A 229,613-nucleotide genomic window follows, 5' to 3' on the forward strand; every position below is an offset into this window, starting at 1 on the left:
CTGAAGACGGCCGGGCATCCGTGTTTGTCCGAAGCCTCGCAAGCGAAATTGTTTGCCTCGGAGATGGCCGAGCGGGTGTGCTCTGATGCCATTCAGATTCATGGTGGCTATGGCTATTTGGAGGATTATCCCGTCGAGCGCTACTACCGGGATGCGCGCATTACGCAGATTTACGAGGGGTCGAGCGAAATCCAGCGGCTGCTGATTGCCCGCGAATTGGCCCACTACGCCTTGTAAAGCAGAGCCAATTCGCAGGCAAAAAAAAGCCGCCCATTGCGCGGCGGCTTGAGTGAACGCTGAGCGTTCCATGGCATCCATGCTGACATTCCTTGTTACGCGTTGCGTAGGCTGAAGCTACGTAATGACTTAAAGACTACTTACTGACTACCGCTATCGTGACTTTACGTACTGCTTTGCAACTCACTGTGAACACAGGTTTGGCGAAGCGTGTCGCCGGAGGTAATTAGGCACCGCGCGCCCCTCACTAAAAAATCAGAAACGCCCTTGCAACCTGTAGGGAAACTCCACAAAAATGCTGTTTCCGCCGGTCTTGCAGGCGAACACCTACAGAACCTGGCGAGGTTCCTGCTGCCGATCCTGTTCCGCTCCACATCCCGCCTCAGCTTCCAGCCGTTAAGGGCCTGTTGTGACTGCCGCTTCTACTTCCGTTCCGCTCAGCCCGGCGCAACTGCGCAAAATTCTCTTGGGCCTGCTGCTTGGCATTTTTCTCTCAGCGCTGGACCAAACCATCGTTGCCGTGGCGTTGCCGGAAATCGGCTCGCAGTTGCCGGGCAGCGAAGTGCTGGCGTGGGTGGTGTCGGCCTACATGCTGGCCATGACCATTTCGACACCGTTCTTCGGCAAGCTCGGCGACCTGTTCGGCCGCCGCCGTTTGCTGCTGATTTCCATCAGCCTGTTTGTATTCGCCTCGGTGTTCTGCGCGCTGTCGCAAGACATGTGGCAACTGGTCGGCGCCCGGGCGCTGCAGGGTATTGGCGCCGGCGGCATGATCGCCACCATTCAGGCGCTGATTGGTGACCTCATCGCCCCGGCTGAACGCGGCCGCTACCAAGCGTGGTTCAGCGGCATGTTCGCCCTGGCCAGCCTGATCGGCCCGCCACTGGGCGGCCTGCTGAGCCAGCAACTGTCGTGGCGCTGGGTGTTTTGGGTGAATCTGCCGATTGGCTTGCTGGCGATCTGGCTGAGCCAAAAACGGCTGGCCGGCTTAGCGGAAAAACGCCGCAAGGCGCGGCTTGATTATCTCGGTGGCCTGCTGCTGCTCATCGGCTTGGGCAGCCTGTTGCTGTTGATCACTCGCCTGGGCCAGGAGCGCCAGTGGCTGACTCTGGAGAACGCGGCCGGCCTGGGGATCGCACTGGTTGGCTTGCTGCTGTTCGTGCTGCAAGAGCGGCGCGCCAGCGAGCCGGTCATTCCCATGGAATTGTTCCGTATCGGCCCCGTGCGCGCGGGCTGGTGTTTGCTGTTCTTCGCCAATTTTCAGGCCGTGGCGCTGGCCGTGCTGTTTCCCCTGCATGCCCACGCGCAGGGCGGGGCCAGCACCGGCGCCACGCAACTGATGGCCATCGCCATCGGCGCGCCGTTGGGGGCGTTTATTGGCGGACGAATGAGTTCGTTGCTCGGTCGCTATAAACCACTGATTCTCGCCGGCAACCTGCTATTGCCCGCCGCGCTGGTGGCCTTGGCGTTCCTGCCGCCCGAGCTGGGCGTGCTCAGCTTGCCGCTACTGATGTGCTGCGGCGTAGCGCTGGGCCTGCAATTTCCCACCTCGATGGTCGCCGTTCAAAGTGCGGCGCCGCTCAGCCATTTGGGCGTGGTGACGGCTGCGTGCGGGATGTTCCGGGGCCTGGGCGGCGCGCTGGGTGTCACGCTGCTGTCGAGCCTGCTGTGGCATTTGCTGCCCAGCGTCGACCCCGAGCACATCAGCGCCAGCCTCGGTCAGGTGGATAGCACGCTACTTCGCACTGCGTTCCGCGACTTGTTGCTGCTGGACGCTGCCATCGCCGCCATCCCCTTGCTGATCGCCCTGTGCATGGCCGACAACCCGTTGCGGCACAAAGTAGAAGCCGATACCTGACGGCGACATTCCGCCCGCCGCTGGCGGAATCCGGCCACATTCCATTCAGCCTTTTCCTCACGTTTGCGCCGAAAGCCCCGCCATGCGGCGCCCTGCCGCTCCTGGCCCCGGTCTTGCTGTATGCCGTCTGGATAGCAAACTGGAAATGGTCAAACTGATGAAAAAGCTGTTGTTAACCCTCGTCTGCCTGCTCGTTGTCGGCTGCGCAAAAACGCCCGAACCTGAGAAAACTGTCGATGTGCTGCTAATCGGCGGCGGCATCATGAGCGCCAGTCTGGGCACCTACCTGAACGAACTGGAGCCGGGCTGGAGCATCGACATTTACGAGCGCATGGGCCAGGTTGCCGAGGAAAGTTCGAACCCCTGGAACAACGCAGGCACCGGCCACTCGGCCTTCTGCGAACTGAACTACACGCCCGAAGTTGCCGACGGCAGCATCGACATCAGCAAAGCGGTGGCGATCAACGAATCTTTCGAAATTTCCAAGCAGTTCTGGGCGTATCAGGTTGAGCAAAAAGTGCTCAACAATCCCAAGACGTTTATCAATAACGTGCCGCACATGAGCTTCGTATGGGGTGATGAAAACGTCGCCTACCTGCATAAACGCCACGCGGCGTTGCAGCACAGCTCACTGTTTCGCGGCATGGAATATTCCGAAGACCCGGCGCAGATCAAACAGTGGATACCGCTGGTCATGGACGGCCGCGCTGAAGGCCAGAAGTTGGCGGCCACGCGCATGCCGATTGGCACCGACGTGAACTTCGGCGAAATCACCCGCCAGCTGTTCGGCTCGCTGACCACCCGGCCTGGCGTTGCGCTGCACCTGCAGCACGAAGTGCGCGACATGCTGCGCAACGACGACGGCACCTGGACCGTGGTGGTCGCCGACCTGGGCAACGCTGGAGAGTTGAAAAGCGTGAAAGCCAAGTTTGTGTTTATTGGTGCCGGTGGCGGCGCGCTGAAGCTGCTGCAGAAATCCGGTATCGCCGAGGCCGACGGTTACGCGGGCTTTCCGGTCGGCGGTGAATTCTTGGTGACCAAGAACCCGGAAATCGTCGCGCAGCACCAAGCCAAGGTGTACGGCAAAGCCTCAGTGGGCTCGCCGCCGATGTCCGTTCCGCATTTGGACACCCGCGTGATTGATGGTCAGAAAGCGCTGCTGTTCGGCCCCTTCGCCACCTTCTCGACCAAGTTCCTTATCAACGGCTCGCTGTGGGACATGTTCGGCGCCATGACCTGGCACAACCTGATGCCCATGGCCAATGCCGGGCTGGATAACACCTCGCTGACCACCTACTTGGTGGGCCAACTGATGCTCAGCCAGGACGACCGCATGGCCGCCCTGCGCGAGTATTTCCCCGAAGCCAAAGACGCCGACTGGGAGCTGGTGCACGCCGGCCAGCGCGTGCAAATCATCAAGAAAGACCCGCAGCTGGGAGGCGTGCTGCAGTTCGGCACCGAAGTGGTCAGCTCGGCAGACGGCAGCATCGCCGCGCTGCTCGGCGCCTCGCCTGGCGCCTCCACCGCCGCGCCGATCATGCTCTCGGTGCTGGAAAAAACCTTCAAAGACAAGGTCAAAACGCCCGAGTGGCAGGCCAAGCTGAAGGAAATCATTCCCTCGTACGGCAAAAAGCTGAACAACGACCTTGAGCTGACCAACGCCACTCGCGCCTGGAGCAGCGAGCGTCTGCAATTGCCCTTCGTGCAGGTACAGCCCGACAGCGACCCGATGGTCGACGCGCTCTAAGCGCACGCCCTGCCACGCGCCAGCCGCCTTGGCTGGCGCGTGGTCTCGCGGTGCAACGCTTGCGCTTGCGAGCCTACCGGTTGAACGGCACACTGCCCGCTCGCAGGCACATCGCCGCCCCTACTGGAGACACCCATGCCTGTAATGGATACCGACAAACGTATGGCCGCCCGCGCCTTCATTCTGGGCCACGCCGACGCGCTGAGCTGCACGGTGTACCGTCTCGACGAAAGCGACCCGGAAGCTGAAGAAGAAGATCTGGGCGACGGCAAAGTGCTGTTCGCCGGCCAATTCACGGCGCCGGCCGAGTGGGATGCGCAAGCCCATGAAGACTTCTTCGGCGATGCCGACCCTGGCCTGTTTTTCAACGCCTACATCGAAAGCGAAGCCAAGCCCGGCAGCAAAGCGCACTTCAGCGCCGAGATCGGCGACTACGTTGCGGCGCTGCCCGGCTTGGGCGAAGTGGTGATGTATTACGTGTACGACGCTGTGGAAGATGAAAGCGGCCGCCTGTGCGTGCTGATTCGCGACGAAGAACAGCCGGCGTAAGGCAGCGCCAAGGTTTGTTGGCGTCCTTCACGAAATCTTCACAATTTCTGCGCAATACTCCAGGCAGCTGAAGGATCAGCCCCTATCTGCAAACAGCCCGCTCCGTGCGGGCTTTTTGTTGTCTGCGATTTGCGAAGTCGTAAAAGTATCTCGGTCAAAACCGCCTGATCACTGGCGGTTTTGCGGCCACCGGAACGATTGCGTTCGGCACACGAAGTCCTTAGAACAGTGACAGCCCGCTGCTTACGCACTGCCATTAAAGGACGCCATTCATGTCTGTAGCCGACACCCTGAAAAAACGCATCTCGGTGCGCGCCTTTCTCGACACGCCGGTGGACGCCGCCACCGTCCACGCCCTGCTGGACGACGCACGCTGGTCGCCGTCGGGCGGCAATCTGCAACCGTGGAAAGTCATCGCCGTAGCAGGCGCGGAAAAAACCGCGCTGGAGCGTTTGGCCGTCGAAGCCATTATGAAAAACCCCAAGGGTGAAGTCGGCGAACACCCCATCTATCCCGACGGCCTTCAAGACCCCTACCGGGCGCGGCGCTACAAAATCGGCGAAGACATGTACGCGCTGCTGGGTATTCCCCGCGAAGACAAAGGCGCGCGGTTGAAGTGGATGTCGCGCAACTACCAATTCTTCGGCGCCCCGGTGGGCCTGTTCTTTGTCATCGACAAAGCCATGGGTAACGGGCAGTGGGCGCATGTCGGCATGTTTATGCAGTCGCTGGCCCTACTCGCCGAAGAACGCGGGCTGGGCACCTGCATGCAGGAAGCCTGGGCCATGGCGCGCGACAGCCTGCACCGGCATTTCGAACTCGCCGACAACGAAGTGGTGTATTGCGGCATGGCGTTGGGCTACCCGGACCGCGAGGCGACCATAAACCAGCTGCGCTCCGAGCGCGCGCCGGTTGAGGAATTCGCCCAGCTTCGCGGCTTCTGAATTCCAGCCAACAAAGCACCAATCAGCACTCGACATCTTAAAAACACGCGAACTAGAATACTGTATATCTAAACAGTAAAAGAGGTTTCGCAAGATGTCGAAAGCTGCCGTTCCTCGCCAGCCGAGCCAGTACGAACTACTCGCGACTCGCCTGCAACGCATCATCAACTCCCCCGCCGCGCAGAAATCGAAAACCGCCCTGCTCTACAAAGCGCCCGACGAATCCGATGACGACTGGGCACAGGTGCTGGCTGAAATTGGCGAAACCGACAACGTCACCATCGCCTACCGCGACGATGGTGGTGTGCACTTGTTCTGGGTGGTGCCGCAGGAAGACTGAACGAAGGCGCGGCGAAGCATTGTTGAAGCGATGGTGCCGTTGAGAGGAATCGAACTTTAATCTTTCAATTTCACCCACAGCACGCACTAACATCATGAATTTCATAATATTTCTAATGCACAGATGCCTCGCGCATTAGCCGCCCTCCACTCCACCGGGACTCCTTCCCTACCCAAGCGTCAGTCGACCTGGTCCTAACACTGAATCAGCACCCCATCGGAGGGATGCGCCGCTGGTTAATCCCCACCAGTTCAGACGGAAGAGCCTAGGAATTTAATCTTGAAAATGGCTTGAAGGAGCCACGATCAACAGATTTATAAATCATAACAATGACCACTTTAATTCCATGGAGAAATTAAAGAAAGGTCACACATTCTGCAATGTAAGCTACACAAACGAAAACGACAGAAAAAGTCCGACAATAGGGTAAACAGTCTTTATATTTCAACACTTTAAAACCAGTACTCAAATCGACAAAAAATAAACTCAAAACATCGCCACATATTAAACAACTAACCTTCTGCAAAAATACTCACTTGAATATGAGTTCAAAAAAAACTACATATTCCCAATGAAAAACAAACTCATAAATTTTGAACTACGACCTAAAGTCACACATGGAGTGACTTGCTTCGCGCTATTCTGGACAAAAGGAATCTTTAGCGGCGAAGAAAATAATGCTTTCCGAGTGTTCACAGATGCGCTATTAGTGGATACATTTTCATACAACACGATAAAGAACTATAGCTATGCCGCAGCACAAGCCTTAGATTACTTTGAAGTCGGATATGCGGTTTTAGGTGGGGTAACCACTGAAAATACCAATCTGCTAATAAGCGGATATTACGACTATCTAACCTGGGGAGACAGAAGCGATAGAGACTATTTAGAAAAAGTTCAGAAGTTAAAACCGAATAAACCAGTCAGTCCCAAATCCGCAGTCATTTACCACGCATCCGTAATAAAACTAATAAGAGCTGTAAATGAAAACATCACTAGCCTTGAAAGTCATAAAGTGTATGGCATAAATAATGAGCTTGACCATAGCCTAGCGGTATTCAAAACTTTTAGAAAAGCTGAGCAAAGTCTTAAATTTCATGAGAAGCGGAACTTAAGGAACAACTCTAGAGTAGGTTCTGTTATCAGTGGTGGACCAAGAAAAAAAATACCAAATCTTTTAGGGCATGTAAGCAGGCCATTTGGCGATGAAGAACAAGTTATAGATCCGAAGAAATTCTTCCCTTTGGAACACATTTGCTCACTGATAAACAACGCAGGCTCCTACCGCGATGCAGCTATCTGGGCCCTTATAGCGGCAACCAGTATTCGTCCTATAGAAGCGATTCAAATTCTGAAGGAAGACATTAACCTTCTAGAACGGAAAATCTATGCAATAGAACCCTTTACAAGACCAAACATTTCACATTCTTATACAGGCATTACACAAACCGAATTCAATAAACTTTCTTGGAAGGGACGAGCAACCAAACAAACCCTACTCCTTGAACCGTACGGAACATTATTCTTTTCCATGTTGGAGAAGTATTGGCTCTATGAGTACAAGCCAGATGTTGGACATAACTTCATTTTTCAAGCCTTGGATGGTTCACCACTATTTCTTCATGATTATGGATCGCAGGTTCTTAAAGGCTTTCGTATCGCAGCGGAAGCCACACTCAATGAAACAGATATTAACAACCGGAAAAGACTGGGACTTCACAGCCTAAGACACAGTTACTGCGTTTACTTTAAAAATTTCTTCGAACATACGCACGGCTGCGGTCTATCTAATGACGAGTTAATGATGCTCACTGGGCATCACTCCGCATCAGCCCTAGAGAAATACGCAGTCGTCGAATATGAATTATTACTAGAAAAGATCGCAAAGGGTAGAAATCACTTCACGCACGACACCCCTCGTGCGGAACAAGAAATGATGATCGGTTTTCACATGACGAGAATTGAAGAGTTACGTCAAGAACTCAAATATGAAACCAAGAAAAAATGATAAATACATCCAATTTCGTTCACTATACTGATACTGGTGAAAAGCTATATCTAGGGTTAATTAGCGCATTCAAGAATGTAGCTGAAATACATGGCAACCACCTTAAAAGCCTATCAGTAAAAAACCCCGACGCAGGTAACGCCGCGAAATACTTTGGCCGCTTCTTAGTAACCTCAAAAAATTATATTGATATAGCATTAGCGTTAGAAAATATAGCACCTAAAAAACATTTTCACGAAGCTACGGACGAAGTAGAAGTGCTATCGCGAGCAGCAGGTTTGAATATCTACAAAGGTAACTATCGAGGAGTTCGCCAAGGCGCAAGAGTAGCACTACTTTACTTACACAAATATCGGCTCGCGGTACTTCCAGTAACTTTCTCGCGACCAAATTTAATATGGCTGAAGGACTTGCCAGATGAGCTTGCATGTTATACCGAGCTAGAGTTGGCATTATTGAGGATACCGCTCCAGCCTGTCACTGGTCAAAGAGGCATTGATCGAGACACTAAACTCGAAAATTTGCGTTGGGCTGTTTGCGGCGGAATGAAGCTATGTTTAGCTTCATCTTGGTTTGAACCCGAGAACCTATCCATTTCGGATATGAGAGCTTGGAAGAATTATGTATATCATGGTGAAAAACGGAAAAATATCTCTATTACACCTGTAATGGAATTTTTTGCAAAAGAATTTAAAAACCGGGTGTTATTCTCAAGTATTGACTTGAACAACGAATGGCGACAGAAGACAAACATTTTCGCACCAAGCATGCCTGAGTATTTGAAATCAGTACTCCACAACTCCGTATCTGCCGACGAACTACTTATAACCCTGAAGAGAGACAAACTTTTTATATTTTCAACAATAGACCACCTTCGAATCAATGAATTCGGAGTACATGATTATCTTAAATCTGCATGTTTCAAACACCCCGAAACTGTGCACCACTGGTCCAACGCACAGAAAAGCTACTTAGATCAAAAAAATTACGAGAACCCAAAAAACAACATAAGAGCCTTAGGAATTCTAAACTCATATCTATTTATATATCTTCCAGCCTGGATGAAACAAAACCCCAACTCAAATTACATTTACCCAATCCACCCTTACGACTTTACCGCGTCCCATTATAAATACGATGGAGATGTTAAAGACCGCCCGCTATCATTCATTGAGTATCATGCCTCATGTAATTACGTTCAAAGCTATGCATCCATGCATATATACTTGAGCTTTTTTGAGCATGTTGTTTTTAACGCACCGGATGAAGCAGGAATTCTCAGCAACCCAGTAACTAAACTCCCGCGTTCGAAGCGGTATGTCACCGTCACGAAGAATATTTTCACATCCGATATATTCCCAATCTTAGTCGAGTTTTGCTGGGCATTAGAATCACTTTGCAGCCACCTTGAATATAATCCAGAGGCCGCACATACAATCTCAAAGGCTCCATTCAATAAAAATTCATTTCAAACCTCCGAGCTTGGATACACGCCTTTAGTGTCTTTAGATGGACACTACCATCCGATACTTTCAATTTCCTCAGGAATGATTAACACCATTCAACATAACGGAGCTGCATATTTTTATCCGGGATCAATTAGGCTTACGGTCGCACAACTGGAAACTGGAATCAGAACTCAAGGCCTTCAGTGGCTATGCGCTTTAAAATTTATGCAACATACAAAGAGGTCCACAGCAAACCCCTACATGATAAACAGGCTTCACATTAACACTGACAAAGTTAACCCCTACGGCCTGAACATATTTGTTTTAAATAAAGTTCTGCACCTTTTACAACGCCAAGATCACTGGCGCAGGCATATGGTGGAGGAGCAAGAATGCGAGGTATTTAGCGAAAAGGTAAACTATGAAAGAAAGAAAAAAACAAAATTCAAAGATATTCTATGCCTTTTTGCATATGACCCTATAGTTGGAGGGCCTTTCTCGGATGCCTTTTATGCTCTGCGCTGGAGCCACATATGTTTAACTTTCCAGACTTGGTATAACAGCTTCTCTGCTGAAAAAATTAGACTTGTGGCCTTGATTCCGGCAAAGCTGACAGGGTCCAAAGGCACTTTTTATAGCTGGGAGGATTGGGAATTATCTAAATACTCTGATGGTGTAAAGATCGATAAAGAAAACGGATGCCCATACTGCCCGGTAACGTTAAGAACACATGTAACTCCACACGGTATCAGAGCAACCTTCGTAACAGAGTACTCTCACGTTCTTGACCCAGTCACTATGGGAAATCTTACGGGTCAATCAGCCATCGTTGTAGGAAGCTACAACAAAGGCCACTCATATCTACATCGGAAATTAGAAGGTGCACTCAATCGACTTGAGCCAGCTTTCCAGCCCATCCAAAAAGTCAATGACCTGCTACTCACTCCGAGTGAAATATTAGATCGTGTCAATTTAGCGCGCCACAATGACACGCTCCCACAAATAATTATGGAACTAGGGTTAATTTCTCCACCCACACTCGGCGAACGCCAAGGCGAAGTAAATGGTCTTCAAATTATTGCAAAAGAGCGTTCGGCACATTTAGCAGAAGCGACAACTCATCTCTGCCCTTTCGGAATGATCTGCCCAAATCATATCAGGCAAGCGTTCAACGGGCTAAAGCGGTGCGCTCTATGCCCTTACGCAATTTTCTCCGTAAACAATATCATCAGAGTATCCGCGTACAAAAATAAAATCGCCGAGAATCTAGCAGATTGCAAAATTAAACTTTCGTCTGATCACGTTCACCTCAGCGATCTCGAAAAACACGAGGCTCAGCATCAGATTAATTCTTGCTGAAGATGTAGTTCACTGGCTCGTAATCGAGGAATCGCTTCATGCGGTCATCGAGGACCCGGATTTTATTAGCCAACATAAATATCTCACAGGCAACAGAGATTCCGTATTTGAGCAAATAGGAAGGTATGAGCTGCCTGGCGATTCTGAGACAGCCTTCATGCTCCGACTTGATCAAGTGGAAGTAATGCCTCATTACAACTCAGATTTTTTTTCTCAAAGGATGGAACGTGTACGTCGTGAAATCTTACTGCAAGACGGCAGATTTCTTGAAGCTGTAATGAACCCCAACCCTTCGCTACTAGCATTCGAGCTTTCAGGCATCATCCGCGACAAAGCGTCAGATCCTAACTTTGATCTACAGGAAATCTTTCGCCTAGTAAGTCTTCCACCAGAAGAATATCGAGCATCTCTCTCGAAAGTGTTCACACCCAGCCAACTTAAATTTCTTGAGTAAAATATGGGCGGACCAGAAAATCTGGCAAAGTGGCAAGCGAACCGGATCCCTCAGAGGATGCGAGTACTTGAAGCTTGTATTTCTGATGTTAAACGTCAAAACATTCAGTTTAAATGCATTTCACATCTTGCAAAATATTTGAGTGAGCAGGTTACAAAGACCGAGGAGCAAAACCTACGCACCCTATCCAACCAACGAAAGTGCCATTATACAGTTTTGCTTCGCGCCCCTTACAGAGAAAAATTAGACGAACTGATTCCATTAAAACAGAAAAACGAAGCACTTGATCGAGCCAGACGAGACCTACACAGAGCACAATCTGAAATCTTACAGATTTCTAATAAATTAACCGGCATACAGCAAATTAACGTAACTCTTCAAAGTGAGCTAGATAAGCTACGACATCCTAGCGATTATATTCTAGGGCAGAACAATCCGGATGCCGATGCTCCATACCTCATGATCAAGTCGCTACTTAGGGCATTTCAAGCATTTTGGATATTGGAAGACGGCAAGATTTTAGAAGCCACTGCGCTAAAAAAAGAAATAGTCTCCAGCAAACTTACCTCTAATTTTATACGTTGGGAGGACGAACACAAATGACTCACAAGAAAGACTTCCATACTTAGGCTCAAGCTTCCGTAGTCCAAAATCATTTGCGTTCATCAGTCCTGCTACTAACTTTATTGATATTTATTCCAATTATTTTATGTGAGGGCCATCTATGGACAGTCCTAAAACTCTTTTGGTCAACGGTACGTCTGCGTTCATCAGGCTATTGAAGACCTCCCAGAATCGTTCTGAAGTAGGTAAGACTTGTGGTCGCTTTCTGCTTGGTTTGCAGAAGGACACCTGGCTATTCGATCTAAATAGTCTTGCCTGCCTCGAAACCGCTCTGCATGCAGATGTTCTTTCGGTTCTAGCGCTGCGCCGAAATCATCCTGGCGAAGTCGATAGTTGGTTCGACGAGGGGGGAGACATCTGGAGGGTGTTAAAGATACGGTGGTCCACGCCTGATGAAGCTATGTCATTTCGGCTAGAGATGTTTGACCAGTGGCTTTACTACCATAGCCCAGAAAACAGACAACTGCTCATCATCCAGTATTATGAAAAACTCTTTAAACTTCCGGTCCAGCTCGATTGAAATGGCAGCCGTGTAGATTAACATCACCGGATAACTCTCGATCAATGAGCCACTATAGTAAGGATCCCTAATGTCTAAAATAGCAGAATTCAAAGCCTTAGAAGCCCAACTGGCCGAACAACTGAAACAGCTCGAATCGCTTCGTAACGATGACGGTCTGAAGAAAGAGATCGAGTTTGAAAACAAACTACGCGCGCTCATGGCCGAGTACGGAGTGAGCCTGCGTGAAGTCATCGCAATCGTTGAGCCGCAACGCTCTAAGGCTGCCGTTAAGCCCCAGGTAGCTGGTCTGCGTCGTGAGCGCACGCTGAAGGTTTACAAGAACCCGGAATCGGGTGAAGTTGTTGAAACCAAGGGCGGTAACCACAAGGTTCTGAAAGCATGGAAAGCGAAATTCGGTGCAGAGAAGGTAGATAGCTGGCTCCAATAGCCGAATTTGATCTACGCAGTGACCCCTTAAGGGCTAGCCGTTCAATCTGTCGAAACTCATCGCCCGATGACGTTCTCGTACAACCATCGGCCTTAGGCTGATCCAAGCAGCATGGCCAGGGTCATGTCCTCCCTGCTGCTTGGAAAAACTAGGCCGTCTTCCAAGCCACGTGCCCGACTCCTCACTCGCCTAATGCGCGTCCCCACTGCCAAAGGTTTAATGGACTCAATTGGGTGTAAATGGGTGTGTAATTGGGTATGGAGGCGTCCTTCCTCATTTAAAATTCGCATGCCCTAGGGAAGGTCCTTTTCTATGAATTTGGCTTTTCGCATAAATTTGCTGATTAGCAAATTTATCGATTTTAGCTAACGCTCCCGAATTTCGTTTTCAGCGACTTTGCAATTCACGCTGCAGATCAGGCTATCGATTGGTCTCGGGAAACCCTCGGTTTCGATATGCTCTCTCAAAGATTTAGCCAAGGCGGCAATCGGCCGCTCGAACCATTTGATATCCCGTCTGCCGGGGCGCAGCTAATGACCAACGACGAATTGCAATTCACTGATGACCGACCGATCACAACGCAGAAACAAGATCTTCTCGATCGTGCCGGCTTTGCTCAACGCCTCGCCCTGGCTATTAGCTCCTGGGAAAACCAAGAAAGCCTGGTGATAAGCCTCACAGGAGGCTGGGGTAGCGGGAAGACCTCGATCAAAAACATGACTCTGGATCACTTGGCGGCGATCCGAGGCTGCCAGGTTACTGAGTTCAACCCGTGGCAGTGGGCTGGGCAGGATAATTTGAGCAACGCTTTCTTTGCGGAAATCTCCCGAGTCATACAGTGCAAAGACTCTAGCGAAGACGATAAGAAACTGGCCAAGCTGCTCCGGTCGTATAGCCGTCGCCTCAATACCGGAGCCAGCTTGGCTGACGGCACGGCTAAGTTGTTGCCGATACTCCTTGCATCGACCGTGGCAACTAGCCTGCTTGGGACCTTTGCACAGGGCACGATTGCGCAAATCACATGGCTTGCAGTTGCAGGAGCCGGCGCTCTCGGCAGCGCTTCCCTGGTTTTGCAGCGAGGTGGTGCATGGCTTGCCAAATGGGCCAAGAGCTTAGATGAAGATGCCAAAGACTCGGCGCTAACACTCAGTCAGCTCAGGGAAAAACTCCAGAAATTGCTAAGCATCCGGGACAAGCCTTTGTTGGTAGTTTTGGATGACCTGGATCGGCTGTCACCGAAACAGATGAAGGGTATTTTTCAGCTGGTTAAAGCCCACATGGATTTCGCCAATGTGGTGTTCCTCTTACTGTTTCAACGGGACACGATCGAACAGGGCTTGCTCAAGGCAGGATTCAACGGAGCGGACTATCTAGAAAAAATCATTCAGGTCCCCTTCAGCGTGCCAGCGATCGCGTCAAGCCAGTTGGAGGCTTTGCTTTTCCAGAGGCTGGACGAAATTCTGGCCCGCGAGCCACAACTGCTGCAGCGCTTCGAGCAGGACTACTGGAACCAAGTCTTTCAGCGTGGAATGCGGCTGTTTTTTAGCAACCTACGTCACGTCTATCGATATTCCTCCACCTTGGCGTTTCACTGTCGGTTGCTTCGTGGCACAGAAGTCGCTGAGGTTAATGCGGTCGACCTGTTCGCTTTGGAATGCTTGCGTGTCTTCGCTCCAGAGACCTATGCGGAGCTACCGAAACAAAAGGCGTTGCTAACGGGGACCGATACATATTCCCGACAGGATGAGCAGCAGCGTGCACGCATCACCCAAGTGGTGGATCAACTAGTCAGTCTCGCTCCGGTGCCTCATCAGGCTGCCACCCGGCAGCTGCTACAGGTAATGTTTCCGACGCTGGATTGGGTGTTCCGCAACATGAGCTACGATCAGGGGATTCAGCTTCGCTGGCTAGCAAATTCGCGCGTGTGCTGCGATGAGGTTTTCGATCGCTACTTTCAGATGTCCATACCTGAGCAGGATGTTCCTAATTCGTTGCTCCATGAATTAGGCCGGCGAATCACTGAGCCCGAATCATTTACCACCCTGCTAATCAGCCAAGCGGAAGATCGCCAAGCGGAAATTCTCCAGCGTTTGCTCGGATTGGCGGAAGAGTTTCCTACTGATCAACCGGTTGAGGTGGTGCACGCGTTACTACACGCAGGTGAGCGGGTTGGTCGCAAAGGGTCATTCACCAACTGGTCCCCGCGACAGCAGGTCACTCGACTATTACGACTGTATCTCCAGCGCTTTGATCAGGAGGCTTACCGTAGCCAACTAGTCATTGAGGCTTTCGCGTTGAGCCCAGGACTTGTCGTAGTTGATCAATTGTTGGCAGCCGATTACGCACTCCGCAGGGATGGTGATGTAGGTTATTTTGATGACGATGGGCTAGAGCAGTTGAAAGACATCTACCTGCGGAAATTGCTTGAGAAGGCTGATAGCGACCCTGACGAGTTCCTGGAGGATGAGGATCACGCGTCATACCTCTATGACCTGAACCGTTACAGCGAGGGTGGTGACGCGGGTCGCCGCTGGGTCAAGGAGAATGCCACCTCTCCGACACGATTCCTCCAATTTGCACAAGGCCAGGTTAGCGTCCGGACTTCCCGCAGAGGCGGCACAACTACGCAGACCTCTTACATTCCAGTTAGCTCATTGACAGATTATTTGGAGTTAGAGCGCTGGACAGAATGGGTGGCACGGCTCGACTTACTCGAACTGACCGAAGATCAAAACCGAACGCTGGATTTGGTCAAGGCGGCGCTTGCTCAATCTGAGTTGGATGATGCCGAAGAGAGGAGCAGGTAACCGCGACAACGGCGCCTAATAGCACTCTTGTCGCCACCGCCGCTCACTGTAATGATGCGCACTTTTATGATTGGCGCAGCATGCGAAGTGGTAATCAAGGATGGCGATGCAAAAAGGTCGGATTAGGCTAGGAAAATGCAGGGTGGTGTTCTTCGATTTGGAGTTCTACGTTCCGGAGGAGAAACGCTCAGAGTCGGGCTTTTGCTACAACCCCTGGGACAAGGACTGTAAGTTCCTCGGTGGCTCGTTTCTGGTTGCGAATCCAGAGCGGGATTTCAATATCGCAAAATCTGAAGTCCACAAAAAGACCAAGTCGTTTTGGTTATGGGAGCATGCGTCAGAGAAAGAGATGCTTGAGAGCATCTATGCATTGCTCAAATCTGCATGTGACAAGGTGAAAGACGCCCATGATGGGGCAGTATCTGCAGTCTTGTGCGGAATCGGGATCATCTCTTCCGACGTTCCGATTCTTTTTGAGCTGTTTAAGCGCTTTCACATTCTTTCAAATCAAGATGCATTTGCTCTTCAAAATAGCTTTAGGATCGTCGACCTTTCACAGATCGCAATTGGCACTTTCAACAACCCTAGCAATCTCTTATATCCAAAATCGAAAAATCACATTCTTAACAAATACATGTACGGAGTTAAGTTCGAGTCGGGCAAAAGCGTTTGGCAGCTTTATGAAACAAAGAGCTACGCTGAAATTCAGAATCGAGTACTGGATGAGGTGTATTCGACTCATAAATGCTACGAGTTAATTCAGTCAGACTTTATTTCGTTCAAGAATCTTGAGTCTAGGAATAAAAGGCTTGAGAAGCTCCTTATCAAAGCAAAAGATGTAGCATCTGAGGTTCCATCTGAAGCTCAACTCTCAGAATAATGATTAATCGTTAGGTTTCAAAAGGTGATCCTATGCGAGATATTCGTTTCCTCCTCAAAACTCACTACGCAAACAGTCATGCATTAGTGATCGGCGTAAACAGATACGAACACGTTCCGCCTCTGGCCTACGCTGTCAATGACGCTACCGCCGTTCGCGATTTACTAATAGGTGAGTTTGGATTCCCCTCGGAAAATGTCATATGTCTTCTCGACGAGGATGCGACAAGAGATGCCATCTTCAAGGCGTACTGCAGCTTTATGCGAGAAGACGTAGGGCTTGATGATCGAGTGGTCGTTTTCTTCGCGGGACACGGTCACACCCTCACAGGAAATAGAGGAGAGGTTGGCTTCCTTGTTCCCCAAGATGCCGATCCAAGTGACTACAGCACACTTATTCGTTGGGATGATCTGACGAAGAACTCCGAACTGATTCGGGCAAAACATCTCATGTACATCATGGATGCGTGCTACGGCGGACTGGCTTTAACGAGAAGCACGCTGCCTGGGAGCGCACGCTTTTTAAAGGACATGCTGCTCAGGCACTCTCGGCAGGTTCTGACCGCAGGAAAAGCTGACGAAACTGTTTCAGATGCAGGGGGACCACTTCCAGGTCACTCAGTATTTACTGGCCATCTGATTGAAGGACTCCTAGGTAAAGCCGCTAGCGACGGAGGTGTCATTACCGCCAATAGCCTTATGTCATACGTTTACCAGCGAGTTTCAAGTGACAGGGATTCCAACCAAACCCCCCATTACGGACACCTCGACGGAGATGGCGACTTTGTGTTCAAGGCAGCCGGTCTAAGCGAGCTAGAGCGTATCAACGATAAGGATCTGGATAGACTCATCACTATCCCTCATGCAGAGAATCTGACAGCTACTTCGAACCTGGCTAAAAAATCCGAGAGAGTGAAGTCCTTACTTTCTAATGAAAGCAACTCCATAGAACTCCACGACTTTTTGGTGGGTGAAGTGAGGCGCTTCTTAGCAATGACTTCAGAAGATGACTTTCCGTTGTCGGGTGGATTCAACCAAGCAGACTTCAGTTTAAGGTTAGAGCGATACGAGAACGCATCACTAGACCTCTCCACCCTACTAGCCGCCGTGGCCTACTGGGCTAAGCCGGTGCATCTAGCCACTCTCCAGAAGTGTTTGGCTCGTTCGTGTGATCGGTTAGATGTACGCGGCGGGCAACAGATATGGTTGGAGCTGCGTTGGTACCCACTTATCTTGCAGACCTATAGGGTCGGTATCGCGGCAATAGACGCACAGCGGTACGAAAGCCTAGCGGCGCTTTTCTACACGTCTCTTCCCTCTATCGAGCAGCGAGACCAAAGCCCGCTTCTAGTCGAGGCCATTGGGAAATGCATACTCGAACTGAATCGAACTAATGTTTTGAAGTCCATTCCGGGGCACGAGAACAACTACACGCCTCTCAGCGAGTACCTATTCAAAATCCTTCAGCCCAGCTTGGATGATTTGCTTTTCTTTGGCAAAAGCTATGAACAAGCGTTCGATACATTCGAGGTGTTACTCGGTCTTGCCGTCGCAGACATGCGTATTCTGAGGGACGAAGGCGTCTGGGGTCCGTTTGGTCGCTTCGGCTGGAAGAGGCTTCCTTTTGAAAGGGTTGTGCAAGAAGCAAAAACACAGGGCCCAAGTTGGGCTCCCCTCAAGGCCGGCCTTTTTGGTGGAAGCTTTGAACGCTTCGAGATGGTAGCGAAGGAGTACGGTCAGTTAGTCTCTCGGCTTAATTGGTATTGAACCCGACCAATTCTTTTTAGGAGGCGGGCGCCGACCACGGCCTATTTTGGTCAAAGCATATGCTAGCTCTTTTTGCCCGCTTCTGGCCGTTTGCTGCGCTTCACGACAGGCAGAAAACAGCCAAAAGCGGACTGATATGTCCCGACTGTACAAACCGTACGATGAATTTCCGGACTTTCTAGGGAGGCTGGGCTATTCATCATCAGCAAGAAATCGCCAATACGGGAAGGATATGCAGCCGACCAAGGAGGTCGGCGCATTAACCCAGCTCATTCCAAGGTCATGGTTTCTTCCTTGCAGGATTTTTTCGCCTCCCCTTTAAGTGCTTTATGCACCTGAGCGCTGACGAGCATCTCTGCCGTCCCAGCCTTGCTCAGTTTCAAATAGCCATTTACATCGGCGGCGGTCATAGTGGGTTTATTGCCCGGTTTGTCGTTGATGACGCGTGCAATGGTTGAGTTGCTGAGGCCTGCCTCTGATAAATCGATAATTCGGTGCAGGTTCAGCTCGCGGAAGATCGGGGCTAGTATTGGCATTTTTTCTCCATACCTATTGAGTAACCGGACTGATCAGGATTTTTGACCGGCCGAATGAAACTACCCCGCCTCGGTTTTCGTGAAAATTCAACAGCGGTATTTATCTGCGTGGTCTTGACAATGCCAGCGAACGAGTATTCGGAGAGTGATCTTTTCAACAAGGATCATTTGGAAAAAGTCTTTTGGATCGAAATTGCCAAGCGAAAAGCATTCCGCTCAGGGCATGCTGCTTTCACCAGGCTTGAAGCGTTGGCCCAAGGAATCGATGAGTTTTGCATTACGGAGAGTGACGCAAACGGCCCCGTGGAAGACGGTGCCTGGCGGGTGTTGAAGGCTGTTGAGAACGAAGGAGTTTTTCGCTCTATTTGGTACACAGAGGAGGAAGAGTCGGTTTTACTCAGCGCTCTGGACACTTTCCAAGCCGAAGCTGTCGAGGTAGGCGAATTACTGAGGCCACACCTTGATGGATTCTGCCTTGCAGATTTTGCTATTCGAGCCGACATACGCCTCCTGCATCAATGGTGGGCCTACATCACTTCTGACAAAGGCAAAGAAGAGCTTGGCACTGTCGACAGTCATTACAGCTCTTTCGGAGAGTCGCGCAGAATTGATAGCGATGATGACGACCCGCCCTTTTCTGGCACTGGCCCTATAAGACGATTCTCAAGTTATCCCTGCCCTGTTTCCCCGCCAATGATTGTTCGCCGCGCCCAAGCTTGGGCGCTCGCCACGGATGAGGTCGACATTACCGTTAACGGCAATTGTCTGGAGGATAAGCTTGTCCTGGTGCTTGACCTAGCCAGGCCACTGCCGCCGATGGCGTTACTACAGGCCAAGCTGGAAATGGCCCAGGCTTCAGCAAGAGGACGCCACACACTCAAGGCTTTCGAGTCCGGCAAGTTCCCGGATGACAAGTTTGCCTCTGTCGTCGTGAGTGGAAGCTCAGGTCTGGTTACGCACTTGAAGGCTGAAGCAGATGAGCACGTAATCGTCAAATCAACAATGAATGTGAATACGATGATTTATGGGCTGTACGCTTGGGACTTGATTGAAGGGTTCAGACTCGACGATGAGCTGAGTGCACTTCGAAATGATGCACTGAAACCCGCACGCAAGACAGCTGCCATCAAGGGCAACGGCGAGCCCAGAGCCTTAGTACTGACTGAGGCGGAAGCCTATCGAATCACACTTAAAATGCTTGGCAGCGAAATGAGTGAACAAGAGCTTGTAGATGGAGTACGCAGCGTTCGACGTGCTTTGACCAAGATCGTACGACCAATGATTGAAAGGTATGAGCCTGCAGAGCTGCCTTGGGCTAACTCCTAGGTTGAATGGCTCTATTTTTTGGAATCGGTCCACTGCTTCTGACTGTTTGTACCTGTCGTGAAGGACAGCTTTCAGCCAATACCAGCCATTTAGCAGTCGTTTTCCCCAAGAGTGATCAACCCGCTGACGCCCGAGTATCAGCTCCTGTATCCCTGCCAGGCTTTATCTGGTTGCTGCTGTATTGAGCACCTGCTAAGGGGGCGGCTTTAGCCAGTCCCGGTGAGCGAAGCGAACGACTTGAGCCATTTGCTATGGGTCTACTGCCCCAGCCATGCGGGGAATAAAAACTGCGACCAACCGCCTGCGGGGGTGGCAGGTCGAGCTGGTCGCGCTGGTCTTGCAGGACGTGCCGGGCGAGCAGGCCTAGCTGATCGGGCTGATCGAGCCGGTCTGGGGGGACGTGCTGCCCCAGCTACACGCACTTGTGGGTTCCAAGCTACTGGGCAGCCACTTTGATCAAGACACAGTAGGCCGTGAACGGGGCCAAGCCAATCCCCTGAATCCGCAGACCACGCGTGATTGTTAGAAATATAAGCTACCCAATTCATTTCTGTATCAAAGATGTGCTGATTGAGTGAAATCCAGCCGGCAAGATCGCAGTCTTTATCAAACAATGGGAATAGCGTTGAACCCTCCTTGTATGGCATAACGTTTGGTTAAGGGGCCGACTTTAGCTCGCCCCCCGTGAGCGAAGCGAACGACTTGAACCATTTGTTAGCAGTCATGGCTTGCGGCCCCTAGACGTTCGTTTTCATCCATAATTGAAAAATACTCAGAGTACGATGTTATGTTTGTATATAACTCAAGCTCTTTTATTGTTCCTTCTGGGTGCTTCAAGCTTATATTTAGCCAGAAAAACATAATCAGAACCGCTCCAAATATAAGTGATAGTGCGGTGAGGAAAGCGCCTTTAATGGTTAATAGTAATGTGAAGAACGCAGAAAAGGACAAGTTGAAATCACCCTCAGGATTTGCGGGCATGAAACTTAATGGCCAAATTACCCCAATAAAAAATAACATTGTTACTAAGGCTAACGCGTAGGTGATTTGTGGTGATGACTCGGGATTGCCTCTTATGGAGTCGAGCATATTTGATGCTAAACGTATGTGGTGCCGAGCTTCTCTAATAACACTATCGATTGCTTCCCTTTCTTTTTGTAAATTATTAGCCAAATCCATGTTGAATGGAGAAAGGGCTGAAAATTTCACTGGTGCCGGTTCGATATATGCGAATCCGGGCCTCAGCTGTTGAAAGCGGGCCGCCCTTTGTCTAAGTTCCTCTCGTTCTTTCTTTTGCTCGATCTTATTTGCTTGTATAATTGATTCAATTTCTTGAAGGATTTCATTGCGTGGTGAAAAAGACGAAAAGTTTAGTTGATCATAGTATTGCTCAGGAGTGAGATATTCATCCCCCTCAAAAAGATTACTCAATTCATCGTACTGCTTTTTGTTTGTCTGTTTGTTATACCATGTGAAATACATGCCTCCGGCAGAGTCTACTACTCTTCTGCATTGAGTTAGCGTATCCCTGCCTTTGTTCACTTTCTCAGAGTAACTTGCTTGGTTGCTAAGTATTTTAGTTATTATGAATGCGCCAAATATACCAACAATTGCCGCAGATGATTGAGAAAGCGAGCTGAAAAACCAATTCCAATCCATGTAAAAGCTCCTGCTGACGGCTAAATATAAGTAGACGGCACATGTGGCGTGATATTTTCCACCGTTTGCGTCTGATAACGTTCCTTGTTCATGCGTAGCTCCTTGCTCGGTTTGAGTGTCGCGCGAGAAACGCGACTTGAGGCGAGGAGGAAAAGCGACATGACTTACGCGCACATTACTGACGGATCATCGGGGTGTCCATGGACTGCTGTTGGCCGATAGCCGCCAGTCGTGAAGGGCTATAATCGGCCAAGATGGTCCTCTCGCCGTTATGGCTCTCCTTCGGTTAGCAGCAAACACTCGCCGTAGGCTTGCCCCGTCCAAAGGAAATCCCTGACCTCTTAAGGTACGCCCCAAAGTCCATCCAGCCTCGTGGTATAGCTGGGACTCATCATTTCCCGTCTCATGCCCCACTCAGGATTCGTGGGAACCCTTCCAGGTCTTAGCGTCCCCCTGCCCCACTTCTCGTTAACCAGGTCCATGACGCCCATCAGCTTGCTGATAGATACCGGTTCGCTGCCTGAGAAAAGGGCGTAGACATCGAACAGCTGTTGGGGCAGTAGCCTCATACAGAAGCTCTGGCAACTTTCACTAGCGAACGCTAGGTCCGATTTCGAGATTTGTGAAAACTGGGCCGAACGTCCAATCTGCCAATCCTTCGCAGCCTTTCGTAAGGTAGTTAGCTGGGATAGGCTCGTCCGGATCAAGCATTAAACGAATTTTTCTAAGTACTGCCTGCTTCCCAGACTCAGGTAAACCGTCCCACCAAGAAATACGTATGGCGTGATTTTCACAGGTGAAGAGCGAGAATCTGAGCAGCAGATCCTCAAGACGATCTCCCCGAGTTACGCACTCAATGAGTGACTGAATGAATGGCATACATATTGAGTCACTTGAACCGTGCCAAGCGAATGTGAAGCTCCAGCCGGTATCCGTAGGGGCAGTAAAAGCTGTAAGCAGCTCAGGAGGGGATGACCGGTCACTGAGATCATTTAGTGGTCTTCCTAGATAGTCGAAATCAGGATAAAAAAGACCTGAAAGTTGTAGGGAGCAGCGCGACTCTGTAGCAAAACAAACATATCGGAACTCATCAAAACTCTTGTTCTGTAGGGCCTCGTCATAGCACCTTTTATGATACTCCAGTCCTTTGACACCAAAGGCTGTCCCGTAAAACACAGCCGCCATGAAATCTCGGCTAGTCTTATCCAGATCGGACGAATCGAGCGTCTCCCTCATTACCTGCAACGCATTTTCCTTGACGAAGCACTCTCGACAGAGCGAACGATATGCGTAGAGCGCTATCTGCTCAGCAGTAGGTCGGAGAGGAGCGTTATCAATGGGCTCGAATAGAGCATTGTCATGTGTTTTACAAAATCCTAAGAATGTTGATGCCTTACCTATGCCAATTCTCTTAGGCACTGGAATGCCATTTGTTTTGCGAAGAGTGGACATATCTCCATTCATTCGATAGACATGGCTATCCTCAGCGATGCGCTGCAACTGCCCCATGCGTTGTATCGAGTGGGCGGAGATAATTTCCTCGCACCTTCCGCCGGTATCAAAGTGAAGACAACGGCCCTTGGAATCTTGCCGCTTCATAGCCTCTAGATACTTTCCTAAGAAATTCTTGTCCATTTCCTTTCCCATCCACGCCCGGAAACACGAGTTTTGCATAGAACGCCATGAAGCTCGTTGGAGCGGGAGTGTCTACCCCACTCAGGATTCGCGGAAACCCTTCCAGGTCTTAGCGTCCCGTGCCCCACCTCTCGTTGACCTGGTCCATGACACCCATCAGTTTGCTGATAGATACCGGTTCGTTGCTTGAGAAAAGGTCATCAATGAACTCGCCGCGCTGGCTGAGTCCCAACAACATCACTTCGCCTTTGCTATAGGTGTATCCCGGCCGGCACAGTTTATCTAAGGTCGTCAAAGCGGTGTGAATCAGCAGCTGGGTGTCATCTGTTGGGTAATTACTCAGTACACTGGACCTGCGAAAAACATTATGGGTGAGCCATGCCAGTCGAAGGTCCTCTTCCTCAAACTGGGGAACAGCACGAAATCAACACAGACGCCGATCGCTGTTTTAGAGCGCGCACTCCACGCCATTGGAAAATCCATGGCCTGGATGGCACTGACGACTACGGCCTGGACTACCAAGTCCAAACGGCCCCAAACCAGGAAGTTAGAGACGTTTTCCGCGTTCAGTTGAAAGGGACTCGGTCACCCGAAATCTCGGCAGATCAGTCATTCATATCCATTCAACTAAAGGCTTCTACTATTCGTTACTACGATCGATTGGTAGAGCCGCTCCTGCTTGTTCTATGCGATCTACAGGTTGATCCCGAGCCACTCGACTGCCCCCTTTACTACGTGTGGTTGCGGGATGAACTTCATCGTATCCATGTGGATGCTCTCCCCGTGGATCAGCGATACGTAACTCTACGGGTACCTACAAAAAACCGGCTAACGGTGCGAACAGACCTCGACTCGGACATCAATCTGCAGAATGAGTTGTCCCGTGCCGGACACGCCCTAGACATACGTGTCGAGCAGACGCACCCGACGATGCAAGTGGAGGATCGGCTGGGTGTAATTCAAGGGGTGACACAGGGGCTATCGGTACGCAGTCCTGCTTTTATCGATGCCCTAGCTGCGCCAGCAGAGGAGCATTGGGTAGCCCCTCCCGCCGGCACACTTGCATGGCATCTGAATCAAGCGAAGATTATTTTACGTACCCACTCGATTGACCGAGCTGCAGCGGAACTAGGAGCTGCGGAAGCATTGCTGAGTGAATCTACGCCACTTGAGTTGGCTGAGTACTGGTATTTGAGAGGCCGATGGCACTGTGCATGCGGTCACGATCAGGATGCAAGTAACGCATTCAGGCGCGCGCACGGCGTATACCCTTTGCCGAAGCACCTTGCAGCATGGGCAGAAATGGAGCTTCGACTGCGCCTTGGGTCGGAGAAAGACTCTTATACCGACCTTCTTGAAGAGCTGGTTGGAGAAGATCCGCTAGTACTCTCTGCAAGAGCGAGAGTGCTTGCAGCGGAGGGCGCATTCGACGAAGCGATAGCCGTTGCTGATCGCATCAGCGGCGGTGAGAAGTATGCCGCCAGAGCGCTAATCCACACTATGTTCAGCAGGTCGGAAGAGGCTTTGGCCGACTGCAACATTGGTCTTGCATGCGCAGGTCTCGCCGATAATTGGCAGCAGGTGCTGCTTGTACTCAAATCACGTGCACAGTTCTACCTAGCTCTTGCCGGAAACTCGGTCTCTGGAGAGGTTCTACCACCGAGTGGGCTTGCGGGTACCGACCCTGAGCTGGTCAAGCAAGCATGGTCGGCGATTCAGGACGCAGTCGACAATTTACAAGAGGTGGGCTGGGGCTCAAACATTGAACATCTAGCTGATATCTGGGCAGCCACCGCCTCCATGCTAGGTAAGCAGAAAGAAATTCTGCCAGCGCTTGCCGATGCCGCTCGTGCACGCCCACACCTCGAAGGACTGCAAAACGCACTTGAGTCGGTCGCAGCCCAATGCGGGGAGTTCGCGATCGCACTGGAAGCGAATGATCGATTGCCCACAAGCCAATTAGGAATTCTGCGACGCATTTTGCTCCTACGCGAGAACCGTCAGCATCGTGCATGTTTCGAACTATTCGACCTGAATTTCCAAACCTTGGATAGGACACACGAGCTTTTCGGTGCCGCCGCTATTTCCGCGGCGCTATCCGCGCACAAGCTCGCGCAGCCCACCCTTGTCACCAAGTGGGCGACAGAGTTGGAGTCGAATGCGGCCCTTCGTGAAAGTTCTGTATTGCTGCAGTATTTCTTGATGCTTGAGATGAACAGGCTTGGAAAGACCGTAGCACTTCAGTTTCTCCTCGATCGCTACGAAGAACTTGATCGCCCATACATGTTATCTGTCGCGTTATTGGAGGAGCTTGACCCAACAGAACCGGCTTATGCGCCTATTTGTCTGGTGGTGGCCGGTCGTATTACAGAGAAGGTCCAACTCTCGCCTAGCATGGCTGCGCACGTGGGGCTGGCATTGGCCACAACCGAAGATTGGAAGTCTTTGCTAGAGCTATGCCGAGGAGTGAAAGTCCGGCTGGAACCTGGTCCGCGAATGCATGCTTTTGAGGCTCTGGCACTGGATCGCTTGGGAGAAACCCAAGAAGCTCGTCGAATTCTCGAAGTAATGCTGGAGGGTGGAGTCCGAGACAACCTGGCATTGAACACTTACATAACCATCATGGTGAGGTGTGGCTTTGTTCAGCAAGCCATAAAGGCAGCAGACATAATTCTTGAGGCCGCAACATCAAATCAGCAGCGGATGGAATGCATCAGATTGCTGTTCAATCTAATTCAACATTCTGAACCTGCGAGCGGTCGGCTCTTGGCACTCGCGGCTCAAATGGGAAGCTTGGTGGATTCCAACTCCGAGGTTCAGGAGGGTATCTACTTAACGATGCTTCTAATGGCCACGGCCACGGATGCTCGTGAGATTTCCCAACTGGAGGTTTCCGAGTTCAGGACGAGAGCCGATACCTTCTTCACGAAGTTTCCGAACTCCAAAATTATCAAGAAAGCAGAAATCCGGGATGACGCTCCGGCTGAAGAGATACTCGCGCAGATTAAGACGATTACCGGTATTACTGCTGATCAAGAGGTGGTGCAGCAGAGGCTGGAAAACCAGCTACAGCAGGGCCTGAGCCTATTTCCTTTTGCGTGGAGGCCAAAGTGGGTTCTGTCGTCAGTGCACGATGTTGTTCAACTTTGGGAGATCGCAAAGGTATGCAGTAGAGATGACAGGAAGTACCACCTCACGATGCTGGCGGATAATCGGTGGCAGCCGCCAAGCGCTGCCACACTGAGAGAGCGTATTCCACTTCTGGATTGGACGGCTTTGCTAGTCCTATTCGACTTGGGCTTGATTCAGCCGGTGATGCAGTTTTTCGAAAAGGTGGCAATTTCTCAAGGCACGCTTGAGACCTTGGCGAACCTAGTGAATCCGTTTTCCAGCAGCCCTATGCGAGGAAAATGTCTCGCGCTCCAAGATGCCCTGAAGCCACATCTCAGCCAGATCATACAGCCATCGCTACTGAGCGTGTCCGAGGACGATCAGGAAGATGATGACTCTACTAGGCATGAGCGCACGGAAATTGCGGATATCTGCCAAAGTGAAGCCAGTGTTTATCGCCTTTATTCAGACGATTTGGCTTTCCGCGTGTTCTGTGCGGGCGGAGGTGCCATAGACGGCATATGCACCCTAGATATGTTGGCGGCCCTAGAAGATGCTGATTTACTCACGCGAGGAGAGGTCGCTCAGAAAATCTCGCAGCTTTGTGCGTGGCGGGTCGGGCTTATAGTCCGCTACCAGGAATTGGTGTCCCTTTTACCGAGCGAGCTATCGACGGCTCGCTACTTAAAACAAGGTATGCAGATAATCGATGCGGATCCCACGTTCATGGCAGCCATCGATGCGCTTTGGGATTTCCGGGCGCCGTTCGACAAAACCCTGAGTCATGCTTCAGCGGTTTTGCGATCGCTGGCCGATACGACGTCTCTTCCTGTTCCAGCTCTCGCGTCACTGCTTGGCCAGTGGTTCGTGAAGGCAGGCCTGAAAAGCGATGCTCCCTTGACGGCACTTGGGATCCTGACAAAAGCAATTACACGAGCAGCGCTCCCTGAAAATCTCACAAAAAGCACCGCTCACAAGCTTATGGGTACGTACAGAGAGCTTGTCGAGTTTCACTTTGCTGAGCAGATGGACGAATCGAAAGAGCGAGAAGCTATTCTGTCTCTGGCAGCAGAGTGTGCACAGCTCCAAGCGACAGAGTTGGATGGCAGTGAGAGGGTTTACAGCGGGCTAAAACAAGCCCTCACGGAAGGAACTAGCGATGAGTCCGTTTTCTCATCGGGCTACACGAACGTAATGATTCGACTAAAGACTGACTCTAACTGCACCAAGGCCTAGGTTGCCTCGCACCGCGAAAGAAACAGGAGCTATTTCCTGTTTCTTTCGCGGTGCGAGCACTTAAATTGGTAGGCAAGTCACCTCAGCTAACCTTTCATCACAGATGGTTACCGCCCTATCAAAAACTGCTCTCTCTACGAAACCAAACTCAAGATCCGCACAGTTACCCATGATTGTTTATATTCATAAAACAAAAATTTCGGCTATTTTTTAGCGCAGCGAAAAATCACGCTTTCAGGATGTACTTATTATTCTCGCTACTGGCCATCAGGGCTATAGCTGATAACCAATGCTGAATGTGGAGCCCCCATATCACCGAATGCTTTTTCGTATCTGCCCTTCGGAAGCGGCGTTCCTTGAGTGCAATTGCACATAGCTTCAATCACATTACTTATTGATAAGAGACGCGTTTCCAACAGTGCTTTCAGTTCATCATCTGTCCAAGGTTCAATATTGCCAGGCCTTTTTGATGAAAAGCTATAAGCGTCGTCGTGCCACGCACAAGCGGATCCCTCGTCTGGCATGAACGATGGCTGGCTCCCAAATGGATACTCACAATAGAACATTTCCCAAATGGCGGCGTAATGCCTTTGTGCATGCTGCCTTTGAAGCTGTGAATGAAAATGGGACTCTCCAGAAGATTTTTGCTTCGAATCCCATGTATTTACATGAGTACTCAACCGAGGCCATTTCGCTTCAAAAATTCCGGCCTTAAATTCTCTGTCATTTTGTAAAATCACACATGCGTCAGCACCTAGATCTCGTTCAGCACTAGCATTTAATACTTGAATCTTTGCGGTCAGTCCGGGTATTGCTCTTGCGTGTACTTCCCGCCTAAATGCAGCAGTAAAGTTAGATGTATAGTCGTTTTCACTTACCACTATTCCTTCGATTAAGTCTGCACGGACGAGCCGATCGGCCCAATAGGCACAACTTACTATCTCCTTGATGATATTCTGCGGAAATAACACTTAACCCTCCCAAAACAAACAAAAAAATTGATAAAAACTGACGGATACAAAACCAGCGATCTGTTGGATAATGTTCTCTTTCTTGTGGTCGCGACTGCTCTAGAGTGAGTTTTCTGTACTGATACTGGCGCTGTGCACCACCTTTGAAAATTCCTTGTATTCGCATGTGTATTGGGTTGCACATTAGCTTTCAGGCAGGGGCTAGACAAGAGAACTGCTTCCGTGCAGGAATCACCAAAATGGCTGTCGATATCCAGTGGGTGGGAATTTTCCCAGCGTTCTCAGACATTCATCTACGGCTCCAATCGGCAAAGTGAATGCAGCCGACTAAAAACTATTGGTTCAAATGGAGTGCCGAGTTGATTTCAAGCATCGAAGTTTTCTAGCAGCGCGTTGCATTTGAACTGTTCGTTTTAGATAGGACGCGTTCTCTATGGACCATTGAGTGAACACTGCGAGCTACCGTAGACCCAGCGCACGCAGCCACGCATCGACTTGCCCGAATGCGTCTGTTTGCCACTGTTCTGGCGTGCGATCCCCAAGAACTTGCGTCTCTTGAACAAAACCCCGTACGCAGGTGGGACCAAATCCATCTACAGAATCGAATTTTTTGGCGATGAAAGCGTAGCCAGCTTGGCCGCTGGCTACTTCTAAAACTGGCCGGCATTCTTCAGCTAATGCCTCTGGCCCACCTGGAAAGTTCCGGACGCAGTAGTAGATGTCATAGGCGTCCTTTTGCTTATAGCGGCCTTCGATTGCATGGCCTTTCATTGCAAGCAATGCAGGAATTGAGCAAACAGCTATCTCAACTCGATTGGTGCCGCCGTTCGGCATGTTTCCAGAAATGGCGACCATTTGGTAAAAGCGAAGGGCCAAATCGGCACCATCAGCACGTTGCACCGCAAAGTCGCTGATGTGCGGCGGAACGTTCTTTACAACCTCAGCATCCCTTGGTCGTAGGAAGTCAATGACGATATCAATAGGAGGCCCGCCGTCTTCTGCACGGATCTGCCGGACTAACTGGAAGCTTCTGAGTTGGGGGCTTTGCGCATAGCCATGCCCCAACAGTTCCTTGACCAAATTGGCATACTCGCCATCCCCGAGCGCTTCAGCGTCGAGGCCAAGATCTACATCCAGTGTTCCCACATGCTGCATGTCTTCGGTTTCATTCAGCAGCAGCCAAGGTACGGCGCCACCGATGACGGCAAATTTCCCTTTGAAGCTGCCGAGGATCTGCCCAATCTCGATCAAAACGCTCTTAACAGCCGCAGTGGTGCGGTCGTCGTAATCACTAGCACGTTGCGGCTCATTCGGAGTCATTTCGCCCATCTCAATTTCTCCTGTCGAAGAAAATCAGCCGACTCGCGCCCACGCTCTCCGGCTATGAAAAGATCAAGGTAGGTCTGAACTGGGCTGGTGCAAATTACTCCAGGTACCGGCTCTACAACGTCAAGCAACAAGCCTGGGTCATTTAGGACGCTCACCATTACGTTCTCCCCTTTGGTGCTGGGGGAAAGTTTTAGAGTCGAGCGCAATCGCTCCAATCCCTGCTCATCGGCGTAGAAGTAATGGGTGCCAGTTCGTCCATATGGTGCAAGCCACTGTGCGGCGGAGAAAGACGCTAATGCTGCCAAAGGCTTTTCATCTGGAGCTGGGTGGAGCGTGCGGATAGCCTCATCTAATGAAGCGCCGTGTAGCGTCGTATAGAAGCCGATCCGTTTGTGGGATGGGGGTTCGTACTCCTCGCTCCAAGCGTCGAGTAGCGAGTCTGGATCCGAAAGGCGCATCCCATCCTCTGATCGTTCTGCCCACTCCCTATCCAGGAGTCCAGAGCGGACATTACTCACTAATCCGATACTAACGCCGGCAGCCTCAGCTAGCTCCGCAACCCGCCAGGGGCGCGAGGGGTCGCGGAGCATTTGCCGTAGTACCTGAGCCGACTTCGGCTTAAACAAAGAGCGCAGTTCCCTTCGTTCGACTTTGGGTTTACTGGTGACCTGGCGAGAGATAAAGAACGTGCTAAAGGCCAATCTGGCGTTGCCCTCCAAGTCGACATAGGCGACATCGTGGTCACGGCATAGATCTTGGGCTTCAGCGGACAGATACGGAGCGATGAAAATGGGGGTGACTGGCTCAGGTTGACGTCTAACGTAATCCTGAAGCTGCAGTAGAGCAGTTCGCACGTGACGGGGCTGTCCGCTGGATTTCACTTCCGCTACAAGCTTGTGCAGTTTTCCAAACACCTCGAACTGAATGATTAGATCGATCTGCTCGTTTTTCTTCGCGGGGGTGACTTCCAGTCGCTCGACAGCGGGGATCTCGGCCAAAATGCCCCTGAGCGCATCGGCGGATTCGTCTTCAATTTTCATTGAATCTGTGGATTTCATCATGTGTTGAAAGTAGGCCATCCATTGAAAATCGGCAAGAGATTTCACCGGAATAGGTGTTTTCAGCAAGTGTTGAAATAGAGTCAGCTAGTGAAATTATGCGGCAATGGCTAAATGGTGGCCATGCTGGTGGCGAGGAGTTGTATGCTTAGCGAAGAAGGCTGGAGCGGAGTTCAGAGTCTCCCCACCCCGCTGGCTAGATTCACGCAACTCGGTGGCATCCCGCTAATCAACGCGGTTTCACAGAGACAAAAAATCTAACTTAGCGTGATCACAAGATAGCCTCGGACCATTACCAGGGAGGGATGTATGGGATTGAGTAATATCGAGCGGTTCGACGAAATCACTGGTGAAGTCTTCGCCAAGCTGTACCTGAACTTTCCCGTACCCTGCTTGCTGCGTGTGGCCGAGTATGTGACCAACGCAACGATCTTCAATGAGCACATAGAAGCCGACGTACCCTCCCAAGACGCAGAGTTTTTCCTCTCATGCATCCGCTGGCTAGAGGGCGCGGGTTATATCAATACAAAAGCAGAAAATGGTCTCTACGTGGCCGAAGTCGTCCTTACCAGCAAAGGTCTAGAGGTACTACGGGCTATGCCATCCAGCCTCCAGGGGAAAGCGTCTATCGGAGAGCGCCTGGGAGAAACCGCAGCTAAGGGCGGGAAGGAAATTGCACGAATGCTGGTTTCAGAGGCTCTCGCCCTAGGAACCAGAATCGTCAGCCAGCAGGTTGGGCTAACTGTTTGAGTCCGGTACAGAAAAGCTAAATACAGCAGTAGTGGCACGGAAAAAAGAATTGGCATCATTCTAAAACAAGACTCTAGGGAGTCGGAATCGCAACGGAGCATGCATGTTTATATCAATTCCGCCTGTAGACATATACAACAAAAATATAAACCTACTTATAGGATCTGGCGCTTCAGCTGATCTGTTCCCTACTCTGGGTCTTGAAATAACTAACAGCCAGTCCGAGTGGGAAACCATCGAAACTTTAGCAACAGCATACGAAGGTGACGCCAAAAAGAAAACGGCCCTTTTCATGCATTACTACAATACCTGCATTAGTCCAGTGCAGCGTTATAACCCCGAGGGAATCAGCACCACTAAGAAAAAGGCGAACTCCAAAAACTATCAGGATCTAATAAAAACCATTATTGGATTACTTGATAAGCGCAAGGATCTTAGTCGCAAGGTAAATGTATTCACAACTAATTATGATGGTTGCTTGCCTTTCGCTGCCGATTCGGTTCTGAACGATGACACCCACCAGTTTACTGTGAATGACGGCACTGCGGGATTTCGAACCAAGCATCTCCATGTTAAAAACTTTCATCGTTTCCAATGTCAAGCAAGTGCTTTTGAACGGCACAACTACGGAATACCACAGATAAATCTAATCAACCTGCATGGCTCCGTTTATTGGTCCAAAGACTCGGACAAAATTAAAGTCGATTACGGCGTTCGCCCTGGAAATTTTCTAACCGAAAAAACCTTGGCCAAACTCGAACCATTTTCGGAATACCTCGTGACGGAAGGTGGTAAAACTGAAGAAATTCCTTTCTTCCAAATTGCCCAAGCGGAGATGAATGCTTTCTGGGACAACTATAATGCACTGCCCATCGTCAACCCGACCAAATGGAAATTTCACGAAACGGTGTTTGACGAACATTACTATCAAATGCTTCGCCTTCTGAGTTACGAGTTGGAAAAACCAAATTCGATCTTAATCACGTTTGGTTTTTCGTTCGCTGATGAACACATCTTGAAAATGGTACAGCGCTCGCTTACCAACCCAACCCTGAAAGCATACGTCTGTTGTTATAGCGCGTCAGGCGCCAAGAAATTAGCGAAGGAATTTAAAGCGTGGAACAACGTGGATATCATTGGTCCTCCAGACAATGAAGTCCTCGATTTTACAAATTTCAATAAATACATATTCTCACTGAAACCTGAAATATACAGTCCTCCTAATCCTGAGGACGACTTATGAGCTTGATTGTCGGTGAGGTAGTTGCGGTTTCGGGTATCAAAATCTCGCTGAGAATATTTGAAGATTCCAATCAGGAGTCTATTTTCTACAACGGTGTTAAGTACCGAGGTATCTCTATTCGGGAGCACATTTCTATCCAGCGCGGTTTTATAGACATCGTTTGCTTGGTGGAGGGTGAATATTTAGATGAAAGAAATGTTGAGGCCGAGAGCGGGAAAGTAGCCTATACCAGAAAGGTCGATGTTCGACCGATTGGATTCATTGTTGATGGTGTGTTTCAAGAAGGCGTGAAATACATGCCAATGATCCGTGATGTAGCTTCTCTACTCAGTGAGCCTGCGGTAGCCAAAATATATGGAAAACAAGGGCGAGGAGAGTTCTCCATTGGCGCAATGTTAAAAGAAGATATTGCAGTCAATCTGCCTTGGGCTCGAATTTTCAACGGTCACTTAGGAATCTTCGGGAACACGGGCAGCGGGAAATCTAACACGCTAGCAAAATTGTACACTACGCTGTTTAAGCAAAAGCACGAGGTCCTCAAGGACAAAAGTAGCTTTATAATTATTGACTTCAATGGCGAATACACTGAAGACCAGATTCTCCCCTTCGATGAAAAAAGAGTAACGATTCTTAGCCAGAAAAAGCCTCGTGATCGGCTGAAGCTCGCTTCATCCCACTTCTGGGATGTCGAAACTCTTAGTTTGCTTTTCCAAGCGACAACAAACACGCAACAACCTTTTATTCGTAGAATTGTTAATGGTAGGGAGAGATTCAAATCAAATCCGGACTCCCTGAAAATTTTCTTTTTGAAAACCTTTGAGCGAGCGTTTAGTACCGGCGAAGCAAAACCGGATGCTCTAGAACTGAGCAGAGAAATCGCTAGGATTGTAGAATCGACTGCGCTGCAGAACCACTTAAAAGAAATTAAATACTTCTTCAACTCTCGTGCGTTCAAAAGCAATAACGGACCTTGGTATAACTCCGATGGGGCAGGCTTTGCCGAAGCATTATTACCTATATTGCAGAAGATTGACCTGGACTATCTGGACCAATTTGAAGAGTTCCTGTTAAGAGCGTATTTGCAGCTATGCTCTGACGTTGTGTTGGGCTATGCACAGTATGAGCATATTCAGCCAGTGCTCACTCGCGCTAAGGCTTCAGTTATAGAGCTGCGAAAAGTGGTCGAACTGATCGGCGCTCAGCCCTCCTCTGATCTATTGCATGTTATCTCGCTGAAGCGCTGTAAGAGCGATATGAAGAAAATTCTGCCGCTCTTGATCGCAAAAAGTATCTATGCCAAGCATAAGGACACCGTAAAAAGTCCTCCAAATAAGACGCTTCACCTGATTATTGATGAGGCGCACAATATACTTTCAGAACAGTCGGCAAGAGAAAGTGAAATTTGGAAGGATTACAGGCTTGAACTTTTCGAGGAAATTATCAAAGAAGGTCGTAAATACGGGGCATACCTGACGCTTGCCAGCCAAAGACCTGCTGACATATCACCCACAGTTGTATCGCAGGTTCATAACTTCCTTATACATCGGCTAGTAAATGATCGCGACCTTAAGTTGCTAGATAATACTATTAGTACTTTAGATGCATCGTCCAGGGCGCTTATTCCAACGCTTGCTAAAGGTTGCTGTGTCGTAACTGGCACGGCATTTGAACTGCCAATGATAATAAAAGTTGACCCACTACTTAAAGAGCATCGACCAAGCAGTGATGATGTGGATCTTGATGAGTTATGGGATGACACAGATGTGCTGATATAACGCCGATTTACTCTGTTTGGGATTTTTTCTTTTCTCATGGAGTTGTGAGATGCTGCAAGCTGCAACAGGGAAACTATTCACCTACGGAATTGATCGAACGAATACGCTTCGGGGCGTGCTCTATACAAATATTGACTTTATGGCGGAAAATCAGATTGATACGGCGATAGGCTCAATACAGAGCTTCTCGTCTAGAGGTTTTCCTAATGCATTGAGTTGCACAATAGCAGAAAATATTGAGCTGACTGCAAAAGGCCCTGGTGTTTTGGTCTCAAATTGCATTGAGGTTTATATTCAGGATTTTTCAGATGTAGTGTCTTTTGTCCTTGGTGTGACTTGCACCCCGGATGTAAAGATTGCTGAGAGGCTGTTGATAGAGAAAAGTAGATCCAGAAGAGACTCTGATAGCTCCATACTCAAACGATATTTCTCTCCGGAGATATTTGTAAAAAAAGAAGAGCTTGATAATCTAAAGTCAGTCACGAGCGATTTAGTCGCGTTGCGTCGCCGGCAATATTTAGCTGCCATTAAAGCCATCCGATCATATACGACAGCCGTGTATAGATCTAAAGATGATTTAGACTTGGCATATACCCTCATGATTATTTCTCTTGAATCGCTTGTTCAAAATTTCGACAATTTTCAAACCTCTTGGCCAGATCTGAGTGAGGTTAAAAGAATACCCATTGATCAAGCCTTGGCCGACCTTCCTTCGAGTACCGCTAACTCTATCAGGGAGGCTGTGCTGTCTGGTGAGCATGTCGCCCTTAGCAGAAGATTTAAGCAATTCGTACTTTCTCATATCCCAGACGACTACTTTGGTAAGATGGCGGACCCTGAGGAACGCCCGGTCGGTAAGAAAGACCTTGAGCAAGCATTGAGTGGTCTGTATCAGACTCGATCAAAATATGTTCATGAGTTGGTGGCTCTGCCGCGAAATATGCACCACGGTGCAAATTCGGAAACCACAGTCGTTGATGGAAAGATTCTATTTTCTTTTCAGGGGCTTCTGCGTTTGACGAAAGCTGTGATCCTTGAATTTATTCGTAGACAGGAAAAGATCGACAAAGAGCCTTGTGATTACACGGTTGATAATCCAAATATTTTTTTTGCAAAAATGTGCCCATCTACATGGGTCGGAAACGCTCAAGGGATTAGTGTTAAAAACTGCTGGGCGTATTTTGGTGGCTTTGTTGAGCTGCTCGCGCAGTTTTACGATACATATCCAAAAGGTACTATTTATGATGTTAGGGAGGTCGTTAAGGAGGGACTTAAGCTAAAAGGCTTAAAGCTCAGCCAGCGTAGAGCGCTGCTTGGAATTCACTTTTTATTTAATTATTTTATTCGGGGTGAGCAGCAGTCAATGGTTAAGATATCAGAGCACGATCTCAACTCCATTAACGCTCCATCTCTTGAGTCATTAATCACTCATGTGGTAATGGGGATAGATACTGAGTGGGAGTTTAAGGAGCACGAGAAATACTACAAGGCGTACTATAAGCAGCGACTAAATAAGACAGGAATTATGCTCTCGAATAAGATTGAAGCATGCTTGGGGTTATCGCTAGCTGAGCGGCTAAGGCTGCTTGACAGGCCGAAGGATTGCCTTGACCAGATACTCATAACAGCTGACGATTGTCCATCAATAAAGCAGATTCGCGAGCTGGCTGCGAATTTTGATCCAAAAGCCCCAATTGAGTGGATTCCTTTGGTTTTTCCCAACTGCGGAAAGCCAAGAGCAAGTCTGGAGTGCATCGGCCTTTAGGGCGGTCGTCCATCCCAGCACTTATCGATTCGCGTAGGCCGGCACCGATAAGAGAAACAGAGTTTCCGTAATAGCTGCCCAGTCCTCTGCCGAGAGCAGTACGGCACATCCGCTCTGACCACAAATGCTAATGGGCTGTTGTGACTGTGAGACCCAGTCAATAAGCCGGTTCAGCTCCAACCGGGCCTTTACGACGGTTACCGTTCGCATGGGATCTACCTTGAGGTACTGGCACTGCACCGCGTCTAAAGCATCACCGCTACATCTCATCGTGAGTTACTGAGGAATGCCATGCTCAAGCCGGCCAAGCACGTTCAAGACTTGTCGCTGGCCTTCCTGCGTTCCCGCCAATGCGAGAGGAACTGCATGCCCCAACGCGCGGACAGGCTGGGTCAACCATCTCGCAGTTGCATGCCCATCGTAGGAGAAAAACGCCAGGGCGGAACCAAGTAGCTCACCCATCACAGGGATGGTTTGAAGGTACTGCCTGCCGCTCGCTCCTAATGTGTCTTCGTAGGTAGTCGTTTCTTCGTGAATTGGGCAGCGAGTGTGCATCCAGCCAAAGAGGACTACCCCTTTGCCGAAGACACCACAGACTTCACATACATGCGATGCAAGTGATTCGGCCAAAGAAACCACTGAAGCCGCATAGTCGTCGCCTCCTCGGTAGTAAAAGCGCAATCCCCCGAACTTTTGTTTCACCTGAGACGCCACGAGTTGATTGCCGGTAGCTTGGATATCACCCTGAATGAGCGCACAAGCAGCGTTGATCAGCGGGTACCAGCCATCCCCGCACTCGAACCCGAATATCGCCTGATCCCTCTTGGCTCCGGGTAGGAAAATGTCTGGATACTTTGCGCACAACAGCTCATCGAGTTCTTGATGCATAGGATCGCTCCTGGGCATTGGGGATAGACATACAACGATGGATGATCGCCTCCGCCGTACAACGGCAGTAGCCGATTGAGTTACGTTTCAGGATCTTCGTTGCTGAAGGACAAGATCACGTACACGCTGTCGCTGTATGTGCGTATGCACCAGTACGGGCCGTCTTGGAACGCACTGACAATCGGCGACGTTCGAATACGATGGCCATCATGAAATTGCCCGCGAGCGTCAGCACGCACGTGGCGGTGGCATATACCAAGGCAGAAAGAACCGACGATTTGTGCGCTCGTAAGGAACGCGGTCACTGGCTCACTGAACGGGTAAGTCAGCGCCATTGCTAGAAGGTCTGGGTCCGAAGCTTGCTCTGTATTCGTCTTCATCTACTTAAACCCGATATACGAAGGATGTGATTTCGCACGCTGAGCCCTCTCGCCTAGACATAAAAAATCAGGACAACGCGACGTAATCACGAGCCTCGACCAGGCTTAAGTTTCCGCCTCGACTGATGTGTAGATTCGAGTACCGGGATTTCAAAAGGCGGATGAGGTTCTGACGGTTCGCTGAAAAATATCTCAACCTTGTCCGCGTCATCGTAATGAGCAATGCAGCGTGGCCAGTGGTAATGCATCCGCCTCGGAAGAACCTGGTTGCCGCAAACCTCGCAGAGATGCACAGAGAGACTGGTGGCCAGATCGATTGCTCCATGCACGTGATCGTCTCCCCCCTCGTACTCAATCTGGAGCATGCCCATGTGCTGCCAGATTCTGTGGATTGTCACCGGCGGACAAAGTCCGGCCTCGGAGCGTACGAACACAACCGCTAGCGTGTGATTTAGCAGGGAATGCCAACCATCCAAGATGTGAGTAAGGACAACCGCTTGGGGCAGCACCCAGCCGTAGTGATTTCGTAAGTGCCGTTCCAGTTCGGGGCTCATCCGCGTCCTCTCCGTAGCGGCCAACCGTCGAATGAGGCCGGATTTGATATTTTTTTGAATAATATTGAACAGTATACTGTTCATGCACACTATACCGTGTAGCTATATACTGTGCAATGGTGGCCTGATCCTTCCTTTCCTAGGGAGGACGGCATGAAGCTAGAAGAGGCATTCGGGGAGGCGCTGCGGCAGAGTCGCCTGGTGCGAGGGATTTCACAGGATGCGTTTGCGCCGGTTTCAGGGCGAACCTACATCAGTGAACTAGAACGTGGGCAATACTCCCCAACACTGAACAAAATTGATCAACTCTCGTCGATTTTGAAAATACACCCACTTACGCTATTAACTTACTGCTATATGCTTAAAGAAGAAAATCAAGATATCGACTCAATATTAAGCAAAATAAAAAATGAAATTAACAAACTAGCAATTCAAGACAAGCAGTAAATAAAACATATCAACCTAAAATCATTCTACAATTAGCGGTAAACTTCAGGAAGAAAATGCAAGAACTTTTAAAATCACTGAACCTCCTAGACACGAAAGATCTAATTTTGCTGGGACTAGGGGGAGTACTCGGATACTTGCTCAGTCTGATCGCAGCCAAGCAAACAGAGAAGAAGAAAGACTTAGCATTGGAAGTTTTGGGGCGCCAAATTGTTGCAGAGCCCACCCAACATTGTCCTTTTCGGATCGTCGATCTTGCTGGCGAGCCGCTGGACAACGTCTATTACATTGTTGTGCGAGTGTGGAACAAAGGTCGAGAAACCGTGCTAGGTGAGGATATTTCACCTACTGCACCTATCACGATTGACATGGGTAAGGAGATCAAAGTTATCGGTATACCCCATGTGACAAAACCGCATGAGGCTATGGAGTTCTCTATTAACCCAATAGCCGGCAATAAATACAAAATCATGTTTGACTGTTTGAACCATGACGAATGGGTTCAAATTGGGTTTTATACAACTGGAAACCCAAGAGCTGTCATTAAAGGGGCGGGCCGTGTGTTCGGGCAGCATTCAGACTTTGCTTTGACCACTGATGACTCGAAGGCTTCTCTTTATGAAAGAACTACATCTCTGATTGCTTTCTTGATCGTCATTAGCAGTCCGTTCTGCTTAGTTTTAGCATCATGCTGGATATATCAGGATTATGCCTTCTCAGACGTTTTTCTTAATGCAGAAAGACTACCGGATCATCTAAAAACAATGTTGGCCGTGGGTATGATTATTCCAGCCGCCTTTGGATTCTACTTCTTCTCTCTATGGCTAAAGCGTAAACGAAACCCTAAAGGCTATCCTATACGCGAAGACTTTGAGCCGACCCAACGCCAATCATTAAAAGCTTTCTATCTGACAGCGCTGCATGGAAAACGCTACGAAGTCTCTTCATCAGTACATGACTACGGTGAAATAACGGTGCGTTCCGCTCCGAGCAAGGAGCAGTAATTAATATAGTGTCTCGCCCCTCATTTAGATAGGATTCGTGCGAGGTCAGCAGTCTGCGTATGTATTGACCATGTGGCATGGTGGGTCGGCTCATCAGCCACATTCAATTCATCCAACTTTCGCAATACATTGGCCTTCAGAGTCAAATCGCATCACGGAGTGCAGCAAAATCGGCATTCATTGAGGCTCCCTCCGGATCACACCCTGCTACCTTCTCCACTAATCCAAACCATTGTTAAGACTAAGCACAACGAATGTAACTGCCTTCGCTGTCATGAGATTTCAATCGTCGCCCATATTCATTGATAGTACGACGAGCAAGCTCATCGATTTCCAACCCAGGAACTGTAGGCTCGTACTTTTCGTTCAAGAAGTAGTCCTGATTTTGAGCCCAAATCACCTCACCGTCCCACATGCCTTTGGTTACAACCATAGTCATATGTACTCGATAACCTGGAAGATCTTGGCGAGTGAAGATTTCGCACCCAAAAACCGCCGTTTCGCCTGGACGCTGATAATTAACATCTACGAATGAGGCCGCATGTGCCAAGAGCCCCTCATCTGCACCGCCCGAGCCATCAATCGCACACACCGAAACTTCTATATTCGCATGATCGAAATCACTAACCTCCCACATATACCACCTCTTAAATAATATACAGCCCGCCAATCAAGCCATAAAAACCAACCAACTCGAAGCTAACAAAAAACACTCAAACAAAAATTTTGAACAACGCGCCTAACACCCTACAGATATTATGACACGCCTGGACCCACAACTTAAAATAAAAAACAATATTAATTTAAAATAATTAATCACCACACGTTCAGGAATGCAAAGAGTACAACCTATGTGCATGCTCCTCTATGGACTCTACCATGACATGTCCATCTTCAATTAGCTCAAGGGCTTTAACGATTTCCTCTAGTGTGAGTTCGGTTTCGATTATGACCTCTACATCCGGAAACTTTGAATCAGGCGTTATTATAACTTTCCTAAGCGAAGTCGCTTCAGGCAGCGCAAGAAACTGCAGTACGTCGTGACGACATTCAGCGCGAAAACTGAATGTATTTATTTTGATTACGAATTTTCCAACCACTACTCCACCTTTTTATTTTCCAACTTAAATAATCAAGTCCATCAGTCGAACGAAGAATTACTATAACTATTAACTTATTTATAATTAGGCGCACACAAAAATGCTTCAGACACTAGGTGCCCATAGCCTCAAAGGCCTCACAAGGTGATGAGGGCGGATCGCTAACCTGACTCGATGCGCAGGCCTAAAGACTGCTTGGCGTACTACAGGATGGGGCTTTTAGGAGGTGTCTTACCTAGAGCCCTCGCTGTCAAATAACACCTTACTAAGGCTTTTAGAGGCAGATTACTAGCAAGCAGTGCCAGGATAGACTTGACACTGAATGACCACTGTCTGGAAGAAATCGGCCTCTTCTCATAATAAAATGATTAGCCTCATCTCAATCAAAAGGTGGAGGAGAATCACCACACCTACAGAAATGGTGCCGAGAACGTGGATCGAACACGTGGCCTGAGCTTTACGAGGGCTCCGCTCTACCAACTGAGCTATCTCGGCAGGAATCAAAGCTTGATGGGCCGATCCTTCTTTTTCTCCCTTTCGGCCTCATTAGCTAGATAAGCCTATGATTTATAGCTAATAAATACTTTTATTTCTTGAGGATTCTCATGGAGGGCCTTTGAGTTCGATCTCTCAAGATTTGTGCCCTTCTAATGTGCATAAGAAACATAGGAAATATAAGAACCCCCGACCTCCTGATTACGAATCAGATGCTCTACCGACTGAGCTACAACGGCGTACACGTGAGGAATTCTAGAACAGCCCCGAGAATCGGGGCGAGGCGTTATTTGGGCAGTTCGATGCGGTCGGCGTGAATGACCAACTCGCCCTGTTTGTACAACGCGCCGATGGCTTTTTTGAAGTTGCCTTTGCTGACGCCAAACAGCCCGGCGATGGTTTCTGGCGGGCTCTTGTCGCTTACTGCCAGCACGCCGCCACTTTCGCGCAGTTTGTTGAGGATTTGCTCATGCAGCCCAACCGCAGCTTCTTTGCCAACCGGTTGCAGGCTCAGGCTGATTTTACCGTCGGGGCGAATTTCTTTGATAAAGCCCTGTTCCTGCTTGCCAGCGCGCAAAAACTTGAACACTTCGTTCTTGTGAATCAGGCCCCAGTGCTGGTTGTTGATGATGGCTTTGAAGCCCATGTCGGTGGATTCAGCCACCAACAAATCAACGGCCTGGCCAACCTTGTATGCGGCGGGCGTGTTGTCGAGGTAACGGTCCAGGCGGGCGGTGGCGGTAATGCGGCGGGTGTGTTTGTCGAGGTAGACGTGCACCACGCAATAGTCGCCGGCTTGCAGTGTGCGTTTTTCTTCGGAGTACGGCAGCAGCAGGTCTTTGGATAAGCCCCAGTCGAGGAAGATGCCAATGCTGTTGACTTCCTTGACCTTCAAGCTGGCGAACTCGCCCACTTGCACCTTCGGCTTTTCGTTGGTGGCGATGAGTTTGTCGTCGCTGTCCAGATAGATGAAGACGTTCAGCCAGTCTTCCACTTCGGTCGGCGTGTCTTTGGGAATGTAGCGGTTGGGCAGCAGAATCTCGCCGTCGGCGCCGCCGTCCAGGTAAAGGCCGAAGTTGGTGTGTTTAACCACCTGCAAACTGTTGAAACGTCCGATCAAAGCCATGTGCACTGCCCTCGTTGCGTGGCCGGCATTCTACCCGAAGCACGCCGCCAACAGTGACGGCCAGGCGCCATTGCCGGATAATCCGCCGCCGATGCTCGCCCCTGGCCGGCGGCATTTTCCCTTTTGATAACGAGCGGCCCATGACCAGCGAAAAACAGCACAACGCGCTTCACGGCGTCACCCTGGAAGCCATCGTGACGGCGTTGGCGGCGCATTACGGATGGGAAAAGCTCGGCGAGCTGATCGCCATTCGCTGTTTTCAGAGCGAACCCAGCGTGAAGTCGAGTCTGAAATTTCTTCGTAAAACCCCATGGGCCCGCGAAAAAGTGGAAGCGCTGTACGTGCGCACGCGGCTGCACTGACCGACGGTGCTTCGCCGCAGCTGTCCCCGACCCCGCGCGTTTTGAAGGGTTTACAAGGGCTTAACCTATTTCAACGGTGTGCGAGAAAATCACCCGAGCGAGAATTGACCGCTATTTAGCCGGGCCAGGGCCGCTCATTTTGTGTACAATGCCTGGCCAAATTACTGTTGACAGGTTAAATGGCCGCCATGCGCGTTAAAGCATCCGAAATGAAGAAAAAAGCCCCTCCCGCCGTTGAAACGCACAGCTCGATTGACGATGCAGTGACGGCATTCCTGAAAGCTGGTGGCCAGATTCAGGAAATTCCAAAAGGTGTTAGCGGTCAGGTGTTCGCCCCGTCGCGCCACATCACCCTCGGTAAAAAGTAAGTCTTTCGCTATTGCTGCTGTTCCCAGCGCTTTGTTTGTCATTCTTGAATGAAAGCGCTCGAACAGCTGTAGTACCCGCCCCGCTTCTTCCCTCGTTCTCCGTCTGACCGTTCTCGATTCACGCCCCGTTACACCCCTGCTCACACATTCGGCTCGCCACGTGAAACAAGCTTCTGGCCTCGCGCACAGAGTTGTTTCAAAATCGTGACAACGCGGTCGCCGCTCTCGCTCTAGTTTCTTAGCTGCTTTGCCGACTGGCTTGGATTCTCTCTGCCTTATCTCAGGAGCTCCTGTGCGCATTTCCAGCCCCTGGCTGCAGCACCCCGCTTACACATTTCTCGCGCGCGGTTTCCTTCTGCTTGTTGTGCCACTGCTGGCGCGCTATTGCCTTGGCTGGTCCAACGGTTTCGGCTATTTGTCGGACCTGGCCATCGGCTCGCTGCTGATCGTGCTGCTGCACAACCGCTCAGTGTGGCTGGCGCTACCGGTGTTGCTGGTGTGGAGCGTGTTTACCCTGAGCACGGCTGAACTGGTAGGCGCCGTCGGCCGCATGCCAGAAGTCAGCGACCTGCAATACCTCACCGACCCCACATTCGTCGGCCACTCCACCCAAGGCGGCGGCCTCACCTATCCCTTGCTCGGCCTTGGCTTGGCGCTTGGCCTGTTGGCGAACCTGTGGGTGCGTTGGCAAAAAACCGCGCGGCGCTTGCCTTTCTATACCTATGCCCTGCCACTCGGCTTCGCGGCGCTGCACGCCAGCGGCCAGTACCTGGCGCCCAGTGAGGCAGTGCAGTGGAAGCAATTCAACTTGCCGCACAAGCTGCTGGCCGAAGCCTTTAACACCGGCCAGATGCGCCTGGAAGCCTGGCTGGATAACGACGACCCCGAAACCAAACCCGACATCGCGGGCCTCAGCCAGCTCGATCTCAACGGCACCAAGCTGTTCGCCGGTAAAGGCCAGGCGAAGAACGTGTTGATCGTGACGCTCGAAGGCATTCCCGGCGCGTACCTCGCCACCAATCGACAGGCGTTGCACAGCAGTTATCACGAGGATTTGATGCCGCGTCTGAGCCAATGGGCCGACCGCGCAATGAACACGCCCGACTATGTTCTACACAGCCACCAGACCATTCGCGGCCTGTACGCCATGTTGTGCGGCGACTACAGCAAGCTCGACAGCGGCACGCCCAAAGGCGTGGAACTGCTCAATAGCAGCACCCGTAACCTGCAATGCCTGCCTGCGCAGCTGCGCGACCAAGGCATGCGCACCACCTTTCTGCAAGGCGCCGGCCTGCGCTTTATGGCCAAAGACAAAATCATGCCGCACATGGGCTTCGAGCAAACCCGTGGCCGCAGTTGGTTTAAGAACAAGCCGTACCTGGAATTCCCCTGGGGCATGGACGACAAGGCGTATTTCGAAGGCGCGCTGAAACAGGTGGCCGAGCTTCGCCAATCGAAAAAACCATGGATGCTCACGCTGCTCACCGTTGGCACGCACCAGCCCTATTCGGCGCCGCAGGATTATCTGGACCGCTATCCCAGCGCCAAACAAGCCGCCATCGGCTACCTGGACGACGCCGTCGCCGACTTCCTTGCTGGCTTGGAGAAACAGGGCGTGCTGAAAGACACCTTGGTGATCGTTACCTCGGACGAATCGCACGGCATCGATGACGTCAGGCTCGCTTCGGCGTGGGGCTTCAACCTGATTCTGGCCCCCGAACAAAGCCAATTACCGAAGCTGAAACAAGGCGTGTACGGGCATGTCGACCTCACCGCCTCGGTGCTCGATTACTTCGACTTCCAGGTGCCGCCAAACCTCACCGGCCGCTCGCTGTTTCGCGACTACAGCACCGGGCGCGAGATCCTGTCGTACACCAACGGCTTGCTGCGCCAGCACGACGGCAAAGGCACGTTTACCGAATGCGACTTTCAGCAAATCTGTCGGCGCTACGCCAGTGAAGGCTTTATCGCTGACCAGGCCCGCTACCTGGGCCGTGTGGGCGGCAAACAGGCGCGACTGGTCAGCGAACGGGCGGCCCTGCTGGATCAGTCGCTGAGCAACGGCCAGATCGGCCAGCAATACCAGTTCGCCAATAACGAACGAATTCGCCTGAAGGCCGAGGCCAAGGATGACTGGGCCGACAACCTGATCGGCGCCCAGTATCTGGAACTGCCGCAAGGCACCCGCACGCGGGTGAACGTCACCATTCGCGCGGTGCGCATGGCCAAGCAAGGCGCCAAGCTGCTGCTCAAAACCAAGGAGTTCGATCGCGATGTGGCCGGGCTGATTCCCGAGCTGCCGGCGCTCAAGCCCGGGCAAACGCTAAACCTGAGTTTCGGCTTCGACAACCTCGAAACCCGCAAGGCCTTCTCCTTCCACCTGCTGGGCGAAGGCCAAGGCGCTATCGAAATTACCGACTTCAGCGTGGTGACCGAACCGTTGCTCGCCGCCGACATGCTCGATTTGGAGAAAACCGAGGAAAGCGCCCAAGCCGACAGCAGCGCGCCTGAAGAGGCGCTCGACGAGCCCGTCGACCTGTAACGTGGGTTACTCGCTCAGACCGATGCGCACCAAACTGCCAGCGTCCGCATCGGTCAGCACGTACAAGTAGCCATCCGGCCCCTGGCGCACATCGCGAATGCGCCCGAGTTTGTCTTTAAGCAAACGCTCCTCGTGCACCACGTCATTGCCCTTGAGCTCCAGGCGAATCAACGACTGATCGCTCAGCGCGCCGATAAACAGGTTGTGCTGCCAGCCGGCAAAACGCTCGGCGTTATAAAACGCCATGCCGCTGACGGCCGGCGACTTTTCCCAAACATGCTGCGGCGGTTCGGTGCCCGGTGCGGTTTTGCCCTTGGCTTCGCGAATCGGCAGCAGGGTGTAATCGATGCCGTGGGTTGCCAGCGGCCAGCCATAGTTTTTGCCAGGTTGGGGGATATTGATTTCATCGCCGCCGCGCGGGCCGTGTTCGTGCAGCCACAGCGCGTCGGTCCAGGGATTGAGCGCGGCGCCTTGGGCATTGCGGTGACCGTACGACCAAATTTCACCACGCGCACCGGGCTTGCCTACGAACGGGTTGTCGGCGGGAATGCTGCCATCGAGGTTCAGGCGCACGACTTTGCCTTGCAGTTTGTCGAGGTCCTGGGCGGCCGTGCGTTGATAGTTTTCGCCAAGGGTTACAAACAAATGGCCCTCGCCATCAAACACCAAGCGGGCGCCGTAGTGGCTGCCGGTAGACAGCTTCGGCGCCTGGCGAAAAATCACCTCAAAGCGCTCAAGGCTTTTATTGTCGGCAGCCAGTTTGCCGCGTCCCACGGCGGTGCCGCCCAGGTTGTCGTCGCCCTCTTCGGCGTAAGCCAGGTAAACCCAACGGTCGTCCTCGAAGCGGGGCGACAGGGCAACATCGAGCAAACCGCCCTGCCCACGGCTGTAAACCTCGGGCACACCGCCAACCTGCGCTGAGGTCGCGAAGTCGGCCGCCACCAACCGCAGTTGGCCGGCCCGTTCGGTGATCAGCACCTGGCCGTCAGGCAGAAACGCCATGCCCCACGGATGGCGCAAATCGTTCAGTAGGTATTGCACCTGCACGGTGCCGCGCTCGCTGCTTTGCTGAAAATCCTCCTCGGCTTGCGCTGCACCGCCCAGCACCGACAACCCCACCACCGCTAACGCTTTAAACAGCATCTTCCGTTCTCCAGGCCGAAATTCGAGTGGGCAAAAGACTGGCAAAAAAACGCTGGCACGGCTGATTGCAATTGCAACGGGAAACTACAACCGAGGCCAGTGGCAAGCATCAGTAGTCCGCGTACTTGCGCTCAATCTGCTCGTATTCACCCGTGCGGCGGATGGTGGCAAGGCCGTGATTGAACGCATTGCGCTGACGTTCCAGGCGAAAGCCTGCCTTATAGGCGGTGGGCGGGAACAACTCGTACCACGTCAGCGGTTGGCTGATATCCACCTGCCCGAGCACGTCGCGGTTGAAGTAACGAATCACCTTGAGGTCGCCAATAATCACGTCGATACGGCCGCTGTAGAGCAACCGGTTGCGGGTCACTTGCTGCGCTTCCTCGCGGTAATTGGGATGGTCCTTCATGGCGGCGGCGTACTCGGGGCCGAGCAAGAAGCGCGCGCGCTGGAAGGCGCTGACCGAGTATCCGCGCAAGTCGCCGATGCTGTGCAACTGCACCTTGCGCGTCGTCAGCGCCACGGCCGTGTTGTGGTAATAAATGTAGGTATCGGAGTAATACGCCGCCACGCCGCTCAGTTCATTGGTGGTGGTAATGCAGTCCAGCTCGCCGTGGGCGAGCATCAAATGCAGGCGTTCCATGGGCGCAAAGTAAGGCTGCATTTCATAGCCGGCGCGGCGCAACGCCGCTTCCACCACTTCATATTCCAGGCCTTTGCGTTCCACTTCGAACACATACGGCGGCTTGTTCAACCCAAAGCCAACACGCAGCGGCTCCGCGTGCGCGGCCACCGCCAACATCCCGAGCAACACCAAGGCCCACAGTCGGCAAAACATGCGACCTCCCGGGTTTGTCGGCGTGTTGCTCAAGCATAGCGCGCCCAGCCCGCGTTGCCTGGCATAACGTGGCCTGAACCAATGCTGCCAGGGCGACTCACAGCCCTACTTCGATCTGCCATGGAACCCTATCGATGCGCGCCCTTCACGTTGCTAGTTTGACCCTTACGCTGCTGGCCACCGCCCTGCCTACCCTGGCTGCTGAACCGCTGCGCCTGGTGCACCTGCAACGCTGCGGCGATGTGTTAAGTGAGGCGCAGCAGTTCTGCCTGAATGCCCAAGGCCTGCAAAACGACGCCGTGCGTGTTTTTCTCGGCGGCGAGCCGCTGCCCGACAGCGCATTGCAACGTGACGGCCAAAACCTGCAAGTGCAACTGAGCGGCGAACGCTACAAGAGCGCGCCGGTGTGGCTGGAGCAGCAGGGCCAAGCGAGTAATCCGGTGTGGCTGTCGCTGAACCGCAGCCACGTGGTCGCCGCGAAGAAAGACGAAGTGACCAAGAACATGGATGGCCTGACCACGTACATCAACCTGGTCAGCGTGATCATCGAGGAAGACACCGACGGCCTGAGCATGGCCCGGCAATTGGCGAAGAAATACGGCGCCGAAGTGGTCGGCGCCATCCCGCCGCTAAACACCTACCAACTGCGGCTGCCGGCGACAAACCTGATGGAACGCGATGCCTTGATTTTGCGTCTGGGCACGGAAGTGAGCGTCGACGCGGTGGTGATCGAGGAGTCCGCTGCCGAAGAAAGCGAAAACCTGGACGACGACCTCGCCGCCGGCAAACAAGCGCCTGAAGAAAAACCGAGCGGTGATGAGTGGGCCGCCAACCGTTTTCTAGACGCGGTGAATTACTACCAGCGGCGCATTCCATCCAAGAACAAACCGGTGCCGGTCACACCCATCCGCATCGGCATCATCGAACGCAATGTCGATTTCGATACGGCCGACTTCGAGGACTACCTCGGCGCTGCCACCCGTGAAGACAGCAAACCGCACACCCGCGTGTACGCCCGCGACGCCAGCAAACCCGACGGCCACGGCACCACCGTGACCGGCATTCTCGCTGCGCGCTGGGACAAGGGCGGCAACACCGGCTTTTTGCGCGGGCTCGACGGCGCCGGGCCGGGCTTTGAAGTGATTGTGGAGCGCAACTCCGACGCAGGCATTACCGCCAACATCGCCGCCTCGGTGAACCTGGTGGAAGACGGCGTGCGCGTGCTGAATTGGAGCTGGGGCATTCACCGCGTCGGCGCGAAAAACATCAAAGGCGACGAGGTGGACTCGTTGGTGCGTTCCGGCCTGGCCATGAATGGCTACGAAGAGTTGCTGGAAGAATTCTTTCTCTGGCTGCGGGCCAAACACCCGGATGTGATTGTGGTGAACTCGGCCGGCAACGGCTCGTCCTTTTCTGGTGCTGACGAGTACCGTCTGCCTTCTTCGTTTATTACCGATCAGTTGTTCGTCGTCGGCGGCCACCAGCGCAGCGAGCGCCAAGACGTAGCCGTGGACGATCCGGCCTACGTGGTTAAACGCAGTTCGTCCAACAGCGACATGCGCGTCGACATCACCGCCGCTGCCTGCGCCCACGCCTCCACAGTAGCCGCCGATGCGGCGGGCGACGCCCATTGCGGCACCTCGTATGCCACGCCGATGGTCACCGGCATCGTCGCCGCCGTGCTGTCGATCAACCCGCAGCTGCACCCCGAACAGGTGCGCATGCTGCTGCGTCGCAGCGCCATGACCATCGGCGAAGAATTCGACTTCGAGCCCGCCGATGCCGAAGACCTGACCGCCCCAATTCTGCCCTCCGAGCGCAACTACGACCTCAACAACAAAGACGTCGGCCGCTCGGCACGGCTAGACATGCAAAAGGCGCTAGACCTAGCCGTAAAAAGCCGTGATCGCGTGCGCTGAAGCAGCGAGGCTTCAAGGCAGCTAGACTGCTGCGTCCGTTTAACTGCCAGGAGATCGACATGCTCAAAGCTCAATACCAAACCCGCAGCAACGTGCCGCATGAGGTGATCGAAGCTGTTGAACTGCAACTGCCGGCGCCCGCTGCCGGGCAGGTGCGCATCAAGGTGCTGGCGGCGCCGATAAACCCCTCCGACGTGCTCACTCTCACCGGCGAATACGGCATGCTGCCGCCGTTGCCCGCCATTGGCGGCAACGAAGGCGTAGGCAAGGTCGAGGAATTGGGCGCCACCGTGAGCAACCTCAGCGTCGGCCAAATCGTCTTGCTGCCGGTTGGTAGCGGCACTTGGGTGACACACCTGAACGCCGACGCCAGCAAGCTGATTCCGCTGCCAGACGCCGACCCGCAACAACTGGCGATGCTCACCGTCAACCCGCCCACCGCCTCGTTGCTGCTGAGCCAGTTCGTAGATTTGCAGCCCGGCGAATGGCTGATTCAGAACGCCGCCAACTCTGGCGTTGGCAGCTACATCATGCAGTTGGCCAAATTGCGCGGCTTTAAAACCGTGAACGTGGTGCGCCGTGACTCAGCCGTCGCCGCCACCCAGCAAGACGGCGGCGACGTGGTACTGGTCGACGGCCCGGACCTGGCCAAGCGCGTCCGCGAAGCCACCGGCAGCGCCACTCTTCGTCTGGCCATCGACGCCGTGGGCGGCGCCGCCACCGACCACCTCGCCGCGTGCCTGGGCGAAGGTGGCGTGGTGGTGAACTACGGAATGATGAGCGGCGAACCGTGCCAGGTGTCGCCGTCGGCCATCGTTTTCCGCGACGTCAGCCTGCGCGGTTTCTGGCTGGCGAAATGGTTCCGCAGCGCCAGTCAGGCTGATCAGGGCAAGGTGTTCGCAGAGTTGGTGCAGTTGATCGCCAGCGGCAAATTGAAAACCCGCATTGCGGCGACGTATGACGTGAGTGAGATCAAGGACGCGGTGAAGGCGGCGGCGAGTGGCGAGCGCGAAGGGAAGATTTTGGTGGTGCCGAAGTAATTGCTTCGGGGAATTCGCGGCTGATTCGCGACCACGAATTCCTGAAACATTCTGGATTCCCGCGTAGGCGGCGGGCCGACGATTCGGGATCCAGAATCTCAAGGTGGAAACAGCATCGCGGCTAAAGCCGCTCCTACAGGAATTGCGGTGTGCAGCGATTACTCCGCCGCCGGCGCCTCTGGCTTTTTGCGCTTCAACGGCGCCATGCCATCGCCACTCACCAGTGAGCTCTTCGGCTTGTTGGCGGTTTTGCGTTTGCTCGGCGCTTTGGCCACCGCTTTCTTGTCGGTTTTCTTGTCGGTCTTTTTCTTCTTAACACCCACCGCTTTACCCGAAGCTTTGACCTTTTTCGGGCCGCCGTAGGTGCCTTTCAATTCCTTAACCACGCGGCGCTCGAAGCTCTGTTTCAGGTAGCGCTCGATGCTGGACATCAGGTTCCAGTCGCCGTGGCAGATCAGCGAAATCGCCAGGCCTTCATTGCCCGCACGGCCGGTGCGGCCGATGCGGTGAACATATTCGTCGCCACTGCGCGGCATGTCGTAGTTGATGACCAGGTCCAGACCGTCCACGTCCAGGCCACGGGCGGCGACGTCGGTGGCGACCAGAATTTTCACGCCGCCCTGCTTCAAGCGGTCGATGGCCAACTTGCGGTCTTTCTGGTCTTTCTCGCCGTGCAGCACGAACACCTTGTGCTCCGCTGCCACCAGCCGGCCGTAGAGGCGGTCTGCGGCGACGCGGGTGTTGGTGAAGATGATCGCTTTTTGGTACGTCTCGTTGGCCAGCAACCAGAACACCAATTGCTCTTTATGCTGGTTGTGGTCGGCGGTGATGATCTGTTGACGCACGCCGTCGCTCAGTTGGCTGACGGCGTTGAGTTGCAGGTGTTGCGGGTCTTTGAGTACCGAGGCGACCATCTCGCGCAAGCCGTTGCCGCCGCTGGTAGCGGAGAACAGCATGGTTTGGTGCGCGCCTTTGCACTCGCCTGCCAGGCGCTGCACGTCTTCGGCAAAGCCCATGTCGAGCATGCGGTCGGCTTCGTCCAGCACCAGCACTTCCACAGCCTTGAGGTCGAGGTTGCCGGCGTTCAGTTGTTCGAGCAGACGGCCCGGCGTGCCGATAAGGATGTCCGGCACCTTGCGCAGCATGGCGGCTTGCACTTTGAAGTCTTCACCGCCGGTGATCAGGCCAGACTTGATAAAGGTGAACTGCGAAAAGCGCTCCACTTCTTTGAGCGTCTGCTGTGCGAGTTCGCGGGTCGGCAGCAGGATGAGTGCGCGAATTACGACGCGGGGTTTGGCGTCGCCCATCAGGCGGTTGAGCATTGGCAGCACGAATGCAGCGGTTTTGCCGCTGCCGGTCTGCGCGGTAACCCGCAAGTCTTTCCCTTCCAGCGCCGGCGGAATGGCCGCGACTTGTACCGGGGTGGGCTCGACAAACTTCAGCTCGGCCACGGCTTTAAGCAGGCGTTCATGCAGGGCGAATTGGGAAAACACAGGGGCTACCTCGGCGAAGATCACTAAACAGCCGCATAGGTTACCGGTTGTTGCCCCGGAACGCCCGCAGTCTGTGCAGGCGGTCGACCGCAGGCGCGCCGTTTCGCCCCGGTTAAAGCGGCTGTCGGCCCTGCTTGCGCAGCACGTGAATGCTGTCCCAGGCGGTTAGCACGATGGCCAACCAAATGGGCAGATACGTCCACAACTGCGCCGGGTTGAAGGTCTCGCCAAGAAATAACAAGGTCACCGCAAACAGCAGCGCCGGCTCCAGGTAACTGAGAATGCCGAACACGCCCAGCGGCAAAAGCCGGCTGGAGGCCATCATCGCCGCAAACGCCAGCGTGCCCAGCAAGCCGATGCCGGGCAGCAGCCACCACATCTGCGGCGCCTGGGTGAACAAATGGTCAGGGCCGTAGGCGACGATCAGCCAAATCGCCACCGGCGCCAGCATGAGCATTTCCAGAATAAAACCGGACAGCGAGTCCAGACGCATCCAGCGGCGCAGCATGAAATACGGCGGGTAGCCCAGCGCAGTCACCAGCGTGGCCCAGGAAAACGCGCGGGTCAGCCACAGCTCGTGCAGCACGCCTAGCAGCGCCAGGCCGACGGCAATGCCTTGCAGCGGGCTTAATCGTTCGCGGTAAAACACGCGCCCCACCAGCACCATCGCCAACGGCAGCAGGAAGTAGCCGAGCGTCACTTCCAACATCATGCCTTGCAGCGGCGCCCAGAGAAAAAGCCCCCACTGGATGCCGATCAGTGCAGCCGCCACGGGCAAGGCCAGCACCAGCAGCGGCTCGCGGCGCAGACGTTGCAGCGCGCCGAGCAACAACCCCCATTGCCGCGACAGCGCCACCAACAACAGCACCATCGGAATGGACCACAGCACGCGTTGGGCGAAAATCTGAATACCATCGAGCGGCGCCAGCTGGTTCACGTAGCCGGGCATAAAGGCGAACAGCACCGATGCCATCACCGACAGCGCCACCCCGCGACCGGACAACCTCATGCCTTTCCCCACCCCCAATAAATAGCCGGCGACCATAGCGCGGTTGCCGGGTTGTGTCGTGAGGGTAGAGGAGAAAATTCAGCGTCAGCGCGACAGAAGCGCGGTTGAGTTGTGCGTGGGCGACAGCGGCGTCGCCCTGCCCGTTAAAGCTGGGCCAACCCCACCGGCTGGCGATGCTCAGCCAAGTACGGCAACACGGCGGCCAGCAGCGGCGCTTTGAAAGCTTCCTGGAAGCGATGGGCCAGCCCCGGAATCAGCTTCAACTGCGCGCCCTTGATGTGCGCGGCCACATGCACGCCATGCATCACCGGCAGCAGCGGGTCGGCCGTGCCGTGCACCACCAGGGTCGGCACCCGCAGGCGATCCAGCAACGCCACGCGGCTCGGCTCGGCGAGAATGGCGAGAATCTGCCGCTGCACGCCGGCCGGGTTGAATGCTCGGTCGTAGGCCACGGCAGCCTGCTCTTTAAGTAAGGCGCGGTCGTCATGCACCGTCGGGCTGCCCAGCGCGGCGAGCAAGTCGGCCTGCTGCTCGATGGCCACCTCCCGGTTCGGCGCTTCGCGGCGGGCCAACAACGCCAGCAACGCCGGCTTGGGCTCCGGCAAGCCCTGGGCGCCCGAACTGGTCATGATCAGCGTCAGACTGGCGACCCGATCAGGCGCCATGTCGGCCATGTGCTGAGCAATCATGCCGCCCATGCTCGCGCCCAGCACATGGAAACGGTTCACGTGCAGGCTGTTCATCAAGCCGAGTGCGTCTTGCGCCATATCGGTGAGGTGATACGGCGCGGTAACGGAAAAACCGAGCTTGTAGCGCAGCACTTCATAGGTGAGGTTGGCCGTTTCTGGCGCGTGGGCCCACGTCGACAAACCGACGTCGCGGTTGTCGTAACGAATCACCCGAAAGCCTTGCTGGCAGAGGGCGACCACCACTTCGTCCGGCCAGTGAATCAACTGTCCGCCCAGGCCCATGACCAGCAACAACGCCGGATCGGACTCGCGCCCGATGCTCTGGTAAGCAAGATTTACCTCGCCCAGATCTGCCCGTTGCGTGGGAACCGTGACATCACACCGTGAAGCCGCAAAAGACGGCAAGGCACACCACAAGGCGGCCCAGAAAAGAAACGCTCGCATAAGAAAAATACCAACACGCAAAACCCCAGTAAGGGCGGATTCTGCTGACATCTGTGCGAGCGCGCTGCCACATAACCGTGACAGTTTGATGAAGGGCGCTGAACGGTAGTGGGCTGGGGTGGGGAACGCAGGTGCAAACCAAAAACCTCCGCCTACGCGGGAAACCACGGTGTCGGGGCGGGGAACGCAGTTAGAAACCAAAACCTCCGTCATCCCCGCGCAGGCGGGGATCCAGAGTTTTGTGGCGGGCAAGCATCGAAGACCCATCCGAGATTCTGGATCCCCGCGTGCGCGAGGATGACGGTGTTGGGTCGGGGAACGCAGTTAGAAGCCAAAACCTCCGTCATCCTCGCGAACGCGGGGATCCAGAGTTTTGTGGCGAACATACATCGCGGCCCCATCCGAAATTCTGGATCCCCGCGTACGCGAGGATGACCGTGTTGGGGCGGGGAACTCAGTTGGAACCCTAAACCTCCGCCTACGCGGGAATGACCGTGTTGAGGTAGAGAAATCAGTCAGAACCCAATACCTCCATCATCCCCCCCGCCCGCATCTGCCGCGCCGCCGCGACCATATTCACCAGCGCCGCCTCCGTCTCAACCCACCCCCGCGTCTTCAGCCCACAGTCCGGATTCACCCACAGCCGCTCCAGCGGAATACGACTAGCCGCCTTGCTCAACAGCCCAACCATTGCCGCCGTGTCCGGCACCCGCGGCGAGTGGATGTCGTACACGCCCGGGCCAATATCGTTGGGATAATCAAACGCTTCGAACGCATCCAACAACTCCATGGCCGAGCGCGAGGTTTCGATGGTGATGACGTCGGCATCCATGGCCGCGATGGCTTCGATCACATCGTTGAATTCGCTGTAGCACATGTGCGTGTGAATCTGCGTGGCATCGCCAACGCCACTGGCGCACAGGCGAAACGCTTCCACCGCCCAGTCGAGATACGCCGCCCATTGGGCTTGGCGCAGCGGCAGCCCTTCACGGAAGGCGGCTTCGTCGATTTGCACAATCTTGATTCCGGCGCGCTCCAGGTCCACCACCTCATCGCGAATGGCCAACGCCAGTTGTCGCGCCTGTTGCTCGCGAGAAATGTCGTCGCGGGCGAAGGACCACATCAGCATGGTCACCGGGCCGGTGAGCATGCCTTTCATCACCTTGTCGGTCAGGCCTTGGGCGTAGGTGATCCAGTCCACGGTCATGGCCTGCGGGCGGCTGAGGTCGCCGACTATCACCGCCGGTTTTACGCAGCGCGAGCCGTAGCTCTGCACCCAGCCGAAACGGGTGAAGGCATAGCCGTCCAACTGCTCGGCAAAGTATTCGACCATGTCGTTGCGCTCCGCCTCGCCGTGCACCAGAACGTCCAGGCCAAGGCGCTCTTGCACCTGCACGGCGTGGCGAATTTCGCAGTGCATCGCCTCGGTGTATTCACCCACCGACAACTTGCCGCGCTTGTAGGCCTGACGTGCCAGGCGAATGGCCGACGTCTGCGGAAACGAGCCAATGGTGGTGGTCGGCAGCAGCGGCAAATTCAGGCGCGCCCGCTGCACGTCGATGCGCTGTTCGAAGGGCGACTGGCGTCTGCTGTCGGCCGGCTGGATGGCGGCGACGCGCCCCTGCACCTCAGGCTTGTGGACACGTGTGGAATGAGCCCGACTGGTTTGCACCGCAGTGCTGGCGGCCAGTGCGGCGACCACGTCAGGGTCTTGTGGCGTGTTCAATGCCTTGGCCAGCACGGCAATCTCAGCGCACTTCTGCACGGCAAACGCCAGCCAACTGCGAAGTTCTTCGTCCAGTTGGTCTTCGCGGTTCAGGTCGACCGGACTGTGCAGCAGCGAGCACGAACCGGCGACCCACAGGTTGTCGCCAAAACGCGCCTGCGCTTCCTGCAACTGCGCCAGCGCCTGCTGCAAATCGCAGCGCCAAACGTTGCGGCCGTTGACCACGCCCAGCGACAACACTTTGTACGTGGGCACGCGGTCGAGCACCGCCGCCAGTTGCTCCGGAGCGCGCACCAGGTCCACGTGCAAGCCTTGCACGGGCAGGCTGGCGGCCAGGCCGAGGTTGTCTTGCAGGTCGCCGAAATAGGTGGCGACGAGCTTTTGCGTGGGCGAGTACTGCAACAGGTTGTAGGCGCGCTCGAAGGCGTTCTTCCAGGCTTGCGGCAGGTCTAGCGCCAGAATCGGTTCGTCGATTTGCACCCACTGCACGCCCTGCGCCGCCAGGCGACCAAGAATCTCGCCATACAGCGGCAGCAGGCGGTCGAGCAGGTCGAGTTTGTCGAAGTCGCCATGGCGGGCTTTGCCCAGCCAAAGAAAGGTGAGCGGCCCGAGAATGACCGGCTTCACCTGATGGCCCAGCGCGTGCGCTTCAGCCACCTCTTCAAAGAGCTGTTCCCAGCTCAGGGTGAAGTGTTGGTCGTGACTGAATTCAGGCACCAGGTAGTGGTAGTTGCTATCAAACCACTTGGTCATTTCTTCGGCATGGGCGCCAGCGCAGCAACCTTCACCGTGGCCGCTGCTGCCGCGGGCCATGGCGAACAGGGTGTCGAGCGTGGGCAAGCTGTTGCCATGGCGGAAACGCTCGGGCACCACGCCGCACAGCAGCGAATGACTGAGCACATGGTCGTACCAGGCGAAGTCGCCGACGGGCAGCAGCTCAATGCCTGCGTCTTTCTGCAACTGCCAATGGGCGGCACGCAAGTTGCGGCCCACAGCGCGCAAGCCGGCTTCGTCGAGGTCGCCCTGCCAATACGCTTCAAGCGCTTTTTTCAGTTCACGGTCGCGACCGATGCGGGGAAAGCCCAGGTTGTGTGCCACTGCCATTGCGATGTGCTCCAGGTAATCGATGGCGCACATTGTCGGCAGCGGCAACACATGAAACAAACTCAACATTTTCCAGTTGAACCGTAAATCCATTCACGTTAGTTTCGCTCAAGTTCAGCCCGTCAGCCGCTTCGAGAGCCTCGCCCATGTTGGAATTGCGCCACCTGAAAACCCTGCACGCGCTGCGTGAAACCGACAGTTTGGTAGACGCCGCCGAGCGCCTGCACCTCACCCAGTCCGCGCTGTCCCACCAGTTCAAGGAACTGGAAGAACGCCTGGGCATGCCGCTGTTCGTGCGCAAAACCAAGCCCGTGCGCTTTACCAGCGCCGGCTTGCGCCTGCTGCAACTGGCCGATTCGCTGCTGCCGCAATTGCGCGCTGCCGAACGCGACATGGCGCGCTTGGTCGGCGGCACGGCGGGCCGGCTGCACATGGCCATCGAATGCCACAGCTGCTTCCAATGGCTGATGCCGACCATCGACCAATTCCGCGACGCCTGGCCCGAGGTCGAGCTGGACCTGGCCTCCGGCTTCTCCTTCGCCCCGCTGCCGGCGCTGGCCCGTGGCGACCTGGATTTGGTCGTAACTTCCGACCCCATCGAGCTGTCGGGCATCACTTACGTGCCGCTGTTCACCTACGAAGCGATGCTCGCCGTGGCTAACCAACATGGCCTGGCGAACAAGCCCTTTATCGTGCCCGGCGACCTGGCCAAGGAAACACTGATCACCTACCCGGTGGAACGCGATCGCCTGGACATCTTCACCCGCTTCCTGGAGCCGGCCGACATCGAACCGGCGCAAGTGCGGACCTCGGAACTGACGGTGATGATGATGCAGCTGGTAGCCAGCGGCCGTGGCGTGTGCGGCCTGCCCAACTGGGCGCTGCATGAATACAGCTCGCGCGGTTACGTGACGGCCAAGCGCCTGGGCGATAAAGGTTTGTTCGCCACGTTGTACGCCGGCATTCGCACCGACATGCTCGATGCGCCGTTTATGCGCGATTTTTTGCTGACAGCCAAAGACACCTCGTTCTCCACCCTGGAAGGCGTCAGCGCGGCGAAGGAAAAGTAGGCGCCTGCGCCTAACCATGAAGCGGGCTGCCTGCGCGGGAATCGACGCTCGACTCCCCTGCCCGGCCCGTCTACTCTCAGCCCTTGCCGCCTACGCCCCAAGGGATTTCGCATGAGCCTGTCGCTACTCAGCCGTTACGCGTTTTTTGTCGTCTGTCTCGTGTTTACCCTCGCCAGCCTGCCGTTTTATCACCACGAATGGCTGTGGCCGTTCACGCTGTTAACAGGCGTGCTGACGTTGGTGGGCGTTGGCGATTTGCTGCAGACGCGTCATGCGGTGCGGCGCAATTACCCGATTCTGGGCAACATCCGCTACTTGGTTGAAGGCATCCGCCCGGAGATCCGCCAATACCTGCTTGAGGCCGACGGCGACAAGCTGCCGTTTTCCCGCGCACAGCGCTCCTTGGTGTATGCGCGGGCCAAGAACGAAGGCGCCGACAAACCGTTCGGTACGTTGATAGACGTGTACCAGAACGGCTTTGAATTCATCGGCCACTCCATGCGCCCAGCGGCGCTGGCCGACCCCGACAGTTTCCGCGTCATGGTCGGCGGTCCAGCCTGCAAGCAGCCGTACTCGGCGTCGTTGTTCAACATCTCGGCCATGAGCTTTGGCTCGCTTAGCGCCAACGCCATTCGCGCGCTGAACAAAGGCGCCAAGCTTGGCAATTTCATTCACGACACCGGCGAGGGCAGCATCAGCCCTTACCATCGCGAGCACGGCGGCGACCTGACGTGGGAACTGGGCAGCGGCTATTTCGGCTGCCGCACCAGCACAGGATTATTCGACCCCGAGCGCTTTGCCAAGCAGGCGCAAAGCCCGCAGGTGCGGATGATTGAAATCAAGCTCAGCCAAGGCGCCAAGCCCGGCCACGGCGGCATTTTGCCCAAGCACAAGGTCACCAAGGAAATCTCCGAAACCCGGGGCGTACCGATGGGCGAAGACTGCGTGTCGCCGTCGCGCCACAGCGCGTTTTCCACGCCCACCGAACTGATGCAATTCGTTGCCCAGCTTCGGGAGCTGTCGGGCGGTAAGCCGGTGGGGTTCAAGTTTTGCCTCGGCCATCCATGGGAGTTCATGGGCATTGCCAAGGCCATGCTGGAAACCGGAATTTTGCCGGACTTTATTGTCGTCGACGGCAAGGAAGGCGGCACGGGCGCGGCGCCGGTTGAGTTCACCGATCACATTGGCGTGCCGCTGCGTGACGGCCTGCTGTTTGTGCACAACACCTTGGTGGGCCTGAACCTGCGCGAACACATCAAGCTGGGCGCCAGCGGCAAAATTGTCAGTGCCTTTGATATCGCCAGCGTGCTGGCCATCGGCGCCGATTGGGCCAACTCCGCGCGCGGCTTTATGTTCGCGATCGGCTGCATTCAAAGTCAGAGCTGCCACACCAACAAATGCCCCACCGGCGTCGCCACCCAAGACCCGCTGCGCCAACGCGCGCTGGTGGTAGAAGACAAAGCCGAGCGGGTGTTCAGCTTCCACCGCAACACCCTCAAAGCCCTGGCCGAAATGCTCGCGGCTGCGGGGCTGAGCCATCCTTCACAACTGGATGCACGCCACCTGGTGCGGCGCATTTCCAACACGGAAATCAAACTGTTTTCTCAAGAACACGTATTCCTCAAACCCGGCGCGCTGCTGAGCGGCCATGTGGGCGGCGAGTTCTACGACCGCATGTGGAAAATGGCCCGCGCCGACAGCTTCGACCCCGCGCCCCCTGAACCGGACCATCAACCGGTCGCACCGGTAAAACCGGATGCGGTGGAAAGCGTTTAGACCAACCCTTCACTCAACGGAACGTTATAGAAATCGTAACTTTCCGTTGAGTGATGGTCGCCTTCTGTGGCGCTAGTGGACTTCCTTGATGCGAAGTCTGCCCCCCAAACCGAGCCCAGCTTCGCTATGTAAAAGCACGCGGTAGCCCTGCTATTCTCGCCGCTCACTCGCGCGTTTCGGATCGCCTCCATGGCTTTGAATACCTGGCTCGTTTATTTGCTCGCCGTCGTCGGCCTGTCGCTCACGCCGGGACCGAATGCGTTGTTGGCGCTCAGCCATGGCGCGTTGTATGGGCAGCGCAAAACGCTGTTCACCATCGCAGGCGGCATGCTTGGTTTCACGCTGCTGATGGCGCTGTCGATGTTTGGCATTGGGGCGTTGTTGCAGGCCTCGGCCCATGCGTTAACGGTGTTGAAGTGGCTGGGTGGAGCATATCTGCTGTGGCTTGGATTTCAACTATGGCGCTCGCCGCCGATTACGCTGACGGATGAAACCGGACCAGACCGAGCCGGCCACGCCCTGTTTCGTCAGGGGCTGTTGTCGGCCGTTTCCAATCCCAAGGTGATTCTGTTCTTTGGCGCCTTCTTGCCGCAGTTTCTCGATCCAAGCCGCGCGTTGTGGCTTCAATTTGTGATTCTGGTGCTGACCTTTGTGTTGTTTGAAGCGGTGGTGGAGTTTCTGCTGGCGCGCATGGCGCATCGCATTCGGCCGTGGCTGGAACGCACGGGCAAAGGCTTCAACCGGGCCTGCGGCGGTATGTTCGCCCTGATGGGGGCGGCGTTGCCGACATTGCGTTAAACCATGGCTCGCGCTGCTCCTCCCGACCTTCATCGCCCTGGCGCCGCTTTACGAACGGTGGCGCGCAGCTATCCACGCGGTTTGTTTATCGAGCCCCACGCCCATGATTGGGGTCAGCTGCTGTATGCCATGAGCGGCATCATGTGGGTGGAAACGCCCGGCGAGGCGGTGTTGGTTCCGCCGTTGCGCGCGGTGTGGTTGCCGGCTCATGTGCCCCATGCGGTTCGGGTGGTTTCGGAGCTGGAGATGCGCAACATCTACCTGCGCCCGGACCAGCCGCATACCTTGCCGACCACCACGCAAGTGGTCGATGTGAAGCCGCTGCTGCGCGAGCTGATTCTCGGTTTGGTGGAGCAGCAAGGCGCCGAAGACAGCGAGTACTACCAACACCTGAGTGCCCTGGCCGTGCTGGAGTTGCAGCGCGCCCGCCATTCGTATTTGCGCGTACCGCTGCCGGATGCCAGTGACCGGCGCTTGCTGACCCTGTGCCAAGCGGTAATCGCCTCGCCCTCGCTGGCGTTTTCGTTCGAGCAGCACGCGGCAGCCGCCGGTGCCAGCGTGCGCACACTGGCGCGACTGTTCCAAGACAGCATGGGCATGGGCTTTGCCCACTGGCGCCGGCAGGTGCAGTTGGCGACGGCAGTGGCCGCGTTGATTGAAGGTGCGCCGGTTAGCCGTATTGCAGCGGACCTTGGCTACCGGCCCAGCAGCTTCAGCGACATGTTCCGGCGCGAACTCGGCATGGCGCCTTCCGAGTACGTGGCAAAGCAATAACCGCACAGGTTGGCCGATATACAGAAGCCTTTGACCTGAGCACCGTTTTCCCGTCCGTAGACTGAGCCCATTCCCACCTCACTTCCGGGAAAGGAGGCTCCCATGAACTACCTAATTTCTCTCGCCGCCGGGCTGCTGGTCGGCGTCATCTACAACGTACTGGATGTGCGCTCGCCCGCGCCGCCCGCCATCGCCCTGGTCGGTTTGCTCGGCATGTTGGCCGGTGAGCAATTGATTCCGGTCGGCCGCCAATTGATTGCCCACTGGTTGTCCTGATTTCCCTTTCAATCTGCCTCGCAAAAGGAGCGCATATGCACGCGTTGCAATTTACCCTCACGGGCGATCTGAACTCTCTTCAGCACGTTGAAGTGCCAACGCCTAACGTCGCCGAGGGCGAGGTACTGGTGGAAATTCGCGCGGCGGGTTTGAACCCCAGCGACATTAAAAACGTGCTCGGACGTTTCCCTTACACCACCGTGCCGCGTGTTCCGGGGCGTGACTTTGCCGGCGTGGTCGTCGAAGGGCCGAGCCACTTACTTGGCCAAGCAGTGTGGGGCACGGGCAAGGGCCTGGGTTTTACCCGTGATGGCAGCCACGCCAGCCATATCGCCTTGCCGGCGGCTGGCGTTGCGCTGAAGCCTCAGGCGTTGAGTTTTGCCCAGGCGGCCAGTTGCGGCGTGCCGTTCACGACCGCTTGGGATGCGCTGGAACGCAGCGGGGTCAAAGCCGGCGCCACGTTGTTGGTGATCGGCGCCAACGGTGCCGTAGGCGATGCGGCGGTGAACCTGGCCAAGGCCAGAGGCGCTCAAGTGCTCGCGGCGGTGCGCCGTCCGGAGGTGGTGGAAAACCTCAATCAACGCGGCATTACTGCCTTGCTGTTGGGCGATCCGTCGGCCCTGGCGGCTCAGGTTGAGGCGCACTTCCCTGGCGGTGCCGAGGTGATCTTCGATACCACCGGCTTCTGGCTTCCCGCCGCCGTGCCAGCATTGGCCACGTTTGGCCGCATCGCCATTATCGCCGCGCCAGTAGACGGCAACGTGCAGTTTCCGGCGCTGGCGCTGTATCGGCGCGGCGGCGTGCTGGTGGGCGTGAACTCATTGCTGTACAGCCCGCAAGAATGCGCAGCGATGCTCGACGGCTTTGGCAGTTTGTTCGATCAGGGCCTGTTGCCACTGCCCGATCAATTGCGCGAAGTGCCGTTGAGCGAGGGCGTGGCGAGTTATCACGCGGTGAATGGCGGCAGCGGCGACAAATTCATTTTGCTGCCCTGATCGCGGCGACACGGGCTTTGTGGTTAGATTTGACCGCCCTCGCCCGCTCGCGGCTCGCTTGTAGCCAGCGTCCGGGTGAATGACCCAACCCGGTATAGCCATGCGTTTTCTGCCTTTTGCCCTTCTGTTGCTTTGCGCCTGCAGCGCAGCAGAAGAGCGCCCGCTGCGTTTTTCGGTGATCGAAAGCTGGGCCATGCCGCTGATCAACGTGGAAAACGGCGAAGCCACCGGCGGCATCATTTATGACTTGCAGACGCGCCTGGCCGAAAAGGTCGGCCGGCGCGCTGAAATGCTCGTGCTGCCACGCAAGCGCGTGCAGGCCATGCTGGTTCGCGGCGAAATTGATGTGCGCTGCTATGTGAACCCGACCTGGATGACCGAGTCCCACCATCAGTACATTTGGAGCGTGCCGTTTATGAAACAGCGCGACATGCTGGTGGCCCGCAACACGCAAGACATGACGCTCGAACAGTTGCACGGCCAAACGGTCGGCACCGTGCTGGGCTACGTCTACCCGCAGCTACAAGGCAAATTCGACAGCCGCGACTTGCAGCGCGACGACGCCCGCACCCAGCAACTGGCCCTGCTCAAGCTCGACGCCGGCCGTAACGATTATGCGGTGAGCAGCGAGCTGACCCTGAACTGGTTCAACCGTACTCAGAAGCCCCAGCATAAGTTGCAGGCCTTGCAGGAACTGTCGTCAGACCTGGCCTCATGCATTGTTCGCGACGAACCGGACGTGCCCACCATGGCGTTGCTGCGCGCGCTGGTGCAAATGAGCAACGACGGCGAATTCGAAAAGATACTGGCCAGTTACCGCTAAACCTTCCCGCAAGAATTTGTTCTCACCTGCCCCACCGGTGAATCCGTTCACCCGTTCAAGCGACCTGATTCGAGGCTGTATCCATGTCTGATGTATTGCCCGCTGCGGCGCCCACTGCACCGATTGCCAAGCAGTTGTCGGCCCGCGCCATTTTGTTGATTGAACTGGCGCTGTCGCTCGGCGGTTTCGCCATTGGTACCGGTGAGTTTTCGATCATGGGGTTGATGCCCGACGTGGCTGCGGACTTGGGCATTACCGAGCCGCAGGTGGGCCATGTGATCAGCACCTACGCGCTAGGCGTTGTGGTCGGCGCGCCGCTGTTGGCGATATTGGGTTCGCGTCTGCCGCGCCGTAATTTGCTCCTGCTGCTGATGGCGATTTTTGCGGTCGGCAACTTCGCCACCGCACTGGCGCCCGACTACCACTCGATGATGCTGTTCCGCTTCTTCGCCGGCCTGCCCCATGGCGCCTACTTTGGCGTGGCCATGCTGGTCGCCGCCTCCATGGCGCCGCCGCACAAACGGGCCAAAGCCGTGAGCCGGGTAATGCTGGGCCTTACGGTGGCGATTCTGGTGGGCAACCCGCTGGCCACCTGGCTGGGGCAGCTGGCCAGTTGGCGTTATGCCTTTGCCCTGGTCGGCGTTATCGCCCTCAGCACGGTGGCCATGGTTGCCTGGTTTTTGCCGCTGGATAAAAACGAGCCACGCAGCTACCCGATGCGTGAGCTGCGCGCGTTTAACCGTGCGCAAGTGTGGCTGGCGCTGGCCATCAGCTCGGTCGGTTTTGCTGGGATGTTCTGCGTGTTCAGCTACATGGCGCCCACGTTATTGCAGGTGACCCACCTGTCAGCAGCCTGGATTCCCTTCGCCCTCGCCGCATTCGGGCTGGGCAGCATCGTCGGCAATATGGTCGGCGGCTGGCTGTTCGACAAACTGCAATTCAAGGCCGTGGCGTGGCTGTTGGTGTGGAGTGCGCTGGTACTGGCGATATTCCCGTTGGCAGCGCTCTCGCCTTGGAGCGTGTTGCCAGCGGTGTTCGCCGTCGGCTCCATGGTGTCGCTCGGCGCGCCGTTACAAACGCATTTGATGGACGTGGCCCAAGACGCACAAACCCTCGCCGCCGCCTCCAACCACGCCGCCTTCAACGTGGCCAACGCGCTCGGGCCGTGGCTCGGTGGCATGGCCATCAGCGCCGGCTTCGGCTGGACATCCACCGGCTACATCGGCGCGGCCACGGCGCTTGCCGGTCTGATGGTGTTTTTCGTGGCCTGGCGCTTTGAGCCCAAAGCAGCTACGCGCTGATTACTCGGCGCCGCCCAGCGGTTTAACCAACGGCGTCTTGCCGTCGGACAGCAACCATGCCACCAGCACAGCCGGCTCGCTCTGGCTGGCGTTGCGTGTAACGCGATGCTCCTGCCCTGGCGCCTCGTACCACGCATCGCCGGCTTTGTAGGTGTGCAGCGGGCCGTCGTCCAACGACGATTCAACCGCACCGCTGACCACCACCACAAACACCGGCCCGGGGTGCCGGTGCGGCTTGGACGTGGCGCCCGGGGCGAATTCCACACGCAATGCGGTGGCATCAGAGCTGGCAACAGCAGGCAAATTGGCATGGGCGACGGGCGCTACCGTTTCGTCGCCAGCGCCGCCGCCGTGGGCATGTGCCAGGGAAGTGAACAGCGTTAGCAGCAATGCCGAGGTGCGCAAGAGCGTGCCCATGGTCACACCCCCGGCTGCATGGCGAAGCCCACACCGAAACGGTTCCAGGCGTTGATGGTGGCAATGGCGAAGGTCAGGTCGGCGAGTTCGCGTTCGTTGAATTGCTTCGCCACTTCGCTGTAAACGGCGTCCGGCGCGCCGCGCTCTGCCAGCAAGGTCAGGGTTTCGGTCCAGAGCAGAGCGGCGCGTTCGCGATCGCTGAAAAACGGCGTTTCGTGCCAGGCCGACAGGGCAAAAATACGCCGCGGGGTTTCGCCTAATTTGATGGCGTCGGCCGTGTGCATATCGATGCAGTACGCGCAGCCGTTCAGCTGTGAGGCGCGAATTTTCACCAGCTCGTGCAGCGATTTTTCCAACGACGATTCGCCCATCGCTTTTTCCAGCCCCAGCAAAGCCTTGAAAGCGTGGGGAGCGACCTGAGCGTAGTTAACGCGCGAATTGTTCATGTCCGTGTCCTCAGTGGTGGCCGGCGGCTTGCCGGGGTGAAACCACTCTATTGCTCCGCTCTGCGCGGATAAATACACTGAAACCGGAAACATTAGACGGACTCTCGGACAATCATGGCGTTTGATCGAATCGATGCAATGCGCGCCTTCTGCCGCATCGTGGAGCTAGGCAGTTTCACTCGCGCCGCCGACGCCATGGGCGTGGCGAAAACCACGCTGTCGGGGCAGATTCAGGCGCTCGAAACCCAACTCGGGGTGAAATTGCTGCACCGCACCACACGCCGGGTGACGGCCACCACAGACGGCGCGGCTTACTACGAACGGGCCAGAACCGTGCTCGAAGATATCGACGAACTGGAAGCCAGCGTCTCGCAAACCCGCACCGTTGCGCGGGGCAAGGTGCGGGTGGAAATGCCTTCACCAGTCGGGCGTTTTCTGCTGATTCCCGCCCTGCCGGATTTCGTCGCTCAGTACCCGGACATCCAACTCGACGTCGGCTGTAGCGAACGCGTGGTCGACCTGGTGCAAGAAGGCGTGGACTGCGCCATTCGCGGCGGCACCGTCACCGACGCGGATTTGGTGTGCCGGGCCATTGGCCAAATGCGCTTCGTCCTGTGCGCGGCGCCCGGCTACTTGCACGGCAAACCGACAATCTGCACGCCCGCCGATCTACCGCAGCACCGCTTTTTGGCATTTGTGTTTCCCGTCACCGGGCGACAAAACCCGGTTCGGCTGAGCCGTGATGAACACAGCGTGGTGATTGAGCAAACACCAGCCATGCGCTTTAACACAGGCGGTGCGTACATCGCGGCAGCGCAGGCAGGGTTGGGATTTGTGTCGGTGCCGCTGTGCGAAGCGCAACCGCTGCTAGACAGCGGCGAGCTGGTGCAACTGCTGCCGGACTGGAGCCTACCGAGCATGCCTATCAGCGTGGTGTATCCCTATGCCAGGCGCCTTTCGGCAAGGGTTCGCGCCTTTACCACGTGGGCTGCGGCGATCATGGCTGACGACCCGCTGTGGCGTTTGGACGACTGAGCCGCTGAACGCGGCAATCGCGCCGCGCGCGCCCTGCTTTCTCCCACGCGGCTGTGCGTTACTTCCTCCAGACGCAACTGGCGCGGCGGCCTAGTGTCGTTGCAGTCATGGCAGCGGCCGTGGCGGCACTAACGGAGAGGGATTTCCAAATGAGTACACGCGCTGGGCTTTTATCACTTGCAAACCGTGATGCGATGCATCACACTTCTTTCCCATGATCCGCAGTTTCCAGCACAAGGGTTTACGCCAGTTTCATGAAAACGGCTGTACCCGGGGCATCCAAGCCGATCATGCCAAACGCCTCGCGCGACAGCTGCAGTTTATGGACCACGCTGTCGCACCGGCCGACCTCAACATCCCTGGCTGGCGGCTGCACCCGCTCAAGGGCGAGCTTGATCAATACTGGTCGCTCACGGTGAACGCTAATTGGCGAATGGTTTTTCGCTTCGTCGATTCCGATATCGAACTGGTCAACTACGTGGATTACGACTGAAAAGGAAAACCGCACCATGGGCATTTTCAATCCGCCACACCCTGGCGAAACACTGCGAGAAGACGTGCTGCCCGAACTGAACATCAGCGTCGCGGAACTGGCGCGCCGTTTGGGCTTTGCTCGCGAAACCCTGTCGCGCATCCTGCATGGCCATGCGCCCATCAGCCCGGACCTGGCGGTGCGTCTGGAGGCTGCCGGTATCGGCACGGCGCAAACGTGGATGAGCGTGCAGATCGATTACGACTTGTGGCAAGCGCGAAATCGACCCCAGCCTGCCATCGAGCGTTTCGCGGCATTGCCTTGATGCTCGACCCGGATCGCCAGGAGCAGCGCTTAATGTCGATCACCACCGCTCGCCTGCTGCTACGCCCTCCGGTGTTGGCAGACTTCCCACGCTTCTTTGCCATTCACTCTGACCCCGCGACCAACCAGTTCAACCCGGCGGGCCCGCTAGCCGATCGCGGCGAAGCCGAGGCGGTGTTCAACGCCTGGCTCGCCCATTGGCAACTGCATGGCTACGGCCAGTGGGCCGTCGCCAGCCGCACTGAACCGGAGGAAATTATCGGTTTCGGCGGTATCGCCCAACGCCTTTACGGTGAGGTGGAGCGCCTCAATTTGGGATACCGCTTTGCAGCGTCGGCGTGGGGCAACGGGTACGCCACCGAACTGGCCGTTGAGGCGCTTCGCTATGCCTTTGAAGACCTGCAACAACCCCGCGTGTTCGCCATCGTGCGGCCGGCGCACACGGCCTCGATTCGAGTACTTGAGAAGATCGGCATGCAGCGCATCGGCCTGCTCGACGATGTACCCGGCCAGCCGGCCAGTTTCATTTATGAAACGCAGGCCAAGCGCCACCTCATTCGCTCCGAATAATCGCGTTGGCGCACACGCCGCCGCTTTTGACGCCAATCCCATCACATTTTTCGCCTCAACCGCCCTAGAACGGGCTTTTGCGGGCGAAATGTGCGAGCTGTGTCCTATACAAATGGCGAATCTGGCTTAGGGTTAACCCAGCCATCCCGGATTTCCCCGTACCCGCTTTTCGGGTTCGCGGTTGGCCCTGTCGAGTTCGCCGCAACCAGGCAGAACTCAGCACCACTCGGTTCAAACGAAGGGAAGCGAATATGAACGTCAATGACGTCTACGAAAATGCCGCCTCCGGCGATTTGCAAGCGCTCGAACTGATCTCTATCGAAGGTGGAATTTACCTGCTGCAAGCCCATGTCGAAGGGCGTGTGCATTCCGTCAAAATGCCCGACGGTGCGATGCTGCGTTTACGCTCGGTGACCCATGCGCGCGAGTTGCTGCAGGGCTTGCCGATTACCGTGCCGTTTCACTTGGTGCATTGCGAAGTGCATACAGAAATGTGCGGGTTCAGCGAAGGTCCGCAAGAGCCACTGCGAGAGCGTATTTCTCTCGGTTCGGCGTGGTGAACGACGCACGAGCCACTGGCGCCGCGCCGGTCATCTAACCGTCACATTTTTTTCATACCGTTGCCGTCTTGTGATGCGCTCTCCACGTCAACGGTCTGCCCATGCTTTGTAGCGAACTGAAGTCTTTCCACATGGTGGCCCGCCTCGGCAGCATCACCCAGGCGGCGAAAAAGCTGGGCTTGAGCCAGCCCACGGTGACCACGCAAATACGCCAATTGGAAGGCCAGTACGGCGTGGAATTGTTTTATCGCGGCGGCCGTCGCCTGGTCTTGAGCGATGAAGGCGCCCGGCTGTTACCCATGGTGCAAACGCTGTTGCAACAGGAAGCCGATATCGAGTTTTTCCTGCGCAACAGTGGGCAGGTGCAAGGCGCGTTACGCATCGGCGCCACCGCGCCTTATTACGTCTTGGACCTAGTCCACAGCTTTCGCCAGCAATTCGCCCAGTGCGAAGTCACCCTCACCATCGGTAATTCCCAGGAAGTGCTGGAGGCGCTGGAAGACTATCGCGTCGACCTCGCCGCCTCGTCGCAGTTAGTCGAAGACGCACGGTTGACGCGCTTGCTCCTGGGCCACGATCCCTTGGTGCTGGCGGTTCATCGCAGTCATCCCCTGGCGATTCACAACTGCGTGCCCTTGAGCGCATTGGCCGGCCATTGCCTGCTCATGCGCGAGGTCGGTTCCACTACGCGGCAGCTGAGTGAAAAGCTGTTGAGCGAGGCTGGCGTGGCGCTGGGACCGCTGCTGGAAATCGGCAGCCGTGAATCCATTCGCGAAGCCGTGTTGCGCAATATCGGCATCAGCCTCATTGCCCGCCATGAAGTGCCAGATAACCCGCAGCTGAAAATCGTTGAGCTGGAAAACGCGCCCCTGATGGCCGAGTACCTGTACTGCTTGAAGGAACGCCGTCACGCCCGGTTGCCGGCTGCGTTTCTCAAAACGGCGCGCAGCAGCACCGAGGCGTAAGCCGTCCTACACAAGAATACCGATACCTCTATCGGTAACTTTTGCCTCCCTGCCATAAAGCCTTCGCATGCCCTCTCTAGCATGAGCCTGGTCTAGCCCAATGCTTCGAGGTTTCCAATGTCCATGCCCCACGCCGTGAGCATGAAAATACGCACCATCCATAAAGGCTTCGGCGCATTCAAAGCGCTGGATGGCATTTCCCTGGATATCGCCGCTGGCGAACTGGTGTGTCTGCTCGGCCCGTCCGGTTGTGGCAAAACCACGTTGCTGCGCTGCATTGCCGGCCTTGAGAAGCAGGACAGCGGCACCATTGTGATCGGCTCGCGTGATGTCTCTGACCTGCCGCCACAAGCCCGCGACTACGGCATTCTGTTTCAGTCCTACGCGCTATTTCCCAACCTCACCGTCGAACAAAACATCGGCTACGGCCTGAACGGCAACAGCCGCGCCACCATCAAGGCGCGGGTTACGGAAATGTTGGAACTGGTCGGTCTTACCGGCAGTGAAAAGAAGTACCCCGGCCAGCTCTCCGGCGGCCAGCAGCAACGCGTTGCCCTGGCACGCGCCTTGGCACCGGCGCCTTCGTTGTTGCTGCTCGATGAGCCCATGTCGGCATTGGACGCGCGAGTGCGTGAACACCTCTGCGGCGAGTTGCGCGAGCTGCAAAAACGCCTCGGCATCACCACGCTGATGGTCACCCACAATCAGGACGAAGCCATGCTCATGGCCGACCGTATCGCGGTGATCAACCACGGTCGCGTCGAGCAGTACGCAAGCGCCCAAGACATTTATCGCAACCCCGCCACGCCGTTCGTGGCCGAGTTTGTTGGCCAGGGCAACTGGCTGCCCTTCGAGCGCAGTCTGGACGGCCATGCCCAGGTCGGCGGCCTTCACCTGCGCCTGCCCGTTCGCTTGCCCGGTGATTCTCGCGGTCGGTTGTTCTGCCGGCCCGAGTCGGTGGTCGTCAACCCGCCGGTGCACGAAGACAACCTGTTCAGCGCGCACCTGCACGAGCTGACCTTTCTGGGCAATCGTTGTCGCCTGCGTTTTGAGCTCGATGCCCTGCCCGGCCACTCGTTGCTGGCCGAAGTGGAGCCCGACGCCATGCCCCGCCTCACTGGCGCAGACATGTGGGTAGCGCTCCCGCCGCGCAGCTTGCAGGTGTTTGTGTGATGGAGGCCGGCACACCCGTTTCGGCTCATGGTCAATCGCGGCTAAAGCCGCTCCTGCGGGGCGTGCTAGGCAGCAATGGTTTTATGGCTGACCGCCTGTTTATCAAAGGTGGTCAATGGTTGCTGTTGGCGCTGTTGCTGCTCACCGTGGTGTTTCCACTGGCCGCCATGCTGTGGCGTGGCATTGCCGGTGATGCCAGCCAGGGCGGTGGCATGCCGGCGGCCATGGCGTTATTGAGCAGCACCAACTTCCGTTGGTTGCTGGGCAACAGCTTGAAAGTCTCGCTCACCGTGGCGCTCATCGTGGTGCCGCTGGCGTACGCGTTCGCCTACGCCTTGCAGCGCACCTGCATTCGCGCCAAGCCGGTGTGGCGCGGTGTTTCGCTGCTGCCTTTGCTGGCGCCATCGATGCTGCCCGGCATTGCGCTGATCTACTTGTTCGGCAACCAAGGCGTGTTGCGTGGGCTGTTGAGCGACAACATTTATGGCTTCTGGGGCATCGTCATTGGCCAGGCCATTTACACCTTTCCCCACGCGCTGATGGTGTTGCTATCGGCCTTGGCGCTGGCCGACGCTCGCCTGTTCGACGCGGCCTCAAGCATGGGCGCCTCGCCGTGGCGGGCGTTTCGCAGCATTACCTGGTCGGGCAGCCGCCAAGGCGTATTCGCCGCGCTGTGCCTGGTGTTCACCTTGTGCATCACCGATTTCGGCGTGCCCGTGGTGGTAGGCGGCGACTATCAGGTGTTGGCGCTGGAGGCTTACAAGGCGGTCGTCGGCCAGCAGCAATTTGGACGCGGCGCGCTGATTGGCATGGTCTTGCTGCTGCCGGCGCTGTTGAGCTTTGCCGTTGATCTGTGGCTGCGCCGTCGTCAGCGCGACGCCATGGGCGGCCGGGCCCAGGTGTATCACCCACGGCCATCGCGCGGTCGCGACCTGGCGTTTCTCTGCGTCACGGTACTTATTTGCCTGGCCTTGCTCGGTGTATTCGGCATGGCCATTTATTCCTCGCTGGTGAAGTTTTGGCCGTACAACCTGTCGCTGTCGCTGGACCACTACGCCTTCTCCGAACTGCCCGGCGGCTGGCTGGCGTATCGCAACAGTCTGGTGCTGGCGGTGTGCAGCGCGCTGTTTGGCAGCCTGGTGATTTTCACCGGCGCGTACCTCATTGAAAAAACCCGGCAAACCGCGCTTACCCAATTGCTGCGTTTGCTCAGCTTTGTGCCCATGGCCGTGCCAGGCTTGGTGTTTGGCTTGGGCTACGTGTTTTTCTTCAACCACCCGCTCAACCCGTTAAGCGGCCTGTACGGCACCCTGACCCTGCTGGTGCTGTGCACCATTGCGCACTTTTTCACCACGGCGCAGATGACCGCTGCGGCTGCGCTGCGCCAACTCGACGGCGAATACGAAGCCGCCGCGCTGTCGCTGAAAGTGCCCCTGCTGCGTCATTTTTTCCGCGTGACGCTGCCCATCTGCTTGCCCGCCTTGCTTGACATCATTCGCTACCTGTTCGTGTCAGCGATGACCACCGTGTCGGCCGCCATTTTCCTTTACAGCCCCGACAGCGTGCTCGCCGCCGTGGCCGTATTGAACATGGACGACGCCGGCAACGTCGGCGGTGCGGCGGCCATGTCCACGCTAATTCTGCTCACCTCGGCCGGCGTATCGCTGCTGCTGGCCGGTGCTTCCCGTGGCCTGTTGCGCCGCTCCCAGGCCTGGCGTCAGCCGACGCCGGGCCTTTGAACAACCCCGTACAACCAACGCCAACCCAAGGAGCTTCACATGTTCAAACGCACCGCACTGGCCGCCGGCCTGCTCGCTGCCTGTGCATTTCACGCTCAAGCCAACACCGAGCTGACCGTGTACACCGCGCTCGAAGTGGAACAACTCAAGGCCTACAAAGAGGCCTTCGAAAAGCAGAACCCGGACATTGAAATCAAATGGGTGCGTGATTCCACCGGCATCGTCACCGCCAAACTACTGGCCGAGAAAGAGCGCCCGCAAGCCGACGCCGTATGGGGCCTGGCCGGCTCCAGCCTGGCGATTCTGAAACAGCAAGGCATGCTTGAAGCCTACGCACCGGCCAACCTCGACAAAATCGGCAGCAACTACCGCGACGCCGCCAACCCGCCGTCGTGGGTGGGCATGGACGTGTGGGCCGCTACCATTTGCTTCAACACCGTGGAAGCCGAAAAGCAGGGCCTGCCCAAGCCGACCAAATGGGAAGACCTGACCAACCCGGTCTACAAAGACAAAATCGTCATGCCCAACCCGGCCTCCTCCGGCACCGGCTACCTTGACGTCAGCGCCTGGCTGCAAACCTTCGGCGAAGCGCAGGGCTGGGCCTACATGGACAAACTGCACGCCAACATCGGCCAGTACACCCACTCCGGTTCCAAGCCGTGCAAGCTCGCCGCCGCCGGCGAATTCCCGATTGGCATCTCCTTCGAATACCCGGCCGTGCAGCTCAAGCGCAAAGGCGCGCCGCTGGACATCGTGCTGCCTAAAGAGGGTCTGGGCTGGGAAATTGAAGCCACCGGCATCATCAAAGGCACCGCCCACCTGGCGGCTGCCAAAAAGCTCGCCGACTTTTCCGCCAGCCGCGAAGCGATGGACTTGTACAAGGTCAACTTCGCTGTCCTGGCCCAGCCGGGCATTGCCGAACGCTTCCAGGAGTTACCGGCCGATTACGAGCAGCGCCTGATTAAAAACGACTTCAACTGGGCCTCGGAAAACCGCGACAAAGTGCTGGCCGAGTGGCGCAAACGCTACGACGGCAAATCCGAACCGCTGCCTCAATAACCTGCCGTTACCCCCGACCTGTAGGCGCGAGCTTGCTCACGCCTACAGGTCGGTGAAATACAGGAGTCAACATGTCTGAACACGACTGCGATCTGATGATCGTCGGCGCCGGCATTCTCGGCCTCGCCCACGCCTGGGCAGGCGCCAAACGCGGCCTCAAGGTCAAGGTATTCGAACGCAGCCATACGCCGTTGGGCGCATCGATCCGCAACTTCGGCCAGGCGCTGGTGAGCGGTCAGCCGCCAGGCATCATGCTCAATCTGGCGCGACAGTCGCGCGGGCTGTGGGCAGAGTTGGGCCAGGCGGCCGGGCTGACGCTGCACCAGCAAGGCTCGTTGTGGTTTGCCCGCACCGAAGCCGAAGAAGCATTGCTGGACGCGTTCGTAAACGGGCGCGGTGAAGAACTGGGTTATCGCACCGAATTGCTACGCGGCGAGGCGCTGAACGCGCTGTATGACGGCAGCTTTAGTCATCACCGTGCGGCCTTGCATGGGCTCGATGATCAACAGCTTTATTCGCGTGAAGCGCTGCCGCAAATCGTCGATTACCTGCACCGTGAACTGGGCGTGACGTTCCACTTCTCAACGTTGGTGCGCAACGTTCAATCCGGCCACGCCGACACCACGGCCGGCCGTTTTACTGCGCGGCATATTCTGGTGTGCGCAGGCCACGACTACCAAACCCTGTTGGCCGAACACCTGGCGCGCCTGCAACCCAAGGTGTGCCGTTTGCAAATGCTCCGGGCGCGCCCGGCGAAACCCTTGGCGCTCAAACACGCGGTACTTACCGGGCTTAGTTGCGCTCATTACGGCGCGTTTTCAGACTTGCCTGAAGCCGATGCCATTCGCGCGCAAATCCGCCGCGAACAACCCGAACTGGAAACCCTGGGCATCCACCTGCTGATCAGCCCGACGCCTTACGGCGAGTTGATTATTGGCGACTCCCACGACTACGGCAGCGACGCCTCGCCGTTCAACGCCGAGGGCACCGATCGCATCATGCTCGAGTTGGCTGAACACACACTGGGCATGGGCGTTGAGGTGGTGGAACGCTGGCAAGGGGTATACGGCGCGCGCGGGCCCGGCCCCTTCAGCATTACCCGCGCGGCCGACGGCGTTACAGCGGTGCTGATGCACACCGGCGTGGGCATGAGCGTGGGGCTGGGCTTGGGCGAACGCACCCTCGCCGCCGTGCTGGGCGAAGGGGCGTGGCCAACGGCGTAGCGGTTTTTACAGCTTCAGCTGCTCGACCAGTTTCTGATTGAAGCCCACCGGGTCTTCCATTTGTGGCGCGTGGCCTTGGCCTGGGAACTCCACCAGCTTCGCGCCTGGAATCATCGCGGTTACTTGCTTACCCAGCACGCTGTAAAGGCCGAGCTTGGCTTTCAGTTCCGGGCTGGCGATGTCGCTGCCGATGGCGGTGGTGTCGGCATCACCAATCATCAGCACGGTCGGCACCTTTAGGTTGGGGAATTCGTAGAACACCGGCTGGGTGAAAATCATGTCGTAGATCAGCGCCGAGTTCCACGCCACGCGCTGTTTGCCCGGGCCGTTGCTCAGGCCCGCGAGCATGTCCACCCAACGGTCGTACTCGGGTTTCCAACGTCCGGCGTAATAGGTGTTTTGCTCGTACTTGCGAATGCCTTCGGCCGACACGTTCAACTCGCGTTCGTACCACTGATCAATGCTGCGCCATGGCACGCCCATGGCTTTCCAGTCCTCCAAACCGATGGGGTTAACCATCACCAATTTGTCCGTCTGTTGCGGATACAAAAGTGCGTAGCGCGTGGCCAACATACCGCCAGTCGAGTGGCCAATGATGCTGGCTTTGTTCACGCCCAGTTTGGTCAGCAGCGCATGAGTGTTGGCGGCCAACTGATGAAAGCTGTACTGATAGTTTTCCGGTTTGGTCGAGGTGCAGAAGCCGACCTGGTCCGGCACCACCACGCGATAACCCGCCGCGCTCAAGGCCTTGATGCTGTCTTGCCAAGTGGCGCCGCAAAAGTTCTTGCCGTGCATTAACACGGCGGTACGGCCGTTGGCTTTGCCGGTGGGCGCGACGTCCATGTAGCCCATGTCCAGCGCCTGGTGTTGCGACTCGAACGTGAAGCGCTGAACCGGGTAGGGGTACTCGAAACCTTCCAGTTGCTGACCGTATTCAGGGGCGGCGCTGGCCATCAGCGGCGCGGCGCACAGCAGCGCCAGGCATGAGCGTTTGAGCATGGGTTTTCCTCCAAAAGCTCAAAGCCTAGCCGCCGCCGGCCGCTCTGGCACAGCCCTTTCAGGAACGAATCTATACAGGATGTTATTAACCTTTAGCCGCCATCGACGCGGTACACGCCGATCAATACCTCGTCCTCGCTGACGTCATCGATGGTGCCGACAAACACGTAATCGCTCAGCCACGAATAGGCACCCGGCTGGGTTTTGAAGCTCGGAGTGGTGCGGCAGTAGTAATCGTTTTCGAGCAATTCCTGCCCCTTGGCCTGCTTGGCCAAACCCTCGGCGTTGGGCCGCCAGATGCCCGGGTTGTGAATGATGATGATCTGCCCGTCATCGGTTTTCAGGCGGTACAGCGCCTCGATAAGGGTCACGCCATCGGCGCGCTCCACTGACATATCGGCGCCGCCCGGCACCACGATGCCCTTCATGCCTTTGCCGACAAACGTGCCGCCGACAATGGGGTAGTTGATGCGATGGCCGTCTGCGTCTTTGCCCATGTCTTCCTCGGGGCCAAGCTTGACGTGAATTTGCATCACCAACTCGTTGGTCACGCGGTTGGCTTTGGGCTCTTTCAGCTCATCAGCCTGAACGCTGGATAAGCCCAGCAGTGAAGCGGCGAGCAATACGGTGCGAACTCTGTTCATGGCGGTTAATCCTCAGCGATGGGTGACTTGAGCGGGTCGGGACGGCATGGCTGCTTGAGCACGCTGTTGCAGGCCGGTTGCGGCACCGGCACCTTCACGCCTTGCAACTCGCCCAGCACCAGCTGCGAGGGGTGCTCGGCGTCATGCAGCAATTTGCTGCGCGCAGCCAGGGCGTAGGTGTCGAAGCCATAGCCGCCGGTGCGGCCCGGTGCGTCGATCCAGATGCGCAACCGTGAACCGGCGCGGAAGGTGTGGGAAAACGGCCGCAACTCCACCCGGCCCAACACCGGCTCATCGGGTTCCAGCGGCATCAGGCTGTCGGGGGTATCGAGCAACCACGGGCGCACGGCAGTGGACTTTTGCGGGTCCAGCGCGCGGGCCGACAAGCGCAGCCAGCCGCGCTGCACATACACTTCCTGGCCGTCGGGCAGCAGTTGCGTGAGCGTCACTTGCACGTCCATGTCCGGGCCCAATGGCGTGGCCAGCCACAGGTCGGCACTGCCTGGGCCGTAGGTCACCAGGTCGCGGTTCAGCGGGGCGCTGGTGTAGGCCAGGCTGCCGTCTTTCCAGCCGTGCTTGAGTTCGCCCCAGGCGTTATCAACCTCGTAGGTGTTTACGTCTGGCCCGGCGACCGGGTAGTTGTATTCATCGGGCTCGCCGCTGGCTTTGCCGCCTTCAACCAGCGTGCGGTTGGCGCCCAGGGCGAAGCTCAGCGGTTTAACAGCCACCGGGAAACGCTCGCGGGTGATGGTCCAGCCAGGCTTGGCCGGCTCGTTGAGGCCATGCAGGTCATTAACGGAGCCGGTACTGGTGGTTTCTTGCCAGATTTCCACGTGCGGCAGTTTGTCGAAGCCGTTATCCAGGCCCTTCACAAAGTGATCGAAAAACGCCTGCAGTTTCTTGCGGTAGTGGGTGGACTCGTACAAGTCATGCGGCCCGTTGCTTTGCACCAACCAAAGCTGCTCGGGCTTCAAGGTTTCCTGGTAATACCCTTCGCGGGCCATCACGGCTTCGTCCTGCCAGGCCTGCATCGACAGCACGGGCACCTGAATCTGCTGGGTGCGGTCGCGAATGCTGCGTTGCGCGGCCCAGGCGTCGCGCAGCGGATGGCGAATGATTTGGTAGGTCAGCGCGTGCTTTTTCACATCCACTTCATTTTGCGCCAGCTGCTTGAGGCAACGCTGGTCCTGCTCTGTTTGTGCGCTGGCTTTTACGGCAGCCCAGCGCTGGCTCAAATACCAATGCCAGCCGGTCACGAATTCCGGTGCCGGCACGCCGCCGGGCGCCCAACTGTCGCTGCGTGCGTCGCCCATGGCCATGCCGGGGGCGATGGCCTTGAGGCCGGCCGGACGCTCGGAGGCGGTCATCAGCTGGGACATGCCCGCCCACGACCAACCAAACATGCCGACATTGCCATTCGACCACCCTTGGCCAGCGGCAAATTCCACGGCCGCGCGACCGTCTTTGCCGTAATCCGGCCCGAGAAAATCGAAGGTGCCTTGCGAGCAGCCGGTGCCCCGCGCTTGCACGCCCATGATGGCGTAGCCCTGTTCGAGCAGCTGCTTGTCGAGGTCGACCGAAAAGGTTTCGTCGTCCGCCAGATAGGCCGAGCCGCCGATGCTGCCGCTGTCGTACCCGCTGTAACGCACCAGCACCGGAAACCTGCCCTCGCCCTTGGGCAGTAACACCGAATAGCGCAGCTCGGTGCCGTCGGGCGCGGCGAGGTAACCGGTAAGGCGTTTGCCCCAGAACGGCTGCCAGGTGCGCGTCGGCGCGCTGCTGACATCCTGCCCTGGCACATCCTGGGCCGCGTGGGCGCCAAGGGAAAATAACAACGCGCAGGCGGCGAGCGTGAAGTGTTTTGGGTTCATCGATTGATACCTGAGAAGGTCAGAAACGTTTCGCCACCTGGGCGACCACCGTGGCCGAGCACACATCGTCGAAGCCGTTTACCGAGGCACATTCGGCTTGCGACAAATCGGTGTCGATGTACGCCACACGCCAGTCAAAACCGAGCAGCGTTTTGCTCAGCCCCACTTCCCAGTCGTAGTAGCTATGGCGTGTGGAACCGTCGCTGGAAATCCACACCTCGTCTTTGGCATCGCTGTAGCCGTAGCGCAGATCCAGCGCGGCTTCGTACGGCAGGTCGACGGTGTAACCGAGCCACATCACGCTGCGGTCATCGTCGTAGGGTTTCACCTCGTTGGTGTACTTGATGCCGAAGGTGGCGCCGTACGCGCCGAAGGTGCCGATCCACTCGCCGTAGTTAAACTCGCTGTCCTTGGGGTAGTCGTACTCGACGTACATCAGGTTGACGTTGAGCTGTTCGCTGAAGTCGTGGGCGAAGCCGACGTAATAGTCGTACTCACGGCGGGTGTCGGTGCCAAAGTCGGCGTTGGAGGAAAACACGCCGGCATACGCGCCGCTGCTATGGGTCAGGGTGACATCCGTCCACAACGCCGGGTCGCCGGCGGTTTGCGAGATGCCGCCGGTGCGGTAGTCGCTCAGTGCGGTGAGCGTCAGGCTCAGGGAGAAATCGTCGTTGAGTTCAACGGCGTGTGCTGGCAGCGCAAGGCAGCAAAGCAGGCCGGCGGCGAGGCCCAAAGGTGTTCGGGTCATGCGGTTCCGCTCCATTTTTATGATTGTTGAATGGCAGAAGTGCAGGTGATTTCAGTTGTTATGTTTGCTATCTAGTTAGCCAACCAAACCCTAACAACGGATGCCATTGTTCAACCTACAACCCCCGTCAATCTATCCACTTTGCGTAAAAGCCAACGCACCGTCACGGTGCAACCAGTTATTATTCATAACTATATTTTCAGCAAACTGTTCTGCAAACAGTGAACGGCGGCGTGAGTACTGCTGCGCTGACGTTGTGGGCCGCTGTACGGCTGCCTCGCAGCGCCGTCGGTGAATACTTCGAGCACCGCGCCAGTGCCGCGCTCCACCGCTTGGAAGATGTATGAACGAAGTCGAACTGCTCGCCGACGCCGATGCGCGCGGCCTGAGTTACACCGCCAGCCTGGCCACGCGCCGGGTGTACCCGGATGCCGAAGCGCTGGCCGGGCTGGCTGCCTTTGACGAGCCGCTGCCGGCGCTCGGCCTGCCTGCCGAGCAAACGTTGCAGCTACTGGATGAACGCGGTACGGCAGCGACCGTGGTGTCCAACGGCCCGCGCTATTTCGGCTTTGTAATTGGTGCGTCATTGCCGGTGGCGGCTGCCGCTGAACGCCTGATGCTGGCCTGGGACCAATGCGCCTCGACCTTCGACAACGCCCCCGTGGCCGCCACGGTGGAAGCCACGGCCGCGCGCTGGGTGCTGGAGGCGCTGGATCTGCCCAAAGACAGCGCCGTGGGGTTCGGCACCAGCGCCACCGCCTGCACGCTCAGTTGCCTGGCCGCTGCACGTCGTTCGCTGTTGGCGCGCCAAGGCTGGGACTTCGACCGCGACGGCCTGATCGGCGCGCCGGAAATCAAAGTGGTGGCCTCTGAGCTCGCGCATATCACCGTGAAAAAAGCCCTGCGCGTGCTGGGCTTTGGCAGCGCGAAAATCATCTACGCGCCGGTTAACGCTCTCGGCCAGGTCGACCCGGAGCGCCTGCCTACGCTGGATGCGCACACCATTGTTTGTCTGCAAGCTGGCGAGGTGAACACCGGTGAGTTCGACCCGTTCGCGCAACTGATTCCCAAGGCACATGCGGCCGGCGCGTGGGTGCATGTCGATGGCGCCTTTGGCTTGTGGGCGCGCGCCTCGGCCTTGGCGCCGCTCACGGCTGGCATCGAACAGGCGGACAGCTGGACCACCGATGCGCACAAATGGCTGAACACCCCGTACGACTGCGCCATGGCCATCTGCCGCGACGCCGACGCGCTCGCCAGTGCGATGAACAGCGACGCCGCCTATTCCAGCGCCAGCGCCGACGCACAGAAAAACCTCACCCTGGAATTTTCCCGTCGGGCCCGCGGCATCCCGGTGTGGGCGGCGCTGCGTAGCCTGGGCAAACAGGGCGTGGCCCAGCAAGTGGAACGCCATTGTCGTCAGGCCCAGCGGGTGGCCGAGGGCTTGCGCGCGGGAGGCTTCGAGGTGCTCAACCGCGTGGTGCTCAATCAGGTGCTGTTTCGTGCCGACAGCGATGCGCAGACCATCGCCACGCGTGAGGCGGTGCAAGCGTCAGGGCAAGCGTGGTTCGGCGGCACCGTGTGGCAAGGCCGCCCGGCGTTGCGCATCAGTGTGTCGTCGTGGCGTACCGGCGATGACGATATCGAGGCGCTGATCAAGCTGGTGGTGCGCCTCAAAGCCTGATGCGCTATTCGCTGCGCCAGCGCTTGCGCGCATGCAGGTAGGCGCTGAGCTCGCTGTAGCCCAGTTGCGCGGCAATGTTGGCGCGGCTCTCGCCTTGCAGTTCGAGGGTTTGCTCAAGGTCGGCGCGCACCAGGTCGAGCAACTGGCGAAAGGTCATGCCTTCGTCGTCCAGGCGTCTGCGTAACGTGCGCGGGCTTTGGTGCAGCAAGTCAGCCTGGCTGTCGAGGCTCGGCGTTTGGCCCCGAGCAAAGCTGTGGCGAATGCTCTGCGCCACCTTCCCCGCCCAACCGCTGAGCTGTTGCTGGCGCGCCAGGCAGCGATCCAGCTCCGCACACAACACGGCGAGCATGCCGGGATGCCGGTTGCGCATCGGTAGCGCCAGGCTGGCGGCACTGAAGTACACGCGGTTATGGCCGCAGTCGAAGCTCACGTGTTCGCCAAACCAGGCCGCATATTCTGCGTGATAGGCCGGGCGCGGGTGCGCCAATTGCACTCGCGTCGGCAGCACGCGTTGCCCCGCGCCTTCACTGCATACCGTCAGCGCCATGACGAAATAGTGTTCAACCAGATAACGCGCCAGGTTGGCCGGCGCGTCGATGGTCACCTGCACTCCGATGCCGTTGGCGTCATCCACCGGCGTCAGGCGATCCATGTCCGAGGCCAAGCCGGCGTAGCGCACCCAGTTGTCAGTGGCCTGCGAAACGGTGTCGGCGTACTGCGCCATCAATGCAATCACGTGGCGGTCTTGCGAACTGAACAGACTGAACAGGTGCAAGCCAACTGCCGGGTCATGGCGCGCGGCTTCGTCCCATAACTGTTCCAGCGCCAAGGCGCTGTAGTCCGCTTTGGCGGGGCGCTTGCTGTTGAGAAAGCGTTCGAGCACGCCGCCTAACGGGCCACGGTGAAAGCGTTGGCCGGGGGCGTGCGGCGGATTGGCCAGTTCGGTCAGTTTTCTGTCCATTTCGCGCCTGTCGTCAGGTGAAGTCATGGTTTCTCATAGGGTCGCCCTGCCCCTTCCGGGCCAGACGAGATTGCCATGGATATAACAATGACCGCCAATAACCCTATCGCTGTCGTCGCTGCCATCTTCTTTGTGTTTATCGCGCTGGAGCTGGCCTTCGCCTGTTTTCGCCAACCCGCCGGTAGCCGCCGTGATGTGCTGATCGAGTGGATCGGTTCGAGCTTGCTGCTGGGCGTGACCTTTCCGCTGGTGATGTTCTTAAGCGCCACCCTGCTGACCCACACCGCGCCGCAGCTTAAAGACAGCCTGGCCAACCTGCCCTGGTGGGCCGGCTTCGGCTTGTTTTTGCTGTTCGACGACATGACCCAATACTGGTGGCATCGCCTCACCCACCGCGTGCCGTTTCTGTATGCACTGCACCGCGCCCACCATTCGGCGCCGTACATGAGCATTCGCATCGTGTACCGCAACAACAGTTTCTATTACCTGCTGATGCCCGGTTTGTGGTTATCGGGAATGCTCATCTACATGGGCCTGGCGCCGGTGTATTACCCGTACCTGGTGCTGAAGATGCTGGTTATTTTCGGCGCCCACAGCAGCGTGCTTTGGGATGCCAAGCTCTACGAAATAAAAGCGCTGCGCCCGCTAATGTGGCTGGTAGAGCGCACCATTTCCACGCCCTCCACCCACTCGGCCCATCACGGCCTGAACGCCACTGACGGCGTGACCCACTACAAGGGCAACTTTGGCAACTTGCTGTTCCTGTGGGACGTGCTGTTCGGCACCGCCAAGATCACCCGCCGCCGTCCAGAGGCCTACGGCATCGAAGACCTCAATCCGGTGTCGTGGCAGGAAGAACTGTTCTGGCCAGTGGTGCGCAAACCCCAGGCCAGTCCTCAGCAAACGCCCGACAACAAGCTGGCGCAATAAGCCGCCGTCGCCAGCCGTTCGCCGAGAACGTCAACGCGCTTAGCAGCCCTGCGGCGTCTCACCGTTGGCCAAGCGACGGTTGATATCGGCCACCACCTCCGGCAGCTCGGCGATGGTGTCGATGATGTAATGCGGACGGCTCGGCGCGAACAGCTCGCCGATGCGCTGGCGCTGGGCGTCCAGCTCGGCGGCAGGCAAGGCTTGGTACTGCGCATACGTCAGGCCCAGGGCGTTGCCGGAACAGCTGAGCGCCACGGTCCACATACCGGCACTGCGGCCTTCGAGAATGCCCGGCCAGGTGTCGTCCACTTTCACGCACGCGGCCACGTCATTGATGCCCAGGGCGATGACGTTGGCCAACGCCTGCGCCGGGTGCGGGCGGCCGTTGGGCACTTCATCGGTGGCCACCACGTGGTCGGGCACAAAGCCATTTTGGCGCGCCAGCTCCACCACTTTCGCCATCACCACGGCCGGGTAACCGGAGCACGAGCCAATGACCAGGCCCGCTTCGCGCAGGTGGGCGACGGTTTCCAGGGCGCCGGGAATCAAGGCCGAGTGCAGGGCGATTTTCTCGATTTGCAGCGGCATAAAGCGTTCGTAAATGGCCGTCACGTCGTCGTCGGTCGGGCGCTTGCCCAGAGCGCGAACAAACCGCTCGGCAATTGCCGGTTGGTCGCACAGCGTGCGGATGTGGTCCCACTTGCCCATGCCCATGGGGCCGCGCGCTTCCTCCAGCGACACCTGCACACCGAATTCGGCGAAGGCCTCAACGAAGATTTGCGTCGGCGCAAATGAGCCGAAGTCGACCACGGTGCCAGCCCAATCGAGGATCACGGCGGCGAGTTGGCGAGGCGCTTGGTAATGCATGGATTCATCTCCAGTATCGGGGAAACGGGGGTTAGCTCAGCGCAGCCGAGCCGATGAAGTTCTGCCCACGGGCGCCTTTGCTGGCAGCCTCCAGCAGGGTTTTCGCTTGTTCGTCGCTGACGCCGTAATCGGCAAAATCGGTTTTCACCGACAGGCTGTGCAAAAAGCCCCGCAAGCGCGCCTGGGCGCTGGCCAGGTCAGGGCCAAAAATGCGTTGCAAGGTGCGGTCGCGCTCGGCGTCTTGCCCCCAGGCCAAGCCCAGCACCAGCGGCAAAGTGAACGAGCAGGCGATGCCGTGTGGCAATCCGTGCTGCAGGGTCATTTCGTAAGAAATGGAATGGGCCAGCGCGGTCTTGGTGTTGGAAAACGCCATGCCGGCTTTAAGCGCCGCCAACGCCATGCGCGACCGCAGCTCGCAGTTGCCCAGGTCGTTTTGCAGCGGCGGCAGGCAGTCGAGAATGTCTTCAATTGCGGCGATGGCGAAGGTGTCGGAAAGCGGATTGGCGTTGCGATTCCAGATCGCTTCCAACGCATGGGACAGTGCGTCCAAGCCGGTGGAAACCGTCACGCTGGCCGGCACGCTGACCATCAACTGCGGGTCGATCAGCGCCACGCTGGGCCAGGTGCACGCCAGGTGCAGCGAATATTTCTTCTGCTCGGCGGCGTCCCAGATCGTCGCCCATGGCGTGACTTCGCTGCCGGTGCCGGCGGTGGTCGGCACGGCAATCAGGCGTTTACTGCGCGCCGGTTCGAACGGTTGACCGCTGGCCAACAGCGCCAGCAACTCATCAAAGCGCCCTTGCTCGGTGCCGACGATCAGCGCCTTGGCGGTGTCGATGGCGCTGCCACCGCCCACGGCAATCACCGTTTCGCAGTTACCCGCTTGTTGCCAGAAGCGCTCGTACACCTGACGCAGTTGCGCCACGTCCGGATTGGGCTGCACGTCTTCCACCACATACACCAGGCGCTCGCCCAGCAGCGCCTGAATACGGGCCAATACGCCCAGCTGGCGAGCCTCGGGAAAAATCACCAAGGCCACGGTCTGCCCTTCGGTAAGGCCGGCGAGCAGCTCGATACTGCCCCAGCCAAAGCGGGTGTCGACCGGGTTATGGAAGCGCGAAACCATACAAACTCCTGAAGGTGATGAAGTTGGCGGCAAAGCACCGCCCTGCCCGACCTGCGCCGGGCGAAAAAAAGTGGCAACGATTAGTGACTGGCGCCGCGTTGGATGGCGTTGCGCAAGCGGCTGGATAGGGTGTCAGCGGCAACCACCATGACGGTGATGACGATGATGCAGGTGGCCGTTTCCGGGTACTTGAACAACTTCAGGCTGCTGACCAATTCGAAGCCCAGACCGCCGGCGCCGACCATGCCCAGCACCGTGGCCGAACGCAGGTTCACCTCGAAGCGATACAGCACCACGGCGATCCAGGCGGTGACGACTTGTGGCAGCACACCAAAAACGATGATCTGCAACGGCCGCGCACCAGTGGCCTGCAACGCCTCGATCGGACCTTGGTCGATTTCCTCGATGCTTTCGGCGAAGAATTTGCCCAGCATGCCCACGCCATGCACCGCCAACGCCAGCACGCCGGGGAATGGCCCAAGGCCAACGGCGGAGACAAATATCAGCGCCAGGATCAGCTCGTTGATGCTGCGCGTAATGTTCAAAAACTGGCGAGTAAGGTGATACAGCACCGGGTTGCGACTGAGGTTGCGCGCGGCCAGAAACGAGATCGGCACCGCCAACACCACGCCCAGCAGCGTGCCCCACAATGCAATTTGTAGTGTTTCCAGGGCCGGCGCCCAAAGGCGCGGCAAAATGCTCAAGTCGGGCGGAAAGGTGCGGCCGAGAAAGTCGCCAATTTGCGGCAAGCCGGCGGCCAGTTCGGCCACGCTCAATTGCGCGCCTTCGGCACTCCAGTTCAGCACCAGCACGGCGACCAGCACCATCGCGGCGGTGACTAACCAGCCGCGCGCGTTCTGCAGCGTATCGACGGTCCACTGGTATTTACGCGCCTGCATGACGTCGCTCCGGTCAGTTGGTATACGGTTAGTTGGCATAGCGCACACGCAACGCCTGACCAGCCTCGTCGGCCGGTTGCTCGGGCTCCTGGCCCGGGTAGATGCGGTGCAGATCGGCGTCGGTCATGCCGTGCGGGCAACCGTCGTACACCATGCGGCCATGGGCCAGGCCGACGATGCGGTCGCCAAATTCACGGGCGTAATCCACCTGGTGCAGGTTGCACACCACGGTAATGCCCAGCTCGCGTGTCGCGTCGCGCAGGTATTGCAGCACCAAGCGCGCGGTTTTCGGGTCGAGGCTGGCCACCGGTTCGTCGGCCAGAATCACCTGCGGACGCTGAGCCAGGGCACGAGCGATACCAACGCGCTGCATTTGCCCACCCGACAATGCGTCGCAGCGCTGCTGCGCCTTGTGCGCCAACTCAACCCGGTGCAAACACTGCATGGCCAGGTCGATGTCTTCGCGGCGAAACAGTTGCAGCACCGAGGCGAGGGTGGAAACCGCACCCAGGCGCCCGGTCAGCACGTTTTTCAACACCGACAAACGCGGCACCACGTTGTGGTGTTGAAAAATCATCGCCACTTGCTGGCGCAGGGCGCGGGTGTCGCGACACGTCACAGCGTCCATACCGGCGACGCTGAGCTCGCCGGCATCGGCCTGAACCAGGCGATTCATGCAGCGCAGCAAGGTCGACTTGCCGGCGCCCGACTGGCCAAGAATCACCACGAATTCGCCAGCCTGAATCTCCAGGTCTATGCCACGCAGCACGGCATTGCTGCCGTACTGCTTGGTCAATTGGCGGGCGCGGATCATTTCATGCCCTTGAGGTCGAGGTTCAGCACCTTGGCGGTCTCGCGGACCACGTTGTAGGCGGCGTCGTCGGTTTTCTGGAAACCGTCCAATTGCCCCTGGTCGCCCCATGGCACGTCTTTCATCGACGCCAGCGCCGCCGCTACTTTTTGTTTGAGTTGGGGGTCCAGCGCCTTGCGCCAGACCATCGGCGATTCGGGAATCGGCTGCGATGTCCAGACCACCTGGAAGTCTTCGTTCTTGACGATGCCCTTGGCCACCGCGCCCGCGAGGATGCGGTCAGCGACGGCAGCGGCGTCGACCTTATTGTTGGCCACGGCCAGAATGCTGGCATCGTGGGAGCCGGAGAAAATCACCCGGGAGAACAGTTTCTGCGGGTCATACCCGGCTTTTTCCAAACCGGCCTTGGGAAACAAATGGCCCGAGGCTGAGCTTGGGTCGACGAAGGCAAACGTGTGGCCTTTGAGGTCGGCCAGGTCGTTAATGCCGCTGCCTTTGCGCGCCAGAATCAAACTCTTGTAGGCGCTCTGCCCGGTCTTTTTGGTGACCGCCACGGCGAAGGCTTCCACGTCGGCCACCGAGGCCGCCAGCACATACGAGAACGGACCGAGGTAGGCGACGTCCAGTTTGCCGGCGCGCAGGGCTTCGATAATGCCGTTGTAGTCGGTGGCCACGAACGGCTCGACCGGCATGCCCAGTTGTTTCTCCAGGCCCTCGAGCACTTGCTTGCTGCTCTCGATCATGGCTTGGGAGTCTTCGGACGGAATCAAGCCGATTCTGAGTTTTTCGGCGGCCTGGGCGTTTAAACAGAGCAACGGCAACAACGCAAATCCGGCAATACGCAACAGCGAAGCGATAGAAGTCATGGCATTTCCAGCACGTGTGGTTGGGAAGTGAGCACAGGCTAGAAGCGTCACGTGACAGTCATACGATCAATTCAATATGGGTTTTTCCCGTTAACTATTGATGGAGGCTATGGATGTCCACCGCTCGAATTCGCGCGTTTCTCGCTGTGGCGCGGCATGGCAGTTTCAGCGCTGGCGCCCGGGCGCTGGGGCTGAGCCAGCCGACGCTGACCACCCAGGTGCAACAACTGGAGCGCCAATACGACCTCGAGCTGTTTCACCGCAAAGGGCGACGCATTGAATTGTCCGATGTCGGCCAGCAATTGCTGCCCATCGCCCAGCGCATGGCGCTGTTGGAACTGGAAGCGAACAACCTGCTGCACGACTCCGGTCGCCTGGACAGCGGCCAACTGAAGTTGGGCGCCGTGGGCCCGTTTCATGTGATCGAAATGGTCGACCACTATCGCCAGCGCTACCCGCGTATCGACGTGTCGATTCGGGTGGGCAACTCGGCGCAGGTGCTGGCCGATCTGGAGCAATACGCCACCGACATTGCCGTGCTCGCCGGCCGGCATGACGACCCCAGCCTGAGCGCGGTGCATTACGCCCGCCACGCCATCATTCTGTTCGTGCACCACAACCACCCCTTCGCCCAGCGCGAAAGCGTGCCGCTGCACCTGCTCGAAGACCAGCCGCTGCTGCAACGCGAAACCGGCTCGACCACACGCCTGGCCCTGGAGCGCGCGCTGGCCGAGGCCGGCGTCACGCCGCGCAAAGCCATGGAAATTGGCAGCCGTGAAGCACTGCGCGAAGCCGTGGTGCGTGGCATCGGTATTGGCACGGTGTCTGAGGCGGAATTTATTCCCGACCCGCGCCTGCATGCGCTGCGTATCGAGGGCGATCCGGTATTTACCGAAACCTATGTGTATTGCCTGGCGGAACGGCGCAGCAGCCGCTTGATTTCATCGTTCTTCGACACAATTCAACGCGCGCCGGCATGAGGCACCCGCACCGGCTGATGCTGTTCACGCCACTGCGAAGGTGCGGTGCCGTGATGGGATTTGAAGGCGCGGGAGAACGCGGCCAAATCGTTGTAGCCCAGGGCATCGGCGAGCCGCGTGAGGTCCATGGACGAGGCGTGTAAATGCCAACTGGCCAGCTGCATTTTCACCGCCAGCACCAGTTGCTTGAAACTCAGCTGCTCGGCGCGCAAGCGACGCTGCAAGGTACGCGGATGCAGCCCGAGCATGGCGGCGATGTGTTCCAGGCTGTGCAGGTGCAGGCCGACGGTTTGGGTAATGAGCGTGCGAACCTGCATTTCCAGGTTGCTATCCAGATCGTTCACCAGCTCACGCAAGTAGGTGTCTATTCGCGCCTGTGCCTGGGTGGATAAGGGTTTTACCGGCAGGGCCATGATGCTTTCGGCGAACACCAGGCAATCGCGCTCCTGGTTGAACCGCACGTCACAGCCAAAGTGCTGGCGGTAGGTTTTTACAGCCGCCACCGGGCTGTGGCTGAACTCCACACGCAACGGCCGCACATCGCCGCCCGCACAGATTTCGCGTGCCAGGCGCGCGCACGCGGCGACCGCCATTTCCCGGTATTGCTGGGCGTGTTCGGCGCCATAGAAATGCTCGATGCGCTGCACATACACGCGCCCGCCGTGCTGCTGCAACCGCCAATGCTCGGCCTTGTTGTGCAGGGCGATATAACGCTGCGCGGCCGCAAAAGCCGCCTGCACATTGGGCTCGGCGCACAGCAAGGTGCCGAGCAAGCCCAACATGCTGATGCCTTGATGACTGGCGACGCGCAGGCCCAGATCCGGGCAGCCCAAGCGCTCGGCTGCCGTGGCCAATAAGTGAATGACCTGCTCGCTGCCGATCAGCCGATCGGCGTCGCGCAACTGCGTCACGCTGAGTCCAACGCCGGCCAGCAGCGACGGTAAATCGCCGCCCAACTCGGCCACTTCCTCTTCGAAGCCAAGCAGGCTGGCGCTGCGCAATTCGTAGCGGATGGTCATTGTCGGCTCCCGCGAAGGTGATACGACGATGCCGAAATTGTCGTGTTATGACAAGGAAACGCGCATTCAGCGCCCTACTCTCGCATCACCACTTCCCCCAAAAACTACAAAAACAAGCAACGAGGTGATCCATGGCTATGTACGACATCGTGATTCAAGGCGGCCGCTACTTCGACGGCACCGGCGCCCCCTCAGCCATCCGCAGCGTGGCCATCAAAGGCGGCAAAGTGGCGGCAGTCAGTGCCACGCCGTTTGACGAAAGCCTGGCTGAACGTGTGATCGCCGCCCACGGAAAATGGGTGACGCCGGGCTTTATCGACAGTCACACCCACTACGATGCCGAACTGATTGTGGCACCAAGTCTCAGCGAGTCGGTGCGCCACGGCGTGACCACTGTGCTGGTGGGCAGTTGCTCGCTGAGCATGGTCTGCTCGGCGCCAGAAGACGCTTCCGACATTTTCACCCGTGTAGAAACTGTGCCGCGCGACAAGGTGCTGCCGATTCTGCGCGCGCATAAAACCTGGACCACGCCGCGCCAATGGGTCGAGTTCATGGGCACCCTGCCGCTGGGGCCGAACGTGGTGAGTTTTCTCGGCCATAGCGACTTGCGCGTGGCGGTGATGGGCTTGCACCGCGCCACCGATCGCCAGGTGCGGCCGAGCGAAGTGGAAATGAAGGAAATGGAACGGGTGATGGAAGAGGCGCTGGATGTGGGCTTTCTCGGCCTGTCCACCATGAGCCTGAAGTGGGACAAAATTGACGGCGACCGCGAATGGTCGAAAAGCCTGCCCAGCACCTACGCGCACTGGAGCGAGGTCCGTCGCCTGAATAACCTGCTGCGCCAGCGCGGCCGCGTGCATCAGGGCGCGCCGAACGCGGCCAACCCGCTGCAAGTGTTGCAGTACCTCGGTCAAGCCATGGGTGTGCTGCGCAAACCGCTGAAGACCACGCTGATCTCCATGCTCGATCTCAAGGGCAACAAAACCATCGCGCCCATGGCACGGCTGTCAGCCTGGTTTACCAATTTAATGGGCGGTGATTTTCGTTGGCAGCTGTTGCCAACGCCTTTCAAAATTTACGCAGACGGCATCGACGTGGTGTTGTTCGAGGAATTCGGTGCCGGCGAAATGGCGCTGAATCTCAAAGACGCCGTAGCGCGCAACGCGCTGTTGGAAGATGAAAGTTATCGCCGCACCTTTCGCAAGTTCTACGCCGAGAAACTCTCGCCCCGTGTGTGGCAACGCGACTTCGGCGACGCGGTGATTCTCGGCTGCCCGGACGAAAAACTGATCGGCCGCAACTTCGCCGACGTCGCGGTGGAGCGCGGCCTGCATGTCGTCGACTTGTTCCTCGACATGGTGGTGGCGTACGGCACGCAACTACGCTGGTTTACCGTGATCGGTAATCACCGCAAAGACGTCCTGCGCAAGATGGTCTGCAACCCGAACACGCTGATCACCTTTTCCGACGCCGGCGCCCACTTGCGCAACATGGCGTTCTACAACCTGCCGCTGCGTTTGTTGAAATTGGTGCAGGAAAGTCACAACGAAGGCCGGCCGATAATGGCCGCCGAGCAGGCCATTCACCGGCTGACTGGCGAACAGGCGGACTGGTTAGGTATCGATGCCGGACGCATCCGCGAGGGTGATCGTGCCGATATCGTGGTGCTCGACCCACACGGTTTGCAGCAGGATCTGGAAAATGAAACCTGGGCTGATATGCAAGGCTTCGGGATTCAGCGCATGGTCTGCCGCAATCCGGGTTGCGTGTCCCATGTGCTCATAAATGGCCGGCTGGCGGTGGATGACGAAGCGGTGGTCGCGCAATTGGGAACTGCGCCGGGTTACGGGCAATTCCTGGGAGCGCGCTGAAAGTCAGCCAAACGACAGGTTGGACTCATCGGGTTGGTAGGCCTCGTTTTCCAAGTCGATGAAATTGCTCAGCCGCACCGCGCCTTCTGGGAAGCGCACTATCACTTGCAACTGGCCACCCATGGCCTCGATATGCTGGCGCAACGTAGCCAGGTAAATGTCGGTGTAACGCTCCATTTTGTTCACGGCCGCCGGGGGCAGCCCGAGGTTTTTCGTAAGTGACTGCTGCGACTGGCCAATGGCGAGCATCACTTTGGCCGTGGCCTCGGCGCGTGCCTGGGAGGGAGGCAGCAGCTTGGTTCTGCGGGTGGAATACTTGCTGGTCATGAAGCGGGCTCGAAGCGAAATGAATTGATCGGCGAGCCTAGCCCATCGCCCTAGGTCAACATGAGTGCACGCGGACGGTAGTGAGGTGGGAACACTGCCCCCGTCGTGTATGAACTGGCCTCATTCGTACGAGACGTCTCTGGGTTACGCCTGGTTAAGCGCTTCGTCATCGAGATCAGCGAAGTTGCTGATGCGCACGGCGCCTTCTGGAAATCGCGCAATCACTTCCAACTGTCCGCCCATGGCCTCGATGTGGTTGCGCAGGGTGGAAATGTACATGTCGGTGCGCCGCTCCATTTTCGCAATGGAGGGCTGCTGAACATTCAACAGCTCGGCGAGCGACTGTTGGGACAACCCACGCGCCTGGCGCAATTCGTGTAGCGGCATTTGCGCGAGCATTTCGCGCGTTTTCGCTTCGGCGCGCGCGCGCGCCTCGGGCGACATGTTTTTACGCAGTTCTGAGTATTTGTTAGCCATGTGTTGCGGTCTCCTTTTTCACCGTAAGCAGGTGCTTGTCATAGAGCCGATCCGCCAGCGGAATGTTCGTGGCGTACCAGCGATTAGCACCTGTTTTGTCACCGCCAACCAAGAGGATGACGCACCGCCTGGGATCAAATGCATACAAGCTGCGCAGTGGCCTGCCGCCTTGTTGGGTACGCAATTCGCGCATGTGTTTATGGCGCGAGCCCGACACGCCGCTGCTATGGGGGAAGCCCAGAAACGGCCCGCACTCAACCAGTAAACCGATCGAAGCGTCCAACGACTCCCGCTGCTTTTCCGACAACCCCTTCCACCACGCGCCGAACTCATCCGTGTATTCAACATCCCAAGCCATGGCGACTTTCCACCTTTATTAATATTCCGTCAATGGAATATTTTCTATTGAGTAAAACCCGGTAAAACCGTGCCATTGAGCCTGGACAACCGCAGCCAAAAAAACGAGCGCCTGGGGCGCGCAGTCAGGTGGGAAGACCGCCGCGCCATCGTCTGACGCAGCGCTAGAATTCAGCTATTCACGCGCAAAAAAACGCCCCCTTTGCCGCGAGAGCAAAGGGGGCGCCGGGTGGTGCGTGGGCTTGATCAGCTACGCAGGTCGAAGCGATCCAGGTTCATCACTTTCGTCCAGGCCGCGACGAAGTCCTTCACGAACTTGGCCTGGCCGTCGGCACTGGCGTACACCTCGGCAATCGCGCGCAACTGCGCGTGGGAGCCGAACACCAGATCAACGCGCGTACCGGTCCATTTCACTTGCCCTGTCTTGCGCTCGCGCGCTTCGAAGGTGGTGGCCGACGCCGGTTTCCATTCCACGCCCATGTCCAGCAGGTTGCTGAAGAAGTCATTGGTCAGTACGCCCGGACGCGTGGTGAGCACGCCATGCTGGGCGCCCTCGACGTTGGCCCCGAGTACCCGCAAACCGCCAACCAACACGGTCATTTCCGGCGCGGTGAGCGTCAGCAGCTGCGCTTTATCCACCAGCAGCGTTTCCGCCGAGACGGTGTACTTGCCTTTCAGGTAATTGCGGAAGCCATCGGCGATGGGCTCAAGGAAGCCGAACGATTCCACGTCGGTCTGCGCTTGCGAGGCGTCCATGCGCCCCGGTGCGAACGGCACGGCAACGGTCTGCCCGGCGGCCTTCGCTGCTTGCTCAACGCCTGCGTTACCGGCCAGTACGATCAGGTCCGCCAAGGAAATTCGTTTGCCGCCGACCTGGCCGCCGTTGAATTCGCCTTGAATGCGCTCCAGTGTGCCCAGCACCTGCGCCAACTGCGCCGGCTGGTTCACGGCCCAGGATTTCTGCGGTTCCAGACGCAGGCGTCCGCCGTTGGCGCCGCCGCGTTTGTCCGAGCCGCGGAAAGTAGAAGCAGCGGCCCAAGCGGTAGAAACCAGTTGTGCCACGCTCAGGCCCGAAGCCAACACTTTGTCTTTCAGCGCAGCCACGTCGCTGGCATCGACCAGCGGATGGTTCACCGCTGGAATCGGGTCTTGCCAAAGCAGTTCTTCGCGCGGTGTTTCCGGGCCCAGATAGCGGGCCAGCGGGCCCATGTCACGGTGGGTCAACTTGAACCAGGCGCGGGCGAACGCGTCGGCCAATTGCTGTGGGTTTTCCAGGAAACGGCGGGAGATTTTTTCGTACGCCGGGTCGAAGCGCAGCGCCAGGTCGGAGGTGAGCATGGACGGCGCGCGACGTTTGCTCGGGTCGTGGGCGTCTGGAATCTTGCCCGCGCCTGCGCCGCCTTTGGGTTGCCACTGATGGGCGCCGGCAGGACTCTTGGTCAGTTCCCACTCGAAGCCGAAAAGGTTTTCCAGGTACTCGTTGCTCCAGCGCGTCGGCGTGGAGGTCCAGGTCACTTCCAGGCCGCTGGTGATGGTGTCGCCGCCTTTACCGCTGCCAAAGGCGTTGCGCCAGCCCAGGCCTTGTTCTTCCAGGCCAGCCGCTTCCGGTTCCGGGCCCACGTTATCGGCGGGGCCGGCGCCGTGGGTTTTGCCGAAGGCGTGACCGCCCGCGATAAGCGCCACGGTTTCTTCGTCGTCCATGGCCATGCGGGCAAAGGTTTCGCGAATGTCGCGGGCCGAGGCGACCGGGTCGGGATTGCCTTCCGGCCCTTCCGGGTTCACATAAATCAAGCCCATCTGCACAGCGGCCAGCGGGTTTTCCAGATTGCGTTCCAGCTCACGGCCTTCCTGCTCCGGACGTTTTGCAGGTTCCGCCACCAAGTCGCCTTGGCCCGGTTCTTCAACTTCCTTGCTGGCTTTGCCGTAGCGCTTGTCGCCGCCCAGCCACACGGTTTCGGTACCCCAGTACACGTCTTCGTCCGGTTCCCAGACATCGGCACGGCCACCGGAAAAGCCGAAGGTTTTAAAGCCCATGGATTCCAGCGCCACGTTGCCGGTGAGCACGATCAGGTCGGCCCAGGAAATGGCGTTGCCGTACTTTTGCTTCACGGGCCAGATGAGGCGGCGTGCTTTGTCGAGGCTAACGTTATCTGGCCAGCTATTGAGCGGGGCGAAGCGTTGCTGCCCGGAACCGGCGCCGCCTCGACCATCGCCCGTGCGGTAGGTGCCGGCGCTGTGCCAGGCCATGCGCACGAACAGCGGGCCGTAATGGCCGAAGTCGGCCGGCCACCAGTCTTGAGAGTTGGTCATCACAGCTTCGAGGTCGCGTTTGACTGCGGCGAAGTCGAGGTTTTTGTAGGCGCTGGCGTAGTTGAAGTCCTCCCCCAGCGGATCGGATTTTGCCGAGTGTTGATGCAGCACTTTCAGGTTCAACTGATTGGGCCACCAATCACGGTTGGTGGTGCCGCCGCCAGCGGCGTGGTTGAACGGGCATTTTGATTCAGTCGACATGGTGTTCTTCCTTAATAAGGTCGAGTAATCCGGCTCCAGCCAATGTGGCTAGGAACGCTGATACACAGGTCAGTGTGATCGGGGCGGGCCTGGGGTCGTTACCGCTCTGCGCGGGTGAGGGCTCTGAGTCCCCTCATCAGTGAAACGGCGCCGCAACGAAACGGCGCAGTGCAAGACTAGCCGTCTATGGGAGGAGGTCTAATAGAGCGTATGTGCTGTGTTGATAGCGTGGCTCTGTCAGCGCACCTGCGCGCCGCTGACAAAGCCACCGTCGCCCGCCTTGCGCGGGCGATGTGCATCAGTTGAACAGTTTGGAGAAGAAGCCGGGCTTGTCGTCGCCCTCTTTGGCGGGTTTCTTCTCAGGCGCGGCTTGGGCCACCACCGGCTTGGTGGGGTCGACAAAAGTGCCGGCCAACAAGCTCTGCGCCTGACTGGCGGCGCGTTGGCCACTGCGCAGGGCGCCTTCCAGAGTGCCGGGGTACAAGGCATCGGTGTGCTCACCGGCAAACACCACGCGTTGCAGCGGTTGCTCCCACAGCCGCCAGTTGCGCGTCAGTTGGCCCGGGCCGTACGCCAGGTACGAACCACCAGTGGAGGGGTCGGTGCTGTAGCGCTTGATTTCATAGCCGGTGAAGGCGCCACGCGCTTTCGGGTAGAACGCGTGCAGGCGAATCAGCACCTGATCGACCATCTGTTTATCGCCAAATGCCTGCAGCACGCGGGCGTTGTCGCCTGACAGGTTGATCACCACATTGGCGCCGCCTTTTACCGCAGGCTCGATCCACAACATGCCCAGCCCCTGATCGGTGAAGATTTCACCGGACAGCCGCGCCTTGCTCTCCCACACCGGGGTTTTGAACTTGAGCATGATCTGGTCGCGCCAGCCGTAATTGGTGCCTTTGATGGCCCCAAGGTGCGCGGCGTCCAGCGCCGGGGTCAGCTGAATTTGTGCCAGGGCTTTGAGCGGCACGGCCAGCACCACGTAGTCGGCGCTGTAACCGACGCTGCCCACTTTCACGGTGGCGCCGTCTTTGTCCTGGCTGATGGCCGAGACCTTGGCGTTGGTTTTGATGGTTTTGATTTGCTTGAGAAACGCCGCCGCCAGCACCTGGCTGCCACCGGGCAAACGCGCGGCGCGCAGGTCGCGGTCGTCTACGCCGCGGTAAACGCGGGTTTGCTGGGCGAGGTATAGCAGCGACAGGCGCGACGGTTCGTCGTAGCGCGAGCGAATGCGTTGGTTCACCAGCAAGCGCGCGGTGGGCGGCAGCGCGAGTTTGTCGAGCCACTTGGCAACGGTGATCTGGTCGAGGGCGAACAGGGTGTTGTTGGCGGCCGGGTTCATCGGGTCGGTAATGGAGGCGGCCAAGTCGTCGAGGCTTTTGTCGAAACGCTTCAAGCCTTCGGCGGTTTCCGGCTGCTTGGTGGCCAGGTCGGCGGCGGTGAAGTAATCGCCATTAATCAGGTAACTGGGGTTACGCACGAACTCCGGCGCGGGCAGGGTCTGCAATTTGAAGGTGTCGAGATAACTGTTGAGCGTGGGTTGCACTTTCTTGCCGGCAATCCATTCGCTGGTAGCCAGGCCCGAGCGCCCGCCGATGCTCGGTTTGGCTTCCAGCAGCGTGACCTGCCAGCCCTTTTGTTGCAGCTCGTAGGCGGCGGTCAAACCGGCCAACCCGGCGCCCACCACAATGGCCGTGGGCTGCTTGGTGGCCGCTGGCTTGTCGGCGGCAGTGGCCGCCACGCTGAACACACCCATTGCCAGCAGCGCCAAGGCGCGCAAACCGGTTCGCAACATAAACGACTCCTTACATCCGTTCCGCAGGCAGCGGAACGCTCTTTTGATGGCGCGCAGAATACGCCGCGCCTGGCCCAGGAACCAGCCAAGCCCGTCGGCTTGGCTGGTTCCTGGGCCAGGCGCGGGCGGTTTGCGGTTGTTCACCGGCGCGCCATTGCATAGGCTGCTGTCCTGCTTTGCGTGCCCAGAGTTTGCCTGGCCGCGTCTGTACAGCTGTCTTGACTGCCTGGAGTTTCGAATGAGCCTGAATAATCAGTGGATGCAACGCGACCTGGCGGTGCTCTGGCACCCCTGCACGCAGATGAAGGACCACGAGCAATTGCCGCTGGTGCCGATCAAGCGTGGCGAGGGCGTGTGGCTCGAGGACTTCGATGGCAAGCGCTACCTGGACGCCGTCAGCTCCTGGTGGGTAAACGTGTTCGGCCATGCCAATCCGCGCATCAACCAGCGCATCAAAGACCAGGTTGACCAACTTGAGCACGTTATTCTCGCGGGCTTCAGCCATCAGCCGGTGATTGAATTATCCGAGCGCCTGGTCAAGCTCACGCCGGCGGGCCTGGACCGTGTGTTCTACGCCGACAACGGTTCATCCGGCATCGAAGTGGCGTTAAAAATGAGCTTCCACTTCTGGCGCAACAGCGGCCAGGAGCGCAAGAAACGCTTCGTCACCCTGACCAACAGCTACCACGGCGAAACCATCGCGGCGATGTCGGTGGGCGACGTGGCGCTGTTCACCGAAACCTACAAATCCCTGCTTATGGACACCATCAAGGTTCCCAGCCCCGACTGCTACCTGCGCCCGGAAGGCGTGAGTTGGGAAGAACATTCGCGGGTGATGTTTGGCCATATGGAACAGGCCTTGGCCGAGCATCATCAGGATGTGGCGGCGGTCATTATCGAGCCACTGATCCAGGGCGCTGGCGGCATGCGCATGTACCACCCGGTGTACCTCAAGCTGCTGCGCGAAGCCTGTGACCGCTACGGTGTGCACCTGATTCACGATGAAATTGCCGTGGGCTTTGGTCGCACCGGCACCATGTTCGCCTGTGAGCAGGCGGGCATCGCGCCGGACTTTCTGTGTTTGTCCAAAGCACTCACCGGCGGCTACTTGCCGATGGCCGCCGTGCTCACCAGCGAGGCGATTTACCAGGGGTTTTACGACGACTACCAAACCCTGCGCGCCTTCCTGCATTCCCACACCTACACCGGCAACCCGCTGGCGTGCGCGGCGGCATTGGCCACGCTGGATATCTTCGAGCAAGACAACGTGATCGAAGCCAACCGCGCTCTCAGCGCCCGCATGGCCAGCGCCACGGCGCACTTGGTGGACCATCCGCACGTGGCCGAAGTGCGCCAGACCGGCATGGTGCTGGCGATTGAAATGGTGCAAGACAAAGCCAGCAAAACGCCTTATCCGTGGCAGGAGCGTCGGGGTCTGAAAGTGTTCCAGCACGCGCTGGAACGCGGCGCGTTGCTGCGGCCTTTGGGCAGCGTGGTGTATTTCCTGCCGCCGTATGTGATTACCCCGGAGCAGATTGATTTCCTCGCCGAAGTCGCCAGCGAAGGCATCGATATCGCCACCGCAACGAAAACCTCCGTGCCCGTCAGCGGCCGCCACCCCAACTTCCGCGATCCGGGTTAAAACTCGAGTCTCTTTCCACCGTGAATCCGCCCCCTCTGCCCGCTAGCGGGGAGAGGGTTTTCGTTCACAAAGTGCGCACTCCGGTAACGCTGCGCTCCAAAACGTGACGACCGCCTTCACCTACCGCCCGCCCTCTCCCGCCTTTACTCCTTACTAATCAGCAAGATACGGAGAATACGCAGCCCTGGCGCGTATCCTGCATTCAATGGCTTTATGGATAATTGGATCCAAAAAACCATGCGAGCACCGCGATGCACATCGTCCCCTCCTACGCCGAACGCAAACCCATGACCGCCGAAGAAGAGGCTTACAGCTTTCTTCTCAACGCGATTTGCACCGGCCAGTACCGCACGGGCGACCGTCTGGTGTCGGAAGAAATTGCCAGTGAAATCGGCATGAGCCGCATGCCCGTGCGCGAAGCGTTTCGCCGCCTGGCGGCCGAGGGTTTGGTGACCATGCGCCCTAACCGCGGCGCCGTGGTCAGCGGCTTGAACCTGGACGAGATACACGAAGTGTTCGACATGCGCAGCGCCCTCGAAGGCTTAGCGCTGCGCGTGGCGGTGCCGAAGATTACCGAGCGCCATTTGAACCGGCTCGAACGCCTGCTCGATGAAATGGACGAGTGCCGCGACGACAGCGCCGAGTGGGTCGGCCGCCACCGCGTGTTCCACGAATACCTGTGCAGCCTCAGCGAGCGGCCCCGGCTGATGCGCCAGATCAGCGCGCTGTATTCGGTCATCGAACCGCCCATGCGCCTGTGGCTGCAACATGCACAAGCGCCCAGCGCCCGCGAAGAACACAGCGAAATACTCGACGCCATCCGCAGCGGCGACGCCGCACTGGCCGAGCGGGTATTGCGTGAACACATCGAAGGCACCGTGCCGGAACTGGCGCGGTTTCTGGAACAGATGAACCCAATGTAGGAGCGAGCTGGCTCGCGAAGCAGGCGCTGCGGTTTGTCGCTGAATCGCACAACTTCTTTCGCGAGCAAGTTCGCTCCTACGGCCCCCTTTTCTCCTCGTCGTAACAGAAGGAATTACCCGCATGAGCCTGCGCCTTTCCGTTTCACGCACACTGCTGGGCGCGTTCTGCGCCCTGGCGATTCTGCCGGCCACCCAGGCGGCGGAGCAGACTATTCGCTTCTACAACTGGTCCGATTACATGGGCCCGGACACCCTGAAGAACTTCGAGAAAGAAACCGGCGTGCCGGTGCAATACGACGTCTTCGACACCAATGAAATGCTCGAAGCCAAGCTGCTGTCCGGGCACTCCGGCTATGACCTGGTGGTGCCGTCCAGCCAGTTTCTGCCCAAGCAAATTCGCGCTGGCGCCTACCAGCCGTTGCAGCGTGAATTGCTGACCAACTGGAAGCACCTCGACCCGCGTTTGATGCAGCGTCTGGAAGAAGCCGACCCCGGCAACAAATACGCCGTGCCGTACATGTGGGGCACCTTGGGCATTGGCTACAACGTGGAGAAAGTGCGCGCCGCATTGGGCGCCGATGCGCCCGTCGACTCCTGGGCACTGGTATTTGACCCGGCCAACCTGGCCAAGCTGAAAAGCTGCGGCGTGGCCATGCTTGATGCGCCGGTAAAAATCATTCCGCAAGCCATGCACTACATGGGCATGAACCCCAACAGCACAAACCCGGACGACTACAAAAAAGCGTCGGCGCTGCTGCAAAAGCTGCGGCCGTCGGTGACCTACTTCAGCTCGTCGAAATACACCACGGACCTGGCCAACGGCGACATTTGCGTGGCCATTGGTTATTCCGGCGACGTGATGCAGGCGCAAACCCGGGCCAAGGATGCCGGCAAAAACGTCGACATCCGCTACGTGATTCCCAAGGAAGGCGCCAACCTGTGGTTCGACATGATCGCCATTCCGAAAGACTCGACCAACGCCAAGAACGCCCATGCGCTGATCAACTACTTGCTGCGCCCGGAAGTGATCGCGCCGGTTAGCGACTACGTCGGCTACGCCAACCCGAACAAGGACGCGACCGCCCTGCTCAGCCCTGCCGTGCGCGACAACCCCGGCATTTACCCAAGCGATGAAGTGATTGCCAAGCTGTTCGTGTCGGCGGATTTGCCGCCGGCGATTCAGCGCGTCATCACCCGCGAGTGGACACGAATCAAGTCCGGCAAATAAGCGGACGCCGTTTTTACCTTTTATGAGTTCTGCCCATGTTGAAATTTTCTGCCCATGAATACCCCTACGCCTCGCAACGCCAGAGCGTGTTTGCCAAGCGCGGCATGGTCGCCGCTTCGCAGCCACTGGCCGCCGAAGCGGGGATTGAAATGCTCCGTCGCGGCGGCAACGCCATCGATGCCGCCATCGCCACGGCGGCGGCGCTGACGGTGGTTGAGCCCACGGGCTGCGGCATCGGCGGCGACGCCTTTGCCCTGGTGTGGGTGAAGAACCAACTGCACGGCCTGGATGCCAGCGGCCATGCGCCGCAAGCGTTGAGCATTGAGGACATGCGGGCGGCGGGGCATGAAAAAATGCCGGTGTATGGCTGGGCGCCGGTGACGGTGCCGGGCTGTCCGGCGGCATGGGCAGAACTTTCCCGACGCTTTGGCCGGTTGCCGTTTGCAGACCTGCTGCAACCGGCCATCGAGTTGGCGCGCGACGGTTTTCCGGTGTCGCCGGTGGTCGCGCATCAGTGGCAAACCGCGCTGGACGAATACACCCCCGAGCGCCAGCCCGTGTTGGAAAGCTGGTTCTCGACCTTCTTGATCGACGGCCGCGCGCCCCAGGCGGGCGAGCTGTTTCGCAACCCGGCACAAGCCGAAACACTGGCCGAGCTGGCCGCCACAGGGTGCGAAAGCTTCTATCGCGGCAGCATTGCCCAGCGCCTGGCCGCGCATTCCGAAGCCACCGGCGGCTACCTGCGCGCTAGTGATCTAAGCGGTTACCAAGCCAAGTGGGTTGAGCCGATCAGCGTGAATTACCGGGGCGTGGATGTCTGGGAAATTCCCCCGAGCGGCCAAGGCCTGATCGCCCTGATGACGCTGAAAATCCTCGAAGGCTTTCAGTTCGACCAGCGCGACAGCCAGCGCACCTGGCACCGCCAATTGGAGGCCATGAAATTGGCCTACAGCGACGGCCTGCACCACATCACCGACGCCGAGCATATGCGCGTGGCGGTCGAGCAATTGCTGAGTCCCGGCTACATCGAGCGCCGTCGCGCACAAATCAGCGACCGTGCCCAACCGCCGCTGCATGGCGACCCGCACGCCAGCGGCACGGTGTACCTGGCCACGGCGGATGCCGAGGGCAACATGGTCTCGTTTATCCAGAGTTGTTATCACGGCTTCGGTTCTGGCGTGGTGCTGCCCGACAGCGGCATTTCTCTGCAAAATCGCGGCTCGGAATTTAGCCTCGACCCCGGCCACGCCAACAGCCTGGCGCCCGGCAAGAAAACCTTTCACACCATTATTCCCGGCTTCCTCAGCAAAGACGGCCAAGCCCTCGGGCCGTTCGGCGTAATGGGCGGCTATATGCAGCCGCAAGGCCACGTGCAAATGGTGATGAACTTGGTCGACTTCGGCCTTAACCCGCAAGCGGCGCTGGACGCCCCGCGCTGGCAATGGCTGGGCGAGATGAAAGTCGGCATCGAACAAGGCGCTTCTCGCGACCTGGCGTTTGCCTTGGCCCGGCGTGGGCATCAGGTGGAAATTGCCCATGACCTGACCGACTTTGGTCGCGGCCAGATCATCCTGCGCGACCCGGATACGGGCGTGCTGTGCGGTGGCACGGAGCCGCGGGCGGATTCGCATATTGCTGTGTATTGACCGCGATATTTTTGATCATCTGCAGCATTCCGATTGGCCGCGATTGGATTCGTGCACGGATCAACAGCATCGCGGCTAAAGCCGCTCCTACAGGGATGCCGCCCACAGAAGCTACTCCGCCCTCTGTGGGAGCGGCTTTAGCCGCGATGCTTTGATCTTCCGCCAAGGCCATCGCACGTAGAGCTCACGCACGATGCTGCACATTTTCCGCAGGTGCGTGCGGCTCAAAATTCTGGATCCCCGCGTGCGCGGGGATGACCGGCGTATTGGCAAACATGCCGCGACTTTTGAAAACGCAAAAACCAAAAAAAGCGGGCGCACGCCGAAACGTGAACCCGCCAAAGCACTGCTTACCTAGTCTATTGCGGCGCGGTTATTCCTGGATGTACACCACATGCGTGTGGGTGAATTCATACAGCCCGTGCTTGCCATCCGCGCCGCCGATGCCGGATTTACGCGTGCCGGCATGGAAGCCCTGCATGGCTTCGAAGTTCTCGCGGTTGATGTAGGTTTCGCCGAAGTCGATTTCGCGACTGGCTTTCATCGCGGCGCTGAGGTTGCGGGTGTAGAGCGAGGACGTCAGGCCGTATTCGCTGTCATTGGCCAGGGCGATGGCTTCGTCGAGGTCGTCGACAATCTGCACCGGCAGCACCGGGCCGAAAATTTCCTTGCGCATGATTTCCATGTCGGCGGTGCAGCCGGCCAGCACGGTCGGTTGGTAGTGGAAGCCTTTGCCCAGATCGGCCACCGCTCCGCCGGTGATGATCTGCGCGCCCTGCCCGCTCGCGGTTCTGACCATCTGCGCCACTTTGTCGAGGCCGATCTGGTTAACCAGCGGGCCCATGTCCAGGTCCGCCTCGGCGGACGGATCACCGTACCTGGTAGCGGCCATGGCGCTGGCGAGTTTGTCGATAAATTGATCGGCCACTTTGCGCTCCACGTACACCCGCTCGGCGCAGTTGCACACCTGCCCGGTGTTGATCACCCGCGAGGCGGTAATGGCGTTTACCGCCAGTTCCAGGTCGGCGTCGGCCAGCACAATAGCCGGGGCCTTGCCGCCCAGTTCCAGGTTGAGCTTGGTGATGTTCGGCGCGGCAGCGGCCATGATGCGCGAGCCGGTGGCGACGCTGCCGGTAAAGCTGATGAGGTCGATGCCGGCGTGGGTGGTCAGCGCATGGCCGACGCCAGCGCCGGTGCCGCTCACCACGTTGAACACGCCCGTGGGCAGGTCGGTCTCGGCCACCAGGCGGGCGAATTCAAAACAGTTGATCGGGGTTTCTTCACTGGGCTTGATGACGATGGTGTTGCCGGTAATCAGTGCCGGCGCCATCTTGCGAGCGATCAGAAAGAACGGGAAGTTCCACGGCAGAATGCCGGCCACCACGCCTAAGGGTTTGCGTTGCAAAAAGATGTGTTCACCGGCGCGGTCACTGGTCAGCACTTCGCCTTCCAACCGGCGCGCCCACTCGGCCATGTAGTCGAGGTAGTCGGCGGTGAAGTTCACTTCCACCATCGCCAGTCCGGGCACCTTGCCTTGCTCTTGGGTAATGATGCGCGCCAGGCGCTCGGCGTTGTCGCGCACTTTCTGGGCGATGCGGCGCAGGTAGCCGGCGCGCTCGATGGCCGGTTTCGCCGCCCAGCCCTTTTGCGCTTTGCGCGCGGCAGCGATGGCCCGTTCCACTTGTACATTAGTGGCTTGCGGCACGCGGGCCAGCAGCTCGGCGTTGGCCGGGTTGAATACTTCGATCAGTTCTTCGCTGCCGATAAAGGAATTATCGATGTAGTTCTCGTAGGTAACGATGCTGCTCATGCGTTCTCTCCTGTCCACGCATCGGCCCGCCGGGGCGAGCGTCTGCGTGGTGACGGGTTTACGGATTAGTTGCTGGCGGTTTTCTTCGCGGCGGCCTGCTGTTCTTGCAAGTCATAGGCGCGCTTGATCAGGTACTGGTGCACCGCTTCAGCCTGTTGAATATCGAGGTGGCCTTGGAACGAAGGCATGCCGTCCGGAATGCGCCCGCCGTAGACGATGCCGAGGAAACGCTCGTGGTTTTCCTTGCTCAGGGTGCGCAGGTCCGGCACTACGCCGCCGCTGATGGCGTTGATGCCGTGGCACTGCGAGCAACTGGCGTTGAACAGTTCGCGGCCCTGGTCGATCTGTGCGGTGGTACCGGTGAGCTCAGGTGGCTCGGGTTTGCGGTCGGCGAAGCGGTCGTTCAGCTCGGGCAACTTGGCGGTGCCGCCGAGTTTGTAGGTGAGCACTTGCGCGTTCGGTTTCACCCCGGCACGCAGCGACAACGCACCGGCAAAGGTCGAAAACGCGCCACCCCAGCCGGCCATAAAGGTTACGTACTGCTCGCCGTCCACTTCATAGGTCACCGGTGCGGCCATCACGCCGGTGTTGGCCGGTTGCTCCCACACTTTCTTGCCCTTGTCAGCGCTGTACGCCACCACGCGGCCATTGGCGGTGCCTTCGAATACCAGGTTGCCGGCCGTGCTCAGCGTGCCGCCGTTGAAGATGGTGGTGTACGGCACTTCCCACGCGGCCTCTTGCTTGACCGGGTCCCAGGCGATGAGTTTGCCGGTCCAGGTGTCAGCGATTTTGCGCAGGCCTTCGGGGTCCTCGGGCATCATGCCGGTGTTCACGTCGAGCTGATAAATGCTCTTGAACTTGGAGCGCGGCGGCGCGCCGTCAACGTCCTGGTACATGGCCGACATGATGTGCGCCGGAATGTACACAAGCCCGGTGGTGGGGTTGTACGACATAGGCTGCCAGTCGTGGGCGCCCCAGAAAGCGGGCTGAATCAGGCGCGCTTTTTTCTCGGGGTCTTTCCAGTATTCGGCGACTTTCTCGTTACGAATCGGCCGGCCGGTTTTCATGTCGATGCCGGTCGCCCAGTTGATTGGAATGAAATTTTTCGCCGACAGCAGCTCGCCGGTTTCGCGGTCGATCACGTAGAAGAAACCGTTCTTCGGCGCCTGCATCAGCACCTTGCGTTTTTTGCCGTTGAGTTCCAGGTCCACCAGCATGATGTGCTGCGTGGCGGTGTAGTCCCAGGCATCGCCAGGGGTGGTCTGGTAGTGCCAGACGTATTCGCCGTTGTCCGGGTTGATGGCCACGATGGAGGACAGGAACAGGTTGTCGCCCTTGCCTTCGCTGCGAATGCGCGGGTTCCACGACGAGCCGTTGCCGACGCCGATGTACAACAGGTTCAGCTCGGGGTCGTAAGACATCGAATCCCATACCGTACCGCCACCGCCCTGCTTGACGTAGTTGTCGCCAAACCAGGTTTTCGCGGCGATTTCCATGCCTTTGCCCTTGGGCATTTCTTTGGGGTCGCCGGGCACGGTGAAGAAGCGCCAGTCTTGCTTGCCGGTCTCAGCGTCGTAGGCGGTGATATAGCCGCGCACGCCAAACTCGGCGCCGCCGTTACCGATGATGACCTTGCCTTTGACGATGCGCGGTGCGCCGGTGATGGTGATGCTGCGGCTGGGGTCGGTGCGGGTGTCGACGCTCCAGACTTTTTGTCCGGTCTTGGCATCGATGGCCTCCAGACGGCCGTCGAGCACGCCGACATAGACTTTGCCATTCCACACCGCCACGCCCCGGTTCACGGCGTCGCAGCAGGCTTCACCCGCGCGGGAGCGGTCCGACTGCGGGTCGTATTTCCACAGCAAGTTGCCGTTACGAGCGTCCAGGGCGTAGACGATGGAGAACGGGCCGGTGGTGTACATCACGCCGTCGACGATGATCGGCGTGGCCTCCACGCCCCGGTCGATGTCCAGCTTGTAGCTCCAGGCGAGGCCGAGTTTGTCGACGTTGCCGTCGTTGATTTTCTTCAATGGGCTGTAGCGTTGTTCGTCGTAGGTGCGGCCGGTGGTCATCCAGTTACCGGGCTCGCTGTCGGCCGCGCTGATGCGCGCGCCATCGACGGCGGCGGGTTTGTCTGTCGCCAGGGCGTGGCCGCTAATAGCCGCACTCAGAAGCAGGGAAGCGAATAGGCACCGCTGCAGGCCAATCTGATTCATCGTGGAATCTCCAGTTCTTATTAGAAGCCGCAGCGTCGCGCTGCTGACGAAAGGGACTGGAGCAACGGCTGTGCCAGCGCTGCCATACCGGCGTGCAGCCCAAGCATGCTGCGGCTTGCAGCAAACTTACGTGGCTCGACTTGTGCGGGCAGGTGTCGCACCGGCGCAACAGGTGATGCGACAGGTGTCGCAGCGGATGAGGCGTTTTCCGGCGAGCCTTGCCCCGGGCAGCGGTAAAGCGCGACCGGAACAATTTGGCTCGGCCTCATGCCGGAGTTTTTTTTATCTTCTACGCTTCAGGAACATTCTGCCGTGCCGACCTAAAAGCAAATGGAATGCACATCTAACACGCGGGTAACACAGCATGTTCAATAAGCAGCTCAAAGAACGACTGGCCGAACTTGAAGAAGAAGTGGCCCGCACGCAGCAAATCAAACAATCGCTTAATGAGGAGATGCTCGTTCTCGAAGTTGATACGAGCGCCGTCATCACCTATGCCAACGAGAACTTCCTCAAGGAAATGCTTTATCGTCCCGAGCAGTTGATTGGCCGTCCATTGGATGAGTTCTTTCCGCACAGTTTTCGCAGCGAAGAAAACTACCGCCGCATCAAACACGCCCTGCAAACAGGCGATCATCTGGCCGGCGCTTACCGCCTGCTGCGCGGAAACGGCCATGAGGCCTGGTTGCGGCTGATTTTGCAGCCCAGCCGCAGCAGCCAGGCCAAATTGAAGAGTTTCACGGTCATTGCCAATGACCTGACTCGAACCATCGAAACCTCCAAGGAACACGAAGGCATTATCAACGCCTTGCTGCGCTCTACTGCCGTGATCGAGTTCAACCTCAAGGGCGAAGTCATCACCGCCAACCCCAACTTCCTCAACGCCATGGGCTACAGCCTTGAGCAGATCAAGGGCAAACACCACGCCATGTTCTGTGATCCGCAGGAAGTGAATAGCCCGGGCTACAAAGACTTTTGGGCCAAGCTCAATCGCGGCGAATACGTGGCCAGCCGATTCAAGCGCGTGGATGCCATGGGCCGTCCGGTGTGGCTGGAAGCGTCGTACAACCCGGTGCATGACGCCCATGACCATTTGTACAAAGTGGTGAAATTCGCCACGGTTATTTCCGATCAGGTTAACCAGGAAATTGCCGTCGCCGAGGCCGCCAACATTGCTTACAGCACCTCGCAGCAAACCGACTTGAGCGCGCAGAAAGGCGCCTCCGTGGTGCAGCAGACGGTGGACGTGATGCGCCAGATTACCCAGCAGGTTCAGGAAGCGGCCGAAGGCATCGAGGCCTTGGATAAACAGTCGCAGCTGATCAGTTCCATTATCAAAACCATCAGCGGTATCGCGGGCCAGACCAACCTGTTGGCGCTGAACGCAGCCATTGAAGCCGCGCGCGCCGGCGAGCAAGGCCGTGGCTTTGCCGTGGTGGCCGATGAAGTTCGCTTACTGGCCGGCCGCACCAGCCAGGCAGCGGAAGAAATTGTCGAGGTGGTGCAGAAAAACCAGCAATTGGCACAAACGGCAGTGGGCAGTATGGCCAGCAGCCGGCAACAAGCCGAACAAGGCTTGGGCCTGGCGAATGAAGCCGGCGCGGTTATTGTGGAGATTCAAGACGGCGCGCAGAAAGTGGTGGATGCCATTGGCCAATTCGCCAGCCAATTAAAGAACTGAAACCGTGACACCCGACGGCGCTAATAACGCAGCGTCAATCCGCTTCGTTTAAACGAGGCGCCGCCTTATTGGATTGACGCCGTTAGCGCCCGCCCCAACAACTCCACTAAGTTGCGCGTGCTATTTCCTAACTTAGGTGGGGAACTTGGCTAACATTCTGGTGAATGTCCCTTAATCATTTTTAGCGCATAGATTTTTAATTGCGCCTGACTATATCGTCCTCACGACGGAATACCGTCGCCCCTCTGGCCAGCCCAGCCAGCCATTCCAACTTATTGTTTTGGCTGAATTTTTTGAAAATAAGTTGATAAAACCAAGCGCAGCCTTGCGCTCCCTGGTGCCAGCCGCTCCTGCAGCGAATGCCTGCACGCATGCGGCGTGGCCCTAACCATGAGCAGAGACACGACGTGACCAAAGACGAACTGCGCGCCGAACTTGAGCGCCAGGCGCAGCGTTATACGGAAGTTTATGGCGGAGAAGTTGTGACCTATGCCGCCCAGCCCGAACCTGAACGCAAGCCATGGCGCAAACGCTCCAATGTTCTCGATCAAGCGTTTGAGCGAGAAATGGAAAAGATTGAAAAAGAACATCAAGCCCGTCTGGAGTCGGCTAAAGACACCGACGTTTAACGGCGCACCTTTATAAAGTGCGCCGATAAACAAGTGCTTCAGCGGCGTTTCTTTCCAAGTAACGAACCCAACAAGCCACGCACCAATTCGCGACCAATTTGATTGGCCGCTTGCCGTGCTGCGCTTTTCAACGCCTGACCGGCGACACCGCCGAGCAACTCGCCCGCCATGTCGGCGAAGCTGCCACCGCTCTTGCCTGCATCCACAGGCGGCGCGTTTTGCGCTTCGCTACTGGCGGCGGCGCGCGTGGTGAGACGCTCGTAAGCCGATTCACGGTCGATGGGCTTGTCGTAGCGCCCGGCTTGCGGCGACTGACGAATCAACCCGGCGCGCTCAGCTTCGGTAAGCGGCCCGATACGCGACTGCGGCGGCGCAATGGCCACGCGCTGCACCATGGCCGGCGTGCCCTTTTCCTCCAGCGTACTGACCAACGCTTCACCAATGCCCAGCTCGGTGAGCACGCTCAAGGTGTCGAACGACGGGTTGCTGCGGAACCCATCGGCGACGGCGCGCAAGGATTTCTGCTCTTTGGCGGTGAAAGCGCGCAGGCCGTGCTGAATGCGCAGCCCCAACTGCGCGAGTACGTCATCGGGCAGGTCGCTAGGCGATTGGGTGACGAAATACACGCCCACGCCTTTCGAGCGAATCAGCCGCACCACCTGCTCCAATCGTTCCTGCAGCGCCTTGGGCGTGTTGGCAAATAGCAGGTGAGCCTCGTCGAAGAACAGCGCCAGCAGCGGTTTATCAGCATCGCCACGCTCGGGCAGTTGCTCGAACAACTCGGCCAGCAGCCACAGCAGAAAGGTGGCGTATACCTTGGGTGCTTCGTGCACCAGCCGGCTGGCGTCGAGCAGATGAATGCGGCCACGGCCGTCGGCGTCGGGGTGAAGGATGTCTTCCAGTTGCAGCGCCGGCTCGCCAAACAAGGCATCGGCGCCCTGCTGTTCCAGTACCGCCAAGCGGCGCAACAGCGCCTGACTGGAGCCGCTGGTAAACAACGCGCTGTCATCGCCGAGCAGTTGCGGGTGCTCTTTGAGGTGATTGAGCATGGCTTTGAGGTCTTTCAAATCCAGCAGCAACAAGCCTTCACGGTCGGCCACTTGAAAGGTGGCGTAGAGCGCGGCTTGCTGGCTGTCGCTCAGCTCAAGCAGATTACTCAGCAGCAGCGGCCCCATCTCGCTCAACGTGGTGCGCAGCGGATGGCCGCTGCTGCCGTGCACATCCCACAAGGTAACGGGGTAGGCCTGCGGCGTGTGGTTGAGCCAGGGCATGCTGGCGATGCGCTCGGCCACCTTGCCCTGCGGCGCGCCGGCTGCACCGATGCCGCATAAGTCGCCCTTGATGTCAGCGGCAAATACCGCCACGCCAGCGTCGCTGAACGCTTCCATCAAATGCTGCAAGGTCACGGTTTTGCCGGTGCCGGTCGCACCGGCGATGAGGCCGTGACGGTTGGCCAAACGCATCGCCTGCGCCACCGGTTGCCCGGCCGGATCGGCGCCGAGAAAGAATTCGTTATGCCCTGGCATTTCGCTCTCCTGATTTAAAGCTTTAATGCAGTGTGGCCGACATAAAAAAAGACACGGAGCCGAGTCGATCGACACACGCCTGCTAGCCAGCCAAGACTGGCGCCAGCGCCAACCGGACGCAACAAGCCATGACCAAAAACCTGAAGTTCAGCCACAAGATTCTGCTTGCGGCCTCGTTAGTGGTGATCGCCGCATTCGCGCTATTCACGCTGTACAACGATTACCTGCAACGCAATGCCATCCGGGACGACTTAAACAACTATTTGCAAGAAATGGGTGAGGTGACGGCCAGCAACATCCAGAACTGGCTGGCGGGGCGCATCGTGTTGGTGGAGAGCACGGCGCAAACCATTGCCGCCAACAGCGAGCCCGATGCCGTGGCCAAACTGTTGGAGCAGAAGGCGCAAAAATCCACCTTCGACTTCACCTACCTGGGCAGCGCCGATGGTTCATTCATCATGCGCCCCACCAGCGAAATGCCCGCCGGCTACGATCCGCGCACGCGCCCTTGGTACAAAGACGCCATGGCCGCCGGCACCACCACGCTGACCGAACCCTATGTGGATGCCGCCACCGGCGCGCTGATCATTACCATCGCCACGCCCGCGCAAACGGCCGGTGTGGTCGGTGGCGACCTGAGCCTTAATGCCTTGGTGAAAATCATCAACTCCCTGGACTTCGGCGGCATGGGCTACGCCTTTCTGGTCAGCGCCGACGGCAAGATCCTGGTGCACCCAGACAAAAATCTGGTGATGAAAAACCTCAAAGACCTCTACCCCACCAACACGCCGAGCATCAGCAGCGCCATCAGCGAAGCCGAGGCCAATGGCGAAGCGCGCATTCTCACCTTTGCCCCGGTGAACGGCCTGCCGTCGGTGAAGTGGTACCTGGGGCTGTCGGTCGACAAAGCCAAAGCGTATTCAATGCTCACCGAATTTCGCGCCTCGGCCATCATCATGACCATCGTCGCCGTGGTCGGAATTCTGTTCCTATTGGGCATGCTGATTCGCGTGCTGATGCAACCGCTGCACGTGATGGCTGGCGCCATGCGTAACATCGCTCAAGGCGAAGGCGATCTGACCAAGCGCCTGGCTGTGCAGTCCAATGACGAGTTCGGCGATCTGGCCTCTTCGTTCAACCAGTTCGTCGAGCGGATTCACAGCTCGATTCGGGAAGTGTCCTCGGCCACGGCGCAGGTCAATGAAGTGGCGAAGCTGGTGGTCAATGCCTCCAACTCCTCGATGGTGAACTCCGACGAGCAAGCCAACCGCACCAACAGCGTCGCGGCGGCGATTAACCAGCTCGGTGCAGCGGCGCAGGAAATCGCCCGCAACGCCGCCGACGCCTCCACGCAAGCGTCGGACGCCAAAGTGCTGGCCGAAGACGGGCGTCAGGTGGTGGAGAAAACCATTCTGGCGATGAACGAGCTGTCCGACAAAATCCGCACCTCGTGCGGCAACATCGAAACGCTCAACGGCAAAACCGTCGACATCGGTCAGATTCTAGAAGTGATCAAGAGCATCTCCCAGCAAACCAACCTTCTGGCGCTCAACGCCGCCATCGAGGCCGCGCGGGCCGGTGAAGCCGGGCGCGGGTTTGCGGTGGTGGCCGATGAAGTGCGCAACCTGGCGCACCGCACCCAGGAATCGGCGCAGGAAATTCAAAAGATGATCGAAGAGCTGCAAGTGGGCTCGCGTGAGTCGGTGACCACCATGACCGAGAGCCAGCGCTACAGCGAAGAAAGCGTGGAAATCGCCAACCGCGCCGGCGAGCGCCTGGGCAGCGTGACCCAGCGCATTGGCGAAATCGACGGCATGAACCAATCGGTCGCTACTGCTACCGAGGAGCAAACCTCGGTGGTGGAATCGCTGAACATGGACATCAGCGAGATCAACATGCTCAACCAGGAAGGTGTCGAGAACCTGCACGCCACCTTGCGTGCGTGTGGTGACCTGGAACAGCAGGCCACGCGGCTCAAACAGTTGGTGGATAGTTTCAGGATTTAACGCGTTCTCGCCGTTGGGCGTCGCTGCGCAGCGACGCCCAACTCAGCCCCCCTCAAGCGTCAGGCTTTTTATCCGACTCTGGATGCAGTTGCTCCCACAGCCTGGCCGCCTCTTCAAACTCGGTGCCGGTTTCTTCGTCCATCGCTTCCGGGTCGTAGCGACTCAGGCAGCCCTCGCCCAACGTGGCGGGCGCGGTGGAAGTGGCGCGGTCGAGGGGATCACTCATGGGCTGCCTCGCAAGGGTTAATCGAACACCACGGTTTTGTTGTTGTGCACCAGCACGCGATCTTCCAAGTGATAGCGCAAGCCACGGGCGAGCACCATTTTTTCCACGTCTTTACCCAGGCGCACCAGCTCTTCAATGCTGTCGCGGTGGCTGATGCGCACTACGTCTTGCTCGATGATCGGGCCGGCATCCAGCTCTTCGGTGACGTAATGCGAGGTCGCGCCAATCAGCTTCACGCCGCGCAGCGAGGCCTGGTGATACGGCTTGGCGCCGATAAACGACGGCAGGAAGCTGTGGTGAATGTTGATCACGCGTTGGGCAAATTCTTGGCACAACTCCGGCGGCAGAATCTGCATGTAACGGGCAAGCACCACCACGTCGGCGCCCACTTCCCGCACCAGGCGGGTCACCTCGGCGAACGCAGGCTCTTTATCCAGCGGATTGACCGGCACGTGATGGAAGGGGATGCCATGCCACTCGACCATGCTGCGCAGGTCGTTGTGGTTGGAGATCACGCACGGAATGTCGCAGTCCAACTCATCGCTGTGCCAGCGGTGTAGCAAATCGGCCAGGCAGTGAGACTCGCGGCTGGCCATCAGCACCACGCGTTTCTTTTCCTCGGAATCGGTAATGCGCCATTCCATCGAGAACTGTTTGGCGATGGGCGCGAAGGCCTGGCGGAAACCTTCGAGATCGAAGGGCAGCGAGTCGGCGCGAATTTCGTGGCGCATAAAGAACCAGCCACTTTGGTTATCCGAATGATGACTCGCTTCGGTGATCCAACCGTTATAGGTCGCCAGAAAGTTACTGACCTTGGCAACGATACCGACGCCGTCGGGGCAGGCGATTACCAAGCGAAAAGTGCGCATGCGGGAACTCCAGAAACTCACAAAGGCCGCCATTCTAGCGACAGCGCGGGAAAACTTCAGCAGTGGCGCACGCACCTTGGCGCGGCGTGCATATGGCCCTGCACAGTGCAGGGATTTAAACCCGAGTAACGCGAACGCACATTAACTATTTAGCGTGCGGTTGGTCTTACACAACGAACGCAATAGACTTGAAACTAATTCAGGCAAAACTTTTCAAACATGTTTACTTGTATTAAGTGCGTGACTATTATCACCAACACTAACCCCCCGACCTCCGATTCAAGGTATCGCCCATGTCTCTGATCAATGAATACCGCGCAACAGAAGAAGCCATCAAAGAACTGCAAGAGCGCCTGAAAAACCTCTCGCAGGATGACAAGCTGAAAAAAGAACTGGAATTCGAAGGCAAACTGCGCACGCTGATGGGCGAATACCAGAAATCGCTGCGTGACATCGTTGCCATGCTCGATCCAGATGCTAAATCCAGCAAAGCACCACGTGCCGCTAAAGCCACTGGCAGCAAGCGTGCTCGTAAAGTTAAGCAATATAAAAACCCGAACACCGGTGAAGTCATCGAAACCAAAGGTGGCAACCACAAAACCTTGAAAGAGTGGAAAGCCAAGTGGGGCGCTGCAGCCGTTGAAGGCTGGGCAACTCTGCTCGACTAATGCAGCTTGGCCAATCTGCAATCCACGCGAGTGCGTTTCAGATTGCTCAGCGAGACATGAAAAAAACGCCGGCTTATGCCGGCGTTTTTTATTGTCTGATTTTTCTTATGCCTAGAGCAGCTCATAACGCTGGCGCAAGCCCAGCGCATAGTTCTGCCACTGTTGCAGCACTGCCTGTTGCGCGGCGTCGGCCGTGCCCCAAGCTTGCTGCAAAGCGCTGTCGAACGCCGCCAGGGTATTGGGCGCGCCCCATTGTGGCGCGCTTAAACGCTGCTGGCAGAATAAGCGCCATTGCTCTTGTTCGGCGGGCGTAAGGGTGTGAGGAAAGTTCCGCGCGCGGTAGCGAAATAATAGTTCCGGCAGTCGCGCATCATCGAACGGCCATTGTTCCTGGCCTAATCGTTGCGGTTCAGCAGTGCGCACTTGTTCACACAAGCGCCGATCACGGTCGCCTATAAAACCGTCATATAACTGTTGTTCCGGATCTTCGCTGGGGGTGAATTCGTCAGCGGCATAAACCGTTTGCAATTTTTCCTGCCAAGTTGCCTGGCTGGCGCGTAATTGCTCAGCCCGCTGTTCGATTGTTGCCATATCCAGCTGCAGGCGCTGTTTATCTTCTTCACGCAGCACGCCCATGGGCGCTACCACGGGGCAACGATTGATATGCACAAGTTTCAGCGGCACCGGCAATTGCCCCTCAGCCAATTGCTCGCGGCGGGTGTAAAGCAACCGGCGCAAGTTTTCGCCGTCAAGCTCCAACAATGGCGAGGGGTCACTCTGCAAATCGCAAACAATCAGGGCATTGCGATTGCGCGGGTGCCAGGCCAGCGGCATTACCACCGCCAAGTAATTACGCGCCGCAGAGAAACGGCCAGATATATGCACCATCGGTTGCAAAAGACGAACTTGGTCGAGCACCTTCTGTTTGCTACGCAGTTGATAGAGGTAGTCGTACAGTTTTGGTTGTGCGCTGCGCACCAACTTGGCCAGGCCGATGGTGGCGCGCACATCCGACAACGCATCGTGCGCTTGGCCGTGGTCAATGCCGTTGGCAGCGGTTAATCGCTCCAACTTGAGGCTGACGCGTTGTTCTTCTTGCGGCCAATTAATGCCCTCGGGCCGCAACGCATAGGCGGTGCGCACCACGTCGATCAAATCCCAGCGGCTATTGCCGCCTTGCCATTCACGGGCGTAAGGGTCGAAGAAGTTGCGGTACAGGCTGTAGCGGGTGACCTCATCGTCGAAGCGCAAGCTGTTGTAGCCGGCACTGCACGTGGCGGGCGCGGCCATTTCAGCGTGCACGCGGGTCATGAAATCGGCTTCATCCAGGCCCTTGCTGGCTAGTGTTTGCGGGGTAATACCGGTGATAAGGCAGGCCATGGGGTGCGGCAGGATGTCGTCGCTGGGCCGGCAATACAGGTTCACCGGCTCGCCAATCTCGTTCAGCGCTTCATCGGTTCGAATGCCGGCAACTTGCAGCGGTCGGTCACTGCGCGGGTCGATGCCAGTCGTTTCGTAGTCGTACCAGAAGATGCTTGCGCTCACGGTGAATCCTTATGCGGGCCTGCGGGGCGAAAATGGCGAAAGGGAAGCGGCGGCAGTCTAGCACCGCGCAAAACCACGACGCAGACGCTCAGTCACCCGAAAGCTACTGCTTACGCGGCATCGCTAAGTATGAAGCGCCGCACACGCCGCGTGCGCGGGGCTTGTCGCCGAGATGGCCGACGGCTAGCATGCGGCCACTCGGAGAACCTACCCACAAGGAAGTAAGCATGACCGAATCCATTGCTCCAAATCCCTTCGCCGCACCCGCCAGCAACCTGCAAGCCGTTGCAGATACCGGCAGCGTTCCCACTATTGAAGAAGCGTTGAGCCGCCGTTACGACTTCGGCGTCAGCGACCTGCTGGGCGAAGCCTGGCGCCTGACCAAGGGCACCAAAGGCATCATCATCGGCGGCTTCGTGGTGTTCTACGCCGCGCTGTTCGCAGTTATGAACATCCTCACCATCGTGCTCACCATCTTCGGTGTGGCCGGCGTAGCGGGCCTGGGTCTGATGAGCGGCGACGACGGCTCCATGGCCGTGGGCGCAATGTTCGCCTTCATGATTGGCTCCATGCTCCTTGGCTTCCTGGCCACCGCCATGGTTTACCCGTTCCTGGCGGGCATCAACATGGTCGGTATCCGTGCTGCTGCCGGCCAGCCGGTGCGTTTCGGTGAAATGTTCAGCCACTTCGGTCGCTCGGTGCCGGTGGTCATTACCGCGCTGCTGATGAGCGTGCTGATCATGGTCGGCTACTTCCTGTTCGTGATTCCTGGCATCTACCTGAGCGTTGCCTACATGCTCGCCATCCCGCTCGTAGTAGAGCGCGGCCTGTCGCCGTGGCAAGCACTGGAAACCTCGCGCAAAGCCATCGGCCAACACTGGTTCAAAGTATTCGGCCTGCTGATGATCTTCGGTGTGTTGATGGCCCTCAGCGGTTTGACCCTGTTCATCGGCCTGCTGTGGCTGATTCCGTTGATGGTTGTGGCCATTGGCGTGCTGTACCGCACCATCTTCGGTGTGCGGCCGGTGCCGACTAACTAAGTCGACCCGATGCGACCGGGCTTGCTGCATAGCCCGGTTGCTTCCCCGCCTGCTGCTCGCTAGCATCGGGCTTTCCTCGACGCCGTGCCCCGATGCCTCACTCCCCTTCCCCCGCTGTTCCCTCCGCGCCTGGCACCTTGCTGGATACGCGCTTTCACGTGGAAACGCCGGAAGGCATCGACCTGGCCTTGCGCCCCGCTGGCCTGCTGGTACGCGCCCTCGCCTTCGCCATCGACCTGGGCCTTCGCGGCCTTATTCTGGGCTTCGCCGCCATTGTGTTAGCCCTGCTGGGCCAACTGGGCATGGGTCTGGGCGCAATTTTGTATTTCCTGGTGAACTGGTGGTACATGGTGCTGTTCGAGGTGCTTAACCAAGGGCAGTCTCCGGGCAAGCAGTTCATGGGCCTGCGCGTGGTGCACGACGACGGCACGCCGATTGGCTGGGCCGCCTCGCTGACACGCAACCTGCTGCGCTTTGTGGATGTGCTGCCCTTCTCTTATGCCTTCGGCATCGTCAGCTGCCTGAACAGCCGAACCTTCAAGCGCCTCGGCGACCTGGCTGCCGGCAGCGTGGTGGTGTACCGCGACGTCGCGCTGAAGCGCCCGCCGCTCGCTAATGCCGAACCGCTGCGGGCGCCGTTCCCGCTGAGCCTGAATGAGCAGCGCGCAGTCATGGCCTTCAGTGAACGTCAGGGCGAACTCTCCGCCGCGCGCCGTCAGGAGTTGGCCGCCATTCTTGCCGAGCCCTTGCAAGTGCCTGCCGAGCAGGCCGAACAGCAGCTCAACCGCATCGCCAGCGGCTTGCTGGGGCCAACATGAAACAGACCGTATTCGAGAGCCGTCATCAGGCTGAGTGGCAACGCTTCACCGCGTTGCTCGAAAGCCTTGAGCGTGGCAAAGCCTCTGCCGAAGCCAGCCAAGCCTTCGCCGCTGACTACCGGCGCCTGTGTCATCAACTGGCGCTGGCGCAGGAACGTGGTTACAGCAGTTACCTGATCGATCAGTTGCAACTGCTGGCCATGCGCGGGCACCAGCAGTTCTACCGTCACCGCAGCCACCTGGGCGCCCAGATCATTCAGTTTGTGCTCGGTGGTTTTGCCCGCCTGGTTCGCGAGGAATGGCGCAGCGTGCTGATCGCCACGCTGGTGTTCTTCGGCACGCTGATTCTGATGGGCGTGCTGGTGTATGCCTTCCCCGACCTGATCTACAGCGTGATGGCGCCCGATCAGGTCGCAGACATGGAACAGATGTACGACCCAGACGCCCGCCGTATCGGCCGCAATGAACGCGACGCCGGTGACGACTGGATGATGTTCGGCTACTACATCATGAACAACATCGGCATCTCCTTTCAGACCTTCGCCAGCGGCTTGCTGTTTGGCCTGGGCAGTCTGTTTTTCCTGCTATTCAACGGCTTGACCATTGGCGCCGTGGCCGGTCATTTAACCCAGGTGGGCTACACCGAAACCTTCTGGTCGTTCGTGATCGGCCATGGCGCGTTTGAGCTGACCGGCATCGTGTTCTCCGGCGCGGCCGGCTTGAAGATGGGCTGGGCGCTGCTCGCGCCGGGGCGGTTTACCCGCGCGGAAGCGTTGCGCCTGGCAGCCGGGCGCGCCGTGCAACTGGTAGCCGGCGTCATTCTGTTCTTACTGATCGCCGCGTTTATCGAGGCCTATTGGTCGTCGATGACCTTTACCACGCCGATGGTGAAATACATCGTCGGCGCCGGGTTGTGGACGCTGGTGCTGAGCTATTTCGCGTTTGCCGGTCGGGGTGTGCATGCGCCTGACTGACGCCAGCGTGGCCATTCGCCCGCGCAGCAACTGGGAAGCCATCGACCTCGGCGTGCTGCTGGCGCGGCAACATCTGCGCGTGCTGTTCAGCAGTTTTTTCCTCATCAGCTTTCCGGTGTTCGCGCTGATCACTGCGGTGCTGTGGAACTACCCCAGCGTCACTATGTTCCTGTTCTGGTTGCTCAAGCCGGCGTTCGACCGCTTGCCGCTGCATATCTTGTCGCAAGCACTGTTCGGCAATACGCCGACCATCAAGCAGGCCGTCAAAGCCTGGCCGCGCCTGCTTAAGCCGCAACTGCTGGCGAGCCTGACCTGGCGACGCCTGAGCTTCACTCGCAGCTTCGATTTGCCCGTCATGCAACTGGAAGGGCTGAGCGGCGAAGCTCGCAGCAAACGCCTGGTCGTGCTCGGCCAACGCAGCACTGGCGCCGCCACCTGGCTCACGGTGATTGGCGTGCACGTTGAAACCGCGCTGCTGTTCGGCCTTACCGCACTGTTCTACCTGATGCTGCCGCAGCAGATGAAAACCGATTGGGACTGGCAAAACCTGATCAATCCGCAAGCCGGCGAATGGCTGTGGCTGGAGCACTTGTACAACTCTCTGTACGTGTTGGTGCTGTGTGTGTGGGAGCCGGTGTACGTCGCGTGCGGCTTCACCCTGTACTTGAACCGCCGAACCACCCTGGAAGGTTGGGACATCGAGCTGACGTTCCGCCGCCTGCGCCAACGCCTGACCGGCATTGCCTACGTGTTGGTACTCGGCTTCAGCGCATTGCTGCTGAGCACACCGGGCAGCGCCTGGGCCGACGATGAACCGGCTGTGGTTGGCAGTTGCCCGATTCCGTTCGACGACCCGCTCGGCCCCGACAAAGACCGGCTCGCCAACCAGACCCTGACCAGCAAAGCCGCGCAAGCCAGCATCAGCACAATTCTCGACGCGCCGCCGTTCGAGAACCGCGAAACCGTTACCCGTTGGCGCTTCGGCGACGACGCCAAGAAAGAACCTAAAAAAGCCAAAGACGGCAAAGAAGACGACCCCTCCACGCTGCTCGAAGGCATAAAGCACCTGCTCGAAGCGTGGCAAGGCATGAAGTGGCTGGCCAATGCGGTCGAAGTGTTGCTGTGGGGCGCGGTCATTGCGCTGGTGGTGCTGATTATCTGGCGTTACCGCGAATGGCTGAGCACCTTTACCGGTCGCCTGTCCCTGCCCAAACGGCAAAAGCGCGACGTGCCGAGCATGCTGTTCGGCCTCGACGTGGCGCCGGAAAGCTTGCCAGACGATGTCGCCAGCACCGTCGAACGCCTGTGGAACGAACAGCCGCGCGAAGCCTTGGGCTTGCTCTACCGGGCCTTGCTCAGCCGTTTGCTGCATGACTACCACCTGCCGCTCAAAGGCTCGCACACCGAGGGCGAAGTGCAGCAGTTGGTACAAAACCTTGAGCTCGGCGACCTCACCCGCTTCACCCAAGTACTTACGCGCCATTGGCAAAACCTCGCGTACGGGCACCAAAACCCGCCCGACAACCTCAAACGCGGCCTTTGCGAAGGCTGGCGTCGCCTGTTCCAAACGGGGGCGCAGGCATGAACCGGCGCGTCACGTTTGCCCTCGCGGCGGTGATCTTTTTCCTCCTCGGCTTGGCCGCTATCTATGTGATGAGCCTGGCTACGCCGTATCAAAAAGAAATCAAACACGGCCCCTCGCCGGAGGTGGGCGCCAACCCTTACCTGGCAGCCGAAGCGTTCTTGAAAGCCCGGCAGATCAGCGTCACCCGCGCCGACGGCCTGGAGGTTTTGAGCACCCTGCCGAGCCAAGGCAATACGCTGCTGCTATTGGGCACGCGCGAAAAAATGACCCCACGGCAAACCGAGCGCGTGCTGGCATGGGCCGCCAAAGGCGGGCACCTGCTGGTGGTGGCCGAGTCGCTGTGGGATGAGGAAGAAGGCAAGAGTGACGACCTGCTGCTCGACAAACTGGGCATCCACCAACTGCTGACCGACGACCTCGACCAAGACACCGAAGTCCAAGACAGCGAAGACTCAGAACAAGCCACTGCCGAAGACAGCAGCGAACAAGAACAAAAGCGCGACGATTCAGACGAGCCGCAAGAACCCGGCCCCGGCGACGAGGCGGACGCGGACGCAGACCTTTACCCCGAGTTGACCAAGCTGTACCTGGAAAACGAAGAAGCGCCGGCCTATATCACCTTCGATACCGACTACCACCTGTTCGACGCCAAGAACCAGGCCCAAGCCTGGGCCAACAGCGCCGACTCCACGCATATGCTGCAGCTCAACCACGGCGAAGGCCTGGTCACGGTGCTGACCGACAGCTGGGTGTGGCAGAACGAAAACATCGCCGACTACGACAACGCCTGGCTGCTCTGGTACCTCACGCAAGACAGCAAGGTCACGCTGCTGTATCGCGCTGACCGCGACGACCTGCTCACGCTGCTTTGGCGCAACTTCCCCGAAGCGCTGGTGGCCTTGGCACTGCTGATCGCCCTGGTACTGTGGGCCAACGGCCGCCGTCAGGGTCCGCTGCTCGCGCCGGCCAGCCTGGCCCGCCGCCAGTTACAGGAACACCTGCGCGGTAGCGCCGACTTCCTGCGCCGCAACAGCGGCGCGCAAAGCCTGCTGCAAGGGCTGCAGCGCGATATCCAGCGCCAGGCCCGTCGTCGTCACCCAGGTTTTGAACGCCTCGACATTGCCACCCAATGGCAAGTGCTTGGCCGCCTCAGTCGCTTACCCAGCAGTGCCATTAGCCAAGCCATGCGTCCGCTGCCGAAACAGCGGATATCCGCCACCGAATTCACCCGCCAGGTCGCCCACCTGCAAACCCTCAGGAATGCCCTATGAGCGAACAGACGCCCGACCAGCCCGGCCGCCCAGTCAACGAAAACGCCACCGAACTTGAGCTGGATCCGCAAGCCCTGGAACCCACCCCGGCGCCAGCACCCGCTGCCATTGTTGGCGCGCTGACGCCACCGCCCGCCCCGGCCCCCGCCGCGCCGCCGGCGAACGCCCAGCGCCAACGTGCCACCCAGTTGGCCCAAGCGCTGCGCCAGGAATTGCAGAAGGCGCTGATCGGCCAGACCGCCGTGATCGACGACGTGCTCACGGCGCTGTTGGCCGGCGGACACGTGTTGCTAGAAGGCGTGCCGGGCTTGGGTAAAACCCTCTTGGTACGTGCGCTGGCTCGCTGCTTTGGCGGCGAATTCGCGCGCATCCAATTCACCCCCGACCTGATGCCGAGCGACGTCACCGGCCACGCCGTGTACGACCTGCAATCGGAGCAGTTCAAACTGCGCAAAGGCCCGGTATTCACCAACTTGCTGCTGGCGGACGAAATCAACCGCGCCCCGGCGAAAACCCAGGCGGCGCTGCTGGAAGTGATGCAAGAACGTCAGGTCACGCTCGAAGGTCGCGCGCTGGCCGTGGCTCAGCCGTTTATGGTGCTGGCCACGCAGAACCCGATCGAGCAGGAAGGCACCTACCCGCTGCCCGAAGCCGAGCTCGACCGCTTTATGCTCAAGCTGCGCATGGATTACCCGCAGCTCGACGAAGAGCTGACCATGGTCCGCCAGGTCAGTCGTTCATCGCGCGCCGACATGCTCGATGTGGTGCCGCTGCGCCCGCTGCTGCAAGCCAAAGACGTACTGGCGCTACAGAAAATCGCCAGCGATCTGGCCCTTGATGAACAAGTGCTCGACTACGCCGTGCGCCTGTCGCGCGCCACCCGCAGCTGGCCGGGCCTGGCCATCGGCGCCGGCCCGCGTGCCTCCATCGCCCTGGTGCGCGGCGGGCGTGCGCGTGCGCTGCTGCGTGGCGGCGACTTCGTGACCCCCGACGACATAAAAGGCTGCGCCTTGGCGGTGCTGCGCCACCGCGTGCGCTTGTCGCCGGAACTGGATATCGAAGGGTTGTCGGTGGATCAGGTGCTGCAACAGTTACTCGACCAGGTGGCAGCGCCGCGTCTATGAGCCACTTCGCCATGTCCGCTGTTGCAGGGCCGCAATGAAACCGTCGCGCCTGCTGTTGCTGCTGCTCGGCGGCTTGCTGAGCCTGGCCATTGTGCTGGGCATCTTGCAGGCCGTAGACGTGCACGTGCCGCCGACCTTGCACACGCTGTGGTGGGCGGCGCTGCTTGCACTGGCGCTGGTCAGCGGCCTGGACGTGCTGTGGCTGCGGCAACTGCCCTCGCCACAGCTGACGCGCACCGTGCCGGGCAATTTGTCGCTCGGCCGCTGGGGTGAGGTGCAACTGGTCGCGCAACACGGCTTGCGTCATCGCCAGCAACTTGAGGTGTTCGACCACGTGCCCGCCGGCATGGACGTCGACTACCTGCCGCAACGCATCGAACTGCGCCCAGGCGAGCAAACGCAATTCAGCTACCGCGTGCGGCCATTGGTGCGTGGGCACTTCGCGTTCGAACGCTGTGAGTTGGGCATCCCCAGCCCGCTGAAGCTGTGGCAAGGCCGCCGCTACGTGGAACTGCCAGGCGCCACGCGCGTTTACCCGGACTTCGCAAGGCTCTACGACGCCAGCCTCAAAGGCGTGGACGACTGGCTCGGGCAACTGGGCGTGCGCCAGCAACAGCGCCGTGGCTTGGGTCAGGAGTTTCAGCAGCTACGCGAATTCCGTGACGGCGACACCTTGCGGCAAATCGACTGGAAAGCCACCGCACGCAAACGCACGCCGATTGCCCGCGAATACCAGGACGAGCGCGACCAACAGATTATTTTCCTGCTCGACTGCGGCCGCCGTATGCGCAGCCAGGACGGCGACCTGTCCCACTTCGACCACGCGCTCAACGCCTGCCTGTTGCTCAGCTATGTGGCCTTGCGCCAGGGCGACGCCGTGGGCATGGCGACGTTTGCCGGCGACCAGCCGCGCTTTCTGGCACCGGTCAAAGGCCAGGCGCATTTGAACGTGCTGCTTAACGCGGTGTACGACCTGCAAAGCACGCAACGTCCCGCCGATTACGCCGCAGCCATCGACGCCCTGCTCGCCCGCCAACGCCGCCGCGCGCTGGTGGTGATCGTCAGCAACCTGCGCGACGAAGACGACGAAGAACTGCTGGCCGCCGCCAAACGCCTCGGCCGCCAACACCGCGTATTGATCACCAGCTTGCGCGAAGAAGTACTCGACAGCCTGCGCCACAACCCCGTGCACAATTACGAAGAGGCGCTGGCCTACTGCGGCACGGTGGATTATTTGAACGCGCGGGCCGGGCTGCACGAACGGTTGATTGCCCATGGCGTGCCGGTGCTGGATGCAAGGCCGAGCCAGTTGGGGCCGGAGCTCGTCGAGCGGTATCTGGCCTGGAAAAAAGCCGGCGTGTTTTGATTCTTTCTGGACGATCGCCGGGTCGTCGGCCTGGCGGCGTTGCGTCCTCGCTTTAAATGCTCACGTACAAAAGTACGCTGCGCTTTAAAGCTGCGGGGCGCCTTGCCAAACCTTAGCCCCGACGATCTCGATTTGGTTGAAATATTCCTGGACGATCACCGGGGCGTCGGCCTGGCGGCGTTGCGTCCTCGCTTTAAATGCTCACGTACAAAAGTACGCTGCGCTTTAAAGCTGCGGGGCGCCTTGCCAAGCCTTAGCCCCGACGATCTCGATTTGGTTGGAATGTTCCTGGACGATCGCCGGGTCGTCGGCCTGGCGGCGTTGCGTCCTCGCTTTAAATGCTCATGTACAAAAGTACGCTGCGCTTTAAAGCTGCGGGGCGCCTTGCCAGGCCTTAGCCCCGGCGATCTCGATTTGGTTGGAATGTTCCTGGACGATCGCCGGGTCGTCGGCCTGGCGGCGTTGCGTCCTCGCTTTAAATGCTCACGTACAAAAGTACGCTGCGCTTTAAAGCTGCGGGGCGCCTTGCCAAGCCTTAGCCCCGACGATCTCGATTTGGTTGAAATATTCCTGGACGATCGCCGGGGCGTCGGCCTGGCGGCGTTGCGTCCTCGCTTTAAATGCTCACGTACAAAAGTACGCTGCGCTTTAAAGCTGCGGGGCGCCTTGCCAGGCCTTAGCCCCGACGATCTGCATTGGGGTGACTAAAAGGCGGGCGGCGTTCTCGCCAAACCTCGCTCCTGTGGGAGCGGCTGGGCGGCATTCCGATTAGCCGCGAGCTTTTCGATCAAAAACTCGCGGCTAAAGCCGCTCCTACAGAGAGCCCAGCGGCGGACTCGGATCTGCGCTGCGCCCCTCCCTCTCCCCTAACCCCTCTCCCGCAAGCGGGCGAGGGGAATCAATTCGCGCACGACTTCGACCCCTCTGCCCGTTTACGGGAGAGGGCTGGGGAGAGGGTTTTGATTGCAGAGCGAAAAAGCAGCTAAACCGGCGTAGCCAAGGTTTGAAACGTGAAGTACTGACGCAATGCGTCAACCATTTCCACGTAATCCGGCGGCGGTGCCACCAGCGAGAAGCCGGAGTCCCAGCCACCAGGAGTGACATCCTCGCGGCACCATTGGCAGGTGGCGGAGAAGTTAATGATGCGCTGGCCAGTCGGCCCCGGAATTTTCAAACACATTTCAAACCGCGCGCCAACGAGCATGGGCAGCTCGCTGATCAGCATCAAGCCATCTAGCGACACGTTGCCGATATGGCCCATGGGTTTGTCGGTGATGCGGTTGAAGACATTCAGGTAAGACGGCAGCTGATGTCGATCGATTCGGCGTTCACTTCGCATGATGGCAAATCGCTATGGACGGCCCCTGAGTATGGCCGCTGCTTATAGGGAGGGCCAGCCTCAGTCGCAGTCGCGAGCAATTTGTTGGCTGATTTGGCGACGAGCGGTGTCCAGTTGCTGGTCGCTGTAATACTCGCGGTCGCCCTTGTCATTGACCGAGTAGTACGAGCTACCAGGGGGAATCTGCGCCAGTTTGTTGCGCAGGGTCGCACAGTAGTGGTTGACCTCGGCCTGCCGTTTGCCCGCGCGCTGTTCGGCTTGCGCTTGCTCTTCACGGCGAGCGTTGTAGAAGTTGTCGGTGCGTTCCTGACGCTGGCGGGTGGCTTCATCGCGCTCGATAACCTGCGGCTTAACCGCCACTGGCGCCGAGCCTGAGACTTGGCGCTGATCGAAATGCACCGTGCCGTTGGCGTCCGTCCATTTATAGATCTCTGCCGCTGCCAGACCGGGCAGCAGCGCAACGCATAACAACCACATGCGCACAGCCTTCCTCCTTGAATGATCGCCACGTTCAGCGCCTGGCTATCTTCGCTAAGCGCCGTGGGCTTGCCAATAGCGCAACGCCGGCGCTGACAAATTTACAGCGGTGCAGCGGACGTTTTGGCCGCTTCGCTCGGCCGGTGGCCCAGCTGCTGCAAAGTGTCCAAGCGCGCACGGGCGCGGTAGGCGTACTCGCTCGATGGGTAGCGCGCGATGATGAACTGGTAGGTTTGCGCCGCGTCCACGAAGAGGTTTTCACGTTCCAGGCACTGGCCGCGCAACAGCGAGATTTCCGGTTGTACATAACTGCGCGAACGGCTTTTGCGCTCGGCCTGCGACAGCTCCAGCATGGCCTTGTCGCAATTGCCGGCGTTGTATTCCTGGTAAGCCTGATCCAGGTGGTAATCCATGGTCATGCTGTTGCAGCCTGCGGCGCCGAGCACCACCGCACCAATAAGTAAAAATCGCATGGGCAAATCCTCCGATGTGGAGTGTATCGACAGCCTTGAGAAAAACTGCAGAGCAGGCTGAGCATATCCTCCGATTGGAGATGCGTCAGCGCCCTTGGTCCATCTGCACCGCCTGACTAGACTGGCCTAACCGGGCCGCAGCGCACCGCCCGGCACTTCTATAAAAGCCAAGGAACGCCCATGCCCGCCCGCCGCTTTGTGCCGCTGTTGTATTGCCTACTTGTGCCCGGCTGCGCACCTACCACGCCGCTGTTCATCGCCCAGGTCACCACCCAGGAAGTGGCCGAATCCAAGGAAAGCAAAAACAACCGCATGCTCGGCGCCATCGAAGACGAAGGCGACCTGCTTACCTACAGCGCCATGGCCATTCGCGACGGCACCAGCGCTAAGGCTGAAACCACGTACTTGCAGGGCTATCAGGACGACAAGCTGAGCGACGAGGTGCGGGCCATTTCCCTGTACCAGATCGGCCTCATTTATATGAGTCGCTTCAATGACCAACGCGACGACACCAAAGCCCTCAACACCTTTTATAAAGTGCGCAATGAGTTCGGCCAAACCCGGGCCGCAGCGCGCAGTGAACAGCGCATTGCGCTGATCAATCAGCGCGCCAACGAGCCCCTGCAACAGAACGCCCGCGAACTGCTCGCCAACTGGAAACCCAGCCAGAACCTCAACCTCGACCAACCTAGCCTCGACCCGGACATGACCCTGCTTTCGCGCCGCGCGGTGCTCAAAGACCGCGTCGCCGAGGCAGAAGAGCTGTACCGCGTGGCGCTCAAAGACCCCGCAGTCGAACCGTCAATCAAAGAAGAAGCGCTGTATCAGGTGGCGCTTATGTACCTGGCGCCAGACAACCCGCACCCCAGCCGCGACAAGGCCATTGAGTACCTGCGCCAGTTGCTGGCGCAGTACCCCAACAGTGAATTGCGTGACAAAGCCGAGCGCCATCTGGACACCGCACTGAACACCATCACACCTTGAGCAGCGCGCCATATAACCCGCAGCAAGGTAGTGCAAGCGAACAATGACTACAGCGGCGCAGCATAGTAGCCTCGGCTTCTGCTCGCCCTTCGGAGTCTTTCGCATGACCTTTCGCCGCACCAAAATCGTCGCCACCCTCGGTCCCGCCAGCAATTCCCCGGAAGTGTTGGAACAATTGATTCTCGCGGGCGTCGACGTCTGTCGCCTGAACTTCTCCCACGGCACCCCCGACGAACACAAAGCGCGCGCCCTCCTGGTTCGTGAAATCGCCGCCAAGCACGGGCGTTTCGTCGCGCTGCTCGGCGACCTGCAAGGCCCGAAAATCCGCATCGCCAAATTCGCTGACAAGCGCATCGAACTCAAAGAAGGCGACAGCTTCCGCTTCTCCGTCACCCACCCGCGCGATGCCGGCACGCAAGAAGTGGTCGGTATCGACTACCCAGACCTGATCAAAGACTGCAAAACCGGCGACGAGCTGCTGCTCGACGACGGTCGTGTGGTGATGCTGGTGGAATCGACCACCGCTGACGAATTGCACTGCCGCGTACTGATTGGCGGTCCGCTGTCGGACCACAAAGGCATCAACCGTCGTGGCGGTGGCCTCACCGCGCCAGCCCTGACCGCCAAGGACAAAGCCGACATCAAGCTGGCTGCCGAAATGGAGCTGGACTACCTTGCCGTCTCCTTCCCGCGCGATGCGGCCGATATGGAACTGGCCCGTCGCCTGCGTGACGAAGCCGGCGGCACCGCCTGGCTGGTGGCGAAAATCGAACGCGCCGAAGCGGTGGCCGACGACGAAACCCTGGATGGCCTGATTCGCGCCAGTGACGCCGTGATGGTGGCCCGTGGCGACCTGGGCGTAGAAATCGGTGATGCCGAGCTGGTCGGCATTCAGAAGAAAATCATTCTGCACGCGCGTCGCCTGAACAAAGCGGTGATCACCGCCACGCAAATGATGGAATCGATGATCAGCAGCCCGATGCCGACGCGCGCCGAAGTATCGGACGTGGCCAACGCCGCGCTGGACTTCACCGACGCCGTGATGCTCTCGGCCGAAAGCGCTGCCGGTATGTACCCGATCGAAGCCGTCAAGGCCATGGCCCGCGTGTGTCTGGGCGCTGAAAAGCACCCGACCAACAAGCGCTCCAGCCACCGCTTGGGCCACACCTTCGAGCGTTGCGATGAAAGCGTCGCGCTGGCTGCCATGTACACCGCCAACCATTTCCCGGGCGTGAAAGCGATCATCGCGCTGACCGAAAGCGGCTACAGCCCGCTGATCATGTCGCGCCTGCGTTCCCAGGTGCCGATTTTCGCCTTTACCCCACACCGCGAAACCCAAGCCCGCGTGGCCATGTTTCGCGGCGTGTACACCGTACCGTTCGATCCGGCAGCGCTGCCGGCGAACAAGATCAGTGAAGCGGCGATTGAAGAGTTAGTGAAACGCGGCGTGGTACAGCCGGGGGATTGGGTAATTTTGACCAAGGGCGACAGCTACCACACCACCGGTGGCACGAACTCGATGAAGATTCTTCACGTGGGCGAACCGCAGGTCTGAGATTCCCTGGAGGATCTCCGGGTCGTCGGCCAGGCGGCGTTGCGTCCTCGCTTTCAATGCTCACGTACTGCAGTACGCTGCGCTTAAAAGCTGCGGGGCGCCTTGCCTGGCCTTAGCCCCGTAGATCTCGACTGCTAAAGGCACGATGCAACCCTGTGGGAGCGGCTTTAGCCGCGATGTTTTTGATCTTTAAAAGCATCGCGCCTGAAGCCGCTCCTACAAATAGGCCCCGATCATGACTTGCTGACGAACATACCAGGCGACGCCGATGAGCGTCGTTTGCAGGGTTCGCCAGCAAGCTGGCTCCTACGGGTTCAGATGGTGTAACGGCTTCACGCGAACTTGGAAAAATCCGGTTTGCGCCGCTGCATAAATGCGGACAACGCTTCAATCGCTTCCGGTGACCGCAGGCGTTGGTTGAATAAAGCGCCCTCCTCCTCGATCACCTTTCTCAGCTGTTCCCTTCCCGGTTTGCGCATCAGGCCTTTGCTGTCTTCCACCGCTTTGGGCGGCAGTTGCAGGAAGCGCTTGGCCATTTCTTTAGCGCGGGCCAACGTCGCCGCGCCATCTTTCAACGCTTCGTTGGCAATGCCCCACGCGGCAGCTTGTGCGCCACTGAAGGACTGGCCCAGCAGCAACAATTCGGCAGCTTTGGCGTGGCCGAGCATTTGCGGCAGGATCAGGCTGGAGCCGTATTCAGGGCACAAGCCCAACGCCACAAACGGCATTTTCAATACGGCGTCCTGGCTGACGTACACCAGGTCGCAGTGCAGCAGCAAGGTGGTGCCGATGCCCACGGCCGGGCCGGCCACGGCGGCGACCACGGGCTTTTTCATTTCAAACAAGGCGCGCATAAAAAAGAACACCGGGCTGTCCATGCCGGTGGGTGGCTCTTGCAGAAAGTCGGCGATGTCGTTGCCGCTGGTGAAGCAATCTTCGCCGCCGCAGATCAGCACGGCACGAATGCTCGAATCGGCGTCGGCTTCTTCCAGAGCCTGGGCCATGCGGCTGTACATGGCGCGGGTGAGCGCGTTCTTTTTATCCAGACGGTGCAAGCGCAGGGTCAGCAGACCCTCTTCGCGCTGGACCAGTACATGTTCGCTCATAACCATCCTCACGCATGGGGCAAGAACAGGTCCGCAAACAGTTGATTGCGTGGCAGACCTGCCAGGTAGAGCCGGCGCGAGAAGGTGTCGACACTGGCCGGCTGGCCGCAGAGTAAGGCGACGGTTTGCCGTGAAACAAGGCGTAGTTCGGCCAAAGCGGCTGGCAACTCGGCCGCATTCACCAGCTGAATTTCGAGCTGCGGATGGGCATTAGCGAGGGCGTTCAATTCACCGGCCAGATAATGCGCCTCGGCGTTCGCGGCCACATGCATAAGCCCAATCGCGCCCTCATGGCCCTGGCGCAACGCCTCACGCAGCACCCCGTACAGCGGCGCCAAGCCGGTGCCCGCCGCCATTAGCAACAACGGGCGTTGCTGCCAGTCCGGGTCGTAGTGCAAGGCGCCGCCGCGAAGTTCGCCCAAACGCAACATGTCGCCCGCCTGCAACTGCCGCGCCGCGTCGCTAAACGCGCCGTGCTGACGACAGTCGATGTGAAACTCCAGCCAGGGATCTTCACCCGCCACGCTCGCCAGCGAATACGGCCGGGCAATGCCCGACGCCGTCCACAGCAGCACATGTTGCCCCGCCCGATAGCGCAGCGGGCGCTCCGGCACCAGCCGCAGACGCAGCACCGTGGCGCTGGGCCAATCGAGCTGCGCCACGGTGGCGGGCAGACCGTCGCGCAGCGGGTCGTATACCTCAACGCTGAGGTCGTCCACTACCCGGCACTGGCAGGCCAGCCGCCAGCCCTGCTCACGCTGGGCGGCGGTCAATGCTTCGGGTTTGGCATCCAGCGGTTCGCCGCCAACGCAGCGCACCATGCACGCATGGCAACTGCCGGCGCGGCAGCTGTAAGGCACGGCAATGCCGGCTGCGAGCAAGGCATCCAACAGGTTACTGCCAGCGGTTAACGGGTACGCCTGCCCGCCCACCTTGAGTTCAGGCACCACTGTTCTCCCACGCCGCGTGGCAGCAATTGCGGCCGCTGTGCTTGGCGCGGTACAGCGCCTGATCGGCGCGGTGCAGGGCTTCGTCGAGGTCGTCGCCGGCTTCAAGCAAGGTCATGCCGGCGGACAAGCTGATGCTCTTCACTTTCAAGCCCACCGGTTCCGCGTTGGCAAATGCCTCACGCAGGCGCTCGCAGCACGCGGTGAGTTGGTCGGCGTCGGTGCACGGCAACAACAGCACAAACTCTTCGCCGCCGTAGCGCGCCAGCACATCGCCGTCGCGCAGGCAGGCTTGTGCCACCGTGGCGAAGGTTTGCAGCACGCGGTCGCCGCTGGCGTGGCCGTGTTGGTCGTTGATGCGTTTGAAGTGGTCGAGGTCGATCAGTGCCAGGCCGTGTTGCATGCCAGGGCTGAGGCTGGCCAATTCACGGGCTGCCAGGCGCAGGAAATGACGTCGGTTGAACAGGCCGGTGAGTTCGTCGGTGGCCACCAGGTCTTCGAGCTGACGCATCATGCCGCGCAAGGTGTCTTGGTGGGCCTGCAAGGCGAAGCGGCGCTGGCGCATGCGTTGGCGCAGCGCCTGCACATAGCCTGCGAACAGGCTGAACCAGACCAGCGTCACCAGCAGCACGCCCACTTGCAGCAAGGCGAGTTTCGGGTCCGGAAGGCGCATCTGGTAGGCGTCCCACAAATTGACACTGGCGAAACCAAAAAACGCGAACGCGGCGCAGCGCGCAAACACCCGGGGCGCTAGTTGGAAAACGCCGAACATCAGAATCAATAGATAGAACACCAGCATCGTGCCGCGCGCGGTGTGCAGGTTGTACATCAAATAGGTGTGCATGCTCAGGGCGATAAGCACCTGAGGCGCGGTGAGGCTGGGGTCGTTAAAGCGAAGGTTGATGCCGCTGAGGAAGATGGCGAAGAAAACCAGTTGGCTGACAATCACCATGCCTGCGCACGTAAGCGCAGCGCCAGGTTCGGCAGAGTATTGGCCGCCCGCTACCAGCAGGCCGAACAACAGCAGTGCCAATCCATAAGTAGCCGCCGCCATGCCAAACCGCTTCAGTAGCAGGCTCTGCAGGGCTTTCTGTGTCCCCTTTTTAGTGGCGCTGCTCATGGGCTCCGTCCCGTACTGGCATCGTGCCGTCACTGTACCTAGCTGAAGGCAAAAAACCTAGTACACCAACACGTGCGTTAATCGACCAAGGTCTATCGTCAGCGGGTGCGCCAACAACGCCCTGCGCGTTATACTGCCGCGCCTTTTTTGCCTTACCGAGCCTGCCGGGCCTAGCCCTGCGCGCTTAGATGTTCCCGTGTTTAGAGAGGAGCGCGCTGCATGACCGTGATCAAGCAAGACGACCTGATTCAGAGCGTCGCCGACGCTTTACAGTTCATTTCTTATTACCACCCCGTGGACTTCATCCAAGCGATGCACGAAGCCTACCTGCGCGAAGAATCGCCAGCGGCCCGTGATTCCATGGCGCAAATTCTGATCAACTCGCGCATGTGCGCCACCGGCCATCGACCGATCTGCCAGGACACCGGCATCGTCACCGTATTCGTACGTGTGGGCATGGACGTGCGCTGGGACGGCGCCACCATGGGCCTGGACGACATGATCAACGAGGGCGTGCGTCGCGCCTACAACCTGCCGGAAAACGTGCTGCGTGCATCCATCCTCGCCGACCCGGCAGGCGCGCGTAAAAACACCAAAGACAACACCCCGGCGGTCATCCACTACTCCATCGTTCCCGGCAATACCGTGGAAGTGGACGTCGCGGCCAAAGGCGGCGGCTCCGAAAACAAATCGAAGATGGCCATGCTCAACCCGTCCGACTCCATCGTCGACTGGGTACTGAAAACCGTGCCCACCATGGGCGCTGGTTGGTGCCCACCGGGCATGCTCGGCATCGGCATCGGCGGCACCGCCGAGAAAGCGGCCGTGATGGCCAAAGAAGTGTTGATGGAGTCCATCGACATTCACGAGCTCAAAGCACGTGGCCCGCAGAACAAGCTGGAAGAAATGCGCCTCGAGCTGTTCGAGAAGGTCAACCAGCTCGGCATCGGCGCTCAAGGCCTGGGCGGCCTGACCACCGTGCTCGACGTGAAGATCATGGACTACCCCACCCACGCCGCTTCGCTGCCGGTGTGCATGATCCCCAACTGCGCCGCCACCCGTCACGCGCACTTTGTGCTCGACGGCTCCGGCCCGGCGTCGCTGGAAGCGCCACCGCTGGACGCCTACCCGGAAATTGTCTGGGAAGCCGGCCCATCGGCCCGCCGCGTCGACCTCGACACCCTGACACCCGAAGACGTACAGAGCTGGAAGCCGGGCGAAACCGTGTTGCTCAACGGCAAAATGCTCACCGGCCGCGACGCCGCGCACAAGCGCATGGTGGAAATGCTCAACAAAGGCGAAAGCCTGCCGGTGGACCTCAAAGGTCGCTTCATCTATTACGTTGGCCCGGTTGATCCGGTTGGCGACGAAGTAGTGGGCCCAGCCGGTCCAACCACGGCAACCCGGATGGACAAATTCACCCGTCAGATTCTCGAACAAACCGGCCTGCTGGGCATGATCGGTAAGTCCGAGCGCGGCCCGATTGCCATTGAAGCCATTAAAGACAACAAAGCCGTGTACCTGATGGCCGTTGGCGGCGCCGCTTACCTGGTGGCGCAGGCGATCAAGAAGTCCAAAGTACTGGCGTTCGCCGAACTGGGCATGGAAGCGATTTATGAGTTCGAGGTGAAAGACATGCCGGTAACAGTGGCGGTCGACACGAACGGCGAGTCGGTGCACATCACAGGACCGGCTATCTGGCAGAAGAAGATAAGTGACAGCCTGGCGGTCGAAATTTAGCCGCTGCTGAATCGTTAAAGGAAGGAAAAATACCCGGCCAGGCGCCGGGTATTTTTTTGGCGCCAAAAAAGTGTGAGAAAAGCGACATAGGTGATGTCGTACGCGACACTATGGCGAATGTCTTACAGACGGTAGTGGCAGGCTGACATCGCTGTAGGTAGGATCGCCTCCCAAGGAAATGACGGAATATGCGCGCATCGCCGGGTTTAGGAACCGGCTCGCTACGGATGGTTGTAAACGCTTTGCTGCCTGAGTGCAGTCAACCCGAACCATCACATTGAGCGAACAGTATGAACCGCACCCGTCGTTTTGCTTCCCTCGTTACCGCTGCCGCACTGCTGTTCATGGGCGCTCAAGCCCAGGCAGGCCAGGCCTCGGGCAATCTGGCGGTCGGCATCACCATCACCTCCAGCTGCGCGCTCAGCAGCAACGCCAACGGCCAGTCCCTGCGTGTTGAAAACCAGAACTGCGACGGCATCAACAGCTTCCGTGTTGACCGTGAAAGCAACGGCGTGCGTTCTGAAGCCCCGCTTTCCAGCAACGCTGTCAGCGAAGTGAAAGGCACCCAAGCGGCTCCGACCGTGGTCACCCTGTACTGGTGATTGTCCTACAAAAGTAAGTCATCAGCGGGTTCTTGTAAGTGATGACTTACATCGGCTAGGTTTCAGGCTCACCTAACTATTGATTCACCGGCTGCTCACGACCGACTCGCCACCAACGCCAACGGCGCCCGCTTCTCCTGCGGCTGCGCCAGATAGCGACAGCAACTCACCCGCAGAAACGACGCGAAGTTCACCACCTCGCCACGGTAGTCCATCACCTCTTCATACAACTTGCTGATCAGCTGGTTGGTGGTCATGCCATCGACCGCCGCGATTTCCGAAAGGATGTCCCAGAACTGGTTCTCCAGCCTCAACGTGGTCACCACGCCGCAGATGCGCAGCGAGCGTGAGCGGGATTCGTAAAGGATGGGATCGGCTTTGACGTAGAGCTCGCACATGCGCCCTGCTCCTGAAGTGGCGAGGCCCGACGGCAGCCGCCGAGCCTGAAAAGACGTGAGCTTACAGCGTGATGGTGGTGCCCAATAGCAGCAGAAAGCCCGCCAGCCAGTTCGGGTGCGCCGGCCACGCAGGCGCAGTCACCAGGTTGCCTTCGATGTGCGCATGGTCCACGGCAATCTCCACATAGGTGCCACCGGCCAGCTTCACTTCCGGCGCGCAGGCCGGGTAAGCGCTGCATTCGCGGCCTTTAAGAATGCCAGCCGCCGCTAGCAACTGCGCACCATGGCACACGGCGGCAATCGGCTTGCCGGCTTTATCGAAGGCTTTCACCAGATCCAGCACCTTCTTGTTTAGCCGCAGGTATTCCGGCGAACGCCCGCCCGGCACCACCAGGGCGTCGTAGTCTTTGGCCTTGACCTTGGCGAAGTCGAAATTCAGGCCAAAGTTGTGGCCCGGCTTTTCGCTGTAGGTCTGATCCCCTTCGAAGTCGTGAATGGCGGTGCGCACGCTTTGCCCGGCGGTTTTGTCTGGGCATACGGCGTGCACGGTGTGCCCCACCATCTGCAGCGCCTGAAACGGCACCATCACTTCGTAGTCTTCGACGTAATCGCCAACCAGCATGAGAATTTTCTTCGCGGCCATCGGGGTATCTCCAGCAGAGGAAAGGGCAGATGCATGCCAACCCAGCCAGTATTGCCGCGCCGTGTGGCGAACAGGTAATAAGCGACTACTACCGAATCACTGCTCGCCGAAACCCAACGCCCCCCAGAAACCCGGCGATGGCTCCATGGCAAAGCGCTGCGGCGGCTGGAACTCATGGGTGGCCATGATCTCTTTTTCCGCCAGGCTTGCCGGCACCAGTTGCAACGGCCCGTCCCCCAGCGTGGCCACGCCTTCGCCGAGTGGCGGCGGATTGAGCTCGTCATAGCGCAGGTAGTAGGTGCCGCCCGCGCCTACATCCAGATTGAAACCGGCGATGCGATTGAAATCGAGCATGCCGTCGGCCAGCGCCGTCCAGAACGAACCGAACAATGGCCGGCGCATTTCCACGGGATAACTGGCCACGTCCAGTTCCAGCACCAGGTAGCTATTGCTCGGCAGGCTGCCGATCAGGCGTTTGTTCAGAAACAGGCCGGGCGCTTCCAGCTCCTGATCCGCCCAATCGCTTTGCGGGCGATAGAGGTACACCAGCGCATGGTCTTCATCGCTGGCATGGGGCGTGAACAACGGGCCGTCATTGGTATTCAGGAAGGCGCCGGGCGAGGAGCAACCGGCGAGGCACAGCAGCAGCAAAACAAGCAGCGGGTGATGTCGGCTCAAGCGCGCATTCCTCTTATGGTTATGGCGCTGAGACTAGCGAGCGGCCCCGCTGATGACACCCGACAAAAGGCTGGGATCCACTGTTTGCAGCTTCGAGGCTAAAAATAAACACCTATCTGTAGGAGAGGCTTGAGCCTCGACTGGCCCACTGCTACTTGCGCCGATCCAGCACGTTAACCACCAACCTATCCAACCACCCCCACAACCGCTGCTGCATGCGCTTCCACAACGGCCGCGACTTCCACAGGTCCATGGTTATCTCGCGACTCTGGCCAAAGTCGTTGAGAAAACTCTGCACCACCGCCTCGGTCAGCGGCGGCTCAACGGCCTCCAGGTTCGCTTCCAGATTGAAGCGCAGGTTCCAGTGATCGAAGTTGCACGAGCCAATGCTGGTCCAGTCATCCACCAGCACCATTTTCAGGTGCAGGAAGCACGGCTGGTATTCAAAGATTTTCACCCCGGCACGCAACAACTTCGGGTAGTAGCGCTGACCGGCGAAGCGCACCGGCGGGTTATCCGTTTGCCGGCCGGTGAGCAGCAACTGCACGTCGACGCCGCGCTGCGCCGCCTTGCGCAGCGAACGGCGGACTTTCCAGCTCGGCAGAAAATACGGCGTGGCCAGCCAAATGCGCCGCTGCGCACTGTTCAAGGCGCGCACCAAGGACTGCACGATGTCGCTGTGCTGCATGGCGTTGGCATACGCCACGCGGCCCAGCCCGGCGCCGCCGACCGGCAACACCGGCAAACGCGGACGCGGCCCCGGGGAAAATGGCAGCCAGGCGCGGTTTTGCGGATTGGCTGCCCATTGCTGTTCGAACAGCGCTTGCCAGTCCTGCACCAGCGGCCCGGTGATTTCCACCATCACTTCGTGCCAGGCACTGGTCGGCTCGCCGGGCGTCCAGAAAGCGTCGGTCACGCCCGTGCCGCCCACAAACGCAACGGCACCGTCCACCAGCAACAGCTTGCGGTGGTCGCGGTACAAATTGCGTTGCCAGCGCCAGATTTTGATCGGGTTGTAAAAGCGCAGCTCAATGCCGGCTTGCACCAGGCGCTCGCGGTCGACTGCCGAAAACGCCGAGCTGCCGAAGCCGTCGAACAAGCAGCGCACTTGAACGCCACGCGCCGCAGCGGCACATAGCGTTTGCACCATCTGGTCGACGCAGGCGCCCGATTCGACCAGATAAAGCTCAAGCTCCACCTGGCGTTGAGCGCGGTCGATGCACGCGAACATGCGCGGGAAAAATTGTGGCCCGTCCACCAACAACTCGAAGCCGTTGTCGGTGCGCCAAGGATAAATACGCCCCGGCATCAGCTCTGCATCCTTTGCGCTCGCACCACGCTCAACTCCTGATTCAAAAAGGAAAACGCCTTAACGCGCGGTGAAGATCAGCACAGCGCCCACCGGCACCGACCAACTGATGGCGGAAACGCCAGCCGCTTTGCGCAGCCCTTCGAGCCCGTCGGCGAGGCCGAAGTCTTCAACCTGCAGCACCAGCGGCGCCAGGGTAACGACTTGGAAACGCTGTTCATCCAGGCGCGTCGCCAGCAGCTCGGCGCTATAGGCTTGCGTCTGGCCATGCAGTTCGACCGTTAACGGCAAGCGCAATTCCAACTGCGCACCGGGGGCCAGGTTGGCGATGGGCGCCAGGTCGAGTTGAGCGTTTATCAGGGCTTGCGGGAAGCGCTGAGTGTCGAACAACAACGTGCGCAAGCGCTCGTCGCGCAGCGGAATGCCCGTGCTGGCCGAATCCAGTTCCACCCGCAAGTTGGCCTTGCCGGCTTCATCGATTTGCCCGTGCAGCGTCAGAAAGCGATGCACCTCCGACAGCTTGCCGTTCTTGGTGGAAATAAACGACAGCCGCGAGGACTCGTTATCCAAATACCAATCGGCCTGGGCCGGCGTCAGCGCGGTGAGGACAAAGGCAGCAAGTGCACCGGTAAACAGCGAACGCATTAGAGCTCCAGGTAAGAATATGAGGCGGCACCTTAACCGCCTCACACTGACCTGCAAACCCCGTTTCGGTTCAGGATTGCGGCAGAGAATCAGCCTTGGGCAACAGCTGGCAGCCCTGGCGTTGCCCTTGCCAGGCGGCGGTTTGCGTGCTGCCCAGGCCGCGTGCGGTTACCCGCTTGTTGGCTTCATCGTCGAAGAAACCGCTGATGGGAATGTACTGCTTCACATAAGCCAGGCAGTACGGCGCCGGGTTATCCATCACATAGCGGCACGAGCAATATTCCTTGGCCGACAGCGCGCCGATGATGCCGGGAAACGCTGCCAGGTGAACGCGGTTCTGCCAGGCCAACGCGGCCAGTGCCAGCACAATCAGCAACAGCACGCTGCTGAACGGGCGACGCTTGATAAAGCTGCTCATCACTTGGCCTCCGCAGCGGCTTGAGCGGTCGGCGCGAAGGCCGCTTCAACCCGTTTCAGCAGTTCGTTATGGGAATAGGTTTTGTCGCGATCATCGGCATAACGCACCACCACCAGCTTTTGCGCCGGCAGTACATACAGCGCCTGGCCCCAATGGCCGAGCGCGGCGAAGGTGTCATCCGGCGCATCCGGCCAGGGCTTGGCGGCGCCAGGCACAGCGACGTTCAGCCACCACTGCCCGCCGGGCACCGCATCGCCTTCAGTTTCCTTGGACGGCTGGTAGTTGGCGAATGGCGTGCGGTTGAAGTCCACCCAGGCTTTGGGCAGCACTTGTTGATCAGCCCAACGGCCGTCGCGCTGCATCAGCAGGCCGATGCGCGCCAGGTCGCGGGCAGTGAGGTAGGCGTAAGAGGAACCCACAAACGTGCCGCTGGCGTCGGTTTCCCACACGGCGCTGGTGATGCCCAGCGGCTCAAACAACGCGGTCCACGGATAATTCTTGTACGCCTCATCCCCGACCATGCCGCGCAACGCGGCGGCGAGCAGATTGGCGTCGCCGCTGGAATAGACGAAGCGCGTGCCGGGCTTTGCAGCCTGCTCAAAACTGGCGGCGAACCCGGCCATGTCGCTGCGGCCGTGGGTATAAAGCATCGCCACCACGCTGGAGCGCACCGGCGCGTACTCATAGCCTTCTTGCCAACCCAGGCCCGAGGCCCAGTTCAGCAGGTGGCCAATTTTCACTTCCGGGTGAGCGTTCATGGGCGCGTAGAACTTGGCGGCTGGGTCATCCAGCTTGAACAAGCCCTTGCCATACGCCACGCCCAGGGTCGTGGCCAGGATGCTCTTGCTCACCGACCACGCCAGGTGCGGCGTGCTGGCCTTGGTCGGCCCGGCGTAGCGTTCGTAAATAACCTGACCATCGCGAATCACCAGCAGCGCGTCGGTGCGAATGCCCTTGCGGCTGTCATCGTCGCGGGTGGGAAAGGCGTAGGTTTCGAGCGATTCGATGGCTGGGCTGGCGGCGGCTGGCGTCACCGCCCAGTCGGCAGTCGGCCAGGTTTCGGCGAAGGCGTGAGGGATCGAGCACAGCAAGCCGAGCGCAAGGCTTAAACGGCGTAAGGCGGGAGCGGGCATTGGACGGCCTCTTGTTGGCAAAGGCGCCAACCCTAGCACGCGGCCGATGAACGCAAATAGCGCCGAACGTGCCGCAGATGGCGGCGGTTCGGCGCGTTACGTCAGGCCGGCGTGGCCAAGCTGGACAGCGCATTACTCAGACGCTTCTCACGGGCAGTGCGGGCGATTTCCAACAAGCCGGCGTCGCGCTTCCACAGGTTCTGCCAATGCGGATCGCCACCGGCCATGGCGGCGTCGATGTCGCCGCGCAGGCTGTTGAACTGCTCGAACAATCCGGCCAGCAGCAGATGCGTAGCGGGCTCGTTCATGCCTTGGCGCGACACTTCAGCGCTACTACTCAGCAGCGCCAACAAGCGCAGCTTGAGCGCTTGCGGCCAGGCATTGTCGCCGCCAAGGCCATACAGCCAGGCGGCCAGGGCGGTCAGCACATGTAAATCTTCCAGGGAGCGGAAGGGTTTGGCGTAAGCGTCCCAGCCATCGCCCGGCAAGCGCTCGCACTGCGCGCCTTCAAGGTGCAGGCGACCATGGCTGACGTCCGGCATCAGCGACAACGGCGGCAGCACTTCCACACGCACGCCCGGCGCGCCGTTGTAGGCCACGCACACGGCCACATGCGGCGTGTTGCCGGGCAAGTCGCTGCGGGCGGCGACCAACAGCCAGTCGGCGGCATCGGCGGCGGTCACGAAATCTTTGCGACCCGTGAGGCTCAGGCCGTCCAGGCGCACCTGCATATCGGCGGGGCGCACGCTGCGGTTTTCGGTCACGCATAACGCGCCCAGCGTCCACGGCGCCGAGGGCCATAGCGCGCGCAACGCACCTTGATAACCGGCCAGAAACGCCAGGCCCGGCGTGGCAGCCAGGCGCCCGCCCAGCAGCGCCAGTTCGAACGGCGACACGCCCTCGCCCACCTGCGCCAACAAGGCGGCGTACCACTCTTCCAAACCAGCCGTTGCCGGCAGGCGTTCGGAGCAGCCGAGCAGTCGTTGCCAGTACATAAGCGCGTCCTCGTTCATTGTCATGCAAGCATCACCAAACATTCATGGTGATGACACCGGGTGTTCCTAGCCTGAGCTTGCCCAACAAGGTCGACCGGCTGCAACCCAATCAAGCCGGCTTATGGAGGCTACTCGATGTCTACAATCGCCCGCACTCGTGACACCACTGCCGAACGCCGCCTACAGGCCGAGCGCCTGGTCGGCCCACGCGCCCTGCGTGAAGCCCAAGCCTTGCGCTTTAGCGTATTCAGCAAAGAGTTCGACGCCAAGCTCAAAGGCGCCGAACTGGGTCTGGACATGGACGATTACGATGGCCACTGCGCCCACATTGGCGTGCGTGACCTGAACACCGGCAAGCTGGTGGCGACCACCCGGTTGCTCGACCACAACGCCGCCCGCAGCCTGGGGCGTTTCTACAGTGAAGAAGAATTCAGCCTGCACGGCCTGGCGCATCTGCAAGGCCCGGTGCTGGAAATTGGTCGCACCTGCGTAGACCCGGCTTACCGCAACGGCGGCACCATCGCCGTGCTGTGGAGCGAGCTGGCCGAAGTGCTTAACGAAGGCGGCTATAGCTACCTGATGGGCTGCGCCAGCATTCCCATGCAAGACGGCGGCATTCAGGCCCAGGCCATCATGCAGCGCCTGCGCGAACGCTACCTGTGCAACGAACACCTGCGCGCCGAACCGAAAACCCCGCTGCCGAGCCTGGAAGTGCCGAGCAACGTCATCGCCGAAATGCCGCCGCTGCTCAAAGCCTATATGCGTCTGGGCGCAAAAATTTGCGGCGAGCCGTGCTGGGATCAGGATTTCCAAGTGGCCGACGTTTTCATCCTGCTCAAACGCGACGAGCTCTGCCCGCGCTACGCCCGCCACTTCAAGGCGGCGGTCTGATGAGCAAACTGCGCCTGTACGGGCGCCTCGCCAGGTTGCTGGCCACGGTGGGCCTCGGCATGCTGGTGGCGACCACCATGACCGTGGTGGAGCGCCTGCACCTGCGCAACGAAAGTGCTATTCGCCAACGCTTGACTCGCTGGTTTCTGGCGCGTCTGAGCGGCGCATTGCCGTTTCAGATAGAAGTGCTCGGCAGCCTGCCGCAACGGCCGATGCTGTGGATCAGCAACCACATTTCCTGGACCGACATTCCGCTGCTGGGCATGTTGGCGCCGCTGTCGTTTTTGTCCAAAGCGGAAGTGCGCACCTGGCCGGTAGCGGGCTGGCTAGCGAAAAAAGCCGGCACGCTGTTTATACGTCGCGGCTCAGGCGACAGCGCCCTGCTGGGTCAGCAACTACGTGAGCACTTGGAACAGCAACGCTCGCTGCTGATATTTCCCGAAGGCACCACCACCGATGGCCGCCAGTTGCGCACCTTTCACGGACGCCTGCTGAGCAGCGCCATCGAAACCGGCACGCCGTTGCAACCGGTGGCCATTCGGTATGTGCGCGAGAACCAGGTAGACGTTGAAATTGCGCCGTTCATTGGCGACGACGATTTGGTGTCGCACCTGCTGCGCCTGCTTTCCAGCGATGTGGCGAGCGTGCGTATTCACTTGTTGGAACCGATTGAAACGCTTGGCGCCTCACGCAACGTGGTGGCCAAGCAGGCGCATCGGACGATTGGCCTGGCGCTGTTTGGCGAGGCTGAGGTTGTGGATGTTGAAGACACGGAGCTCGCCGCCTGACACAAGGCCCGTAGGAGCTAGCTTGCTAGCGAACCCTGCAAACACAGTTCGAGAATTCCTTTTTCAGGGTTCGCCACCAAGGTGGCTCCTACAATAAATGCCGCGCAAACACCTGCAATTCGGGATAGAACGCGTGAAAATCCTCGGTCAGCGGCTCATACAACCCGCGCAATTCTTCCATCGCCCCGTCCAGCATCTGGGGCCGTGACAAACGTCGGCTCATGCCGAACACCACCTGCTGCAACACCTCGAACTCTTCATAACTGCCCAGCCAATCCTGCGCGGCCATGCGTGGCGCCACATAGGCCAAACGCTCAGGCAATGCCGGCTCGTTGCTGAGCACCTGGTACACGCGAGCGGTGAACTGGGCCAGCGGCTCGTCGGCGTAACGCGGCCAGTGGCGCGCCAGGCAGTGGTCGAAAAACACGTCAATCAAAATACCCGCCGTGCGCCGCCGCGCTTGGGGGAAGCGGGCTTTGGCTTGCAGCACCAATGGGTGGCTGTCGGTGAAGGCGTCGATTCGCCGATGCACGGCAATCGCCTGTTCGATGGACGCGGGAAAGCGGCCGGCCAGCGGGCCTTTTACGAAGTCGCCGTACAGGCTGCCGAGCAGTTGTTCCGGCTTGTCGCCGCCTAAGTGCAAGTGCGCGAGGTAATTCATAGGGCGAGTGTAGAGGCAGAACGGGGGTCAATCCCAGTCGCGCCGATTACTCGGGCTGATGACTACTATCGCCACGATCAATCTGTATATCGGCGAACACCGATATAAAGTTCGCCCCACGCCGATACACGCCGGCAACCTTTAGCGAACGGACGGTTACGACCATGCCAATCGACCTCGATGAAATCTTCAAAGCCCTCGCCCATCCGGTGCGTCGCCAGATGCTGGTGTGGCTGAAAGACCCGCACACCCATTTCGTTGAGCAAGAACACCACCCGTTCGAGATCGGTGTGTGCGCCGGCAAGTTCGATGTCAAAACCGGCCTTTCGCAATCCACCGTATCTGGCCATCTCGCCGGCCTGGAACGCGCCCGCTTGGTCACGCGCCAGAAAGTTGGGCAGTGGAACTTCTTCAAACGTAATGAAGAAGTGATCCAGGCCTTCATCAGCCATTTGCACGACGCGCTGTAAGCACAGCCGCCCTCGCCTTTTCTGGAGCACCTGACATGCCCCTCGCACTTATCGTTCTGGCGTTATCCGCCTTCGCCATCGGCACCACCGAGTTCGTGATCATGGGGCTTTTGCCCGACGTGGCCGCCGACCTCGGTGTGTCGATCCCCGGCGCTGGCTGGCTCGTCACCGGTTACGCCCTGGGCGTGGCCATCGGCGCGCCGTTCATGGCCATGGTGACCGCCAGTTGGCCACGCAAGGCCGCCTTGCTGGCGCTGATGGGCATTTTTATCGCCGGCAACCTGTTTTGTGCGCTGGCCGCTGACTACCAGATGCTGATGATCGCCCGCATCATCACCGCCCTCTGCCACGGCGCGTTCTTTGGTATCGGTTCGGTCGTGGCCGCCAGCCTGGTACCGGCTAACCGCCGCGCCTCGGCCGTGGCGCTGATGTTTACCGGTCTGACCCTCGCCAACGTGCTCGGCGTGCCATTGGGCACCGCCCTTGGCCAGGCCGCCGGCTGGCGCTCAACCTTCTGGGCCGTCACCGTCATTGGCATAGTTGCTCTTATCGGCCTGTGGCGCGCCCTGCCCCACCAGCACGATCAGGAAAAAGCCGACCTGCGCAGCGAACTGCGCGCCATGCGCGGCGCCGGCGTCTGGCTGGCCCTGAGCACCACGGTATTTTTCTCGGCCTCGGTGTTCGCGCTGTTCACCTATATCGCGCCGATGCTGGGCGAAGTGACCGGCGTTTCGCCCACCGGCGTGACCTGGACCCTGCTGCTCATCGGCCTCGGCCTGACCATCGGCAACATCGTCGGCGGCAAGCTGGCCGACTGGCGTCTGGGCACAACGCTGACTGGCGTATTCATCAGCCTGGCGGTGTTGGCCAGCCTGTTCAGCTTTACCGCTGGAGCGCTGATTCCCGCCGAGATCACCTTGTTTCTCTGGGCCATGGCGGCGTTCGCCGCTGTGCCCGCGCTGCAAATCAACGTCATGGCCTTTGGCAAAGACGCGCCGAACCTGATCAGCACCCTGAACATCGGCGCCTTCAACCTGGGCAATGCACTGGGCGCCTGGGTGGGCGGCGTGGTCATCAGCCGCGGCATGGGCCTGACCGACGTGCCACTGGCCGCCGCCGCGCTGGCGGTCGTCGCCCTGATCGCCACACAACTTACCAACAACGCCCGTAACGAATTGCAGCCGGTGCTCGACTGAGCCCGGTTGTTCGAACCAAGCCCTACCCCTTACTGACTCATTACTTACGACCCACTGGAGACTGTATTCATGGCGACTCTTTTTGACCCGATTACCATTGGCGACCTGCAATTGAAAAACCGCATCGTCATGGCCCCGCTGACCCGCTGCCGCGCCGACGAAGGCCGCGTGCCCAACGCGATGATGGCCGAGTACTACGCCCAGCGCTCCTCCGCTGGCCTGATTCTCAGCGAAGCCACTTCGGTTACGCCGATGGGCGTGGGCTACCCCAACACCCCCGGCATCTGGTCCGACGCGCAAGTGCGCGGCTGGAGCAACATCACCAAGGCGGTGCACGCCAACGGCGGCAAGATTTTCCTGCAACTGTGGCACGTGGGCCGTGTTTCCGACCCCAGCTACCTGGACGGCGAACTGCCGGTAGCACCGAGCGCCATCGCCCCTAAAGGCCACGTCAGCCTGGTGCGTCCGCTGAAAGACTTCGTCACCCCGCGCGCCCTGGCCACCGAAGAAATCGCCGACATCGTCGAGGCCTACCGCAACGGCGCCGAGAACGCCAAAGCTGCCGGTTTTGACGGCGTGGAAATCCACGGTGCCAACGGCTACCTGCTCGACCAGTTCCTGCAAGACAGCACCAACCAGCGCACCGACCAATACGGCGGCTCCCTGGAAAACCGTGCCCGTCTGATGCTCGAAGTGACCGACGCCGTATTGTCGGTATGGGAACCGGGCCGCGTAGGCATGCACCTGGCGCCACGCGCCGACAGTCACGACATGGGCGACTCCAACCGCTCCGCTACCTTTACCTACGTGGCGAGCGAGCTGGGCAAACGCGGCATCGCGTTTATCTGCACCCGTGAAAAACAAGGCGAAGACAGCATCAGCGCCGAACTGAAAGCAGCCTTCGGCGGCGTGTTTATTGCCAACGAACGCTTCACCAAAGAAAGCGCCAACGCCCTGCTCGCCAGCGGCGGCGCCGACGCGGTGGCGTTTGGTATTCCCTTCATCGCCAACCCGGATCTGCCAGCGCGTTTGGAAAAAGACGCACCGCTGAACGAACCGCACCCGGAAACCTTCTACGGCAGCGGCCCGGTGGGTTACATCGACTATCCGCGTCTGTAAGGCTCGCGGTTACTGTCCTGCCAATAAGGCGACCTTCGGGTCGCCTTTTTTGTGCGCGCCGAATCGTCCTAGCAAGGCCGCAGAAAGATCATGACGACGTCGCTGCGCTGTGCGGCCCCAGCCGGAGCCATCCTGCAACACCCCAGTTGAGCCTCCTTTAGTGTTCCGCAAACTCAACTTCTTCACGGACCGGCCATGAACAAGCACTGCTTTCGCCTTATCTTCAGCAAGCCGCTTGGCTTCTTGATTCCCGTCGCCGAAATCGCGACGGCCCAACGCAAACCGGGCCAGCAGCAAGCTGCTTCTTCCGTTGCTCTTGCTTCCAAACCGCCTGCCTCACCGCTGACGCGCCTCGTGCTATCTCTGCTATTGACCGGCGTCCCTAGCTGGGCAGCAGCGGAAATTTTGTTGGATAGAAACACGGCAGGCACCCACGTCATCAGCTCAGCCAATGGCGTTCCGGTGATTGAGATTGCCAACCCCAATGGCAATGGCCTTTCCCACAACCGCTTTGGCCAATTCGACGTGTCGCAACCGGGCGTTATTTTCAACAACAGCATGGTCAACGGCACAAGCCAGATCGGCGGGGCGGTGCTGCTTAACCCGAATTTGAAACGCACGGCCAAGGCGATTCTCACCGAGGTGACCGGCAATGAGCCCAGCTCGATTCGCGGCACATTGGAAGTGTTTGGCGATGCAGCGGATTTGCTGATCGCCAACCCTAACGGCCTAACCTTGAACGGCGTGACGACGCTTAACAGCTCGCGGTTAACGCTGAGCACGGGGCGTGTTTTGGATGCTGTGGGCGACCTGCAGTTGCTGATCGATGAAGACAGCGGTGAGGTTGTGATTGGCGCCGATGGCTTGAACACGTCGGGCTTGAGCTACTTCGACATCATTGCTCGCTCGGTGGCTTTGCAGGGCGCAGTGGGCTCCGCAGACCTGCAAACAGACATGCAGGTTGTGGCTGGCCAAGGTTCTTATGACGTGGATTCTCACGCCTTTACCGCGACGGCTGGAGCGCAGAGTTCTGGCCTCGCTATCGCCGGCTCGGCAGCGGGTGCGATGCATGGGCGTTTTATCAAACTGATCAGCAGCGACAGTGGCGCTGGCGTGCGGCATGACGGCCTGATTCTGGCGGCGCGGGATATTCAAATCAGTGCGGATGGTGATGTCAGTCTCAAAGACACTGGCGCCGGTGGCTCGATTGATATCGCTTCGACTGGCCGACTGACCAACAGCGGCACGCTAAGTGCGGATGTTGATCTGCGCATTGCGGCACGCGATGTGGCTAACGAAAGAGACGGCTATTTGGCAGCGGCCGATCAGGTCCGAATTGACGCAACCAGACGGTTTTCCAATGATGGCGTGATTCGCGGTAACGACATTGCCGTATCGGCAACCATGTTGAGCAACAGCGGCATATTCCTCGCCGCTGACAAGGCCGGGTTCAACGTCACCGAGCAACTTCGAAATCACGACGGCGGCAGTATTTATGCTCAGGCGTTAACGCTGGATGTCGGCAGTTTGCTCAACGACGCCGCGACACTAGCGGGCGTTAAAACAGTCTCCATTCAAGCTGGTAAATCGGTCGATAACACCAAAGGCGGCATGATTACCGGTGAAACGGTAAGCGTAAAAGCCAGCGACGTTCGCAACAGCGACAAGGCGCAAATCCAGGGCAAGGATATCGCCCTGACGGCAGAGAAAAGCTTCACTAGCAAAACCCTGGGCTCCATTCAGGCGACGCGAAATCTGTCTTTCGATGCCGCACTTTTCACCGCCTCGAGCAGCGAATTACTCGCCGGCAATGACCTCTCGTTAAACGTCGGTGATTATCAAAATAGCGCCACCATCACCTCCTTCAATACCGCCAGCCTCTCGCTAAAAAACAACGCCAATCTGTTCATTGATGCAGCGTTCAAAGCCCCACAAGCCGCCAATCTATTCACCTTGTCGGCCCATAACATCACCATCACCGACGAGCTCAACGCCGCCGGCTCGGTGCTAGTCAATTCCTCCGGCGACGTGCGAAACCAAGGCGCGGTCATCGTCGGCAAGACCTTACTAATTTCCGCCAAAGGCCTGATCGAAAACGCCCCCGGCAAGCTGATGTGGGCCGGTGAAAACCTGAGCCTGCAAGCCGGCACGCAACTGCTCAATGGCATCAGAAGCCAATTGCTGGCCATGGGCGACATGAGCCTGAGCGCGGGCGAAAAAGTGCAAAACCATGTGGGCCGCATCGAAGCCCAGGGCAATTTATGGATCGATACGCCGTTGCTGGAAAACCTCAGCCAAAGCACGGGCGGGGTCGTCAAAGTGGGCGTGGACGAAGAGGACGTGTGGCTTTCCAAAGCCAGCAGTCTGATTGAGCGCGATTACTGGAACATTAAAATCGACCTGCCGATTTACGCCTCAAACCTGACGGTCGAGCAGGCGGTGATCAAAGCGGGCAAAGACTTGCTGCTCAATCAGGGCCAAGCCAATGACAAGGGCGCCACGGTTCATAATCTGGGCGGGTTGATGGCGGCGACGGGCAATGTGCTGGTTGATGGCCATCTGAATAACGAAGGCATGTTCGCGTCGAAAACTTTAGTGGACATCCTTAAATCCTCGCCGACGCAGTACTACTGGAGTAATTCGCTGGCCGGCAGTCCTACCGGTAACAAACATTACGCCGATGGTCTGTACGGCTTGCTGAATGACTTTTTCAGCCCCAACGGCGGCAGTAGCAACTGGGTCGAAACGCTCAAGTTAGTGGAAGAGCCTGGGGTCAACCAAGTGCTCAGCGCCGTGTTAGGTGCCGACTGGAAGGCCCGTAGCCATAGCGACCTGCGCGGGCGCTGGGCGGCGTTCAAAACGAACGCTGCCGATAAAACCCAGAACTACTACGCCGACACCCAGGCCGAAATTTCCGCAGGCAAATTGTTGCTGCAAGGCGGCGGTTCGTTCACCAACGGCGACGGTGCGGACGTCAGCCAACAAAAGCCGATCACCGTTCAGGTTGGCAGCGAAAGCGTAGAAACCCTCGACGGTGAACTGGACGCCCAGTTCAACCGCGACCACGCCGAAAAAGCGCTGAGCCAGCATCTGCAAAATCCACTGTTCCGCCCAAGCCAACCAGCGGCTGATGGCGATGCCTTTGCGCGAATCAGACCGCTGTACGAAACGCGCGTGAGCTACATCGACCAGAGCCAATTTATGGGTTCTGAGTACTTCCTCAACAAGATCGGCTACGACGCCCTCAAAAGCGTCACGGTGTTGGGCGATGCGTATTTTGATCATCAGCTGATCTTGCAAAGCGTCGAGCAACGGCTGGGGAATTTCTTTGAGCAAACTCAGCGGCTGGGCGGTACGGAGCTAGTCGGGCATCTATTGGATAACGGCGCAGAACTCATACGAACAAGTGGTTTCAGCTTCGGCCAGCCGCTCACCGCCGAGCAGATCGCCGGGCTTAAAGACGATGTGGTTTGGTACGAAAACCAACTCGTAGATGGCCAGATGGTATTGGCGCCGCGCCTGTATTTGAGCCAACAAACTCTCGCGGTCCGCGATCAAGACGCCAAGAGTTCTGCCCTGGTCGGCGGCGACACAATCCTGATCGACGCCGAATCGGTGGCCAACGTAAACGGCACCATTCGCGGCAACACGGACACGTTTATCTACTCAAAAACCGACATCAACAACGTCTCGCTCGGCGGCGCGCAGGCGGGCATTTTCGCTGGTCAAGGCGGTGAGAACGAACCGTCTGGGCAATTGGTGATTGCTGCGCAAGGCAAGGTGCTGAACCAGGGCGGCGTGCTGAGCGGCTACCAGCAAACCGTGGTCGGAGGCGACGGCGTGACCAGTTCGGCCACCACCGGCTACGACAAAAACGGCTACCTGTATGTGCGTGATAACGGCGTGATGGGTACGGCGTTGAGTGCGGATAAAACCCAGGACGAAAGTCCAGCCGCTGAGCCAGAAAAACCCCAGCCTGACGTAGCCGACGCGACGGACAAGCCAGAAAAAAAACCTATCGTTGTAGCTCACCCTGACGTGCGCGCCATCTTCGAAGAACGCCTCGCTTCCGGCCCTGTCGATACTGAGCAAGGCTCGTCACTCAGCGTCATTTCCGGCGGCGACATCGACCTCATCGGCGCCATCACCCAGTCCGACAACGTCCTGCTGCAAACCAGCGGCAACCTCAATATGAAGGATCTGCACGAAGCGCGTTCCGCCTTCGATGCGGTGGGCGCCACAGGCTTCTTCTCGCAAGTGGACGTCACCGAAATGGCCGCCTCAGCCAACTCGGTCGGCAATACGCTCAACACTAAAAACCTCACCGTTCAGGCGCAAGGCGACTGGAATATTACGGGCGGTGAAATCAATGCCGAGACCAGCGCCGTGCAAGTCGGCGGCGATATGAACGTGGCGGCTGGCAAAGACCTGGCCTATCACCAGAAAACCGTAAAAACCACGCAGCTGGTCATTAGTGCCGGCGTCGGTGCAGGGGGTTATGAAGCCAATGGCATGTGGGGCTCGGCGGCTGCGATCGACACCCATTTGGCCTCGCCATTCGACGGACTTGGGGACGACACCCAGGTTTCGCCAAGCCTGAGAGGTGAGGCGAGCGCCGGCCGCTCAGCTGCTTCGCAGGCTTTGGCCAGCCAAGGCACTGGAGGCCGCACAGGCGCGAACAAAGGCCGAGGCGGTACCAGCGGGGCCAACTTGAAGGTCGGCATTGAAACCGTAACCACCACCGACACCAGCGAATCCACCACCTTGCGCAATGCCCAATTGAACCTGGGCAGCGGCAGCGTGGATGTGGGCGGCACCTTGGACATAGGAGGCGCAGACATCAACGCCGACTATCAACTAAGCCCTGAAGAGCGGGCGAAGATGACCGCCGAACAACGGCTCGCGGCCACCGAAGCGATGCCCACGCTGGACATCACCGCAGGCGACATCCAAACCACGAAATACGAAAACACCGAGAAAACTACCCACACGCGCGAAGAGTTGTTTTTGGGCGTCACGGCCGAAGGGCATTCCTCGTTATTGGACGTCGCGACGCAAGCCGCCCAAACGGCGCATAAAGCCTTGGGCACCGATGCGGTGAACGATCCCAACGCGCCGCCAGCCTCATCAAAAACCTTGGCCACCCAAGAAGGGCCCATGGAAATCGACCCGACCCTGACCGCCATCGCGGCAGCGGGTTTGGCCACGCAGGTAGCGTTTAGTGAAACCGTTGGTGGCTCTGTGACGGTGGGCATGCAGCACACTACCGAGACCCGCGAGAGCGAAAACCGCGCGGAAAACATCAACCAAATCGGCGGCAACATCAGCCTCACCAGCACCAAGGGCGACATCGCCCTCAACGGCGTGAATCTGCAAGGCGGGAAGGTCTCGATAAAGTCCGCTGGCGGCTTAACCCAAACAGCGGCAAAGAGCTCGAGCTCCAGTAGCGAATCCACCACCACTCACACCGCAGGCCTCACCGCCAGTGTCGGCGCAGCACCGACGGGCGTCGGCATGGGCCTATCGGCAGGTGCCAGCGGCAGCTACGACGAAACCACGCGCAGCACCACCAGCTACAACAACGGCCTAATCAGCGGCACCGAAATCAGCATCGAAACTGCCGGTGACCACAACCTGATTGGCTCCAACATCAAAGGCAACCAAGTCAGCGCCAAGATCGGTGGCAACCAAACGATCACCAGCGTGCAAGACACGTCGGACATGGACCACACCCGAGACAACTGGAGCGCCAGTGTCGGTGTAGCCATCACCACCGATGGCATCGTGCAAGGCACCGCCAGCGCTAGCGCCTCCGGTGGCAAAGATATCGACAACAGCAAGCTAACGGCCGAACAAGCCGGCATCAGCGCCGACAGCCTGGGCCTGAACGTCGCCGGCAACCTGAATATGACCGGCTCGCACATCACCTCGAAACCGGGGCAGGGCAGTGTCAACGTCGGTGGGAGCATCACCGCAGAAACTCTGCAAGACGGCCGCAACAAAGATGGCGGCTATGCCGGAGGTGGTGGCGGTGTCAGCAAAAACGGGATTCCGACGGTAACGCTGGAATTCGGCCGCGTAGACCAAGTGCATTACATCGCGGACAACCAAGCCACCATCGATGTGGGCGAGCCAAACAAAGTTAGCGCTGCCGGCGGCATCAACGGCAGCCTCAACACCGATGCCGACAAACAGCTCAACGTGCTGCAAAACAAACGTGTTGCCGGTACCGACGTGAAGATTGAAATCTCCGTCAGCGATGCCCAGGAAATCAAAGCCGGCATTAAAAAACTCTTCTCGCCCAAAGCGGGTAGCAGCCGCCATATCGTCGATGCGCCGAACGTGCGTGCATACGGCAGCGATGCTGATACCCATCAAGTCACCCAGCAAATCGACGCCCCCAAACCTTCAACGCACAGCTACGCCGACATCGACGTGCCAAACGCGAAACAGAACTTCGACCAACGCGTGATCCTCAACACCGACGTCAACGACCCGGTAGTCAGCAAGGCCGCGCAAAACCTGGCGAACAAGCACCCCGACAACAGCGTGATCATCGACGGCAATTACAAAGTGCTAAGCGGCACGCTGGCCGAAGGCGGCAGCAAAAAAGTGGAAGTTGTTGGCCACAGCGACGGCCTGAAGATCGGCGGCTTGGACGGCAACCAAATCATCGATGTGGTGCAACAGCTCAGCAATAACGACAAAAGCAACGTCGACAAGCTGACTCTGGTGGGTTGCGGTACGGCGTGCGCTAAAGAGGGCGCCAGTTTAGCTAGCGGTGTGAGTGGGTTGCTGCAACAGCAGGGTCTAACAACGAAAGTGAAAGGCTATGACACGCCGGTACTCATTGATAACCAAGGACATAAAACAGTCGTCGCAGAAGGTACGTCTGGCGCTTTGGGTAACGATGATCCATTGCCGATACCCCAACCTAAGAAAAACACACAACATCAATCAGATAAAACCGAACTTGCCGCAACAGAACAAAAAAAACCTGTCGAAAGTGTGATATGGAAAGCCGAACGCGACGGATTCATTCAACATGACACGGCGAGTTACCTTGACGCTTTACACAGTAGGATCTCTGAAAAGCTTAATGATGGTCCGGCTTTGCTCGGCGAACATCATGACAGTCCGAACTCTATCATCTTAATAAAACAGCTGATCGCGGAAAAGAAAGTTGATCGTATCTTGTTCGAGCTGCCTCCTCTGGAAACCCTCTCCAGCTTCGCACAATTAGACACAACGAAAAGCGCGTTGAATGAAAAAGGCTTCAAATCGCTCGACGAATATTTCAGCGACACATCTGACGCAGAGAGAAATACAGATTTTTACAAACAGGCGCAGCAAAATGTCCTGAAAAATCTGCGCGATACTTCTGGCGAATCACTCTACCCCGCCGTGTCGAATGCTATGAAAGCGGGTGTTAAAGTGGACTTCATCGACGGCGCCGGAGATATGGACAGCGACAACTTTTCCAACATTAGCGAATTGTCGGCCAAGAACACCTATATAACCAACAAACTCAGCATCGACGCGAAGTATACCGAACCCCGGGTATTAGCTTTGCTGGGCGCTGACCACCTGAGAACCTATGTGGGTATCGACGGAACTGTAAAACCCGCTGTACAACAAACTCTCAACATCCCCCAGGATCGGGTATATCAGACAGCCCCTTTATTCCACGACCACCTCACCGGCGAGCGTTTTTTCCCTTGGTCTGACCTCGGTACGAACAAGAGCAATACCGCCGAAATGTCCACCTACTTCCCGTACAAACAAACATCAGCAGATCAACCTTATGAAGCCCGAACAAACAAAAGTCATATAATCATTGACGCCTCTGGTGGAACTGCAGAAACTCAGATCAAGGACCTCACCAACCAACGCCCATCATCTACCATACTATTCAAACCCTCCGAAAACGGAAGCATCCAGTACATATCGGGCCAAAGGCTCGACATTGACGACCTACCCACCAAAGCCTATTTATTTGGAAAAGAAAGTAGCGACAGTACCAAACTAGATCGCTTACTTATGTTTGCAAGTTTCACGGCAGGTGCAGATCTAGCTGACTTCACGGTTAAAAAGATTTACACCCAAGACACGCAGACGCCTGTAGCGAGCAAAGCAGATATGAAAGAAAAGGCAATCGTCGCCAGCAAAAGCACCGACTCAGCCGCCGAGCGCCTCAATGGCGAGGCTGCTAAAAAGCCGGACTCCGCAGACCACACGATTCCCTCCGGCGAAGGCAAGGCGACGATGGCTGACCCGGCGTCCGCAGGTGCCACTGGCGCCGCTCAACGCGCCGGCCAGGAGTCCACGCTGGAACATAAACAGGCTAAGGACCTTGCCGCTCTGCCTCTTATTGACTATATCGCCGATGCCATGGAGAAAGGGGCTATCAGCTCGAAAACGCAAGCTTACCTTGACAAGGTCAAACTTATAATCTCGGAACAACTCACCTCCGGCCCCGTATTCTTAGGGGAAAATCACGGATATCCAGATGCGCCATTATTAGTACATCAACTTGTTGCCGAGAATAAAATAAAACGACTTGTATTGGAAACTCCCTCACTCGGCAAATTGCTAGACAACCAAAGGGCTTTGGAAATTAGCAGTTTTATGAGCGCGAATAACATCGCTTCTCAGGACGAGCTCCTTGCCAAGCACCCAGAGTTAGTTCAAGACCCTCAACACTTCAAAGAAATAATGCGTTGGAATGACATGGTAAAACCTATTGCCGTAGAGCTAAAGGGTGCCGGATGGGCGTCATTGGAAAATTATCTGGCCACCTATAAGCCGACCGATACACAAACAGAACTTCATCGCCAGGCGCAGCAGTTATTCAACGAAGCGACCCACGTGGTTGGAAACGCGCAACAAAACTTTCTGGCTTCTCACGCCCTTAGCGTTGGCGCTCAAATAGCATTAATTGATGACGGCCGGACCAAACTCAAACAGACAAAAACTGGCACTGTAGCTGACGACGACGGCGACTCGTTTCACCAAAGAAATGTTCACATGGCCGACACACTTAAGCGCTATCAGGTTCAGGACACCGCCGGCACACTTGGGCTTTTTGGACTGGACCATCTTAAAACATTCCTCTCCAACAACGGCACCCTAAAACCGGCTTTACAGGAGTTACTCCATATACCCGAGGCTCGGATTCACCAGATCATGCCAATGTTCGAAGATCACCTAATGGGATTGGATTACTACCCGTCACTGACCCAGCCTACAGCGACGAGTGCGGGTGCATCACTCACTCGTCCTTACAAGTTAAAGCCCGGCCTAAGCCAACAAGACATCACAAGCGGCGAAGGAATTTATCAGGAGCGAAAAAACAGAAGCCACGTCATTATCAATCTGGCCGGAGACAAAGCGAAACCTGAAGTAGCCGACATTCAGGTAAAGCATCCCTCAAGCCATATTACTTTCCAAAAAAGTCCCACTGGATTGCAATACGACTCCGGCCTGGCGGTTGACTTCATACCTAGCCTACCAACTAAAGTCTTTATCTTGCGTGATCCAGCCATGCCAAGTCGTTCTACACGCGCTGTTTTAGATTTGGTGGCGCGGATGCTGGGCAGGAACAAAGAAGTCTTAACAGTAAAGGAGCGGTACATCACCAGCGAAACTAATGTAAACATCGCCAAGGACGCGCCGCCTAAATAATGAGCGGAACCAAATTTCGGCGGTTTTAAGATGGAGCAAGACGCGTCGAGCGAACCGCCGAAAATGCCAATCTGAATGCGGCTGTCTGGTAAAGACATACCAGGCTGACCAGGCACCCTAAGACGCAGTGCCAGCCGCAGCCCAAAGCTTTCACCCGAGCGACAGCAGCGCCGGGTATGGCATGCCATTTCCAACCGCCGCTGCAAGAATCGCAGCCGCCACCGTCGAGCGTAGACGGCGGGGCTGCAGCATGACTGCTCTGGATTGTTTCCCTACTGCGCCTCTGCCTGCCGCCCCCCCTCCTCACGCATTCCCCAAGGCACCCCGCCTTGATATTGCTAGAATGCCCACCCTCAATTTGTACGCCGCCGTTGGAGCTGCTTCATGACCGTCGTTTCGTCCCCGCTTTCGCCCACGTTGCAATTGGCTTGCGATCTGATCCGCCGTCCTTCGGTGACCCCAGTGGATGCCGATTGCCAGGCGGTGATGATCGAGCGGTTGCGGGCGCTGGGTTTTGCCATTGAGCCGATGCGCATCGAAGACGTCGACAACTTCTGGGCCACCCATGGCGGCGAAGGTCCAGTGCTGTGTTTCGCCGGCCACACCGACGTGGTGCCAACCGGCCCCTTGCAGGCGTGGCAGCACGCGCCGTTCGATGCCAAGGTCGATGAAGACGGCATGCTCTGCGGCCGTGGCGCGGCAGATATGAAAGGCAGCCTGGCGTCGATGATCATCGCCGTGGAGCGCTTTGTGGCGGACCACCCCAACCACAATGGCCGCATCGCCTTTCTGATTACCAGCGACGAAGAAGGCCCGGCGCACCACGGCACCAAAGCCGTTGTCGAGCGTTTGGCGGCACGTAACGAGCGCCTGGACTGGTGCATTGTTGGCGAACCGTCGAGCACCACCCTGGTGGGCGATGTGGTCAAGAACGGCCGCCGCGGCTCGCTCGGCGCCAAGCTCACCGTGCGCGGCGTGCAAGGCCATGTGGCTTATCCGCATTTGGCGAAAAATCCGATTCACCTGGCCGCGCCGGCCCTAAGCGAATTGGCCGCCGAGCATTGGGACGATGGCAATACATTCTTCCCGCCGACCAGCTTCCAAATATCCAACCTCAACGCCGGCACTGGCGCCACCAACGTGATTCCGGGCGAGCTGGAGGCGGTGTTCAATTTCCGTTTCTCCACCGAATCCACCGTTGAAGGGCTGCAGCAACGCGTGGCGGTGATTCTCGATAAACACGGCCTGGACTGGCATGTGGAGTGGTCGCTGTCGGGCTTGCCGTTTCTCACCGAGCCGGGCGACTTGCTCGATGGCGTGGCGGCGGCGATCAAGTCGGTTACCGGCCGCGACACCAAGCCGTCCACCAGCGGCGGCACGTCCGATGGGCGCTTTATCGCCACCCTCGGCACCCAAGTAGTGGAGCTCGGCCCGGTCAACGCCACCATTCACCAGATCAACGAACGGGTTCTGGCCAGCGATCTCGACACCCTCACCGAGATCTACTACCAAACTCTCGTCAACCTGCTCGCCTGATGCTCGCCTGCCCCATTTGCAGCGCGCCGCTGCACGCGGTCGACAACGGTGTCGCCTGCCCAGCCAACCACCGTTTCGACCGTGCGCGCCAGGGTTACCTGAACCTGTTGCCGGTGCAGCACAAAAACAGCCGCGACCCTGGCGACAATCAGGCCATGGTCGAAGCGCGCCGGCGTTTTCTCGAAGGCGGGCATTACGCACCGGTGGCCAAGCGCCTGGCTGAGCTGGTGGCCGAACGCGCCCCCGCCCATTGGCTGGATATCGGCTGCGGTGAAGGCTATTACACCGCGCAGGTGGCCGACGCCGTGCCGACTGCCGAGGGCTACGCGCTGGATATCTCCCGCGAGGCGGTGAAGCGCGCGTGCAAACGCAGCACCCAGCTCACCTGGCTGGTGGCGAGCATGGCGCGTATTCCCTTGAGCGATGGCAGCTGCCAGGCACTGATTAGCGTCTTCAGCCCGCTGGACTGGCAAGAAGCCAAACGCGTGCTCAGCCCCGGCGGCGGCTTGCTGCGCATCGGCCCGACCAACGAGCACCTGATGGAATTGCGCGAAAAGCTCTACGACCAGGTGCGCGACTACAGCGATGAAAAACACCTGGCCCTTGTGCCCGACGGCATGCGCCACGCCCACAGCGAAACGCTGCAATTCACCTTGAGCGTGGACAGCGAACAAGCCCGCGCCGACCTGCTGGCCATGACGCCTCACGGCTGGCGCGCCAGTGCCGAGCGGCGCGAAGCGGTAATCGCCGCCGCGCTGAAGGTCACCGTTTCCATGCGCTACGATTGGTTTGAACGAGTTTGAAAGATCCTGCGCATCGGCCATGCGTCGTTAAAAACAAGCTCGGGTTGCTCATTGGCTACAGCCAACTCCGCACCCTCGTTTGTTTTTGCCTAGCCTGACCTTCGCTCGGAGACTTTCCTCCATCACTGTAAGGCCCCGAACAAAGAGAACCCCATGCGCCAACCCGACATCGAAATCTACGTAAAAGACGCCGACCACAACGCCATCACCGACTGGCTGAGCAAGGCGCTGGGCCCGTGCTCGGCGTGGCGTCAGCAAGGGCAAACGTATAAATGCAGCATCGCCAGCAGCGAAGGCCCGATCCCCGTGACCTGGCTGCCCAAAGCCGTGGGCAAGTGGAACAGCCTGTTTCTGGAAAGCGACATCACCCCGTGGGACGACGACCTCGCCTGCGCCCGTGCCGCCTTCGCTGCGCTGAACGTGGAAGTGCGCTGCGCACCGGGTGGCTGGAGTGAGGAAGAAGCCGAAGAACAGGCTGATCGCTGGATTCGCATCAGCGCCGATGGGGAAGAAGAGATTACCTGGCATACCAGTTGAAGCGGATTCCCACGACTGTCGTTTGCAGGGATCGTGGCTAAAGCCGCTCCTACAGATGACGCAGAACCTGTGGGAGCGGCTGGGCGGCATTCCGATTAGCCGCGATGCTGTTGACTGTTGAAGGCAAAAAGCCCCGCACGAGCGGGGCTTTTTGTTGGGTAACCGGAGCATTCAGCCTTTGGTTACGTCCTCGGCCTGCGGGCCCTTTTGACCATCGATTACAGCAAACTCAACGCGATCGCCTTCATTCAGGGACCGGTGGCCTTCGCCGCGAATCGCGCGGTAGTGAACAAACACATCGGCGCCACTTTCACGCTGAATGAAGCCATAGCCTTTGGAATCATTGAACCACTTAACGGTTCCTGTCTCGCGTTCAGCCATTACTACTTTCTCCAACTCGCATTTTTTATGTCCTCTCAAGGAGGAGTCGACGGATCAGCGGCGGCACGCCTCAAGCGAAGCGGCGCCGGCTGATTGCGTAAGCACAAAGCCTGCCAAGCAATTTCCGCCAAAGCGCCACACATCCCGTGATAGAGCGCTCCAGCCGCTTTTTAAGTCAGGTACGCACGTACGAAAAAGAGGTTCAGCCCAGCCTCGTCTGTGGGCATCGGTAACATTTCGGTGCGCGTTCGAAGGATCAGCCCCCGCTTGCGGCATGCGGCGTAACCCCGCCTCTGTGGCGCGCCCAAACGACGGTGGCTCGCCTGCCAGATGCCTTTTGCCGCCGGCCCCTTCATACGGCAAACTAGCGTCCCCGAGCCGAGGCTCGATTTCGACAGACTTTGTATGACCCGCTCCCCGTTTCGCCGTCTTGTCTTCGGTACCTTGCGCCGCCTGCTGTATCTCTGGGTGCGCTCGGAAACCATCAACCAGTCCGCCTTCACCCTTAAGCTCGACCGCAGCAAGCCGGTGCTCTATGTGCTGCAACAGCCGTCGCTGAGTGACTTGGCGGTGCTCGACAGAGAGTGCACCAAGGCCGGCCTGCCGCGCCCGGTGGTGCCGGTGGCCGTTGGCGATCTGATTGAGCCGGCTGCATTCTTCTACCTCAACCCCGAGCCGGGTTGGCTGGGCACGCCGAGCAAGCCCGGCACCTCGCCGACGTTGGTACGCCTGGTCGGCGCGCTGAATCAGCATGCCGTGGAAGACGCGCAAATCGTGCCGGTGAGTGTGTTTTGGGGGCAGTCGCCCGACCGCGAAACCAGCCCGTGGAAGCTGCTGTTTGCCGACAGCTGGGCCGTGACCGGGCGCCTTCGCCGCCTGGTGAGCATCCTGATTCTGGGGCGCAAAACCCGCGTGCAGTTCTCGGCGCCTATTCACCTGCGCGAGATCGTGGCGCAAGACAAAGGCCACGAGCGCACCCTGCGCATGGTGCAGCGCATCTTGCGGGTGCACTTCCGTAACCAGCGCGCGGCCGTCATCGGGCCAGACGTCTCGCACCGTCGCAATTTGGTGAAAGGTCTGGTGCACGGTCCGTTGGTGCGCCAAGCCATTGCCGAGGAAGTGGAGCGCGAGAAAATCTCGCCGGCTAAAGCTGAAGCTCTGGCGCTGCGCTATGGCAATGAAATCGCCTCGGACTACACCTATACCGCCATCCGTTTCCTGGAGCTGGTGCTGAGCTGGTTCTGGAACAAGATTTACGACGGCATCAAGGTCAACCACATCGAGGGCGTGCAAGACGTAGCGCAGGGGCACGAGGTGATTTACGTGCCGTGCCATCGCAGCCATATCGACTACTTGCTGCTCTCCTACCTGCTGTTCCGCAACGGCCTGACGCCGCCGCACATTGCGGCCGGCATCAACCTGAACATGCCGGTCATCGGTAGCCTGCTGCGTCGTGGCGGCGCCTTCTTTATGCGCCGCACATTCAAGGGCAATCCGCTGTACACGGCGGTGTTCAACGAATACCTGCACACCTTGTTCAGCAAGGGCTTCCCGGTTGAGTACTTCGTCGAAGGCGGTCGCTCGCGCACCGGGCGCATGTTGCAGCCCAAGACCGGCATGCTGGCGATCACCTTGCGGAGCTTCCTGCGCTCCAATCGCCTGCCGGTGGTGTTTGTGCCGGTGTACATCGGCTACGAGCGTGTGCTGGAAGGCCGCACGTATTTGGGCGAGCTGCGCGGTGCGAGCAAGAAGAAAGAGTCGATCTTCGATATTTTCAAAGTCATCGGCGCGCTCAAGCAGCGCTTTGGCAGCGTGTGGGTGAACTTCGGCGAGCCAATCAAGCTGGCCGAATTCCTCGATGCCGACCAGCCTGGCTGGCGCGAACAGGAACTGGGGCCGCAATACCGCCCCGAGTGGTTGAGCGACAGCACCCATCGGTTGTCCGAGCGCGTGGCGCAGCACCTCAACGAAGCGGCGGCGGTGAACCCGGTGAACCTGGTGGCGCTGGCGTTGCTGTCTACCAGCAAGTTGGCCCTCGACGACCGCGCCCTCACCCGCGTGCTCGACCTGTACCTGACGCTGCTGCGCGCTGTGCCGTATTCGCCGCACACCACGCTGCCCGAGGGCGACGGCCAGGCGCTGATTCAGTACGTGCAAGGCATGAAGCTACTCGCCGAGCAGAAAGATTCGCTGGGCAAGATTCTGTATCTGGATGAGCAGAACGCCATCCTGATGACGTACTACCGCAACAACGTGCTGCACATTTTCGCCCTGCCGGCGTTGCTCGCCAGCTTCTTCCAGAGCAGCGCGCGCATGAGCCGCGAGCAGATTCTGCGCTACACCCGCGCGCTGTATCCGTACTTGCAGTCGGAGCTTTTTATCCGCTGGAGCGTGGATGAGCTGGAGCCGGTGGTGGATCAATGGCTGGCAGCGTTTGTGGAGCAAGGGCTGCTGAAGTTCGAAAACGACGCCTACGTGCGCCCGGCGCCGAGCTCGCGCAATTTTGTGCTGCTGACGTTGCTGTCGCGCGCCATTGCGCAAACCTTGCAGCGTTTCTACATGGCCACGGCGCTGCTGCTTAATGCTGGACAGAACACCATCAGCGCCGAGGAGCTGGAAGACCTGTGCACGGTAATGGCGCAGCGCTTGTCGATTCTCCATGGCCTGAATGCCCCGGAGTTTTTCGATAAGAGTCTGTTCCGCCACTTCATCCAGACCCTGCTTGATCAAGGCGTATTGCGTCAGGACCAGGCCGGCAAGCTCAGCCACCATCCGCTGCTTAACGAGCTGGCTGAAGGCGCCGCCAAGCGCGTGTTGCCGGCAGAGATTCGGCTGTCCATTCGCCAGGTGGCGATGGATCGCAGCGAAGATTTGGTGGACGGGTTGTAAGGGTTTGGCAGAAATGAAAAAGGGAGCGCGGGGCGCTCCCTTTTTTTGCCTGTAGTTCACCTTGTGCAGGGATCGCGGCTGAAGCCGCTCCTACAGAAATCGGGGTGTCTGTGGAAGAGGCTTTAGCCGCGATTCCTGCAAACGCCCCGCTTGGCGATCAACGCGGCAAACGCTGATTGCGGCGCAGGTCGATCATGTCCTGATGCGTACAGGTCAGCGGCGAAGCGCCGGTCAGGTCGTAGCAGGTCTGGCCGAATTTCATTGGCCAATAAATGATCGCGAACGGTGGCCAGAAAATCGAGCCGACCCGGAAGCGCGAACGCAGTTTGCCTTCTTGCAATAGGGTGCCGTTGTCGTCGGTGATTTTGTACGGAATACCACCCGCAGCACTCCAGGCGAACGGACGGGTTTTGATCAGCCCTTGGTTGTACTGGGTGTCGCGTTTGTAGATTTCGACTTTGCTGTGCTCAGGCAGCTTGAAATAGGCAGCGGTGGAGCAACCACTCACCAGAGCGGCCAGCGCCAGCGCGCCGGCAATACGGGAGAATTTCATTGCGCGGAATGTCCTTATAGTCGCCGCCTGGAACGTTGGCGGGCGCGCATAGTGCCAACCTGCCACCTGTATTGCCAGCCCTCCCGTCTCCTGGCACTTACGTGCTGCGCGGTCAGGCCTTGAACACGCTCGCCAAGTGCTGCTCGTAACGAGCGATATCACCTTCCACGTTCGGACGCTTCATCACATCCACGCTGAGAAAAGTCGGCAAGCCGGTCATGCCGAGGAACTCATTGGCTTTGTGAAACGGGAAATACACCGCGTCCACGCCTTTGCCTTCGAAGAAATCGGAGGGGTCGTCGAAGGCTTGCTGCGGGGCGTTCCAGGTGGCGGAAATCATGTACTGCTTACCGTGCAGCAAGCCGCCGCTGCCGTATTTTTGCGACGCATCGGAACGGGTGCGGCCGTCATTGGCGTAAAGGCTGCCATGGCCTTCGGTGAACACTTCGTCGATGTACTTCTTCACCGTCCACGGCGCGCCCATCCACCAGCCCGGCATTTGATAAATGATCACGTCGGCCCAGAGAAACTTTTGCACTTCGTCGGCCACGTCGTAGCCGCCATCGATGAAGGTTTCGCCAACATCAAAACCGGAGCGATCGAGAAAGCTCAGCGCGGCGTCGTGCAGGGTCTGGTTGTAGCGGCCATCAGAGTGGGCGAATTGCTTGCCGCCGTTAAGCAGAAGGATATTTTTCACGGGGAGAACCTCGGTGAGTGAGTCGATGGCCGGCAGACTACCGGCCTCACGCGAGGAGAAAAACCGCCCGGAACGCAATTGATATTTGCTCAAGAAGCATGAATCGGTGATCGACTCCCCATTTAAACTGCAGCAATCCACACCACTTCGGAGCGACTCACATGAGCGACCAACCCTACGGTTTTATCCTGCACGCTTACACAAAACCGGAAATGTCAGATGCCTTCGAAGCGCTGTTTAGCGCCTACGTTGAACCCAGCCGCGCGGAACCGGGCTGCATCGAATATCACATGCTGCGCGACGCCCAAGACCCCACGCTGTTCATTTTCTATGAGATCTGGCAAAGCAAAGCGCACCTCGACGTGCACTCGGCGCTGCCGCATATGCAGCGTTTCACTGAGACGCGCATGGACTATCTGACGCGCGATTTCGACATTCGCCCCGTGGTCATGCTCAGCCCATCGTCTGCCAACCGTTGAGCCCGAAGCGGCAAAAACTCTTGAAACCCTCAGCGCAGGTCGCGTCTAAACCTGTAACCGGTCGGCATCCATCGATACGTCGCACCGATCTGCGCGAGGACCCGAATGATGAGTACGCACCTGATCAAACTCTTCACCCAGCCGGACCGCGTCTGGACTGAAATCCGCAAGGAAGAAGAGCAGAAACCCCGTAACTACTGGCCCCATCTGATTTTTCTTGGGCTGATTCCGCCCTTCGCCCTGTTCATCGGCACCACCCGTGTGGGCTGGAGCCTGGCGGAGAACGAGACCGTTCGCCTGACCGCCGACAGCGCCCTGGCGCTGAGCGCCATCATCTATGCCGCTACCCTGGTCGGCACCGCGCTGATGGGCTTTTTCATTCGCTGGATGTCACGCACGTTTGCGACGCGTCCGACGTTAAACCAATGCATCGGCTTCGCCGCGTACACGGCCTCGCCGTTGTTTGTGTCCGGTCTGGCGGGCTTGTACCCGAGCCGATGGCTGGCGGTATTCGTGCTGTTATCCGCCTGCGCGTACTCGACGTTCCTGCTGTACGTGGGTCTGCCGACCTTTATGCGCAATAACCAGAAGCAAGGCTTCCTGTTCGCGTCCAGCGTGTGGGGTGTTTCCGTTTTGACGTTGGTGACCGTGCTGGTGTCGGCGATTCTCTATTGGTACTTCTACCTGCCGCCCGAATACCTGCGCGGCCCGATGGGGCAATAACCGTCGTCAACACACCGCCCGGGTTTGCCTGGGCGGTGCGCTCAGCTAAGCTCCGGCCATTCACCACAATAGGAATGCGCCCATGCTTCGCTCCACTGCCACCTTCACCACCCTGCTCGCCGGCATTGCGCTTTCTGCGCAGGCGTTCGCGTTGTCCATTAGCGACCTCTCGCAAACCGACGCCAGTAGCGGCCTTAAAGATGCTCTGACCCAAGGTGCGCAAATTGCCGTGAAAGAACTCGGCAAGCCGGGCGGCTTCAGCAACAACGACGAAGTGCGCATCGAGTTGCCCGGCAATCTGGGCAAGGCTGCCAAGGCCATGAAAATGATGGGTATGGGCGCGCAGGTCGACCAACTTGAAACCAGCATGAACAAAGCCGCCGAAGCCGCGGTGCCGCAAGCTCAGGCGCTGCTGGTGGATGCGGTGAAGAAAATGACCGTGGCCGATGCCAAAGGCATTCTGGCCGGCAAGGATGACGCCGCCACTCAGTACTTGAACAAAAGCAGCCGCGAGCAGATTCGCGCCAAGTTCCTGCCCATCGTCAAGCAAGCCACCGATCAGGTGGGTCTGGCCAAGCAGTACAACGCCTTCGCCAGCCAGGCCGCCAGCCTCGGCGCTGTGGACGCGAAAAGCGCCAATATCGAAAACTACGTCACTGAGAAAGCGCTTGATGGCCTGTTCGAAATGATCGCCAAACAGGAAGCCACCATCCGCGAAAACCCGGCGGCAGCGGCAACCAGCCTGGCCAAGAAAGTGTTCGGCGCGCTGTAAGCCGCGCCCACGACAGCCAGAAAAAAGCCCGGCCAATTGGCCGGGCTTTTTTGTTTCTACTCGGCGACCTTCTCTTCCGGTCGCACCTTGAACCACGCGGCATACAAAGCCGGAAGGAACAACAAGGTCAGCGCCGTCGCCACAATCAGCCCCCCCATGATCGCCACCGCCATCGGCCCGAAGAAGGTACTGCGCGACAGCGGAATCATCGCCAGCACCGCCGCCAGTGCGGTGAGCACTATGGGACGGAAGCGCCGCACCGTGGCGTCGATAATGGCGTGCCAGCGGTCATGGCCGGCGTTGATGTCTTGCTCGATCTGGTCCACCAGAATCACCGAGTTACGCATGATCATGCCGGACAAAGCGATGGTGCCGAGCATGGCCACAAACCCGAACGGCTGGTTGAACACCAGCAGGAACAGGGTCACGCCGATCAGGCCCAGCGGCGCGGTGAGAAACACCATGGCCGAGCGCGAGAAGCTTTTCAGCTGCAACATCAACAACCCCAACACCACCACGATAAACAGCGGAATACCGGCGTTCACCGAGTTTTGGCCACGGGCGGAATCTTCCACGGTGCCGCCCACGTCGAGCAGGTAACCGTCGGGTAGTTTGGCGCGCACGTCGCTGAGGGTCGGCAGGATCTGTTTGACGATGCTGGCCGGCTGTTCCTTGCCGTACACATCGGCGCGCACCGTCACCGTCGGCAGACGATCGCGGTGCCAGATAATGCCTTCTTCAAAGCCGTATTTGAGCGTGGCAATTTGCGACAGCGCCACGCTCTGGCCCGTGTCGGTTGGCACCGACAGGCTTGGCAGCAACGCCAGTTGTTGGCGCTCACGCACGGTGCCGCGCAGCAGAATTTCGATCAACTCGTTGTCTTCTCGGTACTGGCTGACGCTGTTGCCCGACAGTGCGCTTTGCAGGAAGGTCGACAGGCTGGCACTGCTCACGCCCAGGGCGCGAGCGCGCTCCTGATCAATGCTCAGGTACACGACTTTGCTCGGCTCTTCCCAGTCCAGATGCACGTTGGTGACGTGTGAATTTTCGCGCACACGGTCCGCCACTTCACGCGCCAGGGTGCGCACTTCATCAATGTGCTCACCCGACACCCGGAACTGCACCGGATAGCCCACAGGCGGGCCGTTTTCCAGGCGCGTGATGCGGGTGCGCAAGGTCGGGAATTCGTTGGCCAGGGTTTCGATCAGCCATTTGCGCACGGCTTCGCGGTCTTCGATGGTCTTATTCAGCACCACGAATTGCGCGAAGCTGGCGGCCGGCAGTTGTTGGTCCAGCGGCAGGTAGAAACGCGGCGAACCGGTGCCGACGTAGGCCACATAGTTGTCGATGCCGGGGTGATCTTTAAGCAGGCTTTCCAGATGACGAACCTGCTCCTCAGTGGCCTTCAACGACGCGCCTTCGCTGAGTTTCAAATCGACCATCAGCTCCAGTCGCCCCGAAGACGGGAAGAACTGCTGGGGCACGAACTTGAACATAAAGATCGAGCCGGCAAACAACGCCAGGGTCAACACGATTACGGTTTTGCGATGCCCCACGCACCATTCGACAACCCCGCGCACACGGCGGTAGAACGGCGTCGAGTACGGGTCGTGGCCGGCGTCGCTGCCGCCGTGTTTGGCGGCGTGCAGCTTGGCCAGATCGGGCAGTAATTTTTCGCCGATATAGGGCACGAAAATCACCGCGGCAATCCACGACACCAGCAGCGCGATGGCCACCACCTGGAAGATCGAGCGGGTGTATTCGCCGGTGCCCGATTGCGCGGTGGCGATTGGCAGGAAGCCGGCCGCCGTAATCAACGTGCCGGTCAGCATCGGGAAGGCGGTGCTGGTCCAGGCGAAACTCGCGGCTTTAAAGCGCGAGTACCCCTGCTCCATTTTGATCGCCATCATCTCAACGGCGATGATCGCATCGTCCACCAACAACCCCAGCGCCAGCACCAGCGCGCCAAGGGAAATTTTGTGCAGGCCGATGCCCAGGTAGTACATGGCCGTGAACGTCATGGCCAACACCAGTGGAATCACCAGCGCCACCACCAGACCGATGCGCAAACCCAGGGAGAAGAAGCACACCAACATCACAATGGCCAGGGCTTCGACCAGCACCTGAACGAACTCGCCGACGCCGGTTTTCACCGCCGCGGGTTGGTCCGAGACCTTGCTCAGCTGCATACCGGCCGGCAGCGTTTGCTGCATACGGGCGAATTCTTTTTCCAGGGCGCTGCCCAGCACCAGAATGTCGCCGCCGGGTTTCATCGACACGGTCAAGCCAATGGCGTCCTGGGCCATGAAACGCATGCGCGGCGCGGGCGGATCGCTGAAGCCACGGTGCACTTCGGCGACATCGGAAATACGGAATGTGCGGTCGCCGATCCGGATCGGAAAGGCTTTGATCTCATCCACCGACTCGAAGCGCCCGGTCACGCGCAACTGAATACGGTCTGACGGCGTTTCGAAAAAGCCCGACGAGGCCACGGTGTTCTGTTCTTCCAGCGCTTTTTGCACGGCCGCCATCGGCAAACCGAGGGTCGCGGCTTTGACGTTGGAAAGCTCGATCCAGATTTTCTCGTCTTGCAGTCCGAGCAGGTCGACCTTGCCCACGTCCTTAACGCGCTGCAGTTGCAGCTGAATGCGGTCGGCGTAGTCCTTGAGCACGGCGTAGTCGAAACCCTCGCCGGTCAGTGCATAGATGTTGCCGTAGGTGGTGCCGAATTCGTCGTTAAAGAACGGCCCCTGAATGCCTTGCGGCAAGGTGTAGCGGATGTCGCTGACCTTCTTGCGAATCTGGTACCAGAGCTCGGGAATGTCGCGGGAATTCATGGAATCGCGGGCCATAAAAGTGACCTGCGATTCACCCGGGCGCGAGAACGAGACAATCTTCTCGAACTCGCCGGTTTCCATCAGCTTCTTCTCGATGCGCTCGGTCACCTGCCGCGACACTTCTTCAGCGCTGGCGCCCGGCCAAAGCGTGCGCACCACCATGGCCTTGAAGGTGAAGGGCGGGTCTTCGCTCTGCCCCAGTTTGGTGTACGACATGCCGCCGACAAGGGCCAGCAGCAACATCAGGAACAGCACGATCTGCCGATTGCGCAGCGCCCATTCGGATAGGTTGAAGCTCATCCGTGTTTACTCCTGCGCTGCCAGTTTGACCGAGCGATTGGCGTGGTCCACCGGCCGGACTTCCTGGCCTTCACGCAGTACTTGAACACCGGCGGCGACTACCCAGTCGGTGGCTTGCAACCCTTCGAGCACCGGCACCTGGTCTTCGCCATACGGGCCGACCTTGACGCTGCGGCGAGTGAGTTTCGCGGTTTTCGGTTCCACCACCCATACGAAGGGTTTGCCGCCTTCGGCACTCAGCGCCGAGAGCGGAATGGCCAGCGGCACCTCCCCGGCCACCGGCACGAATACGCGCGCGCTCTGGCCGAGGTCTGCCAGCACTTTGTCGGCGGTAAAGGAAACGCGGGCGGCGTAGGTGCGCGATTGCGGATCGGCCGCTGGCGACAGTTCGCGAATGCGTGCGGGGTAACGGGTATCGGGGCGCGACCAGAGTTCGACGAACACCTCTTGGCCAATGCTGAAGCGCTCGATGCTGTGCTCCGGCAGGCTGATCAGCACCTCACGTTCGCCATCGGCGGCCACGGTGTAAACCGTTTGCCCGGCGGCGACCACGTTACCCACTTCAACCAGACGCCGCGCCACCACGCCCGATTGCGTCGCGCGCAGCACCGAGTAGCCGGCCTGGTTGTTGGAGACATCAAATTCAGCCTTGGCCTGCTTCACCCGCGCTTCGCCGGCGCGGTAGAGGTTTTCGGCGTTGTCGTACTGCGAGCGGCTGGCCATCTGCCGATCAAACAAGGTTTTGTACCGGTCACGTTCGCTGCGCACCAACTGCAGGTTGGCGGTCGCGGCGGCCACTTGTGCGCGCTGAGCTTCCAGTTGCAGTTGCACGTCTTGCGGATCCAGCTCGGCCAGCGGCTGGTCCTTCTTCACTCGCGCGCCTACATCAACCAGTCGTTTGGTCACTTTGCCGCCGATGCGGAAGGCCAAATCCTGCTCCAGTCGGGCCCGCACTTCGCCAGGAAAGGTGTCGGCGGTTTCGCCGGCAGGCTGGGGCTGAACCACCAGGGCCGGACGCGGAGGAGTCTTCACTTCCTCAGCGGAGCCACAAGCAGCGAGCAAAACAACAAGCGAAACGGGCAAGGCGAGTGGCAGGACATGGCGGAACATGATGTAAGACCTTTCGCGAATTAAGGCTTTGAATAATTGTACTGGGCGGTATAGTAAAAATAGCAAACTCGCCAGTCCAGTAATAAAACGCGAAATGTCAGACAATCTATTACCGCCAAGCGGACCCGGTCGTCCGAAAGACCTTACAAAGCGCGCCGCCATTCTTGATGCCGCCAAGAACCTGTTCCTGCGTCTGGGTTACGACGGTTGCAGCATGGATGCCATTGCCGCCGAGGCCGGCGTTTCCAAGCTCACGGTGTACAGCCACTTCACCGACAAAGAGACGCTGTTCTCCATGGCGGTGCGCGCCAAGTGCGAAGAACAGATGCCGTTGGTGATTTTCGAGCTGCTGGAAACCGCGCCTATCGAAACCGTGCTGCTGAATGTTGCCCAGGCCTTTCATTGCTTGGTCAGCAGCCGCGAGTCCATCGAACTGCACCGCGTGATGATTTCCCTAGGCAGCCAGGACCCGAAGCTGGCGAAGATGTTTTACGAGTCCGGTCCGAAGGTCGTGCACGACGAAATGGCCGGGTTGCTGAGCAAGGCCGATCAGTTAGGGAAATTACGCATCGAGAATCCGGAGCTGGCCGCCGAGCATTTTCTTTGTCTGCTCAAGGGTGGCATCAACTTCCGACTGCTGATTGGCTGCAATGCCGAAGACGAGCTGTGCTCCACCGAGGAGCAGATTGCCGACGCGGTGGCGATGTTTGTGCGGGCTTATTTGCCGCGTTGAATTAAAGAATTAAAAGCTCGCGGCTGAAGCCGCTCCTACAGGAGTGTGAAGTGCGCCCCAAAAGTTGGACACGTACTGGTTAAGCCATGACGGCCTTTGCTCTGTAAGCAACAGGGCTGAGGCCGCCTAGCTTCATCTTGATCCGATCATGGTTGTAGTAACGGATGTATTCGTCCAGCCCGGCTTGCAGCTGAGCGACGTTATCGAAACGCTCGCGGTAGAAGTACTCCGACTTAAGCGTGCCAAAAAAGCTCTCCATTGTGGCGTTGTCCAGGCAGTTGCCTTTGCGTGACATGCTTTGCTTCAGGCCTGCTTTTTCCAAGCGCTCCCGGTAGTCAGGATATTGGTAGTGCCAGCCCTGATCTGAGTGCAGCAGCGGTTTTGCCGTCTCGGGCAGACCTTCAAGCGCTTGCTCCAGCATGCGGCCTACCAAGGCGTAACGTGGTCGGGTGTCGGTTTGATAGGCAACGATTTCGCCGTTGAACAGGTCCAGCACCGGGGACAGGTAAAGCTTTTCGCCGGCCACTTTGAACTCGGTTACGTCCGTGACCCACTTCTGGTTTGGCTGGTCCGCTTCAAACTGACGGGCCAAAACATTAGGCGAAGCCTTGCCGACCAAGCCCCGATACGAGCGGTACTTTTTCGGTCGCACCGTGCACTTAAGATTTAGATCGCCCATGAGGCGCCGCACCGTTTTGCTGTTAACCATCTGGCCAGCATTACGCAACGCAGCGGTCATTCGGCGATAGCCATAGCGCCCCATATGCTCCTCCTGAACGCTCTGGATAGAGGCTTTCAGAGGCGCGAACCGATCTCCGGTGTTCATCAGATTGAGCTGGTAGTAATACGTGCTGCGCGCCAACTGCGCGACTTCAAGCAGTTCTTCGAGCGAGAAATGATCACGCAGCTCGGTGATCAACTTCGTTTTTTCTTTGCTGCTTTCTCCTGCCTTTTCTTCTCCTCCCTGTGCTCCTTGAGCTTTTTTAGCCAGGCGTTCTCCACTTGGAGCTTGCGTAGCTTGAGCAGCAACTCAGCATGCGAAAGATCTTCATCGCTTGTGGTTTCAGGTGCAGAGGGCTTGGCGGGAGGTAGTGTCATAACGGCGGGCGGTCCTTTCCTGGCTGACTCCAGGGCTTCAAAGCCGCCACTGTAATACTGCTGCTGCCATATGCCCACTTGGGTTGAATTACCCAAATTGAAAGCCGCGGCCACGCAACGAAAAGAAAGATTTTCACGCCACATCTGCTGAAGAACAGCGAGCTTGAACTCTGCGCTATAGCTGACTGGCCGGGCCCGCAGGCTGGCATCGCCATGCAACCGGTAGGCTTCTACCCAACGCCGAAGCAGGGTGGGATCTAGCTGGAATTGCTCAGCAATAAAGCGAAAGCCTCGGCCTCGCTCAAGGAAGGCGGTGATAACAGACAGCTTGAAATGCGTTGTGTACTTGCTCATGGAAGAAGCCCCAAAGGTTGGATGGGTGTCCAACTTTTGGGGCGCACTTCAGTGTGCTGGCCGTAGGAGAGGCTTTAGCCTCGATTCCTGGAAACGCCATCACCTCAAGGCTTGAGCGCTTTTTTCGGGTAGATGTCGTAGCGGCTCGATTTGCCGTCCAGCGCATAGCTGGGCTTGGTGCCAGCGATGATCGGCGCCTTGCGCGGGCGTTTGACCACCACGCGGTGAGTGGCCAGCGCCAGCGCCGCTTCGAGTAGCGCCGGGGCATCGAGGTCGTCGCCCACCAGCGGGCGGAACAGGCGCATTTCCTTTTTCACCAGCGCGCTTTTGTCGCGATGGGGAAACATCGGGTCGAGGTAAATCACCTGCGGCGCCTCCCCTTCCCAGGTTTGCATCACCTCAATGGCGTTGCCGACCAGCAAGCGCATCTGCGCCACAATCGGGCCGACCTCTTCATCGCCTTTGGCTCGCGCCAGGCCGTCTTCAAGCAACGCAGCAATCAGCGGCTGACGCTCGATCATCGCCGTCTGGCAACCCAGGCTCGCCAGCACAAACGCATCACGCCCCAGACCCGCCGTGGCGTCCAGTACCGACGGCCGCACGCCCGGTTGCACGCCCACCGCCTTGGCGATCATTTGCCCCGTGCCGCCGCCAAACAAGCGTCGATGCGCCACCGCGCCTTCGACGAAATCGACCCGCACCGGCCCAGGCGCCTGCGGCCCGAGATCGGCCAACTGCAAACCGCTTTCGCCCAGTTGCAAGGCAAAGTCAGCCTCACCTTCCAGGGGCAAACCCAGGCGCACGGCCCACTGCGCAGCGGCCTCGGTAAAGGCCGGCGCCAAAGCTTGGGCACGCACTACAACGCTGGGAATGTGATCGCTCATGGACAGGCGGCTCGTAATTAAGGGGCGCGGCATTCTGCCAGAGCCTAGCGACAGAGGCGAAACGTGCCCATGTCGAGGTGGAAATGGTCGTGATGCGCGGCGTTGTAATCCGGGCTCAGGGTGACGTTGAACGCTTTGCAGCCGGCGTCGCGGGCCAGGCGCAGAAAGCGCGCCTCGTCATCGTCGCCGTTCCAGTCCCGCGCAACGGTAATGCGGCGGCCGTCGGCCAGACGGAAACCGGCGATGTCCAGGGCATTGGCGCTGGCGTGCTGGCTGCGCCGTGAGCTGTTGCCGATGTTGCGGCAGGCGAAGCTGCCGAGATGGTCGATGCGCGTCACCGCCTGGCCGTACACCGCTTGCGCGGCTGGTTGCAGACCGTGGCGTTCGTACATTGCCAAGGCCACGGCCAGCGGGCAGGTGGCGATAAAGTTGCTGCTGAAGGCCAGTTGCGAGCCTTGCACGCGGACCACGTTACTCAACGGACAATTGGCCGTGGCGGCATTGTCGGCCAAGGGTAAAAACCGCACCGGCGAGGTGGCCAAGGCTTGGGCGCAGAGCTCACGGTCCTGGCCCAGACGCATCATCTTCCACGGCGTCAGCCAGTTCGGCGCCAGACGCACGTCCAGCGGCGCCCATGGGTTCCACTGTGGCGGCACTTGCCACCAGCCGCGCCACACCGCGAACGGCGCGGCGCCCAGAACCACGATGACGATTAACAATTTGAGCAGCCCGCGCACCGTCAGCCCTTGAACAGATTGTTCAGCTGTTGAAACGGCATCGCCTGCTCGGCGAACGTGAAGCGGCCGTCTTGCTGGATGGCCTGGGCGGCGCGGAAGAATTCACCGTAGGCCGCGCGGGCCAAGGACGAGCCGACGCTGATGCGCTTCACACCCAAATCCTGAAGCTGCGCCACGGTGAGCGTCACGCCCGACAAGCCCATCAACACATTGACCGGCTTGGGCGCCAGGGCGCGCACCACCGTTTCAATTTCCTGCACCGAACGCAGGCCCGGCGCAAACAGCACGTCGGCACCCGCTTCGGCGAACGCTTGCAGACGGCGGATGGTGTCGGCCAGGTCGTCGCGGCCATTCAACAGATTCTCGGCCCGCGCCGTGAGGGTGAAGGGAAACGCCAGGCTGCGCGCGGCGGCGACGGCGGCCTGAACGCGCTCGACGGCCAGTTGGAAATCGTAGATCGGCGCCTCAGCGCGGCCGCTAGCGTCTTCGATGGAACCGCCGACCAAACCGACTTCGGCCGCACGCTTAATGCAAATGGCGCAGCCTTCGGGATCATCGGCGAAACCGTTTTCCAGATCGCCCGCCACGGGCAAAGCGGTGGCAGCGACGATGGACTGCGCGTTGGCGAGGTTTTCCTCCAGCGACAGCGCGCCTTCGGCATCTGGCCGCCCCAAGGAAAATGCCAGGCCAGCGCTGGTGGTGGCCAAGGCTTTGTAGCCGAGGCTGGCGAGCATTTTCGCCGAGCCGGCGTCCCACGGGTTGGGGATCACAAACGCGCCGTCGGCGGCATGGAGTTGCTGAAAGGCGTGGGCGCGTTCGAGTTGCGAGGGCATGGGGGTGCGTCCTGCGTTCTGTTGGGCTTGATGGGTGGGGCTGGCGTCTGCATCAACCTTAAAGCAGACCCAACTGCGCCGCCGCCGGTTCGACCTCTAATTCCGACAACGTCGGCAAACCGGGCAGCAACTGGCGCAACTGCTGGTGAAACCGTCGCGCCAGTTGCGCGGCCAATACGTTGTCGGGCGTGTGCAGAAAGACATAGGGCGTACGCCCCTCTTCAATCCAGCCGGCGACCTTGCTCAGCCACGGCTGCATAAAAGCGTCGTTGGCTGCCAGGGCGGGATGACCGATAAAACGAAGCTGCGGAAACGGCGTGAATGCCGCCGGCCGAGTGGGCAAGCGCGGCTTTTTCGCCTGCGCGTGGGCCACCGCGGGGTCGTTGGACGTGCAACTGAACAATGCCCGCGAATCCAGACACACGCGCTCGACGCCCTGACCGAGCAGCATCCGATTCAGCGCTCGCTCGTCTTCACCTTTGGCAAAGAACGCCGGATGGCGAACCTCCACCGCCAACGGCACAGCCAGCTCAGCGATAAACGCTTGCAACTCGGCCAGGCGCTGCGGGCCGAACTTGGCGGGCAACTGCAGCCAATACGGCGCCACGCGTGGACCCAACGGTTTTAACAGGCGGACAAAGGCGTGCGCGGCGTCGAACTGCGCGAACAGATCGCTGCTGTGACTGATGTCGCGGGGCAATTTGGCGCAGAAGCGAAAGTGTTCCGGCATCTGCTCGGCCCAGCGTTGCACGGTGGCTTCCGAGGGCTGGGCGTAGAAGGTGGTGTTGCCTTCAACGGTGTTGAAGACTTGAGCGTAGAGGCCGAGAAAGTCGGCGCTGCGGGCGGAATCAGGATACAGATCACCGCGCCAGGCAGGTTCACTCCAGGAAGGACAACCGAGGAAATAGGGAAGCATCAAGGCTTCAGGCGTACGTATCGAGGCCGAGAATTTCCGTGGCGTCGGATTCGTTCGAGTAGCTAGCGGTGCTGGCGTAGCTGGCCAGTGCCTGCTGAGCGCGGGCGCTTACGCCGCTGCGCTGGGTATACACGTCTTGCGAGCGGGCCGGCAGGCTGTCGCTGCTGGCGTTGCTGGCTTGCACCCGACGTTGCTGAGGCGTGCTTTCGATACCTTGCGTGGTCGACGGCGTAGCCGGCACCTCACGACGGGCCTCTTGTTCGCGCTGAATCTCGCGAAAAGGCGTGACCGCGCTTCCCGGACGAGGGGTGCGATCCAACGTGTAAGAGGAGGTAAAACCGTCGATGCGCATTACTGCTCGTACTTCTCTAGCAAAAGTATCGGAAATGGCTGACAGACAATGGCCAAACGCAACTACGGCCAATCTATGTGTCGGGTATGCAACCAGAGTCGATTTATAAGCGCAATCCGGGCTTACACAGCTAGTCGGAAATTACTTACAAGCGGGACGTTTTAGCGCCGGACGGTCAAGGCGCCGCTTTGGGCGTGGCCACGTTGTCACGCAGGTATACCGGCTGCGCCTGATCCGCCGGCAGCGCTTCGCCACGGGCCCAGGCGCTTTGTGCCAGGGTGAGCAAGTCCAGCGCGTGAGGCAGCATGGCCGGTTCCTGGCCAACGACAGCCACCGGAATGCGCGCCGCGAAAGTGCCCCAGCCGGTGCCTGCGCCGAACCACTCGCCGCTGGCGTCGCGCGGCAGGTTCGCTTGCTCGGGCGCGAGTACCGCTTCAACGCCGGCCAATCGCATTTCGCCCTGCTCGGCGCGGTAACAACCCCAATACACTTCGTCCATGCGCGCATCGATGGCGCTCGCCACTTGCTGCGCGCCGTGCTCGCGCAACGCGCGCTGGGCCAGAACGGCCAGGTTCGACACCGGCAGCACCGGGCGGTCCAGCGCAAATGCCAAGCCTTGAACCACGCCGATGGCAATACGCACGCCGGTAAACGCGCCAGGACCACGGCCGAAGGCAATCGCATCGACTGCCGACAGGCTGATGCCGCCTTCGGCCAGCAGGTCTTTGATCATCGGCAGCAGGCGCTGAGCGTGCAGGCGCGGAATCACTTCGTAGTGGCTCAGCACTTTGCCGTCATGCAGCAAGGCAACGGAGCAAGCTTCGGTTGCGGTATCCAGGGCCAGCAGAGTGCTCATTCGGGGTATCCAGGGCTTTGGTCGAAAAAAACGCTGCGCAGTATAAACGCCAACGGCCCGCAAGCGGGCCGTTGGTTTGAAGCGGGTCGGTTCGCTTAGCTCAGGGCCGCGAGAACCTTGGCGGTGATGTCTTCCACCGAGCCAACGCCTTCGATGTAGCTGTACTTGGGCGTGCCTTCAGCGGCGGACAGCTGCTGGTAGAAGTTCACCAGCGGCTTGGTTTGATCGTGGTAAACCCGCAGGCGGTTGCGCACGGTGGCTTCGGTGTCGTCAACGCGCTGCACCAGGTCTTCGCCGGTGACGTCGTCTTTGCCTTCCACTTTGGGCGGGCTGTAGATCAGGTGGTAAACGCGGCCGGAATCAGCGTGAACGCGGCGACCGGAAATGCGCTGAACGATTTCTTCGTCGTCTACCGAGATTTCCACTACGTGGTCCAACTTCACGCCGGCGTCTTTCAAGGCTTCGGCCTGAGGAATGGTGCGCGGGAAGCCGTCGAACAAGAAGCCGTTGGCGCAATCTGCTTGAGCGATGCGCTCTTTGATCAGGCCGATGATCAGGTCATCGGAAACCAGACCGCCGCTGTCCATCACGCCCTTCACCTGCAGACCCAGCTCGGTACCCGCTTTGACGGCTGCGCGCAGCATGTCGCCGGTCGAGATCTGTGGAATGTTGAATTTCTCGGTGATGAAGCGAGCCTGGGTACCTTTGCCGGCACCGGGCGCTCCCAACAGAATCACGCGCATCTCTGTGCTCCTCAAGATTGAATAGAACTCGTCGGATTCGCCTCGTTGGGCCAATCTCGGTATAGGTCCCGGCAGCACGGAGCGGCCAAAAGGTTGATCAAGATACACAGCGCACCGGCACCGCACAAGCCACCGAAAGTATGAGCAAACCGGGCCTTTCAAGGCATCTGGAATGCCCTTTCCAGGCCCGTCGCCAATGCCTTAACCGGTGTTGCGCAACCCCGCTGCAATACCTGCCACGCTGACCAGCAGCGCTTGCTCCAACGGGCTGTCTGCCTGGCGCTCGGACTGTCTAGAACGGGCAAGCAGCTCAGCCTGCAGAAGATGCAGCGGGTCGAGGTAAGTGTTCCTTACAGTGAAGGCCGACAACGTCTGAGGACTGTGCGCCAACAGCTGCGACTGACCAGTCAGGGTCAGCACACACGACCCCGCCTGCGACAATAGGTCGCGTAAATGCGCACCCAGCGGTCGCAGCTCGTCTGACACCAGACGTTCGTCGTACAAACCGGCAATGGCGGCGTCTGCTTTGGCCAGCACCATCTCCAGCATGTCGATGCGCGTGCGGAAGAACGGCCAGCGTTCGCGCATCTCGGCCAGCAACTCGCCCTCGCCCCGCTCCAACGCATTGCCCAGCGCCGCTTCCCAGCCCAGCCAGGCCGGCAGCATCAGGCGCGTTTGCGTCCAGGCGAATATCCACGGAATGGCGCGCAGGCTTTCCACCCCGCCTTCGCGCCGTTTCGCCGGCCGGCTGCCCAGCGGCAAACGGCCCAGCTCCTGCTCTGGCGTGGCTTGGCGGAAGTACTCAACGAATTGCGGGTGCTCGCGCACCACGGCGCGGTAACCCGCAACGCCGTCCTCGGCCAACTTGCTCATCAAGTCACGCCACGCGGGTTCCGGCACGGGTGGCGGTTGCACCGTGGCTTCCAGCACGGCGGCCAGGTACAGGTTGAGGTTTTGCTCGGCAATGTCGGGCAGACCGAACTTGAAGCGGATCATCTCGCCCTGCTCCGTGGTGCGGAACCGCCCCGCCACCGAACCCGGCGGCTGCGACAGAATCGCCGCGTGGGCGGGACCGCCACCGCGCCCAACCGTGCCACCACGACCGTGAAACAGCAGCAGCTCCACTTGATGCTCGCGGCACACGTTCACCAACGCTTCCTGCGCGCGGTACTGCGCCCAGGCGGCTGCGGTGGTGCCGGCGTCTTTGGCCGAGTCGGAATAGCCGATCATCACTTCCTGCGGGCCGTGCAAGCGTGATCGATAACCCGGCAGGCCAAGCAGGCGATCGATGGCCGGGCCGGCGTTTTCCAGATCGGCCAGGGTTTCAAACAGTGGCACCACGCGAATCGGGCGTTGCAACCCGGCTTCTTTTAATAGCAGTTGCACCGCCAGCACATCCGAAGGCGCACCGGCCATGGAAATGACATACGAACCGAGCGAAGCCTGCGGCGCCTGCGCGACTACTTTGCAGGTGGCGAGCACCTCGGCGGTGTCGGCCGAGGCTTGGTAATGGGCGGGCAACAAGGGCCGACGGTTATTGAGTTCACGCAGCAAAAAGGCCACGCGGGTTTCCTCGTCCCAGTCCTGATAGCGGCCCAGGCCGAGGAAATCGGTGATCTCACTCATCGCCGAGGCGTGGCGCGTTGAGTCCTGGCGCACGTCCAAACGCACCAGAAACAAGCCAAACGTGGCGGCGTTGCGCAGGCAATCGAGCAGCGGGCCGTTGGCGATCACGCCCATGCCGCATTCATGCAGCGAGTGGTAACAACGCTCCAGCGACTCCAGCAATTCGTTGTTGCTGTGCAGCACCGCTGCCGACGGCGCGAGGTCGCCATGCAGCGCCGCTTCGGCCCAGGCGCGCGTGGCTTTGAGGCGTTCACGCAGTTGTTTAAGCAGCGCGCGATACGGCTCCGGGCTGTCGCCCACCAGCTCGCGCACGGCGGCGTTGCACTGCTGCATCGACAGCTCGCCGGCCAGGTTATCCACATCGCGCAGGTACAAATCCGCCGCCATCCAGCGCGCCAGCAACAGCACTTCGCGGGTAATGGGCGCGGTGACATTAGGGTTGCCGTCACGGTCGCCGCCCATCCAGGAAGCGAAGCGAATCGGCGCCGCCGTCAGCGGCAAGCGCAGGCCGGTGGCGGCATACAGCGCGTCATCGGCGCCACGCAGGTACTTGGGCACCGCTTTCCACAGCGAATGCTCGATTACCGCGAAGCCCCACTTGGCTTCGTCGACCGGACTCGGCCGCGTACGGCGAATTTCTTCGGTGTGCCACGCCTCGGCGATCAGGCGGTGCAACCGCTGTTTGATCTGGTTGCGCTCGAGGGGCGAGAGGTCGCTGTGATCCTGCGCGGCCAGTTGCGCGGCGATGGCGTCGTACTTCTGGATCAGCGTGCGGCGCGACACTTCGGTCGGGTGCGCCGTCAGTACCAGCTCGATTTCCAGACGGCTCAGGTGGCGGGCCAGCACTTCGGCGCTGTTGCCGTCCTGCTTCAAGCGCTCCAGCAATTGCGGCAGCACCTCGGCTTCGAAGCGCGGCGGTTCTTCCGGCCCCAAGCGGCGGACTTGGTGATATTGCTCAGCAATGTTGGCCAGGTTGAGGAACTGGTTAAACGCCCGCGCCACGGGCAACAGCTCGTCTTCTTTCAAACTGTCGAGGGTGCTGGTCAGTTGCGCCGCGCCTTTCTCTGAGCCCTGGCGGGCCGCTTTCGCGCCTTTACGAATGCGCTCGATCTTGTCGACAAAGCCCTCGCCCCGCTGGGCGCCAATGGTTTCGCCAAGCAACTCTCCGAGCAGGTGGACGTCCTCACGCAACCGCGCGTCGATTTCAGCCATTCGCACTTCTCCGCTGCCAATTCATTGTTGTTGATGCACGCATGCGCTTGAGCTTAACCCGCGTTGGCCACTTCGCGAGCAGCGTCGTGAATGCGCCATCGTCTTGCAAGGGTGCGACGAACGGTGCCGCTCGAATGCGCAGCGGTCTAGTCTCAACCCTGTAAGCCCGGCGCCAACTGCTCGGCGCCGGGCGCTCACTTTCGTCATACACCTGAGGACGCTATGAAGATTCGCGAACTGGTTCGCCAATGGGAAAACGACGCCACCGGCCGCCTGACCCGCAGCCCCTACGAAGTACACCTCGACCTGGAAGCCGCCGCGCGCCTGGCCGCGCTGGCCGAGATGTATCCCAAACGCCACCCGCAAGAACTGCTGGGCGAGCTGATCGGCGCCGCGCTTGAAGAACTCGAAGCGGGCTTGCCGTATGTGAAAGGCACCCATGTGGTCGCCACGGACGAACAAGGCGACCCGCTGTATGAAGACGTCGGACTCACGCCGCGCTTTTTAGAACTGTCGAAAAAACACCTGCACCTGCTGAGCGAGCAACTCGACAGCACCAATCACTAAACACATTCGCCTGTACCAAACGCCCGCCGCAGCGATTTTCAGCGCCATGCCATTAAATTAATTGCATCGCTGCAAGCCCGCTGCGGCGGGCGTTTGCGCGTTTCGCTCGGACAAATAAGCGCCGCTTATCGTCAATTATGTTGAACATTTTTCGCCGCCCTCCAGTCGTAACGAGTAAGCCAGCGCATCAGCCACTAGCCGCAAACTAGTCGCCATCGTCGGCTAACTAGCGCTACTAAGCGTGCATCTGGAAGGCAAGTTGTCTTGAGTGAAGACATCTGTGGAGAAATACCAATGGAGCGGAATATCATGAAGACAAATCCTGCTGTCACCTCGAAATCTACTCTGCTGGCGGCCCTCGCTCTGGGCGGCAGCCTGCTGTTGACCGGCTGTGCCGGCAACCCACCGACCGAGCAGTTCGCCGTCACCAATACCGTGGTGAAAAGTGCGGCCGCAGCCGGCGGCGCCGAGTACGCACCGGTTCAAATGAAAGCCGCACAAGACAAGCTCACCCAAGCTGAGCAACTGCTGCGCGAAGACGAATACGAGCAAGCCCGCGTACTGGCTGAGCAAGCCGAGTGGGACGCCCGCGTAGCCGAACGCACTGCCCTGGCGACCAAAGCGCAGAAAATGCTGCAGGACTCGCAACAAGGCGTTCAGCAAATCCGTGAAGAAGGCGCCCGTACGCCGATCATCGTGCAGTAACGGCTCAGCCTCTCGCATAGATCGCGCCCTCGCTTAGATAAGGACAATCCCCTATGAACAAGTTGATTTCTGTTTCTGCCCTGTCGGTTCTGAGCCTGGCATTGGTGGCCTGCGCCTCCAAGCCCAACCCGAACCTGGACCAAGCGCACAGCAACTACTCGGCCCTGACCGCCCAGCCGCAAGCGCAAACCCTCGCCGCGCTGGAAACTAAAGAAGCCGCCGACATGCTGGCCCGCGCCGACATCGCCTACGCCGATGGCAAGCCGCAAGCTCAGGTCGATCAGCTCGCTTACATCAGCAACCAGCGTGTAGAAGTCGCGCGCCAAACCCTGCTGCAAAAGCAAGCCGAGCAACAACTGGCCAACGCCCCGGCCCAGCGCACTCAGGCACAGCTGGATGCGCGTAACAAACAAGTCGACACCCTGCTGCAACAGCTGCAATCCAAGCAGACCCCTCGCGGCACCGTGGTCACCCTGGGCGACGTACTGTTCCAGATCGACCGCGCCGAGCTGACCCCGAACGGTCTGCGCAACGTGCAGCAACTGGGCACTTATTTGCAGCAGAACCCCAACAGCCAGGTTGTAGTGGAAGGTTTCACTGACAACACCGGCACCACCGACCACAACCTGCGCCTGTCGCAAGCGCGTGCCGACTCGGTGCGCAGCGCACTGGTGGCCATGGGCGTGTCGCCGACTCGCATTACCACCCACGGCTTCGGCAAGGATTACCCGGTAGCCAGCAACGCCACCCCGGATTCGCGCACGCTGAACCGTCGCGTTGAAGTGACCATTGCCGATGGCAATGCTCCGGTGGCGCCGCGGGTTTTGTAAGGTAGCTCGCGATATGAAAACGCCCGCAGATGCGGGCGTTTTTTTTGCAGATCAAAGAGCATCGCGGCTGAAGCCGCTCCCACAGATTTCACCGTCCTGTGGGAGCGACAGGGCGGCATTCCGATTAGCCGCGATGCTCTTGGGCAAACCGCTCAATGCCGCTTGTGCACCCCCGGCACATGCAGATGCCCCGCCTCAATACACGCCTCGCTCGCCACCGCAGGCGGCGCCGGCTGTTCCAGCTCACGCAGAATGCCGCACGCCTCGCTATTGCCCGCCACCTGACAATGCGCGCGCAAATCCCGTAGCTGGTCCTGCAAAGCGCGCAGTTCGTTAATCCGTACTTCAACGTGGTGAATGTGTTCGTCGATCAAGCGATTGGCCGCCGCGCAATCCGCTTCGGGCGCGTCGCGCAACGCCAGCAGTTCACGGATTTCCTGCTGGGTCATGTCCAGCGAGCGGCAGTGACGAATAAATGCCAGGCGCTCGACGTGCACTTGCGTGTACTGCCGGTAGTTGCCTTCCGAGCGCGCCGGTTCAGGCAGCAGGCCTTCGCGTTCGTAGTAGCGGATGGTCTCCACGGGGCAGTCGGTCAGTCGTGCCAGTTCGCCAATTTTCATCGTGTGCCTTCTCGCCTGTTGACTCTGTAGTAGCTACAGGGTGTGCAATCGCTTCCATAGCGTCAACTCGAGACGCGCCAACGGAGCGGACCATGAGCCACGATCACCACCACTGTTGCGACCATCATCACGAGCCGGCGCCGACGCCGGCCGTGCCGGTCAGCGGCGCGACCGGTGAATTGCGCTGGAGCAGCCTGCGCATCGACGCGATGGATTGCCCCACCGAAGAACGCCTGCTTCGCGATGCGCTGGGCAAAGTTAAAGAAGTAGAGGCGCTGGAATTCAATCTGATGCAGCGCGTGCTGCGCGTGCAGCACCGCTTTGCCGAGTTGCAACCGCTGCAGCAAATCATCGCCAGCCTCGGCATGACCGGCGAGCCGGTGGACAGCGCCACGCCTGCACCCGCTGCCGCACAGAAACCCTGGTGGCCCCTGGCGGCAGCCGGCGTGGCGGCGTTGGTGTCGGAGGTGCTGGAGTGGACCGGCGCCGGCCCCAGCTGGCTAATCGCCGCCTTCGCCCTGGCCGCCATTGCCGGCGCTGGGTTGCCGACCTACCGCAAGGGCCTGATCGCCCTGAAAAACCGCAACCTCAATATCAACGCCCTGATGAGCATCGCTGTCACCGGCGCGTTGCTGATCGGCCAGTGGCCAGAAGCGGCGATGGTCAGCGTGTTGTTTGCCATTGCCGAGCTGATCGAGGCCAAGTCGCTCGACCGCGCGCGCCGCGCGATCCGTGGGCTGCTCGACTTAACCCCAGCGCAGGCCACCGTGAAGGTCGACGGCCAATGGCGAGAGGTGCCAGTCGCTGAGGTCGAGCTGGGCAGCCAGGTGCGCGTGCGCCCAGGCGAACGCATTGCCTTGGACGGTGAGGTGCTGGCCGGACGTTCCAGCGTCAACCAGGCGCCGATCACCGGTGAAAGCATGCCCGTGGAGAAAGCACCGGACGACGTACTGTTCGCCGGCAGCATTAACGGTGAAGGCGAGCTGGAATACCGCACCACCCGCGCCGCCGACGACAGCACCCTGGCGCGCATCATTCACGCCGTTGAGGAAGCGCAAAGCTCGAAGGCGCCGACGCAGCGCTTCGTCGATCGTTTCTCGCGCATCTACACGCCCACCGTGTTCGCCATTGCCCTGCTCACCGCCGTGGTGCCGCCGCTGGTGCTGGGCGGCGGCTGGCTCGACTGGATCTACAAAGCGCTGGTGCTGCTGGTAATCGCCTGCCCCTGTGCGCTGGTGATTTCCACGCCGGTGACGCTGGTCAGCGGTCTGGCCGCAGCGGCGCGCTCGGGCATTCTGGTCAAGGGCGGCGTATTCCTGGAAATGGGCCGGCAACTGGCCTGGGTGGCGCTGGATAAAACCGGCACGCTGACCCACGGTCGTCCGCAGCAAACCGATGTGGTGCTGTTGGGCGATCAACCTCACGCCCGGGCGATTGCCGCCAGCCTGGCCGCGCGGTCGGACCACCCGGTGTCGCAAGCAGTGGCTCGCGCGGCTGAGGCTGAGCAGGTTGAATTGCTCGCGGTTCAGGACGTGGTCGCCCTGCCCGGTCGCGGCGTGAAAGCAACGGTCGAGGGCACGCTGTATCACCTGGGCAACCACCGTTTGGTGGAAGAGCTGGGCCTGTGCTCAACCGAACTGGAAGCCCAGCTCGACACCCTGGAGCGCCAAGGCAAAACCGCCATTGTGCTGCTCGACAGCAACGGTCCGCTGGCGCTGTTTGCGGTGGCCGATGCGGTGCGCGAAACCAGTCGCGAAGCCGTTAGCGAGTTGCACAAGCTGGGCGTTAAAACCCTGATGCTCACCGGCGACAACCCCCATACGGCTGCTGCCATTGCCGCGCAAGTGGGTATCGATGAGGCGCAAGGCAACCTGTTGCCGGAAGAGAAATTGGCGCATATCCGCCAACGCCAAGAGAGCGGTCAGCGCGTGGGCATGGTCGGCGACGGCATCAACGACGCACCGGCCCTGGCCCGCGCCGACATCGGCTTCGCCATGGGCGCAGCGGGCACCGACACCGCCATCGAAACCGCTGGCGTGGCGCTGATGGACGACGACTTGCGCAAGCTGCCCGTGTTCATCCGCCTGTCACGCCGCACCCATGCGGTGCTAATGCAGAACATTGGGTTGGCGTTGGGGATAAAGGTGGTGTTTCTCGGCCTGACGTTGGCGGGGATGGGCAGTCTGTGGATGGCGGTGTTTGCGGATATGGGCGCGAGTTTGCTGGTGGTGTTTAACGGGTTGCGGTTGTTGCGTGCGGGAACGGTGTGAGGGCTGGCCCTCTCCCCTAGCCCCTCTCCCGCAAGCGGGCGAGGGGAACTAATCGCGGTTTGCATAGAGGCTTTGGCCCCCTCTCCCGCTTGCGGGAGAGGGTTGGGGAGAGGGGCTTTTAATGCCTTTACTCAACCTTCTGCGGCGTCTCCTGCCCAATACACCGCACGGCCTTCTTACGGTTATCCACCAACACGCCAGTCAAACCCTTCTGTTCGGTATCAAATAACACCACCACCCCATCCACGCACTGCGCCACCTGCGCCGCCGGTTCCAGGGAGACTTTGTAGTCCTCGCCCGGCACAGTCTTGAGCATGGTGAATTCCGACAGGAGCAGGGCGTCTTCGGGTTTGGCAATGTGCAGGTAGCCGTAGTACCAGAGCGCGGCAACGGTGCCGATGATGCTGCACACGCCGGTGATGATCAGGGGAATTGCATCGCGTTGTTCGCTCATTGCACTGTCTCTGCTTTTGAATCGGAAGTCGGGGTGTTAGGCACTTCAGCCAGGCGCCGCAGGCCGGTAAAACCGGTGGGGTCGCTCAGGAACATGAGCATCACTTGGCGCCACACGGGGTCGGCGAAGGTTTGCACATGGCCGCCGCGAGTGGGCTGGAACACCCGTGGCGGGCGCGCAGCTTGATACAAGCTCACGCCATTGGAAAGGGGCACGACCGTATCGTCGATGCTCTGGTAGATCAACAGGGGCAGCTGCGGCAAATTGCCAATGGCGGCGAGCGCGCTGTCGCCGTCGGGCACCAGCCACGACAGCGGCACCTGCAGCGGCCAGGTCAGCCACGAGTTACTCAGGGTCAGTTGAGCAATGTCGCGGTAGCTGGCTGGCACGCCATCCAGCACCAGGGCGCTCAGGCGTTTGGCCTGCTCCGGGTGTTCGCTGAGGTAGTGCACCGCCAGGGCGCCGCCGAGGCTTTGCCCGAGTACGTACAGCGGCTGGCGTTGGGTTTCGGGGGCGGCGTTCAGCCAGGCGAAGGCGGCGTCGACGTCTTGGTAAACGCTGGGAAGATCCGGCTTGCCTTCGGAGTTGCCGTAGCCCCGGTAATCGAGCAGCAGCACGTTGTAGCCCTGCTCCGGCAACCAGTAGCTGCCGCCCAAATGAGTGGCCACGTTGCCGCCATTGCCGTGCAGGTGCAGCACCGTGCCTTTAAGCGCCACGCCCGGCTTCACCGGCAGCCACCAGGCATGCAGGCGCGTGCCGTCTGCGGCGGTGAGGGTGAGGTCGCGGTAGTCGAGCTTGGCCACCGCAGGGGTAAACGGCAGACCTTTTTGCGGAAAGAACAGCAGGTTGCTGCATCCGCACAGGCTGGTCAGCAACAGGCCGAGCACCAGTAATCGCCGCATCAATCGCCTCCCCGTAGTTGCACTGAACGGCCTAAAGAATATTGGCGTAGTCGGCCTCGATGCGGTCCAGGCTCAGGTGGTTGAGAAAGTTGGAGAAACACATCCAGGCCGACAACGCATTGAGGTCGCGAAATTGCGGAGGCAGGTATTTGGGCGGCACCACCAGGCCTTCGTCGACCAACTGGCGCAAGGTGCGCATGTCTTCCAGCGTGGCCTTGCCGCAGAACAGCAGCGGAATGGCTTCGAGCTTGCCTTTGCGCACGGCCAGCTGGATGTAGTTGTAGATCAGGATAAAACCCTTGAGGTACGACAAATCTTTGGTGAACGGCAGCCCGTCCGGCGTCGAGCCCCGGAAGCTGCGGCTGGCGTTGGCGTAGCTCTGCTCCATGTCGAAGCCTTGGGCGCGGAAGAAATCGAACACCTGGAGAAAGTCAGCGCCCTCCTCGGCCATGTGGATGGCGCGCGTGCGGTTGGTCAGCTTGCGCAAGCGGCTCGGGTACGAGGCGAACGCGATCACTTCCATGAGAATGGCCAGGCCTTCCTGGGTCACCGTCGAGGAAGGCGGGCCTTTGGCGAGGAAGGTGCAGATCGGCTGGTTCAAGCCGTTCAGCGTGGTGCCCACATGCACCAGCCCTTCGTGCACTTCCAGGGCGCGCACGTCGCGTTCGTTGAACATGGCGTCGGCGCGGATCTTGATGTAATCGGCACCGGCAGCGGCATCCGCCAGAATGCCGTCCGACTCGAAGACACGAATGGTGCTCTGCTCTTCACCAAACACAGTGTTCAACCGGCCTTGCAGCAACTGCACGGCGTCTTTGGCGGTGAGGGTTTTCGGCTCGTCTTTGAGGTCGCCGCGGTCGTCGATTTTGTTCAGGTAATCGGAAAACATCAGGCCGAGGTCGGCCAGGGTCGGGTCGCCGGCGTGAAAGGCGTCGGAGGCGGAGCCGTAGAGTTCTTGCGAGATCAGGCCGAAATCCGGGGTGCCGCGCGCTTCGAGCATGCGGATCACCATGCGGTATTCCTTGCACATGCGCCGCATGATCTGGCCCACCGGGTTGAACTGGCCAAGCTGGCGGGTGATGTCGCGCTCGATGTTCTGGAATTCCAGCTTCTTGGCGCCCGAATCAAAACCCAGCGGGCGGCCGGCGTAGTAGTCGCGGCCTACCTGCGGCATTTCCTTGCCTTTGCCCTTGAGGAAGGACTGGCGCACATTGTCGTCCCACTTGACGGCGTCCAGCACGCGGATCGGCGTTTGCGCTTCTACCAGCCGGTCAGAGAGCGCGCGAATGACCAATTGGTAGTTATCGAGTGGGGTTTGGCTGTTCATCGGTCCCTCGCCTCAGAATCAAGAGCATCGCGGCTGAAGCCGCTCCTACAAAAGCAGCGTATTACTCGCCGGTGCGTTGGTAGCGCGCCACTTCGACGAACACGTCCGAGTTGGCCTGATCGTCGAGGTACGCAAAGACTTTTTCCAGCGGGCTGGTGATCAGCACGCCGTCGCCTTCCGGGGTTTCTATCACATCGCCCTGCAATCCACCGACTTGCAGCTCTTGACTGACCCGGTCGATGTCGAGGTTATAGAGCAGCAGCTCGTTGTCTTTGGTCAGCTCAAAGCCGCCAATGGCGAAGTTGGCGCCCAAGGTTTTCGGCAAGCCCGCCGACAAGTACCAGCGACTGCCGTGGTGCGACACGGTGAAGCTGTATTCCTCGACGCTCTTGGCGTTGTCGGGGCTGTTGATATAGGTGCGGGCTTTGTAGACGTTCGAGCCGGAGCGGCTGATGTCCAGGTAGAGGGTGTCGCCGAACTCGTTTTTGCGTGTCCACTCGCCCAACAGCGGCATGGGCGCCGGCTCGTTCGCGGGAATGGGATCTTTAAACGTCACCAGGCAGCCGCTGAGCAACAGGAACGACGCTGCAATCAGCACACGCCAGACGTTTATCGATTTTTCCATCCGCAGCCCACTCCTTCTTTCAATTGCCATTACCACTGCCACTCCCTGATCACAAAACGGCGCACCCTACTGCAGAAATGTGACAAGTGATGCGGACCCGGATTCAGCAGGTCTACAAACCGAGGACCAAATAAATGTAGCGTTTGAGCAGCGCCAGCATCTCGGCGTTGTTCATGTTTGCCGCGCCATCGATCAAACCCTGGTATTCCATGCGCTCGACGATGCCGGTAAGCACCTTGGCGTCTTCGGTTGGGTGCTGCGAACCGAGCACTTCAAAAAAGTGCGTCACGCCCTGCTGCAGAATTTGCCGGTGCGAGCGCACCAGGTCGTGCAAGCGCGGGTTGAGCAAGGCTTCCTGCTGAAACGCGCGCTCGGCCAGCAGATGCGCGGGGCGGTCCATTACCTGGCGGTGCACGTAGTCCACGGCCATGGCGGCGATGTAGTCCGCCAATTCACGGCGCGACTCGGGGCCGCCGTGCAACTTCTCCACGCGCGTGCGCAACAGCCCTTCGGCCCCTTCCCAAAACGCAGCCATGTCGGCAGCGCTGCGTTCTACGAACAAGGCGAAGGTGTCGGTGATGAGATCGTTGATGTCTTTGAAGTAGTAGGTGGTGGCAGACAACGGTACGTCGGCCTCGGCGGCCACGGCGCGGTGCCGGACTGCCCGTACGCCTTCGCGCACGATGATGCGCATGGCGGCATCGAGAATGGCTTGACGGCGTTGTTCACTGCCCTGGCGGCTGGCCTTGCGGCCTTGGTATTGCACGCTTTCGGCAACGGCGCTGGCGACGTCGGCGGCACTGTCTCGGGAAGGTTGGGTCACGACTGGGCTTACCTCTCGCATTGGTGAAATGCTCGCAATGGTGAAACTCTCGCCTTGGAGCACGCCTAGGCAGAATAAATCCCTTCCCCACTAAACCTTTCTAGCCGCTACCGCAGCAGGCCGAACGCACGGGCGTGCGCTCGGCCTGCATTGCTTACGCCTGAGGGCGCATGTGGGGGAACAGGATCACGTCGCGAATAGACGGCGCATCCGTCAACAACATCACCAAACGGTCGATACCAATGCCCTCGCCCGCTGTCGGCGGCATGCCGTATTCCAGCGCGCGCACGAAATCGGCGTCGTAATGCATGGCTTCGTCGTCGCCGGCGTCCTTGTCGGCCACTTGCGCCTGGAAGCGCTCGGCCTGGTCTTCGGCGTCGTTCAACTCCGAATAGGCGTTGGCGATTTCGCGGCCACCAATAAACAGCTCGAAGCGGTCGGTCACGCTAGGGTCCTGGTCATTGCGACGGGCCAGCGGCGACACTTCGAACGGGTACTGGGTAATGAAGTGCGGTTGTTCGAGTTTGTGCTCGACCAGCTCTTCAAAAATCATCACCTGCAATTTGCCCAGACCTTCGAAGCCCAGCACCTTGGCGCCGGCCTTCTTGGCGATTTCACGCGCTTTGTCGATGTCGGTGAGATCGGCAGCAGTGAGTTCCGGGTTGTACTTGAGGATCGAGTCGAACACCGACAAACGCACAAACGGCTCGCCGAAGTGGAACACCTTGCCCTGGTACGGCACGTCGGTGCTGCCCAGTACCAGCTGCGCCAGTTCGCGGAACAGCTCCTCGGTAAGGTCCATGTTGTCTTCGTAGTCGGCGTAGGCCTGGTAGAACTCGAGCATGGTGAACTCGGGGTTGTGCCGGGTCGAAACGCCTTCGTTCCGGAAGTTGCGGTTGATCTCGAACACGCGCTCAAAGCCGCCCACTACCAGACGCTTGAGGTACAGCTCCGGCGCAATGCGCAGGTACATGCCCATGTCCAATGCGTTGTGATGGGTTTCAAACGGCTTGGCCGCGGCGCCGCCCGGAATGGTCTGCAGCATCGGCGTTTCCACTTCGAGGAAGTCGCGCTTCATCAAAAAGCTGCGGATGTGAGCGATGACTTGCGAACGAACGCGGAAGGTCTGGCGCGTTTCTTCGTTAACGATCAGGTCAACGTAGCGCTGGCGATAGCGGGTTTCGGTGTCGGTCAGGCCGTGGTGTTTGTCCGGCAGCGGGCGCAGCGACTTGGTCAGCAGGCGCACGTGGGTCATTTCCACGTAGAGGTCACCTTTGCCGGAACGGGCCAGGGTGCCTTCGGCGGCGATGATGTCGCCAAGGTCCCAGGTTTTCACCTCGGCCAGGGTTTCTTCCGACAGGGTTTTACGGTTCACGTACACCTGAATGCGGCCGGTCATGTCCTGGATAACCATGAACGCGCCACGGTTGAGCATGATGCGACCGGCAACCTTCACCGGAATAGCCGCTGCTTCCAGTTCTTCCTTGGTCTTGTCGGCGTACTGCTTTTGCAGGTCGTTGCAGTAGTTGTCGCGACGGAAGTCGTTGGGGAAGGCCTGACCCTTGCTGCGCGCGGCGGCGAGCTTTTCTTTGCGCAGGGCAATCAGGGAGTTTTCTTCCTGTTGCAGCGCTTGCAGGTCGGGTTGCGGTTCGGCTTTGTGGTCGCTCATGTTTTTTCGGTATCCAATACAGGGTGCGGTACGCGTAGGTGTGGGGCGCTTGAGCAGCTATGTGCGGTTTGGCCAGCGCTCCCACACTGCGTCCGATTCAGTTACTCGGCGGTTTTAAAGCCCTTGTTTGAGGCTTGCGATCAGGTACTCGTCCAGATCGCCGTCCAGCACTTTGTCACAGTCGCTGCGTTCGATGCTGGTGCGCAGGTCTTTGATGCGCGAGGCGTCGAGCACATAAGAGCGAATCTGGTGACCCCAGCCGATATCCGACTTGGTGTCTTCCAGCGCCTGGGACGCCGCGTTGCGCTTCTGCACTTCCTGCTCATACAAACGAGCGCGGAGCATCTTCATCGCGGTGTCTTTGTTGGCGTGTTGCGAGCGCTCGTTCTGGCAACTGACCACGGTGTTGGTCGGCACGTGGGTAATACGCACGGCCGAGTCGGTGGTGTTTACGTGCTGACCACCGGCACCGGATGAACGATAGGTGTCAATTCGCAGGTCTGCCGGGTTGATCTCGATTTCGATGTTGTCGTCAATTTCTGGCGACACAAACACCGCCGAAAACGAGGTATGGCGACGGTTACCGGAGTCGAATGGGCTTTTTCGTACGAGACGGTGGACGCCAATCTCGGTGCGCAACCAACCAAACGCGTATTCGCCTTTGATGTGCACGGTGGCGCCTTTGATGCCCGCCACTTCACCGGCCGACAATTCCATGATGGTGGCGTCGAAGCCGCGCTTGTCGGCCCAGCGCAGGTACATGCGCAGCAAAATGTTGGCCCAGTCTTGGGCTTCGGTGCCGCCGGAACCGGCCTGGATATCGAGGTAGGCGTTGTTGGCGTCCATTTCACCGCTGAACATGCGGCGGAATTCGAGCTTCTCCAGCGCTTCGCGCAGACGCTCGACCTCGGCGGCCACGTCGTCGACGGCACCTTGGTCTTCTTCCTCTGCCGCCATTTGTAGCAGGTCGCGGGCGTCGCTGAGGCCGCTGCTCATTTCGTCGAGGGTTTCGACGATTTGCGCTAACTGAGCGCGTTCACGGCCCAGGTTCTGCGCATATTCAGGGTTGTTCCACACGGCCGGGTCTTCCAGCTCGCGGTTGACTTCCGTCAGACGATCACTCTTGTGATCGTAGTCAAAGATACCCCCGAATCGTTTCGGAACGTTCGGAGAGGTCCTTGATGCTGTTAAGGATCGGGTTGATTTCCATGGTGGGCAGCACTCGCAGGCGTTACTTTCGAAAAGCCGGCGAGTATACCCGAGTAGATATGCGGGTTGCAGCGGGAAATCGGGGGGATTGGGCGAAGATCGCGGTTCGCCGCCGCCCTCTCCCCTCGCCCCTCTCCCGCGAGCGGGAGAGGGGAATTCAATCGCGCCACGGCCGCCAGCCCCTACTCGGTCCGCCCCCTCGCCCGCTTGCGGGAGAGGGCTGGGGAGAGGGGCTCTTGGCTGTCAAACCGCCTGACGCACCTGACTCTCCAACTCCAGCTTCAACGACGGCTCAAGCTTCAACTGCTTGGCCAACTCGTCGAGGTAGGCGCGCTCCATAAAGTGCTCTTCATCGACCATCAACACGCTCGCCACATACATTTCCGCCGCCATTTCCGGCGTAGTGGCGACGCGGGCGACGTCGGCTGGGTCGAGCGGTTTGTTCAGTTCGCGGTCGAGCCAGGTTTTCAGCTCGGGGTCGTTGGTCAGCTTGACGAATTCGCCTTCAATCAACTGCCGCTCGCGGCCATCAACATGGCCATCGGCTTTGGCTGCCGCCACCAGTGCTTTGAGAATGGCCTGGCTGTGCAGCTCGGCTTGGGGCTCGGGCAGACGGTCGAGGGTTTGTGGTTCGGTAACGGCACCGTTGGCCTGGTTGGCCTGCCAGTTGCCGTAGGCCTTGTAGGCGATCACGCCCAGCGCGGCGAGGCCGCCGTAGGTCAGGGCTTTGCCGCCCAGCTTGCGCGCGCTCTTGTTGCCCAGCAGCAGGCCCATGGCCCCGGCTGCCAGCGCGCCGCCACCGGCACCGCCGAGCAAACTGCCGAGATTGGTACTGTCCAGCAGCCCGCCCGCTTTACCGCCACCGTTGCCGGGCTTGGCACCGCCGGTTTTGCTTTGCAGCAGATCCTGGCCGGACTTGAGCAACTGATCGAGTAAGCCACGGGTGTTCATAACGCCTCCAGTCATTGAATAAACCGACCGGCAGACTAGAACCAAACGCGGGAAAAGCCCTACACGAGAGTGTTTGCGGATGTTGCTTTTGCTGGAGCCGAGATTTCCAGGAATCGAGGCTGAAGCCTCTCCCACAGGAATTTGAAGTGCGCCCCAAAAGTTGGACACGTACTGGTTAAGCCATGACGGCCTTTGCTCTGTAAGCAACAGGGCTGAGGCCGCCTAGCTTCATCTTGATCCGATCATGGTTGTAGTAACGGATGTATTCGTCCAGCCCGGCTTGCAGCTGAGCGACGTTATCGAAACGCTCGCGGTAGAAGTACTCCGACTTAAGCGTGCCAAAAAAGCTCTCCATTGTGGCGTTGTCCAGGCAGTTGCCTTTGCGTGACATGCTTTGCTTCAGGCCTGCTTTTTCCAAGCGCTCCCGGTAGTCAGGATATTGGTAGTGCCAGCCCTGATCTGAGTGCAGCAGCGGTTTTGCCGTCTCGGGCAGACCTTCAAGCGCTTGCTCCAGCATGCGGCCTACCAAGGCGTAACGTGGTCGGGTGTCGGTTTGATAGGCAACGATTTCGCCGTTGAACAGGTCCAGCACCGGGGACAGGTAAAGCTTTTCGCCGGCCACTTTGAACTCGGTTACGTCCGTGACCCACTTCTGGTTTGGCTGGTCCGCTTCAAACTGACGGGCCAAAACATTAGGCGAAGCCTTGCCGACCAAGCCCCGATACGAGCGGTACTTTTTCGGTCGCACCGTGCATTTGAGATTTAGATCGCCCATGAGGCGCCGCACCGTTTTGCTGTTAACCATCTGGCCAGCATTACGCAGCGCAGCGGTCATTCGGCGATAGCCATAGCGCCCCATATGCTCCTCCTGAACGCTCTGGATAGAGGCTTTCAGAGGCGCGAACCGATCTCCGGTGTTCATCAGATTGAGCTGGTAGTAATACGTGCTGCGCGCCAACTGCGCGACTTCAAGCAGTTCTTCGAGCGAGAAATGATCACGCAGCTCGGTGATCAACTTCGTTTTTTCTTTGCTGCTTTCTCCTGCCTTTTCTTCTCCTCCCTGTGCTCCTTGAGCTTTTTTAGCCAGGCGTTCTCCACTTGGAGCTTGCGTAGCTTGAGCAGCAACTCAGCATGCGAAAGATCTTCATCGCTTGTGGTTTCAGGTGCAGAGGGCTTGGCGGGAGGTAGTGTCATAACGGCGGGCGGTCCTTTCCTGGCTGACTCCAGGGCTTCAAAGCCGCCACTGTAATACTGCTGCTGCCATATGCCCACTTGGGTTGAATTACCCAAATTGAAAGCCGCGGCCACGCAACGAAAAGAAAGATTTTCACGCCACATCTGCTGAAGAACAGCGAGCTTGAACTCTGCGCTATAGCTGACTGGCCGGGCCCGCAGGCTGGCATCGCCATGCAACCGGTAGGCTTCTACCCAACGCCGAAGCAGGGTGGGATCTAGCTGGAATTGCTCAGCAATAAAGCGAAAGCCTCGGCCTCGCTCAAGAAAGGCGGTGATAACAGACAGCTTGAACTGCGTTGTGTACTTGCTCATGGAAGAAGCCCCAAAGGTTGGATGGGTGTCCAACTTTTGGGGCGCACTTCAATTCTCGTTCCACTGTGGGAGAGGCTTCAGCCTCGATTGGCCCTCAAGACGATCACAACATCCCCACCTGATTACGCCCCGCATTCTTGGCCTGGTACAGCGCCCGATCCGCGCTTTGTATCAGCAGCCGGTGCTCTTCGCCCTGCTGCGGCAGCATGGTGGCCAGGCCGATGCTCACGGTCAGCACCGAGCCGTCTTTGGGCGAGGTATGGGCGATGTTCAGCCCTTCCACCGCGCGGCGAATTTTCTCGGCGACCAAGCGCGCGCCACCTGACGATGTACTCGGCAGCACCATGGCAAACTCTTCGCCGCCGTAACGGGCCGGCAGGTCGGAGGGCCTGCTGCAGCCGCCGCGAATGGCGTCGGCGACTTGGTGCAGCGCTTCGTCGCCTTTGAGGTGACCGAAGCCGTCGTTGAAGGCTTTGAAGTAGTCGACGTCGATCATCAGCAGCGACAGTTGGCTCTGTTCGCGCATGGCGCGGCGCCATTCCATTTCCAGGTATTCGTCGAAGTGGCGACGGTTCGACAGGCCGGTCAGGCCGTCGGAGTTCATCAGCCGTTGCAGCACCAGGTTGGTTTCCATCAGTTGCTGCTGGCTTTCGCGCAGGGCGCGGTGGGCGTCGTCGCGTTGCAGTTGCATTTGGTAGGAGCGCGAGTGGTAGCGGATGCGGGCGATCAGCTCGATGGAGTCGGGCAGCTTCACCAGGTAATCGTTGGCGCCCGCGCCAAAGGCCGAGCTTTTCACCAGGCCGTCGTCTTTAGTCGACAACACGATAATCGGGATGTCGGCCGTTACCGGGTTGGCGCGGTAGGCGCGCACCAGCGACAGGCCATCCACGCCTGGCATGACCAGATCCTGGATGATGACGGTGGGTTTTATCTGAATGGCCTGCGCCACGGCCTGGTGAGGGTCCGAGCAGAAGTGAAAGCCGATGTTCGGCTCGTTCGCCAGGGCACGGCGGATGGCCTCGCCGATCATGGCTTGGTCATCTACCAGCAACACCATTACGGCGTTTTCGTCGTTAATCACTTCGGTACTACCCTCGATCAATCATTGTTGTTGTTACACGAGAACCGGGTAACGCCTATGTCCACAGCCGACATAACGTCGGCGCGATGGCGTCGAGTGAACAAATTTCCACCGCCGCATCAATGGCGGCGGCCGCCTTGGGCATGCCGTACACCGCCGAGCTTTGTTGGTCTTGCGCAATGGTATGGAACCCGCGCTCCCGCAGGAGTTTCAGGCCATTGGCGCCGTCGCGCCCCATGCCGGTGAGCAGCACACCAATTGCCTCGCCTTGCCAATACTGCGCGACGCTTTCGAAAAACACATCTATGGACGGCCGGTAAATGTGCTCGCTCGGCTCGACCGTGTAGCTCAATGTGCCGTCCTTGAGCAGCCGCAGGTGATTATTGGTGCCCGCCAGCAACACCGTGCCCACCTGCGGTTGTTCCCCCGCCACGGCCAGGCGCACCGGCATAGTGGCGGCGCTGCACAGCCAATCCGCCATGCCGGCGGCAAACACTTCGTCCACATGCTGAACCAGCACCACGGCGGCGGGAAAATCCGCCGGCAGCGCTTTCAGCAGAATTTCCAGCGCAGCCGGCCCGCCTGCCGAGGCGCCGATGGCCAGCAGCGCTTTGCGCTGTCGGTTCGGCGCCACGGCCGGGGCTTTGTCCGCAGGCTTCTTTTCGCGTTCGCCCAACAGCCAGCCGATGTTCTGAATCTTGCGCAGCAGCGGCGCGGCGGCCTCGCGTAAATCACCGACACCCAGGGCCGGCGTGTCCACCACGTCCACCGCGCCGTGGCCCATGGCTTCGAACACGCGGTTCATGCTCTGCTGCGAATTCACCGTGACCACCACCACGGCGCACGGCGTGTTGGCCATGATCTGCCGGGTGGCTTCCACGCCGTCCATCACCGGCATGATCAAATCCATCAGCACCACGTCGGGACGCTGCTCGGCGCATTTGGCCACGGCTTCGGCGCCGTCGCCCGCCACCCAAATCACCTGATGCGCCGGCTCCAGCGCCAGTGCTCGGCGCAGGGCCTCCACGGCCAGCGGCATGTCGTTGACAATCCCTATCTTCACCTACGGCTCCCCAATCAAATCGACGACGGCATCCAGCAGCGCTTCGTCATGGAAACTGGCTTTGGCCAGGTAGTAATCGGCGCCGGCATCCAGGCCACGGCGACGGTCTTCTTCACGGTCTTTGTACGAGACCACCATCACCGGCAACGATTGCAAACGGTTGTCGCGGCGAATCAGGGTGACCAGCTCGATGCCGTCCATACGCGGCATGTCGATGTCGCTCACCAGTAAATCGAAATGCTCGGAGCGCAAGGCGTTCCAACCGTCCATGCCATCCACGGCCACGGCCACGTCGTAGCCGCGTTGCAGCAGCAATTTGCGCTCCAGCTCGCGCACGGTGAGCGAATCGTCGACCACCAGAATGCGTTTGCGCGCCACCGCACCGGCTTGCCGCGCGCCCCGGTCGATACGTTCCAAACGCCCGGTGCTGAGCAGTTTTTCCACCGAGCGCAGCATGTCTTCCACGTCGAGAATCAGCACCGGCGTGCCGTCGTCGAGCAAGGCGCCGGCGGAGATGTCTTGCACCTTGCCCAGCCGCGCATCAATGGGCAGCACCACCAGCGTGCGTTCGCCGACAAAACGCTCCACCGCCACGCCGTACGCGGCATCGCGCTCCCGAATCACCACCACGCGAATATCACCGGCCGACGCGTCGCCTTCCGGGCGCTGCAACAGTTGATGCGCGGCCACCAGGCCGACATGCCGGCCTTCGTGCCAAAAATGCTGACGGCCTTCCAATTGCACAATGTCGGCCGGCGCCAGCTCCAGCATGCGGTCGATCTGCGCCAGCGGAAACGCATAGGCCTCGCCGCCAATCATCACCACCAGGCTGCGCACCACCGACAGCGTCAGCGGCACTTCCAGGTGGAACGTCGCGCCCTGCCCCGGCACCTGGCGCAGCTCAATGGCGCCGCGCAGCTGGCGCACCATGTGCTGCACCACATCCAGCCCCACGCCACGGCCAGACACCTCGGTCACCGTGTCGCGCATGCTGAAGCCGGGCAAAAACAGGAAGCTCAGCAGCTCGTCTTCGCTCATCTGCGCGATGGTGTCGGCGGTGGACAGCTGACGTTGGGCGATGGCACGGCGCAGGCGATCCAGATCAATACCGGCGCCGTCGTCGCTCAGTTCCAGGACCAGCAAGCCCGCTTGGTGGCTGGCGGTAATGCTGATCACCCCTTCGCTTGGCTTGCCGGCAAGCGCCCGCGCCTCGGGGCTTTCGATGCCATGGTCGACGGCGTTGCGCAGCAGGTGCACCAAGGGCGCTTCGAGCTTTTCCAGCACTTCACGGTCGACCTGGGTTTTCTTACCCTTCACGTCCAGGCGCACCTGCTTGCCGAGCGAGCGGCCGAGGTCGCGAATCATCCGTTCCTGGCCGCGCAGCACGTCGTTGAACGGCCGCAGGCGGCAGGCCAACGCTGTGTCGTACAGCAGTTGCGCGCGCTGTTCGGACTGCCAGCTGAATTCGTCGAGGTCGCTGGCTTGCTGGGTGAGCAATTGCTGGCATTCGTCCACCAGGCGCCGGGCGTCGGCCAGCAGTGCCAGGGTTTGGGGGTCGGTATCGGCCTCGTTCAGCCCGTCGTGCACGCCGTTGAGGGTGCGGCTGGCGTTGGTTTGCAGGCGCTTCATGCGCTGCATAGAAGTGAGAAACGGCTTGAGCCGCTGCGACTCCACCAGCGATTTGCTGGATAAATCCAGCAGCCGATTCAGGCGCTCGGCGGTTACGCGCAATACGCGCTCGCCGCCGGCATCGGCCACCGGCGCGTCGTCGACGATGGGCTCAGGCGGCGCTGGCGGGGCCGGCACTTGCGCCGCTGGCGCCGAGGTTTCAACAACCGCCGGGTGCGGCGCAGCCAGACGGGTTTCCTGCATGGCGATAAAACCGCCACGGCTCATGATGTCCATCTGGTCGACGAAGTGCGCCACCTCGTCCGGCGTTACGCCCGAGTCCGGTTTGGCTACGCGCAGCAGCAAATCAGTGCCTTTGAGCAGCGCATCAATGTGCTCGGGCGTCAGGCGCAGTTGGCCGTTTTGCGCGCTCACCAGGCAGTCTTCCATCACATGGGCAATACCCACGCCGGCATCGACGCCGACAATGCGCGCCGCCCCTTTCAGCGAATGTGCCGCGCGCATGCAGGCTTCCAATTGCTCGGCCTGCGTGGGGTTGCGCTCCAGCGCCAGCAAGCCGGCGTTGAGCACCTGGGCCTGAGCTTCGGCTTCGAGCTGGAACAGCTCCAGCATGGAGGCATCGCGCATTTGATCCGGGGTCATGTCAGGCTCCGCATCACGGCGTGCAATAAAAGGTCTTCGTCGAGCAGGCGCACGCTGCGTTGCTGCCACAGCAAGACGCCACGGGTGAACTTCGCTGCGGCCACGCCGGCGCCAGTCTGGCCGGCGCTGGCTTGCTCCAACTGCTGCTGCGGGAAGGCGTGAATGCCCAGCACTTCATCCACCGGCGCCACCACGTTGCCGCCCTGCCCGGCCAGAATCAGCAAGCGCGGCACCACGCGGCCAGCCGCTTTGGCGGTGGCGGCGTCCAGCCCCAGCAGTTCGCTCAGCGACACACACGGCACCAGCGCGCCGCGCACATTGGCCACGCCCAACAGCGCACGCGAGCGTTGATGGGGCAACGAATGAATCGGCGCCAGCGGCGACACTTCCACCAGCGTACGGGTGGCCAGGGCCAGCCACTCTTCGCCCAGCCGGAAGACAATCATCGAGCGCGTGACTTGCTCGCTGAGGTCGTCGGTGTGGTCGTACAGCGCTACGTGTTCCTGGCTCAGACTGTAGCGATCGAGCAGGCGCGTGGCGGCGGCACCGTAGACTTCACAGTTGCGGCAGTGCACATGCTCGATCAGTTTCGGGCAGCTTTTATCGCCGCGAATGCCAATGCGGTTCCAGCAGTCGTCCACGGCGTGCTCGCTGCCGTGCTGGCTCAGGGTTATTTCATTCATTGCAGCTACTCATGACGGCCGGCTCCGCGTTGCGCCCGCGCCTGCAAGCGTTGCGCGCCGGCCGCATCGCCCTGGGCTGCGAGCAACGCCGCCAACTGCGCCAAGGTGGCCGGGTGCTGTGGTTCCAGGTACAACGCTTTGCGGTAAAAACCCTGGGCGCCCGGCGCGTCGTGCTCGACTTCGCAGAGCAAACCCAGCCAATAAAACACCTCGGCACTCGGCCCGTGGCTGGCCAGAAACGCCTCGCCCTGGCGCCGCGCCTCGGCCGTGCGGCCCTGATTGGCAAGGGCTGCAAGCTGCGCCAACTGCTCGGCAGCATTCGCCGCAGCCACCGGGGCCTTGTGTGCAACGGGCTTGACTGGCACCACGGCCGCCGGACGCGGCACCGCTGGCGACGGCCGACGGGGCGCAGGCACAGGCGCCGCTAGGCGCGGCGCGTCAGCGGCCGGCAATGCCCGACGATGAAACGCGAAAGACAACGGGATGCCCAGCGACTGCATGCCCTCGCGGGTAAACAAACCGGCCTCAGCCGGGCCGATAAACAGCACGCCGTCGTCGCGCGTCAGGCGCTTGAGCACGGCGAGCACCTGCTCCTGGGTGGCCACGTCGAAATAAATCAGCAGGTTGCGGCAAAACACCATGTCGTACGGCGCCTCGCCAGCCAGCAGCCCCGGCTCCAGCAGGTTGCCGGCGCGAAAACGCACCTGCTCGCGCACCCGCGGGTTGATCACATAGCCGTTGCCCTCGGCGGTGAAGTAGCGGTTGCGAAACCCCAGCGTGTCGCCGCGAAACGAGTTACGCCCATAGCGCCCTTCAATTGCGCGTTCGATGGACAACGGGCTGATATCCAACGCATCCACCGTGAACGAGGCGGCGGGCAGGTTGGCGTCGAGCAAACACATGGCGATGGAATACGGCTCTTCGCCGGTCGAGCACGGCAGGCTCAACAGGCGCAGCGGCCGGGCGCCGGCCAGCTCGGCCACGCGGCGCGCGGCCAAACGGGCCAGCGTGGCGAAGGATTCGGGGTAACGAAAAAACCACGTCTCGGGAACGATCACCGCTTCAATCAGCGCCTGCAATTCGGCTTCTGACTGGTTAAGGGCCTGCCAAAACGCCTCTTCATTGCGCCCCGGCACCGCCGCCATGCAGCGGCGCACCGCACGCTCAACCACCGACTCGCCCACTGTGATGGCGTCCAGGCCCATGCGTTCTTTCAGCAACTGCTCGAAGCGCGGGTCGATGCTCATGGCGCGCTTGCTTCCAGGCTTAAGCCCGCCGGCGGAAACAACAGCGCCTGCACCGCGTCGGGCAGTAATTGGTCGACCTGAATGCGCTGCACCAGGCCGTCGCGAGTCTCCAGCACCGGGCCCAGGTAAGGCGAGTCGGGGTTGAGCAAACCGTAATCGCGAAACGCCTCGGGGTCGCAGCGCAGGGTGTCGCTGGCCTGCTCCAACACCAGCCCGAGCGGGCATTGACGGCCATCGCCGGTGCGGTAATCGACCAGCACCGTGCGCGTGCTGGTGCGCGCCGGGGCGGGTGTGCCGAGGCTCAGGTGGCAGAGGTCGAGCACCGGCACCAGCGCGCCGCGAAAGGCAAACAGGCCAGCCACCCAGGCGGGCGCACCAGGAATGCTTTTCACCGGCACACGCGGCAACACCGCCACCACCTCGCGCGCCGCCAGCGCATAGCGTTCGTCGCCCAGGGAAAACAACAGGTACAGCGGCGCCTTCTGACCCGACGCCGGCTGCGCGTGGCTGCTCATGGCGGCCTTAAACCTTGAAGCTCGACACGCCGCTACGCAGGCTGCCGGCCACCTGATTCAGCTCCTCAATGGCAAAGCTGGCCTGGCGCAGCGACTCCACGGTTTGCCCTGTCGCCTCGCCCAGTTGCGTGAGCGCCTGGGTAATCTGTTCGGCGCCGGTGGCCTGGGCCTGCATGCCCTCGTTGAGCACCACCACACGCGGGGCCAGCGCTTGAACCTGGTCGATGGTTTGCGACAACTGCTCGCCCACCTCCTGCACCTCGCTCATGCCACGGCGCACCTGCTCGGAAAACTTGTCCATGCCCATCACGCCCGCCGACACGGCCGACTGAATCTCACGCACCATCTGCTCGATGTCGTACGTGGCCACGGCCGTTTGGTCGGCCAGGCGCCGCACTTCGGTTGCCACTACGGAGAAGCCGCGCCCGTACTCACCCGCTTTTTCCGCCTCGATGGCGGCGTTGAGCGACAGCAGGTTGGTTTGGTCGGCTACTTTGACGATGGTGGTCACCACCTGATTAATGTTGCTGGCCTTTTCGTTAAGAATGCCCAGCTTGGCGTTCACCAACTCGGCCGCGCCCATCACCTGGCGCATGGTGTCTTCCATGCGCTGCAAGCCAATCTGCCCAGCGCCGGCCAGCGCCGAGGCCTGCTCAGCGGAATACGACACCTCGCCCATGGTGCGCACCAAGTCGCGCGAAGTGGCGGCAATTTCCCGCGACGTGGCGCCAATTTGCGTAGTGGTGGCGGCGGTTTCGGTAGCCGTGGCCTGTTGCTGTTTAGAGGTGGCGGCAATTTCCGTGACCGATGTGGTCACCTGCACCGCCGAACGCTGCGCCTGGGAGACCAGCGTGGTGATGTCATCGACCATGGCATTGAAGCCACCTTGCACCGCGCCGAACTCGTCGGCGCGCACGTCGTTGAATCGCGTGGTGAGGTTGCCGGTGCGCATCACCGTGAGAATCTGCGCCAAGTTATTCAGCGGGCCCATGATGGCGCGCATCAAAACGAAACCGCTGATCAACGCCACTCCAATCACCAGCAGCAGCGACAACACCAGGCTGATCTTCGCGCCGGCGGCCTGGGCGGTGATGGACGTGGTGGCCACGTCGGCGCGGTCTTTATTGAACTGCACCATTTGCAGCAATTGCTCGCGGCCTTCAGCCCAGACCGGGCGCAGGCGCTCGTTGAGAATTTTGCGTGCTTGCAGCGGCTGGCCTTGCTGGAAAGTGCCAAGTACCTCGGCGAGCGCCTTATTGAATTCGTCGCGGTTTTTCAGGAAGGAATCGAGGTGTGCTTTGTCTTCAACCTCAACGATGGACCGGCGGTATTCGGCCACGCGGGCCATGAGTTTTTCGTCGTTGCTGGTGAACTCGGCCAGCACGACTGGGCTGATCACCTGCTCATCGGACAAACCCACCACTTGTTGCGCCAACAGGAAACTGTCGACCCAGGAGCTGCGAATGTAGGAGCTGAAATACACGCCGGGCATGGAATCTTCGGCCACGCTTTTGGCGCTGGTTTCGATGGTAACCAGCCGCGAATAGGCCACCACGACCATCAGAATAATGATCGCGATGATCACCGCGAAACTCGCCAGAATGCGCTGACGTAGGGTCCAGTTCTTCACTCGTAACTCCCCAAATGAACGGTGCCCGCGCACGGCTCAAGCTGACGGCGGCAGGTGGCGCGCCAATGCCAGCGACTGTAAGACGCGTCCTACATAGGCGCAAGCTGAAAGCGTAGCAGCGAGTAGGCAGATCAACGACTTATGGGGGGAAGTTACGGTGGGGTTTTAGGCTTTGCAGGGATCGCGGCTGAAGGCGCTCCTACGGGAATGTGCGGCCCGTGGGAACGGCTCCAGCGGCGATGCTTTTACTCACACCGCCTTTGCGCTTCCCACAGCCCACTGATGCTGACTTCCACCAGCACGCCGGCTTAGCGGGGAAGGCCGCCTTGCCTTAGGTCACGCAGGAGGATTGTTCTTCTCCATCGATCAGCGTCTTCGCCGAGAGGCCGAATCAAGATTTTCCTACAAAACCGGCAGTGGATCCCCGATCAGAGCGAAGCAGTCGATGACAGCCTGCATGGCGATCCTTGTATCAAAGTTGCCGCTTCGTTTTTTCCGTAGGTACGTCGACGTGGAACAACCACCCTTTGCACCGCGCTCGCCGAGCAGCGCGCTCACGCCTTGGCATTTCTTCTGCGCTTGCGCACTCATCGCACTGGCTGTTATTGGCGACCTCGCTCCCCAGGTCGAACCCGTTTCGCAGGCGTCCAGGAACACGACAATTGTCGAAAAGGAGCAAGCAGATCACCCCATCCAGCGTGATCAGCTCCGTTTACAACCTAACGACTAGCTTTCTAAATAAACGATATTTCGCATTCCATAACGTTAAAACTCATGGCAAGGTCGCTACACCGACCGTGCCATGAGCCGCCTTCCATGATGACCCTGCGCCAGATCCGCCATTTCATTGCAGTGGCTGAAACCGGCTCCATCTCCTCCGCCGCCCAGGCAGTGTTTATCTCTCAATCGACGCTAACGCTGGCCATTCAGCAACTGGAGCAGGAAATCGGCGTCAGCCTGTTCAATCGCCACGCCAAGGGCATGACCCTCACCCACCAAGGCCATCAGTTTCTGCGCCAAGCGCATTTGATTCTGGCGACCGTGGACAACGCCAAACGCAGCCTGCAGCAGAGCACCGATCAGGTCGCCGGCCAGCTCACCATCGGCGTTACCGGCTTGGTGGCCGGTTACTACTTGGCCGATTTGATCACCCGCTTTCAACGCGCCTACCCCAACGTGGAAATCCGCGTGATGGAGGATGAGCGCCCGTATATCGAGCACTTGCTGGTAAGCGGTGAAATCGACGTGGGCGTTTTGATTCTGTCGAACCTAGAAGACCGTCACGCCCTGCAAACCGAGGTGCTTACCCATTCGCCGCTGCGCCTGTGGTTGCCGCCGCAGCACCCGCTGCTGGAGCACGACAGCATCAGCCTGGCCGATGTGGCGAAGGAGCCGATGATTCAGCTGAACGTCGATGAAATGGGGTTGAACGCCCAACGCATCTGGTCGCGCGCTGGTCTGCAGCCCAATGTGACGCTGCGCACCGGCTCTACCGAAGCGGTGCGAAGTCTGGTGGCGGCGGGCTTGGGGCTGTCTATTCAGCCGGATATGACGTACCGGCCATGGTCGCTGGAAGGCGACATCATCGAAGCGCGCGCGGTGGTGGATTTAACCCAGACGCTGGATGTCGGCCTGGCCTGGCGCCGAGGCACGGCGCGGCCTGCACTGGTTGACCCGTTCCTGACGGTGGCCCGCGAGCAGCTGAATAACCGCAGGCCATCTATTTAATCGAACGCGGCGTTCGGTATTTAGAATTTGTCGCCTACACAAGCGCCCACTAGTCTCTGTTGCCATTCGTATCAAAGCGTTTCAGCTCTCTCGAAAGCGGCTGGCGCTATAGAAAACAACAACAGTGAGCGAACTTGATGGCCGGTGCCGCCCCCTCCGCGACTTTTTGCAGCGCCCTGCTGATCGACGGCCAGCTCGTCACTGGCGAAGGCTTTGTCGAGCCGATTCTGAATCCCGCCACCGGCGACACCCTTATTCGTATTGCCGAGGCTTCAACCGATCAGGTCGAAGCCGCCATTCATGCCGCCCACCGCGCCTCCACTGGCTGGGCCCGCACCACGCCGCAACAACGCTCCGTCATCTTGCTGAAGATTGCCGATGCCATTGAGCAGCGCGCTGACAAATTGGCGCAGCTGGAGGCGTTGAACTGCGGCAAGCCGCAGCATCTGGCGCGCCAGGACGACCTGACCGCTGCCGTCGATGTCTTCCGATTCTTTGCCGGCGCGGTGCGCTGCCAGACCGGGCAACTGGCCGGTGAATACCTGCCGGGTTACACCAGCATGGTGCGACGCGACCCCATCGGCGTGGTCGCCTCGATTGCGCCGTGGAACTATCCGCTGATGATGGCCGCCTGGAAAATCGCCCCGGCGCTGGCCGCTGGCAATACCCTGGTGTTCAAACCTTCCGAGCACACGCCGCTGTCGATTCTGGCGCTGGCGCCGGTGCTCGCCGAGCTGCTGCCGCCTGGGGTGATCAACATTATTTGTGGCGGCGGCGAGAGCGTCGGCAGTCATCTGGTCAGTCACCCAAAGGTGCGCATGGTGTCGCTCACGGGCGATATCGTCACCGGCCAGAAAATTCTTCAAGCCGCCGCCAAAACCCTGAAACGCACCCACCTGGAATTGGGCGGCAAGGCGCCGGTCATCGTCTGCAACGATGCTGACCTCAACGCTGTGGTCGAGGGCGTGCGCGCCTACGGCTACTACAACGCCGGCCAGGACTGCACCGCCGCCTGCCGCATCTATGCTCAAGCGGGCATTCACGACCGTCTGGTAGCCGAACTGGGCGACGCCGTCAGCAGCCTGCGCTTTGCCAGAAAGCGTGACGCCGACAACGAGATCGGCCCACTGATCAGCGCCCGCCAGCGCGACCGCGTGGCCAGCTTTGTGGAGCGCGCCCTCGGCCAACCGCACATCGAGCGCGTAACCGGTGCCGCCGTGCATTCGGGCCCCGGCTTCTACTACCAGCCGACGTTGCTGGCCGGCTGCAAACAGAGCGACGAAATTGTGCAGCGCGAGGTGTTTGGCCCGGTGGTCACCGTGACCCGCTTCGACGAACTGAGCCAGGCGGTGGATTGGGCCAACGACTCGGAATATGGCCTGGCCTCGTCGGTATGGACGCAGAACCTCGACAAAGCCATGCAGGTAGCCGCCCGTTTGCAATACGGCTGCACCTGGATCAACAGCCACTTTCAACTGGTGAGCGAAATGCCCCACGGCGGCCTGAAACGCTCGGGTTATGGCAAAGATTTGTCCAGCGACTCGCTGGAGGATTACACCGTGGTGCGTCACATCATGGCGCGCCACGGCCAGCTGACCGATTGACGATTTACGCAAGCCCTTCCAGCCCGGCCTAGACCGTGCGGTTACATAACAAGAAGTCCCGTTACACGACGTTCAACTGCCCCAATAAAACAGAAAAGAGGGATACCTAAATGTTCGTGAAAAGAACCGCTCTATTAAGTGCGCTCACCACCGCACTGCTGGCCAGCGCCAGCTTGCAAGCCGCCGAAACGCTGAAGGCCGTCGGTGCCGGCGAAGGCGCGCTGGATATCATCGCCTGGCCGGGTTACATCGAACGCGGCGAGACCGATAAGAATTACGACTGGGTAACCCAGTTCGAGAAAGACAGCGGCTGCAAGGTGAACGTGAAAACCGCCGCCACCTCGGACGAAATGGTCAGCCTTATGACCAAAGGCGGCTACGACCTGGTCACTGCCTCGGGCGACGCCTCGCTGCGCCTGATCTACGGCAAGCGCGTGCAGCCGATCAACCCGGAATTGGTGCCCAACTGGAAAACCATCGACGGCCGTCTGAAAGACGCGCCGTGGTACGTGGTCGACGGCAAAACCTACGGCGCGCCCTACCAATGGGGCCCGAACGTGCTGATGTACAACACCAACGTGTTCAAGAAAGCGCCCGACAGCTGGAGCGTATTGTTCGAGGCCCAAGACCTGCCCGACGGCAAGCCGAACAAAGGTCGCGTGCAGGCCTACGACGGCCCGATCTACATTGCCGACGCCGCGCTGTACCTGAAGAACGCCAAGCCTGAACTGAAGATCAACGACCCCTACGAGCTCAACGAAACCCAGTACAAGGCCGTTCTCGACGTGTTGCGCAAACAGCACGAGCTGATCCACCGCTACTGGCACGACACCACCGTACAAATGAGCGACTTCAAAAACGAAGGCGTGGTGGCCTCCAGCGCCTGGCCATACCAGGCCAACGCCCTGAAAGGCGAAGGTCAGCCAATTGCCACCGTGTTTCCGAAAGAAGGCGTGACCGGCTGGGCCGACACCACCATGTTGCACGCCGAAGCCAAGCACCCGAACTGCGCGTACAAATGGATCAACTGGTCGCTGGAACCGAAAGTACAAGGCGACCTGGCCGCCTGGTTCGGCTCGGTGCCAGCGGTGCCGGTGGCGTGCAAATCCAGCGAGTTGCTCGGTGCTGAAGGCTGTGCGGTGAACGGGTACGACCAGTTCGACAAGATCGCCTTCTGGAAGACCCCGCAGGCCAAGTGCAAGACGCAGGATTCGTGTGTCCCGTATTCCAAATGGACGCAGGATTTCATCTCGATCATGGGCGGTCGGTAATCCTCCTGGCCGGCTACTGCGCGAACCGCAGTCGCGCCCGGGCATTGCTCGGAATCCTCACGTACTTGAGTACGCTGCGGTTCCTGCGCGCTGGCCGGACACGACTGCGGTCCGCTCGCTACGCCTCTGACTGAGAATCCAAAGCACACGAACGTCTGTGGGAGCGGCTTTAGCCGCGATGCTGTTGATCGTTTAAAAGCATCGCGGCTAAAGCCACTCCTACAAATGGCCGTTTACCTGATCAATCTGCGTTGTGTTCCGCACCGGCCCTGCGTGGCAGGTGGCTTTTACCTTGGAGTTCCCCGCTATGACCCCTGCTGTGCAATTCACCGATGTGTCCCGCGTGTTCGGCGACGTCAAGGCTGTGGACCGTGTGTCCATCGACATTCAGGACGGTGAGTTTTTTTCCATGCTCGGCCCTTCCGGCTCGGGCAAAACCACCTGCTTGCGGCTGATTGCCGGTTTCGAGCAGCCGAGCGCAGGCTCCATTCGTATTCATGGCGTCGAGGCCGTTGGCCTGGCGCCCTATCAGCGCGATGTGAATACGGTGTTTCAGGATTACGCCCTGTTTCCCCATATGAACGTGCGCGACAACGTGGCCTACGGCTTGAAGGTGAAAGGCGTGGGCAAGAGCGAGCGGCTGAACCGTGCCGAGGAAGCCTTGGGCATGGTGGCGCTGGCCGGTTATGGCGAGCGCAAGCCGGTGCAGTTGTCGGGCGGCCAGCGCCAGCGTGTGGCCCTGGCCCGCGCGTTGGTCAATCGGCCGCGCGTATTGCTGCTCGACGAACCCCTCGGCGCGCTGGATTTGAAGCTGCGCGAGCAGATGCAAAGCGAGCTGAAGAAGCTGCAGCGCCAGCTCGGCATCACCTTTATTTTCGTCACCCACGACCAGACCGAAGCGCTGTCGATGTCCGACCGCGTGGCGGTGTTCAACAAGGGCCGGATCGAGCAGGTCGACACCCCGCGCAATCTCTATATGAAACCGGCCACGCCCTTTGTGGCCGAGTTCGTCGGCACCTCGAATGTGCTGCGCGGCGAGTTGGCGCAATTGCTGACGGGCAGCGCCGCGCCCTTCTCGATTCGCCCGGAACACATCTTCCTGCAAGAGGCGGCTGGCAGTGATGCCAACGCCACCGAAGTGCTGGTCACCGGCCTGCTCCACGACGTGCAGTACCAAGGCGCCGCCACGCGCTTTGAAGTACGCCTGGAAAACGGCCAGAACCTCAGCGTGACCCAAGCCAATAATCAGTGGCAACACAGCGCCCCGGCATTCCAGGTGGGCCAGCAAGTGAGCGTGCGCTGGGCTCGCGAGGCCATGGTGGCGCTGGTTGATGGGGAGACTCACTGATATGAGCGCCCTTTCCACGCCGTTGGCCACGGGCCGCTCGGGCGGGTTGATGCACGGGCTGTCGAACCTGCTGTACCGCAAGCCCAATCTGTATTTGGCGATGCTATTGGTGCCGCCGCTGCTGTGGTTCGGCGTGATCTATTTCGCCCCGCTGCTGACCTTTCTTTGGCAGGGCGTGTACACCTACGACGAAATGGCCATGGCCGCCACGCCGGACCTGACCTGGGCCAACCTGGCCGCGCTGTTCGAGCCGGCCAACTACGACATCATTCTGCGCACCGTGACTATGGCCATTGCCGTGTCGCTGGCCAGCGCTGCGCTGGCCTTTCCCATCGCCTATTACATGGCGCGCTGCACCACGGGCAAAACCAAGGCGTTTTTTTACATCGCGGTGATGCTGCCGATGTGGGCCAGTTACATCGTCAAGGCCTACGCCTGGACGCTGCTGTTGGCCAAGGGCGGCGTGGCGCAATGGTTCGTGGAGCAGCTGCATTTGGGGCCGGTGCTGCAATTCATTCTGGGCATTCCGGGCATTGGCGGCAGCACCTTGTCGACCTCGCAGCTGGGCCGCTTTCTGGTGTTTGTGTACATCTGGCTGCCGTTCATGATTTTGCCGATTCAAGCCTCGCTGGAGCGCTTGCCGCCGTCGCTGTTGCAGGCTTCGGCCGACCTCGGCGCGCGCCCGTCGCAAACCTTTATGCAGGTGATTCTGCCGCTGTCGGTGCCGGGCATTGCTGCCGGCTCGATCTTCACCTTCAGCCTCACCCTGGGCGATTTCATCGTGCCGCAGCTGGTGGGCCCGCCCGGGTTGTTTATCGGCAACATGGTTTATACCCAGCAAGGTTCGATCGGCAACATGCCGATGGCCGCCGCGTTCACCTTGGTGCCGATCGTGTTGATCGCCGTGTACCTGTCCATCGTTAAACGATTGGGGGCTTTCGATGCGCTCTGACGCTTCAGCTTCGCTGCCGCTGAAAATGGCGGCCTGGGGCGGGTTGGTGTTTTTGCACTTCCCGATCCTGATCATCTTTATGTACGCCTTCAACACCGAGCAGTCGGCGTTCAGCTTTCCGCCGCAGGGCTTCACGCTGCACTGGTTCAGCGTCGCCTTCGCGCGGCCGGATGTGCTGGAGGCGATCAAGCTGAGCGCGCAGATTGCCTGCCTGGCCACACTGATTGCCATGGTGCTTGGCACCCTGGCTGCGGCGGCGCTGTACCGGCGCGATTTCTTCGGCAAGGAAGGCGTGTCGCTGATGCTGATTCTGCCCATCGCCCTGCCCGGCATCGTGACCGGCTTGGCGCTGCTGACAGCGTTCAAAGCCTTCGGCATCGAGCCGGGCATTTTCACCATCGTGGTGGGCCACGCCACGTTCTGCGTGGTGATTGTTTACAACAACGTGATCGCCCGTTTTCGCCGAACTTCCCACAGCCTGATCGAAGCCTCGATGGACCTGGGCGCCGACGGCTGGCAGACGTTCCGCTACATCATTTTGCCCAACCTCGGCTCGGCGCTGCTGGCCGGCGGCATGTTGGCGTTTGCGCTGTCGTTCGACGAAATCATTGTGACCACCTTTACCGCTGGCCACGAACGCACCTTGCCGCTGTGGCTGCTCAACCAACTCAGCCGCCCGCGCGACGTGCCGGTGACCAACGTGGTCGCCATGCTCGTGATGCTGGTGACCATGCTGCCGATTCTGGGCGCGTATTACCTCACCAAGGGTGGGGAAAGCGTGGCCGGTAGCGGCGGAAAATAAAAGCGAACGTGGGGGCTGTAGGTCCTTACACAGACCTGAAAAAGGGGAATGAGCCATGCAAACCAAACTGCTGATCAACGGCCAACTGGTCGCCGGTGAAGGCGCCGCGCAAGCGGTTTTAAATCCTTCGCTGGGCACCGAGTTGGTGAGTATCAACGAGGCCAGCGAAGCCCAGGTGGATGCCGCTGTACGCGCCGCCGACGCCGCGTTTGACAGCTGGTCGCAAACCGCGCCGAAAGACCGTTCGCTGCTGCTGCTCAAACTCGCCGATGTGATCGACGCCAACGCCGAAGAACTGGCACGCCTCGAATCACAAAACTGCGGCAAACCGTACAACGCCGCGCTCAATGACGAACTGCCGGCGATTGCCGATGTGTTCCGTTTTTTCGCCGGCGCCAGCCGCGTAATGGGCGGTTCGGCAGCGGGTGAATACCTGCCCGGCCATACCTCGATGATTCGCCGCGACCCGGTCGGTGTGGTGGCTTCCATCGCGCCGTGGAACTACCCGTTGATGATGGCCGCCTGGAAGCTCGGCCCAGCCTTGGCAGCGGGCAATACCGTGGTGCTCAAGCCGTCTGAACAAACGCCGCTGACCGCCTTGCGCCTGGCCGAACTGGCGGCCGACATCTTCCCCGCTGGCGTGCTTAACGTGGTGTTCGGCCGTGGCCCGAGCGTGGGCGCGCCGCTGACCGGCCACCCGAAAGTACGCATGGTGTCGCTGACCGGTTCGGTGGCCACGGGCAGCAACATCATCGCCAGCACCGCCGACACCGTGAAGCGCATGCACATGGAATTGGGCGGCAAAGCGCCGGTGGTGGTTTTCGACGACGCTGACATCGACGCCGCCGTGGAAGGCATTCGCACCTTCGGCTTCTACAACGCCGGCCAAGACTGCACCGCCGCCTGCCGCATCTACGCGCAAAAAGGCATCTACGAAAAATTCGTCAGCAAACTGGCCGAAGCCGTGAGCACCATCAAATACGGCGTGCAGGATGACGACAGCACCGAACTGGGTCCGTTGATCACGCAACAGCACCTGGACCGCGTGGCCGGTTTCGTCGAGCGCGCCCGCGCCATTCCCCATATCAAGGTGCTCACCGGCGGCAAGAAAGTTGACGGCCCTGGCTTTTTCTTCGAGCCGACCGTACTGGCTGGCGCGCTGCAAGACGACGAAGTGGTGCGCCGCGAGATTTTCGGCCCGGTGGTGTCGGTCACCGAGTTCAGCGACGAAGCCCAAGCCCTGGCCTGGGCCAACGATTCGGACTACGGCCTGGCCTCCTCCGTGTGGACCCAGGACGTCGGCCGCGCCCACCGCTTCGCTGCTCGCCTGCAATACGGCTGCACTTGGGTGAACACCCACTTCATGCTCGTGAGCGAAATGCCCCACGGCGGCCAGAAGCTGTCGGGCTACGGCAAAGACATGTCCATGTACGGCCTGGAGGACTACACCACCGTGCGGCATGTGATGTTCAAACATTAAGGAAAGCCTGTAGGAGAGGCTTCAGCCTCGATTAGGCCGACATAACGCGGCCAAGCGCATCGAGGCTAAAGCCTCTCCTACATAAGGTCTTTGCAAGGTTTTATCCCCACTTTTCACCGTCCCGGCCGTTGCTGGCGTGCGCAGCAGCGGTGGTGAGCCGTGGCCGTTTGCGGGTGCGCAATGCCAATAACGACAGCCCAACCGGGCACATAAATAAATAGCTGCCATCACCTCGAGGAGCACTAAAAATGAGCGATCAATTCGCCGACAGCGACGCGGAGCAATTACGCGCGCTGGGCTATACGTCCAACTTCAAACGCAGCATGAGCGTGACCGAAAACTTCGCGCTGGGCTTTACCTACCTGTCGCCGGTGGTGGGCGTGTACACCTTGTTCGGCCTGTGCCTGGCAGCCGGCGGCCCGCCGATGTTCTGGGCCTATTTGCTGGTCGGCCTGGGGCAAATGCTGGTGTGCCTGGTGTTTGGTGAAGTGGTGTCGCAGTTTCCGATTTCCGGCGGCGTCTATCCATGGGCACGCCGCTTGGTGGGCAAGCGCTGGGCGTGGATGGTCGGCTGGGTGTACGCCTGGGCCTTGGTCGTGACGATTGCCGCCGTGGCAGTGGGCGCCGGGCCGTATATGGCGGCCATGCTAGGTTTCGAGCCGAGCAATAACACCAACATCGGTATCGCCCTGGTGCTGACGGTGATCGCCACCGTGGTCAACCTCAGCGGCACCAAAGTGCTGGCACGCATCGCCATGTTCGGCTTTATCTGCGAACTGCTGGGCGCGTTGGTGGTGGGCATCTACTTGCTGATTTTCGAACGTCATCAGCCGTTCAGCGTGCTGTTCAACACGTTCGATATCAGCATCGACGGCTCGTACCTGCCGGCCTTCCTCACCGCGTCGTTGGCGGGCATGTTTTTGTATTACGGCTTCGAGGCGTGCGGCGATGTGGCCGAAGAAACGCCGAACCCGAGCAAGAGCATTCCCAAGGCCATGCGCATGACCATTTACGTCGGCGGTATCGCGGCAATGTTCGCCTGCCTGGCGCTGATTCTCGCGGTGCCAGACATGGCCGCCGTGATCAACGGCACCGACGCCGACCCGGTCACCACCATTCTCAACAACGCCTTCGGCGCCACGGGCTCGAAAGTGGTGATGGCAGTGGTCATGGTGTCGTTCATCTCCTGTGTGCTGAGCCTGCAAGCGGCGGCCAGTCGCCTGCTGTATTCGTACGCCCGCGACGAGATGATTGTCGGCAGCAGCTTGCTGAAAAAACTCTCGCCCACCACCCACGTACCGACCACGGCCTTGCTGGTGTGCGGCGTGTTGCCGGCGATCGTTATCTGCCTGGGTTTTGTGCTGCAAGACGCCATCGCCACCATCGTCAGCTTTGCTGCCATCGGCATTTACCTGGCGTTCCAGATGATCGTCAGCGGCGCGCTGTTTGCCCGTCTGCGCGGCTGGAAACCCAGCGGTGCATTCACCCTGGGCGGCTGGGGCATGTTGGTGAATATCGGCGCGCTGGTGTACGGCGTGCTGGCAATCATCAACATGGCCTGGCCGCGCTCGCCGGATGCGGCCTGGTACGTGAACTACGGCATGCCGTTGTCCACCGCCATCGTGATTGGCCTGGGCGTGATTTACATGGTGCTGCGCAAGCCCTATGAACACGGCACCGCGCCGGCTGGCGATGCCTGGAAACTGAACAAGTAAAACCGCTAATGCCCGGTTCACGCCGGGCCCAGCGTGGCAGGATGTTTGTGCTTACGAGGTGCGCGCGATTGCGCGCCTCGTAATACAAGAGGCATGATGCGGCGAAGGCACCCACCGTCAGCTCGGAGCAGCCGGCAGTGACCGCTGCTCATGGAAGATGCCATGCCACACTCGATGTCGCGCCAAGGTCGGCCAATCCCCTCTCAGCGTTCAACGCGGCACCTGTTCTGGCTGCTCGTGGTGCTATTGCTCGGCACCCAATCAAGCCACGCGGCTGTGCTGCCACCTCCTGCACATTTGCAAACCATCGACTTCCAGCTGCGCTGGAAACACCAATTCCAATTTGCCGGTTACTACGCCGCCATCGCCCAGGGTTACTACCGCGACGAAGGCTACGAGGTGCGCTTGCACGAAGGCGCGCCGGGCAAAACGCCGGTGGAAGAAGTGCTGGCCGGGCGCGCGCTGTATGGCGAGTCCAATAGCGAACTGCTGTTTGAGCGCCTGAACGGCAAACCCTTGGTGGCCCTGGCGGCGATTTTTCAGCATTCGCCTTCGGTGCTGCTGGCCCGCACCGATGCCGGCATTCAGACCGTGCACGACCTGGTAGGCAAGCGCGTGATGCTGATGAACGCGCAAACCGACGCCGATTTCCTGACCATGATCAGCCGTGAAGGCATCAACCCCGCCACTCTCGATATTCAACCGAGCAGTTACGAGGTCGACGACCTGGTCAGCGGCAAGGTGCAGGCGTTCAATTCCTACCTCACCAACGAGCCGTTTTACCTGCAGCAAAAAGGCGTGGAATACAGCGTGCTGTCGCCGGCCACGTACGGCATCGATTTTTACAGCGACATTCTGTTCACCACCGAAGCCGAAGCCACCGAAAATCCCATGCGCGTGGCGGCCATTCGCCGGGCCACCCTGCGCGGCTGGCGCTACGCCATGGACCACCAGGAGGAAATCATCGACCTGCTGCTGACCAAGTACCAAGTGAAAAAAAGCCGTGAACACCTGGAGTTCGAAGCCCAGGCCATGCGCGGTTTGGTGCTTCCAGACCTGGTCGACATCGGCCACATGAACCCCGGCCGCTGGCTGCGCATGGCCGAGGCGTTCAAAGAGCAAGGCATGGTGCCGAGCATGAGCCGCCTCGACGGCTTCCTCTACGACCCCAACCCACCGCAACTGGTGGAGCGGCTGCGCACCATCATCATGCTCATCAGCATTGGCTGCGCCGCGATTCTGGTGGTGGTGCTGATTCTGCTAAGCAGCCAGCGTCGACTGCAGCGCGAGATTGCGCGGCGCATCGTGGCCGAGGAAGAAGTGCGCGCCCTGGCCTTTCATGACTCGCTCACGGGGCTGCCGAACCGCAACAGCTTTATTCCGTATGCCACACAGAAGCTGCTGACCGCCAAGCGCAACGACGAGCGTTTGGCCCTGTGTTACCTGGACCTGAACAAATTCAAAGAAATTAACGACTCCTACGGTCATCAGGCCGGCGACGCGATTCTGGTGCACGCGGCGCAAGCCATCAGCGCCAACATTCGCGAAGCCGACATGGCCGCGCGCATGGGCGGCGACGAGTTTGTGGTGCTGCTCGACGGCGTGCACGACGCCGATGACATCTACCGCCTCACCGAGCAGATTTCCCACGCCATCGCCCAGCCCATGCTTTGGCAGGGCCGCGAACTGAGTGTGTCGTGCAGCCTGGGCGTGGCGATTTACCCGCAAGCCGGCGAGCAGTTGGACGAGCTGATGTCCAAAGCCGACTCGGCCATGTTCTATAAAAAAGCCGCCATGCTGGCCTTGCGCTAGGGCCGCTGCCAGTCAACTAGCCTGAACCATCTGCCGCCGACGCCGGTCCACCCTTTCAGTTACCTCTGATTGAAGGAACGGCTATGAGCACGCAAAAACGCTATGTCCCGCAGGAAATCGACGACATCGAGGACCGTATGGGTTCCATCGAGCAGCTGGATTTCAACGACCGCAACGATGAGCGCAGCGGCCAGGTAGGCGACCTTAAATCCGAAGAAGAAATCGCCCGCGAGCAGCCGGCCAAGCGTGTGCGCGAAGCCGGCCAGAGCGGCGGCGAAACCCTCGGCATTGGTGAAAACGAAGACGGCGTCAGCATGGACGACCTGAGCCCGGAAACCCTCATCGACGAAACGGGCGCCCGCTCACCTAACGAGCCGGGCGGCACCGTGGCGGCAGATTGGGATTTAAGCATTGTCGATGAAGCGGACATCGGCGAGGGGTATGGGCTGGATGAGGAAGAGTTGGCGCATGTGAAGCCGTTGGATGGGAAGCCGGAGTAGATAGGTTTTGTAATCCGTCTCTGCTTTCGCGTGGGGCTAAGTGGCTGTGCACGTCGCGCCATTCTGGATTTCGAGTCGTCGAACCGCCGCTTTCGCGGGAATGACGGTGTTTATTACCCAAACCCCCGTCATCCTCGCGAAAGCGGGGATCTAGAATCGATCAGGCGAACGGTGATTGCCGACAAAGCCTCAAGTGCCCCCCCTACCGCGCAGCAATATGCGCAATCATCAACTGCACCGTCTCCTGCCCGCGATATTCGTTAACGTCCAGCTTGTAAGCCAACTCCACCCAGCGCACGGTGGGGTTTGGCCACACCTCGCGGTCCACGCCAAACGCGATGCCGTCCAGCTGCACAGAGCCGCACTCGCTTTTGAGCACCACTTTCAAATGCCGCTCGCCAACCACCCGTTGCTGCACCACTTGAAACACGCCATGGAACAACGGCTCGGGGAAGTGCTGCCCCCACGGCCCGGCGTTGCGCAGGGCGCGGGCCAGGTCCAGGTGAAACTCTTCCACGGCCAGCGCGCCGTCTGACAGCAGCCGGCCGGTGAGGTCGTCTTCTTGCAGGTGGCGGCGTACTTCGGTGTCGAAGGCGGCGGCAAACGCGGGGAAATTTTCCTGAGGTAGCGACAGCCCGGCGGCCATGGCGTGACCGCCGAACTTGCTGATCAGGCCAGGGTTTTTGGCGGCCACGGCATCCAGTGCATCGCGAATGTGAAAACCCGGCACCGAACGCGCCGAGCCTTTGAGCACGCCATCGCCGGCATCGGCAAAGGCGATGGTCGGCCGGTGGTAACGCTCTTTCAGGCGCGAGGCGAGGATGCCGATCACGCCTTGGTGCCAGTCCGCTTCGAACAGGCACAGGCCAAACGGCAGCGTGTCCAGCGGCAGGTCTTTAAGCTGGGCCAACGCTTCGCGCTGCATGCCTTGTTCGATGGCTTTGCGGTCTTGGTTGAGTTGGTCGAGTTGCACGGCCATGTCTCGCGCCAGGGCTTCGTCTTCGCACAGCAGGCATTCGATGCCCAGGCTCATGTCGTCCAAGCGGCCGGCAGCGTTCAGACGTGGCCCGAGGATAAAACCGAGGTCGGTGGAGGTAATGCGCTCGGCCGGTCGCCCGGCCACTTCCAGCACTGCACGCAACCCAGGGCGCGCCCGGCCTGCGCGAATACGGGCGAGGCCTTGGTGCACAAGAATGCGGTTGTTGGCATCCAGGGGCACCACGTCGGCCACGCTGCCCAGGGCGACCAGGTCAAGCAACTCGGCCAGGTTCGGCTCTTTGATGCCGGCGCGGGTAAACCAGTCCAACTCCCGCAGCTTGGCGCGCAGGGCCAGCAGCACGTAGAAAATCACGCCAACGCCGGCCAACGCTTTGCTCGGGAAGGTGCAGCCGTGCTGGTTGGGATTGACGATGGCATCGGCCGCTGGCAGTTCGGGGCCGGGCAAGTGGTGGTCGGTGACCAGCACGTTCAGCCCAGCCGCCTTGGCGGCCGCCACGCCTTCGACGCTGGAAATGCCGTTGTCCACCGTCAGCAACAACTGCGGCTCGCGCTCCAACGCGACGGCGACAATTTCCGGCGTCAGGCCGTAGCCGTATTCAAAGCGATTTGGCACCAGGTAATCGACGTGGGCCGCGCCCAGCGCCCGCAAGCCGAGCACGCCGACGGTGCTGGCGGTAGCGCCGTCGGCGTCGAAGTCGCCGACGATCAAAATGCGCTGACGCTGCTCCAGCGCCTGCACCAGCAACGCCACAGCGGCGTCGATGCCCATCAATTGCTGGTAGGGAATCAGCTTGGCCAAGCCTTTATCCAATTCCATGGCGGACTGCACGCCACGGGCGGCATACAAACGGGTCAGCAGGGGCGGCAGGTCGCCGAGGTTGGGCAAGGTGGCAGGTAACGGGCGGGCTTCGATGCGCATGGGCTTTAGCAGGTTCTACACAGATTAAAAAAGGCATTCAACGGGGCGACTTCACCACACAGGTGGGTCGGCGCGGGCGCGCATCAGGCGTTTGGTCGGCGGGCACCTTCAATGTTCCAGTGCGGCTCAATTTCGCTGAGGCGCAGTCTAAACCGTTCCACCTGTTCGGAGAAACGCATGGCCAGCCAATGCAGGCCCTGCAGGGTGCTGTCCTGACCAAGGGGCATGGGCTCAACCGCAGCCAGACTCCTAGAGGCCTCGTTGCGCTGAAGCAGCAGGCCAACCCGGCCAAAACGCAGGGCACGCGCGGTGCGCAATAACTGGCGACGCACCGCGATTTCGCGCGGCGTGCAGGCCAGCTCGAAGCCGGACGCGGGCTGCGAGTTGATCAACATTTCCAGCGTTTCAAGAATCGAGCGGTGCAGACGTTGCAGTTCTTCCAGCCGAGCGAGCGGCACGCGGGTTTCCTTGGCCACCGACTCCATAAGCCCGCGCGCCTGCACCAGCCGTTGGCTCATGACCACAAAGCGCTGGCCCGTTTGTTCGCCGGACTGTGGCTTGCCGTCGAGTAGCGCGCCGTACAGACGCGCGCAGTCGCGAAGGTTGTCGCCCAGGCGGTAACGCCACGCGTACACCGCGTATTGCGGCAGCACAAACGAGAAGGCCACGGCAATCGAGATACCGATCAGCACGTTGGCGGTGCGCCACAAACCGGTACTGAAATCCGGATCGCCGTGCCCGGCGACGATCACCATGGTGATGGCCGTCAGCAGTGCGACGTAACCGGGCCGGCCGATGGCGTAATAGGCGCAGGCGCCAGCGGTGATCGACATGAGCGTGAAGAACAGCAGCAGCGAGCCGGATACGTTCATCAGCACAATCAACGCCAGCCCGATAACGGCGCCGAGCATGGTGCCCACGGCGCGCTCCATGGCTTTCTTGCGCACATTGCCGTAGTGCTGCAACCCGCCGACCACCACCAGCAGCGACACCGATGCCCACACGCCGTGGGGCAGGTTCATGCCAGTGGTTAAAACAACCGTGGCCGCCATGGCCAGCCCCACGCGCACGGCGTGGATGATATTGGCGTGTTTGTAGCGAACGTAGGGCGAGGTGACCGCCTGGATCAGCCGCGCCAGGCGGCCGCGTCGTTGCCCTGTCGCGGTAGGTGAAGTCTTAGAACCCATGGTGCCGTGACCTCGGTTAACCCTGCGCGGCGTTTATTCGCCGCGATCCCCCATCAACCATTCCAGCTGCACTTCGTGCTGACCACGCTCATCGGTGACGTAGATGGTGCCTTCGCTGATCATCACGGCCCAGTTGATCGCGCGCGGCATGTCTTTGGCCAGGTTCTCCAGCGCCTCTTGCGGCACGGCGGCGATGTTGACGTTTTTCAGCATTTTCGCCGCGTCCACCACCTTGCTCTGCCACACGCGCAGGCTGCCGTAGGCCAACAGGCTGGTGCGTTCGGTGCGGCGCGAACACCAGGTCAGGCGATCGGCATCCGGCAAGCCAACTTCGATCCAGTGCAGCACGCGGCCATCCAGGCTCTTCTCCCACAGCGCCGGTTCATCGACATCCGACAAGCCACGGCCAAAGCTCAATTCTTCGCTGTACCACAGGGCGTAGGCCAGCAGCCGCACGGTCATGCGCTCTTCGGTTTCCGAAGGATGGCGGGCGATGGTCAGGCGCGATGTGGCGTACACGCCCCGGTCGAGGTCGGTGAGGTTGAGGTCGACTTTGTAGGTCGTGGAAGGCTGGGCCATGGTCGGGTGTCTGGGCAGGGGAAAGGTCGGCAAGTCTACCGCAAGCGACCGCTGCGGGTTAGAGTCGCGGCCATTGTCTGCCGCCGGATTGCGCCATGAACCTCGCCAACAAACCCCTCGCCGGAGTGAAAGTCATCGAGCTCGGCACCCTCATTGCCGGGCCCTTCGCCTCGCGCATTTGCGCCGAATTTGGCGCCGAGGTGGTGAAGGTGGAGTCGCCCGATGGCGGCGACCCGCTGCGCAAGTGGCGCAAGTTATATGAAGGCACCTCGCTGTGGTGGTTCGTGCAGGCGCGTAATAAACAGTCGCTGACGCTTAACCTCAAACACCCTGATGGCCGTGAGGTGCTTCGCAAGTTGCTGAGTGAAGCGGACATCCTGATCGAAAACTTCCGCCCCGGCGTGCTGGAAAAGCTCGGCTTCGGCTGGGACGTTTTGCACGCACTGAACCCGAATCTGGTGATGGTGCGGCTCTCCGGTTTTGGCCAAACCGGCCCGATGAAAGACCAGCCAGGGTTTGGCGCGGTGGGCGAGTCCATGGGTGGGCTGCGTTATATCACCGGCTTCGAAGACCGCCCGCCGGTACGCACCGGCATTTCCATCGGCGACTCGATTGCCGCGCTGTGGGGCGTGATCGGCGCGTTGATGGCGCTGCGGCACCGCGAGGTCAACGGCGGCAAGGGCCAAGTGGTGGACGTGGCGTTGTACGAGGCAATTTTCGCCATGATGGAAAGCATGGTGCCGGAGTTCGATGTGTTCGGGTTTATTCGCGAGCGCACCGGCAACATCATGCCGGGCATCACACCCTCCTCCATTCACACCAGCGCTGACGGCAAGCACATTCAAATCGGCGCCAACGGTGATGCGATCTTCAAGCGCTTTATGCTCGCCATCGGCCGCGCCGACCTGGCGGACGATGCCTCGCTGGCCAGCAACGATGGCCGTGACCTGCGCCGCGATGAGTTGTACGGCGTGATCGACCGCTGGGTTGGCTCGTTGCCGCTGGACGCCGTGTTGGCCGCACTGAACGCCGCCGAGGTCCCGGCCAGCCGCATTTTCTCCGCAGAAGACATGTTCGCCGACCCGCAATACCTGGCCCGGGAAATGTTCCTCAGCGCCAAGCTGCCGGACGGCAAAGCCTTCAAGATGCCGGGCATCGTGCCCAAGCTTTCAGAAACCCCCGGCAGCGCCGAGTGGGTCGGGCCGCAATTGGGCGAGCACAACCACAGCGTGCTGGCGAGCTTGGGTTACAGCGCCGAGCAGATTGCTGCGTTGAAAGCCGGCGGTGCCATCTAGCTCCGATCGATCGTGCACGCCGGTGCTATCTGTGAATGGGTTCTGGACTCCGCCAGGCGCGGCCTTTATCGTTCGCCGACTGAGTAAAGGCGCGTTAGACGCTGACACTTTCCACGCTGTACTCCTGGTGCCCCCGGAGTGTTGTTCTGATGCCTTCACTGCCCTTTTTCCAACGCTTGCTGGTGCTCGCGCTATGCGCCGTCGCTGCGCTCCCCGCGTGGGCGCAGGACAAGCCGCGCCTGATCTGGACGATGCGCGACATGCCGCCGTTCACCATTCTCGAAGGCCCGCTCAAAGGCCAGGGCATCGCCGACCGCATGATGAAACGGCTCGTCGCCGACTTGCCGCAGTATGAGCACGTATTCAGCCTGGCCAACCGCGCCCGCGCGATGCAGATACTCAACAGCGGCGTGCTGACCTGCGATTCCGGTTTGCTGTGGAGCAAAGAGCGCGAGCAGGTGATGCATTTCTCGATTCCCACCTTGGGCATTCTTACCAACGGCATTGTGGTGCGCAAAAGCGATGAGCCGGAGCTGGCCGCTTTTATCCAGGGCGGTGCGTTCGACCTCGAAGCGTTTCTGGCCGACGGCCGCTATAACGTCGGCACGCTGGTGGAGCGCAGTTACGGCAAGGTGATCGATGCCGAACTGCAACAGGCCAAGCCAGAGCGAATCGTGGTGCACCACGGCATCGATGCCACCTTGAGTTTGCTGCGCATGCAACAACACCGGCGCCTGACGGCGGTGCTCGGCTACTGGCCGGAAATGCGCTATCAGGGTGAGAACGCCGGCGTGCCGTTGGACGCGCTGAGCTTTTACCCGGTCAAGGGCGTACCGGTTTACCAGCTCGCGTACGTGACCTGTTCGAAAACGCCGGAAGGCCTGGAGGCGATTAAAGCCATCAATGCGTCCGTGCGCCGGTTGCGTGAGGGCGAGGTGATTGAGCTGTACGCGCAGTGGTTGAATGGGGCGACGCGGGATGCGTATTTGAAGGCGGCGAAGGGGTTTTTTAAGGAGTGAACGTCCGGGGCTGAAAACCCTCTCCCCCCGCCCCTCTCCCGCGAGCGGGCAGAGGGGAGAAGAGCGCGTTAGCCCCCTCGCCCGCTTGCGGGAGAGGGTTGGGGTGAGGGCAAGGTACAACACAAAACCCCAGCCAGAAAAAAGGCCGGCACCACAGAAGTGGGCCGGCCTTTTTCGTTGCCGCTAACGCTTACAACGGCTTACCGCGATTGCCGTGTTCACTCACAAAGCTCTGCATGGCTTTGATGTCGTTCGGCAGCACGGTGCAGCGCTCGTCACGATCAAACAGATCTTGCAGATGCGGCGGCAAGATCGGGCCTTTGCCGACGCCGGCTTTTTCCACCGCTTCGGGGAATTTCACCGGATGGGCGGTGCCCAGCACCACCATCGGCGTGCTCAGGCTACGGCGGCACTCGCGCGCGGCTTTCACGCCAATGGCGGTGTGCGGGTCGAGCAGCTCACCGCTTTCAGCGTACACCTGGGCGATGGTTTCGCAGGTTTCTTCGTCGCTGACGGCCAGCGAGTCGAACAGCTTGCGTGCTTCGGTCCAGCGGTCTTGGTCAACGCTGAAACCACCGCCTTTCTTGAAGGTGGCCATCAGGTCGAAGATCGCGGCGCCGTTGCGGCCGTGCAGGTCGAACAGCAGGCGTTCGAAGTTCGACGACACCATGATGTCCATCGACGGCGATAGCGTGGGGTGCAGCGTGTCTTTCACATACTGATTGCCGCTCATGAAGCGGTGCAGGATGTCGTTGCGGTTGGTGGCGACGATCAATTGGCTGATCGGCAAGCCCATGTTGCGCGCCAGATAGCCGGCGAAAATATCGCCGAAGTTGCCAGTCGGCACCGAGAACGCCACCGAACGCGCCGGGCCACCCAACTGCAAGGCGGCGTGAAAGTAGTAAACGATCTGGGCCATGATCCGCGCCCAGTTGATCGAGTTCACCGCCACCAGACGGGTGCCTTTAAGGAAGCTCTGGTCGGCAAAGCTGTCTTTGACCATTTCCTGGCAGTCGTCGAAGTTACCTTCCACGGCGATGTTGTGGATGTTGTCGCCGAGGATGGTGGTCATCTGCCGGCGCTGCACTTCCGAGACGCGGTTGTGCGGGTGCAGGATGAAAATGTCGACGTTCTCGCACGCCTTGCAGCCTTCGATGGCGGCCGAACCGGTGTCGCCGGACGTGGCGCCGATGATCACCACGCGCTCGTTGCGCTTGGCCAACACGTAGTCGAGCAGACGCCCGAGCAATTGCAGGGCGAAGTCTTTGAACGCCAGGGTCGGGCCGTGGAACAGTTCCAGCACCCACTCGTTGCCGTTCAGCTGACGCAGCGGGGCGATGGCGTTATGGGCGAACACGCCGTAGGTTTCTTCGAGAATCTTTTTGAAGTCGGCATCCGGAATGCTGCCGGTCACGAACGGGCGCATCACGCGGAAGGCCAGCTCGTGGTAAGGCAGGCCAGCCCACGAGGCGATTTCTTCCTGGGTGAAACGCGGCAGGTTTTCCGGCACATACAAGCCGCCGTCGCTGGCCAAGCCAGTGAGCAGCACGTCTTCGAAATTCAGCGCAGGCGCTTGGCCGCGGGTACTGATGTAACGCATGGAGAAATCCTCAGCTCAGTTGCTCAACGCGAATACGCACAACGCTGCCAACCACATCGCTCAGGGCCTCGAGGGCGGCGATGGCGTCGTTCATGCGTTGTTCTACTACGCGGTGAGTGACCAGAATCATGGGCACCAGGCCGTCTTGTTCTTCGACTTCCTGCTGCATGATCGATTCGATATTGATGCCGCGCTCCGACAGGATGGTCGCCACCTGGGCGAGCACGCCGGGGTGATCTTTGGCCTGAATGCGCAGGTAGTAAGCGCTCTCGCACGCTTCGATCGGCAGAATCGGGTGGGTAGACAGCGCGTCCGGCTGGAAGGCCAGGTGCGGCACGCGGTTTTCCGGGTCGGTAGTCAGGGCGCGAACCACGTCGACCAGGTCGGCGATCACCGACGATGCGGTGGGCTCCATGCCGGCGCCAGCGCCGTAGAACAGCGTGCTGCCAGCGGCGTCGCCGTTAACCATTACCGCGTTCATCACGCCATTGACGTTGGCGATCAGGCGGTCGGCCGGAATCAGCGTCGGGTGCACGCGCAGCTCGATGCCAGCGGCCGTGCTGCGGGCCACGCCCAGGTGCTTGATGCGGTAGCCCAGCGCCTCGGCGTAGTTGACGTCGGCGGTGGTCAGTTTGGTGATGCCTTCGGTGTAGGCCTTGTCGAACTGCAGCGGAATACCAAAGGCGATGGAGGCCAGGATGGTCAGCTTGTGGGCAGCGTCGATGCCTTCAACGTCGAACGTTGGATCGGCTTCGGCATAACCCAGCGCCTGGGCTTCGGCCAGCACGTCGGGGAAGGTGCGGCCTTTTTCACGCATTTCGCTGAGGATAAAGTTGCCGGTGCCGTTGATGATGCCGGCCAGCCAGTTGATGCGGTTGGCAGACAAACCTTCACGGATGGCTTTGATCACCGGAATGCCACCGGCAACCGCCGCTTCGAACGCGACGATCACGCCCTTCTCACGCGCTTTGGCGAAAATTTCGTTGCCGTGCACGGCGATCAGCGCCTTGTTGGCGGTGACCACGTGCTTGCCGTTTTCGATGGCTTTGAGCACCAGTTCATGGGCGACGGTGTAGCCGCCGATCAGCTCGATGACGATGTCGATTTCAGGATTGGTGGCCACCGCGAACACGTCGTTGGTGGTGGCAATACCGGTAATGTCGCACTGAGGGTTCTGCGAGCGCAGCGCAATCTGCGCCACTTCGATGTCGCGCCCTGCGCGCCGGGCAATTTCCTCGGCGTTGCGCTTGAGCACATTGAACGTACCGCCACCGACGGTACCCAGCCCACAGATGCCTACTTTGACCGGTTTCACCCTGAACTCCCCAGAACTTACTGCGTGAAACGGCCCGGTATTAGCGGGCCGTAAAGATAAAAGAGCCGCACCTTACGAAGCGGCCCGGGTTTAGTCAATCAAGCTACGAGTGCCGCGTTGCAACGAGCGCAGCGGTTTTCACTTGGCCTTCAAAGCCAGAGCGGCAACCTGCGGCGCCGGCTGGTAACCGGGAATCAACTTGCCGTCTGCCAGCACGATGGCCGGCGTGCCGTTGACGCCGATGGACTGGCCGAGGGCGAACTGTTTGTGCACCGGGTTTTCGCATTTGCTGGCTTTGATGTCTTTGCCGTCGACCATTTGGTCCATGGCTTTGCGACGGTCGCTGGAACACCACACGGCCTGCAATTGCTGATCACCTTCGGAACCCGGGCCCTGACGCGGGAAGGCCAGGTAACGCACTTCCACACCGCGACGGTTCAGCTCGGCGATTTCGCCGTGCAGTTTGTGGCAGTACGGGCAGGTGGTATCGGTGAAAACCGTGATGTGGGTTTTGGCTTCGCCAACGGCCGGGTAGATGACCATTTCGGCTGTGGGGATGGCATTGATGGTTTTGGCGATGCCTTCGCTTTCGGCTTTTTCGGTCAGGTTCACCGGCTTGCCGTCGTTGACTTCAAACAGGTAGCCCTGCATCACGTATTTGCCGTCGGCGCTGGCGTACAACACGCGACCGCCTTGCATGCGCACTTCATACAACCCATTGAGCGGGCTGGCAGCGATGCTTTCGATGGGAACATCCATTTGCAGGTTTTCGAGGGTTTTGCGGATGGCCTGGTTGGCATCATCGGCCCACGCAACGCAGCTGCTCACGGCGATAAGGGCAGCAGCAATAATTCGGGTGACGCGCATTGGATACTCCTGGAAAACGCGGCGAAACAGCGAGGGCGAAGCCTACCATACAAGCCCGGCAAAGGCCGACCGCAGCGGGTCGGAAGGTGCAACCGCCTGTGAATGAATGCTCAACCGCGCGGGTGATGGCGTGCGTGCAGTTCCTGCAAGCGGGCACGGGCAATGTGGGTGTAAATCTGGGTGGTCGACAGGTCGCTGTGTCCCAACAGCATCTGCACCACGCGAAGGTCCGCACCATGGTTGAGCAAATGCGTGGCAAAGGCGTGACGCAAGGTGTGCGGCGACAGCGCCTTGCCAATGCCGGCGACCTTGGCGTGGTGCTTGATGCGGTACCAGAACGTCTGCCGGGTCATTTGCTCACCGCGATTGCTGGGGAACAGCACGTCGCTGGGCCGCCCTTCGAGCAGTTGCGGCCGGGCTTCGCGCACGTAGCGCTCAATCCACACAATCGCCTCTTCACCCAACGGCACAAGACGCTCTTTGCTGCCTTTGCCGAATACCCGCAACACGCCCTGGCGCAGGTTCACTTGCTCCAGCGTCAGGCTGATTAGCTCGGTCACCCGCAGGCCGCAGGCGTACAGCACTTCGAGCATAGCGCGGTCGCGCAGGCCAATGGGGTCGGTGGTTTCCGGGGCGGCCAGCAGTGCGTCGACGTCAGCCTCAGACAAACTTTTAGGAAGCGGGCGGCCCAGCTGCGGCATGTCGACTTGCAAGGTGGGGTCAACAGCAATCAGATTTTCGCGCAGCAAGTACCGGTAGAAACCACGCACAGCGGAGAGAAACCGCGCAGTCGAGCGCGCCACGTATTTCTGGTCCAGGCGCCAGGCCAGGTGGTCGAGCAACACGTCGCGGCCGATGTCCGGCAGGTTCAAACCGCGCTCCTGCAACCAGCCGTTGAAATGGGCAAGGTCGCTGCGATAGGCCGAACGGGAATGTTCGGACAGGCCTTTTTCCATCCACAGCGCATCGAGAAATTGGTCGATAAGAGGGTGATCGAACGCCGGCATAAATAGTCTGTATGTGCCCAGGGAGAGCGCGCTAGTCTTTCACAGCCGCGCCTCGCGTCACAGGCTCAACGCCAAGGAAACCCCATGACTGAACAACATATTCTGCTGGCCCTCGGTGGCATCGGCGCCGCCGCCCTGCTCTGCCAATGGTTGGCGTGGCGCTTGCGGTTGCCAGCCATTCTGTTTTTGCTGCTGGCCGGCATCAGCGCCGGGCCGGTGCTGGGTTGGCTCGACCCTCAGCTGTTGTTCGGGCCGGTGCTAATGCCACTGGTGTCGCTGTCGGTGTCGCTGATTCTGTTCGAGGGCAGCCTGACCCTGCGCTTCAGCGAGTGGAAAGAAATCGGCACGGTGGTGCGCCGCCTGGTAACTGTCGGCGCGCTGTCGACCTGGGCGGTGATCGCCGTCACCAGCCATTACCTGCTGGGTCTGGGGTGGAACCTGGCGGTACTGTTCGGCACGCTGACGCTGGTGACCGGCCCTACGGTGATCGTGCCGATGCTGCGTGTGGTGCGACCCAAAGCCTCTATTGCCAACATCCTGCGCTGGGAAGGCATCGTCATCGACCCCATTGGCGCGCTGCTGGCGGTGGTGGTGTTCAGCTACATCATCAGCAGCGACGGCAACGGCATTCTCAGTGGCTCAGGCACCTTCGCCGGCGTGATTGCCAGCGGTCTGGTGTTTGGCCTCGCCGGCGGTTGGCTGTTCGGCCAGGTGCTGCGTCGGCACTGGCTGCCGGAATACCTGCAGAACTTCGCCTCGCTGGCGGCGGTGCTCGGTGTGTTTATTGCCGCCAATCAGGTGATGCATGAGTCCGGGCTGTTGGCGGTTACGGTGATGGGCGTGCTGCTGGCGAACATGAAGGGCGTGGATGTGAAGGAGATCCTGCACTTCAAAGAAAACCTCAGCGTGCTGCTGATTTCCGGCCTGTTTATTTTGCTGGCCGCGCGATTGGACTTGCATGCACTTATCGCCTTTGGCCCGGCGGTGATTGTGTTGCTGCTGGTGATTCAGTTCATCGCACGCCCGCTAAACGTGGCCATTTCCACTTTCCGCTCGAATCTTGACTGGCGCGAACGCGCGCTGCTGGCCTGGATCGCACCACGCGGGATTGTGGCGGCGGCAGTGTCGGCGATTTTCGCCATTCGGTTGAGCGAGGCCGGCCATCAAGGCGCCGAGCTGCTGGTGCCGCTGACGTTCGCGGTGATCATCGGCACGGTGGTGTTGCAGAGCGCCACCGCGCGGCCGCTGGCTCGCTTGTTGAAAGTGGCCGAGCCGGCGCCCAATGGCTTTCTGATTGTGGGCGCCCATCCGCCCGCGCGCGCCATCGGCAAGGCGCTGCAACAGCTCGGCAGCCGCGTACTGCTGGCGGACTCCAGTTGGGAAAACGTCAGCGCCGCGCGCATGGACAACCTGCCGACCTATTTCGGCAACCCGGCTTCGCAACACGCTGAAGCGCACCTGGACCAAGTAGGCTTGGGCTTTCTATTGGCGCTCTCCCCGGCTGGCGAATTGAACACGCTGGCCTGCATGCGCTTTCGCCATGAGTTCCACCGACGCAATTTATACGCGCTGGCCAGCGGCCTGGAGAACAAACGCAGCGACAAGCACCGCGCCAGCGATGAGCACCGTGGCAATGTATTTGCCAGCGCCGACCTCACCTACGGCAAGCTGGCGAACCGGCTGAACCAGGGCGCGCAGATGTACCAAACCACGCTCACCAGCGGCTTCACCTGGGCCGATTACCAAGCCCTGCACGGCGACCGCGCCCTGCTGCTGTTTGCGCGTGATAACCAGGGCCACGTACACGTCGCCACCCCGGCGCAAAGCCTGCAACCGCAGGCAGGCTGGGTGTTGGTGGCCATGATCGACCCGCAGCCGGAATAGGCGTCCGACGGCTGGTCCGCGAATGCTCGAGTCACCCTATCTTTGGGTGGGTGACAGTCGGGGTGTGCACGGCGATGATTCCATCACGCCACTACTGCCCCGGACGTCTTCATGGCCACTCAACAGAACTCCCGCCTCGGTCAGATACTGCTGAACAAAGGACTGATCAGCGCCGACCAACTTGCCCAAGCCATCCAACTACAAACCAGCAGCCGCAAGCGCTTGGGGGAAATCCTCATCGAGCAGGGGCTGGTCAGCGACCGTCAATTGAGCAAAGCGCTGAAGAAGCAGAGCAACCTGCGGGTGGCGGCGACCTTGGTGGCGGCATTGCTCAGCCCGTTCCAGATGGCCAGCGCCGACTTGCACCGCCCGGCGCCGAGCAGCCTCAGCCGCACGCTGCAACCGCTTGATGATGCTGAAATGAGCAACGTCAGTGCTCAGGGCCTGGACGATGTGCTTCAGGGTTTGTTTCTGCAGGCCGAGAGCGGCGACGGCGTAGGCACTGCGGCCAAACTGGCGAAGCTGGTGATGCCGGTGCTTAACAGTTTGGATGCGCAAACGTCGATGAAAGACGTGCGTTACGACACCAGCAAGCTGACGTCGGTGCGCAATGCCGATGGCAGTGTGAACGTGCGTTTGCCGAGTTCGATTGGTGAGCTGCGTTTCGACAATGTGCGTGTGGCGGGGGCGAGCACGAGCCAGAGCATGGGCAGCGTGACGCTTCAGGATATCGATCTGTCGCAGGCATCCTTGCGCATCAGCCTAAGACCATAAATCTCTGTAGGAGCGGCTTCAGCCGCGATGCTGCCAACAGAGCATCGCGGCTGAAGCCGCTCCTACAGCTGGTCGGCACATTCAGAACCCCGGCAAAACCGGCACCGGCTGTTTGTTGTCATCAATGGCCACGAAGCTGAACACGCCGGTAATCGCGCGCTCGCGTCCGTCGGTGTACATGCTTTCGACAAACACCTCGACCTCCACCTTGAGGCTGGTGTTGCCGACCTTCACCACGCGCCCAACCAACTCAACGATCGAGCCAGCCGGAATCGGGTGTTTGAAGTCGATGCGGTCGGACGACACGGTCACCAGCGGCAACCGGCAAAAACGGGTAGCGGCGATAAATGACACTTCATCCATCCACGCCAACGCGGTGCCGCCGAACAGGGTGTTGTGGTGGTTGGTAGTCGGCGGGAACACGGCTTTGGTCACGCGGGTTTCCGAGCGCTCGGTGCGTAGCTGAATTTCTTGCTCTCTGGGGGTCATGGCTTGGGGTCCTGCGTAAACGGTGGGTCAAATCACGGGCAATAAAAAAGCAGCCCGTAGGCTGCTTTTTTTGACAAGGAAGACTGGGATTAAACCAGTTTTTCCTTGATGCGAGCTGCTTTACCAGACAGGTCACGGAGGTAGTAAAGCTTGGCTTTACGTACGTCACCGCGACGCTTGACGGCCAGGCTGTCAACCAGCGGGCTGTAGGTCTGGAAGGTACGCTCAACGCCAACACCGTTGGAGATTTTACGTACGGTGAATGCACTGTTTACGCCGCGGTTACGCTTGGCGATTACAACGCCTTCGAACGCTTGCAGACGCGAACGGTCGCCTTCTTTCACTTTAACCTGAACGATCACGGTGTCGCCTGGAGCGAAAGTCGGGATCTCTTTGCTCATCTGCTCGGCTTCGAGGGCCAAGATAATTTTGTTAGTCATGCTGTGCTCCTAAGACAAACCAACCGGTTTGCCATCGATACGTTAACTATCGTCCCGTTGCCGGATGTATTCCGCCAACAGCTTTTTCTCTTCTCCAGAAAGCGAGCGGCTTTCCAGAAGATCAGCGCGTCGTTCGCTGGTCCGACCAAGGGACTGTTGCAAACGCCAGCGCCGGATGTGTGCGTGATTGCCGCTAAGCAACACGTCGGGAACACGCTTATCCGCATACACCTCCGGTCGGGTGTAGTGCGGGCAGTCGAGCAAGCCATCCGTAAAGGAGTCTTCCTCGGCCGAATCTGCATGACCCAATGCACCGGGCAGCAGACGCGTTACCGCA

196 protein-coding genes, 1 tRNA gene and 4 pseudogenes (2 of these 201 only partly in view) are annotated in these 229,613 nt (G+C 59.2%); 102 read left to right on the top strand and 99 right to left on the bottom strand.

The features are described from left to right. The 14 genes from ACZZ0Q_RS17225 to ACZZ0Q_RS17290 all read left to right on the top strand — a co-directional run. Positions 1-237: the end of an acyl-CoA dehydrogenase family protein gene (locus ACZZ0Q_RS17225; protein ID WP_463541455.1), read on the top strand. Its footprint begins 915 nt before the window's first position; the window shows 237 of its 1,152 coding nt (coding positions 916-1,152); the start codon falls outside the window, past its left edge; it ends in the stop codon at positions 235-237. Between the two features lie 409 nt (positions 238-646). After that, a complete protein-coding gene (locus ACZZ0Q_RS17230; protein ID WP_463541454.1) occupies positions 647-2,095 on the top strand; it encodes an MFS transporter in 1,449 nt (482 codons plus the stop codon). Between the two features lie 157 nt (positions 2,096-2,252). Then, positions 2,253-3,842: a malate:quinone oxidoreductase gene (locus tag ACZZ0Q_RS17235; protein ID WP_463542302.1), complete on the top strand. Its 1,590-nt coding sequence runs from the start codon at positions 2,253-2,255 to the stop codon at positions 3,840-3,842. A 135-nt stretch (positions 3,843-3,977) separates the two neighbouring features. After that, positions 3,978-4,391, top strand: a complete 414-nt coding sequence (locus tag ACZZ0Q_RS17240) for a hypothetical protein (protein ID WP_463541453.1) — start codon at positions 3,978-3,980, stop codon at positions 4,389-4,391. Positions 4,392-4,663: 272 nt separating this feature from the next. Next, positions 4,664-5,335, top strand: coding sequence for a nitroreductase (locus ACZZ0Q_RS17245; RefSeq protein ID WP_463541452.1), 672 nt, complete (start codon positions 4,664-4,666; stop codon positions 5,333-5,335). A gap of 94 nt (positions 5,336-5,429) precedes the next feature. Next, positions 5,430-5,675, top strand: a complete 246-nt coding sequence (locus tag ACZZ0Q_RS17250; protein ID WP_463541451.1) for a DUF1654 domain-containing protein — start codon at positions 5,430-5,432, stop codon at positions 5,673-5,675. Positions 5,676-6,246: 571 nt separating this feature from the next. Next, the gene (locus ACZZ0Q_RS17255) at positions 6,247-7,683 is read left to right on the top strand and encodes a hypothetical protein (RefSeq protein WP_463560781.1); all 1,437 of its coding nucleotides are present in this window, start codon (positions 6,247-6,249) and stop codon (positions 7,681-7,683) included. After that, positions 7,680-10,490 carry a hypothetical protein gene (locus ACZZ0Q_RS17260; protein WP_463541448.1) on the top strand — a complete coding sequence of 937 codons (2,811 nt, stop codon included), beginning with the start codon at positions 7,680-7,682 and terminating at the stop codon, positions 10,488-10,490. Before ACZZ0Q_RS17255 ends, ACZZ0Q_RS17260 begins: the two co-directional genes overlap by 4 nt. 457 nt (positions 10,491-10,947) lie before the next feature. Further along, positions 10,948-11,547: a hypothetical protein gene (locus ACZZ0Q_RS17265; protein WP_463541447.1), complete on the top strand. Its 600-nt coding sequence runs from the start codon at positions 10,948-10,950 to the stop codon at positions 11,545-11,547. A 121-nt stretch (positions 11,548-11,668) separates the two neighbouring features. Then, positions 11,669-12,088 carry a DUF7673 family protein gene (locus ACZZ0Q_RS17270; RefSeq protein WP_463560783.1) on the top strand — a complete coding sequence of 140 codons (420 nt, stop codon included), beginning with the start codon at positions 11,669-11,671 and terminating at the stop codon, positions 12,086-12,088. A gap of 70 nt (positions 12,089-12,158) precedes the next feature. After that, positions 12,159-12,518, top strand: a complete 360-nt coding sequence (locus ACZZ0Q_RS17275; protein ID WP_463541445.1) for a histone-like nucleoid-structuring protein, MvaT/MvaU family — start codon at positions 12,159-12,161, stop codon at positions 12,516-12,518. 533 nt (positions 12,519-13,051) lie between these two features. Then, positions 13,052-15,325 carry a KAP family P-loop NTPase fold protein gene (locus ACZZ0Q_RS17280; RefSeq protein WP_463541444.1) on the top strand — a complete coding sequence of 758 codons (2,274 nt, stop codon included), beginning with the start codon at positions 13,052-13,054 and terminating at the stop codon, positions 15,323-15,325. Between the two features lie 100 nt (positions 15,326-15,425). Then, entirely contained in the window at positions 15,426-16,205 is a 780-nt protein-coding gene (locus tag ACZZ0Q_RS17285) for a hypothetical protein (RefSeq protein WP_463560785.1), read from the top strand. 32 nt (positions 16,206-16,237) lie between these two features. Next, the gene (locus ACZZ0Q_RS17290; protein WP_463541442.1) at positions 16,238-17,971 is read left to right on the top strand and encodes a caspase family protein; all 1,734 of its coding nucleotides are present in this window, start codon (positions 16,238-16,240) and stop codon (positions 17,969-17,971) included. Between the two features lie 269 nt (positions 17,972-18,240). Here ACZZ0Q_RS17290 and ACZZ0Q_RS17295 read toward each other — a convergent pair whose 3' ends face one another. After that, positions 18,241-18,507: a hypothetical protein gene (locus ACZZ0Q_RS17295; protein WP_463541441.1), complete on the bottom strand. Its 267-nt coding sequence runs from the start codon at positions 18,505-18,507 to the stop codon at positions 18,241-18,243. Between the two features lie 54 nt (positions 18,508-18,561). On the opposite strand from ACZZ0Q_RS17295, the gene ACZZ0Q_RS17300 reads away from it, so the two are divergent. Then, a complete protein-coding gene (locus ACZZ0Q_RS17300) occupies positions 18,562-19,833 on the top strand; it encodes a hypothetical protein (RefSeq protein WP_463541440.1) in 1,272 nt (423 codons plus the stop codon). Positions 19,834-20,090: 257 nt separating this feature from the next. On the opposite strand, the gene ACZZ0Q_RS17305 is transcribed toward ACZZ0Q_RS17300, so the two are convergent. The 4 genes and pseudogenes from ACZZ0Q_RS17305 to ACZZ0Q_RS17320 all read right to left on the bottom strand — a co-directional run bounded on the left by ACZZ0Q_RS17305 (position 20,091) and on the right by ACZZ0Q_RS17320 (position 23,127). After that, the gene (locus ACZZ0Q_RS17305) at positions 20,091-20,480 is read right to left on the bottom strand and encodes a 4-fold beta flower protein (RefSeq protein ID WP_463541439.1); all 390 of its coding nucleotides are present in this window, start codon (positions 20,478-20,480) and stop codon (positions 20,091-20,093) included. Between the two features lie 67 nt (positions 20,481-20,547). Next, entirely contained in the window at positions 20,548-21,492 is a 945-nt protein-coding gene (locus ACZZ0Q_RS17310) for a hypothetical protein (protein ID WP_463541438.1), read from the bottom strand. 341 nt (positions 21,493-21,833) lie between these two features. Continuing rightward, a pseudogene (locus tag ACZZ0Q_RS17315) lies at positions 21,834-22,022 on the bottom strand (DUF4113 domain-containing protein); the annotation flags it as partial. 61 nt (positions 22,023-22,083) lie between these two features. Next, entirely contained in the window at positions 22,084-23,127 is a 1,044-nt protein-coding gene (locus tag ACZZ0Q_RS17320; protein ID WP_463541437.1) for a hypothetical protein, read from the bottom strand. Positions 23,128-23,505: 378 nt separating this feature from the next. Here ACZZ0Q_RS17320 and ACZZ0Q_RS17325 point away from each other — a divergent pair, with 378 nt between their 5' ends. Further along, positions 23,506-27,474: a DUF4365 domain-containing protein gene (locus tag ACZZ0Q_RS17325; RefSeq protein ID WP_463541436.1), complete on the top strand. Its 3,969-nt coding sequence runs from the start codon at positions 23,506-23,508 to the stop codon at positions 27,472-27,474. A 257-nt stretch (positions 27,475-27,731) separates the two neighbouring features. Here ACZZ0Q_RS17325 and ACZZ0Q_RS17330 read toward each other — a convergent pair whose 3' ends face one another. The 3 genes from ACZZ0Q_RS17330 to ACZZ0Q_RS17340 all read right to left on the bottom strand — a co-directional run bounded on the left by ACZZ0Q_RS17330 (position 27,732) and on the right by ACZZ0Q_RS17340 (position 30,880). Beyond that, complete coding sequence (locus ACZZ0Q_RS17330; RefSeq protein ID WP_463541435.1) at positions 27,732-28,445, bottom strand: hypothetical protein; 714 nt, start codon at positions 28,443-28,445, stop codon at positions 27,732-27,734. Positions 28,446-28,904: 459 nt separating this feature from the next. Then, complete coding sequence (locus tag ACZZ0Q_RS17335) at positions 28,905-29,774, bottom strand: nucleotidyl transferase AbiEii/AbiGii toxin family protein (RefSeq protein ID WP_463541434.1); 870 nt, start codon at positions 29,772-29,774, stop codon at positions 28,905-28,907. Beyond that, a complete protein-coding gene (locus ACZZ0Q_RS17340) occupies positions 29,762-30,880 on the bottom strand; it encodes a type IV toxin-antitoxin system AbiEi family antitoxin (RefSeq protein WP_463541433.1) in 1,119 nt (372 codons plus the stop codon). Before ACZZ0Q_RS17340 ends, ACZZ0Q_RS17335 begins: the two co-directional genes overlap by 13 nt. 261 nt (positions 30,881-31,141) lie before the next feature. On the opposite strand from ACZZ0Q_RS17340, the gene ACZZ0Q_RS17345 reads away from it, so the two are divergent. The 4 genes from ACZZ0Q_RS17345 (at position 31,142) to ACZZ0Q_RS17360 (ending at position 36,365) form a co-directional block, all read left to right on the top strand. Continuing rightward, a complete protein-coding gene (locus ACZZ0Q_RS17345; RefSeq protein ID WP_463541432.1) occupies positions 31,142-31,582 on the top strand; it encodes a hypothetical protein in 441 nt (146 codons plus the stop codon). A 103-nt stretch (positions 31,583-31,685) separates the two neighbouring features. Continuing rightward, positions 31,686-32,825 (top strand): hypothetical protein, encoded by a 1,140-nt coding sequence (locus ACZZ0Q_RS17350; protein ID WP_463541431.1) that lies wholly within the window; start codon positions 31,686-31,688, stop codon positions 32,823-32,825. Then, positions 32,822-34,600, top strand: a complete 1,779-nt coding sequence (locus ACZZ0Q_RS17355; protein WP_463541430.1) for an ATP-binding protein — start codon at positions 32,822-32,824, stop codon at positions 34,598-34,600. Before ACZZ0Q_RS17350 ends, ACZZ0Q_RS17355 begins: the two co-directional genes overlap by 4 nt. A gap of 49 nt (positions 34,601-34,649) precedes the next feature. Continuing rightward, positions 34,650-36,365, top strand: coding sequence for a hypothetical protein (locus ACZZ0Q_RS17360; protein WP_463560787.1), 1,716 nt, complete (start codon positions 34,650-34,652; stop codon positions 36,363-36,365). Positions 36,366-36,386: 21 nt separating this feature from the next. On the opposite strand, the gene ACZZ0Q_RS17365 is transcribed toward ACZZ0Q_RS17360, so the two are convergent. Both ACZZ0Q_RS17365 and ACZZ0Q_RS17370 read right to left on the bottom strand, forming a co-directional pair. Continuing rightward, the gene (locus tag ACZZ0Q_RS17365; RefSeq protein WP_463560789.1) at positions 36,387-36,635 is read right to left on the bottom strand and encodes a type II toxin-antitoxin system Phd/YefM family antitoxin; all 249 of its coding nucleotides are present in this window, start codon (positions 36,633-36,635) and stop codon (positions 36,387-36,389) included. 6 nt (positions 36,636-36,641) lie between these two features. Next, positions 36,642-37,253 carry an antitoxin Xre/MbcA/ParS toxin-binding domain-containing protein gene (locus ACZZ0Q_RS17370; protein ID WP_463541427.1) on the bottom strand — a complete coding sequence of 204 codons (612 nt, stop codon included), beginning with the start codon at positions 37,251-37,253 and terminating at the stop codon, positions 36,642-36,644. A 1,087-nt stretch (positions 37,254-38,340) separates the two neighbouring features. On the opposite strand from ACZZ0Q_RS17370, the gene ACZZ0Q_RS17375 reads away from it, so the two are divergent. Together ACZZ0Q_RS17375 and ACZZ0Q_RS17380 are read left to right on the top strand one after the other, a co-directional pair. Next, on the top strand, positions 38,341-38,634 hold the full coding sequence (locus ACZZ0Q_RS17375) for a helix-turn-helix domain-containing protein (protein WP_463541426.1): 294 nt from the start codon (positions 38,341-38,343) through the stop codon (positions 38,632-38,634). A 56-nt stretch (positions 38,635-38,690) separates the two neighbouring features. Beyond that, positions 38,691-39,638, top strand: coding sequence for a hypothetical protein (locus tag ACZZ0Q_RS17380; protein WP_463560791.1), 948 nt, complete (start codon positions 38,691-38,693; stop codon positions 39,636-39,638). 241 nt (positions 39,639-39,879) lie between these two features. Here the strand turns inward: ACZZ0Q_RS17380 and ACZZ0Q_RS17385 are convergent, their stop codons facing one another. The 3 genes from ACZZ0Q_RS17385 to ACZZ0Q_RS17395 form a co-directional block, all read right to left on the bottom strand. Then, a complete protein-coding gene (locus tag ACZZ0Q_RS17385; RefSeq protein ID WP_463541424.1) occupies positions 39,880-40,275 on the bottom strand; it encodes a hypothetical protein in 396 nt (131 codons plus the stop codon). An 882-nt stretch (positions 40,276-41,157) separates the two neighbouring features. Continuing rightward, positions 41,158-41,233, bottom strand: a tRNA-Thr gene (locus ACZZ0Q_RS17390). Between the two features lie 286 nt (positions 41,234-41,519). Then, positions 41,520-42,359, bottom strand: a complete 840-nt coding sequence (locus ACZZ0Q_RS17395; protein WP_122492616.1) for a S1-like domain-containing RNA-binding protein — start codon at positions 42,357-42,359, stop codon at positions 41,520-41,522. Positions 42,360-42,499: 140 nt separating this feature from the next. Here ACZZ0Q_RS17395 and ACZZ0Q_RS17400 point away from each other — a divergent pair, with 140 nt between their 5' ends. The 3 genes from ACZZ0Q_RS17400 (at position 42,500) to ACZZ0Q_RS17410 (ending at position 45,631) form a co-directional block, all read left to right on the top strand. Beyond that, entirely contained in the window at positions 42,500-42,721 is a 222-nt protein-coding gene (locus ACZZ0Q_RS17400; protein WP_122492617.1) for a VF530 family protein, read from the top strand. 179 nt (positions 42,722-42,900) lie between these two features. Further along, on the top strand, positions 42,901-43,089 hold the full coding sequence (locus ACZZ0Q_RS17405) for a hypothetical protein (protein ID WP_205898675.1): 189 nt from the start codon (positions 42,901-42,903) through the stop codon (positions 43,087-43,089). 292 nt (positions 43,090-43,381) lie between these two features. Continuing rightward, on the top strand, positions 43,382-45,631 hold the full coding sequence (locus ACZZ0Q_RS17410) for an LTA synthase family protein (RefSeq protein ID WP_463541423.1): 2,250 nt from the start codon (positions 43,382-43,384) through the stop codon (positions 45,629-45,631). A 6-nt stretch (positions 45,632-45,637) separates the two neighbouring features. On the opposite strand, the gene ACZZ0Q_RS17415 is transcribed toward ACZZ0Q_RS17410, so the two are convergent. Continuing rightward, entirely contained in the window at positions 45,638-46,774 is a 1,137-nt protein-coding gene (locus tag ACZZ0Q_RS17415) for a PQQ-dependent sugar dehydrogenase (RefSeq protein ID WP_463541422.1), read from the bottom strand. A 109-nt stretch (positions 46,775-46,883) separates the two neighbouring features. After that, complete coding sequence (locus ACZZ0Q_RS17420; protein WP_463541421.1) at positions 46,884-47,612, bottom strand: substrate-binding periplasmic protein; 729 nt, start codon at positions 47,610-47,612, stop codon at positions 46,884-46,886. A gap of 134 nt (positions 47,613-47,746) precedes the next feature. Between ACZZ0Q_RS17420 and ACZZ0Q_RS17425 the strand changes: the two genes are divergently transcribed. Together ACZZ0Q_RS17425 and ACZZ0Q_RS17430 are read left to right on the top strand one after the other, a co-directional pair. Next, positions 47,747-49,531, top strand: coding sequence for a S8/S53 family peptidase (locus tag ACZZ0Q_RS17425; protein WP_463541420.1), 1,785 nt, complete (start codon positions 47,747-47,749; stop codon positions 49,529-49,531). Positions 49,532-49,590: 59 nt separating this feature from the next. Then, complete coding sequence (locus ACZZ0Q_RS17430) at positions 49,591-50,571, top strand: zinc-dependent alcohol dehydrogenase family protein (protein WP_463541419.1); 981 nt, start codon at positions 49,591-49,593, stop codon at positions 50,569-50,571. A 158-nt stretch (positions 50,572-50,729) separates the two neighbouring features. Here ACZZ0Q_RS17430 and ACZZ0Q_RS17435 read toward each other — a convergent pair whose 3' ends face one another. From ACZZ0Q_RS17435 to metE, 4 genes are all read right to left on the bottom strand, one after another. Continuing rightward, positions 50,730-52,064: a DEAD/DEAH box helicase gene (locus ACZZ0Q_RS17435; RefSeq protein ID WP_162998689.1), complete on the bottom strand. Its 1,335-nt coding sequence runs from the start codon at positions 52,062-52,064 to the stop codon at positions 50,730-50,732. A gap of 112 nt (positions 52,065-52,176) precedes the next feature. Beyond that, complete coding sequence (gene rarD, locus ACZZ0Q_RS17440) at positions 52,177-53,073, bottom strand: EamA family transporter RarD (protein WP_463541418.1); 897 nt, start codon at positions 53,071-53,073, stop codon at positions 52,177-52,179. A gap of 143 nt (positions 53,074-53,216) precedes the next feature. Beyond that, the gene (locus ACZZ0Q_RS17445) at positions 53,217-54,206 is read right to left on the bottom strand and encodes an alpha/beta fold hydrolase (RefSeq protein ID WP_463541417.1); all 990 of its coding nucleotides are present in this window, start codon (positions 54,204-54,206) and stop codon (positions 53,217-53,219) included. A 511-nt stretch (positions 54,207-54,717) separates the two neighbouring features. Further along, the gene (metE, locus tag ACZZ0Q_RS17450; protein WP_463542301.1) at positions 54,718-57,036 is read right to left on the bottom strand and encodes a 5-methyltetrahydropteroyltriglutamate--homocysteine S-methyltransferase; all 2,319 of its coding nucleotides are present in this window, start codon (positions 57,034-57,036) and stop codon (positions 54,718-54,720) included. A gap of 146 nt (positions 57,037-57,182) precedes the next feature. Between metE and metR the strand changes: the two genes are divergently transcribed. The 8 genes from metR to ACZZ0Q_RS17490 all read left to right on the top strand — a co-directional run bounded on the left by metR (position 57,183) and on the right by ACZZ0Q_RS17490 (position 64,849). Next, complete coding sequence (gene metR / locus ACZZ0Q_RS17455) at positions 57,183-58,106, top strand: transcriptional regulator MetR (protein WP_463541416.1); 924 nt, start codon at positions 57,183-57,185, stop codon at positions 58,104-58,106. Between the two features lie 111 nt (positions 58,107-58,217). Further along, positions 58,218-59,882 (top strand): FMN-binding glutamate synthase family protein, encoded by a 1,665-nt coding sequence (locus ACZZ0Q_RS17460; RefSeq protein WP_463541415.1) that lies wholly within the window; start codon positions 58,218-58,220, stop codon positions 59,880-59,882. A 189-nt stretch (positions 59,883-60,071) separates the two neighbouring features. Continuing rightward, positions 60,072-60,680 carry a LysE family translocator gene (locus ACZZ0Q_RS17465; protein ID WP_463541414.1) on the top strand — a complete coding sequence of 203 codons (609 nt, stop codon included), beginning with the start codon at positions 60,072-60,074 and terminating at the stop codon, positions 60,678-60,680. A 3-nt stretch (positions 60,681-60,683) separates the two neighbouring features. Further along, positions 60,684-61,454 (top strand): AraC family transcriptional regulator, encoded by a 771-nt coding sequence (locus ACZZ0Q_RS17470; protein WP_122492629.1) that lies wholly within the window; start codon positions 60,684-60,686, stop codon positions 61,452-61,454. Positions 61,455-61,556: 102 nt separating this feature from the next. Then, on the top strand, positions 61,557-61,730 hold the full coding sequence (locus ACZZ0Q_RS17475; RefSeq protein ID WP_122451872.1) for a DUF1427 family protein: 174 nt from the start codon (positions 61,557-61,559) through the stop codon (positions 61,728-61,730). Positions 61,731-61,765: 35 nt separating this feature from the next. Beyond that, a complete protein-coding gene (locus tag ACZZ0Q_RS17480) occupies positions 61,766-62,725 on the top strand; it encodes a quinone oxidoreductase family protein (RefSeq protein WP_463541413.1) in 960 nt (319 codons plus the stop codon). Between the two features lie 100 nt (positions 62,726-62,825). Continuing rightward, positions 62,826-63,548 (top strand): substrate-binding periplasmic protein, encoded by a 723-nt coding sequence (locus ACZZ0Q_RS17485; protein ID WP_463541412.1) that lies wholly within the window; start codon positions 62,826-62,828, stop codon positions 63,546-63,548. A gap of 83 nt (positions 63,549-63,631) precedes the next feature. Then, complete coding sequence (locus tag ACZZ0Q_RS17490; RefSeq protein WP_463541411.1) at positions 63,632-64,849, top strand: MFS transporter; 1,218 nt, start codon at positions 63,632-63,634, stop codon at positions 64,847-64,849. On the opposite strand, the gene ACZZ0Q_RS17495 is transcribed toward ACZZ0Q_RS17490, so the two are convergent. Continuing rightward, positions 64,850-65,266 (bottom strand): cupin domain-containing protein, encoded by a 417-nt coding sequence (locus ACZZ0Q_RS17495; RefSeq protein ID WP_463541410.1) that lies wholly within the window; start codon positions 65,264-65,266, stop codon positions 64,850-64,852. 2 nt (positions 65,267-65,268) lie between these two features. Then, complete coding sequence (locus ACZZ0Q_RS17500; protein WP_463541409.1) at positions 65,269-65,712, bottom strand: carboxymuconolactone decarboxylase family protein; 444 nt, start codon at positions 65,710-65,712, stop codon at positions 65,269-65,271. Between the two features lie 138 nt (positions 65,713-65,850). Between ACZZ0Q_RS17500 and ACZZ0Q_RS17505 the strand changes: the two genes are divergently transcribed. From ACZZ0Q_RS17505 to ACZZ0Q_RS17550, 10 genes are all read left to right on the top strand, one after another. Further along, positions 65,851-66,747 carry a LysR family transcriptional regulator gene (locus ACZZ0Q_RS17505; protein ID WP_463560794.1) on the top strand — a complete coding sequence of 299 codons (897 nt, stop codon included), beginning with the start codon at positions 65,851-65,853 and terminating at the stop codon, positions 66,745-66,747. A gap of 214 nt (positions 66,748-66,961) precedes the next feature. Then, positions 66,962-67,240 (top strand): type II toxin-antitoxin system RelE/ParE family toxin, encoded by a 279-nt coding sequence (locus ACZZ0Q_RS17510; protein WP_463541407.1) that lies wholly within the window; start codon positions 66,962-66,964, stop codon positions 67,238-67,240. Positions 67,241-67,256: 16 nt separating this feature from the next. Next, positions 67,257-67,544, top strand: coding sequence for a HigA family addiction module antitoxin (locus ACZZ0Q_RS17515; protein WP_122492637.1), 288 nt, complete (start codon positions 67,257-67,259; stop codon positions 67,542-67,544). Between the two features lie 32 nt (positions 67,545-67,576). Next, positions 67,577-68,113 (top strand): GNAT family N-acetyltransferase, encoded by a 537-nt coding sequence (locus ACZZ0Q_RS17520; RefSeq protein WP_463541406.1) that lies wholly within the window; start codon positions 67,577-67,579, stop codon positions 68,111-68,113. Positions 68,114-68,364: 251 nt separating this feature from the next. Beyond that, a complete protein-coding gene (locus tag ACZZ0Q_RS17525) occupies positions 68,365-68,673 on the top strand; it encodes a DUF6482 family protein (protein WP_463541405.1) in 309 nt (102 codons plus the stop codon). 101 nt (positions 68,674-68,774) lie between these two features. After that, the gene (locus ACZZ0Q_RS17530) at positions 68,775-69,638 is read left to right on the top strand and encodes a LysR family transcriptional regulator (protein ID WP_463541404.1); all 864 of its coding nucleotides are present in this window, start codon (positions 68,775-68,777) and stop codon (positions 69,636-69,638) included. Between the two features lie 117 nt (positions 69,639-69,755). Next, positions 69,756-70,811, top strand: a complete 1,056-nt coding sequence (locus ACZZ0Q_RS17535; protein ID WP_463541403.1) for a putative 2-aminoethylphosphonate ABC transporter ATP-binding protein — start codon at positions 69,756-69,758, stop codon at positions 70,809-70,811. Positions 70,812-70,894: 83 nt separating this feature from the next. Next, entirely contained in the window at positions 70,895-72,550 is a 1,656-nt protein-coding gene (locus tag ACZZ0Q_RS17540) for a putative 2-aminoethylphosphonate ABC transporter permease subunit (RefSeq protein ID WP_463541402.1), read from the top strand. 39 nt (positions 72,551-72,589) lie between these two features. Beyond that, entirely contained in the window at positions 72,590-73,609 is a 1,020-nt protein-coding gene (locus ACZZ0Q_RS17545; protein WP_463541401.1) for a putative 2-aminoethylphosphonate ABC transporter substrate-binding protein, read from the top strand. A 71-nt stretch (positions 73,610-73,680) separates the two neighbouring features. Continuing rightward, entirely contained in the window at positions 73,681-74,832 is a 1,152-nt protein-coding gene (locus ACZZ0Q_RS17550) for a TIGR03364 family FAD-dependent oxidoreductase (protein WP_463541400.1), read from the top strand. Between the two features lie 6 nt (positions 74,833-74,838). Here ACZZ0Q_RS17550 and ACZZ0Q_RS17555 read toward each other — a convergent pair whose 3' ends face one another. The 4 genes from ACZZ0Q_RS17555 to ACZZ0Q_RS17570 form a co-directional block, all read right to left on the bottom strand. Then, the gene (locus tag ACZZ0Q_RS17555) at positions 74,839-75,831 is read right to left on the bottom strand and encodes an alpha/beta fold hydrolase (protein ID WP_463541399.1); all 993 of its coding nucleotides are present in this window, start codon (positions 75,829-75,831) and stop codon (positions 74,839-74,841) included. A 92-nt stretch (positions 75,832-75,923) separates the two neighbouring features. Continuing rightward, positions 75,924-76,475 carry a DUF3237 domain-containing protein gene (locus ACZZ0Q_RS17560; protein ID WP_463541398.1) on the bottom strand — a complete coding sequence of 184 codons (552 nt, stop codon included), beginning with the start codon at positions 76,473-76,475 and terminating at the stop codon, positions 75,924-75,926. 5 nt (positions 76,476-76,480) lie between these two features. Beyond that, positions 76,481-78,346, bottom strand: coding sequence for a CocE/NonD family hydrolase (locus tag ACZZ0Q_RS17565; RefSeq protein ID WP_463541397.1), 1,866 nt, complete (start codon positions 78,344-78,346; stop codon positions 76,481-76,483). A gap of 19 nt (positions 78,347-78,365) precedes the next feature. Then, positions 78,366-79,094, bottom strand: coding sequence for a TorF family putative porin (locus ACZZ0Q_RS17570; RefSeq protein WP_463541396.1), 729 nt, complete (start codon positions 79,092-79,094; stop codon positions 78,366-78,368). 343 nt (positions 79,095-79,437) lie between these two features. Here ACZZ0Q_RS17570 and ACZZ0Q_RS17575 point away from each other — a divergent pair, with 343 nt between their 5' ends. After that, positions 79,438-80,778 (top strand): pyridoxal phosphate-dependent decarboxylase family protein, encoded by a 1,341-nt coding sequence (locus ACZZ0Q_RS17575; protein ID WP_463541395.1) that lies wholly within the window; start codon positions 79,438-79,440, stop codon positions 80,776-80,778. A 4-nt stretch (positions 80,779-80,782) separates the two neighbouring features. Here the strand turns inward: ACZZ0Q_RS17575 and ACZZ0Q_RS17580 are convergent, their stop codons facing one another. Next, the gene (locus tag ACZZ0Q_RS17580) at positions 80,783-81,739 is read right to left on the bottom strand and encodes an AraC family transcriptional regulator ligand-binding domain-containing protein (protein ID WP_463541394.1); all 957 of its coding nucleotides are present in this window, start codon (positions 81,737-81,739) and stop codon (positions 80,783-80,785) included. A 75-nt stretch (positions 81,740-81,814) separates the two neighbouring features. Here ACZZ0Q_RS17580 and ACZZ0Q_RS17585 point away from each other — a divergent pair, with 75 nt between their 5' ends. After that, positions 81,815-82,669: a sterol desaturase family protein gene (locus tag ACZZ0Q_RS17585; RefSeq protein ID WP_463541393.1), complete on the top strand. Its 855-nt coding sequence runs from the start codon at positions 81,815-81,817 to the stop codon at positions 82,667-82,669. 39 nt (positions 82,670-82,708) lie between these two features. Here the strand turns inward: ACZZ0Q_RS17585 and phnX are convergent, their stop codons facing one another. The 5 genes from phnX to phnD form a co-directional block, all read right to left on the bottom strand. Beyond that, positions 82,709-83,536 (bottom strand): phosphonoacetaldehyde hydrolase, encoded by an 828-nt coding sequence (gene phnX, locus ACZZ0Q_RS17590; protein WP_463541392.1) that lies wholly within the window; start codon positions 83,534-83,536, stop codon positions 82,709-82,711. A 31-nt stretch (positions 83,537-83,567) separates the two neighbouring features. Then, positions 83,568-84,662, bottom strand: coding sequence for an iron-containing alcohol dehydrogenase PsrA (psrA, locus tag ACZZ0Q_RS17595; protein ID WP_463541391.1), 1,095 nt, complete (start codon positions 84,660-84,662; stop codon positions 83,568-83,570). Between the two features lie 80 nt (positions 84,663-84,742). Continuing rightward, positions 84,743-85,561, bottom strand: a complete 819-nt coding sequence (gene phnE / locus ACZZ0Q_RS17600; protein WP_463541390.1) for a phosphonate ABC transporter, permease protein PhnE — start codon at positions 85,559-85,561, stop codon at positions 84,743-84,745. A gap of 28 nt (positions 85,562-85,589) precedes the next feature. Next, positions 85,590-86,375: a phosphonate ABC transporter ATP-binding protein gene (gene phnC / locus ACZZ0Q_RS17605; RefSeq protein WP_463541389.1), complete on the bottom strand. Its 786-nt coding sequence runs from the start codon at positions 86,373-86,375 to the stop codon at positions 85,590-85,592. Then, positions 86,372-87,238 carry a phosphonate ABC transporter substrate-binding protein gene (gene phnD / locus ACZZ0Q_RS17610; RefSeq protein WP_463541388.1) on the bottom strand — a complete coding sequence of 289 codons (867 nt, stop codon included), beginning with the start codon at positions 87,236-87,238 and terminating at the stop codon, positions 86,372-86,374. Before phnD ends, phnC begins: the two co-directional genes overlap by 4 nt. Before the next feature lie 113 nt (positions 87,239-87,351). Between phnD and ACZZ0Q_RS17615 the strand changes: the two genes are divergently transcribed. Next, a complete protein-coding gene (locus ACZZ0Q_RS17615) occupies positions 87,352-88,218 on the top strand; it encodes a LysR substrate-binding domain-containing protein (protein WP_463541387.1) in 867 nt (288 codons plus the stop codon). Here the strand turns inward: ACZZ0Q_RS17615 and ACZZ0Q_RS17620 are convergent. Beyond that, positions 88,200-89,237 carry an AraC family transcriptional regulator gene (locus ACZZ0Q_RS17620; protein ID WP_463541386.1) on the bottom strand — a complete coding sequence of 346 codons (1,038 nt, stop codon included), beginning with the start codon at positions 89,235-89,237 and terminating at the stop codon, positions 88,200-88,202. The genes ACZZ0Q_RS17615 and ACZZ0Q_RS17620 overlap by 19 nt on opposite strands. A gap of 131 nt (positions 89,238-89,368) precedes the next feature. Between ACZZ0Q_RS17620 and ACZZ0Q_RS17625 the strand changes: the two genes are divergently transcribed. Then, on the top strand, positions 89,369-91,108 hold the full coding sequence (locus ACZZ0Q_RS17625) for an N-acyl-D-amino-acid deacylase family protein (RefSeq protein WP_463541385.1): 1,740 nt from the start codon (positions 89,369-89,371) through the stop codon (positions 91,106-91,108). A 3-nt stretch (positions 91,109-91,111) separates the two neighbouring features. On the opposite strand, the gene ACZZ0Q_RS17630 is transcribed toward ACZZ0Q_RS17625, so the two are convergent. The 5 genes and pseudogenes from ACZZ0Q_RS17630 to ACZZ0Q_RS17650 form a co-directional block, all read right to left on the bottom strand. Further along, entirely contained in the window at positions 91,112-91,435 is a 324-nt protein-coding gene (locus ACZZ0Q_RS17630; protein WP_122492660.1) for a helix-turn-helix domain-containing protein, read from the bottom strand. Between the two features lie 144 nt (positions 91,436-91,579). Then, complete coding sequence (locus ACZZ0Q_RS17635; RefSeq protein ID WP_463560797.1) at positions 91,580-91,912, bottom strand: XRE family transcriptional regulator; 333 nt, start codon at positions 91,910-91,912, stop codon at positions 91,580-91,582. Then, a complete protein-coding gene (locus tag ACZZ0Q_RS17640; RefSeq protein ID WP_463541384.1) occupies positions 91,905-92,270 on the bottom strand; it encodes a type II toxin-antitoxin system RelE/ParE family toxin in 366 nt (121 codons plus the stop codon). The genes ACZZ0Q_RS17635 and ACZZ0Q_RS17640 overlap by 8 nt, the downstream gene beginning before the upstream one ends. 245 nt (positions 92,271-92,515) lie before the next feature. Continuing rightward, positions 92,516-94,780, bottom strand: a complete 2,265-nt coding sequence (katG, locus tag ACZZ0Q_RS17645) for a catalase/peroxidase HPI (RefSeq protein ID WP_463541383.1) — start codon at positions 94,778-94,780, stop codon at positions 92,516-92,518. A gap of 304 nt (positions 94,781-95,084) precedes the next feature. Continuing rightward, positions 95,085-96,575: pseudogene (locus ACZZ0Q_RS17650) on the bottom strand (flavin monoamine oxidase family protein); the annotation flags it as partial. 238 nt (positions 96,576-96,813) lie between these two features. On the opposite strand from ACZZ0Q_RS17650, the gene ACZZ0Q_RS17655 reads away from it, so the two are divergent. The 4 genes from ACZZ0Q_RS17655 to ACZZ0Q_RS17670 all read left to right on the top strand — a co-directional run bounded on the left by ACZZ0Q_RS17655 (position 96,814) and on the right by ACZZ0Q_RS17670 (position 102,014). Further along, positions 96,814-98,217, top strand: coding sequence for an adenosylmethionine--8-amino-7-oxononanoate transaminase (locus tag ACZZ0Q_RS17655; RefSeq protein WP_463541382.1), 1,404 nt, complete (start codon positions 96,814-96,816; stop codon positions 98,215-98,217). 251 nt (positions 98,218-98,468) lie between these two features. Continuing rightward, the gene (locus ACZZ0Q_RS17660) at positions 98,469-99,140 is read left to right on the top strand and encodes a GntR family transcriptional regulator (RefSeq protein WP_463541381.1); all 672 of its coding nucleotides are present in this window, start codon (positions 98,469-98,471) and stop codon (positions 99,138-99,140) included. A gap of 121 nt (positions 99,141-99,261) precedes the next feature. After that, positions 99,262-100,368 carry a polyamine ABC transporter substrate-binding protein gene (locus tag ACZZ0Q_RS17665; protein WP_463541380.1) on the top strand — a complete coding sequence of 369 codons (1,107 nt, stop codon included), beginning with the start codon at positions 99,262-99,264 and terminating at the stop codon, positions 100,366-100,368. A gap of 35 nt (positions 100,369-100,403) precedes the next feature. Beyond that, positions 100,404-102,014 (top strand): gamma-glutamyltransferase family protein, encoded by a 1,611-nt coding sequence (locus tag ACZZ0Q_RS17670; RefSeq protein ID WP_463541379.1) that lies wholly within the window; start codon positions 100,404-100,406, stop codon positions 102,012-102,014. 373 nt (positions 102,015-102,387) lie between these two features. Here ACZZ0Q_RS17670 and aldA read toward each other — a convergent pair whose 3' ends face one another. Then, complete coding sequence (aldA, locus tag ACZZ0Q_RS17675) at positions 102,388-103,824, bottom strand: aldehyde dehydrogenase (RefSeq protein WP_463541378.1); 1,437 nt, start codon at positions 103,822-103,824, stop codon at positions 102,388-102,390. Between the two features lie 65 nt (positions 103,825-103,889). Beyond that, positions 103,890-106,040 (bottom strand): PQQ-dependent dehydrogenase, methanol/ethanol family, encoded by a 2,151-nt coding sequence (locus ACZZ0Q_RS17680; RefSeq protein ID WP_463541377.1) that lies wholly within the window; start codon positions 106,038-106,040, stop codon positions 103,890-103,892. 454 nt (positions 106,041-106,494) lie between these two features. Here ACZZ0Q_RS17680 and ACZZ0Q_RS17685 point away from each other — a divergent pair. The 3 genes and pseudogenes from ACZZ0Q_RS17685 to ACZZ0Q_RS17695 all read left to right on the top strand — a co-directional run. After that, positions 106,495-107,163: pseudogene (locus ACZZ0Q_RS17685) on the top strand (PAS domain-containing protein); the annotation flags it as partial. A 123-nt stretch (positions 107,164-107,286) separates the two neighbouring features. Then, positions 107,287-107,721, top strand: a pseudogene (locus ACZZ0Q_RS17690) (methyl-accepting chemotaxis protein); the annotation flags it as partial. A 407-nt stretch (positions 107,722-108,128) separates the two neighbouring features. Next, positions 108,129-108,350 (top strand): hypothetical protein, encoded by a 222-nt coding sequence (locus ACZZ0Q_RS17695; RefSeq protein ID WP_463541376.1) that lies wholly within the window; start codon positions 108,129-108,131, stop codon positions 108,348-108,350. Positions 108,351-108,388: 38 nt separating this feature from the next. Here ACZZ0Q_RS17695 and ACZZ0Q_RS17700 read toward each other — a convergent pair whose 3' ends face one another. Beyond that, the gene (locus tag ACZZ0Q_RS17700) at positions 108,389-109,876 is read right to left on the bottom strand and encodes a helicase HerA-like domain-containing protein (protein ID WP_463541375.1); all 1,488 of its coding nucleotides are present in this window, start codon (positions 109,874-109,876) and stop codon (positions 108,389-108,391) included. 128 nt (positions 109,877-110,004) lie between these two features. Between ACZZ0Q_RS17700 and ACZZ0Q_RS17705 the strand changes: the two genes are divergently transcribed. Beyond that, positions 110,005-111,882 carry a methyl-accepting chemotaxis protein gene (locus ACZZ0Q_RS17705; protein WP_463541374.1) on the top strand — a complete coding sequence of 626 codons (1,878 nt, stop codon included), beginning with the start codon at positions 110,005-110,007 and terminating at the stop codon, positions 111,880-111,882. 52 nt (positions 111,883-111,934) lie between these two features. Here ACZZ0Q_RS17705 and ACZZ0Q_RS17710 read toward each other — a convergent pair whose 3' ends face one another. Next, the gene (locus tag ACZZ0Q_RS17710; RefSeq protein WP_163016505.1) at positions 111,935-112,108 is read right to left on the bottom strand and encodes a hypothetical protein; all 174 of its coding nucleotides are present in this window, start codon (positions 112,106-112,108) and stop codon (positions 111,935-111,937) included. A 17-nt stretch (positions 112,109-112,125) separates the two neighbouring features. Next, positions 112,126-112,977: a formyltetrahydrofolate deformylase gene (gene purU / locus ACZZ0Q_RS17715; protein ID WP_463541373.1), complete on the bottom strand. Its 852-nt coding sequence runs from the start codon at positions 112,975-112,977 to the stop codon at positions 112,126-112,128. A 293-nt stretch (positions 112,978-113,270) separates the two neighbouring features. Between purU and mvaT the strand changes: the two genes are divergently transcribed. Further along, positions 113,271-113,645, top strand: a complete 375-nt coding sequence (gene mvaT, locus ACZZ0Q_RS17720) for a histone-like nucleoid-structuring protein MvaT (protein WP_122492674.1) — start codon at positions 113,271-113,273, stop codon at positions 113,643-113,645. Positions 113,646-113,756: 111 nt separating this feature from the next. Here mvaT and sbcB read toward each other — a convergent pair whose 3' ends face one another. Then, the gene (gene sbcB, locus ACZZ0Q_RS17725; protein WP_463541372.1) at positions 113,757-115,190 is read right to left on the bottom strand and encodes an exodeoxyribonuclease I; all 1,434 of its coding nucleotides are present in this window, start codon (positions 115,188-115,190) and stop codon (positions 113,757-113,759) included. 227 nt (positions 115,191-115,417) lie between these two features. On the opposite strand from sbcB, the gene ACZZ0Q_RS17730 reads away from it, so the two are divergent. From ACZZ0Q_RS17730 to ACZZ0Q_RS17765, 8 genes are all read left to right on the top strand, one after another. Continuing rightward, on the top strand, positions 115,418-116,230 hold the full coding sequence (locus ACZZ0Q_RS17730; RefSeq protein ID WP_463541371.1) for a hypothetical protein: 813 nt from the start codon (positions 115,418-115,420) through the stop codon (positions 116,228-116,230). 92 nt (positions 116,231-116,322) lie between these two features. After that, a complete protein-coding gene (locus ACZZ0Q_RS17735; protein ID WP_463541370.1) occupies positions 116,323-117,048 on the top strand; it encodes an RDD family protein in 726 nt (241 codons plus the stop codon). Next, positions 117,045-118,022, top strand: a complete 978-nt coding sequence (locus ACZZ0Q_RS17740; protein ID WP_463541369.1) for a stage II sporulation protein M — start codon at positions 117,045-117,047, stop codon at positions 118,020-118,022. Before ACZZ0Q_RS17735 ends, ACZZ0Q_RS17740 begins: the two co-directional genes overlap by 4 nt. After that, positions 118,009-119,607, top strand: a complete 1,599-nt coding sequence (locus ACZZ0Q_RS17745; RefSeq protein ID WP_463541368.1) for a DUF4129 domain-containing protein — start codon at positions 118,009-118,011, stop codon at positions 119,605-119,607. Before ACZZ0Q_RS17740 ends, ACZZ0Q_RS17745 begins: the two co-directional genes overlap by 14 nt. Further along, positions 119,604-120,878 carry a DUF4350 domain-containing protein gene (locus ACZZ0Q_RS17750; protein WP_463560800.1) on the top strand — a complete coding sequence of 425 codons (1,275 nt, stop codon included), beginning with the start codon at positions 119,604-119,606 and terminating at the stop codon, positions 120,876-120,878. The genes ACZZ0Q_RS17745 and ACZZ0Q_RS17750 overlap by 4 nt, the downstream gene beginning before the upstream one ends. Beyond that, positions 120,875-122,002 (top strand): AAA family ATPase, encoded by a 1,128-nt coding sequence (locus ACZZ0Q_RS17755; protein ID WP_463541367.1) that lies wholly within the window; start codon positions 120,875-120,877, stop codon positions 122,000-122,002. Before ACZZ0Q_RS17750 ends, ACZZ0Q_RS17755 begins: the two co-directional genes overlap by 4 nt. A gap of 34 nt (positions 122,003-122,036) precedes the next feature. Then, positions 122,037-123,368: a DUF58 domain-containing protein gene (locus tag ACZZ0Q_RS17760; RefSeq protein ID WP_463541366.1), complete on the top strand. Its 1,332-nt coding sequence runs from the start codon at positions 122,037-122,039 to the stop codon at positions 123,366-123,368. A 132-nt stretch (positions 123,369-123,500) separates the two neighbouring features. Next, the gene (locus tag ACZZ0Q_RS17765; protein ID WP_463541365.1) at positions 123,501-124,076 is read left to right on the top strand and encodes a hypothetical protein; all 576 of its coding nucleotides are present in this window, start codon (positions 123,501-123,503) and stop codon (positions 124,074-124,076) included. A gap of 274 nt (positions 124,077-124,350) precedes the next feature. On the opposite strand, the gene ACZZ0Q_RS17770 is transcribed toward ACZZ0Q_RS17765, so the two are convergent. The 3 genes from ACZZ0Q_RS17770 to ACZZ0Q_RS17780 form a co-directional block, all read right to left on the bottom strand. Beyond that, on the bottom strand, positions 124,351-124,707 hold the full coding sequence (locus tag ACZZ0Q_RS17770; protein WP_122492681.1) for a PilZ domain-containing protein: 357 nt from the start codon (positions 124,705-124,707) through the stop codon (positions 124,351-124,353). A 60-nt stretch (positions 124,708-124,767) separates the two neighbouring features. Next, complete coding sequence (locus ACZZ0Q_RS17775) at positions 124,768-125,184, bottom strand: DUF4124 domain-containing protein (protein ID WP_463542300.1); 417 nt, start codon at positions 125,182-125,184, stop codon at positions 124,768-124,770. Between the two features lie 101 nt (positions 125,185-125,285). After that, positions 125,286-125,657: a tol-pal system YbgF family protein gene (locus ACZZ0Q_RS17780; protein ID WP_122492683.1), complete on the bottom strand. Its 372-nt coding sequence runs from the start codon at positions 125,655-125,657 to the stop codon at positions 125,286-125,288. 180 nt (positions 125,658-125,837) lie between these two features. Between ACZZ0Q_RS17780 and ACZZ0Q_RS17785 the strand changes: the two genes are divergently transcribed. Then, on the top strand, positions 125,838-126,641 hold the full coding sequence (locus ACZZ0Q_RS17785; protein WP_463541364.1) for an outer membrane protein assembly factor BamD: 804 nt from the start codon (positions 125,838-125,840) through the stop codon (positions 126,639-126,641). Positions 126,642-126,744: 103 nt separating this feature from the next. Beyond that, entirely contained in the window at positions 126,745-128,196 is a 1,452-nt protein-coding gene (gene pyk, locus ACZZ0Q_RS17790) for a pyruvate kinase (protein ID WP_463541363.1), read from the top strand. Between the two features lie 332 nt (positions 128,197-128,528). On the opposite strand, the gene ACZZ0Q_RS17795 is transcribed toward pyk, so the two are convergent. Genes ACZZ0Q_RS17795 through ACZZ0Q_RS17805 form a run of 3 tightly spaced genes read right to left on the bottom strand, consistent with a single transcriptional unit; the run spans position 128,529 to position 131,369 of the window. Then, positions 128,529-129,302: an enoyl-CoA hydratase-related protein gene (locus ACZZ0Q_RS17795; protein WP_463541362.1), complete on the bottom strand. Its 774-nt coding sequence runs from the start codon at positions 129,300-129,302 to the stop codon at positions 128,529-128,531. 8 nt (positions 129,303-129,310) lie between these two features. After that, complete coding sequence (locus ACZZ0Q_RS17800; protein ID WP_463541361.1) at positions 129,311-130,249, bottom strand: iron-sulfur-binding ferredoxin reductase; 939 nt, start codon at positions 130,247-130,249, stop codon at positions 129,311-129,313. Continuing rightward, on the bottom strand, positions 130,242-131,369 hold the full coding sequence (locus tag ACZZ0Q_RS17805) for a GGDEF domain-containing protein (protein WP_463541360.1): 1,128 nt from the start codon (positions 131,367-131,369) through the stop codon (positions 130,242-130,244). Before ACZZ0Q_RS17805 ends, ACZZ0Q_RS17800 begins: the two co-directional genes overlap by 8 nt. A 219-nt stretch (positions 131,370-131,588) precedes the next feature. Here ACZZ0Q_RS17805 and ACZZ0Q_RS17810 point away from each other — a divergent pair, with 219 nt between their 5' ends. Continuing rightward, positions 131,589-133,109, top strand: coding sequence for a fumarate hydratase (locus tag ACZZ0Q_RS17810; RefSeq protein ID WP_122492688.1), 1,521 nt, complete (start codon positions 131,589-131,591; stop codon positions 133,107-133,109). A gap of 290 nt (positions 133,110-133,399) precedes the next feature. Further along, positions 133,400-133,711 (top strand): hypothetical protein, encoded by a 312-nt coding sequence (locus ACZZ0Q_RS17815; RefSeq protein ID WP_122492689.1) that lies wholly within the window; start codon positions 133,400-133,402, stop codon positions 133,709-133,711. Between the two features lie 95 nt (positions 133,712-133,806). On the opposite strand, the gene ACZZ0Q_RS17820 is transcribed toward ACZZ0Q_RS17815, so the two are convergent. The 8 genes from ACZZ0Q_RS17820 to ACZZ0Q_RS17855 all read right to left on the bottom strand — a co-directional run bounded on the left by ACZZ0Q_RS17820 (position 133,807) and on the right by ACZZ0Q_RS17855 (position 139,930). After that, positions 133,807-134,109 carry a ribbon-helix-helix domain-containing protein gene (locus ACZZ0Q_RS17820; protein WP_122451933.1) on the bottom strand — a complete coding sequence of 101 codons (303 nt, stop codon included), beginning with the start codon at positions 134,107-134,109 and terminating at the stop codon, positions 133,807-133,809. Between the two features lie 61 nt (positions 134,110-134,170). Next, complete coding sequence (locus tag ACZZ0Q_RS17825; RefSeq protein ID WP_122492690.1) at positions 134,171-134,752, bottom strand: DJ-1/PfpI family protein; 582 nt, start codon at positions 134,750-134,752, stop codon at positions 134,171-134,173. Positions 134,753-134,848: 96 nt separating this feature from the next. Beyond that, complete coding sequence (locus ACZZ0Q_RS17830; protein ID WP_463560802.1) at positions 134,849-135,430, bottom strand: DUF2846 domain-containing protein; 582 nt, start codon at positions 135,428-135,430, stop codon at positions 134,849-134,851. 151 nt (positions 135,431-135,581) lie between these two features. Further along, a complete protein-coding gene (locus tag ACZZ0Q_RS17835; RefSeq protein WP_463541359.1) occupies positions 135,582-136,739 on the bottom strand; it encodes a phospholipase D-like domain-containing protein in 1,158 nt (385 codons plus the stop codon). Positions 136,740-136,799: 60 nt separating this feature from the next. Then, a complete protein-coding gene (locus tag ACZZ0Q_RS17840; RefSeq protein WP_463541358.1) occupies positions 136,800-137,384 on the bottom strand; it encodes a YceI family protein in 585 nt (194 codons plus the stop codon). A 70-nt stretch (positions 137,385-137,454) separates the two neighbouring features. Continuing rightward, on the bottom strand, positions 137,455-137,802 hold the full coding sequence (locus ACZZ0Q_RS17845; protein WP_463541357.1) for an amidase: 348 nt from the start codon (positions 137,800-137,802) through the stop codon (positions 137,455-137,457). Continuing rightward, positions 137,802-138,935, bottom strand: coding sequence for a serine hydrolase domain-containing protein (locus tag ACZZ0Q_RS17850; RefSeq protein WP_463541356.1), 1,134 nt, complete (start codon positions 138,933-138,935; stop codon positions 137,802-137,804). The genes ACZZ0Q_RS17845 and ACZZ0Q_RS17850 overlap by 1 nt, the downstream gene beginning before the upstream one ends. Before the next feature lie 101 nt (positions 138,936-139,036). Continuing rightward, entirely contained in the window at positions 139,037-139,930 is an 894-nt protein-coding gene (locus ACZZ0Q_RS17855) for an acyl-CoA dehydrogenase middle domain-containing protein (RefSeq protein ID WP_463541355.1), read from the bottom strand. Between the two features lie 135 nt (positions 139,931-140,065). On the opposite strand from ACZZ0Q_RS17855, the gene olsB reads away from it, so the two are divergent. Together olsB and ACZZ0Q_RS17865 are read left to right on the top strand one after the other, a co-directional pair. Beyond that, positions 140,066-140,821 (top strand): L-ornithine N(alpha)-acyltransferase, encoded by a 756-nt coding sequence (olsB, locus tag ACZZ0Q_RS17860; RefSeq protein ID WP_122451943.1) that lies wholly within the window; start codon positions 140,066-140,068, stop codon positions 140,819-140,821. Then, positions 140,821-141,609: a lysophospholipid acyltransferase family protein gene (locus ACZZ0Q_RS17865; protein ID WP_463560804.1), complete on the top strand. Its 789-nt coding sequence runs from the start codon at positions 140,821-140,823 to the stop codon at positions 141,607-141,609. Before olsB ends, ACZZ0Q_RS17865 begins: the two co-directional genes overlap by 1 nt. An 88-nt stretch (positions 141,610-141,697) precedes the next feature. Here the strand turns inward: ACZZ0Q_RS17865 and ACZZ0Q_RS17870 are convergent, their stop codons facing one another. Further along, positions 141,698-142,270, bottom strand: coding sequence for an acyl carrier protein phosphodiesterase (locus ACZZ0Q_RS17870; RefSeq protein ID WP_463560807.1), 573 nt, complete (start codon positions 142,268-142,270; stop codon positions 141,698-141,700). Between the two features lie 164 nt (positions 142,271-142,434). Here ACZZ0Q_RS17870 and ACZZ0Q_RS17875 point away from each other — a divergent pair, with 164 nt between their 5' ends. The 7 genes from ACZZ0Q_RS17875 to ACZZ0Q_RS17905 all read left to right on the top strand — a co-directional run bounded on the left by ACZZ0Q_RS17875 (position 142,435) and on the right by ACZZ0Q_RS17905 (position 157,615). Then, on the top strand, positions 142,435-142,740 hold the full coding sequence (locus ACZZ0Q_RS17875) for an ArsR/SmtB family transcription factor (RefSeq protein ID WP_122492701.1): 306 nt from the start codon (positions 142,435-142,437) through the stop codon (positions 142,738-142,740). A gap of 35 nt (positions 142,741-142,775) precedes the next feature. After that, positions 142,776-143,936: an MFS transporter gene (locus ACZZ0Q_RS17880; RefSeq protein WP_122492702.1), complete on the top strand. Its 1,161-nt coding sequence runs from the start codon at positions 142,776-142,778 to the stop codon at positions 143,934-143,936. A gap of 69 nt (positions 143,937-144,005) precedes the next feature. Beyond that, positions 144,006-145,055, top strand: coding sequence for an alkene reductase (locus ACZZ0Q_RS17885; RefSeq protein WP_122492703.1), 1,050 nt, complete (start codon positions 144,006-144,008; stop codon positions 145,053-145,055). A 195-nt stretch (positions 145,056-145,250) separates the two neighbouring features. Next, positions 145,251-154,739 carry a two-partner secretion domain-containing protein gene (locus tag ACZZ0Q_RS17890; RefSeq protein ID WP_463560809.1) on the top strand — a complete coding sequence of 3,163 codons (9,489 nt, stop codon included), beginning with the start codon at positions 145,251-145,253 and terminating at the stop codon, positions 154,737-154,739. A gap of 384 nt (positions 154,740-155,123) precedes the next feature. After that, on the top strand, positions 155,124-156,275 hold the full coding sequence (gene dapE, locus ACZZ0Q_RS17895) for a succinyl-diaminopimelate desuccinylase (protein ID WP_463541351.1): 1,152 nt from the start codon (positions 155,124-155,126) through the stop codon (positions 156,273-156,275). Beyond that, a complete protein-coding gene (locus tag ACZZ0Q_RS17900; protein ID WP_463541350.1) occupies positions 156,275-157,078 on the top strand; it encodes a putative RNA methyltransferase in 804 nt (267 codons plus the stop codon). The genes dapE and ACZZ0Q_RS17900 overlap by 1 nt, the downstream gene beginning before the upstream one ends. A gap of 153 nt (positions 157,079-157,231) precedes the next feature. Next, positions 157,232-157,615, top strand: a complete 384-nt coding sequence (locus ACZZ0Q_RS17905; protein WP_463541349.1) for a hypothetical protein — start codon at positions 157,232-157,234, stop codon at positions 157,613-157,615. 171 nt (positions 157,616-157,786) lie between these two features. Here ACZZ0Q_RS17905 and ACZZ0Q_RS17910 read toward each other — a convergent pair whose 3' ends face one another. After that, a complete protein-coding gene (locus tag ACZZ0Q_RS17910; protein ID WP_110616040.1) occupies positions 157,787-157,996 on the bottom strand; it encodes a cold shock domain-containing protein in 210 nt (69 codons plus the stop codon). 405 nt (positions 157,997-158,401) lie between these two features. Here ACZZ0Q_RS17910 and plsB point away from each other — a divergent pair, with 405 nt between their 5' ends. Next, positions 158,402-160,885: a glycerol-3-phosphate 1-O-acyltransferase PlsB gene (plsB, locus tag ACZZ0Q_RS17915; RefSeq protein ID WP_463541348.1), complete on the top strand. Its 2,484-nt coding sequence runs from the start codon at positions 158,402-158,404 to the stop codon at positions 160,883-160,885. Between the two features lie 157 nt (positions 160,886-161,042). On the opposite strand, the gene ACZZ0Q_RS17920 is transcribed toward plsB, so the two are convergent. Both ACZZ0Q_RS17920 and mdaB read right to left on the bottom strand, forming a co-directional pair. Continuing rightward, complete coding sequence (locus tag ACZZ0Q_RS17920) at positions 161,043-161,438, bottom strand: hypothetical protein (protein WP_463541347.1); 396 nt, start codon at positions 161,436-161,438, stop codon at positions 161,043-161,045. Between the two features lie 112 nt (positions 161,439-161,550). Beyond that, a complete protein-coding gene (gene mdaB, locus ACZZ0Q_RS17925) occupies positions 161,551-162,135 on the bottom strand; it encodes an NADPH:quinone oxidoreductase MdaB (protein WP_463541346.1) in 585 nt (194 codons plus the stop codon). A gap of 161 nt (positions 162,136-162,296) precedes the next feature. On the opposite strand from mdaB, the gene ACZZ0Q_RS17930 reads away from it, so the two are divergent. The 3 genes from ACZZ0Q_RS17930 to ACZZ0Q_RS17940 all read left to right on the top strand — a co-directional run bounded on the left by ACZZ0Q_RS17930 (position 162,297) and on the right by ACZZ0Q_RS17940 (position 164,109). Then, complete coding sequence (locus ACZZ0Q_RS17930; RefSeq protein ID WP_463541345.1) at positions 162,297-162,614, top strand: putative quinol monooxygenase; 318 nt, start codon at positions 162,297-162,299, stop codon at positions 162,612-162,614. Between the two features lie 108 nt (positions 162,615-162,722). Beyond that, a complete protein-coding gene (locus ACZZ0Q_RS17935) occupies positions 162,723-163,337 on the top strand; it encodes a Yip1 family protein (RefSeq protein WP_463541344.1) in 615 nt (204 codons plus the stop codon). An 82-nt stretch (positions 163,338-163,419) separates the two neighbouring features. Continuing rightward, positions 163,420-164,109 (top strand): DUF4197 domain-containing protein, encoded by a 690-nt coding sequence (locus ACZZ0Q_RS17940; protein ID WP_463541343.1) that lies wholly within the window; start codon positions 163,420-163,422, stop codon positions 164,107-164,109. A 56-nt stretch (positions 164,110-164,165) separates the two neighbouring features. Here ACZZ0Q_RS17940 and ACZZ0Q_RS17945 read toward each other — a convergent pair whose 3' ends face one another. Together ACZZ0Q_RS17945 and ACZZ0Q_RS17950 are read right to left on the bottom strand one after the other, a co-directional pair. After that, positions 164,166-167,246: an efflux RND transporter permease subunit gene (locus ACZZ0Q_RS17945; protein WP_463541342.1), complete on the bottom strand. Its 3,081-nt coding sequence runs from the start codon at positions 167,244-167,246 to the stop codon at positions 164,166-164,168. 6 nt (positions 167,247-167,252) lie between these two features. Then, the gene (locus tag ACZZ0Q_RS17950; protein WP_463541341.1) at positions 167,253-168,356 is read right to left on the bottom strand and encodes an efflux RND transporter periplasmic adaptor subunit; all 1,104 of its coding nucleotides are present in this window, start codon (positions 168,354-168,356) and stop codon (positions 167,253-167,255) included. 94 nt (positions 168,357-168,450) lie between these two features. Between ACZZ0Q_RS17950 and ACZZ0Q_RS17955 the strand changes: the two genes are divergently transcribed. Continuing rightward, positions 168,451-169,089 carry a TetR/AcrR family transcriptional regulator gene (locus tag ACZZ0Q_RS17955; protein WP_122492715.1) on the top strand — a complete coding sequence of 213 codons (639 nt, stop codon included), beginning with the start codon at positions 168,451-168,453 and terminating at the stop codon, positions 169,087-169,089. Positions 169,090-169,168: 79 nt separating this feature from the next. Here ACZZ0Q_RS17955 and ACZZ0Q_RS17960 read toward each other — a convergent pair. The 9 genes from ACZZ0Q_RS17960 to ppc all read right to left on the bottom strand — a co-directional run bounded on the left by ACZZ0Q_RS17960 (position 169,169) and on the right by ppc (position 178,700). Continuing rightward, a protein-coding gene (locus ACZZ0Q_RS17960) for an IS3 family transposase (protein ID WP_463560811.1) occupies positions 169,169-170,541 on the bottom strand; the annotation gives its coding sequence in 2 pieces (ribosomal slippage) (positions 169,169-170,062 and positions 170,065-170,541; 1,371 coding nt in all). A gap of 104 nt (positions 170,542-170,645) precedes the next feature. Next, on the bottom strand, positions 170,646-171,425 hold the full coding sequence (locus tag ACZZ0Q_RS17965) for a class I SAM-dependent methyltransferase (RefSeq protein ID WP_463541340.1): 780 nt from the start codon (positions 171,423-171,425) through the stop codon (positions 170,646-170,648). Positions 171,426-171,469: 44 nt separating this feature from the next. Next, positions 171,470-172,138 carry an extensin-like domain-containing protein gene (locus tag ACZZ0Q_RS17970; protein ID WP_463542299.1) on the bottom strand — a complete coding sequence of 223 codons (669 nt, stop codon included), beginning with the start codon at positions 172,136-172,138 and terminating at the stop codon, positions 171,470-171,472. 26 nt (positions 172,139-172,164) lie between these two features. After that, complete coding sequence (locus ACZZ0Q_RS17975; protein ID WP_463541339.1) at positions 172,165-172,995, bottom strand: isocitrate lyase/PEP mutase family protein; 831 nt, start codon at positions 172,993-172,995, stop codon at positions 172,165-172,167. A 58-nt stretch (positions 172,996-173,053) separates the two neighbouring features. After that, on the bottom strand, positions 173,054-173,911 hold the full coding sequence (locus ACZZ0Q_RS17980; protein ID WP_463541338.1) for a DUF72 domain-containing protein: 858 nt from the start codon (positions 173,909-173,911) through the stop codon (positions 173,054-173,056). Positions 173,912-173,918: 7 nt separating this feature from the next. Beyond that, positions 173,919-174,263: a hypothetical protein gene (locus tag ACZZ0Q_RS17985; protein WP_463541337.1), complete on the bottom strand. Its 345-nt coding sequence runs from the start codon at positions 174,261-174,263 to the stop codon at positions 173,919-173,921. 175 nt (positions 174,264-174,438) lie between these two features. Then, on the bottom strand, positions 174,439-175,119 hold the full coding sequence (gene tsaB / locus ACZZ0Q_RS17990) for a tRNA (adenosine(37)-N6)-threonylcarbamoyltransferase complex dimerization subunit type 1 TsaB (RefSeq protein ID WP_463541336.1): 681 nt from the start codon (positions 175,117-175,119) through the stop codon (positions 174,439-174,441). Positions 175,120-175,214: 95 nt separating this feature from the next. Beyond that, a complete protein-coding gene (gene adk, locus ACZZ0Q_RS17995; protein WP_463381911.1) occupies positions 175,215-175,862 on the bottom strand; it encodes an adenylate kinase in 648 nt (215 codons plus the stop codon). A 201-nt stretch (positions 175,863-176,063) separates the two neighbouring features. Then, a complete protein-coding gene (gene ppc, locus ACZZ0Q_RS18000) occupies positions 176,064-178,700 on the bottom strand; it encodes a phosphoenolpyruvate carboxylase (RefSeq protein ID WP_463541335.1) in 2,637 nt (878 codons plus the stop codon). A gap of 222 nt (positions 178,701-178,922) precedes the next feature. On the opposite strand from ppc, the gene ACZZ0Q_RS18005 reads away from it, so the two are divergent. The 3 genes from ACZZ0Q_RS18005 to ACZZ0Q_RS18015 all read left to right on the top strand — a co-directional run bounded on the left by ACZZ0Q_RS18005 (position 178,923) and on the right by ACZZ0Q_RS18015 (position 180,802). After that, a complete protein-coding gene (locus tag ACZZ0Q_RS18005; protein WP_463541334.1) occupies positions 178,923-179,267 on the top strand; it encodes a pilin assembly protein in 345 nt (114 codons plus the stop codon). A gap of 294 nt (positions 179,268-179,561) precedes the next feature. After that, positions 179,562-179,972: a DUF4398 domain-containing protein gene (locus ACZZ0Q_RS18010; RefSeq protein WP_122492725.1), complete on the top strand. Its 411-nt coding sequence runs from the start codon at positions 179,562-179,564 to the stop codon at positions 179,970-179,972. A gap of 53 nt (positions 179,973-180,025) precedes the next feature. Further along, a complete protein-coding gene (locus tag ACZZ0Q_RS18015; protein ID WP_122492726.1) occupies positions 180,026-180,802 on the top strand; it encodes an OmpA family protein in 777 nt (258 codons plus the stop codon). A 152-nt stretch (positions 180,803-180,954) separates the two neighbouring features. Here the strand turns inward: ACZZ0Q_RS18015 and cadR are convergent, their stop codons facing one another. Further along, complete coding sequence (gene cadR / locus ACZZ0Q_RS18020; protein ID WP_463541333.1) at positions 180,955-181,422, bottom strand: Cd(II)/Pb(II)-responsive transcriptional regulator; 468 nt, start codon at positions 181,420-181,422, stop codon at positions 180,955-180,957. Positions 181,423-181,514: 92 nt separating this feature from the next. On the opposite strand from cadR, the gene ACZZ0Q_RS18025 reads away from it, so the two are divergent. Then, a complete protein-coding gene (locus tag ACZZ0Q_RS18025; protein WP_463541332.1) occupies positions 181,515-183,692 on the top strand; it encodes a heavy metal translocating P-type ATPase in 2,178 nt (725 codons plus the stop codon). A gap of 127 nt (positions 183,693-183,819) precedes the next feature. Here the strand turns inward: ACZZ0Q_RS18025 and ACZZ0Q_RS18030 are convergent, their stop codons facing one another. From ACZZ0Q_RS18030 to ACZZ0Q_RS18105, 16 genes are all read right to left on the bottom strand, one after another. Continuing rightward, positions 183,820-184,146 (bottom strand): hypothetical protein, encoded by a 327-nt coding sequence (locus ACZZ0Q_RS18030; protein ID WP_122451974.1) that lies wholly within the window; start codon positions 184,144-184,146, stop codon positions 183,820-183,822. Further along, positions 184,143-185,048, bottom strand: coding sequence for an alpha/beta hydrolase (locus tag ACZZ0Q_RS18035; protein WP_463541331.1), 906 nt, complete (start codon positions 185,046-185,048; stop codon positions 184,143-184,145). The genes ACZZ0Q_RS18030 and ACZZ0Q_RS18035 overlap by 4 nt, the downstream gene beginning before the upstream one ends. Positions 185,049-185,079: 31 nt before the next feature. Next, positions 185,080-186,375, bottom strand: coding sequence for a flavohemoglobin expression-modulating QEGLA motif protein (locus tag ACZZ0Q_RS18040; RefSeq protein WP_463541330.1), 1,296 nt, complete (start codon positions 186,373-186,375; stop codon positions 185,080-185,082). A gap of 61 nt (positions 186,376-186,436) precedes the next feature. Beyond that, entirely contained in the window at positions 186,437-186,988 is a 552-nt protein-coding gene (locus ACZZ0Q_RS18045; protein ID WP_463542298.1) for a hypothetical protein, read from the bottom strand. 124 nt (positions 186,989-187,112) lie between these two features. Further along, positions 187,113-187,844: a TetR/AcrR family transcriptional regulator gene (locus tag ACZZ0Q_RS18050; RefSeq protein WP_463541329.1), complete on the bottom strand. Its 732-nt coding sequence runs from the start codon at positions 187,842-187,844 to the stop codon at positions 187,113-187,115. Between the two features lie 133 nt (positions 187,845-187,977). Continuing rightward, positions 187,978-189,492 (bottom strand): lysine--tRNA ligase, encoded by a 1,515-nt coding sequence (lysS, locus tag ACZZ0Q_RS18055; protein WP_463541328.1) that lies wholly within the window; start codon positions 189,490-189,492, stop codon positions 187,978-187,980. Positions 189,493-189,606: 114 nt separating this feature from the next. Beyond that, a protein-coding gene (gene prfB, locus ACZZ0Q_RS18060; protein WP_122451979.1) for a peptide chain release factor 2 occupies positions 189,607-190,702 on the bottom strand; the annotation gives its coding sequence in 2 pieces (ribosomal slippage) (positions 189,607-190,629 and positions 190,631-190,702; 1,095 coding nt in all). A 242-nt stretch (positions 190,703-190,944) separates the two neighbouring features. Further along, the gene (locus tag ACZZ0Q_RS18065; protein WP_463541326.1) at positions 190,945-191,652 is read right to left on the bottom strand and encodes a tellurite resistance TerB family protein; all 708 of its coding nucleotides are present in this window, start codon (positions 191,650-191,652) and stop codon (positions 190,945-190,947) included. A gap of 175 nt (positions 191,653-191,827) precedes the next feature. Continuing rightward, positions 191,828-193,200, bottom strand: a protein-coding gene (locus ACZZ0Q_RS18070) for an IS3 family transposase (RefSeq protein ID WP_463539766.1) whose coding sequence is annotated in 2 segments (ribosomal slippage) — positions 191,828-192,718 and positions 192,721-193,200 — 1,371 coding nt in all. Because the reading frame shifts where the segments join, the coding sequence is not laid out codon by codon here. Between the two features lie 103 nt (positions 193,201-193,303). After that, complete coding sequence (locus ACZZ0Q_RS18075; protein ID WP_463542297.1) at positions 193,304-194,257, bottom strand: diguanylate cyclase domain-containing protein; 954 nt, start codon at positions 194,255-194,257, stop codon at positions 193,304-193,306. 79 nt (positions 194,258-194,336) lie between these two features. Beyond that, on the bottom strand, positions 194,337-195,344 hold the full coding sequence (gene cheB, locus ACZZ0Q_RS18080; RefSeq protein ID WP_463541325.1) for a chemotaxis-specific protein-glutamate methyltransferase CheB: 1,008 nt from the start codon (positions 195,342-195,344) through the stop codon (positions 194,337-194,339). Continuing rightward, the gene (locus tag ACZZ0Q_RS18085) at positions 195,345-197,615 is read right to left on the bottom strand and encodes a response regulator (RefSeq protein WP_463541324.1); all 2,271 of its coding nucleotides are present in this window, start codon (positions 197,613-197,615) and stop codon (positions 195,345-195,347) included. Then, entirely contained in the window at positions 197,612-198,298 is a 687-nt protein-coding gene (locus ACZZ0Q_RS18090) for a chemotaxis protein CheW (RefSeq protein ID WP_463541323.1), read from the bottom strand. The genes ACZZ0Q_RS18085 and ACZZ0Q_RS18090 overlap by 4 nt, the downstream gene beginning before the upstream one ends. A 5-nt stretch (positions 198,299-198,303) precedes the next feature. After that, positions 198,304-199,545, bottom strand: coding sequence for a CheR family methyltransferase (locus tag ACZZ0Q_RS18095; RefSeq protein ID WP_463541322.1), 1,242 nt, complete (start codon positions 199,543-199,545; stop codon positions 198,304-198,306). After that, entirely contained in the window at positions 199,542-200,060 is a 519-nt protein-coding gene (locus tag ACZZ0Q_RS18100; RefSeq protein WP_463541321.1) for a chemotaxis protein CheW, read from the bottom strand. The genes ACZZ0Q_RS18095 and ACZZ0Q_RS18100 overlap by 4 nt, the downstream gene beginning before the upstream one ends. A 7-nt stretch (positions 200,061-200,067) precedes the next feature. Continuing rightward, positions 200,068-201,690, bottom strand: coding sequence for a methyl-accepting chemotaxis protein (locus tag ACZZ0Q_RS18105; protein WP_463541320.1), 1,623 nt, complete (start codon positions 201,688-201,690; stop codon positions 200,068-200,070). An 816-nt stretch (positions 201,691-202,506) separates the two neighbouring features. Here ACZZ0Q_RS18105 and ACZZ0Q_RS18110 point away from each other — a divergent pair. The 10 genes from ACZZ0Q_RS18110 (at position 202,507) to ACZZ0Q_RS18155 (ending at position 214,902) form a co-directional block, all read left to right on the top strand. Beyond that, complete coding sequence (locus tag ACZZ0Q_RS18110) at positions 202,507-203,418, top strand: LysR family transcriptional regulator (RefSeq protein ID WP_463541319.1); 912 nt, start codon at positions 202,507-202,509, stop codon at positions 203,416-203,418. Positions 203,419-203,555: 137 nt separating this feature from the next. Next, positions 203,556-205,022, top strand: coding sequence for a gamma-aminobutyraldehyde dehydrogenase (locus tag ACZZ0Q_RS18115; protein WP_463541318.1), 1,467 nt, complete (start codon positions 203,556-203,558; stop codon positions 205,020-205,022). Positions 205,023-205,132: 110 nt separating this feature from the next. Further along, positions 205,133-206,293, top strand: coding sequence for a putative ABC transporter substrate-binding protein YdcS (ydcS, locus tag ACZZ0Q_RS18120; RefSeq protein WP_463541317.1), 1,161 nt, complete (start codon positions 205,133-205,135; stop codon positions 206,291-206,293). A gap of 307 nt (positions 206,294-206,600) precedes the next feature. Beyond that, positions 206,601-207,641, top strand: a complete 1,041-nt coding sequence (locus tag ACZZ0Q_RS18125; protein ID WP_463560814.1) for an ABC transporter ATP-binding protein — start codon at positions 206,601-206,603, stop codon at positions 207,639-207,641. 1 nt (position 207,642) lies between these two features. Further along, positions 207,643-208,593 (top strand): ABC transporter permease, encoded by a 951-nt coding sequence (locus ACZZ0Q_RS18130; protein ID WP_463541316.1) that lies wholly within the window; start codon positions 207,643-207,645, stop codon positions 208,591-208,593. Continuing rightward, positions 208,583-209,395 (top strand): ABC transporter permease, encoded by an 813-nt coding sequence (locus ACZZ0Q_RS18135; RefSeq protein ID WP_122451994.1) that lies wholly within the window; start codon positions 208,583-208,585, stop codon positions 209,393-209,395. Before ACZZ0Q_RS18130 ends, ACZZ0Q_RS18135 begins: the two co-directional genes overlap by 11 nt. 55 nt (positions 209,396-209,450) lie before the next feature. Further along, the gene (locus tag ACZZ0Q_RS18140; RefSeq protein WP_463541315.1) at positions 209,451-210,875 is read left to right on the top strand and encodes a gamma-aminobutyraldehyde dehydrogenase; all 1,425 of its coding nucleotides are present in this window, start codon (positions 209,451-209,453) and stop codon (positions 210,873-210,875) included. Positions 210,876-211,123: 248 nt separating this feature from the next. Next, positions 211,124-212,590 (top strand): APC family permease, encoded by a 1,467-nt coding sequence (locus ACZZ0Q_RS18145; protein ID WP_463560816.1) that lies wholly within the window; start codon positions 211,124-211,126, stop codon positions 212,588-212,590. Positions 212,591-212,752: 162 nt separating this feature from the next. Further along, entirely contained in the window at positions 212,753-214,402 is a 1,650-nt protein-coding gene (locus ACZZ0Q_RS18150; RefSeq protein WP_463560818.1) for an ABC transporter substrate-binding protein, read from the top strand. Positions 214,403-214,485: 83 nt separating this feature from the next. Next, positions 214,486-214,902, top strand: coding sequence for a phosphotransferase system, HPr-related protein (locus ACZZ0Q_RS18155; RefSeq protein ID WP_122492750.1), 417 nt, complete (start codon positions 214,486-214,488; stop codon positions 214,900-214,902). Between the two features lie 202 nt (positions 214,903-215,104). Here ACZZ0Q_RS18155 and recJ read toward each other — a convergent pair whose 3' ends face one another. The 3 genes from recJ to ACZZ0Q_RS18170 all read right to left on the bottom strand — a co-directional run bounded on the left by recJ (position 215,105) and on the right by ACZZ0Q_RS18170 (position 218,586). Then, on the bottom strand, positions 215,105-216,820 hold the full coding sequence (gene recJ, locus ACZZ0Q_RS18160; protein ID WP_463541312.1) for a single-stranded-DNA-specific exonuclease RecJ: 1,716 nt from the start codon (positions 216,818-216,820) through the stop codon (positions 215,105-215,107). 83 nt (positions 216,821-216,903) lie between these two features. Then, on the bottom strand, positions 216,904-218,007 hold the full coding sequence (locus ACZZ0Q_RS18165) for an FUSC family protein (RefSeq protein WP_463541311.1): 1,104 nt from the start codon (positions 218,005-218,007) through the stop codon (positions 216,904-216,906). Between the two features lie 33 nt (positions 218,008-218,040). Then, on the bottom strand, positions 218,041-218,586 hold the full coding sequence (locus ACZZ0Q_RS18170) for a YaeQ family protein (protein WP_122452001.1): 546 nt from the start codon (positions 218,584-218,586) through the stop codon (positions 218,041-218,043). Between the two features lie 95 nt (positions 218,587-218,681). Between ACZZ0Q_RS18170 and ACZZ0Q_RS18175 the strand changes: the two genes are divergently transcribed. Both ACZZ0Q_RS18175 and ACZZ0Q_RS18180 read left to right on the top strand, forming a co-directional pair. After that, on the top strand, positions 218,682-219,881 hold the full coding sequence (locus ACZZ0Q_RS18175) for a CaiB/BaiF CoA transferase family protein (protein WP_463541310.1): 1,200 nt from the start codon (positions 218,682-218,684) through the stop codon (positions 219,879-219,881). 149 nt (positions 219,882-220,030) lie between these two features. Next, positions 220,031-220,900 carry a TIGR02285 family protein gene (locus tag ACZZ0Q_RS18180; RefSeq protein ID WP_463560820.1) on the top strand — a complete coding sequence of 290 codons (870 nt, stop codon included), beginning with the start codon at positions 220,031-220,033 and terminating at the stop codon, positions 220,898-220,900. Between the two features lie 190 nt (positions 220,901-221,090). On the opposite strand, the gene thrC is transcribed toward ACZZ0Q_RS18180, so the two are convergent. The 4 genes from thrC to xerD form a co-directional block, all read right to left on the bottom strand. Further along, positions 221,091-222,500 (bottom strand): threonine synthase, encoded by a 1,410-nt coding sequence (gene thrC, locus ACZZ0Q_RS18185; RefSeq protein WP_463536287.1) that lies wholly within the window; start codon positions 222,498-222,500, stop codon positions 221,091-221,093. A 10-nt stretch (positions 222,501-222,510) separates the two neighbouring features. Next, complete coding sequence (locus ACZZ0Q_RS18190; protein WP_122452005.1) at positions 222,511-223,815, bottom strand: homoserine dehydrogenase; 1,305 nt, start codon at positions 223,813-223,815, stop codon at positions 222,511-222,513. Positions 223,816-223,953: 138 nt separating this feature from the next. Beyond that, complete coding sequence (gene dsbC / locus ACZZ0Q_RS18195) at positions 223,954-224,682, bottom strand: bifunctional protein-disulfide isomerase/oxidoreductase DsbC (protein WP_463541308.1); 729 nt, start codon at positions 224,680-224,682, stop codon at positions 223,954-223,956. A gap of 110 nt (positions 224,683-224,792) precedes the next feature. Beyond that, positions 224,793-225,689 carry a site-specific tyrosine recombinase XerD gene (xerD, locus tag ACZZ0Q_RS18200; RefSeq protein ID WP_463541307.1) on the bottom strand — a complete coding sequence of 299 codons (897 nt, stop codon included), beginning with the start codon at positions 225,687-225,689 and terminating at the stop codon, positions 224,793-224,795. An 84-nt stretch (positions 225,690-225,773) separates the two neighbouring features. Between xerD and ACZZ0Q_RS18205 the strand changes: the two genes are divergently transcribed. Further along, entirely contained in the window at positions 225,774-227,573 is a 1,800-nt protein-coding gene (locus ACZZ0Q_RS18205; protein ID WP_463541306.1) for a cation:proton antiporter, read from the top strand. Between the two features lie 111 nt (positions 227,574-227,684). Next, a complete protein-coding gene (locus ACZZ0Q_RS18210; RefSeq protein WP_463560822.1) occupies positions 227,685-228,347 on the top strand; it encodes a hypothetical protein in 663 nt (220 codons plus the stop codon). Positions 228,348-228,428: 81 nt separating this feature from the next. On the opposite strand, the gene ACZZ0Q_RS18215 is transcribed toward ACZZ0Q_RS18210, so the two are convergent. The 3 genes from ACZZ0Q_RS18215 to trmD all read right to left on the bottom strand — a co-directional run. Continuing rightward, positions 228,429-228,836, bottom strand: a complete 408-nt coding sequence (locus ACZZ0Q_RS18215; protein WP_463541305.1) for an acyl-CoA thioesterase — start codon at positions 228,834-228,836, stop codon at positions 228,429-228,431. 89 nt (positions 228,837-228,925) lie between these two features. Continuing rightward, on the bottom strand, positions 228,926-229,276 hold the full coding sequence (gene rplS, locus ACZZ0Q_RS18220; RefSeq protein WP_110616065.1) for a 50S ribosomal protein L19: 351 nt from the start codon (positions 229,274-229,276) through the stop codon (positions 228,926-228,928). A gap of 42 nt (positions 229,277-229,318) precedes the next feature. Continuing rightward, positions 229,319-229,613, bottom strand: the 3' end of a protein-coding gene (gene trmD, locus ACZZ0Q_RS18225) for a tRNA (guanosine(37)-N1)-methyltransferase TrmD (protein ID WP_122492762.1). The gene runs 458 nt beyond the window's last position; the window shows 295 of its 753 coding nt (coding positions 459-753); its start codon lies off the right edge, out of view; its stop codon occupies positions 229,319-229,321.

This window comes from Pseudomonas sp. AC070 (genome assembly GCF_979258635.1).

What these genes read in the sequence shown, in the direction of transcription:
- ACZZ0Q_RS17525 (WP_463541405.1), top strand. Translation starts at nt 68,365, where the DNA reads ATGAACGTCAATGACGTCTACGAAAATGCCGCCTCCGGCGATTTGCAA.
- ACZZ0Q_RS17810 (WP_122492688.1), top strand. Translation starts at nt 131,589, where the DNA reads ATGACCGTGATCAAGCAAGACGACCTGATTCAGAGCGTCGCCGACGCT.
- ACZZ0Q_RS17560 (WP_463541398.1), bottom strand. Translation starts at nt 76,475, where the DNA reads ATGAACAGAGTTCGCACCGTATTGCTCGCCGCTTCACTGCTGGGCTTA.
- ACZZ0Q_RS17470 (WP_122492629.1), top strand. Translation starts at nt 60,684, where the DNA reads ATGGCTCGCGCTGCTCCTCCCGACCTTCATCGCCCTGGCGCCGCTTTA.
- ACZZ0Q_RS17955 (WP_122492715.1), top strand. Translation starts at nt 168,451, where the DNA reads ATGTCAGACAATCTATTACCGCCAAGCGGACCCGGTCGTCCGAAAGAC.
- phnX (WP_463541392.1), bottom strand. Translation starts at nt 83,536, where the DNA reads ATGCATTACCAAGCGCCTCGCCAACTCGCCGCCGTGATCCTCGATTGG.
- ydcS (WP_463541317.1), top strand. Translation starts at nt 205,133, where the DNA reads ATGTTCGTGAAAAGAACCGCTCTATTAAGTGCGCTCACCACCGCACTG.
- ACZZ0Q_RS17355 (WP_463541430.1), top strand. Translation starts at nt 32,822, where the DNA reads ATGAGCTTGATTGTCGGTGAGGTAGTTGCGGTTTCGGGTATCAAAATC.
- ACZZ0Q_RS17400 (WP_122492617.1), top strand. Translation starts at nt 42,500, where the DNA reads ATGACCAGCGAAAAACAGCACAACGCGCTTCACGGCGTCACCCTGGAA.
- ACZZ0Q_RS18130 (WP_463541316.1), top strand. Translation starts at nt 207,643, where the DNA reads ATGAGCGCCCTTTCCACGCCGTTGGCCACGGGCCGCTCGGGCGGGTTG.
- ACZZ0Q_RS17730 (WP_463541371.1), top strand. Translation starts at nt 115,418, where the DNA reads ATGACCGAATCCATTGCTCCAAATCCCTTCGCCGCACCCGCCAGCAAC.
- ACZZ0Q_RS17965 (WP_463541340.1), bottom strand. Translation starts at nt 171,425, where the DNA reads ATGAGCGATCACATTCCCAGCGTTGTAGTGCGTGCCCAAGCTTTGGCG.
- ACZZ0Q_RS17670 (WP_463541379.1), top strand. Translation starts at nt 100,404, where the DNA reads ATGTTGAAATTTTCTGCCCATGAATACCCCTACGCCTCGCAACGCCAG.
- ACZZ0Q_RS17320 (WP_463541437.1), bottom strand. Translation starts at nt 23,127, where the DNA reads ATGGACAAGAATTTCTTAGGAAAGTATCTAGAGGCTATGAAGCGGCAA.
- ACZZ0Q_RS17545 (WP_463541401.1), top strand. Translation starts at nt 72,590, where the DNA reads ATGTTCAAACGCACCGCACTGGCCGCCGGCCTGCTCGCTGCCTGTGCA.
- ACZZ0Q_RS18115 (WP_463541318.1), top strand. Translation starts at nt 203,556, where the DNA reads ATGGCCGGTGCCGCCCCCTCCGCGACTTTTTGCAGCGCCCTGCTGATC.
- ACZZ0Q_RS18040 (WP_463541330.1), bottom strand. Translation starts at nt 186,375, where the DNA reads ATGAACAGCCAAACCCCACTCGATAACTACCAATTGGTCATTCGCGCG.
- ACZZ0Q_RS18125 (WP_463560814.1), top strand. Translation starts at nt 206,601, where the DNA reads ATGACCCCTGCTGTGCAATTCACCGATGTGTCCCGCGTGTTCGGCGAC.
- ACZZ0Q_RS17510 (WP_463541407.1), top strand. Translation starts at nt 66,962, where the DNA reads ATGATCCGCAGTTTCCAGCACAAGGGTTTACGCCAGTTTCATGAAAAC.
- psrA (WP_463541391.1), bottom strand. Translation starts at nt 84,662, where the DNA reads ATGGTTTCGCGCTTCCATAACCCGGTCGACACCCGCTTTGGCTGGGGC.
- ACZZ0Q_RS17460 (WP_463541415.1), top strand. Translation starts at nt 58,218, where the DNA reads ATGAGCCTGTCGCTACTCAGCCGTTACGCGTTTTTTGTCGTCTGTCTC.
- ACZZ0Q_RS17430 (WP_463541419.1), top strand. Translation starts at nt 49,591, where the DNA reads ATGCTCAAAGCTCAATACCAAACCCGCAGCAACGTGCCGCATGAGGTG.
- ACZZ0Q_RS17975 (WP_463541339.1), bottom strand. Translation starts at nt 172,995, where the DNA reads ATGCCCTCGCAACTCGAACGCGCCCACGCCTTTCAGCAACTCCATGCC.
- ACZZ0Q_RS17500 (WP_463541409.1), bottom strand. Translation starts at nt 65,712, where the DNA reads ATGAACAATTCGCGCGTTAACTACGCTCAGGTCGCTCCCCACGCTTTC.
- ACZZ0Q_RS17820 (WP_122451933.1), bottom strand. Translation starts at nt 134,109, where the DNA reads ATGTGCGAGCTCTACGTCAAAGCCGATCCCATCCTTTACGAATCCCGC.
- ACZZ0Q_RS17805 (WP_463541360.1), bottom strand. Translation starts at nt 131,369, where the DNA reads ATGAGCAGCGCCACTAAAAAGGGGACACAGAAAGCCCTGCAGAGCCTG.
- ACZZ0Q_RS17485 (WP_463541412.1), top strand. Translation starts at nt 62,826, where the DNA reads ATGCGTTTTCTGCCTTTTGCCCTTCTGTTGCTTTGCGCCTGCAGCGCA.
- ACZZ0Q_RS17385 (WP_463541424.1), bottom strand. Translation starts at nt 40,275, where the DNA reads ATGTGGGAGGTTAGTGATTTCGATCATGCGAATATAGAAGTTTCGGTG.
- purU (WP_463541373.1), bottom strand. Translation starts at nt 112,977, where the DNA reads ATGCGCACTTTTCGCTTGGTAATCGCCTGCCCCGACGGCGTCGGTATC.
- dapE (WP_463541351.1), top strand. Translation starts at nt 155,124, where the DNA reads ATGACCGTCGTTTCGTCCCCGCTTTCGCCCACGTTGCAATTGGCTTGC.
- ACZZ0Q_RS17405 (WP_205898675.1), top strand. Translation starts at nt 42,901, where the DNA reads ATGGCCGCCATGCGCGTTAAAGCATCCGAAATGAAGAAAAAAGCCCCT.
- ppc (WP_463541335.1), bottom strand. Translation starts at nt 178,700, where the DNA reads ATGGCTGAAATCGACGCGCGGTTGCGTGAGGACGTCCACCTGCTCGGA.
- ACZZ0Q_RS17705 (WP_463541374.1), top strand. Translation starts at nt 110,005, where the DNA reads ATGACCAAAAACCTGAAGTTCAGCCACAAGATTCTGCTTGCGGCCTCG.
- ACZZ0Q_RS18150 (WP_463560818.1), top strand. Translation starts at nt 212,753, where the DNA reads ATGCCACACTCGATGTCGCGCCAAGGTCGGCCAATCCCCTCTCAGCGT.
- olsB (WP_122451943.1), top strand. Translation starts at nt 140,066, where the DNA reads ATGTCTACAATCGCCCGCACTCGTGACACCACTGCCGAACGCCGCCTA.
- ACZZ0Q_RS18050 (WP_463541329.1), bottom strand. Translation starts at nt 187,844, where the DNA reads ATGCGAGAGGTAAGCCCAGTCGTGACCCAACCTTCCCGAGACAGTGCC.
- ACZZ0Q_RS17740 (WP_463541369.1), top strand. Translation starts at nt 117,045, where the DNA reads ATGAAACAGACCGTATTCGAGAGCCGTCATCAGGCTGAGTGGCAACGC.
- dsbC (WP_463541308.1), bottom strand. Translation starts at nt 224,682, where the DNA reads ATGCGCGTCACCCGAATTATTGCTGCTGCCCTTATCGCCGTGAGCAGC.
- ACZZ0Q_RS17495 (WP_463541410.1), bottom strand. Translation starts at nt 65,266, where the DNA reads ATGGGCACGCTCTTGCGCACCTCGGCATTGCTGCTAACGCTGTTCACT.
- tsaB (WP_463541336.1), bottom strand. Translation starts at nt 175,119, where the DNA reads ATGAGCACTCTGCTGGCCCTGGATACCGCAACCGAAGCTTGCTCCGTT.
- ACZZ0Q_RS17850 (WP_463541356.1), bottom strand. Translation starts at nt 138,935, where the DNA reads ATGCCCGCTCCCGCCTTACGCCGTTTAAGCCTTGCGCTCGGCTTGCTG.
- ACZZ0Q_RS17825 (WP_122492690.1), bottom strand. Translation starts at nt 134,752, where the DNA reads ATGGCCGCGAAGAAAATTCTCATGCTGGTTGGCGATTACGTCGAAGAC.
- ACZZ0Q_RS18095 (WP_463541322.1), bottom strand. Translation starts at nt 199,545, where the DNA reads ATGAGCATCGACCCGCGCTTCGAGCAGTTGCTGAAAGAACGCATGGGC.
- ACZZ0Q_RS17945 (WP_463541342.1), bottom strand. Translation starts at nt 167,246, where the DNA reads ATGAGCTTCAACCTATCCGAATGGGCGCTGCGCAATCGGCAGATCGTG.
- ACZZ0Q_RS17630 (WP_122492660.1), bottom strand. Translation starts at nt 91,435, where the DNA reads ATGACCAGCAAGTATTCCACCCGCAGAACCAAGCTGCTGCCTCCCTCC.
- ACZZ0Q_RS17660 (WP_463541381.1), top strand. Translation starts at nt 98,469, where the DNA reads ATGCACATCGTCCCCTCCTACGCCGAACGCAAACCCATGACCGCCGAA.
- ACZZ0Q_RS17665 (WP_463541380.1), top strand. Translation starts at nt 99,262, where the DNA reads ATGAGCCTGCGCCTTTCCGTTTCACGCACACTGCTGGGCGCGTTCTGC.
- rplS (WP_110616065.1), bottom strand. Translation starts at nt 229,276, where the DNA reads ATGACTAACAAAATTATCTTGGCCCTCGAAGCCGAGCAGATGAGCAAA.
- ACZZ0Q_RS17855 (WP_463541355.1), bottom strand. Translation starts at nt 139,930, where the DNA reads ATGTACTGGCAACGACTGCTCGGCTGCTCCGAACGCCTGCCGGCAACG.
- ACZZ0Q_RS17745 (WP_463541368.1), top strand. Translation starts at nt 118,009, where the DNA reads ATGCGCCTGACTGACGCCAGCGTGGCCATTCGCCCGCGCAGCAACTGG.
- mvaT (WP_122492674.1), top strand. Translation starts at nt 113,271, where the DNA reads ATGTCTCTGATCAATGAATACCGCGCAACAGAAGAAGCCATCAAAGAA.
- ACZZ0Q_RS17360 (WP_463560787.1), top strand. Translation starts at nt 34,650, where the DNA reads ATGCTGCAAGCTGCAACAGGGAAACTATTCACCTACGGAATTGATCGA.
- ACZZ0Q_RS18015 (WP_122492726.1), top strand. Translation starts at nt 180,026, where the DNA reads ATGAACAAGTTGATTTCTGTTTCTGCCCTGTCGGTTCTGAGCCTGGCA.
- ACZZ0Q_RS17885 (WP_122492703.1), top strand. Translation starts at nt 144,006, where the DNA reads ATGGCGACTCTTTTTGACCCGATTACCATTGGCGACCTGCAATTGAAA.
- ACZZ0Q_RS17640 (WP_463541384.1), bottom strand. Translation starts at nt 92,270, where the DNA reads ATGGCTTGGGATGTTGAATACACGGATGAGTTCGGCGCGTGGTGGAAG.
- ACZZ0Q_RS17275 (WP_463541445.1), top strand. Translation starts at nt 12,159, where the DNA reads ATGTCTAAAATAGCAGAATTCAAAGCCTTAGAAGCCCAACTGGCCGAA.
- ACZZ0Q_RS17770 (WP_122492681.1), bottom strand. Translation starts at nt 124,707, where the DNA reads ATGCGAAGTGAACGCCGAATCGATCGACATCAGCTGCCGTCTTACCTG.
- ACZZ0Q_RS17250 (WP_463541451.1), top strand. Translation starts at nt 5,430, where the DNA reads ATGTCGAAAGCTGCCGTTCCTCGCCAGCCGAGCCAGTACGAACTACTC.
- ACZZ0Q_RS17700 (WP_463541375.1), bottom strand. Translation starts at nt 109,876, where the DNA reads ATGCCAGGGCATAACGAATTCTTTCTCGGCGCCGATCCGGCCGGGCAA.
- ACZZ0Q_RS17910 (WP_110616040.1), bottom strand. Translation starts at nt 157,996, where the DNA reads ATGGCTGAACGCGAGACAGGAACCGTTAAGTGGTTCAATGATTCCAAA.
- ACZZ0Q_RS18030 (WP_122451974.1), bottom strand. Translation starts at nt 184,146, where the DNA reads ATGAGCGAACAACGCGATGCAATTCCCCTGATCATCACCGGCGTGTGC.
- ACZZ0Q_RS17375 (WP_463541426.1), top strand. Translation starts at nt 38,341, where the DNA reads ATGAAGCTAGAAGAGGCATTCGGGGAGGCGCTGCGGCAGAGTCGCCTG.
- ACZZ0Q_RS17940 (WP_463541343.1), top strand. Translation starts at nt 163,420, where the DNA reads ATGCTTCGCTCCACTGCCACCTTCACCACCCTGCTCGCCGGCATTGCG.
- metR (WP_463541416.1), top strand. Translation starts at nt 57,183, where the DNA reads ATGTTGGAATTGCGCCACCTGAAAACCCTGCACGCGCTGCGTGAAACC.
- ACZZ0Q_RS17300 (WP_463541440.1), top strand. Translation starts at nt 18,562, where the DNA reads ATGAAACTACCCCGCCTCGGTTTTCGTGAAAATTCAACAGCGGTATTT.
- aldA (WP_463541378.1), bottom strand. Translation starts at nt 103,824, where the DNA reads ATGAGCAGCATCGTTACCTACGAGAACTACATCGATAATTCCTTTATC.
- ACZZ0Q_RS18085 (WP_463541324.1), bottom strand. Translation starts at nt 197,615, where the DNA reads ATGACCCCGGATCAAATGCGCGATGCCTCCATGCTGGAGCTGTTCCAG.
- katG (WP_463541383.1), bottom strand. Translation starts at nt 94,780, where the DNA reads ATGTCGACTGAATCAAAATGCCCGTTCAACCACGCCGCTGGCGGCGGC.
- ACZZ0Q_RS17310 (WP_463541438.1), bottom strand. Translation starts at nt 21,492, where the DNA reads ATGGATTGGAATTGGTTTTTCAGCTCGCTTTCTCAATCATCTGCGGCA.
- ACZZ0Q_RS17290 (WP_463541442.1), top strand. Translation starts at nt 16,238, where the DNA reads ATGCGAGATATTCGTTTCCTCCTCAAAACTCACTACGCAAACAGTCAT.
- ACZZ0Q_RS17370 (WP_463541427.1), bottom strand. Translation starts at nt 37,253, where the DNA reads ATGCATCAAGAACTCGATGAGCTGTTGTGCGCAAAGTATCCAGACATT.
- phnD (WP_463541388.1), bottom strand. Translation starts at nt 87,238, where the DNA reads ATGACTTCTATCGCTTCGCTGTTGCGTATTGCCGGATTTGCGTTGTTG.
- ACZZ0Q_RS18140 (WP_463541315.1), top strand. Translation starts at nt 209,451, where the DNA reads ATGCAAACCAAACTGCTGATCAACGGCCAACTGGTCGCCGGTGAAGGC.
- xerD (WP_463541307.1), bottom strand. Translation starts at nt 225,689, where the DNA reads ATGCCGGCGTTCGATCACCCTCTTATCGACCAATTTCTCGATGCGCTG.
- ACZZ0Q_RS17415 (WP_463541422.1), bottom strand. Translation starts at nt 46,774, where the DNA reads ATGCTGTTTAAAGCGTTAGCGGTGGTGGGGTTGTCGGTGCTGGGCGGT.
- ACZZ0Q_RS18010 (WP_122492725.1), top strand. Translation starts at nt 179,562, where the DNA reads ATGGAGCGGAATATCATGAAGACAAATCCTGCTGTCACCTCGAAATCT.
- ACZZ0Q_RS18065 (WP_463541326.1), bottom strand. Translation starts at nt 191,652, where the DNA reads ATGAACACCCGTGGCTTACTCGATCAGTTGCTCAAGTCCGGCCAGGAT.
- ACZZ0Q_RS17265 (WP_463541447.1), top strand. Translation starts at nt 10,948, where the DNA reads ATGGGCGGACCAGAAAATCTGGCAAAGTGGCAAGCGAACCGGATCCCT.
- ACZZ0Q_RS17365 (WP_463560789.1), bottom strand. Translation starts at nt 36,635, where the DNA reads ATGAGATGTAGCGGTGATGCTTTAGACGCGGTGCAGTGCCAGTACCTC.
- recJ (WP_463541312.1), bottom strand. Translation starts at nt 216,820, where the DNA reads ATGCGCATCGAAGCCCGCCCGTTACCTGCCACCTTGCCCAACCTCGGC.
- ACZZ0Q_RS17480 (WP_463541413.1), top strand. Translation starts at nt 61,766, where the DNA reads ATGCACGCGTTGCAATTTACCCTCACGGGCGATCTGAACTCTCTTCAG.
- ACZZ0Q_RS17570 (WP_463541396.1), bottom strand. Translation starts at nt 79,094, where the DNA reads ATGACCCGAACACCTTTGGGCCTCGCCGCCGGCCTGCTTTGCTGCCTT.
- ACZZ0Q_RS18145 (WP_463560816.1), top strand. Translation starts at nt 211,124, where the DNA reads ATGAGCGATCAATTCGCCGACAGCGACGCGGAGCAATTACGCGCGCTG.
- ACZZ0Q_RS18180 (WP_463560820.1), top strand. Translation starts at nt 220,031, where the DNA reads ATGCCTTCACTGCCCTTTTTCCAACGCTTGCTGGTGCTCGCGCTATGC.
- ACZZ0Q_RS18135 (WP_122451994.1), top strand. Translation starts at nt 208,583, where the DNA reads ATGCGCTCTGACGCTTCAGCTTCGCTGCCGCTGAAAATGGCGGCCTGG.
- ACZZ0Q_RS17920 (WP_463541347.1), bottom strand. Translation starts at nt 161,438, where the DNA reads ATGAAATTCTCCCGTATTGCCGGCGCGCTGGCGCTGGCCGCTCTGGTG.
- cadR (WP_463541333.1), bottom strand. Translation starts at nt 181,422, where the DNA reads ATGAAAATTGGCGAACTGGCACGACTGACCGACTGCCCCGTGGAGACC.
- ACZZ0Q_RS17295 (WP_463541441.1), bottom strand. Translation starts at nt 18,507, where the DNA reads ATGCCAATACTAGCCCCGATCTTCCGCGAGCTGAACCTGCACCGAATT.
- ACZZ0Q_RS17285 (WP_463560785.1), top strand. Translation starts at nt 15,426, where the DNA reads ATGGCGATGCAAAAAGGTCGGATTAGGCTAGGAAAATGCAGGGTGGTG.
- ACZZ0Q_RS18075 (WP_463542297.1), bottom strand. Translation starts at nt 194,257, where the DNA reads ATGGTGTTGCTGGTAGATGACCAAGCCATGATCGGCGAGGCCATCCGC.
- ACZZ0Q_RS18170 (WP_122452001.1), bottom strand. Translation starts at nt 218,586, where the DNA reads ATGGCCCAGCCTTCCACGACCTACAAAGTCGACCTCAACCTCACCGAC.
- ACZZ0Q_RS17780 (WP_122492683.1), bottom strand. Translation starts at nt 125,657, where the DNA reads ATGCGATTTTTACTTATTGGTGCGGTGGTGCTCGGCGCCGCAGGCTGC.
- ACZZ0Q_RS17735 (WP_463541370.1), top strand. Translation starts at nt 116,323, where the DNA reads ATGCCTCACTCCCCTTCCCCCGCTGTTCCCTCCGCGCCTGGCACCTTG.
- ACZZ0Q_RS18175 (WP_463541310.1), top strand. Translation starts at nt 218,682, where the DNA reads ATGAACCTCGCCAACAAACCCCTCGCCGGAGTGAAAGTCATCGAGCTC.
- ACZZ0Q_RS17815 (WP_122492689.1), top strand. Translation starts at nt 133,400, where the DNA reads ATGAACCGCACCCGTCGTTTTGCTTCCCTCGTTACCGCTGCCGCACTG.
- ACZZ0Q_RS18025 (WP_463541332.1), top strand. Translation starts at nt 181,515, where the DNA reads ATGAGCCACGATCACCACCACTGTTGCGACCATCATCACGAGCCGGCG.
- ACZZ0Q_RS17515 (WP_122492637.1), top strand. Translation starts at nt 67,257, where the DNA reads ATGGGCATTTTCAATCCGCCACACCCTGGCGAAACACTGCGAGAAGAC.
- ACZZ0Q_RS17845 (WP_463541357.1), bottom strand. Translation starts at nt 137,802, where the DNA reads ATGAGCAGCTTTATCAAGCGTCGCCCGTTCAGCAGCGTGCTGTTGCTG.
- ACZZ0Q_RS17555 (WP_463541399.1), bottom strand. Translation starts at nt 75,831, where the DNA reads ATGCTCAAACGCTCATGCCTGGCGCTGCTGTGCGCCGCGCCGCTGATG.
- ACZZ0Q_RS17985 (WP_463541337.1), bottom strand. Translation starts at nt 174,263, where the DNA reads ATGCGCATCGACGGTTTTACCTCCTCTTACACGTTGGATCGCACCCCT.
- ACZZ0Q_RS18005 (WP_463541334.1), top strand. Translation starts at nt 178,923, where the DNA reads ATGAAGATTCGCGAACTGGTTCGCCAATGGGAAAACGACGCCACCGGC.
- ACZZ0Q_RS18100 (WP_463541321.1), bottom strand. Translation starts at nt 200,060, where the DNA reads ATGAGCAGCCACGCGCAGCCGGCGTCGGGTCAGAAGGCGCCGCTGTAC.
- ACZZ0Q_RS17865 (WP_463560804.1), top strand. Translation starts at nt 140,821, where the DNA reads ATGAGCAAACTGCGCCTGTACGGGCGCCTCGCCAGGTTGCTGGCCACG.
- ACZZ0Q_RS17540 (WP_463541402.1), top strand. Translation starts at nt 70,895, where the DNA reads ATGGCTGACCGCCTGTTTATCAAAGGTGGTCAATGGTTGCTGTTGGCG.
- ACZZ0Q_RS17305 (WP_463541439.1), bottom strand. Translation starts at nt 20,480, where the DNA reads ATGCCATACAAGGAGGGTTCAACGCTATTCCCATTGTTTGATAAAGAC.
- ACZZ0Q_RS17475 (WP_122451872.1), top strand. Translation starts at nt 61,557, where the DNA reads ATGAACTACCTAATTTCTCTCGCCGCCGGGCTGCTGGTCGGCGTCATC.
- rarD (WP_463541418.1), bottom strand. Translation starts at nt 53,073, where the DNA reads ATGAGGTTGTCCGGTCGCGGGGTGGCGCTGTCGGTGATGGCATCGGTG.
- ACZZ0Q_RS17520 (WP_463541406.1), top strand. Translation starts at nt 67,577, where the DNA reads ATGTCGATCACCACCGCTCGCCTGCTGCTACGCCCTCCGGTGTTGGCA.
- thrC (WP_463536287.1), bottom strand. Translation starts at nt 222,500, where the DNA reads ATGCGTTACATCAGTACCCGCGGCCAAGCGCCTGCGCTGAATTTCGAA.
- ACZZ0Q_RS17420 (WP_463541421.1), bottom strand. Translation starts at nt 47,612, where the DNA reads ATGTTTTGCCGACTGTGGGCCTTGGTGTTGCTCGGGATGTTGGCGGTG.
- ACZZ0Q_RS17795 (WP_463541362.1), bottom strand. Translation starts at nt 129,302, where the DNA reads ATGAGCGAACATGTACTGGTCCAGCGCGAAGAGGGTCTGCTGACCCTG.
- ACZZ0Q_RS18110 (WP_463541319.1), top strand. Translation starts at nt 202,507, where the DNA reads ATGATGACCCTGCGCCAGATCCGCCATTTCATTGCAGTGGCTGAAACC.
- ACZZ0Q_RS17535 (WP_463541403.1), top strand. Translation starts at nt 69,756, where the DNA reads ATGTCCATGCCCCACGCCGTGAGCATGAAAATACGCACCATCCATAAA.
- ACZZ0Q_RS17870 (WP_463560807.1), bottom strand. Translation starts at nt 142,270, where the DNA reads ATGAATTACCTCGCGCACTTGCACTTAGGCGGCGACAAGCCGGAACAA.
- ACZZ0Q_RS17575 (WP_463541395.1), top strand. Translation starts at nt 79,438, where the DNA reads ATGAACGAAGTCGAACTGCTCGCCGACGCCGATGCGCGCGGCCTGAGT.
- ACZZ0Q_RS17530 (WP_463541404.1), top strand. Translation starts at nt 68,775, where the DNA reads ATGCTTTGTAGCGAACTGAAGTCTTTCCACATGGTGGCCCGCCTCGGC.
- ACZZ0Q_RS17395 (WP_122492616.1), bottom strand. Translation starts at nt 42,359, where the DNA reads ATGGCTTTGATCGGACGTTTCAACAGTTTGCAGGTGGTTAAACACACC.
- lysS (WP_463541328.1), bottom strand. Translation starts at nt 189,492, where the DNA reads ATGAGCGACCACAAAGCCGAACCGCAACCCGACCTGCAAGCGCTGCAA.
- phnE (WP_463541390.1), bottom strand. Translation starts at nt 85,561, where the DNA reads ATGCAGGCGCGTAAATACCAGTGGACCGTCGATACGCTGCAGAACGCG.
- ACZZ0Q_RS17350 (WP_463541431.1), top strand. Translation starts at nt 31,686, where the DNA reads ATGTTTATATCAATTCCGCCTGTAGACATATACAACAAAAATATAAAC.
- ACZZ0Q_RS17615 (WP_463541387.1), top strand. Translation starts at nt 87,352, where the DNA reads ATGTCCACCGCTCGAATTCGCGCGTTTCTCGCTGTGGCGCGGCATGGC.
- ACZZ0Q_RS17950 (WP_463541341.1), bottom strand. Translation starts at nt 168,356, where the DNA reads ATGTTCCGCCATGTCCTGCCACTCGCCTTGCCCGTTTCGCTTGTTGTT.
- ACZZ0Q_RS17880 (WP_122492702.1), top strand. Translation starts at nt 142,776, where the DNA reads ATGCCCCTCGCACTTATCGTTCTGGCGTTATCCGCCTTCGCCATCGGC.
- plsB (WP_463541348.1), top strand. Translation starts at nt 158,402, where the DNA reads ATGACCCGCTCCCCGTTTCGCCGTCTTGTCTTCGGTACCTTGCGCCGC.
- ACZZ0Q_RS17930 (WP_463541345.1), top strand. Translation starts at nt 162,297, where the DNA reads ATGAGCGACCAACCCTACGGTTTTATCCTGCACGCTTACACAAAACCG.
- ACZZ0Q_RS17565 (WP_463541397.1), bottom strand. Translation starts at nt 78,346, where the DNA reads ATGAACCCAAAACACTTCACGCTCGCCGCCTGCGCGTTGTTATTTTCC.
- ACZZ0Q_RS17240 (WP_463541453.1), top strand. Translation starts at nt 3,978, where the DNA reads ATGCCTGTAATGGATACCGACAAACGTATGGCCGCCCGCGCCTTCATT.
- metE (WP_463542301.1), bottom strand. Translation starts at nt 57,036, where the DNA reads ATGGCAGTGGCACACAACCTGGGCTTTCCCCGCATCGGTCGCGACCGT.
- ACZZ0Q_RS17255 (WP_463560781.1), top strand. Translation starts at nt 6,247, where the DNA reads ATGAAAAACAAACTCATAAATTTTGAACTACGACCTAAAGTCACACAT.
- ACZZ0Q_RS17580 (WP_463541394.1), bottom strand. Translation starts at nt 81,739, where the DNA reads ATGGACAGAAAACTGACCGAACTGGCCAATCCGCCGCACGCCCCCGGC.
- ACZZ0Q_RS17775 (WP_463542300.1), bottom strand. Translation starts at nt 125,184, where the DNA reads ATGTGGTTGTTATGCGTTGCGCTGCTGCCCGGTCTGGCAGCGGCAGAG.
- ACZZ0Q_RS17840 (WP_463541358.1), bottom strand. Translation starts at nt 137,384, where the DNA reads ATGCGTTCGCTGTTTACCGGTGCACTTGCTGCCTTTGTCCTCACCGCG.
- ACZZ0Q_RS17235 (WP_463542302.1), top strand. Translation starts at nt 2,253, where the DNA reads ATGAAAAAGCTGTTGTTAACCCTCGTCTGCCTGCTCGTTGTCGGCTGC.
- ACZZ0Q_RS17905 (WP_463541349.1), top strand. Translation starts at nt 157,232, where the DNA reads ATGCGCCAACCCGACATCGAAATCTACGTAAAAGACGCCGACCACAAC.
- ACZZ0Q_RS18205 (WP_463541306.1), top strand. Translation starts at nt 225,774, where the DNA reads ATGACTGAACAACATATTCTGCTGGCCCTCGGTGGCATCGGCGCCGCC.
- ACZZ0Q_RS17335 (WP_463541434.1), bottom strand. Translation starts at nt 29,774, where the DNA reads ATGGGCGAAATGACTCCGAATGAGCCGCAACGTGCTAGTGATTACGAC.
- ACZZ0Q_RS17620 (WP_463541386.1), bottom strand. Translation starts at nt 89,237, where the DNA reads ATGACCATCCGCTACGAATTGCGCAGCGCCAGCCTGCTTGGCTTCGAA.
- ACZZ0Q_RS17445 (WP_463541417.1), bottom strand. Translation starts at nt 54,206, where the DNA reads ATGCGAGCGTTTCTTTTCTGGGCCGCCTTGTGGTGTGCCTTGCCGTCT.
- ACZZ0Q_RS17900 (WP_463541350.1), top strand. Translation starts at nt 156,275, where the DNA reads ATGCTCGCCTGCCCCATTTGCAGCGCGCCGCTGCACGCGGTCGACAAC.
- ACZZ0Q_RS17935 (WP_463541344.1), top strand. Translation starts at nt 162,723, where the DNA reads ATGAGTACGCACCTGATCAAACTCTTCACCCAGCCGGACCGCGTCTGG.
- ACZZ0Q_RS17710 (WP_163016505.1), bottom strand. Translation starts at nt 112,108, where the DNA reads ATGAGTGATCCCCTCGACCGCGCCACTTCCACCGCGCCCGCCACGTTG.
- ACZZ0Q_RS17655 (WP_463541382.1), top strand. Translation starts at nt 96,814, where the DNA reads ATGAGCCTGAATAATCAGTGGATGCAACGCGACCTGGCGGTGCTCTGG.
- ACZZ0Q_RS17345 (WP_463541432.1), top strand. Translation starts at nt 31,142, where the DNA reads ATGGGATTGAGTAATATCGAGCGGTTCGACGAAATCACTGGTGAAGTC.
- ACZZ0Q_RS17750 (WP_463560800.1), top strand. Translation starts at nt 119,604, where the DNA reads ATGAACCGGCGCGTCACGTTTGCCCTCGCGGCGGTGATCTTTTTCCTC.
- ACZZ0Q_RS17550 (WP_463541400.1), top strand. Translation starts at nt 73,681, where the DNA reads ATGTCTGAACACGACTGCGATCTGATGATCGTCGGCGCCGGCATTCTC.
- ACZZ0Q_RS18210 (WP_463560822.1), top strand. Translation starts at nt 227,685, where the DNA reads ATGGCCACTCAACAGAACTCCCGCCTCGGTCAGATACTGCTGAACAAA.
- ACZZ0Q_RS17325 (WP_463541436.1), top strand. Translation starts at nt 23,506, where the DNA reads ATGCCAGTCGAAGGTCCTCTTCCTCAAACTGGGGAACAGCACGAAATC.
- phnC (WP_463541389.1), bottom strand. Translation starts at nt 86,375, where the DNA reads ATGATCCGCGCCCGCCAATTGACCAAGCAGTACGGCAGCAATGCCGTG.
- pyk (WP_463541363.1), top strand. Translation starts at nt 126,745, where the DNA reads ATGACCTTTCGCCGCACCAAAATCGTCGCCACCCTCGGTCCCGCCAGC.
- ACZZ0Q_RS18215 (WP_463541305.1), bottom strand. Translation starts at nt 228,836, where the DNA reads ATGACCCCCAGAGAGCAAGAAATTCAGCTACGCACCGAGCGCTCGGAA.
- ACZZ0Q_RS17760 (WP_463541366.1), top strand. Translation starts at nt 122,037, where the DNA reads ATGAAACCGTCGCGCCTGCTGTTGCTGCTGCTCGGCGGCTTGCTGAGC.
- ACZZ0Q_RS17425 (WP_463541420.1), top strand. Translation starts at nt 47,747, where the DNA reads ATGCGCGCCCTTCACGTTGCTAGTTTGACCCTTACGCTGCTGGCCACC.
- ACZZ0Q_RS17505 (WP_463560794.1), top strand. Translation starts at nt 65,851, where the DNA reads ATGCGCGCCTTCTGCCGCATCGTGGAGCTAGGCAGTTTCACTCGCGCC.
- ACZZ0Q_RS17260 (WP_463541448.1), top strand. Translation starts at nt 7,680, where the DNA reads ATGATAAATACATCCAATTTCGTTCACTATACTGATACTGGTGAAAAG.
- ACZZ0Q_RS17270 (WP_463560783.1), top strand. Translation starts at nt 11,669, where the DNA reads ATGGACAGTCCTAAAACTCTTTTGGTCAACGGTACGTCTGCGTTCATC.
- ACZZ0Q_RS17380 (WP_463560791.1), top strand. Translation starts at nt 38,691, where the DNA reads ATGCAAGAACTTTTAAAATCACTGAACCTCCTAGACACGAAAGATCTA.
- ACZZ0Q_RS17465 (WP_463541414.1), top strand. Translation starts at nt 60,072, where the DNA reads ATGGCTTTGAATACCTGGCTCGTTTATTTGCTCGCCGTCGTCGGCCTG.
- ACZZ0Q_RS17875 (WP_122492701.1), top strand. Translation starts at nt 142,435, where the DNA reads ATGCCAATCGACCTCGATGAAATCTTCAAAGCCCTCGCCCATCCGGTG.
- ACZZ0Q_RS17490 (WP_463541411.1), top strand. Translation starts at nt 63,632, where the DNA reads ATGTCTGATGTATTGCCCGCTGCGGCGCCCACTGCACCGATTGCCAAG.
- ACZZ0Q_RS17585 (WP_463541393.1), top strand. Translation starts at nt 81,815, where the DNA reads ATGGATATAACAATGACCGCCAATAACCCTATCGCTGTCGTCGCTGCC.
- ACZZ0Q_RS18090 (WP_463541323.1), bottom strand. Translation starts at nt 198,298, where the DNA reads ATGAATGAAATAACCCTGAGCCAGCACGGCAGCGAGCACGCCGTGGAC.
- ACZZ0Q_RS17785 (WP_463541364.1), top strand. Translation starts at nt 125,838, where the DNA reads ATGCCCGCCCGCCGCTTTGTGCCGCTGTTGTATTGCCTACTTGTGCCC.
- ACZZ0Q_RS17980 (WP_463541338.1), bottom strand. Translation starts at nt 173,911, where the DNA reads ATGCTTCCCTATTTCCTCGGTTGTCCTTCCTGGAGTGAACCTGCCTGG.
- ACZZ0Q_RS17280 (WP_463541444.1), top strand. Translation starts at nt 13,052, where the DNA reads ATGACCAACGACGAATTGCAATTCACTGATGACCGACCGATCACAACG.
- adk (WP_463381911.1), bottom strand. Translation starts at nt 175,862, where the DNA reads ATGCGCGTGATTCTGTTGGGAGCGCCCGGTGCCGGCAAAGGTACCCAG.
- ACZZ0Q_RS18035 (WP_463541331.1), bottom strand. Translation starts at nt 185,048, where the DNA reads ATGCGGCGATTACTGGTGCTCGGCCTGTTGCTGACCAGCCTGTGCGGA.
- ACZZ0Q_RS18165 (WP_463541311.1), bottom strand. Translation starts at nt 218,007, where the DNA reads ATGGGTTCTAAGACTTCACCTACCGCGACAGGGCAACGACGCGGCCGC.
- ACZZ0Q_RS17245 (WP_463541452.1), top strand. Translation starts at nt 4,664, where the DNA reads ATGTCTGTAGCCGACACCCTGAAAAAACGCATCTCGGTGCGCGCCTTT.
- ACZZ0Q_RS17755 (WP_463541367.1), top strand. Translation starts at nt 120,875, where the DNA reads ATGAGCGAACAGACGCCCGACCAGCCCGGCCGCCCAGTCAACGAAAAC.
- ACZZ0Q_RS17625 (WP_463541385.1), top strand. Translation starts at nt 89,369, where the DNA reads ATGGCTATGTACGACATCGTGATTCAAGGCGGCCGCTACTTCGACGGC.
- ACZZ0Q_RS17635 (WP_463560797.1), bottom strand. Translation starts at nt 91,912, where the DNA reads ATGGCTAACAAATACTCAGAACTGCGTAAAAACATGTCGCCCGAGGCG.
- ACZZ0Q_RS18155 (WP_122492750.1), top strand. Translation starts at nt 214,486, where the DNA reads ATGAGCACGCAAAAACGCTATGTCCCGCAGGAAATCGACGACATCGAG.
- ACZZ0Q_RS17835 (WP_463541359.1), bottom strand. Translation starts at nt 136,739, where the DNA reads ATGCCGGGGCGTATTTATCCTTGGCGCACCGACAACGGCTTCGAGTTG.
- ACZZ0Q_RS17680 (WP_463541377.1), bottom strand. Translation starts at nt 106,040, where the DNA reads ATGAATCAGATTGGCCTGCAGCGGTGCCTATTCGCTTCCCTGCTTCTG.
- ACZZ0Q_RS17890 (WP_463560809.1), top strand. Translation starts at nt 145,251, where the DNA reads ATGAACAAGCACTGCTTTCGCCTTATCTTCAGCAAGCCGCTTGGCTTC.